The sequence below is a fragment of the Acinetobacter halotolerans genome (genome assembly GCF_004208515.1).
GTDB classification, from domain to species: Bacteria; Pseudomonadota; Gammaproteobacteria; order Pseudomonadales; family Moraxellaceae; genus Acinetobacter; species Acinetobacter halotolerans.
Map to the genome: position 1 here is coordinate 230,685 of NZ_SGIM01000003.1, position 166,195 is coordinate 396,879.

The window sequence follows — 166,195 nt, forward strand, 5'->3', positions numbered from 1 at the left end:
ATCAAAACTGGCAGACCTAAAAGCATAAAAAAAGAAGGTAGAAGAATAATCGCAACATACCCAGTTAAACCAACATCAAAAGAATTGAAAAATGATCTAATACAATACTTAAAATGATACTGCCCTACTCGATTTCCATAGCTAACAATTAGCTGCAGGTACGCGGTCGTCCTACGTCCTCCCGCCTGCCCGCAGCTTCGATTGCGCATAATGAGCATTGATGTTAAATGCATGCACGTGCGCTAGAAAGCTTAGCATCATTGACAAAAAAGCCGATTCTCAAATGAAAATCAGCTTTTTTATCAATGACTAATGCAAGTAACATAATGCAGATATTATACGTAATGTTAATAGATGAAATCTTGGGTAATGCTTTGCTGTAACTTCAAACTTATTTTATTGCTGCGCTACAAACCGAATCTCTACATCTTATGTATTTGTCAGAAGTTCTTCTAAAACCATCAAAACTTTAGGTATAGAGTTCCAGTACACTTTTATACACTGGCATGCTGTAAAGCGATACAACCAATAAAAACCAGCTATTTAATATAACTGGTCTTATTGACGTTCCTATGTAAATTTACTGCATTATTTCCACACCGATATTATCTAAATAACCATCATTGTCGTTACCACCGGTTCTTACGGCTTTAGCATGAACGCGAATTGATCGTGTACCCATTGGAACGGTCATGGTCGAGCTTTTAACAGTCCATGTAGCCGTTGCACTACTTAGTGTGCTACTGGTTGCTAACTTAACCCCATTGGCATTATAAAATTCAATATACATAGATGGCGTATCAGATTGGCCTGCCCAACCACGCATCGCCGCTGAGTATCTCACCACTGCCGAACCTTGGTCTATAATGGTTGCATAACTGCTCATATTGATATTTTGATACATAGCATCCGTACCAGAACTTGCGGTTCCGCCAAAACCACCGCCAGCAAAATAATAACTACCATCATAAGCTATTGTACCGCCATTTTGAGCGGCGGTAATCGCCTGCATATAACCTGTAGCTCGCGTCCACGATGACATTGAACCTTCAGCACCGCCATTACTTACCAAATTATTGCTCCATGTAGCATTACTCGCAGCCACGGTAAAGCTATTCGATAAACTCCAGTCGCTCCAACGCAGTGAGGTATCACGTGCACGAGCGCGGAAATACCAAACATCACCATTATTGAGGGTCATTTGTTCTGGCACTGCTGGGGTTGGAAAATTAGACATTTGATACCAATTCGGCTTTTGGACACGATAATAATCATCACCGCCTACAGATATTGGCGCTTTGTTTAATATTTCACTCAATTTCAAGCGCAAAATACTTTTCCCAGCTTGGGTGTCTATCATTGCTTTTTGCGCATCTATATAAATATTTGAGTCGCGAGTGTCATTACCCCACACATCAAACACCGTACCTGAGAAATTAGATTGCTTAGAAAATTGCCAGTGCATTTCTTCTGGGGTTATTCCGTTGGAAACGCCCACAAGCTCAACAGCTGTCGATGGCATAACTGAGGTAAGTGGCGCAACACCAACCGCTGCGGCATTGCTACCCACCGCCATTGTTTGTGTGTCGACTAAAGATAAAACACCGTTATTAATCGCAGTTAGAGTGGCGTTATGTGGCACACCCTGCAGGCTGTAACGGTTTAAAGTGATGCCTTGTGATGGTACTGCGGACACATCCATCAATACTATTCCAAACTCATTTCGGCTCACAGCAAAATTATGGTAATCCTTTAAGTCACTGGCATTAACCATATCTTCGGTATTTCCGCCAATGGTTGCTGAGTTCAGCCACAAATGTGGAACATTCATGGAATGACCACGTGAATAAGCATGAGTATGTCCAAAAATATGTCCTGACAACTTATTAGTCTGGCTGCTAAAATTTTCTAAACGACCTACAATTTCACAAGCCCCAATGGTTTCTCCTTGTCGCCATAGCTCAGACAAACAAGGATGATGAAATACCGCAAAAACTGACTGGGTTTGTGAATCTGTTTTAGCCTGTGCAATTTGTTGATCAAGCCAAGACAATTGTGTATCCAGTGCTTGTCTATTAAAAATACCCTGTCTTTGATCTGATGGATTGGTATTCAACCCCAAAATACGCATAGTGCCATATTGTAAATCAAACCATTGCTCTGGATAATTACTTGAACCATTACTTGGGTTTGAAAAATACTCCAAGTAATTTTTTAATTCACCATCTCCCAATACATCGTGATTACCAGGAACTGCGATTAATGGCACATTCGCCATTAAAGGCGTTAAAGGTGCAAAAAACTGACTTCTCCAATGTGTTCTATTGCCACCATTTTCCGTCAAATCTCCTGCAATCAAAATACCGTTAAATTGATCAGTACAATTGACAGCAACCCCACCACACTGCTGTGCTATCACCTGACTTACAATGCGATTAAAAACTGCCACAGAATTTGAGAAACTCGCTTGAGGATCACTAATAACGATAAACTTACCCGCAGTATTCATACCTTTAGTCGGCCATGTTTTAAATCTGCTTAGAGCAGTTGGATCACCCGCTACCTTAATTCGATACTCATAATTGGTACTTGTCTGTAAACCTGTTAAACGGGTTTCATAAACCGTGCTTGAATTTGGCGCTAAAGTCATATTTTGACTTTGAAATGCGCCCGTTGTACCCAACAATCGATACTCGACAACAGGTTGTGCACTTCCAGATGGGACCTCTAAGCCAATCGTCATTGTCGTATTTGTAGGACTTTGTAAATACGGTGCCACTGTTAAAGTAGGAGCTGCTGATGCCCCTTGCTCCCAAGCAAGCCCCAAGATCATGCTCAATAAAATACTGCTTCTTTTTAACTCTATCATTTATCAAAACTCCATTGAATGTAAAAATTTCGCTTTACATTTAGCCATCTTATTTTTAAGTAAATTGATTTAAACTAGATATATCGCAACATTGATATAGCAAAAAATATATCAACATCATTCAATCCAAGATTTTAAAATTCCCTATCACTGGCTTGAATTACATGTATCATGTCATTATTACTAACTCAAGGTCAGCATTAAGACAAATAAAGGTGACAGAATCATTAAGATAAAAAAGAATAAAAAATTATTTATTAATATAATACAGAAATGATATTAAGTTAATTATGTGAACAATCAATAAAAATATACCGTGACCATAATCACAATATTTATTAAGAATAAGAAAAAGTTTATTATTAATACTAGTATCACAAATTTATTTTATCTTTTTAATATGAATTACCCTTAGCAACTTCTCGATAAAACTTAGGCGTGACGTTTGTCCATTTTTTAAAAGCACGGGAAAAATGAGAAATATCTGCATATCCTAGACGCTCAGAAACCTGCTCAATTGATAACTTACGTTGTCTCAATAAATGCTCAGCATGCTTTCTACGAACTTCTGCGGCTAGAAGCTGAAATGCTGTCTGTTCATTCGTCAATTGTCGTTGTAGTGTTCTTTCTGAAATATGAAGTTTCTCTGCGACCTGTTTTAAAGATAAAAAGCCCTCAAATTCATCATAAAGTAGCTCCTTTACTACTGAGGTCACATTATCTTTGCTTCTTCTTTTTAAAGTTAAGTTCTGAACGTCTTGTCTGCATTGCTGTTTAGTTAGCCGAGCCACCAATGCATCTGCAGTTTTAAGCGCTAAACCAAGCACATCCTTTTTTAGGATTAGACAGTCATTTTTATGACCAAAACTGACATTTAACCCATTAAACCTTCTAAGCTCTTTGTAAAAAACAGGTTTATCTTGCTGAAATCTAAAAGTGATTTCCAATTTGTGTTGAACTAAATTTTCCAATATTTGTGCAAATCCAAAAACCAAGAACGTAATACCATGCGTATTCAATCTAAACTTTTGTAAAGGCTGATTAAAATATAGATATGCCATTTCTTCATCGACTTTAAGCCTAGGCTTAAACACCGAACAATGTAAGCCAATAAATTGCTCTAAGACCTCTATTGCATCCCCTAAAGTTTCTGATGCTGTTGCTGCAATTCCAACATGCCCATAACAAGAGACCTTCATCTCTTTTGCAAGATATAAACTTATTGCTGGCTCTTTTGTAAGTAGCGCTGCCTTTTCCAATAAGTAGTTAAAGACATTGAAATCTACATACCAAAATGGAGCATCTAATTTTTGCGAAGAAATACCTGTCCCAGCCAAAAGCTGTTCCGAAGAAATATCCCACTTTTTAACGACATCTACCAATAGATTGACATATGTGCCAGGTAATTCAGGGTTCATCACTCATCCTTTTAGATGCTACATTTGGCGTGAAATGGTAAATATTGGCGGTTTTAGAACTATGCCATTTTTCAGCTTTTAGGCATAGTAGATCTATCTAAAAATTTACATATTAAGGTTATTGATCAATGAATGTTTTGATTGTTCATGCACATCCCGAGAAACTTTCTTTTACTGCGGCGCTAAAGAATACGGCTCAACAAACTTTTGAGCAATTAGGTTATACCGTTGAGGTTTCAGATTTATATGAAATGAATTTCAATCCAATTGCATCAAAAGATGATTTTGAGCAGCTTAATCAACCAGAATATTTCAATTATGCACTTGAGCAACGTCATGCTCTGAAGCAACAACAATTTTCTAAAGATATTGAAATCGAAATTGAAAAAGTAAAACGTGCGGATCTGATTTTATTTAGCTTTCCGTTGTACTGGACATCGGTTCCCGCCATTTTAAAAGGTTGGATAGATCGTGTTTTTGTTTCGGGTCTTTTTTATGGTGGCAAGCGCTTTTACAATCATGGTGGCATGACTGGTAAAAAAGCGATGCTTTGTTTGACGCTGGGCGGACGCAGCAATATGTTTGGTGAAAACACAGTGCATGGCCCTATTGAACATTATTTATCATCTATCCAACGCGGCACACTCGCCTATGTTGGTTTTGAAGTTTTACCGCCATTTATGGCTTATCATGTTCCGTATATCAGCAATGAAGATAGACAAAATATTTTAATGAATTTTGAAGACTATATTAAAAACTTAGATGATTTAGAAGCGCTTGAATTTCCACATTTAGAAAATTTTGATGAAAAAATGAACCCGCTTAAATAAGAAATAAGAATAGAGACTGCGACTAAGTCCCCAAGCAAAGCCGCAGTCTCTATATTTGTGAAATTCTTAGTTGCTCGCCCGTTGCAGCTTATAACATTCGTCTAGCGCAAGTTCATAATACGCTAAACCTTCCTGAGCTGCTAAGAACGCTTTTCGTTGCATGTCAGGATCTTTATCACAAAGTCTCTTAATCAGCTCCATCGCTTCATAAGGATGTAGATCATCATAGTGAGCATGTGCTCTTAACCAAGCTAGCGATCGTTTATTGATATTGACCTCTGGGTTTTGGGTGTAACTTTGCACCCCTTTATAAACTTGTATGCTCCAATCCCCTGTCGCCCATTCTATTGCAAGATTCGTAGCCGCAATACTTTCAGCTAAGCTGCCTCGAAAGTTGACATCCCATAAGAAATGATTGACGGCATTCATCGCTGCGGGTGGTCTGACCGTATTTAACATTTCAACAGTCAGCCCAAAACCACCTGCCCAATCCTGATACCAACTCAGATGACGCTCTTCAACTTTAATATTTTGAATCAGCCAATCACGAGTCTCTGTGACCCCGTTCTGTGAGAACGATGTGGCTTTGGCTAGGGTTCCAGCCATATATGAAGGAAAATGAGCAACTAAAGGATAAAAGTTCAATAATGCCGAACGAAAACATTCAAGACTTAATGAACCACTAGCCATATCTAAAAATAATGGGTGTTTGCTAACTCGTTCTTTTGCAGGTAAAAGTTCATCCCAGAACTTTTGTGACCAGCCAGAATGAGCTGTGATTTCCAATTTTGTTCCATATTGACTCATAGCAGTCATTGCGATGCATCCTATTTCGTATGACTTGACTCAACCACATTCCATGATTGCTGCTTTTTTATAAATTGTATCCTAATATCCTAAATATACAATCACCATTCTTCGATTTGTTGTTGTTTTGTTTACCGGCCATCTTTTTTATTGAAATCATTCTATTACATTGCTCGATAGGCTCTAAAAACGCTGAAGTAGTGTAAGTTTTAAGCATAAAAAAACCATTGTGACAAAAAATTGACTTTTTTTGATTATCTAATACACATTTTAATTAATTCAGTGTAACGTAGTAAAAAAGAATTCCTATATCTGACTTACATAAAAAATCTTTGGGAGTGGTGAGAGATAAAATGAAGTTGAAGGCTTCCAATATCTTGGGACAAGAACAAATCGACTTGTTAATATCTCGCGGGCTAAATTTAGTTTGGTTTCCTAAAGAATTAGAAGCGATCTATCGAGATCAGTATAGAAATGAGGCCGCACACGAGTTTCGTTATCGTGGTCCCATCATTCTAGGTCTGTATCTGTTTCTTAGTTTCGGTATTTATCAAGTATTACCACCAGACATGCGACTTGAGTGGATTTCGTACTATGGGTGGGTGGGTATTATTATCCTAATCGCATGGTTGCTTTCTTTTCTCCCGATTATGAATCGATGGTTCGATCATTATGTCTGCATAGGTTCAGCGGGTGCTGTTGCAATTACTTTTACTTTAATCAACGTATTAGAACAAGGCCAAAACAACGTGTTATTTCACGCTGCAATGATGTATGCAGTGGTTATTATCTATGGTTTTGTTGGTATGCGTTTCTACACAGCGATCATTGCTGGTTGGTGTGGTGGTCTTGTGGGTGTCGCAGCCAGTACATGGCTAAATGGTTCAATAGATTGGACTTTTTTAAATAGAACTTATACGTTTAGTAGTTTCTTGGGTATGGCCCTCGCCTATGCCACAGACCGACAACATCGAGAAAATTATTTACAAAACTGTATGATCGAATTAAATCGATTAGAGCTCATGCGCCAAGCACAACAACTCTCTATTCTATCGCAGCAGGATGCTTTAACAGGTCTAGCAAATCGCCGCTATTTAGATGAAGTGCTTGAGAATGAGTGGAAACGCGCAATGCGTCATGAAATGCCAATCACCATCATGATGATTGATATTGATTTCTTTAAGGCATACAACGATACCTTAGGGCACATACAGGGTGATCAATGTTTAAGACGTATTGCAATATCACTTGGCTCACTCACCTCAAGAAGTGGTGATCTTGCTGCACGGTATGGCGGAGAAGAGTTTTTACTTCTGTTTTCAATGACTGACCAAGAACAGGCATTAATACAAGTCCAAAGACTCATGGATGTCGTTCGTAATATAAATATTAACCATCCCAAAAGTCCCGTTTCTAAGTATGTGACCATCAGTGTCGGTGTAACTACCATGACGCCCCATATAAATGATAGCCTTTCAGGATTTATCGCTCAGGCAGACCACGCATTGTATGTTGCGAAGAGTAATGGCCGGAATCAATATCATATTTCAACTTCTGAAAATATAATTTCTGAGGCGTTATAACTGATTGTTTGTGTATTTTCTAAAAATAAAAACCCCGTACATAACAAGTTATGTACGGGGTTTAAAATATATTAAGCTTCAATTGGTTTAAATGGCGGTACGACATCCGCATTTTGTGCGCGATGACGTAAGAAATGATCCATGAGTACAATTGCCAACATTGCTTCTGCGATTGGTGTTGCTCGCACGCCAACACAAGGATCATGACGACCTTTGGTTAACACATCAGTGTTTTCACGATCAATGTTAATCGTTTTACCCGGTGTGGTAATACTTGCTGTCGGTTTAAGTGCAATGGCGACACGGATGGTTTGACCACTCGAGATCCCACCTAAAATTCCACCTGCATGATTAGCAAGAAAACCGTCAGTGGTCAATTCATCACGCGTTTCATGACCAAACTGTCCTGCAACAGCAAAACCATCACCAATTTCCACACCCTTTACCGCGTTGATGCTCATCATCGCATGGGCAATATCAGCATCCAAACGATCGAATACAGGCTCACCCCAACCCACAGGTACTTTTTCAGCCAAGATCTCTAACTTCGCACCGCAGCTTGTGCCTTGCTCACGTAAAGAAGTGACCAATTGCTCAAAGCGTGGAACTGCATCGATATCTCCACAGAAAAACGGATTATTTGGAACTTCAGCCCAATCTAGTTTTTCTGCAACTTCATTACCGATTTGAGTCACGTGTCCGCGAATATTAATACCAAACTTTTCAGCCAAATATTTCTTCGCAATCGCACCTGCTGCAACACGCATTGCCGTTTCACGGGCACTTGAACGACCGCCACCACGATAGTCACGGAAGCCATATTTTTGTGTATAGGTATAATCAGCATGACCAGGGCGGAAAGTTTGCGCGATGTTGCCGTAATCTTTAGATTTTTGATCGGTATTACGAATCAATAATCCAATCGGTGTGCCCGTGGTTTTACCTTCGAAGACACCTGAAATAATTTCAACTTGATCAGGTTCTTTACGTTGCGTGGCAAATTTAGATGTCCCCGGTTTACGGCGATCTAAATCTTTCTGCAAATCATCTTCGCAAAGTTCAAGACCTGGCGGCACACCATCGACAATTGCCATTAAGCCAACACCATGTGATTCTCCACATGTTGTCACTCGAAAGAGTTGCCCAATACTATTCCCTGCCATGCTTTTGCCCCTTAGTTTTGAACGGATTGCTGAAATACGTCTTTATAACGACGGCATTGTTCAGCTGTTAATGCAAAAATACCTGAACCGCCTTTTTTGAAAGTTAACCAATGGAAATCAACGGTATTGAAGTTCTGGCGCATTGCCCACTCTGAATTTCCAACTTCAATAACGATCAAACCATCTTCGGTTAAATAATCAGCCGCTTGCGCTAACATTTTACGGACTAAATCCAAGCCATCTTGACCCGCAGCTAATGCGAGCTCTGGCTCATGTAAAAACTCTTCTGGTAAATCTGCCATATCTTCTGCATCCACATACGGTGGATTGCTGATGATCAGGTCATATTGGTTTTCAGCAGGAATTTTTGCGAATAGATCAGACTCAAGCAAAGCGACTTGATATTGTTTATCGTGATGTTCAGCGTTAATTGATGCGACTTCCAATGCTTCTTTTGAAATATCAGTTGCATCAACTTCAGACTCTGGGAACGCATAAGCTAGTGCAATTGCGATACAACCAGAACCTGTACACATATCTAAAATACGTTGTGGTGTTTTAGGATTCTTATTTTCAGGCAAACTATTGATTGCCTCAAGCATCTGTCCACTTTCATCTAAGCAATAAGGTGCAAAACGTTGTTCAATCAATTCCGCAATTGGCGAACGAGGAATAAGTACACGCTCATCTACATAAAATGGTTTGTTAAAGAAATAAGCAAGGTTCAATAAATAAGATGTTGGAATACGATCATTAACACGGCGTTCCAATAGGCTCAAGAATTCAGCTTTTTCACTTGGCAATAATTTAGCATCTAAAATTTCTGGGTCAGCTTTCCACTCAAGTGAGATTGTTTGCAAAACCAGTGCAGCGCTTTCTGCAAAATAATCTTCTGTGCCTTGTCCTAAGTGTGCGTCGTATTGACGAAGTGCAGTTACACCAAAACGAATAAAATCTCGAATGGTTACTAGATTTTCAGCCGCTTCTTGTAAATGTTCAGGGCTGATTGTAGGTCGCTCCACTTAGGCGTCTCCAAAAGTGCTAATTGCAAAACGGCTTATTCTAACGTGTTTTGGTCTTTTTTTTAATGGTTAAATCATTTTTACTGTGATTGTTTAAACGAATTGGGGTGATAGAAATCAAAATATGAGATATTTGCTATTCAAAATGATCTCAGTCGAAATGACATTATCCTATAAAAAGAAAATAGGAGAAAAACGAAATTCGTATTGGCCGAAGATGGATATAAAACAAGAGAAGATCTTAAGTAAAGTTTAACAAAATCAGGATATCTTACTGCTTGAGCCACTAATAACGGTTCTAGACTATATTTATAATTTACACAACAGTATGATTTGATTATGAGATGTAACTTTCTAGTCATCGAGACACGCCCGTTACAATGATGATTGAACTCTGGTATTAAATGATAAATATTGAAGGATGAGATGATGAAAAAGCCCATTTTAGGCTCTGTATTTCTTAGTTTAGCTTTGATCACTGGTCATAGTTTTGCGCATACGACTTTGCTTAGCTCAACCCCAGCGAACAATAGTATGATCAAACAAGCGCCAGAGAAAGTCACTTTAAACTTTGGCGCAGAAGTCATGCTGATGAATATCAAGCTACTTGATGCGAAAGGCAAAGATATTCCTTTAAATTATCAAGTCAACCATGATCATAAAAAGAGCTTTGATATTGCAGTTCCGCAACTCAAAGCAGGCCAATACACAATCGTATGGATGATTATGGGAGCAGATGGTCATCATATGAAAGGAGACTATCGCTTTACGATCCAAGCGAAATAAAATCCTGTTTTTTATGCTTTGTTGCTGCCTCTTTTTACAAAAAGATATCAAGAGGCTTTTTAAAAATAAAAATATTTGAAGGAAAAATATGTTCTTTGATCACTGGGAATATATTACATGGATCGCTAAACTCGGCTTGTATTGTGGTACAGCCTTTGTGATTGGTGGGCTTTTTTGTTATATCAGTCTTAAGCTTGTGTCTGAAATAAAAATAAAACTCATAAAATACATGGCATTGGGTACTATGTTAGGCGCGCTATCCAGCATTTTGAGCTTTCTATTTTTAGTCGGAAGTTTCTCAAATACTGGTCTATTGGGGATATTTGATTCTTTCTACTTCAATTTTCTGATTCACACATCAATAGGTCAAGTACACCTGCTACGAATCTTCTGTTTTGTAATCTTGTGTGGGCTACTTTTATTTAAATTGAGCCAAAAACACAAATATCTTGCCGTTATCTGGCAACTTATATTTTCAATCTTATTTATCCCCATCTTAATCAGTTTCGCCAAACTAGGACACGTTGCCAACTTCGGAACTTTGTCGCAACTTCTCATTTCCCTCCATGTACTAGCAGTGTCAATATGGATGGGCTCACTATATCCACTTTGGTTAGTCAGTCAAAATCTAACAGGCAAACCACTACAAGAAAGCATGATTCGTTTTGGTCATTTTGCGATTTTTATAGTCGCAGTCTTACTGATCTGCGGAATAAGTATTGCACTCTCATTCTTTCACGACTGGAAAGCACTAATTAACACTGCATACGGACAAGGTTTTATCGTCAAGATTCTACTTGCTTGTAGTATTTTACTTTTAGCGGCTTGCAACAAATTGTATTTCACACCTCGTTTGCAACAAGCCAAATATGCCAAGCAACTTCGTTATTGCATTCTTTTAGAAATAGGTTTAGGTCTTTTAATTCTAATGATAACGGGCTATATCACGACAGTAATCGGAATGGAATAGAACTCCTCTCCAGAGGAGTTCTATTCTTATCGGGACAAATATCTCGTCAGATCTTCGATACCTTTCAAAGTCATTGGATACATATGATCTTCAAAAGTTTCTTTAATCCATTGAATCGTTTGGGTGTAATGCCAATAGCCTTCCAATTCAGGATTGAGCCAAGCTGTTTTGTCGAAGTGTTGGCGTAATCGTCTTAACCATACTTCGCCTGCTTCTTCATTCATGTATTCGACAGAGCCACCAGCAGACTTTAACTCATATGGTGCCATACTTGCATCACCCACAACGATGACACGATAGTCACGTCCATAGGTATGGAATAGATCCCACGTATTCATCCGTGTTGAACTTCGGCGATGATTATCTTTCCAAACATAATCATATAGACAGTTATGGAAATAAAAATATTCTAAGGTTTTGAATTCGGACTTCGCAGCACTAAACAGTTTTTCACATTCAGCAATGTGAGCATCCATTGAACCACCGACATCAAATAACATCAGTACTTTGATGCGATTACGACGTTCAGGAACAAGCTGTACATCTAAAATGCCCTGTTTTGCTGTTTCTCGAATCGTACCATCAACATCCAGCTCTTCAGCAGCACCTTGACGCGCAAACTTGCGTAAACGGCGCAAGGCGATTTGCATTTGGCGTGTGCCCAAGACTTGATCATCATCTAGATTTTGGTACTTACGTTGTTCCCAAACCTTGACTGCTGAGCGTTTGCGCCCTGGTCCACCGATACGCACACCTTCAGGATGATCACCAAAAGCACCAAAAGGTGAAGTTCCACCTGTGCCCACCATGCGATTACCGCCTTGATGCTTCTTATGTTGTTCACGTAAACGCTCTTCCAACATCTTCATCAGTTCTTCTAGGGAACCTGCTTTTTGTAGTTCGGCACGTTGCTCAGGAGTTAAGTGCTTCTCTAATAGCTCCAGATCAAACCAATCTTTGGGCAGCTTATGAACTTGTTTAAGCAATTCATCTAGATCGAAAGTTTCAATGCCATCGAAATAGTCTTTCATGGCACGATCAAACTTATCAAAGAAGCGTTCATCTTTAACTAAAACTGTTTTAGCCAGTTGATAGAACTGTTCTTGATCAGCAAACACAAGCCCTGATGCAACCGCCTGATTGAGATCAATCAGTTCACGTGTTGTGACTGGCACCCCATATTTGCGTAAGGTGTAAAACAATCGAACAAACATTGAAAAACACTCTTAACGGCGTGACATAAAGGCTAAACGTTCAAGGAGTTGTACATCTTGTTCATTTTTAATCAAAGCGCCATATAGTGGTGGAATGGCTTTAGATTTATCATGATTACGTAATACATCTTCAGGCATATCATCTGCCATCAATAGACTTAACCAATCAATCAGTTCTGAAGTTGACGGCGGTTTCTTTAAATTTGGAACTTGACGTAGTTTAAAGAAGACTTGCAAAGCCTCACTGACCAAGGTATTTGAGATACTTGGAAAATGAACCGCGATAATGTCACGCATCGTTGCTTCATCAGGGAATTCAATATAATGGAAGAAACAACGGCGCAAGAATGCGTCAGGCAATTCTTTTTCATTATTCGAAGTAATAATCACGATCGGACGCTGTATCGCGGTAACAGTCTCACCTGTTTCGTAAACATAAAACGACATTTTATCGAGTTCATGTAATAAATCATTTGGGAACTCGATATCTGCTTTGTCGATTTCATCAATCAACAACACACAACGCTCTTCACTGGTAAACGCTTCCCATAGTTTACCCGGTTTAATATAGTTTTTAATGTCATAGACACGATCATCACCTAACTGGCTATCACGCAATCGTGATACAGCATCATATTCATACAAACCTTGCTGTGCTTTAGTCGTTGATTTGATATGCCAAGTAATGAGCTTTAAGCCGAGACTTTCTGCAACCTGTTCAGCAAGTAATGTTTTACCTGTACCCGGCTCACCTTTCACCAATAAAGGTTTTTGTAGCGCACGTGCAGCTTTGACTGCCAGTTTCAGGCTATCAGTTGCAATATATTGATCTGTACCAGCGAAGTGTTGTGTATCAGCAGACATTTTTAAAACCTTATTTTTCTATCTTTAACAATGTGTGGATGTATACCTAAACTGAACGTGCAGTTTTATTTGCCGTGTATTTTGACCAGCAAAAGCCAATCAATAGGCCAGTACCAATGACAAATAAAATCAATGATAAGTTCGACCAGATTAAAACATGTTCTTGGGTGAGCACACCAAAAATCAAACCAAAAATAGCAGGTGCTAATGCTGAATTGGGGCCTTCTGAAATCGTAGGTGTTGCAAGAATCGCAAAAGCAACAATCCACAATATTCCACCAATTGGGTTTGGTAAGCGTGTCATCAAACGATACCAGCACCACAATGCAATGAGTGTTCCCGTAACATATACAATGATTGCAACATTCTCTTCAGGAAATTGATCAAGTACTGAAAGAATGTTCGCCCATATTGCAGTTAAAGTTTCAAGCACCGCGCAAACCCTCTGGTTCTACCGCATTTGGATTGATTAACCCTTCTGGCGGCATCTGCATAAAAAAGCCTTTGGTCTGTAATGAATCTAAAACATGAAGCACATTCACACGTGCAAGTTTACGTTCAGCATGGAGTTCTAAATGCATCACAAAAGTTGCTTTGCCAAATGCTTGTAGAACTGTTTCAGGAACACCTTCAAATGGATTTTCGAGTTCCTTGCCATCAGAATGGTTTGGACGAGCAATATACATATACATTTCGTCTTTTTTGCTCGATCTATAAATATCGCAGTGCATGTTTACTCACAACTCTTAACAATCTTAGGGGCTGTTGGTCTAGATATCATCTCAACAGACCTTAAACAGCATACATGAAAAAAAATACAGGTACATTAATGAATGTTAACGCAACAGTCGATTTTTGACTGCCATGTTTATCTAGAAATTTTCATTTGCGTCGCTAAATATTCAGCGTCCTGTTGCAACAATGCAATCAATGGTTCTGTGAGAACATCATAACGCCACCCAAGTAAATAGCTTGGTAACTCTTGCTCAGGCAAATGAAAAACCACATGTTCATAAATGGCATTCAGCCATTTTTTACGCAGCAAGACTTCTTTTGGTATTCCTGTTTGCATAACAATATCATCAATCAGCGCATCTACTTTAGGCGCGACTTCTTTAGAGTTACTTTTTACTGGTCGAGCCATTTTTAATGGCCAATCATCTTCTGGCGGTAAAAACTTCAACAAATCTAAAATCGTTCGACCATGCTCACGCACCACATTCGGCCGTATTTCTTTAATCTGAGCCAGTTGAAAATTATTATGTGGGTTCTTTTCCACCAAATCCAGCATGGTGGTGTTTTTCAGAATGAAACTGCGTGGCTGGTTCATTGCTTTGGTAATTTGATCTCGCCAAATACTCAATTGTTGTAACTGCATCAACTCACGGCGTGTATGACGATAATTGCCAATATTGGTATAAAGCTCTGGAAGTGGTGTTTCCATTGCAATTTCTTTGGTTAAATTCTGGCAATCTTCTAGGACGTAGTTGTACTGACCTCGACGCTGTAAATCATTTTTTAATGCATCTGCCAGTTGAACCAAATACAGCACATCATTTGCCGCATAACACATCTGCTTTTCAGTGAGCGGTCTAGCCAACCAGTCTGAGCGTGTTTGATCTTTTTCTATATCAATATTTAAGCAGGTCTTGAGCGCATTTTGATAACTGACTTGCAGTCCATGTCCAAGAAATGCCATGGCCACTTGAGTATCAAAAATATTCTTTAATGGTTTCTGATCAGCATAGTGATAGATCAGATCAATATCTTCACTACACGCATGAAAAATATTTTGTTGGGCATTAAATACTTTTTGCCAAAAATGCGATAAATCGAGTGTGGCCCCATCTAATAAGGAAACATGACCATTTAAATTAATTTGGCATACCCCAAGTTTTGGATAAAGGGTATCGACCTTAATAAATTCAGTATCAAGTGCGTAAGTGGAACATTGTTCCATTTGGGAGAGGAGAACAGCTAAATCGTTTTGCTGCTGGATAAATTGAAACATATTTGCTCAAATACAATAATAAAAGAACCATTGGCGACTAAACTGTCAAAATACAGTCATCGTACATGCGAGATTAAATGCAAAAAATTAATCAGTATTCCATATACTCAACATGAAATTACTCCTATTCCTTTTAATCAAAAAACGAAAATCCTTTTCGCCAGCCAATAGTGCCATAAATTCCAGCAAATAGATCTAGAATAATGTTAGACAAAATGTAAAATTTAATTATTTGTTTAAATTAACAACATGAATTTAAAATAAATATAAAAAAATAGGATGAATCTGCTATTTCATCCGCATACGATTATGTACAGCCTGACTCAAAGTATGACTATCTACATACTCTAACTCACCGCCTTGGGGTACGCCTTGCGCGATTCGTGTCATATGAATTGGCAAATGTTTGGTGGCCTCTACCAAATAATGCGCCGTAGCCTGACCTTCAACCGTTGCGTTGGTGGCCAAAATCACCTCTTGGATTTTGCCCTCGCTTAAACGTTGGATCAGATATGGAATACCAATTTCTTCTGGACCAATACCATCTAAAGGCGACAAATGCCCGCCCAATACATGATACTTCCCCCTAAAACTACCACTTTGCTCGATTGCCATCACATCTGCTGGGGATTCAACCACACATAACAGTTGCTCATCACGTTCAACTGAAGCACAAATATCACAGATTTCATTTTCAGTTAAAGAGTGGCAAATATGACATTCATGAATATGACTAGATGCTTCATGCAAGGCATAAGATAAAGCAAATGCGCCTTCACGATTTTTCATTAATAAATGTAAGGCCATACGCTGGGCTGATTTCGGACCAACACTTGGCAAAATACGTAATGCATGAACCAACTGTTCAAATCGTTCACTAAACACAAATAAGTTCTCAAAATCTATTCGTCTTAAACCCTCCCTTACTCGATCTTTGAAAAAGAGTAACTCAATGAAATCTCGTTAGTTTCATAAGAAATCCCCCTGAAAAGCAGTTAAAACATTGCAATCAAGAGGATTTAGAGAGGTTTAAGAGTCTTTAAAATGGAAGGATTTAAAATAAACCTGACAAGCCTGGTGGTAATCCCATGCCTGTGTTAGCACTTTGAAGTTTTTCTTCAGAAATTACTTCTACTTGACGTGCCGCATCGTTTATCGCTGCTGCAATTAAGTCTTCAATCATGTCAGCTTCGTCTTGCAATAGTTCTGGGCTGATTTCGATACGCTTAACGACATTGCGGCAAGTCATAGTCACTTTAACCAAACCACCGCCAGCTTCAGCATGAACCTCGGTATTTGCAAGCTCTTCTTTCGCTTTTTTAAGATTCACTTCCATGTCTTTTTGCATGCGTTGAGCTTGCTGCATGAGCATATTAATGTTCATAAGTCTCTCTCGTTAAATTAAATCTAAACCACGTGATATATCGCGAATAATATCATCAATATCTTCTAAGCCTACAGAAACACGAATTAAACCTTCTTCAATTCCTGCAGCTTGTTTGGCCTCAGCCGACATTCTACCATGCGAGGTCGTTGCTGGATGCGTGATTGTCGACTTTACATCACCCAAATTACTGGTAATAGATAAAAACCGAGTATTATCAATCACAGTCCAAGCACCTTGGCGTTCACCTCTCACAACAAATGATACGACTCCACCAAAACCTTTTTGCTGTCTTTTCGCAAGTTCATGACCCGGATGATCAGGTAAACCAGCATAGTATACTTTTTCAACTTTATCGTGTTGGTGTAACCATTCAGCAAGCTTTTGGGCGCTTTCACAATGTGCTTTCATTCGAATACTGAGCGTTTCTAAACCTTTAAGGAAAATCCACGCATTAAACGGGCTCATTGAATTGCCTAAAGTACGAATAACACCATTTACTTCTTCAAGTAAATCATGTTTTCCCACCACTGCACCGCCTAAAGCTCGACCTTGGCCATCAATATATTTAGTTGCTGAATATACAATCAAATCAGCACCAAACTTAATCGGTTGTTGTAAAACTGGTGTGCAGAAACAGTTATCAACCGCAAACAATGCACCATGCGCATGGGCAATATCAGCGATGGCTTGCATATCACCCACTTGAGCCAATGGATTAGACGGCGTTTCAATAAACAGTAAACGTGTATTTGGTTGAATCGCCTGTTTCCAGCCGTCAAGATCGCCTAGATCTACAAAAGTCACTTCAACCGCAAATTTAGCGACATATTTTTCAAACAAGGCAATAATTGAACCAAAAACAGCACGTGAACAAATCACATGATCGCCTGCTTTCAGATACGCCATACAGATTGCATGTACAGCCGCCATGCCTGAACTAGTTGCAACCGCACGCTCCGCACCATCAAGTACAGCTAAACGCTTTTCAAAAGCTTGTACAGTTGGGTTGGTATAGCGTGAATAGGTATTTCCTGCAATTTGCCCAGAAAATTTAGCAGCAGCATCAGCCGCGCTTTCACAAACAAACGATGACGTTAAAAAAATAGGCTCACTATGTTCACCTTCAAAAGTACGATTATGTCCCGTACGAATGGCGAGTGTTTCAAGTTGATATTCTAAATCATCGCTTGGATTCATGGTTTTATATGCCTTATGATCAATGGTCCTAATCCCCCTTTATAAAAATGCTTTTCATAAAGGGATTATCAAATCCTATCTATATATGCCAACATTTTGATCGCCTAAGGTATTTAAGGTCAAGGTATAAGATGAAATTATCGCTTAGACTTCGCGCAATCTTGACTCATGATGAGACTTTAAAAGATGAAATCACTTGTGGAAATACAAAAAGTAAATTTTAAACACCTCGCAATGCGCATATTCGAAGCAGACAAACTGGTGTTGTCTCAATCAACCCCCTATCAAGTGATTGCTCAGTTTAAACAAACCCGTGTCCGCTTTTACGCTTCAGAGAACAAACGTTTTAAAGAACCTCTTGTATTTGTTGCACCTCTAGCGATCAATATGGATATTTACGATTTATATCCCTATCGCTCTTTGGTGAAGCATTTTCAAGAAGCTGGATTTGATGTTTATTTAATTGACTGGGGCAAGCTCACTTATAAAAACTATCGCGTTGATTTTCTATCTTTCATTGAGAGATTCATTCCCAAGTGTATTGAAGCAATTCAACAACATGCCAACTCAGATAAAATTTCTTTGCATGGATGGAGTATGGCGGGAGTATTCGTCACGCTTTATACCGCGCACCATCAACCAAGTGTGGTGAAAAACTTAATTGTCCTCGGCAGTCCAATAGACAGTTATGCCTCAGGCTATATCGGCAAACTGTATAAAACCTTGGCATCAATCACCACACGCAATGCCACAATCAAAGACTATGTCTACAATCGACTCCCTAAATTGATGATTCATTCACCGGGTTTCTTAAATTCACTCGGATTTAAGTTACTTGACCCTAAAGGTTGGATTGATGGCAATATTCAATTATTAAAAAATTTAGATAATCTTAAATTGGTTCAAGAAGATGCAACGCTGAGTCATTTCTTAAACAATATGATTGATTATCCGGGCGGCGTGAATCAAGACATGCTCTTTAATGTCTGGTTGCAAAATCCCTTAAAAAATGGCGCGATCACACTCCAAGATAAAACCATTGAACTTAAAAACATTGATTGTTCTTTACTCGTGGGTGCTGGAAAATCAGATCAACTTGTTAGTTCCGAATCCGCATTTCCGCTTACCCAGTTGACAAATAGTCAAGATGTCACGTTTACTCTTATACCTGGCGGGCACTTAGGTTTAATGTCTAGTCAAAACAGTTCAATTGAGTTTTGGCCAACATTAACCACATGGTTGGCTGAACGATCAACTTCAATGAAGGAATAAGCGATGATTCAATCTGTTGCATTTATCGGTTTAGGCGCGATGGGCTATCGCATGGCAGCACATTTACCAAAACATTTCGATCAAGTCTTAGTCTGGAATCGTAATTTTAGTAAGGCTGAACAACATGCAACAGAATATGGAACCATCGCTGCTGATCTGTCACAGGCAGTACAAGCAGACATTATTTTTTCTTGTTTACCAACCAGTAGTGACGTTGAAAGCTTAATAGACAGTATTGAAATCAAATCTGGGGCGATTTGGATTGATTGTACCAGTGGTGTTCCTGAGGCAGCGCAGCGTCTTACAGAAAAACTAAAATCAAAAAATGTTGATTTCTTAGATGCACCTGTCAGTGGTCAAACTGTTGGCGCTGAAAATGCGACTTTAACGGTTATGGTGGGTGGAAATGCTGACGCTTTTGAACGTGCTTACCCTGCGATGGCTGCGGTTGGGAAATTGATTCAACACGTAGGTGATTCAGGTGCTGGTTTTGCGGTAAAAGCGATTAATAATATGTTGCTCGCCGTGAATTTATGGTCAGTTGCGGAAGGTTTTTCTACACTAAAAGCGCATGGTGTCAATTTAGATGCCGCACTTAATTGTATTAATGCTTCTAGCGGTAAAAGTTTAGTGACCGAAAATATCTTTCCTCAGCGTGTTCTGAGCCGTGAGTTCCCTGTGACCTTTGCTCTACCTTTACTGGCTAAAGATACAGGGATTGCTTTAGATCTAGTACATGAAGCAAAACTTCCTGCGCCTATACTTGCTTTAACGCAAAGTTTGATTCAGGCTGCAAGTTTGACTGCTGAACCCAATAGTGATTTCTCTGCTGCTGTGAAAATGTATGAGTCTTGGAGTAAAATCACGCTGGAATAAAATTAAGCTAGAAAGAGTTGTTTTTAGAAATTATCAGCCTAAATGAAAAACCATTCAGCCGAATGGTTTTTTTCGTACTAGCTTAGCTTATAGAGCGCTTAAAATTATCATCATTCCGACAGTGCTCAAAGCTGTCTCTTAAAATTTCAACCATACGATAAAGTTCTTGTTCTTCCTTAGTTGTAATAATTTTCTGATTAACTGGGTTAACAATAAAATCAGGTTCTCCAACTTTAACGTTTACCAATGCTTCTAAGGTTAAATAATGGCAATATGTAAAAGTAAGAATAATTTTTCTTTCAAATCTTAATTATTTACTATTCACATCAATTTTAAATATCTTTCCATTACAGACCCAAACCGTATAGATCTGCATATCAATCTCATAGACATATTCTGTTGCGCTGCATGAATAACGACCATCTCTATGTTTGAAATATCTTGGATAAGATTTTCCCATTTTTCTAAGTAAATCGCTTTCACTATCCCCTACACTTACAAGCTCATATGAGGAACGCATTGAGTTAGTTTCTCTTGCAAAAACACTGACTGATATTAAAATTGAAATTATTCCAAATATTATGTATTTCATTTTATGAACCAATTTTTATTTAATTCGCTTAATTTATCAAACAGTTAAAATAAAGTCATCCGTAAATCACCTGATGTTAACCTAACTCAATAAAGATAATTTGATAAATCATAGAAAAGTACAATGTAAATCACACAAAATCGCAATAAAACACTATATTTTTTTCTTTAATACCATGCATCAAAAACTGTTGATATCTAAAGTTTTTCTCTATTATTATGGATGGAATATGAAGTAAAATTACATTCAAATAATAGAGTTTCATTGAAATTTCATCAATACACCTTATATTAGTACATGCGCTGCGCTCAACGCAGTGCTTGCTCATAACGAGAGGAACACCTCATGAATAAGTTTACAGTTGCTGCTTTTGCTGGATTAATGGCCCTTACAGGTTTCAGCATGCAAGCCTCAGCATCGGAACAAGAATGTAAAAAGTTACAAGATAACTATAATCTGATCTATGCTTCTAAAGGCTTCTGTTTTAAAGATGCAGATGCTAAAGCCAAATATGGTAATGAGAACTGTCATACCACTAAGCCAAAGTTTTCTGAAAAAGAGCAGCAACGCTTAGACGAAATCAAAGCTCGTCAAAAAGAACTGAATTGTAAGTAATATTTCATTGCCCCTCTTTAAAAATAGAGGGACATTCCTACATCTATGATTTAAATTAAAGGACTAAGCATGGCATACGATGACCAAAATATTTTTGCAAGAATTCTTCGTGGCGAGTTACCTGCGATTAAAGTTTATGAAGACGAGCAAGTTCTTGCATTTATGGATATCATGCCTCAAGCCGATGGTCACACCTTAGTTATTCCTAAGACACCAGCAGTTACCCTACTCGATCTTCCTGCCGATGCAGCTGCTTATACTATTCAGATCGTTCAAAAAGTTGCTAAAGCAATGGAAAAGGCCCTCGATGCAAAAGGCATTGTCTTGATGCAACTCAATGGCGCTGCTGCGGGTCAAACTGTTCCGCATATACATTTTCATCTCGTTCCAGGTTCACTCCATGAGCTAGGTCGTCATGCTGTGCAAATGGGTGATCAAGAAAAGATTCAGGCACTTGCTGAAAAGATCAAAGCAGCACTTTAATCTTTTAACACTGTACAAAACGGGGTGATCACTCCGTTTTTTTGTTTTTGTAATTATATAAAAATCAATAAGAAACATAATTATTACGTAATATCAATCGTCATAAAACTGTCACTTTTCTTTCACTTCTCTGTCACAAAGTTTGCCGATACTGCATACAAGTTAGTGAGCTATGTAACTTTTTGTACATGAGCAAACTTATAACAGTAACTAAGGCAACAGCCATTTACAAAAAAGTGTTTTGGAGAAATCTCAATGAAAAAATTGCTTCTTGCTGCTACTGTAGCAACATTAGCCATGAATGCAGCGCAAGCAGCACCAACATTGTATGGTAAGCTCAATGTGACGCTCGATCAAATTGATAAGAATGGCTTTAAAGACGAAAGCGTAACAAAAGTAAATTCAAACGCTTCTCGTATTGGTATCAAGGGTGAAGAAAAATTAACAGACAATCTTTCTGCAGTTTATTTAATTGAATGGCAAATCAATGCAGATGGTGATGGTGACCAGTCTTTTACAAACCGCAACCGCTTTATTGGTCTTAAATCAGATGGCGTGGGTACATTAAAAGTCGGTCAATATGACTCATACTTCAAAACAGCAGCAGGTAGCAACCAAGATATCTATAATGATCACAACGAACTAGATATGACCGCTATTTTGGCTGGTGAAGATCGTTTAAAAAATGTGATCGGTTTTGAAACTGATAAAAAATTGTTGGGTGGTTTAGCATTTAACATCATGTTCCAACAAGGTGAAGAGTCTTCTGCCACTGAAAATGCGGCTAAAGGTTACAAAGGTAGTCGTGATGGTTTTGGTGACGGCGTTTCTACCTCGATCACTTATGACAATAAAGACTATGGCTTTGCTGCTGCGGTAGCAGGTAACTACGGTATCGCATCTAAATATAGTGCTTATAGCTTATCTGGTATTTATACTGATGCTATCCGTGTAACTGGTTCTTATGATTTCACGAAAATAGGCTTTGATGGGTTTGTATTGGGTGCTTTATGGCAAACAGCTCAACCGACAGATGACACTGTTACAACTACAAGCGGTTCTGATGTAACGTCATATAAAGGTTTACAAGAAGATGCGTATGGCGTAACTGCAGCGTACAAGATCCCTTCTACACCAATCAAGTTAAAAGCACAGTACATCTCTGCAACAACAGAATCAAATGGTCGTGATGATCGTAAACAAGATCTTTATGGTCTTGGTGCAGATTATCAAATCAACAAACAAGCACGTTTCTATGGTGTAGTTGGTCAACAAAAACGTGATTGGTTAGTAAAAGATGATAAGAAAACAACTATTGGCTTAGGTATGGAATATAACTTCTAATTTGAAACTTATTTCCTAATCAGTAAAAAAGGGCTCTATGCCCTTTTTTCATTTAGAGAATAGAAAAATCGTTGCTACTAAATTCATGAAAACAATTGAAATAAACGAATACCATAAAAATTTAAAAAAATGATCTTTTCTTAAAACATAATAAATTAACAGTATGACCAGCAATATCGTGGAGAAAAACAGCCAAATTAATCCATGTAATTGAGCATTTCCCCAAATATTATTTTCTACTGCAAAATGAACATTTCTGTATAAGGATGGTATAAATAAGATCGACAAGATAGATGAAAAGATAAATAACTTTTGTCGAAGCGCTTTAATAAAAAAACTGACAAGAATCAATAATGGTAAAGTAACAACGAAATAGATAAAAAATATTAAAATGAAGCCAACTCCGGACCCTGCCACACTCATAACATTCCTAAACCATTTGAATTTGTTTAAATACTACTATAGATCAAAAACAATTAGGCATTATAGAAAATCTAAAGCTCATCTCCAAATGAGCTTTAGATTCACAGAGAATAAACAACTATTTTTTCAAAAAACCACTCACAATATTCAAAACATTTTGAATATCATTATTCGCTTCTTGTGGACTTGTACTTGAACCTTGAGGGGTTAAAGAATCAATCACTTGTGGTAAAACTGATGCGATCGCGCCATAAATCGCTTGTTTTGGGGCCTGTGTTTGCTGTGCAACTTGCTCAACATCTTGGTCATCAAACAAACTCTGCATATTTTGAGTCGGTATATCGGTATTATTTGGCTGATTAGGATCAACCCAACTCTGTACTTGATTGGCTAAACCCGCATTTTTAAGTTTATCCAGTGCACCTTGTAAGCCGCCTTGTTTTTGAATCCAAGCTAAAATTAATGGTAAAACAGCTATCAACAAAGTTTGTGTTGTATTGCCACCTGAACCACTTTTAGCTTGAGAGTTATTCCCTAATTGACCAAGTACCGAACCTAAAACACCGCCTAGACCACCTTGTTGGCTCTGAGTGCTTTGTTGACCACCCATCTGTCCCAATACAGAACCAAGAATTCCTCCAAGCCCACCGCCTTGCCCCGATTGTTGCTGACTACCTAAAGCTTGCTTTGCTAACATTTCAACAATATTGCTTAAATCTGTCATGATCTATGTATTCCTTTGGAATTATTTATCCAAAAAGCATACGCTGCTTTGAAAGAACAGAACAAAATTGAATTGTTAAATTTTGCAAGGGCTTGCGGTTAACCCACTTCTATATTTCTCTGGCTGAAGAAGCACTCGCGTTCCACAAAAAGGAAAAAAATTAGATTTACCAACGGAATTTATTCCAGTTCTCAGGGTTAGCCCAAAACTTTGAATTAAACCAATCTGGCACATGCTTGTAGGTCAAAATATTGAATTGCCACAATGCGAAATCACTGTCATGGCTAGTCTTATCGATCAACTGAGTAAAACCAAGCGAACGGAGCAATTTTTCATCATCCAGCTTGCTCACGACAATAATACGTTTTGCCATCAAATCACGTAATTTCACCAGTAACTGTGCTTTTTGCGCTTCATTGACGTTTTGCATCTCTGCTGTATCAAATAATACAAAACCTAAATCATAACGCTGTGTAAATGGCAGACTTAAAAAGTCAATTACGTTAAAATAATGCCATTGAATGGAAGCATTTTGGTCAATCTGCTGACCTATACAAAGTGCAGTATGTATGGGCTGTTCTTTAGATAAATCGTCTAGCATAGAAGTGATGACATTTTGTTCAGCCATGCTGCAACCCTTGAATGAGAAAGATGAGAGTTTATTGATGGAACTACAAGGCATTTGTCATAAAATGCATGCAGCGCTCAAAACGCATAGTGTAACTGATCAACCAATACACAAGGCAAATGTTGAATATAAATTTATATTGGATCGTTCAGAAACTGATCTGCCATTTGTATTGGGTCAAGAACTAGAGATCGAATGGACAGGCAATATTTTCTGTACATCATGTGGTGCTAAAACACCTAAATCCTATTCCCAAGGTCATTGTTTTAAATGTTTCAAGACCAAGGCAGAATGTGATTTGTGTATTATGAAACCTGAAACTTGCCACTATCATCTTGGAACTTGTCGTGAAAATGATTTTGCGCACAATGTGTGTTTCCAACCACATATTGTTTATTTGGCAAATTCAAGCGCGCTTAAAATTGGTATTACACGTATCGTCAATATGCCAACACGCTGGCTTGATCAAGGTGCAACCCAAGCCCTCCCTATTCTAAAAGTTGGCTCTCGTCGTTTATCTGGTCATTTAGAAACCTTGATAGCAAGTCAAGTTGCGGATAAAACGGATTGGCGAAAATTGCTTAAAGGTGAAGCCGAGCCTTTAAATTTGGTTGAGCAAAGAGATCAAATCATTGAAGAGTTTGCACCAAAAATTCAAAGTATTCGCGAAGAGTTTAACCAAAATCTTGAGTTTGATGAAGGCTTAGAATTTTTAGAAAACGAAGCTCAACGTGAGTTTATTTACCCTGTTGATCATTATCCTGAAAAGATAAAATCATTGAACCTCGATAAAACCCCTAAAATTCGTGGCGTTTTACAAGGCATTAAAGGTCAGTATTTATTACTCGATATTGGTGTGATCAATATTCGAAAATATACGGGTTATGAATTGATTTTACGTGCATAACTAAAAGGTGGCATCGATGCCACCTTTTTTATTTTTGTTTACTCGGCTTTTAAACACTTCAAAATTGCTTGCACTGGATCTTCAGTATTACCAGAGATCAACTGCTTATGCATACTCACGTGCTGCATCATTTGAATATGTGCAGTTTCATGGTCCATCAATCTTTCGATTTCTGTTGCAAGTTTTTTCGGGGTTGCATCGGACTGGATCAGTTCTTCGATGACCTTCTTACCTGCAATGATATTAGGTAATGCGTAATAAGGAATTTTGACTAGAAATTTGGCGATCATATAGGTGAGCCAATGCAGTTTATAAAACGTCACCATTGGACGATGTAATAACATGGCTTCAAGTGTGGCTGTACCCGATGCAAGTGCCACAATATCACTGGCATTCATGACCATACGACCTATTTTTGATTCATTGTCGCTATTTTCTAAAACATGAATCTTGGCTTTGAGGCTGATATCCAAATTTTGGATACCATGCTCGATCTGCTGCTTTCTTGCATCGTTTATCGCCGGGATCAAAAATTCAAGCTCAGGATATTTGCGATGCAAAATTTCTGCTGCACCTGTCAATAAAGGCAACAAGCGTTCTATTTCACCGCGACGGCTACCTGGCAATAATGCAATATGCATTTTATTTGCAGATAAACCAAAGTGATGCTTTGCTTCTATAATTGGATTTTTTAATGGTAATTGCTTTGCCAATGGATGACCAACGAAGGCAGCTGCAACATCGTAATTTTCATAGAACGTTTTCTCAAATGGAAATAAACACAGCACCAAATCAATACTTCGCTTGATCCCATGCACTCGTCCTTGACGCCATGCCCACACCGATGGGCTGACATATTGAACGGTTTTAATCGGCAAACTCTTTTCTTTTATGCTTTTAGATAAGCGTAAATTAAAATCTGGCGCATCTATCCCAATAAAAATATCCACTGGCTGTTCCGCCCAACGCTCAACTAAGCCATCGCGTACAGCAAATAATTTTTTTAGGTCTTTTAAAACTTCAACAATCCCCATAACCGACAAAATTTCCATCGGATAAAAACTATGGAAACCTTCTGCAATCATCTGTGGACCACCAATCCCCTCAAATTCGGCATCAATTCCTTGTTCACGGAAACTTCGCATGAGTTTTACACCCAGCGTATCCCCAGAAACTTCCCCCACCACGATGCCAATTTTTAGTTTTTGCTTTAACAAGACCAACGCCCCATTCAAAAGTTTAAAAGATTCTAACAGAATGATTTTACATCGAATCGCTGTGAATAATGTAATTTGTTCATGATTGGTGAAAATCATTTTAATCTAAGAAATCATTGAGCTCGAACTTTGCTATCTGTATTTGCGATAAATCAACAATTGCTTGAATTAAACTTAGCCATTAATATAAACAAGAATCATTTGCATGTGTGATTTGCTCTCCTTTTGTTACTTCAAGAACATTTATGGCTAAATCCACTTCTCCTACTTTTGTCTATCGACTGAGTGTGTTCTATCGCTTTACATTTATATTCGTGCTTGGCTACTTAGCAATGATGTATTTGAGTTTAAGCCTAACGACACTCTTCAGCTATTTTTTAGATAAAGCAGAAGCGATTTTTCTCGCGGCATTTATCTCGATTTTGTTTTATTTAGCATTTGTTATTTTTGGATTTTGTTTCAACTCATTGTTGAAATTGACATTGCTCAGTTTGGTTCTGGTGGGACTCTTGTTTGGCTTATCTGTGGGTTTAAATTAAAATGCAAAATAAAGGCGTCCGCCAATCAATGGCATGGTTACATGCTTGGACTGGCTTGGTTTTTGGATGGCTTTTGTTTGCCATTTTTTTGATGGGGACGAGTTCGTATTATCGTCATCACTTAAATTTGTGGATGCAGCCGCAACTTGCACAATATCAAGTGAATCAAGATGTAGCGATAGGTACTGCGACTGATTATTTAGAAAAAAATGCGGCAGATGCTAAGTCATGGTATATCGGCATTGCCAATCCTGAGCAGCCTGTAAATAAAATTTATTGGGAAAAAGCAGACGGCGGCTATGAAAGTCGTAACTTGGATATTAACACTGGGCAAGAATTAAAATTATCAGCAACACAAGGTGGCGAATTTTTCTATCGTTTCCATTACCAACTTTATGGGATGCCGATCCTCATCGGACGGCTAATCGCGTGTTTGGCCGCATTTATCATGCTGATTGCTTTGGTTTCAGGCATTATTACCCACAAAAAAATTATTACTGATTTTTTTACCTTTAGAACCTTTAAATCACAACGCTCTTGGCTGGATTTTCATAATGTGTCTTCTGTTGTGGCATTACCTTTTTTTCTCACCATTACTTTTACAGGTTTAGCGATATTCTTTTATCTCTATCTACCCTTAGGAATGAAGAAACTATATCCAGAAAATCCATATCAATATTTTACTGAAATCAGAACAGTAAGCCAAAGCAATAACAATAATGCAGCACCTAAACCTAGGGAAACAGTTTCAATTGCAACCCTCCTCACCCAAGTACGACAACAATGGGGAGATCAAGCACTTGCGACGATCGAAGCAAAAAATCTGAATACTGATCAAGCAATCATTACTTTTAAACAATTGGAAGATCGATCCATCACCTTAGATCAAGCTCAAATTAGCTTTGATGGCACAGGGAGAATTTTAGCAAACACTCGCAATAATAGTTCGGTTGCGACTCTGAACTTTGGTATTTATAGCCTGCATATGGCAACTTTTGCACAGCCTGCGCTGCGATTCGCTTTTTTCTTGTCAGGGCTTCTTGGTTGTTTAATGATTGCTTCTGGTTTGTTGTTGTGGAGCTTAAAACGTCAGATTCAAAATAAATCAAATCAGTTCCATTTTGGCTACTACTTGGTTGATCGCTTGAATGTTTCTGCATTTGTTGGCTTACCGATTGCGATGCTAAGCTACCTTTTTGCCAATCGACTGGTACATCTAACAGAAACCACACCGAATTATGAGATTTATACATTCTTCTCTGTTTGGGGATTGAGCTTTGTAATTGCCCTCATCACGAAACAACAATATTTATGGAAATCCCAAATTTTCATTTTTGGATTGCTCGCAATTGCTTTGCCTTTATATAACTTAGTTTATCTCACGAATCATCAACTTCTATCGGATAGCCAAAGTTATTGGCTATTCTTACGCGTCGATTTATTCTTTGTTGTTTGCGCGCTCTTAGCTATTTTTATTTATCGTAATATTCAGCCTATCCAAGTCAAGGCACGAAATAAATTAAAAGCAAAACTTGATCGACAAGAGACAAAAAAATGATGTTATTTGCGCTCATTCTAATCGGTTTAGGTATGTTGCTATTATATCAATGCAGCGATAAAGCGATTCGTAAAATCAAACCACAGTATCAAAAATTGATACTGCGCTTTCGATTAGCGCTGAGAATTATTGCATTTCTGTGTTTTTTCTTGGCGGGTGCATTGCTCTGCTTAATCTACGGGTCTTCAATCGGTTTTATAGGATGGTGGATCTTTGCAACACCTGTGACTTTATTCTTAATCTTATGGGTCAACGAGCTTAACCCCACTAAAAAATAGGCTCTAGAGAGAGTAGATATCCCTCATAAGTAGTGGATATCTACTATTAAAAATTAATGTTTGTGATGTTCTTCGTGTTCAGAGGAACCCTTTTTATCTTTTTCTTCACAACACTTCATCTTTTTACAACATTCTTTTTTGTTAGCCATCTCTTTACAACAATCGGATGCGGCAAAAGCTGGAGTAACAGCGGTAAATAAAACTGCGGTCAACAATAATTTTTTTAAGCTAAACATAATCATATCCTCTAAGTCGCTAACCATACTATCCTTGTTTCAATATCAACATAACTTAGATATCTGAACAAATGCAACTCAATTATGACCATTGCTGGTGACAAAAACCTGAATAAGCACACGTCTTTATCTTTTTTTTGCATAAGTAAATCATTATTCATCACAACGAGTTAGATAAAAAAGAAATAAGATATGCTGTTTTTTGCATAATTTAGGCATATTGTCGATGTTCGGTCCAATGGAATTTATTTTAGCGGGTGTACTGGTTGGTTTCTGTGTAGGGATCACTGGCGTCGGCGGTGGTTCATTGATGACACCAATTTTGATCAGTTTGTTTAAGATCGAACCGCATATTGCCATAGGTACAGATTTACTCTACGCCTCAATTTCAAAATTCTGCGGTTCACTGGTTCATGCTAAAAAACTCAATATTGTTTGGCCTATAGTCCTTTGGCTCTCTTTAGGCAGTATACCGGCTTCCTTTGCTACCTCTTGGGTGCTAGAACACTACCTCAGTCAATCAACACATTACAAACCTATTCTGACTATGGTTTTAGGGGTGATGTTGACTTTGACGGGTATCTCAATCGTTTTCCGTGCTCAAATTGAGAAGTTCTTCGATCGCTTTAGAAATCGGGAACAAGCAAATATGGAAAGTGAACAACATGCCCTACAACATAAACGCCGATATATTTTATTTATGGGCATTATTTTAGGCGTGTTGGTGACATTATCCTCAGTCGGTGCTGGTGCTTTCGGCATCATGGCGTTAGTGATCATGTTCCCTAACTTACCGATGATTCGTATCATTGGTTCTGATGTGGTGCATGCCGTATTGCTGACTGCTGTCGCGGGTTTAAGTCATATGTCTTCTGGTAATGTCGACTTTAGCTTATTGATGTGGCTATTGGTCGGTTCTATTCCTGCAATTATTGTTGGGACATTGATCAGTTCGCATTTACCTGAAAGATTTATCCGTAAAATCTTAGGAATCACGCTATTTGCATTGGGTATAAATTTCATTATTAACCCTGTAAAAGAGAAACCGAAACCTGTTGAAACAACCCAAGTGGTTCTGATTCAGCAAACAACTCATTCTACAACAATAGTTTAAGTGCTAAATAGCCGATTGTTTATACATAAATGATGCGAATCGCTAGTTAATCAATCGGCTTTTCGTGCTATATTCGTAGACAAATTAACCTCTTCTTTCGATTGAATTTGTGACAGCAATGAATACTCTACAGTCAAATCCAGTTTCTCAGCCAGATATCGACGACGTTAACATTAAAAGCATTCAGACTTTGATTACTCCAGCAGAACTTAAAAGTGACCTCCCTTTATCAGAAGTTGCCTACCGAACTGTACTCAATGGGCGTAACACGGTTCGTAATATTTTAGATGGTAATGATAAGCGCTTGTTTGTCGTGATCGGGCCTTGTTCAATTCACGATACCAAAGCCGCACATGAATATGCAGATCGCCTAAAAGTACTCAGTGAAAAAGTAAAAGATACTTTATACATCGTCATGCGTGTTTATTTTGAAAAACCACGTACGACTGTGGGCTGGAAAGGTTTAATTAACGATCCTGATATGAATGACTCTTTCAATATTGAAAAAGGTTTGCATATCGGTCGTGGTCTTTTGCTTGAATTAAATGAAAAAGGCTTACCATGTGCGACTGAAGCACTTGACCCAAACTCTCCTCAATACTATCAAGACTTAATTTCTTGGTCTGCAATTGGTGCACGTACTACTGAAAGCCAAACACATCGTGAAATGTCTTCGGGCTTATCTTCACCTGTAGGTTTCAAAAATGGTACTGATGGTGGTTTAACGGTTGCAACCAATGCGATGCAATCAGTAAAACATGGTCACAGCTTCTTAGGCTTAAATGAAAGTGGTCAAGTTGCAATCATCAATACCAAAGGCAACCCATACGCGCATGTAGTTTTACGTGGCGGTAATGGCAAGCCGAACTATGATGCAACTTCAGTTGCTGAAGCTGAAGCAGCTTTAGCCAAGGCTAAAGTCAGCACCAAAATCATGATTGACACTAGTCATGCTAACTCAAACAAAGACCCGTATTTACAACCATTGGTTTTGAAAAACATCACAGAGCAGATTCTTGATGGCAACAAATCAATCGTGGGTATCATGGTTGAGAGTCACTTAAAAGGTGGACGTCAAGACATCCCTGAAAATCTGTGTGACCTCGTATATGGTCAATCTGTAACAGATGGCTGTATTGATTGGGAAACCACTGAAAAAGCATTATTAGAAATGCATGAAGCGTTAAAAGACGTTTTACCAAATCGTTAATCTTTGAATAGATCAAAAACAGGCTCTCATGAGCCTGTTTTTATTTGGTCTATTAAATATTTTTGAACTGTAACATTTTTTTAATTATACTGCTGCCACATTTCCCCCGCGACGTATCATTGATATGAAGCCCAGTCTCCGTCAACATATGCACAAGTGGCGTACCTTATTGGGTGCGATAACTTTGCTTTGTTTACTCTGGCATATCTTGTTACCAACCATGGTACATACAGGCGTCGTACCTGCACTTTATGCAATGCCATCACATTGCCAAGTCACAGAAATTCAAAAAGTCACACTGTTATCGACACAAGTACACAGTCACAATCATAGTGAACATCATCACCATACGATGCAGCAGCATAATCATCACCTTGATCATGCCCAACATGGCTCACAACTCAGTGAATATGCACAACAAGTCTATGCACTTGCTAGCCAAATCATGAAGCATTGCCCACTGTGTACCTATGGTTTAGATGCAGCCGTAATTATTCCATTGCTTGGCTTGATTATCATTTTCTTATTGGCTTGGTTTAGTCGTGTACGCTGTTTGTGCCATGCGTGGACACAGGATCTGTATATTCCACGTATTTTCTATATTTTCCCCCTTAAACAGGCTCCGCCAGTCGCTCTATAAATCGCAAACTTTTACATACGTATCCAGTTCATCACTGAGATACAGCTCGTTTAATGCTTTTATAGAGTTTTTAAAATGACGACTTATTTTCGTTTGTCAGTCTTAACGGCTGCGTGCCTGTCTGTTACTTACAGTTCATTGGCGATTGCTGAAGAAAATCCTGCACAAGACACCAAAACCTTAGCGACTATTGTGGTTACAGCAAGTCGTGAAGGCGAATCACTCAGCAATACCCCTACTGCGATTAGCCAAGTGAACAAGCAAGCCTTAGAAGATAATAATGCGACTTTTATTGGGCAAGTCATCAATCAAACACCAGGTGTATTGATGAATGATTTAGGCAATGAGCAACATATGATGTCAATTCGACAGCCGATGACTACCGCGGCAGTCTATCAATATTTAGAAGATGGTATTTCGGTTCGTCCTGTTGGTGTGTTTAATCACAATGCACTTTATGAACTTAATCTTGCCGGAATTGATCGTATTGAAATCCTACGTGGTCCAGCCAGTAGCTTATATGGAAGTAATGCCATTGGTGGCACGATTAACTTTCTAACCAAAGCACCAAGCGCAACACCAACTGCCGAAATTGGTGTCCGTGCAAGCAGTGAAGGATATCGCCGTATAGATCTTGGTGCTTCAAATACATTTGATACTGAATCTGGTGAACATGGTCTACGTTTATCTGGCTATGCAAGTGATCGTGGCGACAGCTGGCAAGATCACGCCGAAAGTAATAAACAAAGTCTCACCCTTCGGCATGATTGGCACATTTCTGATGCCACACAAATCAAAAATATTGCCAGCTATAACCATCTAAAAGCCGACATGACAGGAAGCCTGAACAGCAAAGATTTTAGTGAGCGTCCGGGTTATAGTTACCAGACATTTACCTATCGTGAAGTCGATTCCACCCGTTTATCTTCACAGATTAGCCATGCTTGGAATGAGATCAATCAAACTCAAGCAACCATATATTATAGAGACAACACCACTGAACAAAACCCAAGTTATAGCATTCGGACTGATATGCGAAATGGTGTGCCTACAGGGACTTATACGGGCCAAACCACTTATAATCAGTTCAAATCTTATGGTCTAAATTTGCAACACGCCACAAGCTTTGATCAGGTGAAGTGGATTGTCGGTACGATGGCAGAACATACGCCAAACAAAGCCAAAACTAATGATATTGAAGTATTTCGTGATCCGGAAACACGTATTTATACAGGTTTTAAACCACGAAAATTATTACGTGACTTCAATGTTGATGTCGATAACCAAGCCATTTACACCCAAGTCAATTGGCAAAGATTCGATAACTTAAATCTAGTCGCTGGCGCTCGCTACGACTGGATTAAATATGACTATCAGAATAATTTAACTCCATCAAATGTTACGGGTGCACCGAACGAAACACGTCGCTTCCATAAAGCCAGCCCACAACTTGGCTTTATTTGGAATGCACATCCGCTATTGGATATCTATAGCAACTGGTCACAAGGTTTTGTACCACCAGAAGTAAGCAGTTTATACGGTGCAAACTTAGTAACACCAAATTTATCAGAGGCAACCTTTAATAATATTGATCTTGGCATACGCTTTAAACTATTCGATGAACGTTTAGATGGTGAAATTACGCTTTATCGCTTAGATGGAGAGGATGAAGTCATTAATTATACTAAACCTGACAATACCCGCGAACCGCGTAATGCAGGTAAAACACGACATCAAGGCATTGAAATTGGTGGTACTTGGAATATTTCTGATCAATACGATCAGCGTCTGAAACTATCTGGAAGTTGGGCGAAACATGAATTTAAACAATTTCAGCCATCAGAAAGCTTAAATTATAATGGGAATCGTATGCCGAACTCTCCAAAAGCCTTTGGTACTGTTGAATATCAGATTAAGCCCATTCCTGAGTTGTTGTTATCGGCAGAAGGAGTTTATGTCGGCTCATACTGGATCAATGATGCCAATACCGAAAAATACGATGGGCATACGGTATTAAATCTACGCGCAACCTACCGCCGTAATGCATATGAAATCTATGGTCATATCATCAATGCTGCAGATGCGCATTATGCTGAAAGCACCTCATTTAGTAACAATCAAGCAAGCTATACACCTGCTGCACCACGAACTTATCTAGTAGGTTTACGTTATCATTTTGGGAAATAAATGGAATCAAGTACAGCTTTATTAAAAAGCTGTACTTTTTAAATATAAAACAACGCTATCACAAAACTGACGAGTAAAGCCGCCTCAACCAACTCAATTGCAGCTCCAACAGTATCACCAGTAATTCCACCAATTCGATGTATAAACTTCGCACGTAGATAAAAAAGCAAAAGCAATAAAGTAAGTAGACTTATGATTCCCTGCCATTTAAACACACAAAGCAATGATAATGTAATTACAAAAACCATCCATGTTGCAATTTTTGGAATACCATCGGTGATTGAACGCCCAAGTCCGATATTACGTACATATCGAGTTGTTAAGAAAAGAAATAAAGGAACACTTCGACCAATCGCAGGAACTAGGATCAGAAAAGTATGTAACTGTTGTTCCAGTAGTACATAAATTGCAGCAAACTTAAGTAAACAAAGCATCACTAAACTTAAAACACCGATAGGCCCGCATGCTGGATCTTTCATAATTTTAAGTGTACGCTCAGGATCACCAAAACCACCGACCCATGCATCAGCCGTATCTGCTAATCCATCGAGATGTAATCCGCCAGTCAGCCAAATCCACAATACTAAAATGATGCAGGCAACTAAAAGTGTGGGCAGTTTGAACAACAGTATAGAAAAAACAAATAAGATGACTCCAATCAATGCACCAATCAGTGGATAAAACAGCAAGGATTGAGCATTTTGTTTTGCACTAGGTATTCTTTTCAACTCAATAGGCAAAACAGTTAAAAATTGCAGCGCAATCCAAAATGGTGTCATGCTAAAAATCTCAGCCAAATAATATCTATAATTCATCAATTATGAGGAAATAAAAATGGGAATAGCAAGCCTATTCCCATTATAAGAAAACAATAAATTAGATTATTGAATTTGATAGCATTGCTTAAGTTTTAAATAATCATAATAAAAACTGTTTGCACGATATCGAGCATAGTTACATGAAGGTTTGAACAAGGTTTCTTTTTCATTGTAGAGCATTTTGATTAAGGTAGTTCCTTGAGCATTTTGATAAATATCCCACTGTAAATTTGCTGCCATAGGTGATACCAACTCACCTCTCCATGCACTATTTGTATAGTTATAGGTTTGGCGCAAAGGTAAAGGTTGCATCATATTGTGCAGCTCTAAAGTGGTTGCAAGTGGAATAATAATTTCTGCATGTGCAAAGCGTAGAACAGCTCGATGCGTTTGTTGTTGATCTACAACTGTATCCACCTGTTTGAACAAGTCCTGCTTTAAACCTTGTGCAATCGCACTGGTCACCTGATTTGACTCAGTAAAACTTGGCCCTTTCTCATAAAAATCATTCGCATCATTAAATTCAGCATAGAATTTTGCTGCTTCTAAAGGCATATATTTATCAAAATCAACACCTTCTAATTCAGTTTTCATGCCTCCAGAAATTGAATAAAGCTCATAAAGATATGCAGCAGCATCAACTGCACTGGTAATGGTGTTTTTGCCTTTTCCTTTTTCAGTAATGGTTTCTCCATTCGGCGCAATTACGCTGTACGAACCACTATTGCTAAATGTATAAGCTTCGCTACTACCTAACTTTTGAATAAATTCGGGCTTGAAAATCGGTGTAAGTACCTGCATTGCAACTTGTTCAGCACGCATATTACTTGCTAATTCATTGAATTTTTGTGCCAAATCAGCATTTTCTTCCGCAAACTTTTGATAAGCATGACTGGCATCATATATCGTTTTTTGTTGTTCGGACGAAGATTGAGTCATATCCTGATCAGCTGTTAACTTATGAAAGTAGAGCTTAAACCGATCTACACCTCCATCTTCGATGGAAGGTACACTTTCACTAGAGAGGCTGGTATAAGAACTCGGAATAATTTTGTTTTTGAGCAGTGGTTGCTGCCGAATAAGTTCATCAGTAAAAAACTTAGCGCTATCCACTGCACGGTCAACACCTGAGCTCTGTACTAAAATAGACGTTTGTTTGTTTGCGGTTGTTTTAAATAACTCAGGCAATCGTTGCAATAAACGGTCAGCCATACCGCGATGTTCTTGGATACCAGTCAAACTCTCGTTTCCATATCCAAACTGACGGATTCCTTCTACCCCATATCCCAAAAGAATATTGGCTTTCATGGTGTTTTCTAGATCCGCACCGAGTTTTTCACCAAGAGGTGTTAGTGCATTTTCAGCTTTTGCTTGTTTCCATAAGTTATAAAGTGCTAAATCGTATTTGATGCTAGATAGACCTCTTGAGCCATGACGTGCAACCAATTCAGTAAAAACCGCTTGGAAACCTTGTGGAATTGGCTCATATTTTTTAAGATCTTGTAAGGGCTGATAAGGTGTTTTAGTTTGATAATATTTTGATGGCGTATTATTTTCAGGCGTTGTTTGTGATTGTTGATGATCATCATTGTTGCATGCGACCAACAACATACTTGCGCATAACATACTGCTTTTAAATAATATATTCATGAATTTTTTGCTTATAGATAAAGAAGTGCCATGTATCATAGACAAGAGCAATGACAGTTCTATTACACCGTTCAGTAAAAAAATTTAAATACAATCGTATTTCGAAGCTAAGGAATAAGTGAATTTTCCATAAAACCAATCTCACTTTCACCTTCAAGCAACTCTAATTGATACAGTTTTCCCAGCTCAGCAGGCATTTTTAACAATTCATTTAAATCATATTGTCTTGCTAAACAGGTTAGTAACTTTATTACTCCGCCGTGCGTAACAATCAAAGCAGTTTTCCAATTATTGTCCTGCATTTGCTGATGAATTTGTTTGAAACCAACCAAAAGTCGCTGTTGGAATCGCGCTAAAGGCTCACCATTCGGTGCTTGGAATTGGGTTGGAAATTGCCAAAAATTTGCCAATAATTCAGGCGATGTCTCATAAATCGTTTGTGTTGGAATACCTTCCCAATCGCCAAAATACATTTCTTTGATGTGCGGGTTAATAATGAAAGCTAAGTCTAATTGTTTCGCCAAGTTTTCAGCGAATAGACTACATCGTTGCAAAGGTGAACTAAAAATAACATCCCAATACTTGTGCTGATCTAGATGTTGTTGAATGGTTGTTTGCATCTGCAACCAACCTTGTTCAGTTAACTCATCATCAAGGTGTCCACGCAACGTATGGCTTAATGTCGTTTCACCATGACGCAGAAGATCAATCCGCAACTTTATCCCCTGAAACTGCCGCTTCTGCAAAGGTTGCCATCTGATTATGTAGCACACAAGCGAGTTGAATCATTGACAATGCTGCACCCGCACCACTTCCTTCACCTAAACGTAAATTCATGTTTAGAATCGGTTGAGCATTCAATTGTTTTAATACACGTTGATGACCATATTCAGCAGACTGATGTCCGAATAGCATCCATTCTCTTACTTTCGGTTGAATACCAACCGCACATAAAGCAGCCACTGAACTAATAAATCCATCCACGATAATCGGTAAACCAAGCTGTGCACAACGGACATAAGCACCTGTCATCGCAGCAATTTCAAGTCCACCCACTGCCGCTAAGATTTTTATTGCATCATCAGCGACATAAGACTTGTGTAATTTTACAGCTTGATCAATGACGTCGATCTTATGTAGCAATTGTTGATTGGTGATACCTGTGCCTACACCAGTCAATTGTTCAGCACTTTCATTCAATAAAAGACAAGCAAGCGCTGAGGCTGAACAGGTATTGCCTATACCCATTTCCCCAGCAATAAAAACATCTGCGGCTTTTGATTGTGCACGCTCGACACTCTCTTTACCTAGCCGTAAAGCAGTGGCGCACTCGTGTTCCGTCATCGCAGCTTGTTTAGCAAAATTTGCTGTGCCAGCACGAATACAATGACGCTCAACATCTACATAATCATAGGCCTCACCCACTGTGCCACAATCAATCACCTGTAAATGAGCGTGATGATACTTGGCAATCACACTAATGGCAGCACCACCTGATGCAAAGTTCTGTAGCATTTGACGCGTAACGGCTTGAGGATAGGCGGAAATATTTTCTTCAACCACACCATGATCACCTGCAAAAACGCTAATCCAAGGCTTTTCAATATGTGGGTGTACGGTCGCTTGCAATCCAGCTAAGGTAATCGCAATATGTTCAAGATCGCCGAGCGCACCAGTGGGCTTGGTTAACTGCAATTGACGTTGTTCAGCTTGCAATTTTGCATTCATATCGGGCTGTTTAACAGGCTCCAACCACCATTGAACAGATTCTGTCATGCTATTTCTCATCTTTTAAAATCATTGGAAAGCCCGCCACACAGAACACAACTTTATGTGCTAACTGCCCTAAAACTTGATGTAAACGCCCTGCTTCATCGACAAAACGACGACTAATTTCGCCCATCGGCACAACACCAAGACCAGTTTCATTACTCACTAATATAATTTTTGATTTCAGTTTGGGCAGTACACTGAATAATTTTTCGACTTGTTGTTGCTGGAGTTGCACATCTTCAGTTAACAGTAAATTGGTCAGCCATAAGGTTAGACAATCAACTAAAATGACCTGATTCTCTTGATCTACGTGTAAAAGTCTATCCGCAAGAAAAATGGGCTCTTCACAAAGCGCCCAGTCATGAGGTCGTTGTAGTTGATGATGTTGAATCCGATGCTGCATTTCTTCATCTAAGGCTTGCGCTGTTGCTACATAGACAACAGCTAGACCAGTTGCTTTCGCTGTTTGTTCAGCTAAGCGACTCTTTCCTGAACGTGCCCCACCTAAAATCAGTTGCAACATATTTAACCTAAACTCAGCCGATGGTAAGGATAAAGTAATCCTTGTAAAATCTGTGCTTTATAATAACCGAAAGTTAAATGTCGTACCTGAATTTTAAACTTTTGGGGTTGCAATTTTTGAATACGTTCAAGTATCAGTTCACTCTTCCATGCTTTGCGGTAAAGGCCTAAAGTAATATGGGGACAATATTCTGGCGCCGCAATTTCCGTTGAGCTTAAAGACAATTGCTGACGGATTTTAGATAAAATATTTTGTTTATCATGAATTTGTAAAAATAAAGCACTGCTAAAGCTATCAATAGCAGTCACTTCAAGTTCCAAACAATCAAATTGTAGCGCTTCTAGGTTTTTGATTTGTTGATTAAGTTTGCGTATTTCAAAATCATCATCAAATTTAGGGGTATGTGCAGTTAAAAAACCTGCAACAAACAATGTGATGTGATATTGACGCTGATTCAAGGGAATCAGTAGATCTGAGAATGCTTGTTTTAAGTATTCTAGGTATTCAATTAGTTCAGGTTGATCAATTTCGATATACCACAAACCGTATTGGACTCGCCCATGATGCCATTCAGGATAGCCATGTTCGCTAGTCGCCATCAGTTTTGTGGATGCTTGTAATAACACAACTTGCTAGATCGTTTTTAAAGTTGTGCTATTCAAACATACATCGGTTCATTTTTTAAAGCGTTTTTGACGCTTTCATTTAAACCGCTTCTAGCGGGGTTGCTAAGAGATTTTGAACATCAAGCTGGATACCTGCATCTTTCAGTTGCGACTGTATTCCGTTATAAAGTGCATCAAGCAACACCTTACGCTGACTTTCAGTAACATCCAACTGTGCAATATTTTTTTGTAAATGTTGTACGATCACCATTTCATCTAGATCTAGAATTTTTAAAGCATATACATAGCCATAAATCGCCCCTTTCAATAAATTTTGATAAGGAATTTGTTGGTGTATATGTTGTTCAATACTACCCAAAACGCGCTCATTAAAACTTAGTTTTCGTAAAGGATCTCTAGCCACACGCTCACAAGGATCTTTATAAGCTGATCGACATGAGTTCAAGAAACTCTCTGCCATACGATCCAGTTCTTTGGCTTGATTTGGAACGATATTGCCTAAACCTAATTTAATTTCATCCACCAGCTGTTCAACAAAACGCTGCATCTTTTGATCAGACATTGCGATACCAATGGTTTCCATCTCATTTAAACTGGCATACCAAGCCAACATAGCATGACTGCCATTCCACAAACGATTCTTAATCATTTGAATATCTGCAATCTGATCAACTAAAACCATTTGTCGCATTTTACTTAAGAGTGGACTCCGATTTTCAACATAAATCGGCATGTCTGCTTCACTATTGAATAATATCAGATCCATATTTTGCATGCTCTGACCTGCTTGAAACTGATCACGTAGGTCTTCTAAGCACCGAGTCATCTGTTGCTCGTGTTTCTCACTCAAAGTGGTTTCATCTGAGAGTTCAACAGCATCTTCATTCAAATTAGCTTGACTCTGTATATATAAACGATGCTTGATATTAAGCTGACGATATAATGCTTGATCGGTCAGTTTTGAAACCATTCGGTTCACGACCGTATCGCAAAAATAATGCTCACTTAAAATATGTTCGGCAATATCTTCATCAGTGATCTCAAGTAAAGCATCACGGATATATTTGAGTACCAAATACTTTGCACAAACTTTGTTAAGAACAATTAAAAAAGTAATGGGTTCATTATTATTCTGTATATCCTGAGACATAAAACGAGCAAGCAGACCCTTTGCAATAACTCTAGCTTCCGATTCAATTGCATTTTCTGGGATACATAATGCAATCAGGCTGGACTGCATATACATCTCAAGCATTTGTTGTTCATTATTAGCATCAATGACTGTTAGATTGTCAATTCGTTCATCATAAGAAGATTGACCATATCGAATGCTATAACCAGCAAAAGTATTCACAGACTCTAGGTATAAACGATTTCTAGTCGACGCCAACATTCGTTTAGGTCGGGTAAAACCATCCCAATGTGACAAGATTTGGGCTATATATCCGCCACCAATTGCACCAAAACCATGAATACCCACGGTTAACTGATTTAAACTTTGTGGAAAAGCTTCTTGGAGAATTGGCATCCCCATTTCTGGAATATGTTGATCCAAAGCATTTAGACATTCATACATGTCTTGATAATAGAAATTTGCCTTAGACAACATATCATCGTTTGGTTCTTTTATATCTTTAAATAAAATCGTGATGCCAGCTGCATCATAAGCCGAACGAATACCATTTTCAGAATCTTCAAACATCAAACAAGTTGATGTCTCCAAATTTAACTGTTCAGCAGCTTTTAAGAAAATTTCTGGATGTGGTTTCCCTTTTTCAACTTCATCACCACAAACCAACACATCAAAAAACTTATAGACATTGGCATTAATCAAATATTCTTCAGCGATTGCCCTTCGGCTTGAAGTGGCAACGGCCATCCTTAAACCTGACTTTCTTAAACGCTCTAAGACTTGAACTAAGCCCTTTTTAATGGGTACACCTAAGTGACGAACTGTCTCTAACTCTAATTCATCAGCACGTTTTCGAATTGCTTGGTATGGAACATCCTCACCATAATGTTTTTGAGCAAGCTGCTCAGCTGTTTTTGCACTTAAACCTAAACAGTTCATGAGATAATCATCAGAAAATTCCTGTCCAATGAGTTCTTGAGATGCCTGTTTCAATGTTTGAAACCGTAACCGCTCAGTATCAAACATTGTGCCATCCATATCAAAAATTGCCCCATGAACAGGATAATCATGAAAAATAAGCATTATTACTCCTTAGCTTTTTTATACGTTATCTAGAATAACCAATAAAGATGCCAATAATGCAGGCTGTAAATAAATGAAATGAAATTGATTAAAAATCATACAACAATCTCAGGTTCTTATTGTCTTTTGTTATAATTGGATAAAAAACTTGCACCTTCGTGTAATCTATGAACGTTTAATGATCGAATTTGAGTGACATACGCAGCAAAGCGTATGTCTAAAATCTGCGAATTACTGATGAAACCGCCTAAGATACGCTGAGAATCTAGGCCGGTTGTTCATTCATTTGTTGTTGCGATGCTTGATAATGCTCCCCAAACTTGTCATAAAAAGTTTCTCTAAAGCAGTAATACAACATCGCCGTTTTTTCCGCCATCGGAATCAAACCTTGGCTCTCATAACAAAGATCTTCTACCACCGCTGCATATGGTTTTACCGTATGGTCTGGTTCACCAACAATCTTTTTAGCTTTAGAATGTTCAAAAATATAGAAACTCAATAAACGAATTGTTGGACGTAAAAAACCTTTTCCAAATACCGATTTATCACCAAATAACAAATGCCATCCTAAATCATTGTCATCACCTTGGTAATAACGACCCAAACGATCTCGCTTACCCTCATAGATTTCGGTATAACCGACATCTTTGCCATTTACACCAACGATCAATAAACGTTGATGGTCGTCTGCCAACATTTTGTCAAAATAAACGTGTAGTTCAAGTTCAGATTTATTGAGTTGCCATTGTGGAATCACATGAGGTTCATGCATCCACTGATGCAATAAAGGTATATCTTGCGGATATTGAACTTGACGTAAGTAGTATTGTGTTCCGTCTTCATGGTATTCAAAGTAATCGGGTAATTGTTGAGAGATTGTGATCATCTTCTAATCCTGGCTTAGCATTATCTTAAATAGTAATGATAATCATTTTTATTAATACAGCAACCCTATTTCCCATTTTTCTTTGTTATTTAAACCAGACCACTATTTATAATAAAAATCATGGATCGACTCTACGGCGAGATAAATTTCTAACTAGACTTGCTGATCAGTTCAAATATGCTAAAAATGACAGCAGCTAAAAGGCTCAGCTTCCATAGCAGCGAAAATTTCTTTTTCAATCTATAAAAAAGTAAAATTTGAATAAAAAATGCAGTTGGAACGATGACAAACAACCAGGTTAACAATCCTACAGATAACCCCTCAAAGCGGTAATTCATCCACATTGAAATAGCCAATAATACTAAGCAGCTAATCACCATGATTTGTTTGATCTGTTGGGAATCCCACCAAGCAAGTTGCAAATGTTTTTGTCCAAACTTGCTTAGCATACAGCTTTGCATCAATGCAGCAATCGCCCAAAATAATGAGGCAAAACTCATGCTTTATCCCTCGTCTTTTTGATATAGAGGCGCAGAAAAGCGAATAACACAAACCCGATAGTGAGACAGGCAATATCCACACCAGCAATTGACCAACGTTGTTGTAATACGCTATTCCATAAAGATGCCTCAGGTATCGTCATAAAACTTAGTAACGGAATCAACAAAAATATAGATGCAGTTAAGCTCGTTAAAGCAATCACCCCTCTACGTATCGGAAGTATGAGACTAAAGATTAAGCTGAATACCCATGCACAATAAAATAAGGTGACCTGATGATTGATCAAAACATTCGATGTTAGTGGCAATATTCTATTCAAAAGAAGATAAATACCTGAAGCGAAAGGTAAACCTAAAAAAGTAAAAAAATTAATATGTTGCACTAATTTATATGTAAATGTGTTTTGTTCTTTAATTCTTTTTCTCTGCCATAACAAAGCGCCAGCCGCCAACATGACACAACCAATAATTCCAAGAAGCGCCAAGATAAAACGCATCCACATCGAGGCAAAATATCCAAGATGAATACCATAAGTTGACGAAGCAAATTGAGCAATTGCGCTCATATTTCTCGGCTGCTCGAGCTGCTGCGCTGTATTTGCATTAAAAATATATTGTGGTGTATTGAGCGTAATAATATTTTTATAGTTATAGTCAAAGGAGATCATTGCTTCTGATGTATTAGGTTTTTGAACTTCAAATTTATCCAGAATCGCACCCTCATCGGTACGCTCAGGCATTTGTGTTATAAAGCTTTGAAATGGTTGCATACTTTCTGATGACGGCTGAGGTTTTGCCATTTCAACAAACTGCATTTCACTATAAAACTTAGGAATTCCATCTTTTCCATAATGTTCGGTTAACCCCCAAGGGAAAACCAAATAAAATAAAATAATCAGACCTGTAAAGGCCATCACCAGATAAAATGGGAAGGTAATAACCCCCGTAATATGATGTAAATCGAGTAAGGTACGTTGCCCTTTAAAAGAACGAAAAACGAAGAACTCTTTAATAATTTTCTTATGGGTAATGATCCCTGTAATGAGACTAATCAGTAAAATGAGTGCCGCAATCGCCACAATCAGACTACCAACCGAGCTTGGTATTGGATACAAGGTATAATGCAGCTTAAAAAAGAAATCACCGCCTAAGGTATTACGTAACGGATTAAGCAACTCGCCTGTTTGTGGGTTTTGTAGTTGCTGATGCCGACCTTGTTGGTCTTGCCATTGCAGTAAGTTGACAGGCATTCGCTCGTTGGCCACCGTGACACGCCAGCGTTTAGCATCTGCGGCATGTTGATTTAGATAGTCAAATGCCATTTCAGCAGCGTGTTGCGTCGTCGGCATTTTTTGTACTTGAGTTACAATTTCTGGCTGCGACCAAACATTGATTTCTGTACGAAAATACGCGATTGAGCCTGTGAGAAAAATAAAAAAGATCAACCAAAGAAAGAGGATACCAAACCAACTATGCAGTATTGCTTGTATTTGACGGAAGTTCATTTCAAACAACTCCCCACTGGGCTAACAACCAATAACTGACAAGCAAAAAGATACCCAAACTATTAATTGCCCAAAACCACAACTTAGATATGACGGAACTGGTAAAAATGATATAAAAAATAAAAAAGATAAAACTGATGAAAACTGCAAAATACACATTTTCAGCTTTAGCAAAAGGTAGCCATTTGGCTAAAACCAGACTTAACCAAGAGCTATAACAATACGCAGCCAAACAAACAATAAACACTCTACGGTAGCTGAGATAAAACTTTTCTTGTTTTTCAGAGTGATTCATCTGTACGACCTTAAAAAAGAAAAAAATACTGTATGCAAAAAGGAAATATCTGCAATAAATACAGATATTTCCTTAATTAGACCGAATTAATAGTTAAAGGTATAACTTAAACCATAAGTACGACCTTCAGCAGGAAGACTTTCAACAAGCCCATATATCTTTTCAGCTTGCTGACTGTAGACAGTACGATAGTCTCTATTCCAAACATTATAGACACCAAAATCTACGCGGCCTTTCCATGCTGGGAAATGCGTTAATACATCCATGGTGGTGTAACCTTTTATTTTAACTGCAGCCGGTGAACCATCTTTCAAAGCTTCATCCGTACCTTTTACTGCTAGCATCTGTACCCGAGTACCAAAACCTTCATCGTTATTCCATTCAGCAAACACCGTCCCTTTGGTCGGCGATACTTGGGTAGCATTTAACTCTTTCCATTTGTTGTCTGCTTTATCTTTAAATTGACCACGGGTATAACCCAAGCTACCGCCAACTTTAAAATCCTGCATAAATGGATAACTTGCAGTGACTTCCGCACCATAAATGCGCTGATCAGTATCAACAATACTTGCCACTCTATTTTCAAACTTGGTTACTTTATCCGAAGTGTTATAAAAACCTGTGATCCCTAGGTTTAGCCCTTGCTCATCATTCAAACGCCAACCCAATTCATAACTATTTACACGAATAGGTTGTAAATCTGCGGTTGTGGTCAAGTTAAATGCGTCACGCATCATGCGTTGTACATCAGGGAAACTAAAACCTTGTGAAAAGTTTGCAAAAGCTTGTTGATCATCCGTTAGCTTATATACTGTTCCTAAGTTAAACAGAACCGTATCATCACTTACAGAACCGCTTGGCTGTTCAACACCTCGGGCAGTATAAGCTTCTGTTTTTGCTTTAATATATTGATAGCGCGTACCTGCTTGTACATTTAAACGATCTGTAAGTGCGTAATCTACTTGCAAGAATGTGCCAACATTTTGAATCGTTGTATCAGGCCCAGCATCAGAAGTCTTCCCCGTTGGTTTAAAGTGAAGTCCTGTATTTGATACAGCTAAGTGATCATAATATTGATCATCCTTTTCATGATCATAATCAACACCATACGTCAGCTTAAGATCACGGCTTGCAATGTTAAGATCACTTTGCATGGTGGAACGGAAACCCGCAACATCAATGTTAGACTGGCTCTGTGTTGCTTCGGTCATAGCAGCACCAGTATAGACTGGATAGAAACGCGCATCTTCTTTACGGTAGTACGCTTCTAGATTAAGTACTTGCCCCAAAACATTTTGATTTTGGTACTGTGTATTGAATGCATAACGTTCAGTAAATGGCTGCGTCGGTAATTGTAAGCCTTTTTTACCGATATAAGAGTTTGGTAAACCACCATAAACATAATTAGGGCCGTAATCAGGACCATATTCACTATCTTGCTTGTCTTTATAATACTGTGCTCCAAAACTCAAAGATTGAGTATCTGTGAGGTCAATACTAATACGTCCATTTACATCAATAGTGTCGGTATCTTGTCGACTGGTTTGCATTGGCCCAATCGCAATACGGTCACCATGACTATCAAACTGCGACCCACGACTGGTAAAATTCGCGCCTAAAAAGCCATTGAGATTATCTTTACTAAAAGCAACCGACTGCCCCACTTCATAAGCTAAACCATCGCCACGGAAAGTATCAGAAGATGTAATCCCCAATTTCGTTTCAAAGCTTAGTGGTTGCGATGCATCTGCACGTTTGGTAATGATATTGATAATGCCACCTGTTGCACCAGAACCATAAATGCTGGTTGCCCCTGAAAGCACTTCAATACGTTCAATCATACTTGGACTAATGCTATTGAGTTGTCGAGCAACATCACGTGAACCGTTTTGTGACACACCATCAATCAAAATCATCACATCACGACCACGCATGGTCTGCCCATAATTTGTGGTCGTACCTGTGCTTGGTGCCAGTGACGGTACTAATTGCGCTAACACATCGGCCAGTTTACGACCTGCACCACTCTGCTGTTCAATTTGATTTTTTTCGATGGTTTGAACCGTACCCGCAATATCTGCAATGTTTTTTGGTGTACGTGTTGCTGTGATCACAATTTTTTCTAACTGAGTCGTAGGCTTTTGATCAACGTTTGCTGTTACAGATGCATTCGAAGATACTGTTTCTGCATATGCCTGTTGGGCAAACATGGCTAAAACAGCAAGACAACACGGTGTCATCTTTAATAAAAACTGTTTTGTATTTATCTGATTCTGAAGTTCAGCCCCAATTTCATTGTTCACTTTCATTTTTTACTTCTCCAGAGAATTCGTTCAAGCCACTAAAAATGTTCAAAAGGCGAGCTATTATACTTAATACAAACACTAATGAGAATAATTAACATTAAAATAATAATCATTAATATTTTCCTGCGAAAAGAATTTCTCCTTCTTATGTCGCTCCTCATCTTCTAATTGCTGAAAAACATCTAGATATTCATATGCAATATCAGTTTTTAAGACAAAAACGCCATCTGCATCGGCAATCAATAAATCACCTGACTGCACTGAGAATTGATTGATATAAATCTCTGCATTGATTTCAACCAAACTTTCCCCTTGATTTCGAGTCGTGAGGCAGCTTACAGAATGGGCAAAGATCGGCAATCTGAAATTGAGCAAAGCGGTACGATCAGTAATTGCACCCAAAACAACCACACCTGCTAAACCACAATGTATGGCTGCAACACTTCTCTGCTCCCCCCAACATGCACGTTGAAGATCATATCGAGCATCAATCATTAATACTTCATTTGCTTTACAACTCATGAGCACATGTCTTAATTCACTTGCGTTATTTGATTCAAGTCGCGCCGTTCGTACAATACCGACTAACTTCTGCTCAGGTGAGATTGGAAAAACATGTGGAATATGCCCTATATCAAGCACATGACCAATCGTTGAGGTCGCGATATTTTGATAAGCAGCAACCAGTGATTCAAAATGGTCTGTTTGACTCATGACTTACTCTCTTTCATTTCTTTTAACTGTAAAGGACAATTGCGGCATAAAGTCTGCCCAGCTTCTTCAAGCTGAAAATAGAAGCAGCACTTTTTTCTCATATAAATTTCGTTATTTGGACACCAATTATTCCAAAGGGAAATGAAAGGATTTTCAGCTAAGTTAAAACTTTCGCCTGATTTTGCTTTCAGTAATGCAATTTGCTGTTGTAAACGTGATCGCTTCGCTTTGCTTAAATCTTGTCGTGCTTGGGACTGATAAAACTGGACTACTCGAACAGCTGCATTTTCCCAAAGCAAGGGATAAGGAACATGTCCAACTTTGGCAAGTTGTTGAAACAATGGATTGAATTGTCCCAACATATTTTCAATATTATGTAAGGACATGATTTGAAGTGATGATAATGTCGGTTCAACCAATTGCAATGTTCTATCCCAATGCCATGACACAGGTAAATCCACTGCCAATACCGCACTACTCCAGCCAATAAATGGCAACGATGCCGCATGACAATATAAAAAAGGAAGTATCCAGATCGTTGCCCAATATTTGATAAATAATGAGCTTGCGCAGGTCATATTTTTGGCATGAATATGCGCCGCAAAATTTTGTAAAACTTGTCTACAACTCGACTCATCCATGAGGTCGGCTAAACGGATTGCATCACCAGCTAAACAACGGATATCCAGTTGCAGATCTTGCTGCAATATAGCCGTGGTCTCAGACCACGTTTGCGGAAAATACAGGCAGGTATTCATAGCGAACACTATGAATGGTTCAAAGCATGCCACAAAGGATTCTGGGTTTCCCCGATTCCTGATGGCATACTTCCAATGCGTGTATCTTGTTCCAACAATGGTCGTAATAACTGTTTATAGGGCCATTGTGGTGTTTCAAACAATAGCTGTTGTAGTTGGATTCTGATTTCAGGCTGGAAGTCGAGTTTTTTTAGCTCTTGCTGTAATTGCTGTGCCAACACACGCCAAAGTTCTACCGCTGAAATTTGGTAATGGCTTGCCAACGTATCAACGATGCAACCTAAGTTAACCTGAATACCGAGTGTTTGAATGTAGAATAATAACGCCTCAACCGAATCGTGATAAAGCGTATTTCTAAAATCATGAGGGCTTAAATAATCAGGATCTTCTAAACCATTTTCTTCTAACCATGGCAAATAAATGCGTAAGGAATCATGATCACGGAACATCAAACCATCAAATTGCCCATTTTTGAGTACCAAGCATAAATTCTGCCCATGTATCTCGCCCATTAAACCTAAACGGAATAAACGTAAATTTACTTCGAAGAAGCACCTACATAATGCGGCGAACTGCTCAATCACTTGTTTAGTGCCATTGTCCTTCTGTTGTAATTGCAAAATATAGTCAAAAATAGCGGGTTGATCTGAAATGCGATGCCCAAGACTCGCCATCGGGATCAATTGGTAAGGTTGTTGCAATAATTCAGATGGAATATGGCGTCGCTGTGCGGCTAGATGCGTTGGTTTTTCAACAAATAACCATTCATTATTTGCGCTTCGATCTTGCTGTTTTTCTGGTAAATATGACCACCATTGACTTTCCTCACATAGCCATAACTTTTGTTGTAATACTGGATCTTTCTGTTTCGCTTGGACTAAGAGCTTCTGATTCTTTTCTCCATTGATCATTTTTACAATCGGTAAGAAGCGCAATGAACCCAGCGCTTTAATGCCGATTGGTAATTTAAGGCTTTCTTGTGGAATATCATCTGATAAAAGACTCCGCATAGATGCGCTGGCGTACATACCCTGAGATTTAAAACTCAAAGGTTGGCAAATTCCTGCTTCGACATCTTCAGCATAAAATTTATGAAATAAATGCTGAAATTGCCACGGATGAATTGGCATCGCGATATGAGTTTCACTTAAGCCACGTTGAAACATTTCTTGTTTTAGTTGATAACGCTCTGCTCGATTGATAAAAATCTGGCTCGGCTGCTGAGTAAAAGGATCTTCCACGCCAACACCAAACATCATTTTATCTTTATGCACTGCCACCCAGGAAATACATAACTCTTGAGCAAATTCAGGACAATACTGCATATATTCTTGCGGGTTTAAGCCTTCTTTTAACTTTGCTAAAGGATGGTACGGACGGTCCCGATAACCTGCATATTGTTCTAAAATTCGAAACACTTGCGCTGAACACTGATTCAGTAAATCATGTGCATTGACTTGATGCTGCTGCAACAAACTAGATTGCTTTATACACGTGTGAATTTGCTCAGCAAAAGTCTTCACTTTATCTTCGTGGCAATGTTGAAGCAGTCCAACTGCTTGCAAAAACTCGAAGAATTCAATCAATTCAATTGCATTCATTTGAGACTGCGTATCTGTATTTTCCAGCAATAGAATTTTTGAGTCCGCAGTAAAACACCATGTCTGTGTTACCCCCTTTTGTATGGGAAATAGCACGATACTTTGTTGAACTTGATCACGCAACAGCACGAAATGCTGTTTAAACCCTGTGCTAAACAATGATTCAAAATCAATATTATATTGTTCTAACTCAGATTGAACTGTAGCAAGATCAACAACACATTGCTCAGGAACTAATGCTTCCACCAAGAGCGCGTTAACAAAATCTTGTAGCATGGTTGGGTTTGACAACTGATAGATCGGTTGAAGTGCATTCATAAATAATCCTCACTTCACCTGCGCTTTAAAAGGCGCTAAAGGATTATCAACAAATTTAATTTGTAGACTACGATCACCGAATAGACGACGTTTGGTGAGTGACTCAATCCGTAATTTATCGGCAAAAATATCAAAAATTTGATAACGTTCTGCATGTTCAGGATGCTGCTGTTGATAATCCTGAATAACTTCAGCCGCCCATAGCCAGAAGTCTTGTTCCCATGCCGCATAGCTCTGGTTTAGAAAAATTGCAATATCTGTTAATGCGACGAAGAACAGACAAGCACAGCTAAAATCACGGATCCCGTCCAAATCATCCGTTAAAATAAACGACATACTATTGGTTTCAGCATGTTCTTTGGGCAATTGATCAAGTTCTGGCGCCCACTCAGGATGTGCTAAATGTGCAGGGCTATAACGTACGCCGTCATGGAAGTCTTTTAACAGTACGCGAGTCGGCCAGCCTTGCTGGTGAACTAAAATGATATTTTGACCATGGGATTCGGTCGCAATCCCCTCAGCGAACAGTAGATGAATCAATGGTGAGATAACCACTTTTAAAAGCTGACGTGTCCATTCTTCAACGCCATATTGCTGTAACCAAGGTGCAATCAATGCTTTTCCATCTTTTTGAATATGACTCACACCATTCAAAGGAATCGCATCTTCACCTTCACGTAAATATTGATGCACACTTTCACGCCATAAACATCCAATGGTGCCATAGGCCTGCTGTGCATGAGATTCGGGCAAACGCGTAAAATCAACGCTCAATCCATACACTTCGCGTAAAATTGCAAAATCGAGTTGTTTGGCAGTGTCACTATGATCAATTAAACGCTGCAACCAATCGGTAATGATTGGTCCATTCATGACCGTATGTTTCGCCAAAACACGCGAACTAGAGGTGTTAGTCAGGCTCATTGCCAATTTAATATAAGGCTTTTCTGGATGCTGTAAATTGGTCAGGGTACGCAATGACTGCTGTGCCAAATAACGATCATGGCTATGACCCAAATAAATCATTTTTTGATCCGCAATTTCTTCCGCAAAGATCGTAATCAAATGATTTTCCCATTGCCAAGGATGCACAGGAATCCAGACATAGCTATTAGCATTGACACCACGCTCATTTAGAACTTGCTGAAACAGTTGTTGATCTTGGTGATTGATTTGCGCTTGAAAAAAAGCATCAACATCAATGCTCGCTGAATGATTCTTTGCCACAAGGTCTTGGTGAATCGCAAGCCAAACCAACGCCATTGGCTGCGCAAACTCGACCCCATAGCGCACATTATCTTGCAAGCTAAAACCAACACGTGATTTATAACAAGGATGATATGGATGTCCCTCCATCAAATACGATTCTAAAATATCGTAAGGATATTGGATTGCAGGTAGAGCATAATTTTCGAAACAAACTTGAGACTGCAAATCATGAATATAAGTTCGCTTCAATTCAAAAATAAAATCTTCAACTTTTGCTGCATCGGCAATAGAACGCAACACCTCATCAATCACCTGATTTAAACGTGCAGGTTGTAGATCACCATTTACATCTTGACGTAATACATCTTGATCACGACTAAATCGAACCAATTTATAACTATATTGGCGCTGACCTGCAGCAATAAAACGAATCGTTTGTTGCTGACGATCTTGAACTTCAATACTGAAATTTTCCCCATCATATTCAGCAGCAATAATCTCTTCAAAAATTAAAGCCTGTAATAATTGTTTGATGACACGCTGTTCGACTTGTTTAACTTGTTCGAGTTGAGGTTTTTGCCATGCTTGATAAGCCTCTTGAACAATATGTGTATTTGATAAAACTGGATGTGACTGTCCCATTTTTGATAATCCTATTTATTTAATTCATGAATTTTGTGTTGATCTGGAAAGCGCCATGCATAAGGCAGAGCACATAAGATAAGTAAGCTGCAACAGATAAAAATTTCTTGGATACCCTTAAAGGAATCTACGTCGGGATAAGTACTGATTTGGAAAAGGTCTTGTCTTAATTGCAGATATAACGCCGCGAGCACAACTGCCACAGCCGCAAAAATTCGACGAAACAAATTGTTCAACGCCGCAGCCTGTGTGACCAAATGTTGCTGTTGTTGAGCCAAACTATTCAAACCTGCTGTGGTCGAGAGCATATAAGACAGCCCCATTCCCAAACCGTGCAGCACCATACAGAAGATGATGAACCAAACATTCTGAAAAGGTGCCCAAGCCAGCAAAGCAAATGAGATCGCCGTAATTAATAATCCGAGCGTCATTAATTTTGCAGCACCGTATCGATCAAGAAATTTTCCTGCTGGCTGACTACATAAACCAGTCACCAAAGCACTGCTCATCAATGCAAAACCTGTCCACAGCGGACTGAGCTTCAAACTCTGCTGTATCCATAACGGAATTAATAACATTCCGACAAATAAACCCACAGTTTGTACAATGCAGATCATTAAACTGAATCGAAACCCTTTTGATGCAAAGAGTGCGGGTTCAATCAACGGTTTGATCTTGCGCTTTTGTAAGCTGATAAACTGCCAAAATGTCAAAGCACTCACGCCTAACAACAACCAATAAATAGGTCGATATAAATCTTCGACTTGGTGAAGCTGACTTAAGGTTCCCAGTAGCAAGACCATACTTGTGCTGAGATAAATAAATCCCATCCAGTCGAATTGTTGTTTCAGATCAGCCTTTTCTTTAGGAAGATAGATATATCCCAAAATCAATGCGACACACGCAATCGGCAAATTGATAAAGAACAGTGCCTGCCAATCAAGCCAAACTAAAACTAACGCACCGAGCATGGGTCCAATCGCTAGGGTCAACATGATCATTGCACCCCACAAACCTGTGGTACTCCCCCGCTGCTCACTTGGTGTGACCGAGAAAATCAGCCCAAGTGACAAGGGAATCATCAACCCACTACAAAAACCTTGTAAGGCTCTGGCAACCAATACAGATTCAAATTGGTTAAGTAAACCACCCAATGCAGAGGCCAGCGCAAAACAGAGTAAAGCCACTAAATAAGTCTGTCGTTTGCCAAAGCGCTGACTGAAAAATCCAGCCAATGGCAAACTGATACTCATTGAGAGTAAAAAGGCAACCAGCACCCAACTTGCCCATATTTCCCCAATCTGAAAATATTGCATCAACTGAGGTATCGCTGGGTTGAAACTACTGTTGTTTAAACTGACTGTGCCGGTACCCAACATGACGGTGAGCAACACATAGCGTTGTATTTCTAACCGTATTGGTTGATCTGTAGGTATAGAAGACGGTTGCATACGTATTTCCTCTTTGCAACTCAGTCAATGTGCTCTGACAGTTTTATATGTGAATAAAATGCTTGTGTGCTATGACGAAGTTGACTAGATTTATGTGAGATACGTGATAGCCCTGAATCTGATAACTGCGCATGATCTGTAAATGAATGATCCAATTTAGATGAATCGATGACACCAAACTGCTGATAAGATTGAGCATGATCAAGCTTGAATAACGTTTCCCCAACCAACTGATTGGCAATGATTGCCGCTCGATGTGCCCCCAAACCCAAATCGGGTGTTCCTACACCATGATGGAAAACTTCCATATTTTGGATAAAAATACGTCCATCCCCTTGATAATTAACCTCAAAATCAGCATTGACCTGCCAGCGATCAGCACGATCAAGCAACATCAATGGCTGTAAATTCTCTAAAAATACAGGTTTTGGATATTGATAGCCTGTTGCAGCAATCACACTATCTGCATCTAACAGGTATTTTTCACCTTGTTGTTTATGCTCAAATCTCAGCCGAAGTTTCTCATTTTCGAGTACCTCAGCATGCTGTAATTGATGATGTCCCGCCAGTGTGACATCCGTTGCATTTCCCCCAATACTACGGTGATATAAACGCTCATAAATATCGCGAATCGTTTTACTACTTATCCCTTTATATAAATTTGCTTGTTGAGCGGGTAATTCAGCTTTAAGCGATGGCGGCAAATGATGAAAATAATTCATATAGTCAGGGCTAAAATGCTCTAAACCTAATGGTGTATTTTCCATTGGGAAAAAACCTGCAGATCGTGTTAACCAATGCAGATGAAAGTCTGGTCGAGTTTTTCCTTGGGCATATTGACGATCGAATAAATCAAGAAAAATTTCGGCAGCAGATTGACCTGAACCGATGAGTACCACATTTCCCTTTAATTTTTCAGGGCAATGTTTTAAATACTCTGCCGAATGTAAGCAATGTGATGTTTTAGGATAGACCTGCTGCAAACTTTCAGGCAGATGCGGTACAGTTCCTATTCCCAATACCAACTGTCGGGTGCGATACAACTGTTTCTCGCCATTACTCAACACTTCTACGGCAAAACCGCCTTTTATAGGCTGTACATTCAACACACGACTACTAAATTGGATGTTGGCTAATTGCTGCACAACCCACTGACAATAGTGGTTATATTCTTGGCGTGGAATATATAAATTTTCACGGAAATAAAACTTATATAGCCGTTGATGATGTTTTAGATAATTGAGAAAACTATATGGGCTTGTTGGCTCAACCAAACTGACCAAATCCGCCATAAAAGGCACTTGTAGCAATGCATTAGGTAATTGCATACCTGCATGCCAGTCAAACTGAGCTTTCTGTTCAAAAAAACAATATTTAAGATCACTTTTATCTTGCAATAAACTCGCAAGACTCAAATTAAATGGACCGAGTCCAATACCGATAAAATCATGCATAACTGACATCCTTCTGTGAAATAAACAGCGGATTGGGCAGTTGTACATAAACGGATTGGTGTTCAACAGGAGCAATCAGTTCATCCAGCTCATGTAAACGAGTCAGCAAATTGCCCTTATATGGCAAAGTGTCATTGAACAATAGACCTTGCAACAAGGTGCTATCTGGATATTGTTGTAACTGATCTTGTAAAAATACTTTTAAATGTTCAAGGAGGATCTCTTCAGCAATATAGCCCGTCGCTCCAATTGCATTAATAATGCCGAATAAAGTATTTCCAAAGAAATAATAACTAAAACGCTCATCCACAAAATCTTTAGGGCCCACGGCAAAGGCCTTTTCTTTCAACTCTGGCAATGCCGCTAAAATTTCAGTAGCAAATTCTTCTATGTAATAAAAGCCTTGGTTGTCACGCAACCATAAGTTTTTAGGGAAATGATTTTCTAGCTCTAACAGCACATTTTGTTGATGCGATTCAAATGCCATGCCATGACGATGATAGACATACATCAAGGGCTGCAAACTAACTTCAAGAAAGCGACTAAACCAATCAAAAGCAATCACCGAATAATCTGTTTCATGATTTGCTTTGGCTATTTTTGCAAAAAGCGCATTAAAACGATTCAGCGGTTTAGTTGGATGATCTTGGCACAATGATGCAATACATGTGACTTGTTGTTGCGGATGGAATGGCTGATCTCTGAAAATACAAATACTTTCATTCACCACTTCATCATCGATTTTCAACGCCATCCAAGCTGGATCATTGACCGCTTTTAAACTTGGACATTGCTTTAAAATATTCTGACCAAACTCACTATGCCAAAGTCGATGTGTTAACTCACCTCGATGACACTCTTTGGCTAAATTTACACGAATTGAATTGGTAATCATCACTGAAAGCGAAGGTTTAAGCATCCACGGCGCATTAAAACTGGCTAAAGTTCGAATGGACGTCGTTGGTGCAAACTGCCATCCACGCAAACCAAGATCAATCAATTGCCCCGTTTGCTTTAAACGCTCAAACCACGGTTTGCTTTGTAGATAACGTGCTTGCCAGGGATGTAGAGGGAGTAATTTGTATTGCGTATGCGTTCTAAGTAGATTTAAGTCTGATTCGGACAAATACCACTGTAATGCTGTTTTTAATTCCTTAGAAATACACTCATGGGTTGCACTCCCTTCAGCAATATACTCTTGGTGAACCAGCCAATAATGCATTTGGGTTAAGCCTTTATTTTCAGGAGAAAACTTTAACCAATCTTCATGAACAAAGCCTGTTCTACTTTTGGGTGCAGGATGCATGCTATGCCCCAAAATCAAAGCTTGCTCTGTTTCAATAAAGCTTTGCCCTGCTTTTACTAAATCATCGAATTCATGTTCACGGTTTTGTAAAAACTGTTGTAGAGCATCACGACTTTGAATCCATTTCTCTACTAAAGATGAAGCATCCAAAGGAACAGCAGATTCAGAAACCAGCTCTTCAAGCAAAAGCCCCACAATCGAGACAGGGCTTAATGTTTTAATTTGTCCGTGAATAATAATTTGAGGAAGATCAGCTAAACGGTGTCGTCCAACGCGACTGACATAAGATAAAGGGAAATAACATTGAGCTTGAATGGCATGTATCGGTATAGATAACAGGGTCAAACCTTGACTAAACGCCTGTTGTTGTGGATTTTGTTGATTTTGATTGAGAAAGTGACCTTTGTCAGTTTCTTGCATATATGCATTGACGAAATGTTGCATCGCCAATCGGTTGGCAAGTTGTTGCATCTGACGATATCCTCTTATGAAGAGAGAGTTAATTTTTTTAAGCGAAGTTTTCAGTTCTAAACAAACCCAACCATACTCAGGCCGAGCTAAAGACTAACACTAATGATAATAATTATCATTTATTAATTCAATTCAATAAAAGAACTTGCTAAATAGGTGTTTAAACAATTGAATATGAAGGTATTTATTAATATAGAAATGAAATTCAGATACAAAAAATAATAATTATGTTGATTAAATAAAGTGATAGATTTCTATTTAACAATAGCTTTTACAGATACCAACGTTAAAAAATGAGATATTCAAACACTAATTTATTGTTTGTGTGCATTAATCATCCAAGAGGTCAGAAAAAGTTGCTCCAAGCAATTTCGCAAGCTCTTGAGGATTAAGTCCGATGTCCAATCCCCTTTTACCACCACTCACATAAATCTTATCGAAGGCATTCGCCGTAGCATCAATCACCGTTTTTAAACGTTTTTTCTGTCCTAATGGACTAATTCCCCCCACTAAATATCCTGTTAAACGTTCTGCATCCTTAGGATTTGCCATCTGTAATTTCTTACAGCCTACTGCTGCTGCAACTTTTTTTAAGTTCAATTGATGATTTACAGGTAAAACTGCGACAAAATAATTCTTTTCGTCTGTCACCATAAGCGTTTTAAACACTTTTTCAACGCTCAAATTTAACTTCTCTGCTGCTTCTAAACCAAAACTTTTGGCATTAGCATCATGCTCGTATTCATGAATTGAGAATGCTATTTTGTTTTTTTCTAATAACTTACATGCAGGTGTCATGGTCGCTTGGTATTCTTCATTTGGGTTTTTAAAGTGGTATTAGTGTAGCATTTTCAGAAATATTTTTAAATTTGCTTAGGCTATTTTAAATATAAATCTATTCTTGATAAATTCCATGTCATCCTCATATATTTCTTTAATGTAAACGATTTGGTACAGCAACTCATGAGCTATAAACATAATAATTTAATGGCAATGCGCCAGAATTATTGGGAAGATGAATCTTCAACTGCTGTACAAGCTGAGAAGCAATTCCTTAAGAACACTTTGATTGAAGAAGGTATTTTTCAAAATGCGACACTAGAGGATACAAAATATTTCTTTTTCACTCTGCCTAGTATCATTATCGTTAAGGCACACGCTCTAGGTTTCCATCATAACTTTGTAAAGCAAATGTTGATAAAGCATATTGATTCGAACCGTGATGCGTTAATGCGGAAATCAGCCCTCAAAATTCAGTTTAAAATATAGGACGTTTGTATATCAACGTGAATTAAAAGGTTAACGTTTTACTTAGGCTATTTTGTGCTGTTGATCTGTTTCACAAATTTAGACTGATAATTCAAACGATTGAACTATTTTAATACGTTTAAAAGCTGTAATATCCACTACAATTTAGCTCTCGGCTTCACTCCCTTCGATTTCAGCATAGGATTTTTCTTTCATGTCCGATCAGAACGATAAGCTTAAGAACCTGAAAACCTCGTCTGTGGATCGTCGCTTATCGATCGCAAAAGCTTCTTTACTTGCTGGCACACGTTGGGCAACAGCTAACGCGACTTCTATGTTTTCTAATGAACAAGAAAAAGAAAAAAAACGTAAAAAAGCCATGAGTGATCAAGCCAATTATCTCGTCGCGGAAATTGGTAAACTTAAAGGTTCAATCGTCAAGATTGGACAAATGATGGCTTTATATGGCGAACATTTTTTACCTGAAGAAATCACGCAAGCACTGAATACGCTAAACAATCAAACTGTAGCGTTAGCTTGGCCTGCGATCAAAGCGCATTTACAAGAACAATTAGGCTCAAAACTTGACGATCTAACCATTGACCATGAACCAATCGGAACAGCTTCACTGGCACAAGTACATCGCGCCACACGTAAATCTGATGGTTTAGAGCTGGTTTTAAAAATTCAATATCCAGGTGTTGCTGAAGCAATTGACTCAGATATGAATTTGTTCAAAAACATGTTGAAACTCACTCGTATGGTGCCGCAAACACGTGAATTTGATCAATGGTTTGATGAAGTTCGTGAAATGATGCATCGCGAAGTTGATTATGGCATCGAAGCCGCGACAACTCGCCGTTTTGCAGCGCGTTTAAAAGAAGATCCTCGTTACATCGTTCCTCAAATCGTAAACGATTTTTGTGCTGAAAAAGTGCTCTGTATGACTTTTGAGCGTGGTGTACCGATTAACAGCCCTGTTATGCTCTCTCTCCCTCAAGAACGTAGAAACCAACTAGGTGAAGCGTCTCTAGAAATTGCTGTACGAGAACTATTTGAATGGGGTGAAATGCAGACCGATCCAAACTTTGGTAACTATTTAGTTCGTCTAGGCAATGGCGATGATGTAAGAGATAAAATTGTTTTACTTGATTTTGGTGCAATTCGCCAATTTGATGACAATTTACTCTCAGTGGCACGTAACCTAATCCAAGCTGGCTATGAGCACGACAAAGATGCAATGGTCAAAGCCATGACTGGTTATGAGTTTTTCGATGCGATGCCTGAAAGTATTAAACCAGGCATGGCAGATGTCTTTCTCATTGCGACTGAAGCATTTAGCTGCCCAAGCAACAATCCAAATATGCCAGTAGGTATTATGGATGAACACGATCGCTATGATTGGAAAAAAAGTCAGCTTCATAGCCGTGTCATGCAACAAGCCGCTCAATCAATGGCATCTCGTTACTTCTCTGTTCCGCCCAAAGAGTTTATGTTTATTAGTCGCAAGTTTATTGGTGCTTATACATTTATGACCGTCATTGAAGCAAAGACGAATGTAAGGAAAATGATTCGTCAGTTTGCGTAACTCGTCCTCATAAAAGTCACTTTGACCAATCTGATTTGTCAGTTTGGTCAATTTTTTTTAGATTAATTTTTTAGTATTTTTATTTACTTATTTAAAAACAAATAGATAACATCAAACCATCATGCAAATCACCCTTTATCTATATCCAATCAGCAGGTCAAAGAAGACATAGTCTTTCGCTCTAGAACATGTCAGCATAAAATCACAACCATCCTCTAGGATAAAAACATGTCGAATATGATGAATAAAGCTCAAGGCATTGGGCTATCTTTGATCACAAAACTCGCAGGAAGCGATATGCTCGATCAATTCAAATTGCGAAAATTTGTAGAAAAATCATTATATCAAGGTTCGAAAACAGGTTTTAAAGTACTTACAAAAACGCAGAAAGCCTTTAAATCACAACCTATTGATAAGCAACGTTTACCCAATCAAATCAATAAAAATTTATTTGATCTTAGTTTGACTGAAGAACAGCAGATGACTGCTGATGCAATGTCACAATTTGCGCAAGAAGTATTGTACACTCTGGCCCATGATGCTGATCACCATGCGCAGTTTCCAGAAGAACTATGGCAACATCTCGTGGACTTAGGCTTAAATTACTACGCCCTACCTGAAGCTTTAGGCGGTGTTGCGGCAGAACAAAATATCGTCAGCAATATTCTAATTGCAGAAAGCTTAGCAAAAGGCGATTTTAGTTTAACCGCGGGTTTACTGAGTACATTCAGTGTCATTAATGCCATTACCCGTTGGGGTTCAACTCAAGTCCAGTCGATGTATCTCCCATGCTTTGCTGAAGATACCGATGTGACAGCAAGTTTTGCGGTACAAGAAGCAACGCCTGCATTCAATCCTTTCCAATTAAAAACCACAGCGACAGAATCAAATGGTCAATTCTTCATTAACGGTGAAAAGACATTGGTCGTACTGGGTGATACCGCTGATGTGTTCTTAGTAAGTGCTGAATTTAATGGTCAGCCAGATGTCTTTGTCGTGCAGTGTAATGAAAGCATTTCGATTAAAGCCAATCCAGCTATGGGATTAAAAGCAACAGAAACTGCCACATTACAATTTAATCACACCCCTGCTTTGCGTTTAGGTGATGCAGATTTTGACTACACTGCATTTGTCGATCTCGGCAATCTCATGTGGTGTGCGATGGCTGTAGGTACTTGTGAAGCGATCAAGGAATACTGTATCAAATATGCCAATGAACGTACTGCATTTGGTGAGCCAATCTCTCATCGCCAAAGTGTGGCGTTTATGATTGCAGATATGGCGATTGAAATTGATGCTATGCGTATGCTGGTTCTTAACGCGGCAAGCTTGGCAGAAGCAGGCCAACCATTCCACCGTGAAGCATATTTAGCACGTTTACTTTGTGCTGAAAAAACCATGAAGATAGGTACAGATGGTGTACAAATCGTAGGTGGGCATGGTTTCACTAAAGAACATCCAGTTGAGCGTTGGTACAGAGACATACGTGCCACTGCAATTTTACATTCTGGCTTACATGCTTAATTGATGACCTGAGGATAATACAATGAATTTACAAAATCCTAAAAAATTCAAAATGATGGTTGATCAAGCACATGAAGTTGCTTTAAATGTGTTACGCCCGATTTCTCGTAAATATGACAAAGCAGAACATGCCTATCCAAAAGAATTGGATATGTTAGCCTCTTTGGTTGATGGCATGAATGAAGGTGGTGAAGGCATTAATGCAGGCGCAGCTGTTGGAAAAAAACGCGGTGAAGTTGAAACAGGTAATAAAAACGGCAACAACATGTCGACTGCACTTGGTGTCATCGAAATGTGTTATGGCGATACGGGTTTATTACTCAGTATGCCACGTCAAGGCTTAGGTAATTCTGCTATCGCTGCGGTCGCCAATGATGAACAACTTGAACGTTTTAAAAATACTTGGGCGGCTATGGCAATTACTGAACCAGGTTGTGGCTCAGACTCTGCAGCTATTCGTACCACAGCGACCAAAGATGGCGATGACTATATTCTAAATGGTGAGAAAATCTTCGTTACTTCAGGCGAACGTGCTGACTCGGTTGTCGTTTGGGCAACATTGGATAAAAAACTAGGTCGTGCGGCGATTAAATCCTTTGTAGTACCAAAAGGCACCGCAGGAATGAAGGTAGAACGTCTAGAGCATAAGTTAGGTATCAAAGCATCAGATACCGCAGTGATTAGTTTCATTGACTGTCGTGTCCCTGCTGCAAATCTATTAGGCAATCCTGAAATTGATGTAGCTAAAGGTTTTGCTGGGGTAATGGAAACCTTTGACAATACTCGACCGCTAGTCGCTGCAATGGCAATTGGTTGCGCTAAAGCTTCATTAGAGCGAATCAAAGAGATATTTAAAGACCAACTTGATCCTGACTATAAAACGCCCTATCTCCAAACTTCGAATTTAGCTGCCCAAATTTATCGTATGGAAGCCGAATGGGAAGCAGCTCGTTTGTTAACGCTAAAAGCAACTTGGATGGCTGACAATAAAAAACCAAACTCTAAAGAAGCTTCGATTGCTAAAGCAAAAGCTGGACGTGTGGGTAATGAAATTACCCTGAAATGTGTTGAACTGGCTGCAAGCCTTGGTTATGGTGAGGATGAGTTGTTAGAAAAATGGGCCCGTGATTCAAAAATTTTAGATATTTTTGAGGGTACTCAACAAATTCAACAATTGATCATCGCTCGTCGTGAGTTAGGTAAATCATCAAGCGAATTGAAGTAATCGAAATCTGTAAAAATATTCCATTAGAAAAGGCTTTCGAGTCTTTTCTTTTTTATTTATTATCTAAGTAATAAGCATAAGTTAATAGATGAATAAAATTCGCCTCCACCCTTTAATTTCATTTCCAACAGTCCATTGCACATTAGACAGGGATATAAATTAGATTCTATATTATAAAAATAAAAATTAGATGAAAGATATTAAAAACATAGGCTAAAAAAATGAAAGTAGATTATACACAAGATGAAATAGATTCTCGCACCCTTAAACTGATTGTGGGGTTAATTGCATTATTTCTGGCAAGTTTAACAAGTTTTTTAACGCATGGAGAAATCCAATCTATTAGTGAATCTTATCATCATGATGGATTAGTGCGTAATATATTCGTAGGTTGTCTATTCGCAATAGCTTCTTTCCTATTCGCTTACAACGGTCAAGAACCTCAAAAAGAAGCTCTCATTAGTAAAATTGCAGCAGTTTCAGCACTTGGAGTTGCATTATTCCCTTGCAAATGTGAGGTGATGGGTAATGTTTGCAAAAATATTAATGAATATAATCAAATAGTTTTTGGAATTATGCATATTATATCTGCGATTGTTATGTTTCTCATTTTAGCTAGATTCTGTCAAATTTTTTATCAAAGGGCAAAAACCAAATTTCTACGAGATGGAAATATCATGGCAAAACGAAGATCTTATATATATCTTATCTCAGGAATTACAATTGTCTTATCAATGTTGATACTGATACTAGATATGTTAATTCAATATTTACCTAATCCCATCATTCTAAATCCTAGGCTAGTGTACTGGTGTGAATTTTTTGGACTTGTCGCGTTTGGTATCTCTTGGCTAACATCAAGTAAAATTTTACCATTTATGGCAATGGAACACGAAGAGTTGCACATCTTAAAAAAATAATTATTCTTTCTTGTAGTTCCTAAGAAATATTTCCACACGGGAATTCAGTTTAATTTACGATGATACGGTAAATTAAACTGAGTCTTACCTATCGCATCGTCACAAACTCTTCAGCAGAGGTCGGGTGAATTGCAACGGTATTGTCAAAATCTTGTTTAGTCGCACCCATTTTCAATGCCACAGCAAAACCTTGCAAAATTTCATCCATTGCCAAACCAATCCCATGAATCCCAACAATCTTCTCGTCTTCACCAACACAAACCAATTTCATTTTAGTCGGCTGCCTGTGTTGCGTGATTGCACTAAACATTGATGTAAAAGATGAACTATAAGTTTTGACGGATTGTTTTCCATATTTTTCAATTGCTTCAGCTTCTGTGATTCCAACCGTGCCAATCGGTGGATGACTAAACACAACGGTTGGAATATTGTCATAATCCAAATATTCATTAGGTTTATTATTAAACAGTCTTTCGGATAAACGACGACCAGCCGCTACAGCAACAGGTGTTAATTCCATTTTACCCGTGATGTCTCCAACCGCATAAATACCCTCTTGCGAGGTATTTTGGTACTTATCAACCTCGATATAACCTCTCTCATTTAACTTAATATTGGCTTGATCAAGATTCATACTCGATGTATTCGGCTCTCGTCCTGTTGCCCATATTAAGCAATCAACAGTATGTTGCTCACCATTTTCCAAATGTAACACGACCGAACCATCTTCATTTTTTGTGACCCGCTTAGGCACTGCCTGCGCATGTGCGATGATGCCATCTGTTTGCATCACCTCAAGCAGAGTTTCACTAATGAACTGATCAAAGCGGCGTACAGGTAAATCCTTACGAATAAACAATTCGACCTTTGATCCTAAGGCATTCAGTACTCCAGCAAGCTCAACTGCAATATAGCCAGAACCTACAACAGCTGTCCTTTTAGGCAAAGCTGTTAACTCAAAAAAACCATTTGAATCGATACCATATTCAACGCCATCCAGTTTAGGCAAAGCTGGTTGAGTCCCTGTGGCAATTAAAATATGCTCTGCAGTATAGCGTTCAGCATTGACCTCAATGGTATTTTTATCAATAAAAGTTGCAGCACCATAAATCATATCAACTTTATTTTTACTTAGGCTATTTTGATAAGACCGATGAATTCGCTCAATATAGTCTTGTCTATTCTTGATTAAGATCTGCCAATCAAAAGACTCAATTTTGCTATTGAAGCCATAATCAGCTCCGTATTTTTGGATGGTTTCAGCGACTTGTGCTGCATACCACATCACTTTTTTAGGTACACAGCCAACATTGACACAAGTTCCACCAATTTCACCCTTCTCAATCAAGGCGCATTTTTTACCATGCATAGCGGCTCGATTAACCGATGCAATACCGCCACTACCACCACCAATCACAATATAATCATAATGTTTTGTCATTTTAGCCTCTTGAAATCTATTACAAGATTTTTTTAGTTCTACGTCATAGATAGATATACAGCAAGAGTGATTCAAATCAGTTTTTTTTTATTTTTTTAATACAAGAAAACAAAAAAGCACCAATCATTGCTGATCAGTGCCTCGAGTTTTGGAAATTTAAAATTTAGTCTGTAACAGCAACTTCAGTTGATGTTTGTTCTAAAGATGGATCTACCATACCAAATTTCTTGAAGAGTTTTGCACGACGTTTTGGATAAATATTGGCTTTATTGAGATCACCTTTATAATGATCCACTACACGTTTATCCATCATTTTAAACCATAATGGTGGAATTAATGCAGGTAGAAGCATACTTGCATAACCACTTGGTAACTCTGGTGCTTCATCAAAATGACGTAATGCTTGGAATGGACGAGTCGGGTAAGCGTGATGGTCTGAATGACGTTGTAACTGATACAAGAACAAATTAGTCACAATGTTATTATTGTTCCAACTATGCTCAGGCATTGTACGCTGATATTTACCATCTGCATTTTTCTGACGCTTCAAGCCATAGTGTTCGATATAATTAATAATTTCGAACAAAGTAATACCATAGAATGCCTGAGTCGCTAAGTAAGGAATGACACCTTTACCAAACAAACCAATCATTGAGCCATGGAATGCTGCACTCATTCCCCAACCTTGAAGTAATTCATTATCTTTAGACCAGAATTCTAAGCCTTTACGTTTTAAACGATTGGTTTCAATCTCGATTGCTGACTTAAAAGAACCGAAAACTGTACGTGGCCAAAACTCATAAAATGTTTCACCCATTTGTGAAGATGCTGGATCTTCAGGTGTCGCAGCACGTTTATGGTGGCCATAAGGGTGTTCAATACGGAAATGATTGTACCCTGTTGGAACGAGTGCCAAATGTGACAGAATATGGTCAATACGATCATGCTTATGGCTGAGTTCATGTGCGGTATTAATCGCAATACCATTAATTGCACCCATTGAAATACCAAGGAAAATTTTATCAATGAATGATGTTTCTTTTCGACTTGTTAAGTAACATGCATAAAAATTCGCTGCGTACTGTAGCGGAATGAAGCTTTTGACTAAACGCGAATAGTATGGGTCTTTTTCTAAAAGCTTAATATCTTCTTCAGATGGGTTATTTGCATCTTTACCAATGATTGTATCAATTGTTGGAATAACAATATGTAAAACAATCGGTCCGCCCAATGCAAAAACTTTTTTCAATGGACGAGGTGCAAACTGATAACCTGCTAAAATACCGATTCCGATTGCAGGTAAAGCTGGACTAATCGCCCATAAGTAACGTTTACGATCCAACGCTATTTTTGATTTAGGAATGCTTACTGGTGTAAGTTCGTGCTCTACATTTACTGGCGCATTCATCATCTTTTCCATATCTTTTCTATATACTTATATTTTCTAGGAAAATGTAACAGATTACAGTTGCGAGCGTCCAAAAAACCTATGTCAGAGTCTTTGGCATATTTCTGCCTGTTTTTGTCCCTTAAGCACATAAACACATGTTGAGTTATCTCTCTAGAGCTCTATAATTTATAGAATAACTACATCATGTAAAAATCATATGGATGCTCTAAGTAAAATTTTTGCTGATATTCATTTAAATCATACTGAATATATCTACTTGAAAACTCAAGGAGAATGGAGTTTTTTTTGCCAAGATCAAACGGCATTGATTGTACATATTGTGTTGGTCGGTTCGGTTTATATTCAAATTGATGCTCATAACAACGTAACTGCTCATGCAGGTGAAATTGTGCTTATTCCGTCAGGAAAAGCACATATTGGTGCAGATAATGCAATTACCAAGCTCGTTGATGCGATTGATATTTCAAAATTCTTCGATGGTCACAAAGAAGATGCCTTAGAATTTGGTACGGATTCTTCAAATAAAAATCTAATTTTAACGATACGTTGCCAAATCGACACCATCATGGCACGTCCATTTGTTCAAGCACTTCCATTGTTAATTCACCTACAACAAGGTGATGCGACCGCACCAGAATGGTTACAAATAGGACTACATTTTCTCGCATTAGAAACCCAAAATATTCAGGCAGGTCGAGATATTATTATTGATCATTTAGTTAATATTTTATTAATTAAATGTATACGCGATCACATTCAACAAATATCCACACAACACGGATGGCTCAGCGCACTCAACCATCCAGAATTGAGTAATAGCTTGGCAGCAATCCATAATCATCCAGAGGATGCTTGGACAGTCGAATTATTGGCTGAACAATGCTGTATGTCACGTTCAAAATTTGCGAGTTTATTCCATGACGTTATTGGTGAATCACCACTTGCCTATTTACAACAACATCGAATGCGATTAGCCAGCCAATATTTACGTAAAAGTAATTACTCGGTTCAACAAATTGCAAATAAAGTAGGTTATTCCTCTGAAACTGCTTTTAGTCAAGCATTTAAAAGAACATTTGAATTATCGCCCAAACAATATAGGCAACAATTTGTTGAAGAAGAAGATTGAACACAAAAAAGACACCGATTTAGGTGTCTTTTTTCTTTTTTATCAACTAAGTTTGCTTAGTTAACGCACAATACCACGTGTTGATTTCTCTAAAGAATCAATAAACAGTTGTGCTTCTGGTGTATTCACCAATATCTCATTTCGGATTTGTTCGATGGCCTGCTCAGAAGTAAGGCCAGACTTATAAATCAGTTTATATGCAGCTCTTAATCCTTGAATCGTATCTCTTGACCAACCTTTACGTCGCATACCTTCTATATTCATGCCAAATGCATGCGCTGGATTTCCTGACGCCATGACATAAGCAGGAACATCTTTGAGAATCAAAGCAGCACCACCAATCATACTATACGAATCAATACGGCAAAATTGATGAATCCCAGCATTGCCGCCAACAATGATATGATCGCCAACATGAACATGTCCCGCAACACCTACATTATTGGCAAAGATATTATGGTTGCCAATCACGCAATCATGGGCAATATGGGTATTTACCATAAATAAGTTATGGCTACCAATTTTGGTAATGCCTTGATCCTGAACTGTACCTCTATGCAACGTACAATGTTCACGGATGGCATTGTGATCACCGATCTCTAACCAAGTTTCTTCACCTTGATATTTCAAATCTTGGCAAATTTCCCCAACACTAGAGAATTGGAAAATATCATTATTTTTACCAATCCGTGTAAAACCACCAATCACCACATGTGAATGTAATTTTGTCCCCGTGTCAATACTTACATTTGGACCTACAATACAATACGGTCCAATCTGCACATCTGATGCGATTTCTGCAGATGGATCGATAATTGCTGTAGGATGTATTAAATTTTGACTACTCATGCCTGCTCAATTTTTTGGTGTGAAATAATAATCTCTGCCGTTGCGGCAATAATACCGTCAACGCTTGCAGTACAATTGTACTTGTAAATGCCGCGTTTTTGCATAACAAGTTCAGATTTTAAGATAAGCTGGTCACCAGCAACAACCTGTTTCTTAAATCTTATTTTTTCTGCACCAGCAAATAAGAACAATGAACCCGCTTTTGGCTTTTGATTCGTTAATACAAAACCGAGTATACCAGAGACCTGAGCTAAAGCTTCAATGATCAATACACCTGGCATAATCGGATAAGTAGGGAAATGCCCTTGAAGGAACTCTTCATTAATAGACACATTTTTATAACCGACAATGCTGTTTTCAGTCACTTCAGTTACACGATCAACTAATAAAAAAGGATAGCGATGAGGTAAATATTCGCGAATGGTAAGAATATCCATTGGCAATTCAGGCATTGTAAATGTTGGTAATGTAGATTCGGTCATAATAAATTATTTACGTAACTTAAGGGTTGATTCAAGGGACTCTAATTGAGCTTGCATATAATCAAGTCTTTTAGTGATTTGGGTCAATGGCACATCTGCTAATTGTCTCAAGCGTACAATTGTCTTTTTCCAATGACTATTTTCAAAAAGCCCCATCCCAGAAGAATAAGTTCCAGCCTCAGAAATATTTTTTGTGACCATTGACATTGCTGTAAGTGTCACATTATCTGTGATTTCAAGGTGCCCAACCACACCACTTGCCCCTCCTAGAATACAGTTTTTGCCAATTCTAGCGCTACCTGCTATTCCACATTTCGCGGCGATCGCTGTATTTTCACCAATATGTACATTGTGTGCGATTTGCACAAGGTTATCAATAATGACGCCATCTTCCAAAATTGTGTCATCCAATGCACCGCGATCAATACTACAATTCGAACCAATACGCACATCATTGCCGATCTGAACTGAACCTAATTGAGCAATCCGGTGCCATTTACCTTGATATGGTGCAAAGCCAAAACCCTCTGTACCAATTGCAGTGTTTGCATGTATACGGATTCGATCTTTTAATTTTGCTTGTCCAGTAATTGTGACATGCGCATCAACAAAACAATCTTTACCAACTTCAACCCCGTCATCAATAAACGAATGCGATTGAATTATCGTATTCGCCCCGATCACACAGTTTTCACCAATCACCACATAATGCCCGATATAAGCATCATCAGCGATAATTGCGGATGGGTGGATTTTAGCTGTACTTTCAATACCACGTTGAAGGATCTTTGCTTCGAATATATGCGTGAGAACTGCAAATGCTAAATAAGGATTATCAACAACTATAAAATTTTTCTTCTGGGTAAGTTGCTGTTTTAATGTTTCTGTGACGATATAAACACCCGCATCACTTGCCTCTGCTTGGGCTAAATATTTTTCACCATTCACAAAACAAATATGCTGGTTCTGAGCCAGTTCTAAACTTGCCAAATTAGAAATTTGAAAGTCTTTTTCACCGAAATACTCACCTTGTACAAGGTGAGCAAGTTCTTCTAAACGATAACTACGTCTATTCATTGATTATTTCATTGCATTAACCTTTTGAATCATTTTATCAGTTAAATCATACTTAGCGTCAGAGGCAATAGTAGAATTTTTATTGATAATCAAGTCTAAATTGTTTTCTTTGCGCAATTGTTCTGCCGCTTGCTTAACACGATTTTCAAAAGTCGTATTCATTGTTTGTAAACTAGACTGAACTTTAGACTGTAAGCCTTGCTGAGTCGTATTAAACTCATTCACTTTCGCCTGATATTGTGCAGAAAGTTTTTGTAAATCGGCTTGATTTGCAGACTGCGCTTTTTGTTGCAAAGTCTCGATTTCTTTACCCAATTGTTCCAATTTGGTCGATGTAGGTTTTACCGATTGACCTAGACTGCTATTTTGTTGTTTTAGATAAGTACTACTCTCAACAACTTTCGCTAAATCAACAACAGCAATGCTTGCTGCATTGCTCATCGCAGACATGGTTAAACCTAAACCGAACATAACAGCGGTTAATGTTTTCATGATTCCATCCTTTATATATTTTGTAACCTTAAACAAGGTCGTACTTAGAAAGTACGACCGATTTCAAATTGGATTGATTTGGTGTCATCACCCTTCTTATCATTAAGCGGGAAAGCATAACTGAGTGATAACGGTCCAATCATGGTGATCCATGTAAAACCTGCACCAACACTGTAACGCATATTTCCAGCATCAAAGTTGTAGTTATCTTTACAGTATTGTTTAAGATTAATTTGAGACTGTCCTTTAATAATCGGTTCCTGAGATGAACTTGGCACATCACATTGAGTATCAAAGACTTGTGCACCTTCAGCAAACAATACAGGTCTAACTTGACGTGCCCAATCACCTTTAAATGGTACAGGCAATGCGAGTTCAGTACCAAACTGAATCAGTGCATTACCACCAACTTCTTCTGGATCAGGGTCATTTCTGCCTGTTTCACGGAAAATAACACTTGGATATTTTGGACCCAAAGAACTATTGTCATAACCACGCACAGAGCCATAACCACCTGCATAAAAATTCTTATAGAATGGCAGATCATTACCAAAACCTAACTTACCATAACCTCGGAGAACAAAGCCTTTTGGCAAAGATTTAAATGCCTGAGCATCATAAGTGAGTTTTTGATAGTCAACATCACTGCCTGGAAGACCGACTTCTAAACCAACGCGATGCGACATACCTGACGTTGGAAAAACTGGTCGGTTAAGTGTATTATACGACCAACCCAAATTAAGTGTATAAGTTAAAAAATCACCTTCAAACTGATCGCCAAATGTGTATTTTTGATCTTCAGGACAAGGTTCATAACCAGTAATTTCTCCCGTCTCTGGATTTATAATTGGTTTAAGATCTTCTTTACAGTACTCTCCTGATCTACCTGTCTCCTTACCACCATTCGCTAACAAATAATCACGAATATAGGTAGATACGTTAGGCCCCGTTCTAACTTTAGTCTTATCGATACCCACCGAAGCACTTAAACTTTGATTTTCATCAATCGGATAACCAAAGCTCAAGCTTCCGCCTATACTGTCTGTCACGTAGTTATTGACGTTATAGTCTTCGTTAAGCTTAGTTTTACGGTAGTAAACGTTATAACCACGACTCACACCATCAATGGTAAAATATGGGTCAGTCACACTTAGGTTGTAATAGTCTTGTGTCTCAGAACGAGATAAATCAATCGCGACACGGTTACCTGTGCCCATAAAGTTAGTCTGGCTCAAACCTGCTTGGAAAGTTACACCACCATTTTGAGAGTAACCAACCGCCAAAGTTGTCGTTCCTGAATGTTGCTCTTCAACAGCAACATTTAAATCAACTTGGTCAGGTGTGTTTGGAACACGAACAGGTTTTACATCAACAGTCTTAAAGAAGCCTGTTCGCTCTAAACGAATTTTGGATAAATCAATTTTTTCATTACTTGCTAATGCACCTTCCATTTGGCGCATTTCTCGACGTAGCACCTCATCAGCGGTCTTATTATTACCTGTGAAGTTAATACGACGTACTGTAACTTGTTGCCCAGGATTAATATAGTAATTAAGATTCACCAACCCAGTCTGGTTGTTAATCTCAGGGACGACATTAACCTCAGCATAGTAATAACCCGCATTACCATATTTTCTAAGCAATAATTGCTTAACTGCATTCACTCTTTCTTGTGAATACGTTTCACCATCTTTATACAGTTTTAGCGCTTTTAGCTCTTCAGGCTTATAAAGTGCATCACCTAAGAATTTGGTCTCGCCAAACTTAAATTGGCTACCTTCATCGACAGAAACTTCAATAAAGATATTCTTTTTGTCTTCACTGATATTCAGTTGCGAATTAATAATATTAAAATTGATATAACCCTTGTTGAGATACAGTGCACGTAAAGCCTCTAAGCTTGCTGCCATTTTTTCACGTGCGTAACGATCATTACGGGTAACAATAGAAGCCCAACCACTTTCCTTTACTGCAAAAGCTTGTTTAATGTCACTATCGCTAAATACAGTGTTACCAATGATATTAATATCGAATACCTTGGCAGCCGTACCTTCGTTGAAGTTCAATAACAACTCAACACGGTTGTTTGGTCGAGCAACTGTTTCTACTGTTACATCAGCATCATAACGCCCTTGCTGGGTATATTGTTGCTCAAGTTCGGTTTCAATGATCTGTAGTGCAGACTTCTTGAACACTTCTCCTTCAGCGATTCCCATTTTCTTTAAGCCTTGTTCCAAAGCTTCTTTAGGAATCAGTTTATTTCCTTTAAATTCCAACTTGGAAATTACTGGACGCTCTACGACTTTAAAGACCAATACATCACTTTCTTTATAAGCTTTGATGTCATCAAATAAACCTGATGCGTATAAACTACGAATAGCCTCAGCAATCATTGGATCGCTGACACGATCACCCGCATTTATTGGCAACATCGAATAGATACTTGCAGGTGTTAAACGCACTAGCCCATCAATTCGTATATCTCGTGCAAGAAACTCGTCTGCTGCGTATGCTTGTTGTACCACTGCCATCGCACTGACCAGTGCCAAAGGCATTAATAAATGTGTGTGACGCATGCCCATATATTTTCCAGTAAGTTAAATTCCATTTGCGTTTTTTATAAACGCATGAAGTCGTTAAATAAAGCCAAAAGCATCATGCTACCGAGCAGTACCATACCAACTTTTAGACCCAATATCTGTATTTGTTCGGAAACAGGTTTACCACGGATGAGTTCAATAAAGTAATAAACCAAATGTCCACCATCAAGCATCGGAATCGGTAATAAATTTAGAATTCCTAAACTCACACTCATCAGTGCCATGAATGAAATAAATGTTTGCCACCCCATTTCAGCACTTTGACCTGCAACTTTTGCAATGGTGATTGGACCTGACAAATTATCTAGCCCAATTAATCCGCGGACCATTTTGACAATCGAGTTAAAAATCATACTTGAAAGCTGTACAGTTTTATCAACTGCAACACCAAAAGCTTCCAAAGGTGAATACTGAATAGTTTGCTTATAGTCATTCGGAATCGTGACTTGACCTGCATCACTTTTCACACCTAGAACACCAGTGACATTGCCCATATTGTCACGTTGACCACGGGGTATCATCTGCAAATGTACCAGCTCACCTTGTCGCATCACATCAATATTTAATAACTTTTCAGGTGATTTTTGAACCACACTCACTACATCAAACCAATCTTTCATGGCAACATCATTAATCGCCACAATTTGATCACCTTCTTTCATCCCTTGGCGAATCGCAGTGCCATCAGCAGTCAATTCTTTCACGACTGCTGGGATCATCGGACGATAAGGTAAAAAACCCAATGCATCTAAAGGAGATTGGCTTTGGTCTTTAAGAAAGTCCTGAATCGATAAATTAAATTGTTTCTCAGAACCATCACGGTCAACAAGTACCGACACTTGACCAGACTCACCTACTCGATTAATTAAAGCGAAGTTTAATTTTTCCCATGTCGGTGTCGTTTGACCATCCACAGCCAAGACTTTATCACCGACTTGTAGATCGACCTGAGCAGCAGGTGTATTTGGCATGATTTTACCAATACGCGTATTCAACTGTTCTTGTGCAGGTAGGAACAAAATCCAAAATAAAAAAACTGCAAAAATGAGATTGATTAAAGGACCCGCTGCAACAATTGCAATACGTTTCCAAGGAGGCTGTCGATTGAATGTATAAGGAAGGTCTTTTTCTGCGACATTTCCTTCACGCTCATCTAACATCTTGACATAGCCACCTAACGGCAACGCAGAAAGCTGATATTGAATACCAGATTTTTTAGATTGCCATTTTAGTAAAGTCGGACCAAAACCAATAGAATAAACTAAAACTTTTACACCAAGCTTACGTGCAACCCAATAGTGACCGAACTCATGAATTGCGATCAGAGGCCCTAACAATAAAATCGCTGCAACAATCATAAATAGTGCATTCATACGATTTAGCCTCCTATATCCACAATATACTTCTCTGCGATCTGTCTAGCGATCATATCAGTATGCAAAATGATGTCTATGTTTTCTGCTTTAGCATTTTGTACAGCGTCTAGGGTCTGTTCGACAACTTGAGCAATTTGTGTAAATCGAATGCGCTGTTGTAAAAATGCGGCCACTGCGATTTCATTTGCTGCATTCAAGATGGTTGGTGCTAAACCACCTGCTCTCATCGCCTGACGCGCTAGATTCAAAGCAGGAAACTTAACCTCATCAGGTGCTTGAAAGTCCAATTGAGCTGTGGCAAACAGGTCCAAAGCTGGAACATGTGTTTTTAGGCGTTTAGGCCAAGCCAATGCATGTGCAATCGGCGTACACATATCGGGGTTACCCATTTGCGCCAAAGTTGAACCATCCACATACTGAACCATTGAATGAATAATACTTTGTGGATGAACGACAACTGTAACAAAATGTTCTGATATTGAAAACAAATGACACGCTTCGATCAGTTCTAGACCTTTATTCATCAAAGTCGCTGAGTCAACCGAGATTTTTTGTCCCATCGACCAGTTTGGATGCTTACACGCCTGCTGTGGCGTGACACCACTTAATTGTTCTAAAGAGTGATTCAGGAAAGGTCCGCCAGAAGCAGTCAATAAAATACGAGAAACGCCTAGCTGTGGCTGTCCTGTACGTTCAGTCGTTAAGTAATCATGAGGTAATGATTGAAAAATTGCATTATGCTCAGAATCTACAGGTAATAGTAATGCATTATGTTCACGTGCAGCCTGCATCATAATGTCACCCGACATCACTAATGCTTCTTTATTCGCAAGTAAAACACGTTTACCCGCTTTAACTGCGGCAAGCGTGGGCAATAAACCAGCAGCACCCACGATCGCGGCCATGACAATATCAACGTCAGGGTGTTTAGCGATCTCAATTAAGCCAGTTTCATCCGATAGAATTTCAATTTGATTTAACTTTTCTTGGTTTAAACGCTGTTGCAGTTCACTGACTTTTTCATTCGGTACAACAACAATTTTAGGATGAAATTTTCTACAAATCTCTAAAAGTTCATCCAAACGACTATAAGCAGAAACCGCAAATACAGTGTATTGCTCTGAGTGCTGCTCTAATACTTTTAAAGTACTCTGTCCAATTGAACCTGTCGCACCCAATATACAAACAGCTTGTGTCATTTATAGATCTACACCAATAAGTTTTAAGATATACAACCCTGTCGCAAAAATAGGTGCAGCGGCCAATAAAGAGTCAATTCGATCGAGTACACCACCATGTCCAGGGAGTACACGGCCAGAATCCTTAATCCCTGCTCGGCGTTTAATCATCGATTCAAACAAATCACCCAATACTGAAGCAAACACAGTAATAATGGATAATATTAAGAATAAGACCAGCTGTACAGTAGTTAAATCTAAGTAAAAATATTGCACAACCAGCATAATAATCACAGTCGTTGCAATACCGCCATACAATCCTTCAAGAGATTTGTTTGGACTTACAAAAGGTGCAAGTTTCTTTTGACCAAATTTACGCCCAACAAAGTAAGCACCGCTATCCGCTCCCCAAACCAGCAAGAACAAATACATCAACCACCACGGCGAGCTAAACCAAACAGCATACAAGGCGGTAACAGCGGCTGAAATTAAAATAAAGCCTATGATATATAATGAAGAATTATACCAATTGTCTGATTCAGGAAAGTTTTTAACCCAATAAATACTTCCCAACCAAGTGAGAATAGACGCAGCCCAAAGTAGGAGTGCTACATCATCGTAGAACAATGCCAGTGTAGATACGAGTGCTACACAACCACCATACAACCACGCCTTTGGCTTTGGCACAGTGGTTGCAGTACGCGGCATAAGCTTAAACCACTCATAGCCAGCCACCCCCGCAGCTAAAATCATAAGCATAAACATTGGATAATGTGATTGCGTTGCAAACATGCAACTTAAAACAACAGCAACTAACACCAATGCGGTAATAATCCGCTCTAACATTATTAATTCTCTATTTTCGCTTGTTGAATCTGTTCAGATGTCTTACCAAAACGTCTTTCGCGCCCTGAAAAAACACGAAATGCATAATCTAACTCTTTTATTGTAAATTCTGGCCATAAAGTTTCAGTAAAATACAACTCAGCGTATGCGGCTTGCCAAAGTAAAAAGTTAGACAAGCGATAGTCGCCACCAGTACGAATCAACAAATCGACAGCAGGTAGATCATTTAGACTGACATATTTATCAAATAAATCAACATTTATCTGATCTGTTTGAAGTTTTCCAGCAAGTGCATCTTCAGCAATACTTTTTGCGGCATGTGCCATATCCCACATACCGCCATAACTCACGGCAATTGAAAGTGTCATGGAGTCAAAAGCAGCTGTTTTCTGTTCCGCTTCTTGCATTAAATCACGAAGCTCATTTGACAACCGAGAACGGTCGCCAATGAAACGTAGTGCGATGTTGAATTTTTCCATACGCGGAAGCTGCTCATGAATGGTTTCTTCAAGCAATTGCATGAGCAAATCAACTTCGTATTGGGGACGATTCCAATTCTCGCTAGAGAATGCAAAAACGGTCAAAGCTCGAACACCCATTTTTTTACAATGTTCGACGATTGGATCTAAGACATTTTTGCCTTCACGATGCCCATCACCTTTTTGCATTTGCTTTTTTTTGGCAAAACGATTGTTGCCATCCATAATAATGGCAACATGTTGAGGAAGAAGTGGATCTTCTTGCGAGGTCATAGAATTAGACCTTCATCAATTCTGCTTCTTTTGCTGCTAGACGTTTATCAACCTCAGCAACATACTTATCAGTAATTTTTTGGATATCATCACCAGCACGACGATCATCATCTTCAGAAATTTCTTTTTCTTTCAATAATGATTTGATATCACCCAAAACGTCACGACGAATATTACGAATAGCGATTTTTGCATTCTCAGCTTCAGTACGCGCAACTTTTTGCATATCGCGGCGAGTTTCCTCAGTTAAAGCTGGTAGCGGTACACGAATTGAATCCGCAGTAATTGGGTTCAATCCAAGGTCACTTTCACGAATCGCTTTATCAATTGCAGAAACCATTGTACGTTCAAATGGTTGAACCACAAGCGTACGCGAATCTTCTACACCCACGTTTGCAACTTGGTTAAGTGGCACATCAGAACCATAGTAAGGAACCATTACACCATTTAAAATAGATGGATGAGCACGTCCAGTACGAACCTTTGCAAACCCTTGCTCTAAAGATTCGAGGGTTTTCTGCATGCGCTGTTCGCTATCTTTTTTGAGATCGTTAATCATATGATCTTCCTTACTTATTCAATAGGTATTACAAAAAAATTATGCGTAGTATAAAGAGCTTTATGCTTCACGTATATTAGTTGGTGACGTGAGTACCTTCTTTTTCACCCATTACGACCGAAAGTAATGCACCAGATTTATTCATATCGAATACTTGGAGTGGAACATTGTGGTCACGACACAAACAGATCGCTGTCAAATCCATAACACCCAATTTCTCATCAAGTACTTGATCGAAAGTTAAGTGATCATATTTAACCGCATCATCATATTTACTTGGATCTTTATTATAAACCCCGTCCACCTTTGTTGCTTTCAGGATTAAGTTCGATTCGATCTCAATACCACGCAAACAAGCTGCCGTATCCGTTGTAAAAAATGGGTTGCCTGTACCTGCAACAAACACACACACCTCGCCTTGGCTTAGATAACGAATTGCATCACGACTAGAGTATGACTCAACCACTGTACCAATCTGTAATGCAGACATTAAGCGAGTTTTAATATTACGGCGCACTAATGCATCACGCATTGCCAAACCGTTCATTACTGTTGCCAACATTCCCATTTGGTCACCCGTTACGCGACCGACCAAACCATCTTTTTGTAATTGGCTACCGCGATATAAGTTACCACCACCAACCACGATACCCACCTGCACACCTAAACCAACTAAGTGCGCAATCGACAATGACATTTGATCAAGTACTTGGGCATCAATACCCATATCTTTATTTCCAGCTAAAGCTTCACCAGAAAGCTTAAGCAAGATACGTGCATAACGCGGATTTTTAGAAGTTGACATACTTTTACTCCAAACCGAACAATCTCAAAATTCTTAAATTTAATTCAACATCAAGCAGATTTAATCTGAATCAACTTTGCAAATAAATCATATTCATCTGCATCGGTAATTTCGACTTCAAGCAAAGCCCCTGCTTTAATCATGCTTTTATCAATATCTTCAACGAAAACATTGCCATCGATTTCTGGTGCATCTGCATATGAACGTGCAACAGCGACTGGAAACTCGTCTTCTAAATGATCAACAAGCACGGTCATCGTTTGGCCAATACGTTTTTGTAATTTTGCAGCGGAAATTTCTTGCTGAACTTCCATAAAACGTTCATAACGTTGTTGCTTAATTTCTTCAGGAACATGATCTGGAAGATCATTGGCTGTTGCACCCTCTACAGGTGAATATGTGAAGCAACCTACACGATCAAGTTGAGCTTCTTTCAACCAATCTAACAAAGTTTGGAAGTCTTCTTCGGTTTCACCTGGAAAACCAACCACAAAAGTTGAACGAATCACCAAATCAGGGCATTTTTCACGCCACAACTTTAGGCGCTCTAAAGTGTTTTCACTATGCGCTGGTCGCTTCATCAATTTTAGGATGCGTGGGCTGGCATGCTGAAAAGGAATATCTAAATATGGCAAAATTTTGCCTTGAGCCATAAGGTCAATAACAGCATCAACATGTGGATATGGATATACATAATGTAAGCGAACCCAAACACCGAGCTGACCGAGTGCTTCACACATATCATAGAATTTGGTTTTTACAGGCTGACCATTCCAAAAGTCCAGCTTATATTTAGTATCTAATCCATAAGCAGACGTATCTTGAGAAATCACCAAGACTTCTTTTACCCCTGCACGTTTCAATGCAGCCGCTTCTTCCAAGACCGAACCAACAGGACGAGAAACGAGATCTCCACGCATACTTGGGATGATACAGAATGTACAACGATGGTTGCAGCCTTCCGATATTTTTAAATAGGCATAATGCTTTGGTGTTAAACGAACACCTTGCTCTGGAACCAAATCGATAAATGGATTGTGCTTTGGTGGTGCTGGTACATATTCATGTACTGCCTCCATAACATCTTGGTATGCTGCCGCACCTGTTACTTTGAGAACATTTGGGTGCATTTGGCGAATTTTATCTTCGTCTTTGCCTAAACAACCTGTTACGATAACTCGACCGTTTTCGCTCATGGCTTCGCCAATCGCGTCTAAAGACTCTTGTACTGCAGATTCAATAAAACCACAGGTATTAACAACAACCAAATCTGCACCGTCATAATCTGATGCAACTTGATAACCTTCAGTCTTTAACTGAGTTAAAATTCGTTCAGAATCTACCAATGCCTTAGGACAACCTAAAGATACAAAACCGACTTTGGGGGTCTTCATGAATCTGCGCTCCACTTGAATCGGCGTATTGTATGACTTTTCTTGGCTTACGCATAGCTGCAAAAACATCTCTTTGTGTAATGCACCAAAATACAACCAATCTTTTAAATAAAATCTAACATTGCACCATTTTGGAACATGATAAGATATTGATTTAAACCCATGTATGTGAAAAATACCGTATAAATAGATCACTTCATGAATAAACTATTGAAATTTAGCAAATACAAAGTTGGCGTGCATTTTGCATTAAATACATTTAAGAAGTTAATGGCTATTCATTCAAATTGATATTTATTGCGCCATTTTAAAACAGGACGATTCACAAATGGATCAAAACACCACTATCGACTATCGACTCTTAGTAGATAATCTGACAACTGCCATTTTATTGGTCGATAGTAACCTTAATATTTTTTATTTGAATTCTGCTTGTGAAGCATTATTTGATATCAGTCTGTTTCGCGCCTCAAGACAACCTGTGTTGAACTTGCTACACGCTCATGATGACTCATTTAATACACATCAAGCCTTATTAAAGACATTAAAAAGCGGACAGCATTACACACGTCGTGAAGCTGTCATCAATGTGAGTTTTAAATCAATTCACGTTGATTACACAGTTTCACAGCTTAATATGGGTAAAAACAATTCTCCATTATTACTCATCGAACTCAACCCTATTGATCGCATGTTGAAGATTTCCAAAGAGGAAAATTTAGTTCAACAACATCAAGTCGCGCGTCAATTGGTTCGTGGTGTTGCACATGAAATCAAAAATCCTTTAGCGGGGATCCGGGGAGCCACCCAACTACTCGCACGCAGCTTAAATGATGATCGCTATGGCGAATTTACAGATATTATTATTAGTGAAGTCGATCGACTTACCAATTTAGCGGACACCATGCTAGGTTCACGCCAATTGCCTAGCTATGAACATGTCAATGTGCATGAGCCATTAGAGCGTGTTAGATCATTAATCACGAATCAAACCAAAAAGAAGATTAAAATCACACGTGACTATGACCTTTCACTCCCCGATGTCATGGCGGATCGCGATCAACTTATTCAAGTCATGCTCAATATAAGTGTAAATGCCGTACAAGCCATGACCGAAAATAAAGATTTTTTTGTTGAGTCAGAACCTGAACTTATTTTACGAACCCGTATACAACGCTTAGTCACCATTAATGGTTCTCTTCATCGCTCAACCGTTCGTATTGATATTGAAGACAACGGACCTGGTGTACCTGAAAGTATTTTAGAATCTGTATTTTACCCTCTCGTCACTGGACGAGCTAAAGGTACAGGACTAGGCCTTAGCATTGCACAAAACATCATGCATCAACATAACGGAATGATCGAGTGTCAATCCGTTTCTGGAAAAACCGTATTTAGCTTATATTTACCTTGGGAGTCAGACCGTGTCACGAAATAAAATTTGGGTAATAGATGACGATCGTGCCATGCGTTGGGTACTCGAAAAAACTTTTAAAGAAGAAGGTTTTGACGTTACCAATTTTGAAGAGGCACAAACAGCGCTGGAACGCCTACATGATGATGCACCAGATGTCATTCTGACGGATATTCGCATGCCAGGTATTGATGGTTTAACTTTTCTATCTAAAGTTAAAAACACTCATCCCGACCTACCTGTGATCATCATGACCGCTCACTCTGATCTAGAATCAGCGGTATCTAGCTATCAAACTGGTGCTTTTGAATATTTACCAAAACCTTTTGATATAGATGAAGCATTAGCACTGGTCAATCGTGCTATTTTGCATATCAATAAATTACAACAGCAAGAAGCAACTAAAACCGCAGCAGCGGCGCCTATTCAGTCAACTGAAATCATTGGCGAATCACCTGCCATGCAGGAAGTATTCCGTGCGATTGGGCGTCTATCACAATCACACATTACCGTTTTAATTAATGGTGAATCAGGAACAGGTAAGGAACTTGTTGCTCACGCTTTGCATAAACACTCACCACGTCGTGCTAAACCATTTATTGCCCTTAACATGGCTGCAATCCCAAAAGACTTGATTGAAACTGAGTTATTTGGACATGAAAAGGGTGCATTTACAGGCGCCAACACTCAACATCAAGGACGTTTTGAACAAGCCAATGGCGGAACACTATTTCTTGATGAAATTGGTGACATGCCATTTGAAACACAAACTCGTTTACTTCGTGTCTTAGCAGATGGAGAGTTTTATCGCGTTGGCGGACATATACCGGTCAAAGTTGATGTCCGGATTGTTGCTGCAACCCATCAAGATTTGGAAAAGCTGGTCAATGAAGGCCGCTTCCGTGAAGATTTATATCACCGACTTAATGTCATTCGCATTCACATTCCAAAACTTGCACATCGTAGCGAAGATATTCCTATGCTGGCGCAACACTTCTTAGCACGCGCAGGCAAAGAATTAGGCGTAAGCCCAAAAATCTTACGCACCGAAACAACTGACTATATGCAACAGTTACCTTGGCCAGGAAATGTACGTCAGTTAGAAAATACTTGTCGCTGGCTTACCGTCATGATCACAGGTCGTGAAGTTTATCCAGAAGACCTTCCTGCGGAACTCAAACAAGTCTCTGTACAAAAAATATCAAGTGATACAACACCTACAACGTCATCCATTGCTAATCCAATGTTAGTGGATCGAATGACTGTTCATCATTGGGATGAATTATTGGCTCAATGGGCGATTCAAAAACTCAAAAATGGTGAAATGAAGATTCTTGATATTGCCACACCGATGTTTGAACGCACCCTGATCACTGCTGCTTTACAACAAACACGTGGTCGTAAACGCCATGCTGCTGAGCTTTTAGGTTGGGGACGCAATACACTCACCCGTAAACTCAAAGAACTAGGAATGGATTCAACAGAGGAAGACGAAGAAGACGAAACCCGCCCAGCTTAGCCGTTAAAACTTTCTAGCAAAAAAGCGAGTCACCTATGTACTCGCTTTTTTGCGCTACAAGCGGTGTTAAGTCATACCCAAAACAGATGACCATACAATGCATATGGTTTTTGCTATAATGAGTATTACCCTGCATATAAGTATGGAAAACAATGACTGATATTTGTTACCCAAGCTGTGAACAACCTCAAACCCGTCGTGGTCAAGAACGTCGTTTAGCCTTATTACTCTGTGCTACCGATTTGTTTCTTGAAAAAGGGTATGATGCTGTTTCTTTGGATGATATTGTCAATCATGCGGGTGGTTCCAAGACATCTATTTATAAGTATTTTGGAAACAAAGAAGGGCTTTTTACCGCTATTTGTGATTACAGACGTGAAGTTTTTTTTAATGGGGTTTGCTTACCGTATACCTCGGAACAGATTAGTTTAAGAAATTATCTAAACAAAACACTCCAGCGTTTTTACAAACATATTATTCTTCCCGAAAATATTGCTTTTATGCGCATGTTCACCGAACAAACCCAAAAAGATGCGCAGTTAGCGAATTATTTTTATGATAAATGTGCCTCCAACATTCAAAATACCATCGCTTTTGCACTCGAACATGCACATTCAAACAATGAGATTTTTTGTTCACACCCCCATTTTTCTGCCACGATGTATTTCGGAATCTTACGCGATGTCGAGTGGCGTATTTTAATGGGATTAAACATCCCAGAAGATGATAATGAAATATTTGATTATATTGATTATTCTGTAGAGCTCTTCTTAAAGGCTCATCAAAAGGTCTAATTCTTTTGCATTTTTTTAGACCTATAGTATAGTAGTCAATTCTTTTTTATTCACCACCCAATAAAGAGCAATTAGTTATTGTTTTTATTCAATAATTATTGTGGGAGTAACTATGGCGCTTCGGCATTTTCTAACTTTACGTGACCTATCTTCTTTGGAACTGCAACGCATTTTAGATCGCGCGCATGAACTTAAGCGTATGCAACATAGCAATACGGTATATCAACCTTTTGTTGGTAAAGTTTTGGGAATGATTTTTGAGAAATCGAGTACACGTACACGTATTTCTTTTGAAGCTGGTATCGACCAGTTTGGTGGTAGTGCTATCTTTTTATCTCCACGCGACACCCAATTGGGTCGTGGTGAACCGATTGAAGATTCCGCTCGTGTGATATCAAGCATGCTTGATATCGTCATGATCCGTACTTTTGGTCATGACATTGTCGAACGTTTTGCTTCTTACTCAAAAGTTCCTGTCATCAATGGTCTCACTGATGACCATCACCCTTGCCAATTGCTTGCTGACCTACAAACCTATCAAGAACACCGCGGTAGTATCGAAGGTAAAACAGTTGCTTGGATTGGTGATGGCAACAATATGTGTAACTCATATATTGAAGCAGCACATATGATGGGCTTTAAACTAAAAATTGCCGCACCTGAAGGCTATGAACCACAAGCGAAATTTTTAGCCGAATTTGCAGATTGTGTTGAGGTTTTCAATAAAGCTGAAGATGCAGCCGTCAATGCCGACTTGATCGTGACCGATGTTTGGGCAAGCATGGGCCAAGAAGAAGAGCAAAAACTTCGTGAGCAAGCGTTTGCTGATTTTCAAGTCAATGAAAAACTCATGGACTTGGCTCACCCTGATTGCTTATTTATGCATTGTTTGCCAGCACATCGTGGTGAAGAAATTTCTGAAAATATGCTTGATCATAAAAATGCCGTTGTCTGGGATGAAGCAGAAAACCGTTTACATGCTCAAAAAGCATTGATGGAATTCTTACTAAACGAGAATCTCAAAAAAGACTAAATGGTAAAATAAAAACAGCATCATTTGATGCTGTTTTTTTGCGTCTTATATTTTTATTTGAGCCTTATAAATTGAACACTTAAATAAAAACACTTATAGTAATCCATGCCCTTTAGATTAAGTTTCTCTTTATAAGAAAACTTCAATGACGACACAGCGGATCTTATGACAACACTTGAGCAAGCTTTATCTGAAATACCAAGTTTCTCCGTGGTGCATGAGCATTTATTTAGCTCAGCTCAACCAACTGCAGAACAATTACAGCAGATCAAAGAGTATGGTTGTAGTACAGTCATTAATCTCGCAACTAGCAAATCAGAGAACCACCTCCCTAAGCAAGATCAAATTTGCTTGGACCTTGGTTTAAATTACATTCATATTCCTATTGATTGGGATATGCCTTGTTCAGAACAATGCCTTTTTGTTTTAGATCTCATTGATCATCTGGTACAGAATGAAGTGGTTTGGTTGCACTGTGCTAAAAATATGCGTGTGAGCAGCCTGATGTATTTATATCGCCAATTCTATATGAATATTGACCTCCCCGCTGCCCAAGAGCTGTTACACCAGATTTGGGAACCGAACGAGACTTGGACCGGTTTAATCCATAGTATTGCTTTACAACTTCAAGGCCGTAAAGCAACCCAAGAACTACAGCAAGCATTAATTAATACAGATCATTTTGCTTGATGTGAAATCAATACAGTCGCAGTCGCCAAGATTCCTTCTTGACGACCAGTAAAACCAAGTTTTTCTGTAGTTGTCGCTTTAATACTGACTTGAGTGATCTCTACATCGAGCACATCAGCAATACTTTGACGCATTTCTAGATTATATTTAGCCAGTTTTGGTCGCTCACAAGCGACTGTGATATCAGCATTATTTAAATGATAACCACGATCTAAAATCAGCTGATAAACATGCTTAAGCAGTACACGGCTATCGGCACCTTTATATTCAGGATCAGTGTCAGGGAAATGCTGTCCAATATCGCCTAAAGCCAAAGCCCCCAATAAGGCATCGCTTAGAGCATGTAAGACCACATCACCATCTGAATGTGCTTTTAAACCGTGTGTATGAGGAATTTGAACACCTGCCAAGGTCACAAAATCACCTTCTTCAAAAGCATGTACATCAATCCCTTGTCCAATACGAATTTGAGCAACCATATGATTTTCCTTTTTACAATATACTGAACAAATCTTGTATTCAGGCTTTCTATTTCGCTATAGTACGTTGAGCAAATTAGACTGAAAGTATAAGTGATTATGCTGTTGAACATTGTAAGAAATCAATTAAAGAAAGCAGGTTATATCATCACATTGGGTTGTTTCTGCTCAACATATACATTCGCCGAATCGATCAATTGCTCTATCAGCAACGCTGATCTCAAAATCGTATGTTCACAGCAATATCAAGAGCAACGACAAAAACTCAATGATAAATTTTTAACTGCTTATCTGGTCACTGATGCCCCTCTACAACTTTTACACGATACTCAAAAGTTATGGTTAGGCCAAATACGAAAATGTAAATCGAAAGCATGTTTTCAACAGCAGTTCGATGCGCGTTTTGATGATTTGAATTTTTATACTTCAATGAATCAAACGCTTACACAGCACTATTTAAAATACGAACATGGCAAACTTGCAGCGCAACCTGTTCATTTACAGATTCACCAGCTCGACAAAGATAGACTTAAAATTGAAGGGATCGCTTATCGAAGTCCTAACAACCGTTTGGAAACACAAACAGTATCATTGCTTGCTTATAGTACGCCAAATGAGAAAAATCAGATTACCGACAACGAAAAGATGTGCCAATATCAATTTGATTTTCAGAAAGCTTTATTGGTGATAAAAACTGAACAAAAAGGTTGCGAACGCTTTGCAGGCATTTATCGTTTGTATGATTGATACATCAACTTATTAAATGGAAAGCCGATGTCTCCATCGGCTTTCTAGTTACTTAGTTTGGAAACTTTTGAGCAATTTCTTGGCTAATTAAGACCGCTGTAGCGGCAGATAATGTCCAGCCTAAATGACCATGCCCCGTATTGTAAAACACGCGTGATTGTTTCCCCTGTCTCACTGCTGGCAACATATTTGGCATCATCGGACGTAAACCTGCCCAAGGCACCACATGCTCAGTTGAAATATCAAAATTTTGATTGACCCAATTAATTAACGGTTGGATACGATCAGCACGGATATCACGGTTATAACCATTGAACTCTGCTGTTCCAGCAACACGAAAACGATCAGCACCCAATCGCGAAGTCACAATTTTTGCACTTTCATCCAATAAGCTGACCCAAGGTGCATTGTTTACACTACGTTCGTCTTGCAGCTGCACTGTAATTGAATAACCTTTTACAGGATAAACATTAATCGTATCTCCAAGCATATCGGCCAATTGATAGCTACCGACACCACCACACACCACAATCAAATCTGCTTCGATTTCAGTGATCTGTTCTGAGTCAGGTTGCGTATTTTCCGAACTGTTTTTACACTTAACGATCACTTTATCTTGCAAACATTGAACATCAACCACATCCAGACCAAAACGATATTTCGCACCATACTCTTGTGTTTTTCTTGCTAAACCCACAGAATATTTATGAATATCTCCTGTTGCATCTCCAGAAGTGTAATATCCACCAAAATATGTACCTGTTAAATTGGGTTCAATCGCCTTCATTTCTTCAGGTGTGATCGCATTACGTTCCAGTTTCCCTTCGACTAGCACATCATTCACTTTTTTTGCGATTTCAAAGTCTTCTTTGGTATGGTACATATGCAAAATACCACGTTTTTCCAAATCAAAAGAAATGTTCTCTTTCTCTGCAATTTCAAATAAACGCTGTCTCGCCAACAACGCTAAACGCACAGTCTCAATCGTATTCGCTTTATAATTTTTGATGTGGGTTAAAAACTCAATTAACCAACGATATTTGTGCGCACTAAAAGATGGGTTGAGCAATAATGGTGCATCTTTTTTCCCCATCCATTTCATACCTTTGAGCACGGTTGCTTTTTGATTCCATACTTCAGCATTACAGGCGGACAATTGTCCACCATTGGCAAACGATGTTTCCATTGCTGGAAATAAGTGACGATCTATCACCGTCACCTCATAACCTAACTTAATTAACTCATAAGCAGACGTTACACCCGTAATCCCCGCACCAATTACAACAACATGTGGCATAGCAAACTCCTAGAAATGCATAACATTTCTTAATGCGTAGCCCCATCTGTCATGGTACCTGAGAGTTTTGGCAGATGATTACCAATTAATCATTGAGCCTTCCCCTTCGGTGAGTGTTTCTCGTAGAAGAAATAAATTTAAGTATATGTTTCTACAAATTGAGCACTGCTCTCCAGATTGTATGTCTATTATTACAGTCCTTCTGCCTGAGAGTTTCCGGGGTCGTTGCTCCTTCGGCGAGTTCATTGAAGAACTTCTCTCCCGCAATAATATTTATATCCCTACAAGCAATATATATGCCGCTTAAAAATTCAGACACTAAAATCTTGTAATTGTTTGTAGATGAAAATTTTATGTCAGTGAGTGTTATATATCAATAAAAAAGCAGACCCTAAGTCTGCTTTCTGTCATTAAAATTTACCTTGCAAGATTTGCTCTGAAAATTGACCTTTCCATTGCTCGCGCAATGTAGGTAAATAGAACTTTTCCCCAATCGTTACCAGCTCTGCATCGATCAACGAATGAATTTCATGCATCAACACATAGTCCAACGCAAGCAATGACAGTTGAGTTTGTTTTTGTGCAATCCGTTTACGTTGAGTTTGGGCCTTTTTTACCAGATCATTTGCAAAATCTTTATCTTTATATGTTGTAATTGCACTTAAGCGCAATTCAATGACACCCCAACCTTCCAATAACTTTTTAAAAATTTCAAAATCTTTTGAATTGGCTTCCCATGTTAAATTTTCTAAGTCGTTATCATCAGGCAATACTGGCAATAATAAATCAACAGTGCTTGGAAATATTTTCTTTAAATTCAACAGAAATTTAACAGGGTTTTCATGAGACAGACCAGAATATTGAATATGAGTTTGAGTATCTGTTAAATAAATATTAAGCATAGTAAAACAATGGTCTAGTCAATCAAACCAATATTGTACGCAGTTCACTTTGTAAAAACCACTCATAAAAAAGTCCTCCCATAAATGAGAGGACGTACAATTAAGATAAAATCACGACTTACTGTTCGGCGATACCATATTTTCAGGCTTCACAACCTCATCAAATTGCTCAGCGGTGACCAAACCTAATTCAACTGCTACCTGTTTTAAGGTTTTATCTTCTTTATAGGCTGTTTTGGCAACTTTGGCTGAGTTTTCATAACCAATCACTGGATTCAATGCAGTGACTAGCATTAAAGAATTATGTAAGAAGTGGTCAATTTTCTCACGATTTGGTTCAATACCCACCGCACAGTGATCGTTAAAACTATTACATGCATCTCCAAGCAACTGAATCGACTGCAATAAGTTATAGGCAATCACGGGCATAAATACATTCAATTCAAAGTTCCCAGATGCACCTGCCACATTGATAGTCGTATCGTTACCCAAGACTTGAGCAACCACCATGGTCATTGCTTCACTCTGTGTTGGGTTGACTTTACCCGGCATAATGCTTGAGCCAGGTTCATTCTCTGGAATACGAATCTCACCAAAGCCACAACGAGGACCACTCGCCAACCAACGAATATCATTGGCAATTTTATTTAAACTCACAGCCAATGTTTTTAATGCACCCGAAGCAAATACTGCTGCATCACGTCCAGCTAAAGCTTCAAATTTATTCGGCGCAGTGATAAATGGAAGTCCAGTAAGCACAGACAACTGTTCTGCTGCTTTGACTGCATAATCAGGGTGGGCATTTAAACCTGTACCGACAGCCGTCCCCCCCAAAGGTAATTCATATAAACCTGCGAGTGCTTGATTTAGACGCTTCACGCCATGCTCTAATTGTGAAACATAACCACTAAACTCTTGTCCTAAAGTCAGTGGTGTCGCATCTTGTAAATGTGTACGACCTATTTTAACGATATCACCAAACTCGTCTGATTTACGTTGTAAAGTGATTTTGAGTTTTTCGACAGCTGGAATAAGTAATTCATTGATTTGAAGACATGCTGCAACATGAATCGCAGTGGGAAAAGAATCATTGGTGGATTGAGCACGATTAACGTGATCATTTGGATGTACCGGTTTTTGCGCTCCGAGTGCTTGTCCCAATTTCTGATTGGCTATATTGGCAATGACTTCATTACAATTCATATTGCTTTGAGTACCTGAGCCTGTTTGCCAAACCACCAAAGGAAACTGTGCATCCCATTTTCCAGCAATCACTTCTTCAGCAGCGCCGACAATATATTCGCTTAGATCTTGAGGAAGTTGTTTCAGCTCAGCATTAGTAATTGCGGCTGCCTTTTTGACCAAGCCCATTGCACGTATCATCGCACGAGGCAAGCGCTCTTGGCCAATTTTAAAGTTCTGTAAACTTCTTTGCGTTTGCGCACCCCATAAGGCTTCATTAGGAACTTCAATTTCGCCCATGGTGTCGTGTTCAATTCGCATTTGCATATCATCAACCTCTGATCTATTTGATTAAAATTCTCACGGGCTGAAGCAAATTGATGCTTTGGCTAGCTAAGTCGTAGATTATCTATATAAACGACAACCCGCCTCATTATCATCAAACAGTCCGTTGATGTAAATAAGAATCATTAAGCTAACCACCCTTCAAGGTATTCAGATAAAATCGCCACTCATCTTCAAGCATTTGAGTTAAAGAACGTTTCGGCTCCCAATTCAATATGTTTTTCACCTTATCAATATTTGCGCCTAATTGAGCCAGCTCTTGATTTTGATAAACTGCGGGTTGTACACGAATCTCAGCCTGAGTCACTTTAGCGATTTCATCTAATAAGCTTTGAATAGAAGTCAACTGCGAATGGGCAATGTTGAAAGACTCTAAACAATTGTTTTGCGTGTCCAACCAATTCATCGTTATTAATACCACTTCACATACATCCAACACATGTAAGAAACTACGTTCTACCGTTCTGTCTTCTGTTTCTGCTTGATTTTGCAACTCAATACAATCTCTTTGCATCGCTGCAACTTGCAAAGCGAGTGGAACAATATTTTTAGGCAGTTGGGTGACATACTCTCCCAACACACCATGCTCGAAAGCCCCTACGATGTTGGATAGACGAAAATTCACAATTTTCCATTCGTGATCAACTTTATAAGTATCAGCAATGATATCTTCAACGATTTGTTGGGTTCGAATATAAGGATTTGCAGAACGATAATTAAATTCTGTTTCTTCAGATAGCTTAGGATCAGACTTTCCATAAACAGCTAAACTAGATAAATTCAACAACTGCCTAACACCCATCCGCTGCATAGCACGCAATAAACTCATGATACAACTGACGTTATCGTTATAGTACTCAAGCGGTTTCAAAGCAGATTCTTCGAGAGATTTAAAACTTGCAGTGTGAATAACCGTATCGATTGAATACTGCTCAAATACTTTATTTAGCGCTGGGGTATTACGTACATCCAACTTTACAAATGGAACATACATTCCTGATATATATTCCAAACGCTCTAAGGTCTGTAAGGTAGAATTAGCTAAATTATCAACAATAACTATTTCTTTCCCCTGAGCCAATAAACTCAAAGCAATGTGTGAACCGATAAAGCCTAAACCACCTGTGACCAAAATCATTGTATAATTACCTTCTTTTTAATTATGCCCACCTTCATTTCGCCTATATGACCATAGTGAATATTCAATGAGTACACTACTGCTAATTACTTCTGCACCTACTTCAGTTATGGCTTGGCATGCGTATGGTTTAGCCGAAGCATTACAAAATAAGCATGAAGAATTGCGTGTCTTTTTCTACCAAGACGGAGTTCAAGTTGCGAACGACTTACAGTGGGTTCCTGATGATCAACGCAATCTAAAACTAGAATGGCAAAAACTCGGCATTCGACTCCCTGTCTGTGTCAGTGCTGCCCTTGCTCGGGGTATCACTGATGCGAGCAATGCACAACGCCATTCACTTCAACATCACAATCTAGCACAGGGTTTCGAGCTAGTTGGACTAGGTGAACTTGCGGATGCAGTGCAAAATTGTTCACGTCTAATTCAATTTTAATTTAAGTTCTTTATTAGAGTGTTGCTTTTAAAAGGTATATTGTGTGAAATCTGTACTCGTCATCCTAACGCAGCCCAATTTAACTAGTTTGCAGGTCAACGAAAGCTTGTCTGCAACTATGGTTTTAGCAACCTTTGGTATTTCTGTCAAAGTTTTATTAAAGGATGCAGCTCTAAGCTTATTGAACAATCAGTTAGCATTTGACCAACTCAAGCATGCCTTTAAAGTTGCATCAAATATGGTTGAAAGTTTTGAGTTTTATGATTTAACGCCTATTTTAATCGAAACAAAAAATCAACAACTCAGTCTGATTCAAAATACTGAACAAGACATCGAATTTATTGAATTCAATCCAGAGTTTATTCAATCATTCGATCATGTGTTGTATTGGTAAGAGAGTCTATTATGAAAACCAACACTTTATTTTTGATCCAGTCACCCTATTCACAACTTGATAAGATGTGGGCTGATGTATGTCAAATGGCTCAAGCTGATGACTCGATTGTGATTATGGGTGATGCGGCGTTGTATATCCCCCAAACTATTTTAGATCGTTTTTCTCATCTTTATTGTTTAAGCAGCGAGCAAAGTTTATTAAATGTTGAAATTAAAGAGCATGTAAAAATCATAGAATATACGCAATTCGCTGATTTAGTTTTACAATTTGATCGCTGCGTCACTTTGAAATAACCCATTTCCAATTTTACTTAGGCTATTTTATGCAATTAGAGTTAGATCAAGATGGTCATTTGGTTGATTATACGATTTGGAATCAAGAGGTTGCTCAAGAGTTAGCTAAATCTTTGGATTTAGAGTTAACTGGTTGGCATTTTGAAGTGCTTCACGCGGTACGTCAGTTCTATCAACAATTCGGGCACTCACCAGCAACACGTCCATTGATTAAATTTTTAATGAAAACGGTCAACCCTGAAATCAATAACGCAGAACTACAACAGCGTTTCAATACAGGTTTAGTCGCTCGACATCTGAGTCGTTTAGCGGGCGTACCTAAACCTGCGAATTGTTTGTAATCCTTTTGGATCAAGCAAATTTCTTGGCACAAGTCACACAAGCGATTACAGCTATGGTCACTACTAACATGGTCATACTAACGTGTTCATGTAGGATGACTGCTGCAATAGCCAACCCAAATATTGGTTGTAATAACTGTAACTGCCCGACCGCCGCGATACCACCGAGTGCCAGCCCTTTATACCAAAAGAAGAAACCGATAAGCATACTGAAAATAGATACATAAGCTAAGCCCAATGCTGCAGACCATGAAATTTGTTCAAAGCTGACAGGCATATAAAAATAAGAAATAACAAGCATGACTGGCAACATCAAAATAAGTGCCCAGCAAATCACTTGCCAACCACCTAAATGCTTAGATAGCTTTCCACCTTCAGCATACCCAAATCCGCAAAGTATGATGGCCAGCAGCATAAAAATGTCACCATAATTGAATAGCCAACTTTGTGTTTGAATCAACATATAAGCGAATACAAGTGCAGCTCCTAAGATCGCAAATAACCAAAATGCGAAATTAGGTCGCTCTCCTCCTCGCAACACGCCAAAAACAGCTGTAGCTAAAGGCAATAACCCTACAAAAACGATGCTGTGGGCAGCACTAACATATTGCAACGCTAAAGCAGTAAACAGTGGAAAGCCAATCACAACACCAATGGCCACATAAAATAAAGGCATCCAGTCTTTTCTATTGGGTAGTTTTTGACGAGATAAGAGAATTAAAATTAAACCTAAAACACCTGCAATTGCAGCCCTTGCAGCAGTTAAAAATGTTGGACTAAAATCCATGACAGCAACACGCGTTGCAGGTAAAGAGCCTGCAAAAATCACCACACCTATAAGCCCATTCACCCAACCATTGCTTAAAAATCTCATTTCTTATCTCCACATCTATATGGAGAATTTAAACTGTGTTATGGTTTCTGCACCACATACAATACAGTACAGTTTTAAATAACTGTACTGCATGACAAACCAGTACAGTGAAAGAGTGAATGGATGAAAACAACAAAAATTGATTCGGTTATACAGCATGTCCGTGAGCAAATAAAAAATCGCTCATTGATGCCTGGCTCCAGACTACCGTCAGTACGATCATTAGCAGCTCGACTTAATTTATCGATCTCCACAATTGTCGAAGCTTATGAACGTCTTTCTGCGCAAGGTTTGATTGAAGCTAAAACAGGTTCAGGGTATTTTGTTGCAGGTCCTCTCGCGCCATTATCTATTTCGGAAATTCACCCTAAGATAGATCGAAACATTGACCCATTATGGATTTCAAGACAAGCACTAGAAGCAACACAAAATGTTTTGAAACCTGGATGCGGCTGGTTACCCGATGATTGGATGCCGCATGAAAATATTCGTAAAGCGGTCCGAAAAATTTCAAAAGCCAATGCAAAAATCCTGACCGATTATTCTACCCCGCTTGGTCTAACCGCATTACGTGAGCTACTGTCACGTAAAATTTTAAGTAAAGGAATCGAAGCAACTCCAAATCAAATTTTACTCACTGACTCTGGCACGCAAGCAATTGATTTAATTTGTCGTTATTTTTTAAAACCGAATGATGTGGTTCTGGTCGATGATCCCTGTTATTTTAATTTTCATGCTTTACTAAAAGTTCATCAAATCCAAATTGTTGGCGTACCTTATACACAAACGGGCCCTGATCTAGCCGCGTTCGCTCAAGCAATCAAAAACCATAACCCTCGTTTATACATTACCAATTCGGCGATTCACAATCCTACGGGTGCAGTTTTAACCGCTTCAACGGCTTATCAAATTTTAAAGCTTGTTGAGCAATCCAATTTGATTGTAGTCGAGGATGATATTTTTTCGGATCTGGAACTTCACACAGCGCCACGACTTGCCGCACTGGATGGATTATCACGTGTGATTCATATTGGGAGTTTTTCTAAAACATTGTCGGGCTCTGTTCGAACAGGATATCTCGCCACTAAATCTGAATGGATTGAAGATTTAACCGATATAAAAATCGCAACTTGTTTTGGTGGCAATCAGTTATCAGCTGAAATCTTATATGCTGCATTAACGGATGGAAATTATCGAAAGTATTTAGAGGAACTAAAAATCCGTTTATCAAAAGCAATGGATTCGACCATTAATCAATTAGCAAAAATAGGCATCACACCGTGGGTTAAACCACAGGCAGGAATATTTCTATGGTGCAAATTAGCAGATCATTTAGATAGTACTCGTATTGCAAAAACCTGCCTTGAACATGGTGTGATTTTGGCGCCTGGAAATGCATTCAGCCAAAGCCAAAATTATCAAAATTTCATTCGTTTTAATGTGGCACAATCTTTAAATCCAAAAGTTTTTGAAGTTCTATCCCAAGCTATTCAACTTGAAATAGAACAACAAAAATCATGAATCATGCACTTTTTTGCTTTTGATCCATAAATGCAAAATAACCTGGCCCAGCTGTCGCCCGTACATCTTTGACTTGAATAGGTTCGTCACATTCTGAGCAGACGATTTTAGGTATCATCTTCTTTCCACAGCGCTTGTGAGTAAACTCAATCGGCTTTCCAAGCCCCATATCCATCCATTTATCTGCCCACTGTATCATCGACAACATAATCGGATAGAGGTCTAAGCCTTTTTCAGTAAGTTGATATTCAAAACGTTCTTGACGTTCAACATACGGGACTTTGGCTAAGATACCATGTTCAACTAAGCGCTTTAATCGCTCAGAAAGTACGTGTCTGGTTAAACCTAAGCTGCGTTGAAAATCATCAAACCGACGTACTCCCATAAACGCATTTCGCAAGATCAGCATCGTCCAACGATCACCAAGTACAGAAAGTGTTCTCGCCACTGAACATGGCTGATCTCCTATCTCGTCCCATTTCATTATTATCACCAAATCATTATTTTAAAGTTTTTAAAAGACATTAAACCTTGTCTTGAACCGTAAGCTTAGAAACTAAGCAATATAAAATATACAGTAACTATCTCAGAGATCAGATGCAATATTGGTACTGAGCTAAAAGTGAAAAAAAACAATTAGTTTACACAATACAATCAAATCTTAATTGTGAATAAATAGCCCAGAAACCAGTTGTCCTGCTTCTATTTTAATATTGGCAGGAATACGGACCAAACAGTTTGCCTGCATGAGATTACTCAGCATATGAGATTGCTGTTTAGCCAAACTTTGTAGTTTAAGTTGCCCGTATTCGAAGTAAGCATGCATTCTCAAAAAACGTTCACGCGCATCTGATTTGAGTTCATGCGTCAGGATGGCGCTAAACCACTCTAATGGCTGATCTTGACTTTGTAGAGCATCTAATAAAGTTTTGCCATAAATCTGCATTGCCACATATACGGCGGCTGGATTTCCCGGTAATCCGAGTAAATAACAAGGATGACCCTCACTATTTAGTGGCTTATATTCTGCAAAAAAAAGCGGTTTACCCGGTTTTTGTTTTACTTTCCAAAAAACTTGCTCAAAACCCGTTTCAAATGCACAAGGACGTACAAAGTCATAATCTCCAACTGAAACACCGCCAGTGGTAATAATCACATCATACTGTTGTTTCAACTGTTCAAAGCAGTGTCTGACTTGTTCTGCTTCATCAGCAATATGCAAAATCTCCACATCTAGCCCATAATCATTGAACCATGCTTTCAACAATGGACCATTAGCATCGAAAACTTTACCTGCTTGTAAATCCGCAGGCGTTTCCGCAACTTCATCACCTGTAACCACAACGGCAACTTTGGGCACACTAAACACATCGATGGTTTGTACGCCAGCCATACTCAGCGCAGCAAGTGCACCACTATTAATTTTCTGCCCAACATCAGCCAATTGTTGGCCAACTTGGATTTCTTCACCAGTAAATCGAATATCTGCCTCTGGTTTGATATGTTCAGCTAAGCGGATGTTAGCATCAGACTCAACAATGACGATTTCCTGTCGTGCGACATGTGTTGTACCTTCAGGAATTTTCCCACCGGTAAAGATCCGAATCGCTTGCCCTTGTTCCAAAGGACAATCCGATACACTTCCTGCTTTGATTTCGCCTTTCAGGTCAAAGCGAGCATCTTGCAGATGCTCAAGCATGGTATTCAATGCATAGCCATCGACTGCACTTTGAGAAAAGTTTGGTAAATTTACATTTGAATAAACCGCTTCAGCCAAATAACGATTAAGACACTGCCCTAAAGGCAATGTCTCTGTCGCAAGTACTTGAGGTCGTGTTTGAATCAGTTGTAATGCTTCATCAATACTGATTAAACCTTTTTCAGCACCACATCCTGACATTATTCATATCCTCCTGGATGAGGTAAGTCACGGCATACATCAAAAATATGAACTAAGGCTGGTAAAATCGCGGCCATCGACTCACTTGCACCACCGCGACTACCCGGTAAAGTCACCACCAAAGAACGATCAATAAAACCAGCAACACCACGAGACATCGCAGCATAAGGGGTACGTCTTTGACCAAATGCGCGAGAAGCTTCCATTAAACCATCTAATTTACGTTCCATGAGAGGTTCAAGCGTATCGACGGTAATATCACGCTTACTAATACCTGTCCCACCTACCGTCATAATGCATGCATATGACTTAGTCAGTTCTAAAACCAAATCTTTCAACTGATCTGGTTCATCAGCTAAGATTTGATAATGAATCGGATCAAATCCAGCTTCAGTCAAAGTATCAACCACGGATTTACCCGCAGTATCAGGTTTACGCCCTGCTGCAACCGTGTCAGAAAGAACAATCACAGCAGCAGAAACTGGCTGACGCAAGGTACGTTTAAAATGAGACTTACCACCTTTTTTCTTCAGCAATTTACACTGATCTAAACAAAGTTCGTCAGGCTCACAATGTGGTTTTAACATATCGTAAATGGTCAACCCAGCTAAACTCGCAGCGGTTAAGGCCTCCATTTCCACACCAGTTGGTCCAATGGTTTCAACTGTGGTCAGAATCACCACGTGATCCTCTTTTAAATCATAATCAACATCAGCACGATAGATCGGTAAAGGATGACACAGTGGAATCAGCTCATCTGTGCGTTTCGCCGCCAAAATACCTGCAATGCGAGCTGTTTTTAAAGCATCACCTTTTTCGGTATTTCCATCTCGCAGTAACTGAATACAATGTGGTGGTGCGTATAAAATTGCTTGTGCTTCTGCAACACGATAACTTTCGGGCTTCATCCCAACATTTTTCATTCATTTTACCTGTTAAATTCTATACCAGACGGATTCTTGCCGACTTCTAATCCTTAATCATGCGAACAATGTTCATGGGTATGAACATGAGGGTGAGTCTCAACTTCAACCGCATCTTTGCGAATACAGCAGCCCTCAACATATTGGCTGGTGCCATCCATAAAGAATTCCTCTTTCCAAATCGGCACTTCATGCTTGACCCGTTCCACTGCTTCTTCGCAAGCCTGAAAAGCTTCACGGCGATGAGCAGCATAAGCAATCGCAATAATCGCGGTTTCGCTGACATCCAAATAGCCAATACGATGCATGACACGAACATAAGACACTTGATATTTGTCTTGTATTTCTTGTTCGATTTGACGAATCATTTTTTCAGCAACTGGGGTATAAGCTGTGTATTTTAAGGCTTTGACCGCTTTTCCTTCGTGATGGTTACGCACTGTACCAATAAAAATATCAATGCCCCCACATTCAGGAAAGCTTTGAATTGGATCAAAACAATCTAAACCTAAAGCTTGATCCTGAACCCTAGCAAATTCACGCATTTTTATCCTCCGGCTACTGGCGATAACAACACCAATGTACACGATGAAGCCAGTGCTGTTTGTCGAGTTATGATGTCCTCCCCAATTGCACAAGCACACTTTTCCATCGCAGTTGCAGACTCAGGATACTGCGTCACTAGATGGGACAGCACATCTTGAACCAACTGGCCAGCAGCAAACTCAAATGCAAGTGATTTTGGCAACAATCGTTCTATAGCACCAAAGGCTTCTATTTTAATTTCAATGGTTTGCATTTCTTCTCCAGACCATTTTTTCCTAAACTACCCACCCAACATGTGCATACTTATTTTACGCGCTTGTTGGTGTTGAATTGCGTGATAGCCTTGCGCTTTGCGCCAAATATAAGGTTTTACCTGCATATCAAGCTCATTAAAATCAGATATTTGTTTTATTTTCTGTTCTCTAAGTATATTCAACAAATACGGTTTAATATTTAGCCCTTGCTGAGCGAACAGGCAATTGTAGAGCTCACCTTGTGCAGTCAGTCGAATTCGATCACATTCACCGCAAAATGAATGGGTAATCGTTGAAATTATGCCGATACGATACTGTCCATCGAGTTGATACTGACGAGCAGGTTCATGCTGTTGTTGGATGAGCTGAATATCATAATGCGGTTTGAGTTGTTCTAAAATTTCCGCCTCACTAACAACCGCCTGATCGGTCCAATGCTGATCACCATCTAAAGGCATAAATTCAATAAATCGTAATTGAATATTGTGATGTTTAGCCCATTTCACCATCGGTAAGATTTGGTCATCATTCTGACCTTTCATCAATACACAATTGATTTTAAATGGCAGCCCTGATTTTTTTGCCGCATCGATACCGTTTAAAACAGGAGCCAGCTCTTTCTTCGTGAGGCTTTTAAATTGTTCGGCATCTAAACTATCAAGGCTAATATTTAGGTCATCCAAACCTGCCTGCTTAAGCTGCTCAGCATATTTAACTAAGTAGTGAGCATTGGTCGTCATTGAAATTCGCTTCAAACCCAGTGCTCTTAAAGCTTGCAAATCACGGATAAAGTGAACCACACCTTGACGCATTAAAGGTTCACCACCTGTAATACGAATATTTTCAATGCCTTGTTTAACCATATATTGGCAGAATATCAATAAGGCTTCAAAACTCAGCAAATCTTGTTTTTTCATCCATTCAGGATGTTCAGGCATACAATAAATACATTTGAAGTTGCAACGATCCGTCACGGAAATCCGCAACTTTCGTTTCATACGACCATATTGATCCTTTAAGATCGGTACAGTCATGTTGGCTATCTCATGCTTCATTATATGCACTCATATTGTGAATCTTCTCACTACTTTTAGCACAAACTCTGTGCATCCTTATTGGACTAACCCTAATGAGTCGATTTTATTACAGCAATAATTATTCCAATCTATAACCATTATTGCTTATTGTGTTGCTTATTTATGCAAACAAGTGACTTTTACTTACTATAAACAACCATTAATCATGTTGTGGTTCATTATCATCAAAATAACTCCGCACCATTTTCTATCACTTGTCTATAAAAATGATTGAATTTAGTGCGGCAGTCTGATTACTTTATAAAGCCAGTACTCGTTCCAACCGCACAGGTACATACTTATGATATGGTGTCTTGGACAAAGGATCACAATGCTGCGTTGAAGTCAGCAGATTCAATTGTGGCCCAATCGGTTTACCTCCACGATAACGTAAACCATAACCATGTGGTAATGACACTACACCTTTACGCATCCCCTCATCAAGCTCGACGGTGACTTGAATCTGCCCATGTTCAGAAATACATTGAAGGTGATGGCCATTTTCCACTTCTAACCTTGATGCATCTTCAGGATTCATTCTCAAACGTCCTTCCGCATCAACTTTACGCCATGCTGGATCACGATAGATTTGATTGGCGTTATAGCTGCGACGTTCACCAGCCAATAGAATAAATGGATAATCTCCTGTGAATGCCAATGACTGCTGATTTAATTGTGCCAACTCAACAAACATTTCAGGAATGGCTAAGCGAATTTTCTTATCTTTATAAGCAATCAAATTCCATACATCCCTGTACTCATGTTGTGATAAGACTACACCTGAACGTTGTTCTAATATGGTTTGGAATAATTTAACCCCTAGGTTAAGACGATTACCTTCATAACCAGCTCGCTTCACAGCTTTATAATGTTGAGCCGCATACTGCATGCTTAAGGGCAACAACAACGCAGTTGAAGCAGCATCATTTGGCAAAGTCTTGCCCAAAGTGCGATACACAATAGAGGCAGCAAATGGAATCAACTTTCTATTTCTCGCAAAGCTCGCGCCAAGTGCAGCAAAATAGGCCAAATAAGCTGTATTTGCAGAAGCTTTTTCCGCGATTTTACTCAAAATAGGAAATGTCTTAGGCATCACCTGCATTGCTTCGAGCAAGCGAGTGTAAATTTCTGCTTCGGGTAATGTATTCCCTTTTGCTTGGAAAAGTGGATGACGTAAATGGAACCCATTTTTAGGAAATTCCAAATTAAAACCAGTAAATTCCCATTTCTCAAACTGAGTATGTGCAGGCAAAATATAATGTGCCAAACGTGCAGTTTCAGTCATCGCCACATCTACAACAACTAAGAGATCAAGCGATTGAAAAGCCTGTTCATAGGCTGAAGTATCAGCATATGTAAGTAAAGGATTACAACTATCGACAAATACAGCACGAACGCGTTTTTCACCGCCTTTTAAGATTTCGTCAGGTAAAATATTAGGTGGAAAAAAACCCGAAATCGGAAACATTTTATGATGAACTGTACGTCGATATTTAGGGTTTCGCTCATCAGTATTTGTCAGAATTGGAATAAACATGGTATGCAAATTATTGGTACCTTGTTGACCAAAATGTCCTGCTAATAAGTATAAAAGTTTCTCTAAATAGCCATTTAGCGTTGTATTTAACGTATGTTGGATACCTAAATCAATTCGTACACAAGCACTTTTTGCTTTGGCGAAATCGCGAACAATTTGATAAATCAGCTCAATTGGAACATCTGCTTTTTGAATGTATTCTTCCACAGGGATGTTAAGGAAGGCCTGCTTAACTTGTTCAAATCCATGGGTATGTTGTTGAATAAACTGTTGGTCATACAAGTTTTCACGCAGCATGATTGCGATCATCGCTGACATCAGGTATGCATCTGTTCCTGGTTTTAATTGAACATGAATATCTGCTTGTTTGGCGGTTTCTGTAACACGTGGATCAAAAACCACCATAGTCCGATTAGGATCTTTTTTTATGTGTTTTAAGGTATCTCTGGCATTGGGGATACCATGCGCTTGAAATGGATTAGTTCCAATAAACAAAACATAATCAGCATGTTCAACATCTTCTGTGGTATGACAAGCTTGGCTTCCAAACAAACGTCCATTAACCCAAAAATCTCCCGTCTTTTCCTGTGCCAAAGAGTTATAGGCATAAAAACTTTTCATGGCGTACAACAGCTGGCGACCATAGGCTGCGCCTAAGTGATTACCCTGTCCACCACCACCAACGGAAGCAAATGCAGTTCCGCCATAGGTATTACGGATCTGTACCAGTTGATCAGCGATCTCCTGAATCGCCTGCTCCCAACTCACTTCCTTAAATGAACCATCCGCCTGACGTTTTAATGGAGAGGTTAAACGATCTGCATGTTTTTGATAATGCTGTAATCGTGCTGCCTTTTGACAAATATAACCTTGAGAAAATGGATGTTGATCGTCACCTTTGATTTTCTTAAATTGGTTATTTTCGATTTCAACACTGAGCCCACAATTTCGTGAACATAGAATGCATGCCGTGACGTCTTGTCTAGAAGCTGTAGAGCTTATTGTCATTTGTATTTCACCTTATACTTATTATCGGAATTGACCCATTAAACAAATTTGACCCGCCGAGCCCACAACTCGAATAAACTTTTGATCTTGATCAGAACAGATCTCAACTTGATTATGCTGTGAAGGTAATTTAACAGGCTTTAAAAATCGAACATCAATCTGTTGTATAGGTTCAGGTAACAACTCAAAACTACGCGCGAAAACACCAAATCCATGCAACACCTTTTGTTTAAACTTTGAGAGTTTTGCCAAGAAACCGACCCAATGAATAGGATTGAAATCTCCTGTTAACAACGCAAATTTCAAACCATCATCCGTAGTTGTAGACCATTTACCCAGTATGTTCCAATTTTTATGATCGATCTTCTCCATCCGTTTAGTTTTTTGAAAATCAGGCAAAATAAATGCCATATGTAAAACAGTTTCAACCAGCTCAGGCTGATTGATCGTTCCAGTCATAATGTGAACTGAGACGCGAGCTAAGCCATTGCGCTCATCTATTTGCGAAATCTTGGCTTGAACCAATAGCTGTTCATGCCGAGGAATCTTGCCATGGATTTTAAGACTCACGCCTTGATTAATCACTTGCGTCAACGAATAACTCGTTTGTAATAAAAGTCGTGTTGCAAACGATAGTCCCCATTGAGACACCATATGCGGCGGTAAATAATCTTGATATTTTTCAGTTTGAACACCACACCATTTTATATAATGATCGACCAATTCCTGGCTTGGTGGTTCAATAACTTCAGAAATAACAGCTAAAGCCTGCCAATCTTGAACAGTTTTAGTCGTTTTAAAGTGCTGAAACCCTATTTTCCCTAGACCAACCAACGTAGCCTGATGCTCAAATAAAAATTGTAATGGGATTTGCTTATAACCAATCGCAAACATTTGAATCTCCTATTCCATTTATTTTTCTAACATTCTTCTGCCCTCTAAATGTTAGTTTAAACTTTCATCAATAATATTCATCTTATTTAAAACCCGTATAAGTTCCAAAATAGAACTTATTAAGTTAAAGGTCAAGGATACTCAGCGGATAAACACAAAAATCTATACAGTATTTAAGGGATATTCTTATTTTTCAGACATAAAAAAGAGCACCTTAAAGTGCTCTTTTTTGCCTAAGAAAACTTAGTTAAAAGTTTTAAAACGAACGGCATCATCCATATACGTTTTTTCGCCTGCCGGAGCTTCAATTGAACCAAAGACTAATTGAGCGCGTAATTTCCAATTTGCTGGAATATCAAAAGTTTCAGCAACTTCAGCATCAATAATTGGATTGTAGTGTTGTAAAGAAGCACCTACACCGATTTCAGCCAATGCCGTCCAAGTCGCGAATTGAGCAATCGCACTTGAATGTTCAGACCATACTGGGAAGTTATCTGCGTACAATGCGAACTGCTCTTGCAAACCTTTTACAACGTCTTGATCTTCGTAAAACAGTGCTGTACCAAAACCAGCCGCAAAGCTATCAATTTTTGCACTTGTATTTGCAAATGCATCTGCAGGAACCATTTTGCGCAAAGTTTCACGAACGATTTCCCAAAATTTGCTATGAGACTCGCCATATAGAGTAACAACACGTGAGGTTTGTGAGTTAAATGAAGAAGGACTTTGTTTTACCGCTTCACGAATTGTTTCTTCAATGGTTGCTTGATCAACTGAAACGTTTTTACCAATTGCATAGATTGTACGACGTGTTTTGATGCTATTTAAAAAGTTACTCATGTTGTTATTCCTACCTATACCTGAAGGGAGTTATCTTGGATTGAGGTCAGTGTATAACGCTGCTTTTTTTAAGCATAGCCCTAAAAATACGACATATCGTTCTATTTTTGAGACATGTTTTTTATTGGTTAAAAAAAACTCCACTTCAATATGACGAAATGGAGTTTTCTTAATCATTGATAATTTATTTTTCTGTTTCAAATAATGCAGCTACAAATGACTTTGCTGAGAAAGGACGTAAATCATCGATTTTTTCACCCACACCAATATAACGAATTGGCACATGAGTCCGGCTAGCGATATTGAATAACACACCACCTTTCGCTGTACCATCCAACTTGGTAATCGTAATACCCGTCAAACCTACTGCTTCATCAAATAATTGCACTTGATTAATCGCATTTTGACCTGTGCCCGCATCTACAATTAACATGATTTCATGTGGCGCAGTCGCATCAATCTTTTGCATCACACGCTTCACTTTCTTAAGTTCTTCCATTAGGTGTGATTTGTTTTGCAAACGACCAGCGGTATCGGCAATTAAAACATCCATTCCTTTGGCACGTGCACTTTCAAAAGCATCAAAAATCACGGAGGCGCTGTCTGCACCATTGCCTTGAGCAACCACAGGGATGTCATTACGCTCACCCCAGATTTGCAATTGCTCAGTAGCCGCAGCTCGGAAGGTATCGCCTGCCGCAAGCATGACTTTTTTGCCTTCACCTTGTAAACGTTTCGCAAGCTTACCGATCGTTGTGGTTTTACCCACCCCATTTACACCGACCATTAAAATTACATAAGGTGATTTGTTTGGATCGATATGCAATGGTTTTACACGTGGAGCAAGTAAAGCGACCAATTCTTCTTGCAATGCTTTATATAATGCATTTGAGTAGATCAAATCACCACGTGCAGTTCTTTCAGTCAGGTTTGCAATAATCGTTTTAGTCGCATCAACACCAATATCAGCAACAAGTAATTGCTCTTCAACTTCTTCTAATAACTCATCATCAATTTCTTTGCCACCAATAAGAATATTGACCATCCCATCTGTAAAACTACGACGGGTTTTGGTCAAACCATCTTTCATACGACCAAAGAAACCACCAGCCTTTTGTTGATCATCATGCTCAGGTTCAGATGCTGATTCTGATGTTTCAATAACAGGTGTTGTTTCAACTTGAGTCTGCAGTGGACTCGATTCAATAATTGGAACATCGACAGCAGGTAAACTCGGCAATGTGACATCATCATCGCCGATATCAGCATTTATCAAGAATTTATTTTGCATATTCGATTGCTGTTGCATGTCGATTCCTTGAGAAAAAAGCAGCTTTTTAGAAGATGGCCAGTCTAGCATAAAATCCTATTTTTTTCTGACCAAGCCCAAGCATTCAGTTATTAATGAAAATCAATCAGCCAAAACTTATTCATCTTCTTTGGCCATTGCTGGGTACTGTCTAATTCGATTTGATTCAAATTGATAGGCATTTAAAAGTTTCAGATACTCTACACGGCGAACTTGATGTTGTTGCAATACATTCTCAGCCATATTTTGAGTTCTTGGATGGCTTGCTTGTTCTGAAAGTCGAATGATTTGCTGATACTGAAATGTATTAATCGGACGCTGTAACGCACTATACGCAAGCAGAAAAATAGACAATAAAATAAGACTAACCAAAATATTGTAAAATTGGTCTAATTTAAATCCAAGTCTGGATTGCAAGACTTTATGTTTAGAAATGATAGACAACATAACCTACCTCTGAGTTATGAAGTAGTGTATGTGTCTGATTCGCTCAGAACAAGTATCAAGTTTAATGATCTTTCACAGACGATTGCGTTATAGGCTGTTTTTCCACCAATAACGCAATTCTAAAAAGAGATCAAGAAACTTATGCCATGAGTGTTCGAACAAAAGCAAAGTATAGAATCAGTGCAATAATCGCCAAGCTAATAAAGATTGCAAACATCCCTACACCATTTTCAGCATCCGCTGGATGTAATTCATCATCGTCAGCGATACGCATCAGCTCTCCATTATAAATTTCATAAAAGCGATCTTTTTGCTCAGGCGTCAAACGAATTGCAAAATCATAAACGCGTTTACGCTGTGCAAGACAATAGTCACCCAAATGAATTTCTTGATGAAATACTGCTTCATCAAGCAACTTACGATGGTAATGAGCCAGAGCAATAATTTGGTTTTCTGATGGTGGAATATCAAAGCTTAAACCATCTATGATAGCTGACATGTTATTCTCCTTTTCTTTTATTTTCACTTTGATTTTACTTAAAATTACTTGTTCACAGTGTTTAATCGTGTAAGCTTTTATTTAAACAAAGCGAATGAACGTAAAAGCGAGTTAAATATTTGACAATTCCATTAATTTTGTCATAATAACTTCACAATACAATGTTAAATTAGCTTAAATTCAGAGCAATGTAGCTTTGAATAGAATATGCGGTAATCATAATTAAAATAAGGAGTTATATATGATTCAACATTTTACACAACATGAACTAGAACATGTTTATGCAAACGCGGTAAATACAATCCAGTCGCAAAAAAACTTTCTAGACGCCGTGAAAGAGCTTGAACAAGTTGCACAAGCAGGTCACGGGAAAGCGGCATTATTTTTAGCAGAGTTGTACTATCAAGGTTTCCGAGTCGAACGTGACTCCCTGAAAGCCCAGTATTGGCAGAAGATGGCAACCTTACAAGCATGATAAAACGTCACTCAGGTGGCGTTTTTTAATACCTATACTAAATAAAAATATTATTCCCAGAATACTAAGCGCTTCGCTTATCTTGCGCTGCTCCAAAGCTTTAGTCGCTTTGTTTTACTCAGGTGACGTTTTTCATTCCTTTAATACAAGCCACTACTCTCCAATTGTTGTATGTCCTAATTCACCACTTATGTTGGCATTTGTTAAGGTTTGAGAATATTTGCTTACGATTTTGATGAACAGTTTAAACATAACTGCCGCTTAAGTTTCTTATAATAAAACATAATTAAATAATACCAGTTTAATAATATGTATAGGTTCAATCATTTCCAGCCAGTATCACGAGAATTGATGATCAAAATCTCTATTCTCAAAACCATGATGTATTGTGGCGTTCTTTGGGGACTTTATCATGAAGGTTGGGCGATTAAGTCTGATCAAGATAGTCATCTCTTTCCATTCTGGCTCAATGGTGTTCAAGCACATCGCTACGCTAAGTCAAATTGGAAGCATTATAAGCCTCGTAAAATTACGTCGAAGGATTTTCATGAATCCTTACTTCCCTTGCTCACACGCTTACAAGTTGAACCAGCTTTATTTAATTCATCTCATTGCAAATTTAAGCTATCAACTCAACAGATGCAGCATTTCTTCTTTAGGCCGCATCACTCTATGATTACCGTTTAAAGCCTGTAAAAACGACACAATGATGACTTTTTCTCATAAATGCCTAAAAAGTCATCATTGATATTAAATTAGGGCTTTGCAATTAAAAAAAATACCGTTAAGTTAAATGAAAATGACAATACAACACAGGTGGATAAACAATGACAATCGTTGCTCAAGTCATAAAAAATAAAGCTGTACAATCAATTTTTACAATCTCACCAAATGCGACTGTACTTGAAGCGATTAAAATTATGGCGGACAAAGGTGTCGGTGCTTTAGTCGTTGCTGAAGATGAAAAAGTCATCGGTATTTTTTCAGAACGTGACTATACCCGTAAGATTGCATTGATGGAGCGCTCATCAAACAGTACGCTTGTTGCAGATATTATGACTTCAAAGGTTATTTCCGTCAGTCTAAACAATACCGTAGAAGAATGCTTACAATTGATGACTGATCGCCATTTACGCCATTTACCTGTGCTGGATAATGAAAAACTTGTAGGTTTTATTTCCATTGGAGACTTGGTTAAAGCTGCGATGGATGACCAACGTATTCTCATCGAACAACTTCAACAATATATTTCTGGCTAATTCCAATTTTCTAAAAAAAATGGGCAATTTGAAATTGCCCATTTTTATTTTTGTTTGTTCGCGTTATGCGGTTAAAAAATCTTGAATCGCAGGAACAAGACGCTTGAGCAACTCATCTGCTTGTTCTTTGGTCATATTTAACGGAGGCAACAAACGCACCACTGAACCTGCTGTGACATTGATAATTAATTGATATTGATCACGCGCAATCGCAACCAATTCAGCACAGTCTTTTGGTAATTGAATTCCAATCATCATCCCAAAACCACGCACTTGAACATGATGCTCAGCCAGTTGCTCACGCAACTTTTCAACAATGTAGGCACCTACTTTTGCAGCATTTTCAACCGCATTTTCTTGTTGAAGGGTATCTATTACGGTATAGACCACACGAGAACCTAGCACAGTACCACCATAAGTGGAACCATGGCTACCCGCTCCCAAGATACCAACTGCTTTACCCTGCGTCATCACAGCACCAACAGGAAAACCATTACCCAAACCTTTTGCTGTTGTCATTACATCAGGAATAATATTGGTGTGTTGATAGGCAAAGTATTTACCCGTACGTCCATTGCCTGTTTGAATTTCATCGAGCATCATTAACCAGTTATGCTGATTACAGAGAGCGCGAACTTCTTCCAAATAGCTAAAACCTTGAGGCGCAGTATTCACACCACCCTCACCTTGAATCGGTTCAATTAAGATCGCAACAATATCAGGATGATGAATAGCTGCTTCTTGGATTGCCTCGATATCACCAAAAGGAACACGGACAAAACCCTCAACAAGCGGTGCAAAGCCTTCCTGAACTTTTTTGTTTCCTGTCGCAGATAGCGTCGCTAAGGTACGGCCATGAAACGATTGCTCAGCAACAATAATTTTTGGATTGGCTATGCCTTGTTGTGCACCAAATTTACGTGCAATTTTAATTGCACCTTCATTTGATTCTGCACCGCTATTTGAGAAAAAGATTTCCTCCATCCCAGAAACCTCTGCAAGTTTCTGTGCTGCGGCTGTTTGCCAAGGAATTTCAAATAGATTACTGGTATGCACCAATGTTGCTGCTTGCTCAGCAATCGCCTCTGCGATTACAGGATGTGCATGACCTAAACCACATACAGCAATACCCGTTAAAGCATCTAAATACTCTGTGCCATCTGCTGTATATAAATATGCCCCTCGTCCTCGCACAAAACTGATCGCTTGGCGACCATAGGTTGCCATAATATGTGATGGTTGATCAGGTTGCACAGGCGCAAGAGTAATATTAGTCATAACAAACTCAATCTATCATTAGTTGTGGTGAAAAAAGTTATATAAGCAAAAACTTGCGTAGATTGAAAGCGCAAACTCACATTTATATAAGAAAAATCTTGAGTAATCCCCCGCATAGCCTTTTTTTTGGGTATATAATGTCGAAAGTTTAGTTGAGGATCTATCTAATGACGGAACAAGCGCGTGATACAGTAGCGTTAATTCGTGATCAAATTGCGAAACACCCTGTTTTACTTTACATGAAAGGCACTCCACAATTCCCGCAATGTGGTTTTTCTGCTCGTGCAGTAGAAGCACTTAGCCAAATTGGTCGTCCATTTGCCTATGTAAATATCTTAGAAAATCAAGATATTCGTGCAACTTTACCTCAAATTGCGAACTGGCCTACTTTTCCACAATTATGGATAAACGGCGAGCTTATTGGTGGTAGCGATATCATGCTTGAAATGTTCCAAAATGGTGAGTTAAAACCATTAGTTGAACAACACAGCGCGGCACCTGAGGCCTAAGCTGTACAAAAGAAAGCCAATCAAATGATTGGCTTTTTTATTGAATCAAATTTAATTCTGATTAAAACCAATGTATCTAAACATTCCTTCCACACCCAAATCAGCTTTATAGATTAGCATTACAGCATAATTGGCTTGCGTCACACTGAGAAAAATATTCATGTTTGGATCTTCATGAATTTCCTCAACAGGCTGTGGCAATGCCTCTTCAAAACGATCAGCTATATACTCAAAACCTAAATCCATAGCGATAAACAAAGTATGTTCACAAGGCTGAATATACTGTTCTTGCTCCCAATCTAAAACTGCATGATCACAATAAGGACAGCAAACATTTGCTGTAGCAGTAGACACTTCAACCAGTTGATAAGGCATATTGATCAATCAAAAAAATTTTAACGATTATAAAAGAATTTATGCTTCACAAAAAACATCTACTCATCACTTATTTTTGCAACGATATATCTATAAAATAATGAATGTTGCAGAAATGGAATTAAATAATGTTAACTGATTTAGATGATTTTTATTGTTTTGCTCTTGTTGTCGAACATGGTGGCTTTAGTGCTGCAGAACGTGCCACAGAAATCCCAAAGTCTAAACTCAGCCGTAGAGTCTATAACCTAGAAGAACAATTAGGTGTGCGTCTAATCCAACGCAGTTCACGTCATTTTGCTGTTACCGACATTGGTATGGATGTTTATCGACATGCTCAAGTGATGATGAATGCCGCTCAAGCAGCGCATGATGCGGTTAATCATTTAAGTAGTGAGCCTCGAGGTGTCATAAAAATCGGCGTTCCCGTTGATATTGCTCAAAATCAAATGGCAAAAATCCTTCCAGCTTTTTTGAAGAAATATCCTGAAGTTCGTGTACAAATGATAGTTAGTAATCGCCGTATTGATGTGATCAATGAGGGCGTAGATATTGCCTTACGTGTGCGTTCTAAATTAGATGATGATCCGAACTTGGTTTTACGACAGTTTGAAACGATTGAACAGCGCCTGTTTGCCAGCCAAGCTTATTTAAATGAGTTTGGACATTTGACTACACCAGAACAGCTGACTGATCATCGTATTATTAGTATGAATGAAGATCATCTCGATCAGCATTTTTTACTATCTGGACCAGACAAGCAACAAAAGAAAATCAAAGTAAATCCTGTCATTATGGGCTTAAACCTACTTATGTTGGCAGAGTTAGCCAGTCAAAATTGTGGAGTTGCATTGTTACCTGATAGCATTGCACAGGACTTTGTTCAGTCTGGTCATTTGGTAACTGTATTACCAGAATGGACCGCTCCGCATGGTATTTTCCATGCCGTTTATCCTTCTCGTAGAGGTTTGTTGCCAGCGGTACGTGTATTCATAGACTATTTAGTAGAACAACTAGCTCAATGCTCAACGAAAAAGGTTCGATATTAAAATATCGAACCTTGCTTTACTTCGTAGTGTTTATGACTAAATAGCAGGATAAGAACCTGTTCCATTCGGCCATGGTGTTAAAAGTTCAAAACCATCATCTGTGACAGCAACCATATGTTCCCATTGCGCCGATAATGATTTATCTTGAGTGACAACCGTCCAACCATCACTCAACTCTTTAATCTGTGGTTTTCCAGCATTCACCATTGGCTCAATCGTAAACACCATGCCCTTTTTCAATACCATGCCTTGGCCTTTCTGGCCATAATGCAAGATATTCGGTTGTTCATGGTAAACACGTCCGATCCCATGACCACAATATTCACGCACGATACTATAGCCTTCACGTTGCGCTACGGATTGAATGGCATGACCAATATCACCCAATGTCGCACCTGGTTTCACCGTATGAATACCCGCTAACATCGCCTCGTAAGTTGTTTCGACTAATTTTTTTGCTTCTGCTGTTGGTTCACCCACAAAATACATACGACTGGTATCACCAAAATACCCATCTTTAATGACTGCTACATCGATATTTAAAATATCACCATCTTGCAAAATTCGTTTTGCAGAGGGAATTGCGTGGCAGACTTCTTCATTAACAGAAATACAAGTTGTTTTTGTGAAACCGTGATAGCCAACATTGGCAGGGATTACTTGCAAGGTATTTATGATATAATCGTTACAGATATCATCTAAATATTCAGTTGAAACACCAGACTTAATATAAGGACCAATCATTTCCAATACTTGTGCCGCCAAACGCCCTGAGATACGTAGTCTCTCGATATCTTGTTCGGTTTTAATGGTCACAGTAGAAGCTCTCATCCGAGATATTCCTTATTCAAAAACAAATTAATTTGAAAATGCAGATCAAGTATTGCATTACGTATTTCAGATAGTTGTACGCCTCAACGATCAAATCTTCAATCATTTTATGACTAAAAGATCATTTTTATTTTACATTTAATTTCAATTATGCCCACAGGGAAAAACGATCGAGTACATGATGCTTGTAAGCGCTTTTTAACGAAATTAATTAAGCAATACCACCATGCAGTTCTAATGTAGTCTTTTTAGCCAAAAATAAACCAACTTTCACATAAATTAGTTTCAAATGACCGCACTTATGCTCTAAAATCCGCACTTTTATTTTAAACTCCCCTCTTTATGAACCAACTCCGTACGGGAGATATTATTGCTTTAGGTTTTATGACCTTTGCCCTGTTTATTGGTGCTGGCAATATTATCTTCCCCCCCATTGTTGCCCAGCAAGCTGGTGAACATGTGTGGCTTGCTGCATTTGGCTTCTTAATCACCGCAGTCGGCCTGCCTGTGATCACCATCATGGCCTTGTCACGCACGCAAGGTTCAATCGAAACCATCAGCTCGCCACTAGGACGATTTGCCAGTTTATTGCTTACAATCGTCTGCTATTTAACTGTAGGGCCCTTATTTGCAACCCCACGTACTGCTACTGTTTCCTATGAGATTGGTTTCGCACCTTACTTCGGAACATCAAGTACTAGCCTTTTCACCTATAGCATCATTTATTTTGCTTTTGTTACCGCGATTTCACTTTATCCAAACAAGTTACTAGACACGGTTGGACATGTGCTTGCGCCATTAAAAATTATTGCATTGGCAATACTTGGAATTGCTGCATTTGCCATACCGACAGGTTTGATTTCACCACCCATTCACAACTATGTTGCTAGTCCAGTTTCGGAAGGGTTCGTCAGTGGTTACTTAACCATGGATACTTTAGGTGCTTTGGTCTTTGGTATTGTGATCATTCAAGCAATTCAATCACGTGGTGTGACTGATACTAAACTCATTACCAAATATGCCATCATCGCAAGTTTAATCGCTGGTGTAGGGCTTACTCTAGTTTATGTCAGCTTATTTAAGCTTGGTTTAGGCAGTCATGAAGTCGCAGCAAATGCTGATAATGGCGCAATTATTTTGCATGCCTATGTACAACATGCATTTGGTGATTACGGATCATATTTCTTAACGGGTCTCATCTTTCTCGCATGCATGGTGACTGCAATCGGTTTGACCTGCGCATGTGCCGAATATTTCACCGAGTTGACTGGTTTACCTTACAAATTATTGGTATTCATTCTTACAGGTTTTTCGCTATTAATTTCCAATCTAGGTTTAACCAAGTTAATTGCTTTCTCAATTCCTGTATTGAGTGCGATCTATCCACCCGCAATTGTTGTGATTATGCTGAGCTTTTTCTGGAGATATTGGAATAAACCTCCTATTGTCGTCGGTTCAGTGACTGGCATTGCTTTTCTGTTCGGTATTATAGAAGCCATTAAAGCTGCTGGCTTTGGAACTCACCTACCTGCGTTTATTGAGCAATTGCCATTAAATGAACAAAACCTCGCTTGGTTACTTCCGTCAGTCATTGTTCTTGTGATTGCAATGATAGTAGATCGAGTGTTGGCAACAACAAAATAAGATGATTTGTCGTTAAAATAGTGTTTTATCCAAACATGATTTTTGCTATACAAAAAATATTCCTTTATCCAGCGGATGTTTTTTGTTTACGACAAATTATTCTCACCTAGATACCATTATTCTGTATAAATCATGAGGTTTCCCCCCCAAAACACAAAGTTACTCATTTAAATTTTATGCTTAAGTTTTTCAAATTGTAAAAAAATGAACTTGATATTTAACAAAAAATACCAGCAATACACATTTAAAATACTAAAACACCTTAGAAATCAAACCCCTTATAACTTTATTCAAAAAAAATATATATTTACCTATTGAATTAAGGTCAAAATCGCAGTACAACTTTAATAACAATTCCGACGAAATTACATGGTTTTGTCATCACAACAAGGAGGGATGGAGATGTTATCAACACATTTCAACAAGCAAGTCTTCATTAACACTCTGAAGACCAATGATTCAATTATTTATGCCATTACCACACTTGCATTAATGGCTACACTGTTATTTCAGGGTGCCATTAAAGGCAACTTGAAACCTGAATATTTTGTTTACGCACTGATTGTCTCATTGGCATTTTGTGTATGGGCAGTCGTTGATCAAAAATTCCGACAGCTCAGTCTCGCACGCAAGATAAAATCTTTAAGGAAAGTGGATGAGTGATCATCCATTTTTTTAATTCAGAAATTTAGCAATTGTTCCAAATACCAATACTGCTGTCGCACCTAGCTCAACAACAATTAAACTCAGCATAATGAGACTCATTGACCAAGCAGGAAGTGTCCATCGCCCTAATTGATGCGGTTGTTTGAATTGATTGGTGGTATCCTTTAAAAAGCCATGAATGATATAAGTCAAAATTGACATTGCAAAAAAGAATAAATTTGCAATGACGCAAAACAAAGCAATAGTTTCTGATAAAACGGTAAAATAACTTAAAACAGCAAGAATCAAACTCGCAGCAGCATAAAGTAGGCTACTACGATGGGCAATATCTACATAATAATGTGCTCTCGCTTGTTCTGTTTTTCTAATCTGATAATACTTCCACACGCCTGTCAGCATACCAATCCATAAAAAGACCCCACTAAACACAATCGCAATTTGTGTTGAGCTATTCAAATCATACATCGTACTTCCCCAATATAAATATGATTCATTATGCGCATCTATATTACCTAAAAATTGACTTTATAGTCATTTTTTAATCGAGTTTCTTTTTAGAACTCATGTAAAGTGAAATAATGCAATTACAAGAGTATTTTCAAATGAATACCTATGAATCATGCTGGATCAATTGTAAAGATGGTTACCAACTGGCTGCGCAATTTTATCCAGCCCAAGGCAGTAGCAAGAATTATCCTATTTTGATTTGTCCTGCAACTGGAATCACCAAAACCTTCTACCATTCTTTCGCTGAATGGTTAAGTCAACAAGGTTATAGTGTGCTCAGCTTTGATTTTAGAGGAATTGGGAAATCATTACATGGAGCATTAAAAGACTCAACCGCGAGTATTAACGATTGGGGATTATTAGACATTCCTGCAGCCGTTGAAACACTGTTGCATCATACACAAGCTGAGAAAGTGATCATCATTGGACACAGTGCTGGTGGACAGCTAATTGGCATTAACCCCAATTATGAGAAAGTCGCTAAAGTAGTCGCAATTGCAGGTTCTACTGGACATGTAAAAGGATTAAAAGGTAAGACCAAGCTTTTAGCACCTGTTATGTTTCATATCGTTTTTCCCCTCTCGAGCCTTATTAAAGGTTACGGTGCGGCTCGATTTATTGGTATGGGTGAAAATTTACCTAAAAATGTGGCGAAACAATGGGCTGAATTTTGCAGCAAACCAGGTTATGTCATGAATGCGATTGGTAAAAGCATATTTGAAGATTATCACCAAGAGATTCAATGTCCTATCACCTCATTTTGGGCGACAGATGATGAGATTGCGACCCAAGCAAACGTCAAAGAGCTACTCGGTTTATATCCAAATGCCAAGACCAAGTTAATTGAGCTCAAACCTCAACAACATGGCTATAAACAGATTGGACATATGTTGATGTTTAAAAAATCACATCATAAATTATGGCCCATTATCGAAAGTGAATTAATTATCTAATCAAAAACGCTCTATACCTTAAGATTCATGCTTTTCGCATCTAAACTCGTAATCCAGTTTAGATGCGTTTTTTATCGTGAATGGATGAAACCCATTTGCTAGCTATAATTTTTGCTTTCCCATCAATTAATTTTGCTTGCTCAACAACAACATTCATTAGAATTTCTTAACAAAGAACACTTTTAGAGTAAATATTCTAAATTTTATTACTATAAGTGTGATAAAGCATGTATTTATTCAACTTTCATCCACACCACTTATCCGTAATATTTTAACCAAATGATTAAAACAAACGTCTGTATTTTTTATGTTTTTAATGATTATTTATTTTGTAAATATACTGATTTCGTATTTTTATGACATTTTAGACAGAATTTTTTATAAAAAAGTCACGTCAAAACGTATCGTTTTTTCCTACAATACACTTATTCTACAAATGAGCAGAAATGTAAAATTGTAGGAATATCACTGAAGTAAAATGATTTAGGTTATACATCATTCATTACAAATTTATGTGAATTTTGTGATAATTCCCTTAATCATTTATAAAGATAATTCCATAATTATCTTTGGGTAGATTTGCTATAAATGAAATGATGAAAAAATCAGAAAAGGTTTTTTTAGCAGATAAATTGTAGACATTTCATGGAATCTAAGAGCGACGCTATATTGCTCTATATACAAGCATGGGAAAGAAGTAAATGACAAAGAAATATGCGCGTTTTTTACCTACAGCCGATTCATTTAAGCTAGAAGATTTTCCATACTATTGGATCTCTCAAGTAAATTCTCAGTACGTTCAAAACATTGACAACGTGCTTAAGAAATATGGTTTAGACAACTCTCGCCGTCGTATTTTAATTGCATTGGACGTTAAACCTCATGCCAGTGTGTCTGAACTTTCAGATATGGTCATTTCAAAAATGTCTACAACAACTAAAATCGTTTATCGCTTGAAAGATGAAGGGTATATTGAAACTTATTCTTGCAAAGATGATGGACGCATTACTCGTGTTTATCTAACTGACAAGGGCAAGGAAATGGTCATAAAAATCAATGATCTTACCTCTGTGATTTTAGAACAATCTTTTGATGGCTTAACTCCCCTTCAGATCGAAAAAACAATGGAAATTCTGAAACATATGTTTAAAAATCTTGCGCGTTGATTTTTTTGCTGAAATAAAAAAGGCTTCTAAAAGAAGCCTTTTTTATTTAGATCATTTAAGAAATCTAAAATGAGTCGAACATATTTAGCTGAGGCGTAATTTTTTCTATCTTTGGTTTAGGCACATGTGAACATTCAAACTCATCTACAGGAAAACCCTGCATAAAATCGAAGAGTTGATTGGGTTGTTTTAAATTCAGCCATTCATCTAAACGATCATGAGGAATAACCACAACTGATCGTTTTACATCACCTGGCTCATGAAAATCTTTCATCAGTGGATGGTCAATTGCATTCATCGTTAACATGGTTGCAGAACGAATAATCTGATCATTTAATTTTCGAATCTCATAAAGTGCCGCAATAAAAAAACCTTTGCCATCTTTACGGCGAACTCCCCATCTTTGCGGCTTATGATCAATATATTTACTTTCATAAAACTCTGAGACAGGGATAACACCAAACTTACACTTAGAAGCTGCTTCTTGAAAGCTTGGCTTCTGAAAAATTGTTTCGTGTCGCGCGTTATAAGTATGCTTAGTGATAAGAGTATCTTCTGACCATTTAGGCACCAAGCCAAACAATACCTCACGCCATTCTAGACCTTGTTCTGATTTAAACAATAAAGGGGTTTTATAACTTGGATAGACCTCATCCGCATATTCAAAAGGAATAAGCGGCAGTTCAAGTTGCTGGACCTGCTGAAAAGTCAAAGGTTTATAATTGGCACACATAAGATCACTTAATCATACAACACTCAAAAATAAGATAATAAAAAGGAGGCTTGTTCACCTCCTCACATAGCTAAAAAGGTTATTTAAATAACTTTTTCAATTTAGCGCTTAAACCGTGTACAAAACGATGTTTTGCATTAGCTTTGTCGCTGGTTAAAAAGTTGATCTGAATGGATTGTCGTTGCCCTTCATAAGGCACATAGCCATGCCAACCATTATCAGTCACTTTAAAAGCAACCAATGTGCCTGGACCCGCATTAATTTCTTCAACATAATCGTCCATGTTCTTTTCATCATTCAAAATACGAAGACGGCCCGTAGCTGCATCCCACGATTCATTTAAATAAATCAAAATAGTCAATAATTTGGTCTTTGAATCAGAATGAATACGCCCATCTTTTTGACGAGAATAACCACGTAAAGTGATCATCATTGGATGCTCCATCACATCCACATCAAATTTTTCAGTCAGGATTTGACGGAACTCTTTACTATCTAAAGATTTCAAAAAACGATCAAAATTGGGTTTAATTTCTACATCTTCTATGTTGTAACTACCACCTTGTTCAATCTTTGGAAAATCTTGAATAACAGCTTTCACTTCAGCGTCTACTATCGAATTTTCCACAACAAAGTATGGATAAGGTGAAGTAGAAACTTGCGCTTGTTTTAAAGCATCTAATTTTAAAATGTGTGACATCGTTACGATTCGACTGAATGATCAAATTAAAATAAATTATAGCAAATATTTTATTTGTATGATGTTTCGTATTTTTAACAATTGCTTAACATACAATATTTCACCAACCACTTTTATTTTGTACTTTTTATTAACCTGATATTTATCGATACAAATTAATATGCATAAAAAAGAGCCTCCGTAGAGGCTCTTTGGATTAGATGAGATTAATCACCTGTATAACCTTTTAATTTTAAACGCGCAGCGTGTAACAATGGCTCTGTGTAACCTGAAGGTTGCTCTGCACCTTTAAAGATCAAGTCTGAAGCTGCTTGGAAAGCAACACCATCAAAATTTGGTGCCATTGGTGTATAAAGCGCATCGTTCGCATTTTGTTGGTCAACAATAACTGCCATACGTTTTAGTACGTCTTCAACTTGCGCACGCGTTACGATACCGTGGCGCAACCAGTTTGCAACGTGCTGAGAAGAAATACGTAATGTTGCACGGTCTTCCATTAAACCAACGTTGTTGATATCTGGAACTTTAGAACAACCGACACCAAGATCAACCCAACGAACAACATAACCTAAAATACCCTGACAGTTATTTTCAAGCTCATTGTTCAGTTCTTCAGCCGTCCAATTTGTTTCTGGAGCGAAAGGAGGTGTTAACAAGTCATCTAAAGACAACATGTTTTCAGCTGCCAACTCATCTTGGCGTGCTTTCACATTGATTTGATGGTAATGCATTGCATGCAAAACAGCACCTGTTGGAGAAGGAACCCATGCGCAAGTCGCACCAGCATTTGGATGTGCAGTCTTGGTTGCTAACATATCTTTCATGCTGTCTGGTTTTGGCCACATGCCTTTACCAATTTGTGCTTTTCCTTGTAAACCACACGCCAAACCAATCGCTACGTTACGGTTTTCGTAAGATGCAATCCATTTTTGTGTTTTAACAGCTTCTTTACGTACCATTGGCGCGGCTTCCATAGAGGTGTGAATTTCATCACCTGTACGGTCCATAAAGCCAGTATTAATGAAAATTGTACGGTCTTTAGCAGCAGCAATACAGTTTTTCAAGTTTACCGAGGTACGACGCTCTTCGTCCATGATTCCGATTTTGAGTGTTTTTGCTGGCAAGCCAAGAGCTTGTTCTGCACGCTCAAATAACTCAACTGCAAATGCAACTTCTTCTGGACCATGCATTTTTGGTTTAACGATATACATCGAACCTTTACGAGAGTTTTTATTCTCATTTTGGCCACGAATATCTGCAATTGAAAGTAATGGCGTCACCAAAGCATCCATAATACCTTCAAAAACTTCTTCACCTTCAACCAAAATCGCAGGGTTTGTCATCAAGTGACCAACGTTACGAAGTAGCATCAGTGAACGACCATGTAATGTTGTGGTGCCACCAATTAAGTTTTGAACGGTACGATCTTTGTTCAGCGTACGAGTAACGGTTTTGCCATTTTTCTCGATTGATTCTTGCAGATCACCTTTCATCAAACCTAACCAGTTACGGTAGCCTTCAACTTTCTCTTCTGCATCAACGGCTGCAACAGAATCTTCTAAATCTTGGATTGTAGTAATTGCTGCTTCAAGTGTTAAATCTTTCACACCCGCTGCATCAGTTTTACCCACTGGGCTATTCGCATCGATATCAATGATAACGTGTAAGCCATTATTTAATAAAACGATTTCTGTTGGATTGGCAGCATCACCATTAAAACCAACAAATTGAGACTCATGCTCTAAAGATGTTGTAGAACCATCTTTCAGAGTTACGACTAAACGATTGTGATCAATCGCATATTTGGTCGCATCCGCATGTGAACCTTGTGCCAACGGGAAAGTTTGATTTAAGAAGTCCTTAGCAAATGCAATTACCTTGTCGCCACGAACTGGGTTATAACCCTTACCTTTTTCCGCACCGCCTTCCTCAGAAATTACATCTGTACCATAAAGCGCATCGTATAAAGACCCCCAACGTGCGTTCGCAGCGTTTAAGCAATAACGTGCGTTACGTACAGGTACTACCAATTGTGGACCTGCTAATAGAGCAATTTCTTCATCTACATTTTCAGTTGTAACATTGAAGTCTGCAACTTCTGGCACTAAGTAACCGATTTCAGTTAAAAATGCTTTATATGCGTTTAGTTCAAATTTATTGTTGCGATGCCACTCATCAATCTTTGCTTGGAGTTCTTCACGCTTAGCCAATAATGCTTTGTTCTTAGGGCTAAGATCAACAACGACTTGCTCGAAGTTCTTCCAATAAGTTTCACTGTCTAAACCAGAACCTGGTAAAGCTTCATTTTCGATGAAATCGTAAAGTTCTTTAGCAATCGCTAGCTTGCCTTTTTGAATACGTGCAGTCATTGTCTTTCCTGATGGTGCTAACTTTTTATAACAAGAAACCTAGTATACCGATTTATACTAGCCTGAATAGTAATATCACATTCCTAAATAGTAAGCATTTTCCAAGTAGAAGGTATTGACAAATATCAATTTATGCCTTATTTGAGAAATGAAATGCATGACATTCTTACAGTTTCGGTTTGCAATAGACTCAATTCTAAAACCTATCTAGTTATAGCAAAATTTAACCAAGAATAAAGCTATCTCTATCTAAATTTATAAAAAAAGGCATTCCGAAGAATGCCTTGTAGTTTTATGATGTTTTTGCAATTTGAATTTGCCGATGCTCAGAATTTAGATACTCATCTGATTGCATTTCCAACAATCTTGAACGTGTACGCTCGATTTCAAACGCCAGCCTATCACCTTCATAAAGTTCAATAATTGAATCTTCTGAGGTTAGTAACAACTTCACCCCACGATCATAAAACTCATCGACTAAATAAATGAAACGACGCGTTCCCTCTGACAAGAAATCAGTTAGATGCGGGACACCACTCACCAATACTGTATTATAAATATTGGCGATCTCAATAAAATCAGCAGGACTACGCGGCTTGAAACATAGTTCAGAAAACTCACACCACAATACATCTTCTGTGTGACCCAGTGTCTCTACCACCCGATTATTAATCATGATCGGTGAGTTTGACTGGACCTGAGTTTGTGTCAAAGCATGGAAACGCTCTGCCATCCAAGATTGTACATCATGACCAAGCGGGTGTTTAAACAGCTGTGCTTGTTTTAATACCCGTAAACGATAGTCAATCCCTGCATCTACATTTAAAACTGTACAGTTTTTCTGTACCAACTCAATTGTAGGCAAGAAGCGATCGCGGTGAATACCATTTTTATATAAACCCTCTGGCGCAATGTTTGAGGTTGCAACCAGAGTAACGCCCCGCTCGAACAATTTTTGGAATAAATCACTCAGAATCATTGCGTCAGTTACGTTTGATACAAAAAACTCATCAAAGCATATCACCACAGCATTTTTATAAATCTGATCAGCGACTGAATCTAGAGGATTGCGTTGTCCTGAAAGCTTATTTAACTCTTTATGTACATGTTGCATAAAGTGATGGAAATGCATCCGTATTTTACGACGGAATGGAACTGATTCATAGAATTGATCCATGAGCCACGTTTTTCCACGACCTACACCACCCCACATATATACACCTTTAGGATAGGTTTGACGACGGAAACGTCGAAACGCTTTCTTAGAAGCCTTATAGCGAGTGAGTAACTCTTTCCATACTCGATCTAACTCTTGCACTGCCTGAGCCTGAGCTTCATCAGGCATGAATTGTCCTGACTCAATTGCTTGAGCATAGCGCTCAGCAGGTGAAGTTGGAGTATATGCAGTGCTATGTGAGTCTGGTTTAGAATTTGACATAAGGTGTTATTGCAATTTTAATTGAGGAAAATTATATCGAACATTGAGTTCAAAGACATTAGATTTTAGGCTTATTTATCATAGCGTTTAAACATCATAATGTACCATTTTTAATCATTTAATGATTCCGATTATACTGCCTAGGACTGTGCCCGAACCATCTTTTAAACGCATGATTGAAAGCCGCGGGTTCAGAATAGCCTAACATTTCCGCTATTTGCTCAATGGAATATGAGCTACCTTCTATGAATTTTATTGCCTTCTGTTTAATCAGTCTTTCACGAATTTCTTTATAGCTGGTCTGCATTTGCTGCAATTGATGCCTTAAAGTCCGCTCAGGAATTTTCAATGCACATGCCGTTTCAGTCATGGTGGGTATGACCCCATTTTGCAATTCTAGATAGTCCTCAACGTATTCTACGATCGTCACTTTTGAGTGAGAAGCCTTCTCTAATTGTTCTATATCACGTAGGCATTTTTCTTCATACATTCTATAAGTCAATGTATCAGCCGAAGGAATTGCGACATCTAAAATTTGAGTATTATCTAGAATAAATACTGCTTGCTTACACGAAAATTTAACATCTTGACCATAATACTGCTGATATGCTTCGACCAACTGCAAATCCGTTGGTCTGTTAAAGGGTAGTTCAATCTGGATATTCGGTGCTTCTAGTCCCATCATCTTAAAAATATCTTGCAGGAACTTATAGGTTCCTGAGATTTCACACTGTGCCCTAAACTGCCCTAAATTGGTATCCAAATCAACAGGTTGGTAATATAAATGAATAGCGTTATTTTTAATTTCGAGCTGTAAAGAACCAAACAAATGCGTGAGCTGTTGAAAACGCACGCCATTCAACAAGGCATGATGTAATGTATCACTGGTAACAATCAACATGAGAAATGGGCCATATCCAGTCAAAGCATAGTGCTGACCGATGAACAACCCTTGTTCAGGTGAAATGTCTTGACTAATATGTTGCAGAATATCCCATTCAATGGCATCGGGTATAATTGAACTTGGATCTAAAGCGTCAGCCTGTATTCCCATATTGGCTAAACGTGCATCCACATCGATACCGACATGACGCATGCCTTGAATCAAATACATCAATCCGAGGATAGATCTCTTCATAATTCTGGATACAGTTCTCAAAACTTTAATGTTTTACTATAAAAACTTTTATAAATGAATTGCCGAAATGATCAAGTTTTACGTCTATACAATCATATTTAATCTCGCCAAAACCTTTAAACTGACACAAAATTTAGCTGTGTAGGGCGTGGACTATGCGTGATGTAAACCAAAAAGCAATTCAAAAAACTAAAGTTGCTATTATTGGTGCAGGATTTGGTGGTTTAGCGATGGCTATTCGACTATTACAAAGCCAAATCAAAGATTTTGTAATTTTAGAAAAAACCAATGATGTTGGTGGCACATGGCGTGAAAATCAATATCCTGGCGCAGCTTGTGATGTGCAATCACACATGTATTCCCTTTCATTTGCACCGAAAACTGATTGGTCAAAGCGCTATGCGGAAGCAGATGAAATCTTTGATTATATTCAAGATATTACTCAACAATATAATCTGAAAGATTATTGCAAATTCAACCATGAAGTCACTCATGCCGAGTTTGATGAAGAACGTAATATTTGGACGATAGAATTTAAAGATCAACCGACGCTTGAAGCTCAGTTTGTAATATTCGCTTCTGGCCCATTACATGTCCCTCAAATCCCGCATCTAAAAGGGATTGAAAAGTTTAAAGGCAAAGTTTTCCATTCTTCTCAATGGGATCATGATTATGATCTTAACGGTAAATCTGTTGCGTCTATTGGCACGGGTGGCAGTGCAATTCAATATATTCCAGAAATTGCACCAGAAGTTAAGCAACTTTATGTTCTTCAACGTACTGCAGCTTGGGTCATCCCTCGCGACGAACGTAAATACTCGCAGTTAAGTAAAACACTGTTTAAAGCATCTAATCTCTATCGTAAAATTCATCGTAGTCGTTTGTACTGGACCAACGAATCTCGCGTCGTACCAATTGTACAACCTCAGATTATGAAATATGGTCAAAAACTTGCTGAAGCCTTTATTCGCTTCCAAGTCAAAGACAAAGAACTTGCAAAGAAACTTACCCCTGACTTTGTGATGGGTTGTAAGCGTATTCTGATTTCAAATAAATATTTTCCTACCTTCAACCGTAAAAATGTTGAGTTAATCACGGATGGTGTTCAAGAAATTACTGAAAATGGCATCATCACAAAAGATGGCAAAGAACGTCAAATTGATTGCTTAATTTACGGTACAGGCTTTATTACTGATCCACGTATCTACTTAAAGCATTTCGATTGTGTCGGACGCAATTGTATTGAACTCAAACAAGCTTGGAAAGATGGTGCAGAAAGTTACTATGGGATGAGCACCAAGAACTTCCCTAACTTGTTCCAGTTATTGGGACCTAATACGATTCTTGGTCATAACTCTGTGATCTTCATGATCGAGTCACAAGTAAATTACATTTTACAGCTTATCCAAACCGTAGATAAAACAGGTACTCAAGCAGTAGAAATTAAGCATGAAGTACAAGATCAGTTCAATGAGCGTGTACAAGAGCAGCTTAAAGGTACCGTATGGCAAGCAGGTGGCTGTAGTAGTTGGTACCAATCAGCTGACGGTAAAAACTTCTCTTTATGGCCAACTTATACTTGGAGATTCTGGTTAGAAACACGTAAAGTGAATGTTGCTGATTATAACTTTCTCAGCACAACAGAAAACGTAAAAAACAATGCAGCCTAATCAATAATTCCTCATAATAAGCAGGTTATTCGTGACCTGCTTTTTTTTATGCAATCTGCTGTTCTTATTTTCCAAATCTTTATTGCAATAAGTCTAGGCTATTTTTTAGCACCCTATTTATCACAAAAAAATAAACGTTTTGTCTTTAAAGTACTTCCTTATTTTTCCTATATTTTATTAATCAGTGTTGCATTCGAACTCGCCCAAGCGTTGAATCATATTCAAAATCCCGTTGCAATTTTACCTCCTGCACTATTAATCGCATTTAGCACATCGATGGGTTCATTCTTCATTTGCTTGATGACTTATAAAGTCATTGATCGTCAAAGCGTACAAGGAAGAATATCATCACATCTATTTATCAATGCATTGAAAAATATTGCTAAAGCATTTTTAGCATTGGGTGTCGGAATTTTGTTGGGTGCGTTTGTAAATATGTCTAATCTACAGATCACATTTAACAGTTGGTATTTATTACTGGTCTTTATCTGCTTGATCGGTGTTGAACTCGCATTTACACAGTTTGACCGTAGTTGGTTAAGTTGGAAAATTTTACTTGTTCCTATTGCTGCCATCATTGGCTCGTGTATAGCCTCTATTTTCAACTATTTTATTCTATCCAATCACTTTAGCTTGAATGAGGTGATGGCTTTGGCTCAAGGCTATGGTTGGTATTCAATGTCTGGGATTTTATTCACAGAACTACACTCAGCCAAACTTGGTGGGATTGCGTTATTAACTGATCTGTTTAGAGAAATTTTCGCGATTCTATTGATGTATTGTCTCGGTTGGCGTTTTCCACGATCGGCAATTTCAAGTGCTGGCGCAACCTCGATGGATGTCACACTCGCCATGGTCAAACAATCATGTGGTACGCATTACATACCACATGCGATGATGAGCGGATTAATTCTTTCTTTACTTGCACCACTGTTAATCAGCTTGTTTTTAAATCTGAAATTATAATGGCTATTCAGTTTGCTAATTCGTCGATCACACCATAGGCGAACATAGTTCACCTATCCATGAGTAGATTTAAATCGAAGCTAAAATCGACTTTAACATTTCGGTTGGATTGTCTGCTTTGGTAATGGGGCGACCAATCACTAAGTGTGTAGAACCATCTTGCATCGCTTGTTTTGGTGTCACGATACGTTTTTGGTCATCAGCATTTGAACCTTCAGGACGTATACCCGGCGTTACAAGTGCAAAATCTTGACCGAGCATTTCACGTAAAATTTTGGCTTCTTGGGCAGAACATACCACACCATCCAAACCACTCTCTTGTGTGAGTTTTGCTAAGCGCTGTACCTGCTCAACGGGTTCTATATCTAAACCAATATCACGTAAATCTTCACGCCCCATAGAGGTTAAAACAGTCACTGCAATCAATTGCGTTTGATAGTTGCCCGCCTGCAATCGCTCAACACAAGTTTCCATCATCTTGCGACCGCCGGATGCATGAACATTAACCATCCACACGCCTAAATCAGCAGCCGCACAAACGGCTTGCGCTGTTGTATTTGGAATATCATGAAATTTTAGATCAAGGAAAACGTCAAAACCTTTATCTTGTAGGTTTTTAACAATAGATGGACCTTCACGAGTAAAAAGCTCCTTGCCCACTTTTACACGACAAAGTGACGGATCAAGCTGATCTACAATAGTTAGGGCGTCAAATTGGCTTTTTGCGTCTAAGGCAACAATAATACTCACAAATCTAATTCCATCACATAAAAATCGGTTCATTATAAGATGATTAATAAAATGAACAAAGCAAGAAAGCATCCAGAATGAAAAAAGCTTTCTCACCACGACTCTATTAAGCTATCTTTGCTCAGAAATTAATATTGCTCTGGTGTCTTGTTCTAGCGCTTCAAAAATATGTTCTTGGTCAGCAGGATAACAAATATAATCTCCCTCATTTAACAATACAGCATCGGAAGTTAATCCGACCTTTGCTCTTCCTTTCATGATAATAATATGTTCAATACTACCTATCGGATGCGGTTGACTACAACGTGGTTCGCCCGGTTGCGTTGTCAAAATATACACATCTCTTCGAGCTCCTGTTGGACATATTGCCAATAAAATCGCTTGATAATGTGCAATCTCTGATGAAACAGACGGCCCTTCACCAAAACGAATGACTTGTGTCTGAGCAATATTTGTTTCCATCAACTTAGCGAAAGGAATATCCAAGGCAACACATAAAGCCCATAAAGTTTCTAAACTAGGATTTCCTTGAGCCGCTTCTAATTGAGACAATGTCGATTTAGCAATACCTGCGCGACGAGCAAGTTCCGCCAAAGATACTCCAGCTTTTTGTCTTTCTCTCTGCAAACCTTTTGCAACAATTTCTATTGGCAACGCCATAAAACACCATAAAGAACGAACGTTCGCTTTGACGAACAGGTAAATATTATTCTATTATATCGTACGCTCGTTCTACATAGAAACCAATAATGCAAGATAAAGATCGATATAACCTGATTAAAGCAATAATACTCATATCAATTGCAACGGGTATTGTTGGCATTTCACTCGGTTCAGTGGCAGCCAGCTTTAACCTTCCAATTTGGATACCATTATTATTATCAGTTACCGTACTTGCAGGTGCAGCAGAATTCACTTTTATTGGAATGGTTGCTACTGGCACAAACCCAATTTTTGCTGCGCTGACAGGTATATTAATCAATATGCGTCACTTTCCATTTGGGCTATCAGTCGCAACATTTATCGAGACCAATGCTTACAGATTTATTGCTTGTCATATCATGAACGATGAAAGTGTGATGTTTGGCTTAAGTCAACAATCACCACAATTTAAAAAGTGGGCCTACTGGATGTGTGGCTTAGGAATTAGTGTTCTTTGGCCAATCGGTGTTTTGATCGGTTATCTATTGAGTAAGACCATTCCAGATATTTATGTATTTGGCATTGATGCTGCATTTCCAGCAATTCTTTTCGCACTAATTTTGCCACTATTAAGAAACAAAACAACTCGAAACAGAGTTTTTATCGGCACTACCCTATCTTTAGCTTCAATCCCTTTACTCCCAACGGGCTTACCCGTTTTAGTGTCAATGTTGGGTTTACTTTTGGGGAGTAAGTCAAAATGAGCCATGGTCAAAGCTATATCTTTGTTGGAATCGTTATTTTAGCTTTAGGGACTTACCTGATTCGCTATTCTGGCTTTTATTTAGCCAACCGTATGACGATAAATGAACAGCATAGACAACTCTTATCCGATTCAGCTTGCGTACTGCTATTTACACTAGCCGTATTTAATACACTTTTCACAGAGAACCATTTTAGTGGCATAAGTAAAATTATCGGCGTTTCAGTTGCTATTATTTTTGCTTGGAAAAAATACTCTCTTATTATTGTTATTTTAATGGCAATGATGGTGACCGCAACCTTAAGATATTTTGGCTTTCCTTAAAGAAAAAAATAGCTCTTTAATCAAATAAAGAGCTATTTTTTGAACTATAAAATCCTACGGATATTATAGCGCTTGAAATATCTTAATTAGAGCGGATTACGAGGTTGGCTTTCCGAATTAATATCCATCACCGTTTTCTCATGTCTCACACTAGCTGCAACTTCTGCGGCAGCTTGCTGAGCAAGTTGAATTTGCTCTTTCCGAAGATGATCGATATCTTTACGTAATCGCTTGATTTCCCAACTTGTTTGGAAAACGCGAAAAACTTGTACACCAAGCAACAATCCGACTACAACACCCAATGCTAAAGTCAATAAAAGCAATAGACCTAAACGCATTGCAGGAACTTGAGTAAACAATAGATCTACTGGTAGTTCTGTAGGGTTTTGCAGCACTAAAGCAAGTGAATAACCAAAAATAACAACGAGTAATGCAATTAATACATAACGCATATACACCTCAACTCTTAATTAGCGGTTTCGTTTACTGCATCACGAAGTGCTTTACCTGGTTTAAAATGAGGAACAGCTTTTGCGGCAACATCGACAGATTTACCCGTTTTAGGATTACGTCCTAAACGTGGCTCTCGGTGGTGTAAAGCAAAGCTACCAAAACCACGAATTTCAATACGATCACCTGTTGAAAGTGCTTCAATCATTTGATCGATCATAATTTTAACAGCATCTTCCACTAAAGGTTCAGCCAAGTGTGGGTTTTTAAGTGCAATCCGTTCAATTAAATCAGATTTATTAAGTGCTTCAGTAGTCATTGATGACCTCTTTAATTATTGCTACTTCTCAGTATTTTAATAATAACCTGTTTAAATACAAAACGGTAGCGCAGTACATCAATACTACGCTACCGTTTACAGTATTTTTGTATAAAAAGGTGCGTATCTGTTACAAGAAACGTACCTTTTAACAAATTACTTCATTTGTGCTTTAATTAAGTCACCAATGGTTTTAGGACCATTGCTTTCTGCAGTTTGAGTTGCAGCAGCTTGACGAACATTGTTCACAGCTTCTTTCTCTTCAGCTTCGTCTTTCGCTTTGATAGACAAGTTGATAGAGCGAGATTTACGATCAACGTTGATGATCTTCGCTTCAACTTCTTGACCAACTTCTAAGAATTTAGTCGCATCTTCAACGCGGTCGCGGTTGATTTCAGATGCTTTAAGCGTTGCTTCGATGTCATCAGCAAGTTTAACAGTTGCACCTTTAGCATCAACTGCAGTCACAGTACCTTTAACTAAAGCACCGCGTTCATTCGCAGCCAAGAAGTCATTGAATGGATCACTGTTTAATTGCTTGATACCAAGGCTGATACGGTTACCTTCAGCATCTACAGATAAGATAACTGCTTCAACTGTGTCACCTTTCTTGTAACGACGAATAGCTTCTTCGCCTTGTTCGTTCCAAGAAATATCAGACAAGTGTACTAAACCATCAATTCCACCAGATAAACCGATGAAGATACCGAAATCAGTAATTGACTTGATCGTACCAGAAACTTTTTCGCCTTTTTCATTCGCTTTAGCAAACTCTTCCCATGGGTTAGCACGAGTTTGTTTGATACCCAATGAAATACGACGACGTTCTTCATCAACTTCAAGAACCATAACATCAACTTCATCACCGATCTGAACAACTTTAGATGGGTGGATGTTTTTGTTAGTGTGGTCCATTTCTGAAACGTGTACTAAGCCTTCAACGCCTTCAGCGATTTCAGCAAAACAACCGTAATCAGTTAAGTTAGTCACACGAGCTTTAACGATAGAACCTTTAGGATAACGGTTCATGATCGCTAACCATGGATCTTCGCCTAATTGCTTAAGACCTAAAGATACGCGGTTACGCTCACGGTCAAACTTAAGTACTTTAACTGTAACTTCTTGACCAACTTCAACAACTTCTGAAGGGTGTTTGATACGTTTCCAAGCCATATCTGTGATATGAAGAAGACCATCAATACCACCAAGATCAACGAATGCACCGTAATCAGTAAGGTTCTTAATAGTACCTGTAACTGTTTGGCCTTCTTCAAGTTGAGCAAGTAATGCTTCACGGTCAGCTGAAGATTCAGCTTCCATAACTGCACGACGAGATACAACAACGTTGTTACGTTTAGCATCAAGTTTGATTACTTTAAACTCTAACTCTTTACCTTCAAGGTGAGTTGTATCACGGATAGGACGCGTGTCAACTAAAGAACCTGGTAAGAATGCACGAACAGGACCGATGTCAACAGTGAAACCGCCTTTAACCTTACCAGAGATAACACCAGTAACGATTTCGCCGTCTTCAAAGATTTTCTCAAGCTTAGTCCAAGTTTCAGCACGTTTTGCTTTTTCACGTGATAAAACTGTTTGACCCATACCGTTGTCAAGTGCTTCAACCACTACGTCAACAGTATCACCAACTTGAACTTCAAGTTCACGTTGTTCATTTAAAAATTCAGCACGATCAACAACGCCTTCAGATTTAAGGCCAGTGTCAACAGTAACCCAGTCAGAATCGATACTAACAACAGTACCTTGGATGACTGCACCCTTTTCAACGTTGAGGTTTAATTCACTTTCTTCAAAGAGGGCTGCAAAAGATTCGGTCATGATATACCTGATAAAGTCCGCGGTCTTGGATCAGACAAGGCCGGTTTAGTTAAGTTGTTACATTGTCCAAAAAATCTGATCAAGCAATGCTTCAACTGATAAAAAATTGTGTATCTATTTTATACGGCTATTGATATAGTCAACCATCAACTGAAACACTTCATTGATACCTATTGTAGAACTATCAATGACATACGCATCTTCAGCAGGTCTGAGAGGAGCAACTGTACGCTCCATATCTCTTTTATCCCTAGCCTGTATGTTAGATAAAATGTCGCTTATTTTAGCATCAAGACCCATGCCCTGCAACTGTTTTACACGGCGCTCAGCACGAGACTCAGCCGATGCCGTTAAATAAATTTTAGCTTGCGCTTCTGGAAAGATCGATGTCGCCATATCACGGCCATCAGCAACCAAGCCAGGCGTTTGGATAAATGCACGTTGGCGCTCAAATAATGCTTTACGTAATTCAGGGACAGCCGCAACTTTTGATGCGTACTCTCCAACCTGCTCAGTCCTGATCGTATTGGTGACATCGACACCATCCAACAAGATCAATGTAGTTGTATCCGTTGTTTTGAATTCAATATCCAAATTGAGTGCACAATCAATACATTGTTCTAATTTTACATCTAATTGGTCGAGCAAACCTTGTTGAAACAATGACAGCCCAAGTAGACGATAAAGTGCGCCTGAATCTAATAAATTATAATGGTAATGAGCAGCAATTTTAGCAGCCAAAGTCCCCTTACCAGACCCACTTGGACCATCAATCGTAATAATATGAACTGTCATTCCCATCTCTTATGCAGCAACTGATTTCGCTAATTTTGAAAATCCTAGTGTAATCGCTGCTTTGAGTTGTGCAAGGACTAATTTGCTTACAAAAGGTGCTTTTGCTGTAAATTCAATCTTATAAGTTACTAAAGTAATATAAGGCGTAATTTCTTTAAAGACAATTTGTCCCAAATGGTGCTTAACCAATGGATTGTTAATTAACTTATATTCAATACGTTGATTTTCTTCTAACAGCGTGATCTCTTCTTGAAGTGGCTTAATTGGACCAAAGCCCATACGGCGAATTGAACCAATACCATCTGGACGTTCAGGATCAGCAGAATCTTTTACACGCACTACTTGTAACGGTGCAAAAGCTTTATTATATGTTGCGTGTTTAGACAATAACTCAAAAACCTCAGAGATCGGTGCATTGAATTCTTTTTGTATGGTGATTGCATTACGCATAGTTTCGCCTTTTTAATTAAACCAAAATCATCGGAGGCTTAGTTTGCCACATTCGTGGAGACATTTTGAATCATTTAAGGACGTTTTTTGATAAACGGTTTTTCTTCTTTTCGCGTCTTCTTTGTTTAAAAAAATCACTGAGTTGAGTTGAACATTGCGCTTGTAAACAACCCTGTTTAAAGGTGAATTTATGGTTGTAATAACCATTTTCAAGCAGTTGACGGGCGCTGACCAGTGAACCTGCCTTAGGCTCAGTTGTAGCAAATACTACACGTTGAACACGCGCATGAATTAAAGCCCCCACACACATTGTGCAAGGCTCAAGCGTGACATAAAGCGTGGCATCATCCGGAAGTCGGTAATTATTGATAGATTGACAGGCCATACGCAGCGCTTGAATCTCTGCATGCGCCGTAGGATCCGAAAGTTTGATCGGGGCATTATAGCCCACCCCAATGATTTCACCTTGGCTGACAATAACAGCCCCTACAGGAATCTCCCCCTGAGCTGCGGCTAATGCAGCCTGCTCGTAAGCAAACTGCATCCAATGTTCATCATTACTATTATTTTCAATCATACGCCTTAAACAATAATACCGTATTGTCTTAACAAGGCATTCCAGCTATCAATATTTGTCACTGGCGGACAATCAGATAAAATATCTTTTAAAGTAATTTTCTCTGTCGCTTTCCATTCTGGAGAGAGATCTTTGTCCACTAAGCGAGCACGCACGCCTTCTACGAAGTCAGGATGACGGATTTTCCAATCGGAAATCTGAGCTTCTAGCGCAAAAACCTCATCCCAAGCATGACCCTGTTTACCCCATTGCCAAAGTAACCACGTGATCGCTGCTGTACTCGGTGACCCCTTTTGCAAGTTCTCACTTGCTTGGCGTAACCAATCACTACTCGCCTCACTCAATCCAATAATTGCCTGATAATCAAATTCAAAGTTTTGACCACGACAAACACTGTGAATAACATCAATCGAATTTTGCAAAGGGCCTGCTGCAACTGGACGATGCAGACTATTTAATGTGTCATCAATGGCACGGAAAGCACCTGCTGGATAATGATTCCAATCTACATTTAAGACTTTTTGCAAGACATTATCACGTTGTGCTTCACAGATATGTGTCGCCCAACCGATGCTAAATGCACCAGCAGCCGTCATAATCGATCCAGTTAGGCCAGTGAACAAACCAATTTGTCCCCGATCGGCCAGAAATCGACTTCCCCCTACATCTGGATATAAGCCGATATTGATTTCAGGCATAGCCAAACGTGAATAAGGTGTCACTAAACGGAACGGAGCCGCCATGAATAAACCAAGCCCACCACCCATCACATAGCCTTCACCCCAAACCACAATCGGCTTAGCATAATTATGAAGCAATAGGTCTAAGGCATATTCTTGCTCAAAGAATTTATTCGCAGTGTCAACTTCTTTATTTACAACCAATTGACGAAGCTTACGTACGTCTCCACCTGCACAAAATGCTTTTGGTGTGGTTGAATCTAACCAAATTGCTTTGACACTTTCATCATCATGAAAATGCTCAAACACTCGAAAAAGTGCAGTTACAATAGACTCGTCTAATGCATGTAAAGATTTTGGTCGGTTAAGACGAATAACTCGCCAACCATTTTTTTCTTGCTCAATAACCAAATCAGGATGATAGCTATTTAAATCAGGAGAAGTCATTATGCGTCCAATTGCCAGTCTATAGGCTCAATGCCATGTTGTTTCAAATAATGATTGCTTTTAGAAAATACTTTACAGCCAAAAAAACCACCACGGTTTGCCGCCAATGGCGACGGATGAGCTGCACTTAATACGAGATGTTTATTACGATCAATACGTTGTCCTTTACGCTGTGCATAAGCACCCCATAAAATAAAGACCACGTGTTCACGCTGCTCATTTAGTACATCAATCACAGCGTCTGTAAAATCTTCCCAGCCTTGCTTTTGATGAGAAGTTGGTTGGCCTGCCTCTACGGTCAGTACACTATTCAACAACAGTACACCCTGCGCAGCCCACTTACTCAAATCACCATGCCGAGAAATAGGCACAGCCAAATCACTATGCAATTCATGGAAAATATTACGTAAAGAAGGTGGTAATGCAACCCCTCTTTGCACAGAAAAACTTAAACCATTGGCTTGATTTGGGCCGTGATATGGATCTTGACCTAAAATTACAACTTTAACAGCACTCAAAGGCGTTGTATTTAGTGCATTAAAAATATGTTTACTTGGCGGGTAAATCGTCTTCTCTGCAAGTCTTTGCTGTTGCAAGAACTCACGTAAATGATCCATCTTCTGACCGAGCAGAAATTCGGATAATGAGATTTTCCATGACTCATCCAGCTGAACTTTACTTAACTTGTCCTGTTGCTGTTCAGTAAATTGCATCAATGTTCCTTGAAATGAATTCACTCCCTTGAGTGAGTAGGTACTTAAATATTAACTTGTAATTCTACATTCGGGTTTTGAAATCGCATTCCATTTTTCAAACGCTCATACATTTGTGGATCACTCCACTCGCTTTGAACTTGCTCTGAAAAAACGATTTGATCTAGGCTCAATATGCCCATTTGTTCATTATCAATATCTTCTTGAAAACTTTGTGCATAACCCGTATCAGTTTCGTGAACAATCACCGAATATACCTCAACATCCCCTTCGCCATTCTGGGTAACTGTTGAATTTAATACCTGTTGCGCAAGAAAAAAGAAAATACGAGAAAATTGTTCTGCTGATGGTGAAACTGGCAAAGCCACCCAACGTGCGCTAAAGGTTTTGCATGCATCAATATACGCAGCATCATCTTTTTGCCAATAACAAATCGCATGATCAAAACTATCAAATAATTCTTTAATTACGCCTTTAAGCAGCCCAAAATCATAAACCATTTGCCCATGATCTAACTTTGACGCTTTTAGTAATAATTCAACTTTATAGCTGTGCCCATGAATCGAACGCTTACAGCGATCCGATGTACAATTCCGTACAATATGCGCGTTTTCAAACTTAAATAATTTACGAATTAACATGCACCAAGCTGATCTTTTTTTGCAAACAAACTTTATTATAAAGCAAAAAAACAAGCATTGGGATTGAATTTAAATCTTGTGACTATTCAATAATCCAATCTACTCACTTAAATGGGGCAAGACTTCTTGAATAGACAATGACTTGTTTATCTTGTCGGTGCATCGAGCTGCTAAATTGGCGCTTCCGCTCACTTAAAACAACTTCTATTTGTGCAGTAAAAAAAGAAGATTTACTGTCTAACCACGTCGCCGCATCTGCCTTATTTTGCTGCTCTATTCCAGAAAAAGCATTGAGCTTCCACAAATCTTCAACATTATTGAAATAAGATAAATCAGCTTGTTTTGTTTTTAATTCTTGCTCTACAGCATTAACATCGACACTTGGATCAATACTTGCCAACAATAATGCTGGCGCAGTGTTCATATTAATCTTTGTTGGTTCTGGCAATGCCGTAATATATTGCTTAATCAAATCGTAGTTTTTCCCTTCGAAGCCCCTAACCAACTTTAATTCTTCAACACTATGAAATTTGGTATTTGGAGCTAAATAAGAAGGATCTAATCCTTGATAATAATTACTCTCAGCCCCCATCGCACCTGTTGTTTCATCATCAGTATCTTGCCAATCGATCACAGCTTGGCTTAGCTCTGCGGGTAAACCAACACGCTGTAAAAGTTTTTCAAACCAGCGACGAGCCAAATCATCAACTTCATTGCCATTTGCTTTTACCAAATTATTTAAGTTGAATTTTCCAGATTCATCCACTAAACGACCTTGAACAGAACCACCATCAACTGGAAATGATGGCATTGGTTTGGCCCAATTCTCCTGTAAATGATCAACACTATTACCGTTATCGCTATCTTGAATCAACAACTCCGAGAAAAATGCTTCGGCACTTTTGGCATAAAGTAAAGATTGATTCTGACGCATCAAATAGCCTGTATTTTCAGCACTATTACTTTGTCGTTTTGCGATGGTTGCTGCAAGAATCGTCGCAAGTGCAACCATAACCAAGATCGTAAGCAATGCAATACCACGTTGAGACGCATATGTCTTCATAGCAATTACTGACCACCCTGATTGTTGCTGACCAAGCTATATATCCACTCATAGTCTGTACCTGCGACCGTGAGTTGTATTTTAAAACCTAATGGTAATTTTTTTAATTCATTCACATTATTTGAATCACCCGTGTTTTCTGGCCACTCAGACAATTCCTGAGGATTTAATACCAGTACTTTAAACTGATCAACATTTTCCAACAAAGTACTTGAGATCGGCTGCACACGATTGGGGATGTTTAAATTTGCATATTTCAAACGATAGACTTTTTTTTGTGCTTCATCAAAACGATATTCAATACGCTCGTACGGTGATAAACCTTGTTTCAATGGATCAGATACACCAGCTTTACTGAACATAAAACTTCGATCATCCAACACCACGGCAGCCTGAAGCTGTCGTCCATCATTGGCCGTTAAAGGAATAATTTGTAAGCTGTCTCTTAAAACCTGTTGATAAGCATCCTGCAAAGCGAACAAATGTACCTCATGTTCGGCATTACGGTCTTTCACTTTTAATAAATAGTCAAATACTTTCCACCCCAACATCGAAAGCACAGCAAAAATCGCAATCGCAACCAGCAATTCCACCAAAGTAAAAGCTTGCTGTTTATATTTCATCATGTCTTCGCTTGTTCAGGATAGTTAAAAAATACAATATTGCTAATACCTGCTTCTACTTTATCCTGATCAACGTTAAACAAACTTATCTGTAACTCAATACGTTGTATTTTGGGGCTAATTGTAGGTTCAGCTTTTTTATCAATTTGCCACGTTTCACCTTGTGAAGAAACTTGCTTTGATTGAGTTCCATCTAACCATTCTTTATTCATCTCCATCATCGCAACTTCATTCATTGCAACAAATTGAGCTTTGGTCCGCAAAATCGCATTTGAGGTTGCTTGAGTGTATTGCATTGCAATTTTAGTCAATGCAATCGCAGCCACTGCAAAAATCGCAAGTGCGACCATGACTTCAAGTAATGTAAATGCCTTATTCTTCTTCATTTACTTTACCCAAATGATCCAGCGACAGCTCATGTCCAATCGGTCGTTGCTCATAATAAAATTGAATTCGAACAGGCTTCACCTCACCATTGCCAAACCAAATCAGTTGTGGCGCCCTGCCACCTAATAGATCGTCATTCTGTGCTCTTTTATAATTTTCAGCATCTAAACTTTGAATGCTAAAAGATACATTTTTCGGTAACTGACGAGGTTTAAACTCTTTATAAACCTGCCAAATACGATCCGCTTGTTGAATACGCTCATGACTTTGATCATGAGCGTATTCAAACAGGTTATAACTAAAAGATGAAACGTCTGTTGCATTCTGAGTATTTAACGCAAAAACTTTTGCTTGATCTGTGGCTTCTTTATTGATTTTCTTAAGATCAAGAATAAACATTTCTCTGGCTTGCATTGCTCTACGCTGGTCAACACCACCGATATTCAAGACCACCAAAGATGTCATGATGGTCATAATCACAATCACCACCATGATCTCAATCAGGGTAAATGCTTGTTGCGATCTCAGTGAAGACTTCATTTTATTGGTCACGAAGATGAAACTTGTTCAAGCTGCTTAGGCATGGCTAAAGCTTGCTCAATATAAGCGACTCGTAATGTATCTCTAGAACCTAAATAGCGCTGATAAAAGCTTGAATTTAGGATAACTGCTGCACCATAGGTCAAAGACCATATAGATGCTAAATAATCACGGGTTGTCATACTACTGTTAATATCAAGCAAATAACTTTCCGTCATTCGAATGATAATACGTAATCGTTGACGGCGAATCTTATATAATTCACTAAATAATTGCTGAATACCTTGTGCTGTTGTCGATAAACGCTCTTCAATTTGATGAAATAGTGCGGTACGTTCAGGATGGTGTAAATGATGCAACATAAAAAAAGCTAAATGCTCGGGAAAGCTTTTTTCTATATCTTGAATCATTGCTAACAACATTCGCTCATTACGAATAATCAGCAGCATATATAATTCATCTTTACTCTGAAAATGTTTATATAAGGTGCCTTTTGCAAGATCCAATTCGGCCGCCAAAGCATCAAGGGTCATGCCGGCTTCACCATTTTCTAACAGGAGTTGCTCAGCGATTTGAAAAATTAATACTTCTCGTGCCCGAAACTGAGCTTGACGATCCATTTTCACGTGATAACTCTCTTTCCTAATACAACAAAAACCGTTTATTTAAAATTTAAAAGATTTTCAAAATTCTGTGTTGTAATCACACCAATTTCTTCAACTGTTTTATCATATACATCAGCCAAGGCTTTTGCTACATACGGAACATATTTAGGTTCATTGGTTTTTCCTCGATAAGGCATAGGCGCCAAATAAGGACTATCCGTTTCAATCAATACACGATCTAATGGAACTTGTTTCGCAACATCACGCAGATCTTGGGCATTTTTAAAAGAAATAATACCTGAAAAAGAAATATAGTAACCGCAATCTAAAACTGCTTTTGCCGTTTCCCAGTCTTCAGTAAAACAATGCAATATACCGTGTGTCGATTGTTCTGCCCGAATAATATCAATCGTATCGTGCTTAGCGGAGCGCGTATGTACAACCACAGGTTTCTTTACAATTTTTGATGCTTGAATGTGACGAGCAAAACACTGTTTTTGCTCAGTAACATAATCGGTACTATGATAATAATCTAACCCTGTTTCCCCCAAAGCCCAGACCTTATCTGATTGGGCTAGTTCTATCAAACAGTCTGTTGTCGCACGTGCCATCACATGCCCATCTTCACAAGGATGTACCCCAACTGTGTAGCCCACATCATCGTGACGGGAAGCAATTTCAGCCAATTTAATATGATCATCAAGATCAACCGAGATTCCCATAAATTTTGAGACACCTGCAAGTCGAGCTTGTGCGAGTGCTTGATCTAGATCCCCATCATAAGGACTTAGATCTAACAAGGTTAAATGGCAATGCGTATCAACAAACACTATCTCTTCCTATTCATGACGCTTACATCGTATAACTTGGACGATCCATACCTTTAGAACCGGCCAATAATTTCTCAGCCTCGTTTTTATAATACACACCTTTTTCGCCAGCCAACTGGATCGCAAAACCCTGTGGCTTAAAATGAGTCTGTTTGTGAGAAATCCAAATGACTTTACCTGTGAGCGGAATCTTTTGAGATTGCTCTGGAAGTGTCGCCAAAATAAATACTTCCTGTCCCATTTTTACTGCTTGTTTAGTGGGAACAAATAATCCACCGCCTTGTACAAAAGGCATATAGCTCGATTGTAAAGTGGCTTTATCAGGAATATTGACCTGTATAATTCCACCCATCATTTGATGTTGCATAACCTTCCCCTGTTAAATACATAAAATTATCAATATCATTCAACATTGATAAACTTATAAAAAACCATCAATTCGCTTTGATCTGTTTTATAAACGTCCTTTGAATTACCGCTTACTTAGTATCTATACATGATTTATCATTTGATTATAGAAAACAATCCTTGAAACAACAAATGCTGTTTCAGCAAAATGTTGTGAAAACACTCAAAACGGCTGGTATTTCGTTAGATTAGGGATCTAACATAGACATTACAGCAGACCAAGCTTTCAAATCATGCGTATGACAAAAACTAAAAAACCGCTCATAATCAGATTACATTATGAACGGTTCAATTCGTTTCAAAAGGACTTACTTTTCAGTACACTTATAATCGAAATTTAGTTTGCGGATAGCTTGATCGGTATGTCGTGTCACAACAGCGATCTGCCGTGCCCCAGCTTCAATATAAAGTTTACCGCTGAACTGATTCGATTTTGCATTTTGTTGGCTATGATTAAATGAGTAGCTATACACGCACTCATAGGCTTGTGAGCCATGATTAGATGCGTCGATCAGAATAGAAGAGCCATTGATGTTTGACTCAAACTTGGGCTCAGCCATCGTAATGGCTGGTAAAATTACAAGTGATAATGCAACAGCTATAGATCTTATTTTCATCACTATATTCCTTATTTTTTGCTATTATTGTGAAGTACCTCACATTTTATATATTTTTAGTTCGGAAGTTATAATAAAAAACAATTTAAATACAAACTTTACAACCCATCTTAAACTACAGTCTAACCCTATATCCTCATTCAATTATCTACAAAAAATCAGCTACCCCATTCGTCTTACGAAAATCACAACTCAACATTCATCAATTGAATAAACAATTCATCCATAACCAATTGTGTCTGTACATTCTGTGCCACCATCAACTTCTTTTGTTGCACATCAGTATAAATCGCGAATAAATGTTCTAAATCATACTGTTCGGCTAAATCTTGGAAATCAAGATCATCATTTCTCAATGATTGATTCAACTTAAGACTAACTAAATCACCCAACAAATACTCAAACAAGGTCATGAATTCTGTAAAACTTAACTCTTTAGACCATTTGTTGGCATAGTGCAACGGCATACTTTTTTCAGCAACTAATTTTAGCCAATCACTTAAGAACGACGTGCGTTTTTGCAACCAACCGCTTTGCTCTATTTCAATCGCAGTCAATGGCATCCCGTTTGCTAGATTTAGCAATAATGAAATATGCTCACTGCTGATCTCGGGAATCTGCTGTTGTACAAATGACCGTGCATCTTCTACAGTTAGTCGATCTAAGGCGAAATGCTGCAAACGGCTGCGAATCGTTGCAGGTAATTTTAAGTAATGATCGGCAAGTAAAATCAAAATGACTTTTTCACCCGGTTCTTCAAGTGTTTTCAGTAAAGCATTTGCAGAGGCCATATTTAAAGCTTCTGCAGGTTCAATCACGATAACTCGCCAACCCTCACCAGTTTGCTGAACAAAAGGAAGTAAATCTCGTATTTTTTCTATTTTAATTTTCGCATTTTGTTTTTTATTGTCTTCATCTGTCGTGATATGCACATAATTAGGATGCGTATCAGATTTTAACCATTGGCAACTTGCACATTCACCGCAAGCAGCTTGAGGTTGTTTATTCGCACATAATATCCAAGCAACAAATCGCTCAGCAAACGCTTTTTTGGCACAGCCTTGTTTACCATAAAATAGTAAACCATGCCCGATTTCGGGAAACCGCGTTGTCAGCAATTCCCAAGTTTGGTCATGCCAAGAGTATGTCATTGTTGGTTGGATATTAACGATCATATTATTCAAATGCACTCACAGGCATTGCATTAAGTCGATCTAAATCGATTTGAGTATCAACACCTGGTGGTAAGTTGGCTTCTGCAACTGCGATCGCAATACGATGACCATTTTCTAGAACTCGAAGCTGCTCTAAACTTTCTAGTTTTTCCAGTTTACCTTGTTCCCACGTGACATATTCTTGCAATAATTTTACACGATAGGCATATAAACCCAAATGGCGAAAAGCTTGCTCATGCAATTTAACCTCAGCTTGTTTCGCACCATCACGATCATAGGGAATCGTTGCTCGACTAAAATAAAGCGCTTCGTTACGATTAGACATGACAACTTTAACAATGCTATCGCGCTGAAACTCATCTAAATGATTAATCTGCTCGCATAATGTAGACATTGAACATTGCGGATTATCAACGAGAAGTTGCGTTACCTGTTTAACGAGTTGCGCTGGTAGTAATGGCTCATCACCTTGAACATTGACAATAATATCGTTTGATGCCCAGCCTTTAATGCGAGCAACCTCACTCAAACGATCCGTCCCAGATGGATGATCCGCACTGGTCATAACCACATCTACCCCTTCAGCACGACAAGCATCAGCAATTCGAGGGTCATCAGTCGCTACACATAAATCATCGAAACCTTCAACCTTCCGCGCTTGATCGACCACACGTAAAATCATCGGACGACCATGAATCAATAAAAGGGGTTTTGCTGGCAAACGAGAACTCGCAAAACGAGCAGGTATAACGATATGTTTCATGGTGATTCTCTAAGAAAATTGAATACCAACTTGTTGCAACTGCTGTTTCAACAAGTCATAACAATCAGATGATAAAACGGCCTCAACAGGTACAACCCAAATTGGTGTATTAAATTCAGGATGCTGTTGCAACAGGCTCTTAAATTTTACAGCATCTTTTTCAGTCGTAATAATTGCATCTTGCGAATCAAAAATTAAATCTGCGATTTCATAATCATAGTGATCTGGAAATTCATGTGCTTGATATTGACTCACACCCAGCTTACTTAGTGTCTGATAAAAGCGCTGCGGAAAGCCGATACCAACGACAGCATTAAAATATTGGTTCGCATCAAACCAACTTAACTCTAGATGATTGTTGAGTAGATAAGGTTGCCCAACATCTAAGTACATATTATTTTTTGGCTGAGCCACTTTAGTATGCTCGATGACTGTACTACTTTTTAATCTTGATTTTGGTTCTCGCAAATACCCTTCAGGTAATAGCTTTTCATTACCTAAACCACGGTTTTGATCCAATACAATCCATTCAATCTGACGACCTAAAGCCCAATGCTGAAGACCATCATCGCTAATAATCAAATCAAGATCACCAACAGTTTGCAACAATAACTCTATAGATGCTTGACGATTAGGCCCAACTGCCATCGGGACATCGGTCGACTGAACAATCAAACAAGGTTCGTCACCAACAATGGAAGGTTCAGATAACTGTTCCACTTTTGCAGGAAAAGGACCCTGTCCGCCATAACCACGACTGATCACCCCAACACGTACACCTTGCTGTTGTAAATATTTGACCAACTCAATCAGCAATGGGGTTTTGCCGCTTCCACCCACAGTGATATTACCAATCACCATGACAGGTATAGGAGCGTGGTAAACCTTCTTAACACCAACTTCATACAAGCTTTGATTTAGACAGAAACCAAACCGATACAACCATGCCAATGGGCGCAAAACAATTAACCATGAAGCTTGTTCGTTCCAAGCATCCTGTATGCGTTGCGCCATCGACATGATTAATCTTCCTCAAAATTACGCTGATGTAACTGGTAGTACATACCATGTTTAGCAAGTAACTCTGTGTGCGTACCCTGCTCTATAATCGCACCTTTGTCCATGACGACAATAAGATCTGCATTTTCAACTGTTGATAAACGGTGTGCAATCACGATCGTGGTACGACCTTGCATCGCTTCATCAAATGCTTGTTGAATGAAGTATTCAGACTCGTTATCAAGTGCACTGGTTGCTTCATCTAAAATCAAGATTGGTGAATTTTTCAAAATTGCTCTGGCAATCGCAATACGTTGACGTTGACCACCTGATAGATTTAAACCTTGTGCACCGAGAACCGTGTCATATCCATGTGGCAATTCCATAATAAAGTCATGTGCATAAGCTGCTTTTGCAGCAGCAATAATCTGCTCATTACTAGAATCTTGTAATTGACCATAGGCAATATTGTCACGGACCGTACGATTAAATAACACCACTTGTTGATTGACCATTGCAATTTGCGAACGCAAACTGAGCAATTCAATTTCATGTACTGGAATATCATCAAAATAAATTTGCCCGCGACTTAGTTCTTGGAACCGTGGCAGCATATTGACTAAAGAGGTTTTACCAGCACCTGAACGCCCAACCAATGCAATCGTTTGCCCCGCTTTTATATCTAAAGAGAAATCTTTAATCGCATGGGTACCATCGCTATATTGCAAATTTGCTTGATCAAATCGAATATTGCCTTTCAATGCAGGTTTAAGTTGCCCTTTATTCTCTTCTTCTGGCAAATCCAATAATTCAAAGACTGAATGAGCTGCAGCCAAACCACGTTGTAGTTTTTCATTAATATCTGTTAAGTTTTTCACGGGTTTAGAAATCAAACCTGCGGCAGTGATATATGCAACAAATTCACCCGCCGAAGTATCACCAAATACTTGCGGTCTTAACGCCAACCAAAGAATAAGTGCCATTGCACATGACAAGATTAGCTGAACTACAGGGCTGTTAATATTTTGAACCACCACCATTTTTAAACCACGGCGAAGGTTTTCTACCGATGACTTATAAAAGCGTTGTTGCTCAAAAGCTTCACCTGTAAAGCTTTTAACCACCGAATTGCCATTAATGGTTTCTTGAACCACGTGATTCACATCACCCATGGTATTTTGTACTTGTAGTGAAAGTTTGCGCATTCGCTTCGCAGCGACACGAACCAAAATGCCAATCACAGGCATAAATACAATAATACAAAGTGTTAAGCGCCAGTTGGTATAAAATAAATAACTAAGCAGCCCAATCACAATTAGACCATCTTTTACAACGGTTTGTAGTGAATCTGACGAGGCAGCTGTCAACTGTTGTACGTTGTACATCAACTTAGAGCTAATGTGACCTGATGTATTATCAAGATAATATTGTGCAGGTAATCTTAAGAGTTTCGCATAAACCTCTTGACGTATACTAAAAACCAATCTTCTAGAGATCACGGCTGTAAAATATCCACCAAGAAATAAGCCGACACCACGGAAAAACATGAGTAAAACGATTAAGACGGGAAACCAGTTCAAGTTTTCTCGACTACCGTCCTGAATCGCATCAATAATATATTTAAGTAATTTCGCTACCGAAACTTCTGTGGCGGCATTGATACTAAAACCAATCAATACCAATAAGGCGACGCCCCAATAAGATTTTAAATAAGCTAAAAGACGCAAATAGACTTTAAAATCTTGATTCACTCAGTAAAACCTCTAGTTGGAACTTTAGTGCTGATGTTGACATTTACGAAGCCAAGCTGTCCAGCCACATCCATCACACGAATCACATCTTGATGTGCGGCACTTGCATCAGCAGCAATGATAAACATAAAATTTCGACGATCCTGTGCAACTTGTTTAATTGCAGTGCTCAGATCAGCAATCTCTTTACTTGATAATGCTTGACCGTTCACAGAATAATACCCTTTTGAGTCTACCATGATTTCAATTTTGTCATCGAATTGTTTCGGAGGGACACCTTTGGCATCAGGCAGCGTAAGATTTATACGACTTTGCTGACTAAAAGTGGTTGAAAGCAGTAAAAACACCAAAATAAATAACATACAGTCAATCATTGGTGTCAAATTGATGTGAATATCTTCAACCTGAGAACGTTTAAATTTCATCATGACACCTATGCTTAACTTGCACGACGGTGTTCATGCACATGTGCTGCTTTCTTGTAAAAAAGCGCCGCATGAAACAATGTTGATTGTTGCTCTAACTCAGCAACATATTCATGCACCACACGCTGAAAATAGCGATAAGCAATTATGGCAGGTATTGCAATTAACATCCCGACAGCGGTAGTAATTAACGCCGTTGAAATCCCCGGCATCATCATGCTGGCATTACCCGAAGAACCAATATCAACTACTAAAAAAGCCTGAATGATGCCGATAACCGTGCCCAACAAACCAAGTAATGGTGCGATTGCACCTAATGTACCTAAAAAGTTGATATTTTTTTCTAGGTAACTGATTTCTTGTGAAGCTGTGGCTTCCATTTGTGCACGAGCAAATTGCTCACCTTGGTTTTGATGTACATAACCCGATTTTAGAATACGACCTAGAGGGCTTTTTTGGGCTTCATCATGTTCCAAATGTGAAACAACTGATTCCACATCTGCACCATTCACCAGTAATGCTTGAGGTAAAACTTGTGAACGTTTCAAACGAATGAAACGTTCAATAATAATCGCAACCGTAAAAATTGATGAGAGAATAAGGGGCAGCATTAACCAACCACCCGCTTTCACAAGTTCCCACATATTATTCCCCAATAATATTTAAAATATAAAAAGGAGGTCTTCTAAGTATTAGTTTGGCAAACAAATATTTAGGATTCCATCCAACTCATCCAATGAGTGATATTGAATCACTAATTTCCCTTTGCCTTTTTGATTATGGTCTATTTTCACATTTGCCCCAAAACGCTCTGAAAGCTTTTGGGTCAGTTGTTCAATATCTGGAGAAATTAGCGCCTTTTCCTTTTCAGGCTTCGGTTCATTCCACTCACGAACCAACTGTTCAGTTTGACGGACCGACAAACCTTTATCAATGACGATCTGTACAACTTCAATCTGGTCTTTCGCTTTCAAAGTCAAGATGGCACGTGCATGCCCCATATCAATTTGACCCTGCTGCATGAAATCTTTAATTGGGTCAGCCAAGCTCAATAAACGCAATAAATTGCTCACTGTGGTCCGTGCTTTACCTACAGTTTCAGCTATCTCTTGATGACTTAAACCAAATTCTTCATGGAAACGTTGCAATGCCAAGGCCTGATCAATTGGGTTTAAATCTTGACGTTGAATATTTTCAATCAGCGCTAAGGCAATCGCAACTTGGTCATTGAGTTCACGTACAATTGCAGGAATTTCAGTCAAACCCGCCATCTGTGCTGCACGCCAACGACGTTCACCCGCAATAATTTCGTATGGATACTGCTCATCGTCCACAGGACGAATCACAATCGGTTGCATCACACCATGTTTTTCAATCGAAGAAGCAAGCTCTTTTAACTCTTGCTCCTGAATAAAACGACGAGGCTGATATTCCCCACGTTTCAATAAATTGACATCAATCTGCTTGAGTTGACCATGATCTAAAGCTTGTGCCTCAAGTTGCAATTTCTCTTTTTGAATTGAACCCAATAGCGCATCTAAACCACGACCTTTAGCCAACCCGCGTTTTTTGATGCTCATACAGCACTTCCTTTTTTCACTTTACTTTTCTTCAATATTTCTGCGGCCAAATTCAAATAGGCAACTGCCCCTTTTGAACTCTTTTCAAAATAGATCACAGGCAAACCGTGTGCAGGTGCTTCAGCCAAGCGAATATTCCTCGGCACAACCGTATCATACAGTTTCTTACCGAAATATTGTTCCAACTCAGCTGAGACATCACGTGTCAATGCATTACGGGCATCGTACATGGTACGTAATACCCCAACAATTTCCAAGTTTGGATTAAGGGCTTTTTGTATACGATCAATTGTTTGTGTTAAGTCAGCCAAACCTTCCAATGCATAGTATTCGCACTGCATTGGAATAATCACGCCATTGACAGCCGCCAACGCATTGACCGTAATCAAACTTAAACTTGGCGCACAATCGACAATAATATAGTCATACGATGCAGCAACTTCTTGCAACGCATTTTTAAGAATAAACTCTCTGCCTTCTTGCTCAGCAATTGCAAGTTCCACCCCAGCAAGCTCACGATTTGCACCTAGAACTTTATAACCAACCTCTGCTTTTTGAATCGCAGTCTCAATCGGAACTTCACCCAAAAGAACGTCGGTTATTGAATAAAGTAAATCATTTTTTTGAACACCAGACCCCATCGTGGCATTGCCCTGAGAGTCCATATCAACTAACAAGACACGTTTCTTTAGGATCGCCAAAGACGCAGCAAGATTCACCGCTGTCGTGGTTTTCCCTACACCACCTTTTTGGTTTGCAATCGCAATAATTTGAGCCATGATTACCCTTAATATTTTTTATTGAATACGTTGAAGTAAAAGTAAATGACGTTGTTCATCTAGTCTTGGTACACGAAGTTCTATCACTTTACACGAATATTCATTTTTCAGCTGCTCAACCTCATCCATCGGGACTAAGCCTTTCATTGCAGCTATAATGCTTTGCTCATGCATATATGGTTGTGCCGCATCAACAAAGTCAGACAATGATGCAAAAGCACGACTTGTAATGACATCGAAATGACCAAGCTCATCAATGCTCTCTTCATTTTCAACACGTGTTTGCACTGCAATTACATTTTTTAGTTTCAAATCAGCAATAAATTGTTTTAGAAAACGAATCTTCTTCCCATTTGAATCTAATAACACGCAATGACGTTCTGGTTGGCACAATGCAATGATCATGCCTGGCATACCACCACCTGTTCCTACATCCAACAAACGCCCCTGTGGTAAATCATTTAAGATACTTAAACTATCCAATAAATGTTTAACCAACATTTCTTTAGGGTCGCGAATAGCTGTCAGGTTATATGCCTTATTCCATAGCACTAAAGCATCTTGATATTTCAACAACAGTGTTAGGGCTTCTTCGCTCAGGCTTAATCCTAAGGCTTGACTTCCTTGCTTTAATTCTTGAAAAAAAGGATGCATAACGGTGCAACATCTCGATAAATTTGCTGTGCAGTATACCGATTTCTGATACAAGACACAGTAGGACTTGTTGAACGATTATGCAGTTAAACATCTTACAGCATGATAAACTGCACAATCCTCTGTATTTTGCCATTCTTCATACAAATCAAAGATAGACAACGTATTTATAAAAGCTCGCCGTGCTGAATTTGTTGATCAAGTTGCTCTAATCGCTCAGGCGTTCCAACATCTACCCAGACTGCTTGCATTTTCTCAGCTGAAACTTGCTGTTGATGCATCGCTTGCTTTAGTAATGGTGCTAAAGGTCGTTTCCCACCCTCTAAACCAGCAAACATTTGTGGAGACAATACTGCTACACCACTATAAGTGAGCGCCTCACCCAATTGAGCTTGCTCAAAAGTATATGCTAAATCATTCGAAAGAATGAAATCACCATTTAAATGTTGTGGGGGGTTTTCGACCAAGACCAAATGCGCTTGTTTATGATCAAGATTAACATTCAATAATGAAGAAAAATCCATGGTTGTCCATACATCACCATTGACCAAGATAAATGGTTCATCACCTAACAATGGTAATGCATTGATGATTCCACCTGCTGTCTCTAAACCTTCGCCCTCATGTGACCAAAGAATAGTTACACCAAATTGAGCGCCATCACCTAAAGCAGCAACAAGTTTATCAGCCAACCAAGCCGTATTAATTACGATTTCAGTCACACCGATTTGTTGTAGCTTTTCAATATGCCAAACAATCAGTGGCTTCCCACCCACTTCTAACAATGGTTTTGGTGTGTGTAAGGTTAAAGGTCGCATGCGATTGCCTAGACCCGCAGCCAGAATCATTGCCTTCATTATGCTGCTACCTCGTAATGACCATATTTAGCAATAAATTTCGGCATGACGACATCACGAATAAACTGCATAAAATCATTTAACTCATCATAACCTTGACTTTCTTCGAGCAAATACCACATCACTCGTGGCAAATCATTTAAATAACCAGATTTACCATCACGCTCAAATAAACGCACAAAAATTCCTAGAATTTTGAGATGTCGTTGAATCGCCATAAGATCAGCATCACGTTTGAATTGTTCAAAACTACGATTTTCTTTCGCAGAATCTGGCAATAAGTCATAAAACACTTCAAACCATTGATACACACGTTCAGCATTCCATTGCACATAGGCATCGCGTGTAATCGAAATCAGATCATAAGTATCCGCACCAATCACCGCATCTTGAAAGTCGATCACCCCCAGAGCCTGCTCATCCTCAATTTTCATGAGGTTTCGACTATGAAAGTCACGGTGCACAATCACTTGTGGTTGATTGGTCGCCTCGACAGCCAGAAAGTCAAATGCTTGTTCAATGGTTTCAAGCTGCTGCTCTGTAGGCTGAATATTCAACGAAGGCAATAACCACTCCGTTAATAAACGCATTTCGGTCATTAACTTTTCATAAGAATACGCAGGCAAATGGTTTCGACCATCAATTTTTTGCAATTCAATCAACTGCTGAAAACTTTGCGCATAATATTGATCAACCGTGTCATCATTTAATAATGTCGACAAGACAACATCACCAAAATCCTCTAACAGCAACAAACCTTGCGTTAAGTCTTTCGCAACGATATGGGGTACTCGGACACCATGCTGATCAAAGAACTCATCAATACTCACAAATGGAATACAATCTTCTTTTTCAGGAGGCGCATCCATTAGCATATATGTTTTGTTTTGTAACTTGATTCGCGCATAGCGACGGAAGCTGGCATCACCTGCTAGAAAGCTGATCTCGAACTGATCAGATTGCAGTGTGGTATGCAGCCAAGTTTGTATCAATTGTTCACGTTGTGTATTCATTTGCAATAAAATCTAAATCTAGCTGAGATTTTGAAAGCTTAAGTGTAGCCACTTATCAACTTTTTCTCTATGATGCGACAATAATTAATTGTGAATTAGCGTATTGGTTAATGAGACAATGAAACATCAGTTTAAATATAATCCTTTAGCAACTGCTATTTTGACACTCTTATGTGGCGGCTCGATTCAATCAAGTCTCGCAGCGGATAAACTTGTGCCGTTTACGTCTCATGCTTCTACGCTTGATAATACGCAGCTCAAAGCCATCGCTCAGCAAGATCCAGAAAAATATCCTGGAGAAAAATTTTTCCAGCAATATTACGTTGACAAATCTGCGCCAGAAGCACAATTACGTAACAATCAATATTTAAGTTCAGCCTTCTGTCAAGGTACATGGATTACACCTATCAATCCAGTAACCAAAACTGCTGATCAAAATGCAACAACCTCTGTTATTACAGCAGATTATGGACACTATGACCCAAATGGTGACTCTGTTTTACAAGGGAATGTGGTGATTGATCAAGAAGGCCGAATGATACGGGCAGATAAAGTCACCCTTGATTCCACTCAAACCCATGCGAATGCACAAGGGAGCGTTCAACTTGCTCAAGCAGGTTTACTCACCCAAAGTGACCAGATTAACTATAATTTAAAAACCCAAACAGGTGATTTAAACAATAGTTTCTATATCACCGAACAACAGCATGCACATGGTCATGCCAACCAAATTCGACGCCAAAATGAAAATTTAGTCGTTTTAACGGATGCAAGCTACACAGCTTGCCCTCCTGGCCAAAAACCAGCATGGAAAATCCAAGCTAAGCAAATTGAGCTCAATCAAGAGACTGGACGTGGTGTCACTCGCGGCACAAAACTCTATGTAAAAGATGTACCTGTACTTGCTGTGCCCTATTTTAACTTTCCTATAGATGATCGACGCACTACTGGTATTTTAAGCCCCAACTTCGGCTACAGTAATGATGGCGGTGTTCAGCTTGCAGTTCCAGTTTATCTGAATTTAGCGCCCAACTATGACTTAACACTTACACCAAGTTTCATGAGTGAGCGTGGTACCAAACTCGACGCTGATTTCGGTTACATGACAGAAAATTTTGGTGCTGGTCGGATTTGGGGTGGGTATTTATCGAGTGACAAGCAGTATGACAAGGAAAATCGCTCTGATTTGCATTTTCTCCATCATTGGAAAATCAATGAACAATGGTCGACCAATCTAGAATACAACTATGCTTCTGATAAGGATTATTTTTCCGATTTCGATACCAGTCCAAACTCTAAAACAGATTTAAACTTACGTCGTGCATGGGAACTAAACTATAGAAATGGTATTCCCGGACTAAAAGCACAACTAAAAGTCGAAGACTTCCAAACTTTAGATAAAACAATCGAGGATGCGGATAAGCCTTATGCTCGTCTCCCACAATTTTTATTAAATTATATGACTGGAGACCCACAAGGCTTACAGTATGAGTTTAATAATGATACCGCTTATTTCAAGAAATCCATTAGTGATGGTTCTGCCTTGGAATCTAGTGGTACGCGTATTTATAACCAGTTTGCAGTGCGTTATAACCACATCACACCATCATGGTTTTATGTCATTCCAGAAGTATCTGTACGCAGCATCAACACTTTCTACGACCAAGACTCTAAAGAAGGCCGTGGACTTGCATCTTCGGATGATTTAGAAAAATCTGTAGTTGTCCCCCAATTCACTTTGGCAACTGGGCTGACGTTTGAGAAAGATGGTAAATATTTGCAAAGCATTTCTCCACGTGCTTTTTACGCATATTCACCATACAAAAAGCAAGATGACTATCCAAACTTTGATTCGACCTCAGCCTCGATCAGCTACGATCAGCTATTTAACCCTTACCGTTTTTATGGGCATGACCGCTTAGAAGATAATAACTTCTTATCCCTAGGAGTCACCTATAGTCTATTGGATACAGAAGGTTTGGAGCGTATTCGTGCAAGTGTCGGTCAAAGCTATTATTTCAATGATCGCCGCGTCAGCCTAAATGAAGAGCTAGATCAATTTGATACGCAAAGCCGAACTGGACCTATTGTGAGCGTGTCTAGTCAACTGAATCAAAACTTTACCATTAACGCAAATTCAGCATGGATGTCGAATGGAGATAATGCTCAACGTGACGTCCAAGCCTATTACACTGGTGACAAAGGCAATCTATACAATCTAGGTTATTTCTACAGGAAAGACATTAAAGATCGACAAGATGCATATGATCAAGTTGTTGCATCCTTTATACAACCTGTAAAAGATAATTGGCGTATTATGGGACATGCTCAATATGACTTAGACAATAATCTGATGCGAGAATATTTACTTGGCGTAAATTACGAATCATGTTGTTGGGCTGTCTCTGTTTATGGTCGTTCTTACTATAACGATTTGGATGATCCAAACCTTCCAGACGTACATAGAAAGCGCGCTGTAATGGCAGAGTTTACACTTAAAGGTCTAGGCGCTTTAAACAATAAACTTTCTTCTCTTCTTGAGAATAGAGTTTTAGGTTTTAACAAAATCAATCAATCTTGGACACAACGTTAATGAAGATAAAACATTTTCAACATATCTTTAGAGCCACTGTTCTCGCCGCCCTAATTTCTTCATCAATGCAAAGCTTTGCTCAACCTACGGATGAGGTTGTTGCAATTGTGGATAGTAGTGTCATTCTCAGAAGTGATTTGGTGCAAGGAATTGCTGAAACTGAACATCAATTAAAAGCGCAAAACAAACCCGTTCCGCCTCAACAATATTTACAAATGCAGGTTTTGGATCAACTTATTGTTCGTCAAGCACAGCTAGAGCAAGTAAAACGCTATGGCATTAAACCTGATGAAAATAGCTTAAATGCCGCAGTATTGAGAGTTGCAAACCAATCTGGAGCGACCACACTCTCTGCCTTCCAACAAAAGTTAGATGCTATGGCACCAGGAACATATGAGGGACTACGTAACCGTATTGCCGAAGACCTCGCAATTGGTCGTCTACGTCAACAACAGGTCATGTCTCGCATCAAAATCAGTGATAATGATGTTGAAAATTTCTTAAACTCTCCTGAAGGTCAAGCTGCGCTGGGCACACAAGTTCACGTGATCCACATGCGTATTGCTGGTGAAAATACCACTGAAGTGCGAAAAGTAGCTCAAGAAGTAAGAAAATCACTCGCTACAAGTGATGATCCTAAAGCGATTAGTACCCAGCTCTCAACTTCAACCGTTAAAGTGGATGGAGCAGATATGGGCTTCCGCTCTTTATCAGACATTCCAACTGAGCTCTCTGCCCGTATCACTCCATTAAAAGCCGGACAGACTACCGAACTGGTTAACGTACGAGATGGGATCCATGTATTAAAATTACTTGATCGCAAACAAAATGATCAAAAAGCCCTAGTACCCCAATATCAAACACGCCATATTCTGATTCAAACATCAGAGGTTGTCAGTCTTGATCGTGCCAAACAAATGATTGATAGCCTCTATAATCGAATCAAGGCTGGTGATGATTTTGCCACACTTGCAGCAACTTATTCGAATGATCCTGGTTCAGCTCGTGATGGCGGAAGTCTTGGCTGGGTAAGTCCAGGTGTGATGGTGCCAGAGTTTGACAAGGTTATGAAAGACATACCTGTTGGAGAGGTCAGCGAACCATTCCAAAGTCAATTTGGTTGGCATATTTTAGAAGTTATGGACACTCGCCAACAAGATATGACCAAAGAAGCCCAAGAACGTATGGCTCGTCAGATCTTAGGTGAGCGTCAATTTGAAATGGAAGTAGACAGTTGGACTCGCGAGCTTCGTGCCAATGCCTACGTTGAAATCAAAGATGTGAGTTTAGATGCAAAAGCACAATAAGCATCAGTAATCACATTCAAAAAATGCCAGCGTATCCGCTGGCATTTCTTCGCTTAAATCACACAAAAAAACAGCGACAATTGCCGCTGTTTTTAATTCATCACAAATCGGTTTTATTTGTAACGATCGACCATTTTCTCTAAAGAAATTGGGCGAATCTTGTCTGCATTACCCGCTGTACCAAATGCTTCATAACGAGCGACACAAATATCTTTCATTGCTTCAACAGTTTCGCCAAAGAATTTACGTGGATCAAACTCACTTGGTTTCTCAGCCATCATACGACGCATTGCACCTGTAGACGCCAAACGCAAATCGGTATCAATATTAATCTTACGCACACCATGCTTGATCGCTTCTACAAGCTGATCTACAGGCACACCATAAGTTTCTTTAATATCGCCGCCATATTGATTAATTACCGCTAACCACTCTTGTGGTACAGAGCTTGAACCATGCATTACAAGATGTGTGTTTGGTAAAGCAGTATGGATTTCTTTAATGCGGTCAATTGCCAAGATATCGCCTGTAGGTGGACGAGTAAACTTGTACGCACCGTGTGAAGTACCTACAGCGATCGCCAAAGCATCCACATTAGTATCCGTAACAAATTGAGTTGCTTCTTCAACAGAGGTTAAAAGCTGAGAATGATCAAGTACACCTTCTGCACCTACACCATCTTCTTCACCAGCCATACCAGTTTCAAGGCTACCCAAGCAACCGATCTCACCTTCAACTGAAACACCACATGCATGTGCCAGTGCAACGACACGACGTGTTACATCAACATTATAATCATATGAAGTTGGCGTTTTACCATCCTCGCCCAATGAACCATCCATCATCACTGAGCTAAAGCCCAACTGAATCGAACGTTGGCAAATATCAGGACTTGTACCATGATCTTGGTGCATTACCACAGGAATATGTGGCCACTCTTCAATCGCCGCCAAAATAAGATGACGCAAGAAAGGTGCACCTGCATATTTACGTGCACCAGCCGAAGCTTGCACAATCACAGGTGAATTTGTCGCATCTGCAGCAAGCATAATTGCGCGCATTTGTTCTAAGTTGTTTACGTTAAACGCTGGTACGCCGTAGTTATGTTCTGCAGCGTGGTCCAAGAGCTGGCGCATCGAGATTAGAGCCATAATATCCTCCCAGGTAATGCGCCATATTCTACATGTTGATCTATTTCAATTCAGCAACTAATCACAGGATTTCAAAAAAAAACCTGAATCTTTTGTGTAATTTGCGTATCAAAACACACTTGCAAATAAAAAAGACCAAATCAAAAAATGATTTAGTCTTTCATATGTCAAATGTTTGGCTCTACAACCACTAAAACCTGTTATTAACTCGGATCTAGCAATAACCTTCCATTCGAGTTAGTGGTAATTTTTTACCAATCGCTTTTTCAATCTCTGGCAAATAAAATGCATCATCTTCAGATAAGAAACTAATACTTACACCCTGTGCACCTGCACGCCCAGTACGACCAATACGATGCACGTAATCATCAGATTGTTCAGGCAGAGTGAAGTTAATCACATGTGAAACACCATCCACATGAATACCACGACCAGCAACATCCGTTGCAATCATAATATTGTTCTTGCCATTTTTAAATTGATCCAACATCTTCACACGCTTATCTTGTGCAATTTCACCCGATAGCATTCCAACCTTATACCCATCACGCTTCAAATGATCATATAAGCGGCGCACTTGATCACGACGGTTTGCAAAGATCATCACCTTATCAATCGGCTCATCACGAAGAATTTCTTGTAAGAGTTTATACTTATCTTGCTTCGCAACCATATAAACACGTTGTTCTACATCACTATTGGTCTTTTGCTCTGGTTCGATTTCAACCGTTACAGGCTCAAACAACCACTGTCGTGCAAGATTTAATACGTCATAACTAAAAGTTGCGGAAAATAATAATGTTTGACGTTGCTCTTTAGGCGAAGAAAAACGAACAATTCTTTTTACGGATGGAATAAAACCCATATCCAGTAAGCGGTCTGCCTCATCAATTACTAAAAATTCGATGCGATCCAACCAGACTTCTTTTTGTTCAACGAAATCAATTAAACGCCCCGGAGTCGCGACAATAATATCAACAAAGTTACGATCCAACATTTTCTTTTGTTTATCAAAATCTACACCACCCAATAGGGTAACAAGATGCAAATTTGAAAATTTAGTAAGGGCTTGAGCATCACTTTCGATTTGCAAAGCTAACTCACGTGTAGGTGCCAAAATTAACGCACGTGGCTCACCACGGAAACGTTGATCTTGAATAGGATTATTTAATAGATCATTGATCACACTCACCAAAAAGGCAGCTGTTTTACCTGTACCTGTTTGTGCTCGACCAATGGCATCATGCCCTGCTAGCGTATATTTCAAAACCTTTTGTTGAATTGGGGTCATCTGAGTAAAACCCAAAGCATCAATCGCTTTTTTCAACTGCGGATGTAAATTTAAGGTTTCAAAACCTGGCGTCATATATGCTCTCGAACCATCAATGACCAAAACAAAGTCGTTATTATAAACAAAAACGCCCCAATATAACATTGGAGCGTTTCATATTGCATTAAAGCAATAGAACAAATTAGTCTAAAGGCTGAACGTTTTCAGCTTGGAAACCTTTTTGTCCTTGAACTACGCTGAATTCAACGCGTTGGCCGTCACGTAAAGAACGGTGACCGTCGCCCATAATTGCGCGGAAATGAACAAATACGTCATCACCACCATTACGCTGAATAAAACCAAAGCCTTTAGTGTCGTTAAACCACTTTACTACGCCTTGTTCACGAGCTGTCATAAGTCAATCCTCAGATATTGAAAGATAAGGACCTTCCGGTGTTGCAAACAGCAGAGCCAACAAGGTTTTAAAATTTTTTATAATTTTAAAGCTTGTAATCATTCTGTAAAACTATCAACAATTTCCGGTTACATCCATTTGTTATAGGCTTTATTACAATAAAATTATAATAAACACTCCCTAAAACGCACCGAGCTTAACATGGGTTTATCACAATTAATAGATTTATTTTAAGTTATTTCCCCTGTTTCCATTGATTTCGTACGATTATTTTGCTGAGTTTTTAGTAAAAAAATTTTTCAAAAACTTTGTCAAAATTTGCTAAGATGATTTTGTGTTAAGTTATCTAAATGATTATGACCTTTACCCTTTCTAGCTCCACAGAAATTATTGATGCTTTAGGACAACCTTGTCCGATGCCATTACTTTTACTTAAACGCGCTCTAAAAAAAGCAAATGATAAAAAACAATATTTATTAAAGTCATCTGATCCACATAGTGAAATTGATGTAACACGATATTGCCAAATCCAACAACTCCAATGCCAAGTTCTAAAAATTTCTGAAAATGAATTCCACTATTTAATTGAATCTCTTTAGGGTTTTTCCTGTTTACTTTTTTTGTTAAACTCTTGGTAAAGATAGATTTACATTTCTATACTCAAATTTCCTTAATGATGAAGCACATTCGCATTAAGATGAAATTGCTGACCTAATACCATCCTATAAGGAGACTCCATGACTACTGACAGCAGCAATCAATTGATGCCCCTGTCATTGTCTGCGCCTGGCGTAAACCTTGGTGCATATATCAGTACTGTCAATCAAATTCCAATCTTAACGGCCGAGCAAGAAAAAGAACTTGCTGATCGTTATTATTACGACCAAGACCTTGATGCTGCCAAACTATTGGTCATGTCACATTTACGCTTTGTGGTACACATTGCGCGTAGCTACGCAGGTTACGGGTTACCACAAGGTGATTTAATTCAAGAAGGCAATCTTGGATTAATGAAAGCAGTAAAACGTTTCGATCCAAATATGGGCGTTCGTTTGGTCTCGTTTGCCGTGCATTGGATCAAAGCTGAAATTCATGAATACGTGATTCGTAACTGGCGTATCGTCAAAATAGCGACCACCAAAGCTCAACGTAAATTATTTTTTAATTTACGCAGTCTAAAAAAATCAAGCAAAAAGCTGACGCTAGAAGAAGCAAAAGCCATAGCTCGTGATTTAAATGTTACAGCTGAACAAGTAATTGAAATGGAAGGTCGTCTAACTGCTTATGATGCTGCATTTGAAGCACAAGGCGATGATGATGATGACACGCCCCATACAGCACCTGCGCTTTATTTAGAAGATAGCCGTTATGACCCTGCTCGCTTAGTCGAGGAAGAAGATTACGAGCAACAAAGTACCGCTGCTTTGCATGAAGCAATGGATCAACTAGATGACCGCTCTCGTAATATTTTACAGCGTCGTTGGCTAGATGATGATAAGTCTACCTTGCATGAACTTGCTGCTGAATATAACGTTTCTGCCGAACGTATTCGCCAGCTTGAAAAAAATGCAATGGAAAAGATCAAAACCGCGATGTCAGCGAGTTAAACGTTAAATAAAATGAAAAGGGCTTAATGCCCTTTTGTTGTATTTGGCTATGCTTAATTTCTCGAATATGATAACTTTACCACTCAAATTTCTAGTTACATTGTAATTATGTGGATAGCGATCTCTGCGCTGAATCTCGCGCTTGCGGTGATGCTCGGTGCCTTTGGTGCACATGGCTTAAAATCTTTTGCTACGCCTGAACAACTTACTTGGTGGGCTACAGCAACACAATACTTCTTCTATCATGCCATTGGTTTGCTTATCTTGGCTGTATTAAATAAAACCACGCCAACCTTTCCAATAAAAATTCCTTTTATTTTGATTCAAATTGGTATCCTCTTTTTCTGCGGTTCGTTGTACATTATGGCGCTTGGCTTACCTAGAATATTAGGTGCAATCACCCCGATTGGTGGTGCATTTATGATTGTGGGTTGGGTGCTACTCGCATGGCAAGCAATCAAGCATGCGAAATAAGGATTTATCATGCAAATCTATCTAAATGGCGAGTTAACTGACACGTCTTGCGAAAACCTACAGCAACTGATTCAAGACTTAGCCCTAGAAGGCAAACGCTTCGCTGTAGAAAAGAATCAACAGATCATTCCGAAAAGTAGACTTGAGCAAACGACAATTGCTCCTGAAGATCGTATTGAAATTATTCAAGCTGTTGGTGGCGGCTAATTGGCTAAAAATGGAGTAAGCCCATGCAAGATTCCCCTTTAATTATTGGTTCACGTACTTTTCAATCACGTTTATTGGTCGGAACTGGTAAATACAAAGATTTAAATGAAACTGATTTAGCCATTCAAGCCAGTGGTGCTGAGATTGTGACGGTTGCGATTCGTCGTGTAAATATTGGACAGCATCCAGATCAACCCAATTTACTTTCAGTTATTCCACCTGAGAAATACACGATTCTGCCAAATACTGCAGGCTGTTTCGATGCAGATAGCGCAATTCGTACTTGTATGTTGGCTCGTGAATTACTTGATGGTCATAACTTAGTTAAGCTCGAAGTGCTTGGTGATGAAAAAACCTTATATCCAAATGTGACAGCGACGCTTAAAGCGGCTCAAACATTGATTGATGATGGTTTTGAAATCATGGTCTACACTTCAGATGATCCAATTGTCGCTCAAGAACTTGAAAGCATGGGTTGTGTAGCGATCATGCCTTTGGGCAGCTTGATTGGTTCTGGTTTAGGGATTCTGAATCCACATACCATTTCAATCATTAAAGAAAATGCCAAAGTTCCTGTGTTAGTCGATGCAGGTGTAGGTACAGCAAGCGATGCTGCGATTGCGATGGAACTAGGCTGCGATGGTGTATTGATGAACACGGCGATTGCCGCTGCTCAAAACCCGATTTTGATGGCTTCAGCGATGAAGAAAGCTGTTGAAGCTGGTCGTGAAGCATTTTTAGCTGGTCGTATGCCACGTAAACGTATGGCCAATGCGAGCTCACCAGAGACTGGGTATTTCTTTAAATAATATGTTCTATGAAGGGATAAACCCTATCCCTTCAATACTCATCTTATAAACCACACTATTAAGGCACTCTTATGTGCTTCTTTATCATATGCCCATTATACTGTAATGGCATAATAGCTAAAAAAATACCAATTAGTACTTATTAAATCCTTTCTTATTTTAGAATATAGATATTTCAAGAGGAACAAATGAAGTTCAATATAAAAAAAGTTCTAACCTTTTTGGCTTTAGCTACCTCCTTAGCATATTTTTCAAATTATATGATAACTAGGGATTATAAAAAAAATGAGAAATACATTGTAAAAATATTCCAGCAAGATACAGGGCTACATGAAAAATATGGAGATATAGAAAACTTTAAATTAAGAAAATCAGGTTGGTATTCTGGGGATAGTCAAGAACCTACTCCATATTATTACTATCATTTCTATATCGCAGGAAGTCTTAAAGATGGAGTAATTGAGTTGATAATTTACCAGAACCAAGAAAAATATGTAGTAAAATATATAAAATAAAGCATGACTTAATATAAAAAATCAACCACTTACAGAGACAATCCCAAATAACCCCTCAAATTCCCTTTCGCTCTCTGCTCAAAATTCTGTTGAAAATATGCCGTTTGATAAAGCGATTCTGTCTGATAAAAATGTGCTAGAACTTCTTTTCTTTTAATTAAATAAACATCTGGATCAACCCAAGCATACTCCTGTTGAATCTGTTGTTCGTATTCCTCGAAACGCTCAGGTGAAGTCGCTAAAATAGCTAAATCAATATCCAGCAAAAATTGTAAATCCACTTCTTCAGTCGATTCATGCTTTTGCGTGGCTGCAATCCAACGCTTTATTTTCTGAATACGATCAATTTGTAAGTCTTGAGCTAAATACCGCTCAAATAGCTCAACACTTTTCAGCTCATTATCTTTAGCTTGTGGATCATAAACCGCATCATGAAACCACAAGGCCAATGCGACTGCATTCGAATCATTTAATTCAGATCGAATCGTTTCAACTAAAACAAGACATTCATATAAATGCTGAATCGTATGATAAGCCCTTTGCTTTTCGCTATAAGCAGCAATCAGTTTATTAAAAGTTCTCTGAGGTTCAGAAAACTGATAATGCCGATGCAACTCATACCATGATTTTTCTAATGTAGATAAATATTGCTGCATAATCAGTCATCTCTACATTGCTTGATTCAGCCATTTTGCCAATGATTCGGCATCTTTACGATCAAGAAAAAGCTGATATAAGGTACAGGAGCCAAATTCATGTCTCAGTTCCTGTTGACGTACTGGGTGATTGCCAAAACGAAAACGTCTTGTTCCATCAGTATCTAAGGGCAAAGCATAAACCCCATAACTACGCGGTTCTGTCAAATGCCCTTTAATACAGACTTGATCAGATGAAATCGCATGTTTTAATAAATGTTCTTTGCTTAACATCACACCCCACCCACGACAAACTCAGGATGACTACTGTTCATCCCGTTTAAATACAAGTTCTTTATTTGATGAACTTCCTGCATCAAAGTAATATCCTTCACTATTAAATGCTTTTAATTGTTCTGCTTCACTCAATTGATTTTCAATTAAGTATCTTGCCATTAGACCACGCGCTTTTTTCGCATAGAAACTAATCACTTTATATTTTCCATTTTTTTGATCTAAGAACACAGGTTTGATAATTTCCGCCTGAATTTTCTTTTCATTCACAGATTTATAATATTCGTCAGAAGCTAAATTTACCAATACTTTTGCATCAATTTCAGCTAAATCTTGATTAATTTGATCGGTGATAATGCTACCCCAAAACTCATATAAGTTATGTCCACGTGTATTCTTTAACTTTGTTCCCATTTCCAAACGGTATGGCATCATGAGATCTAAAGGACGTAACAAACCATAAAGCCCCGACAACATCCTTAAATGCTGCTGCGCAAAATCAATATCTTGCTCATCTAAACGATAGGCATCCAAACCTGTATAAACATCACCTTTGAATGCAAATATCGCTTGGCGAGCATTTGAGAAATCAAAATCTGCATTCCAGTCACGGAAACGCTCTACATTTAGATTGGCGATTTTCTCACTCACGGTCATTAATGAAGCGATTTCACTCGCTGAAAGTTTGCGACACACATCTATCAACTGCTGTGATTGTTCCAATAAGCGTGGTTGGGTATGTGTATCGGTAGGTAAAGCCGTTTCGTAATCAAGTGTTTTCGCAGGAGAAATTAGAGCAAGCATATTCAATCAATATCAATTTATCTTGGTTAAACTATAACAGTTGAGAATTTTTAATGCCAATTCGTGTTCTCGTTAAGTTTTATCGGTAAAATAGTGGATTCTTCCATAATTCATTACATATTTTATGTCTGAACAACTATTCATCCAAGGTCCTGTTGGTCAAATCGAAATGTTTGTTGATCAACCCCAAGGTGAAATCACGGGTTTTGCTATTGTCTGTCATCCTCACCCACTACAAGGGGGTACACCCCATCACAAAGTGCCTGTTTTACTCTCGCAAATTTTTAATGAAATGGGTTGTGTTGTTTACCGTCCAAGTTTTCGTGGGCTAGGTGGTAGTGAAGGTACGCATGACCAAGGTCATGGTGAAACTGATGATATGTTGGCTGTGATTGAATATGCACGTGCAAAACATGTGGGCTTAACGTTCTATGCAGGAGGTTTTAGTTTTGGCTCACATGTCTTAGCAAAATGCCAAGCGCAACTCAGTGAAGAGCTACGCCCGAAACAATTAGTTTTGTGTGGCTTACCAACAGGTTCAGTTGTTGATCTCCGTCACTACAAAACGCCTGAAATTAATGGTGATATTTTGTTTGTACATGGCGAACAGGATGACATTACCCTGCTCTCAGATATGATCGCTTGGGCAAAGCCCCAAAAACACCCGATTACCATCATGCCTGGTGCAAATCATTTCTTTACAGGTTATTTGAAACAATTACGCCAAGTGATTGCTCGCTTTTTAAAATTGTAGGCTTAACAACAAATTATTAAGAAAAATATACTTCTTTTGAATCCGATGTCTGTTATATCAGTACAGATGAATAGGCATTAGGGTTCTTTAATGAAGTTAAATAAAAAACAGGGACTATTTTTAAAACACACCATTGAGTATTGGCAACAACAAGGAACGATTACACCTGACGTCGCCAATGATCTTAAAAGCAGCTTTTCCATTCGATCTTTTGATTGGGAACGACTAGCAAAATATTCATTTTGGATCTCGATGATTTGCACAGTGATTGCAGTTGCTGCAATCACCCTAGACGAATGGTTAATGACAATACTTGAACAATTATTTTTAAATTCAAAAGTCATCCCATGTCTCATATTTGCTGCTGCGGCCGCTGCTTTTTATATATTTGCCTATCGTCGCCGTAAAACCAAGCCCTTACACCACTTTAGCAATGAAGCGATTATTTTTGCTGGTGTGCTTTCTACAGCCGTTTCCGTGGCATATTTTGGACAAGCGATTGATAATGGTAGCGGACATTTCTCGTTGCTATTTTTACTTTCCACAATCATTTACGCCGCACTCGCCTTCTGGTTTCCCTCAAAACTGATTTGGATCTTTTCTCTGCTTTCGCTCGGCTCTTGGTTCGGAGCTGAAACAGGCTATATGTCTGGTTGGGGTGCATACTATTTAGGTATGAACTTCCCTTTGCGCTTTGTGTTATTTGGCGGAGTGCTGATCGGAGTCAGTCTATTGTTTAAACGTCACACGCGTTTTTCTGACTTTGCTCATTCAACGTATGTCATGGGCTTACTCTACCTATTTATTGCTTTATGGATTCTTTCAATTTTTGGCAACTATGGTGATTTAAGTAGCTGGTACAACGTTAAACAATACGAGCTACTTCATTGGGGCATCTTATTTGCATTTGTTGCTATCATTGCGATTATATATGGCTTAAAACACGATGATGCAACTTCACGCGGTTTTGGTATTACCTTTTTATTTCTAAACTTATATACCAAATATTTTGAGTTCTTTTGGGTTGGTATGCATAAAGCAATCTTCTTTATCATACTCGCTGCTTCATTTTGGTGGATTGGTCGACATGCAGAAAAACTTTGGAATTTAGAGTTTTTATCTAGCCAATCGCAGCGTAAGAAACAACTACCTGATCAAGCTGAATAACGATTAGAAATCACTCCAACTCAAGCCAAACCGAGCCAAATATTTTTTGACTCGGTCACTGTCATTGGTGGTATTGTGTTGCTGGCGTGAAGCAGCAAAAAGCCTTTCGCATTAAATTTTCTTACACTAGAATAGATTTTTAATGTTCGTTTAATGAGGCATACATGAATACAAAATTAAATGAGTTTTTTTTTAAAGATCCATTTAAAACCTTGTGGATTTTCACTTTATCTTTTGGCTTTATCATTCTTATATTCTTCTTTACAAACATTGAATTTTTACCAAAATTCGACCTACAATCTACATTTAGTGTATTTATCACAATTACTTTATTTAGTATTTCTACCATTATAATTCTAACATTTATGAATATCCTTCCATCTTTATCGTGGTATGAAATATTTATGAATAATAGACATACGTTAAATTTCTTAAAAGAAGACAAAGAAGACAAAGAAGACAAAGAAGACAAAGAAGACAAAGAAGACAAAG

At 38.7% G+C, this 166,195-nt stretch carries 173 protein-coding genes, 1 pseudogene and 2 riboswitches (1 of these 176 running past the window's edge); of the genes and pseudogenes, 59 read left to right on the forward strand and 115 right to left on the reverse strand.

Annotated features, from left to right (window positions below; translation table 11 throughout):
- Positions 1–117, forward strand: the final stretch of a protein-coding gene (locus EXE30_RS05250) for a hypothetical protein (protein ID WP_228256108.1). Its footprint begins 189 nt before the window's first position; 117 of the gene's 306 nt are visible here — the last part of the coding sequence; the start codon falls outside the window, past its left edge; its stop codon occupies positions 115–117.
- A gap of 463 nt (positions 118–580) precedes the next feature.
- Here the strand turns inward: EXE30_RS05250 and EXE30_RS05255 are convergent, their stop codons facing one another.
- Complete coding sequence (locus EXE30_RS05255; RefSeq protein ID WP_130161502.1) at positions 581–2,869, reverse strand: metallophosphoesterase; 2,289 nt, start codon at positions 2,867–2,869, stop codon at positions 581–583.
- A 395-nt stretch (positions 2,870–3,264) separates the two neighbouring features.
- Positions 3,265–4,287, reverse strand: coding sequence for an AraC family transcriptional regulator (locus EXE30_RS05260; RefSeq protein WP_130161503.1), 1,023 nt, complete (start codon positions 4,285–4,287; stop codon positions 3,265–3,267).
- A 128-nt stretch (positions 4,288–4,415) separates the two neighbouring features.
- Here EXE30_RS05260 and EXE30_RS05265 point away from each other — a divergent pair, with 128 nt between their 5' ends.
- A complete protein-coding gene (locus tag EXE30_RS05265) occupies positions 4,416–5,117 on the forward strand; it encodes an NAD(P)H-dependent oxidoreductase (protein ID WP_130161504.1) in 702 nt (233 codons plus the stop codon).
- Positions 5,118–5,183: 66 nt separating this feature from the next.
- Here the strand turns inward: EXE30_RS05265 and EXE30_RS05270 are convergent, their stop codons facing one another.
- Positions 5,184–5,933: a TenA family transcriptional regulator gene (locus EXE30_RS05270; protein ID WP_004671075.1), complete on the reverse strand. Its 750-nt coding sequence runs from the start codon at positions 5,931–5,933 to the stop codon at positions 5,184–5,186.
- A gap of 344 nt (positions 5,934–6,277) precedes the next feature.
- On the opposite strand from EXE30_RS05270, the gene EXE30_RS05275 reads away from it, so the two are divergent.
- Entirely contained in the window at positions 6,278–7,507 is a 1,230-nt protein-coding gene (locus tag EXE30_RS05275; protein WP_130161505.1) for a GGDEF domain-containing protein, read from the forward strand.
- Positions 7,508–7,578: 71 nt separating this feature from the next.
- On the opposite strand, the gene aroC is transcribed toward EXE30_RS05275, so the two are convergent.
- Positions 7,579–8,670, reverse strand: a complete 1,092-nt coding sequence (gene aroC / locus EXE30_RS05280) for a chorismate synthase (RefSeq protein ID WP_130161506.1) — start codon at positions 8,668–8,670, stop codon at positions 7,579–7,581.
- Between the two features lie 11 nt (positions 8,671–8,681).
- Complete coding sequence (prmB, locus tag EXE30_RS05285; protein ID WP_004671071.1) at positions 8,682–9,692, reverse strand: 50S ribosomal protein L3 N(5)-glutamine methyltransferase; 1,011 nt, start codon at positions 9,690–9,692, stop codon at positions 8,682–8,684.
- 429 nt (positions 9,693–10,121) lie between these two features.
- Between prmB and EXE30_RS05290 the strand changes: the two genes are divergently transcribed.
- Positions 10,122–10,478: a copper resistance CopC family protein gene (locus tag EXE30_RS05290; protein ID WP_228256109.1), complete on the forward strand. Its 357-nt coding sequence runs from the start codon at positions 10,122–10,124 to the stop codon at positions 10,476–10,478.
- A gap of 88 nt (positions 10,479–10,566) precedes the next feature.
- Positions 10,567–11,448 (forward strand): copper resistance D family protein, encoded by an 882-nt coding sequence (locus tag EXE30_RS05295; RefSeq protein ID WP_130161508.1) that lies wholly within the window; start codon positions 10,567–10,569, stop codon positions 11,446–11,448.
- Between the two features lie 26 nt (positions 11,449–11,474).
- On the opposite strand, the gene EXE30_RS05300 is transcribed toward EXE30_RS05295, so the two are convergent.
- From EXE30_RS05300 to EXE30_RS05335, 8 genes are all read right to left on the reverse strand, one after another.
- Positions 11,475–12,662, reverse strand: a complete 1,188-nt coding sequence (locus EXE30_RS05300) for a vWA domain-containing protein (protein WP_004671069.1) — start codon at positions 12,660–12,662, stop codon at positions 11,475–11,477.
- 12 nt (positions 12,663–12,674) lie between these two features.
- On the reverse strand, positions 12,675–13,526 hold the full coding sequence (locus EXE30_RS05305; RefSeq protein WP_005196988.1) for an AAA family ATPase: 852 nt from the start codon (positions 13,524–13,526) through the stop codon (positions 12,675–12,677).
- A 46-nt stretch (positions 13,527–13,572) separates the two neighbouring features.
- The gene (locus tag EXE30_RS05310; RefSeq protein WP_130161509.1) at positions 13,573–13,959 is read right to left on the reverse strand and encodes a hypothetical protein; all 387 of its coding nucleotides are present in this window, start codon (positions 13,957–13,959) and stop codon (positions 13,573–13,575) included.
- Positions 13,952–14,257, reverse strand: coding sequence for a YcgL domain-containing protein (locus EXE30_RS05315; protein ID WP_130161510.1), 306 nt, complete (start codon positions 14,255–14,257; stop codon positions 13,952–13,954). The genes EXE30_RS05310 and EXE30_RS05315 overlap by 8 nt, the downstream gene beginning before the upstream one ends.
- 137 nt (positions 14,258–14,394) lie before the next feature.
- Positions 14,395–15,537, reverse strand: a complete 1,143-nt coding sequence (locus tag EXE30_RS05320; protein WP_130161511.1) for a ribonuclease D — start codon at positions 15,535–15,537, stop codon at positions 14,395–14,397.
- A 288-nt stretch (positions 15,538–15,825) separates the two neighbouring features.
- A complete protein-coding gene (recR, locus tag EXE30_RS05325; RefSeq protein ID WP_130161512.1) occupies positions 15,826–16,422 on the reverse strand; it encodes a recombination mediator RecR in 597 nt (198 codons plus the stop codon).
- A 169-nt stretch (positions 16,423–16,591) separates the two neighbouring features.
- Positions 16,592–16,921: a YbaB/EbfC family nucleoid-associated protein gene (locus EXE30_RS05330; protein WP_130161513.1), complete on the reverse strand. Its 330-nt coding sequence runs from the start codon at positions 16,919–16,921 to the stop codon at positions 16,592–16,594.
- 12 nt (positions 16,922–16,933) lie between these two features.
- Entirely contained in the window at positions 16,934–18,121 is a 1,188-nt protein-coding gene (locus EXE30_RS05335; RefSeq protein ID WP_004671054.1) for an O-succinylhomoserine sulfhydrylase, read from the reverse strand.
- Between the two features lie 186 nt (positions 18,122–18,307).
- Between EXE30_RS05335 and EXE30_RS05340 the strand changes: the two genes are divergently transcribed.
- The gene (locus tag EXE30_RS05340) at positions 18,308–19,393 is read left to right on the forward strand and encodes an alpha/beta fold hydrolase (RefSeq protein ID WP_130161514.1); all 1,086 of its coding nucleotides are present in this window, start codon (positions 18,308–18,310) and stop codon (positions 19,391–19,393) included.
- Positions 19,394–19,396: 3 nt separating this feature from the next.
- Positions 19,397–20,269, forward strand: a complete 873-nt coding sequence (locus EXE30_RS05345) for an NAD(P)-dependent oxidoreductase (protein WP_130161515.1) — start codon at positions 19,397–19,399, stop codon at positions 20,267–20,269.
- 310 nt (positions 20,270–20,579) lie between these two features.
- On the opposite strand, the gene EXE30_RS05350 is transcribed toward EXE30_RS05345, so the two are convergent.
- A complete protein-coding gene (locus EXE30_RS05350) occupies positions 20,580–20,861 on the reverse strand; it encodes a hypothetical protein (protein ID WP_171457326.1) in 282 nt (93 codons plus the stop codon).
- A gap of 345 nt (positions 20,862–21,206) precedes the next feature.
- On the opposite strand from EXE30_RS05350, the gene EXE30_RS05355 reads away from it, so the two are divergent.
- From EXE30_RS05355 to EXE30_RS05365, 3 genes are all read left to right on the forward strand, one after another.
- Complete coding sequence (locus EXE30_RS05355) at positions 21,207–21,476, forward strand: YARHG domain-containing protein (protein ID WP_130161516.1); 270 nt, start codon at positions 21,207–21,209, stop codon at positions 21,474–21,476.
- Between the two features lie 69 nt (positions 21,477–21,545).
- Positions 21,546–21,959: an HIT family protein gene (locus tag EXE30_RS05360; protein WP_130161517.1), complete on the forward strand. Its 414-nt coding sequence runs from the start codon at positions 21,546–21,548 to the stop codon at positions 21,957–21,959.
- Between the two features lie 255 nt (positions 21,960–22,214).
- Positions 22,215–23,303, forward strand: coding sequence for a porin (locus tag EXE30_RS05365; protein ID WP_130161518.1), 1,089 nt, complete (start codon positions 22,215–22,217; stop codon positions 23,301–23,303).
- A 541-nt stretch (positions 23,304–23,844) separates the two neighbouring features.
- Here the strand turns inward: EXE30_RS05365 and EXE30_RS05375 are convergent.
- Entirely contained in the window at positions 23,845–24,450 is a 606-nt protein-coding gene (locus EXE30_RS05375) for a YidB family protein (protein ID WP_130161520.1), read from the reverse strand.
- A gap of 166 nt (positions 24,451–24,616) precedes the next feature.
- The gene (locus tag EXE30_RS05380) at positions 24,617–25,078 is read right to left on the reverse strand and encodes a DUF6231 family protein (protein ID WP_130161521.1); all 462 of its coding nucleotides are present in this window, start codon (positions 25,076–25,078) and stop codon (positions 24,617–24,619) included.
- 37 nt (positions 25,079–25,115) lie between these two features.
- Between EXE30_RS05380 and EXE30_RS05385 the strand changes: the two genes are divergently transcribed.
- Positions 25,116–25,985 carry a DUF2797 domain-containing protein gene (locus tag EXE30_RS05385; protein WP_130161643.1) on the forward strand — a complete coding sequence of 290 codons (870 nt, stop codon included), beginning with the start codon at positions 25,116–25,118 and terminating at the stop codon, positions 25,983–25,985.
- Positions 25,986–26,023: 38 nt separating this feature from the next.
- Here EXE30_RS05385 and lpxB read toward each other — a convergent pair whose 3' ends face one another.
- A complete protein-coding gene (gene lpxB, locus EXE30_RS05390; protein ID WP_165382368.1) occupies positions 26,024–27,202 on the reverse strand; it encodes a lipid-A-disaccharide synthase in 1,179 nt (392 codons plus the stop codon).
- A gap of 245 nt (positions 27,203–27,447) precedes the next feature.
- On the opposite strand from lpxB, the gene EXE30_RS05395 reads away from it, so the two are divergent.
- Genes EXE30_RS05395 through EXE30_RS05405 form a run of 3 tightly spaced genes read left to right on the forward strand, consistent with a single transcriptional unit; the run spans position 27,448 to position 29,577 of the window.
- Entirely contained in the window at positions 27,448–27,741 is a 294-nt protein-coding gene (locus EXE30_RS05395) for a hypothetical protein (protein WP_130161523.1), read from the forward strand.
- Position 27,742: 1 nt separating this feature from the next.
- Positions 27,743–29,299 carry a PepSY-associated TM helix domain-containing protein gene (locus tag EXE30_RS05400; protein WP_130161524.1) on the forward strand — a complete coding sequence of 519 codons (1,557 nt, stop codon included), beginning with the start codon at positions 27,743–27,745 and terminating at the stop codon, positions 29,297–29,299.
- Positions 29,296–29,577, forward strand: coding sequence for a DUF1634 domain-containing protein (locus tag EXE30_RS05405; protein WP_130161525.1), 282 nt, complete (start codon positions 29,296–29,298; stop codon positions 29,575–29,577). The genes EXE30_RS05400 and EXE30_RS05405 overlap by 4 nt, the downstream gene beginning before the upstream one ends.
- 53 nt (positions 29,578–29,630) lie before the next feature.
- Here the strand turns inward: EXE30_RS05405 and EXE30_RS05410 are convergent, their stop codons facing one another.
- Positions 29,631–29,813: a hypothetical protein gene (locus tag EXE30_RS05410; protein ID WP_130161526.1), complete on the reverse strand. Its 183-nt coding sequence runs from the start codon at positions 29,811–29,813 to the stop codon at positions 29,631–29,633.
- Positions 29,814–30,039: 226 nt separating this feature from the next.
- On the opposite strand from EXE30_RS05410, the gene EXE30_RS05415 reads away from it, so the two are divergent.
- The 4 genes from EXE30_RS05415 to EXE30_RS05430 all read left to right on the forward strand — a co-directional run bounded on the left by EXE30_RS05415 (position 30,040) and on the right by EXE30_RS05430 (position 34,964).
- Positions 30,040–30,927, forward strand: coding sequence for a sulfite exporter TauE/SafE family protein (locus tag EXE30_RS05415; protein WP_130161527.1), 888 nt, complete (start codon positions 30,040–30,042; stop codon positions 30,925–30,927).
- A gap of 118 nt (positions 30,928–31,045) precedes the next feature.
- The gene (locus tag EXE30_RS05420) at positions 31,046–32,137 is read left to right on the forward strand and encodes a 3-deoxy-7-phosphoheptulonate synthase (RefSeq protein ID WP_004671025.1); all 1,092 of its coding nucleotides are present in this window, start codon (positions 31,046–31,048) and stop codon (positions 32,135–32,137) included.
- Positions 32,138–32,261: 124 nt separating this feature from the next.
- The gene (locus EXE30_RS05425; protein ID WP_130161528.1) at positions 32,262–32,777 is read left to right on the forward strand and encodes a hypothetical protein; all 516 of its coding nucleotides are present in this window, start codon (positions 32,262–32,264) and stop codon (positions 32,775–32,777) included.
- A 75-nt stretch (positions 32,778–32,852) separates the two neighbouring features.
- Complete coding sequence (locus EXE30_RS05430) at positions 32,853–34,964, forward strand: TonB-dependent receptor (protein ID WP_130161529.1); 2,112 nt, start codon at positions 32,853–32,855, stop codon at positions 34,962–34,964.
- Positions 34,965–35,002: 38 nt separating this feature from the next.
- Here the strand turns inward: EXE30_RS05430 and EXE30_RS05435 are convergent, their stop codons facing one another.
- The 20 genes from EXE30_RS05435 to ybaK form a co-directional block, all read right to left on the reverse strand.
- A complete protein-coding gene (locus EXE30_RS05435) occupies positions 35,003–35,743 on the reverse strand; it encodes an adenosylcobinamide-GDP ribazoletransferase (RefSeq protein ID WP_130161530.1) in 741 nt (246 codons plus the stop codon).
- 102 nt (positions 35,744–35,845) lie between these two features.
- Positions 35,846–37,432, reverse strand: coding sequence for a histidine-type phosphatase (locus EXE30_RS05440; RefSeq protein ID WP_130161531.1), 1,587 nt, complete (start codon positions 37,430–37,432; stop codon positions 35,846–35,848).
- Between the two features lie 107 nt (positions 37,433–37,539).
- Complete coding sequence (locus EXE30_RS05445) at positions 37,540–38,148, reverse strand: histidine phosphatase family protein (protein WP_130161532.1); 609 nt, start codon at positions 38,146–38,148, stop codon at positions 37,540–37,542.
- Positions 38,138–39,208: a nicotinate-nucleotide--dimethylbenzimidazole phosphoribosyltransferase gene (gene cobT / locus EXE30_RS05450; protein ID WP_130161533.1), complete on the reverse strand. Its 1,071-nt coding sequence runs from the start codon at positions 39,206–39,208 to the stop codon at positions 38,138–38,140. The genes EXE30_RS05445 and cobT overlap by 11 nt, the downstream gene beginning before the upstream one ends.
- A 1-nt stretch (position 39,209) precedes the next feature.
- Positions 39,210–39,728 (reverse strand): bifunctional adenosylcobinamide kinase/adenosylcobinamide-phosphate guanylyltransferase, encoded by a 519-nt coding sequence (gene cobU / locus EXE30_RS05455; RefSeq protein WP_130161534.1) that lies wholly within the window; start codon positions 39,726–39,728, stop codon positions 39,210–39,212.
- Between the two features lie 2 nt (positions 39,729–39,730).
- Entirely contained in the window at positions 39,731–40,354 is a 624-nt protein-coding gene (locus EXE30_RS05460) for a 2'-5' RNA ligase family protein (protein WP_171457327.1), read from the reverse strand.
- Positions 40,355–40,433: 79 nt separating this feature from the next.
- A complete protein-coding gene (gene mtlD / locus EXE30_RS05465) occupies positions 40,434–42,569 on the reverse strand; it encodes a bifunctional mannitol-1-phosphate dehydrogenase/phosphatase (protein ID WP_130161535.1) in 2,136 nt (711 codons plus the stop codon).
- Positions 42,570–42,834: 265 nt separating this feature from the next.
- Complete coding sequence (locus tag EXE30_RS05470) at positions 42,835–43,455, reverse strand: GNAT family N-acetyltransferase (RefSeq protein ID WP_121929315.1); 621 nt, start codon at positions 43,453–43,455, stop codon at positions 42,835–42,837.
- Between the two features lie 149 nt (positions 43,456–43,604).
- Positions 43,605–43,955 (reverse strand): hypothetical protein, encoded by a 351-nt coding sequence (locus tag EXE30_RS05475; protein ID WP_121929314.1) that lies wholly within the window; start codon positions 43,953–43,955, stop codon positions 43,605–43,607.
- On the reverse strand, positions 43,952–45,460 hold the full coding sequence (locus tag EXE30_RS05480; protein ID WP_130161536.1) for a PepSY-associated TM helix domain-containing protein: 1,509 nt from the start codon (positions 45,458–45,460) through the stop codon (positions 43,952–43,954). Before EXE30_RS05480 ends, EXE30_RS05475 begins: the two co-directional genes overlap by 4 nt.
- A gap of 1 nt (position 45,461) precedes the next feature.
- Entirely contained in the window at positions 45,462–45,755 is a 294-nt protein-coding gene (locus EXE30_RS05485) for a hypothetical protein (RefSeq protein ID WP_130161537.1), read from the reverse strand.
- 86 nt (positions 45,756–45,841) lie between these two features.
- On the reverse strand, positions 45,842–47,995 hold the full coding sequence (locus EXE30_RS05490; protein WP_171457329.1) for a TonB-dependent receptor: 2,154 nt from the start codon (positions 47,993–47,995) through the stop codon (positions 45,842–45,844).
- A 144-nt stretch (positions 47,996–48,139) separates the two neighbouring features.
- Positions 48,140–48,775, reverse strand: coding sequence for an RraA family protein (locus EXE30_RS05495; RefSeq protein WP_130161538.1), 636 nt, complete (start codon positions 48,773–48,775; stop codon positions 48,140–48,142).
- Positions 48,772–49,533 carry a (2Fe-2S)-binding protein gene (locus tag EXE30_RS05500; RefSeq protein WP_130161539.1) on the reverse strand — a complete coding sequence of 254 codons (762 nt, stop codon included), beginning with the start codon at positions 49,531–49,533 and terminating at the stop codon, positions 48,772–48,774. Before EXE30_RS05500 ends, EXE30_RS05495 begins: the two co-directional genes overlap by 4 nt.
- Positions 49,534–49,541: 8 nt before the next feature.
- Positions 49,542–51,452 carry an IucA/IucC family protein gene (locus EXE30_RS05505; RefSeq protein ID WP_130161540.1) on the reverse strand — a complete coding sequence of 637 codons (1,911 nt, stop codon included), beginning with the start codon at positions 51,450–51,452 and terminating at the stop codon, positions 49,542–49,544.
- A 9-nt stretch (positions 51,453–51,461) separates the two neighbouring features.
- Positions 51,462–53,303: an IucA/IucC family protein gene (locus EXE30_RS05510; RefSeq protein WP_130161541.1), complete on the reverse strand. Its 1,842-nt coding sequence runs from the start codon at positions 53,301–53,303 to the stop codon at positions 51,462–51,464.
- A gap of 11 nt (positions 53,304–53,314) precedes the next feature.
- Positions 53,315–54,754 (reverse strand): DHA2 family efflux MFS transporter permease subunit, encoded by a 1,440-nt coding sequence (locus EXE30_RS05515; RefSeq protein ID WP_130161542.1) that lies wholly within the window; start codon positions 54,752–54,754, stop codon positions 53,315–53,317.
- A gap of 20 nt (positions 54,755–54,774) precedes the next feature.
- On the reverse strand, positions 54,775–56,208 hold the full coding sequence (locus tag EXE30_RS05520) for a lysine N(6)-hydroxylase/L-ornithine N(5)-oxygenase family protein (protein WP_130161543.1): 1,434 nt from the start codon (positions 56,206–56,208) through the stop codon (positions 54,775–54,777).
- Positions 56,201–57,985 (reverse strand): IucA/IucC family protein, encoded by a 1,785-nt coding sequence (locus EXE30_RS05525; protein ID WP_130161544.1) that lies wholly within the window; start codon positions 57,983–57,985, stop codon positions 56,201–56,203. Before EXE30_RS05525 ends, EXE30_RS05520 begins: the two co-directional genes overlap by 8 nt.
- Before the next feature lie 330 nt (positions 57,986–58,315).
- Positions 58,316–58,783 carry a Cys-tRNA(Pro) deacylase gene (ybaK, locus tag EXE30_RS05530; RefSeq protein WP_121929304.1) on the reverse strand — a complete coding sequence of 156 codons (468 nt, stop codon included), beginning with the start codon at positions 58,781–58,783 and terminating at the stop codon, positions 58,316–58,318.
- 165 nt (positions 58,784–58,948) lie between these two features.
- On the opposite strand from ybaK, the gene EXE30_RS05535 reads away from it, so the two are divergent.
- The 5 genes from EXE30_RS05535 to EXE30_RS05555 all read left to right on the forward strand — a co-directional run bounded on the left by EXE30_RS05535 (position 58,949) and on the right by EXE30_RS05555 (position 64,490).
- Positions 58,949–59,254: a hypothetical protein gene (locus EXE30_RS05535; protein WP_130161545.1), complete on the forward strand. Its 306-nt coding sequence runs from the start codon at positions 58,949–58,951 to the stop codon at positions 59,252–59,254.
- A gap of 193 nt (positions 59,255–59,447) precedes the next feature.
- Positions 59,448–60,821 carry an ABC1 kinase family protein gene (locus tag EXE30_RS05540; RefSeq protein WP_130161546.1) on the forward strand — a complete coding sequence of 458 codons (1,374 nt, stop codon included), beginning with the start codon at positions 59,448–59,450 and terminating at the stop codon, positions 60,819–60,821.
- 237 nt (positions 60,822–61,058) lie between these two features.
- On the forward strand, positions 61,059–62,345 hold the full coding sequence (locus EXE30_RS05545; protein WP_171457330.1) for an acyl-CoA dehydrogenase family protein: 1,287 nt from the start codon (positions 61,059–61,061) through the stop codon (positions 62,343–62,345).
- 22 nt (positions 62,346–62,367) lie between these two features.
- The gene (locus EXE30_RS05550; protein ID WP_130161548.1) at positions 62,368–63,570 is read left to right on the forward strand and encodes an acyl-CoA dehydrogenase family protein; all 1,203 of its coding nucleotides are present in this window, start codon (positions 62,368–62,370) and stop codon (positions 63,568–63,570) included.
- Positions 63,571–63,791: 221 nt separating this feature from the next.
- Entirely contained in the window at positions 63,792–64,490 is a 699-nt protein-coding gene (locus EXE30_RS05555; RefSeq protein ID WP_004670983.1) for a hypothetical protein, read from the forward strand.
- An 88-nt stretch (positions 64,491–64,578) separates the two neighbouring features.
- Here the strand turns inward: EXE30_RS05555 and gorA are convergent, their stop codons facing one another.
- Together gorA and EXE30_RS05565 are read right to left on the reverse strand one after the other, a co-directional pair.
- Complete coding sequence (gene gorA / locus EXE30_RS05560; protein WP_130161549.1) at positions 64,579–65,931, reverse strand: glutathione-disulfide reductase; 1,353 nt, start codon at positions 65,929–65,931, stop codon at positions 64,579–64,581.
- Positions 65,932–66,094: 163 nt separating this feature from the next.
- The gene (locus EXE30_RS05565) at positions 66,095–67,339 is read right to left on the reverse strand and encodes an alkane 1-monooxygenase (RefSeq protein ID WP_130161646.1); all 1,245 of its coding nucleotides are present in this window, start codon (positions 67,337–67,339) and stop codon (positions 66,095–66,097) included.
- A gap of 199 nt (positions 67,340–67,538) precedes the next feature.
- On the opposite strand from EXE30_RS05565, the gene EXE30_RS05570 reads away from it, so the two are divergent.
- Entirely contained in the window at positions 67,539–68,471 is a 933-nt protein-coding gene (locus EXE30_RS05570; protein WP_130161550.1) for an AraC family transcriptional regulator, read from the forward strand.
- A gap of 60 nt (positions 68,472–68,531) precedes the next feature.
- On the opposite strand, the gene lpxA is transcribed toward EXE30_RS05570, so the two are convergent.
- From lpxA to rimO, 12 genes are all read right to left on the reverse strand, one after another.
- Entirely contained in the window at positions 68,532–69,320 is a 789-nt protein-coding gene (gene lpxA, locus EXE30_RS05575; protein WP_130161551.1) for an acyl-ACP--UDP-N-acetylglucosamine O-acyltransferase, read from the reverse strand.
- Positions 69,317–69,802 (reverse strand): 3-hydroxyacyl-ACP dehydratase FabZ, encoded by a 486-nt coding sequence (gene fabZ / locus EXE30_RS05580; RefSeq protein ID WP_004670975.1) that lies wholly within the window; start codon positions 69,800–69,802, stop codon positions 69,317–69,319. The genes lpxA and fabZ overlap by 4 nt, the downstream gene beginning before the upstream one ends.
- Positions 69,803–69,808: 6 nt before the next feature.
- Positions 69,809–70,879, reverse strand: coding sequence for a UDP-3-O-(3-hydroxymyristoyl)glucosamine N-acyltransferase (gene lpxD, locus EXE30_RS05585; RefSeq protein WP_130161552.1), 1,071 nt, complete (start codon positions 70,877–70,879; stop codon positions 69,809–69,811).
- A 3-nt stretch (positions 70,880–70,882) separates the two neighbouring features.
- Positions 70,883–71,371 (reverse strand): OmpH family outer membrane protein, encoded by a 489-nt coding sequence (locus EXE30_RS05590; protein ID WP_130161553.1) that lies wholly within the window; start codon positions 71,369–71,371, stop codon positions 70,883–70,885.
- A 44-nt stretch (positions 71,372–71,415) separates the two neighbouring features.
- Positions 71,416–73,953 (reverse strand): outer membrane protein assembly factor BamA, encoded by a 2,538-nt coding sequence (gene bamA / locus EXE30_RS05595; protein WP_130161554.1) that lies wholly within the window; start codon positions 73,951–73,953, stop codon positions 71,416–71,418.
- A 35-nt stretch (positions 73,954–73,988) separates the two neighbouring features.
- The gene (gene rseP, locus EXE30_RS05600) at positions 73,989–75,344 is read right to left on the reverse strand and encodes an RIP metalloprotease RseP (protein ID WP_130161555.1); all 1,356 of its coding nucleotides are present in this window, start codon (positions 75,342–75,344) and stop codon (positions 73,989–73,991) included.
- Positions 75,345–75,349: 5 nt separating this feature from the next.
- On the reverse strand, positions 75,350–76,546 hold the full coding sequence (ispC, locus tag EXE30_RS05605) for a 1-deoxy-D-xylulose-5-phosphate reductoisomerase (RefSeq protein WP_130161556.1): 1,197 nt from the start codon (positions 76,544–76,546) through the stop codon (positions 75,350–75,352).
- Positions 76,547–77,371, reverse strand: coding sequence for a phosphatidate cytidylyltransferase (locus EXE30_RS05610; RefSeq protein ID WP_130161557.1), 825 nt, complete (start codon positions 77,369–77,371; stop codon positions 76,547–76,549).
- Between the two features lie 2 nt (positions 77,372–77,373).
- Positions 77,374–78,123, reverse strand: coding sequence for a polyprenyl diphosphate synthase (gene uppS, locus EXE30_RS05615; protein ID WP_130161558.1), 750 nt, complete (start codon positions 78,121–78,123; stop codon positions 77,374–77,376).
- Positions 78,124–78,127: 4 nt separating this feature from the next.
- Positions 78,128–78,682: a ribosome recycling factor gene (frr, locus tag EXE30_RS05620; protein ID WP_130161559.1), complete on the reverse strand. Its 555-nt coding sequence runs from the start codon at positions 78,680–78,682 to the stop codon at positions 78,128–78,130.
- Positions 78,683–78,758: 76 nt separating this feature from the next.
- Positions 78,759–79,487 (reverse strand): UMP kinase, encoded by a 729-nt coding sequence (gene pyrH / locus EXE30_RS05625; protein ID WP_004670966.1) that lies wholly within the window; start codon positions 79,485–79,487, stop codon positions 78,759–78,761.
- A 50-nt stretch (positions 79,488–79,537) separates the two neighbouring features.
- Positions 79,538–80,881 carry a 30S ribosomal protein S12 methylthiotransferase RimO gene (gene rimO / locus EXE30_RS05630; RefSeq protein WP_130161560.1) on the reverse strand — a complete coding sequence of 448 codons (1,344 nt, stop codon included), beginning with the start codon at positions 80,879–80,881 and terminating at the stop codon, positions 79,538–79,540.
- A gap of 328 nt (positions 80,882–81,209) precedes the next feature.
- Between rimO and glnL the strand changes: the two genes are divergently transcribed.
- The 5 genes from glnL (at position 81,210) to EXE30_RS05655 (ending at position 86,331) form a co-directional block, all read left to right on the forward strand.
- On the forward strand, positions 81,210–82,319 hold the full coding sequence (glnL, locus tag EXE30_RS05635) for a nitrogen regulation protein NR(II) (protein ID WP_130161561.1): 1,110 nt from the start codon (positions 81,210–81,212) through the stop codon (positions 82,317–82,319).
- The gene (glnG, locus tag EXE30_RS05640) at positions 82,306–83,814 is read left to right on the forward strand and encodes a nitrogen regulation protein NR(I) (protein ID WP_130161562.1); all 1,509 of its coding nucleotides are present in this window, start codon (positions 82,306–82,308) and stop codon (positions 83,812–83,814) included. The genes glnL and glnG overlap by 14 nt, the downstream gene beginning before the upstream one ends.
- Positions 83,815–83,966: 152 nt before the next feature.
- Positions 83,967–84,608 carry a TetR/AcrR family transcriptional regulator gene (locus tag EXE30_RS05645; RefSeq protein WP_130161563.1) on the forward strand — a complete coding sequence of 214 codons (642 nt, stop codon included), beginning with the start codon at positions 83,967–83,969 and terminating at the stop codon, positions 84,606–84,608.
- Between the two features lie 112 nt (positions 84,609–84,720).
- Complete coding sequence (gene argF / locus EXE30_RS05650; protein ID WP_130161564.1) at positions 84,721–85,641, forward strand: ornithine carbamoyltransferase; 921 nt, start codon at positions 84,721–84,723, stop codon at positions 85,639–85,641.
- Between the two features lie 165 nt (positions 85,642–85,806).
- Positions 85,807–86,331 carry a protein tyrosine phosphatase family protein gene (locus EXE30_RS05655; protein WP_130161565.1) on the forward strand — a complete coding sequence of 175 codons (525 nt, stop codon included), beginning with the start codon at positions 85,807–85,809 and terminating at the stop codon, positions 86,329–86,331.
- Here the strand turns inward: EXE30_RS05655 and ispF are convergent.
- Positions 86,319–86,810 (reverse strand): 2-C-methyl-D-erythritol 2,4-cyclodiphosphate synthase, encoded by a 492-nt coding sequence (ispF, locus tag EXE30_RS05660; RefSeq protein WP_130161566.1) that lies wholly within the window; start codon positions 86,808–86,810, stop codon positions 86,319–86,321. The two genes, EXE30_RS05655 and ispF, sit on opposite strands and share 13 nt — an antisense overlap.
- A 99-nt stretch (positions 86,811–86,909) precedes the next feature.
- Between ispF and EXE30_RS05665 the strand changes: the two genes are divergently transcribed.
- Entirely contained in the window at positions 86,910–87,557 is a 648-nt protein-coding gene (locus EXE30_RS05665; RefSeq protein ID WP_130161567.1) for an A1S_1983 family putative colistin resistance protein, read from the forward strand.
- A 52-nt stretch (positions 87,558–87,609) separates the two neighbouring features.
- Here the strand turns inward: EXE30_RS05665 and EXE30_RS05670 are convergent, their stop codons facing one another.
- The 4 genes from EXE30_RS05670 to EXE30_RS05685 form a co-directional block, all read right to left on the reverse strand.
- A complete protein-coding gene (locus tag EXE30_RS05670; RefSeq protein WP_130161568.1) occupies positions 87,610–88,854 on the reverse strand; it encodes a D-amino acid dehydrogenase in 1,245 nt (414 codons plus the stop codon).
- A 36-nt stretch (positions 88,855–88,890) separates the two neighbouring features.
- Positions 88,891–89,037: riboswitch (glycine riboswitch) on the reverse strand.
- A 1-nt stretch (position 89,038) separates the two neighbouring features.
- Positions 89,039–89,128, reverse strand: a riboswitch (glycine riboswitch).
- A 136-nt stretch (positions 89,129–89,264) separates the two neighbouring features.
- A complete protein-coding gene (locus tag EXE30_RS05675; protein ID WP_130161569.1) occupies positions 89,265–89,756 on the reverse strand; it encodes a hypothetical protein in 492 nt (163 codons plus the stop codon).
- Between the two features lie 111 nt (positions 89,757–89,867).
- A complete protein-coding gene (fumC, locus tag EXE30_RS05680; protein WP_130161570.1) occupies positions 89,868–91,265 on the reverse strand; it encodes a class II fumarate hydratase in 1,398 nt (465 codons plus the stop codon).
- A gap of 148 nt (positions 91,266–91,413) precedes the next feature.
- The gene (locus EXE30_RS05685) at positions 91,414–92,421 is read right to left on the reverse strand and encodes an SDR family NAD(P)-dependent oxidoreductase (RefSeq protein ID WP_130161571.1); all 1,008 of its coding nucleotides are present in this window, start codon (positions 92,419–92,421) and stop codon (positions 91,414–91,416) included.
- A 67-nt stretch (positions 92,422–92,488) separates the two neighbouring features.
- On the opposite strand from EXE30_RS05685, the gene tusD reads away from it, so the two are divergent.
- Genes tusD through EXE30_RS05705 form a run of 4 tightly spaced genes read left to right on the forward strand, consistent with a single transcriptional unit; the run spans position 92,489 to position 93,888 of the window.
- A complete protein-coding gene (tusD, locus tag EXE30_RS05690; RefSeq protein WP_130161572.1) occupies positions 92,489–92,857 on the forward strand; it encodes a sulfurtransferase complex subunit TusD in 369 nt (122 codons plus the stop codon).
- Between the two features lie 43 nt (positions 92,858–92,900).
- On the forward strand, positions 92,901–93,251 hold the full coding sequence (locus EXE30_RS05695) for a hypothetical protein (protein ID WP_130161573.1): 351 nt from the start codon (positions 92,901–92,903) through the stop codon (positions 93,249–93,251).
- Positions 93,252–93,262: 11 nt separating this feature from the next.
- Positions 93,263–93,547 carry a hypothetical protein gene (locus tag EXE30_RS05700; protein WP_130161574.1) on the forward strand — a complete coding sequence of 95 codons (285 nt, stop codon included), beginning with the start codon at positions 93,263–93,265 and terminating at the stop codon, positions 93,545–93,547.
- Positions 93,548–93,576: 29 nt separating this feature from the next.
- Positions 93,577–93,888, forward strand: a complete 312-nt coding sequence (locus EXE30_RS05705; RefSeq protein ID WP_130161575.1) for a TusE/DsrC/DsvC family sulfur relay protein — start codon at positions 93,577–93,579, stop codon at positions 93,886–93,888.
- Positions 93,889–93,898: 10 nt separating this feature from the next.
- Here the strand turns inward: EXE30_RS05705 and EXE30_RS05710 are convergent, their stop codons facing one another.
- Positions 93,899–94,762 carry a DMT family transporter gene (locus EXE30_RS05710; protein WP_130161576.1) on the reverse strand — a complete coding sequence of 288 codons (864 nt, stop codon included), beginning with the start codon at positions 94,760–94,762 and terminating at the stop codon, positions 93,899–93,901.
- A gap of 123 nt (positions 94,763–94,885) precedes the next feature.
- On the opposite strand from EXE30_RS05710, the gene EXE30_RS05715 reads away from it, so the two are divergent.
- Positions 94,886–96,283: an aminotransferase-like domain-containing protein gene (locus EXE30_RS05715; protein ID WP_130161577.1), complete on the forward strand. Its 1,398-nt coding sequence runs from the start codon at positions 94,886–94,888 to the stop codon at positions 96,281–96,283.
- A gap of 1 nt (position 96,284) precedes the next feature.
- Here EXE30_RS05715 and EXE30_RS05720 read toward each other — a convergent pair whose 3' ends face one another.
- From EXE30_RS05720 to EXE30_RS05775, 12 genes are all read right to left on the reverse strand, one after another.
- Positions 96,285–96,767: a winged helix-turn-helix transcriptional regulator gene (locus EXE30_RS05720; RefSeq protein ID WP_130161578.1), complete on the reverse strand. Its 483-nt coding sequence runs from the start codon at positions 96,765–96,767 to the stop codon at positions 96,285–96,287.
- A gap of 177 nt (positions 96,768–96,944) precedes the next feature.
- Positions 96,945–98,183, reverse strand: coding sequence for a molybdopterin molybdotransferase MoeA (locus EXE30_RS05725; protein ID WP_130161579.1), 1,239 nt, complete (start codon positions 98,181–98,183; stop codon positions 96,945–96,947).
- On the reverse strand, positions 98,183–99,106 hold the full coding sequence (gene moaCB, locus EXE30_RS05730) for a bifunctional molybdenum cofactor biosynthesis protein MoaC/MoaB (protein WP_121929272.1): 924 nt from the start codon (positions 99,104–99,106) through the stop codon (positions 98,183–98,185). The genes EXE30_RS05725 and moaCB overlap by 1 nt, the downstream gene beginning before the upstream one ends.
- A 53-nt stretch (positions 99,107–99,159) precedes the next feature.
- A complete protein-coding gene (locus tag EXE30_RS05735) occupies positions 99,160–99,651 on the reverse strand; it encodes a molybdenum cofactor biosynthesis protein MoaE (RefSeq protein WP_121929271.1) in 492 nt (163 codons plus the stop codon).
- 2 nt (positions 99,652–99,653) lie between these two features.
- Complete coding sequence (locus EXE30_RS05740; RefSeq protein ID WP_130161580.1) at positions 99,654–99,905, reverse strand: MoaD/ThiS family protein; 252 nt, start codon at positions 99,903–99,905, stop codon at positions 99,654–99,656.
- Positions 99,906–99,932: 27 nt separating this feature from the next.
- A complete protein-coding gene (gene moaA / locus EXE30_RS05745; protein WP_130161581.1) occupies positions 99,933–100,961 on the reverse strand; it encodes a GTP 3',8-cyclase MoaA in 1,029 nt (342 codons plus the stop codon).
- A 280-nt stretch (positions 100,962–101,241) separates the two neighbouring features.
- On the reverse strand, positions 101,242–103,527 hold the full coding sequence (locus EXE30_RS05750; RefSeq protein ID WP_130161582.1) for a molybdopterin-dependent oxidoreductase: 2,286 nt from the start codon (positions 103,525–103,527) through the stop codon (positions 101,242–101,244).
- A gap of 21 nt (positions 103,528–103,548) precedes the next feature.
- A complete protein-coding gene (locus EXE30_RS05755) occupies positions 103,549–104,421 on the reverse strand; it encodes a MaoC/PaaZ C-terminal domain-containing protein (protein WP_130161583.1) in 873 nt (290 codons plus the stop codon).
- 243 nt (positions 104,422–104,664) lie between these two features.
- Positions 104,665–105,261, reverse strand: a complete 597-nt coding sequence (locus tag EXE30_RS05760) for a nitroreductase family protein (RefSeq protein ID WP_130161584.1) — start codon at positions 105,259–105,261, stop codon at positions 104,665–104,667.
- A 184-nt stretch (positions 105,262–105,445) separates the two neighbouring features.
- Entirely contained in the window at positions 105,446–106,570 is a 1,125-nt protein-coding gene (gene ftsY, locus EXE30_RS05765; protein ID WP_121930237.1) for a signal recognition particle-docking protein FtsY, read from the reverse strand.
- Positions 106,571–106,687: 117 nt separating this feature from the next.
- Positions 106,688–107,017: a hypothetical protein gene (locus EXE30_RS05770; RefSeq protein WP_130161585.1), complete on the reverse strand. Its 330-nt coding sequence runs from the start codon at positions 107,015–107,017 to the stop codon at positions 106,688–106,690.
- Positions 107,018–107,156: 139 nt separating this feature from the next.
- Positions 107,157–107,516: a hypothetical protein gene (locus tag EXE30_RS05775; RefSeq protein ID WP_005197129.1), complete on the reverse strand. Its 360-nt coding sequence runs from the start codon at positions 107,514–107,516 to the stop codon at positions 107,157–107,159.
- Positions 107,517–107,757: 241 nt separating this feature from the next.
- On the opposite strand from EXE30_RS05775, the gene EXE30_RS05780 reads away from it, so the two are divergent.
- From EXE30_RS05780 to EXE30_RS05790, 3 genes are all read left to right on the forward strand, one after another.
- Positions 107,758–107,991: an SEL1-like repeat protein gene (locus EXE30_RS05780; protein WP_004671340.1), complete on the forward strand. Its 234-nt coding sequence runs from the start codon at positions 107,758–107,760 to the stop codon at positions 107,989–107,991.
- A gap of 309 nt (positions 107,992–108,300) precedes the next feature.
- The gene (locus EXE30_RS05785) at positions 108,301–108,678 is read left to right on the forward strand and encodes a DUF2750 domain-containing protein (RefSeq protein WP_130161586.1); all 378 of its coding nucleotides are present in this window, start codon (positions 108,301–108,303) and stop codon (positions 108,676–108,678) included.
- A 140-nt stretch (positions 108,679–108,818) separates the two neighbouring features.
- Positions 108,819–109,250, forward strand: coding sequence for a CBS domain-containing protein (locus EXE30_RS05790; RefSeq protein ID WP_121930240.1), 432 nt, complete (start codon positions 108,819–108,821; stop codon positions 109,248–109,250).
- 63 nt (positions 109,251–109,313) lie between these two features.
- Here the strand turns inward: EXE30_RS05790 and EXE30_RS05795 are convergent, their stop codons facing one another.
- The gene (locus EXE30_RS05795; RefSeq protein ID WP_130161587.1) at positions 109,314–110,528 is read right to left on the reverse strand and encodes an aspartate aminotransferase family protein; all 1,215 of its coding nucleotides are present in this window, start codon (positions 110,526–110,528) and stop codon (positions 109,314–109,316) included.
- Between the two features lie 167 nt (positions 110,529–110,695).
- Here EXE30_RS05795 and grxD point away from each other — a divergent pair, with 167 nt between their 5' ends.
- The gene (gene grxD / locus EXE30_RS05800; protein ID WP_004671348.1) at positions 110,696–111,037 is read left to right on the forward strand and encodes a Grx4 family monothiol glutaredoxin; all 342 of its coding nucleotides are present in this window, start codon (positions 110,696–110,698) and stop codon (positions 111,035–111,037) included.
- 51 nt (positions 111,038–111,088) lie between these two features.
- On the opposite strand, the gene EXE30_RS05805 is transcribed toward grxD, so the two are convergent.
- A complete protein-coding gene (locus tag EXE30_RS05805) occupies positions 111,089–111,412 on the reverse strand; it encodes a hypothetical protein (protein WP_130161588.1) in 324 nt (107 codons plus the stop codon).
- A 128-nt stretch (positions 111,413–111,540) separates the two neighbouring features.
- On the opposite strand from EXE30_RS05805, the gene EXE30_RS05810 reads away from it, so the two are divergent.
- A complete protein-coding gene (locus tag EXE30_RS05810) occupies positions 111,541–112,461 on the forward strand; it encodes a LysR substrate-binding domain-containing protein (protein WP_130161589.1) in 921 nt (306 codons plus the stop codon).
- A 36-nt stretch (positions 112,462–112,497) separates the two neighbouring features.
- On the opposite strand, the gene map is transcribed toward EXE30_RS05810, so the two are convergent.
- Entirely contained in the window at positions 112,498–113,292 is a 795-nt protein-coding gene (gene map, locus EXE30_RS05815; RefSeq protein WP_130161590.1) for a type I methionyl aminopeptidase, read from the reverse strand.
- A gap of 342 nt (positions 113,293–113,634) precedes the next feature.
- Between map and brnQ the strand changes: the two genes are divergently transcribed.
- Together brnQ and EXE30_RS05825 are read left to right on the forward strand one after the other, a co-directional pair.
- Entirely contained in the window at positions 113,635–114,936 is a 1,302-nt protein-coding gene (brnQ, locus tag EXE30_RS05820; protein ID WP_130161591.1) for a branched-chain amino acid transport system II carrier protein, read from the forward strand.
- Between the two features lie 402 nt (positions 114,937–115,338).
- A complete protein-coding gene (locus tag EXE30_RS05825) occupies positions 115,339–115,599 on the forward strand; it encodes a hypothetical protein (protein WP_130161592.1) in 261 nt (86 codons plus the stop codon).
- Positions 115,600–115,611: 12 nt separating this feature from the next.
- On the opposite strand, the gene EXE30_RS05830 is transcribed toward EXE30_RS05825, so the two are convergent.
- Entirely contained in the window at positions 115,612–116,067 is a 456-nt protein-coding gene (locus EXE30_RS05830; RefSeq protein WP_130161593.1) for a hypothetical protein, read from the reverse strand.
- A 137-nt stretch (positions 116,068–116,204) separates the two neighbouring features.
- Between EXE30_RS05830 and EXE30_RS05835 the strand changes: the two genes are divergently transcribed.
- Both EXE30_RS05835 and EXE30_RS05840 read left to right on the forward strand, forming a co-directional pair.
- Positions 116,205–117,062: an alpha/beta hydrolase family protein gene (locus EXE30_RS05835; RefSeq protein ID WP_130161647.1), complete on the forward strand. Its 858-nt coding sequence runs from the start codon at positions 116,205–116,207 to the stop codon at positions 117,060–117,062.
- Positions 117,063–117,763: 701 nt separating this feature from the next.
- Positions 117,764–118,228, forward strand: coding sequence for a MarR family winged helix-turn-helix transcriptional regulator (locus tag EXE30_RS05840; RefSeq protein WP_130161594.1), 465 nt, complete (start codon positions 117,764–117,766; stop codon positions 118,226–118,228).
- Between the two features lie 64 nt (positions 118,229–118,292).
- On the opposite strand, the gene EXE30_RS05845 is transcribed toward EXE30_RS05840, so the two are convergent.
- From EXE30_RS05845 to EXE30_RS05865, 5 genes are all read right to left on the reverse strand, one after another.
- Positions 118,293–118,961 (reverse strand): SOS response-associated peptidase family protein, encoded by a 669-nt coding sequence (locus EXE30_RS05845; RefSeq protein ID WP_130161595.1) that lies wholly within the window; start codon positions 118,959–118,961, stop codon positions 118,293–118,295.
- Positions 118,962–119,040: 79 nt separating this feature from the next.
- Positions 119,041–119,661, reverse strand: coding sequence for a 2OG-Fe(II) oxygenase (locus tag EXE30_RS05850; protein WP_130161596.1), 621 nt, complete (start codon positions 119,659–119,661; stop codon positions 119,041–119,043).
- A 206-nt stretch (positions 119,662–119,867) separates the two neighbouring features.
- Entirely contained in the window at positions 119,868–122,030 is a 2,163-nt protein-coding gene (locus EXE30_RS05855) for a malate synthase G (protein ID WP_130161597.1), read from the reverse strand.
- A gap of 292 nt (positions 122,031–122,322) precedes the next feature.
- Entirely contained in the window at positions 122,323–123,468 is a 1,146-nt protein-coding gene (zapE, locus tag EXE30_RS05860) for a cell division protein ZapE (protein ID WP_130161598.1), read from the reverse strand.
- 118 nt (positions 123,469–123,586) lie between these two features.
- The gene (locus EXE30_RS05865) at positions 123,587–124,606 is read right to left on the reverse strand and encodes an AraC family transcriptional regulator (RefSeq protein ID WP_130161599.1); all 1,020 of its coding nucleotides are present in this window, start codon (positions 124,604–124,606) and stop codon (positions 123,587–123,589) included.
- A 155-nt stretch (positions 124,607–124,761) separates the two neighbouring features.
- Here EXE30_RS05865 and EXE30_RS05870 point away from each other — a divergent pair, with 155 nt between their 5' ends.
- Together EXE30_RS05870 and EXE30_RS05875 are read left to right on the forward strand one after the other, a co-directional pair.
- A complete protein-coding gene (locus EXE30_RS05870; RefSeq protein ID WP_130161600.1) occupies positions 124,762–126,276 on the forward strand; it encodes a flavin-containing monooxygenase in 1,515 nt (504 codons plus the stop codon).
- Positions 126,277–126,324: 48 nt separating this feature from the next.
- Positions 126,325–127,242 carry a lysine exporter LysO family protein gene (locus EXE30_RS05875; RefSeq protein WP_130161601.1) on the forward strand — a complete coding sequence of 306 codons (918 nt, stop codon included), beginning with the start codon at positions 126,325–126,327 and terminating at the stop codon, positions 127,240–127,242.
- A 69-nt stretch (positions 127,243–127,311) separates the two neighbouring features.
- Here the strand turns inward: EXE30_RS05875 and pyrF are convergent, their stop codons facing one another.
- Both pyrF and EXE30_RS05885 read right to left on the reverse strand, forming a co-directional pair.
- Entirely contained in the window at positions 127,312–128,025 is a 714-nt protein-coding gene (pyrF, locus tag EXE30_RS05880) for an orotidine-5'-phosphate decarboxylase (protein WP_165382370.1), read from the reverse strand.
- Positions 128,026–128,103: 78 nt separating this feature from the next.
- On the reverse strand, positions 128,104–128,652 hold the full coding sequence (locus EXE30_RS05885; RefSeq protein ID WP_130161602.1) for a helix-turn-helix domain-containing protein: 549 nt from the start codon (positions 128,650–128,652) through the stop codon (positions 128,104–128,106).
- 89 nt (positions 128,653–128,741) lie between these two features.
- On the opposite strand from EXE30_RS05885, the gene EXE30_RS05890 reads away from it, so the two are divergent.
- The gene (locus EXE30_RS05890; RefSeq protein WP_130161603.1) at positions 128,742–129,398 is read left to right on the forward strand and encodes an AzlC family ABC transporter permease; all 657 of its coding nucleotides are present in this window, start codon (positions 128,742–128,744) and stop codon (positions 129,396–129,398) included.
- On the forward strand, positions 129,395–129,721 hold the full coding sequence (locus EXE30_RS05895; RefSeq protein WP_130161604.1) for an AzlD domain-containing protein: 327 nt from the start codon (positions 129,395–129,397) through the stop codon (positions 129,719–129,721). Before EXE30_RS05890 ends, EXE30_RS05895 begins: the two co-directional genes overlap by 4 nt.
- Positions 129,722–129,807: 86 nt before the next feature.
- Here the strand turns inward: EXE30_RS05895 and EXE30_RS05900 are convergent, their stop codons facing one another.
- The 28 genes and pseudogenes from EXE30_RS05900 to EXE30_RS06035 all read right to left on the reverse strand — a co-directional run bounded on the left by EXE30_RS05900 (position 129,808) and on the right by EXE30_RS06035 (position 151,701).
- Positions 129,808–130,173 carry a lipopolysaccharide assembly protein LapA domain-containing protein gene (locus EXE30_RS05900; protein ID WP_121930259.1) on the reverse strand — a complete coding sequence of 122 codons (366 nt, stop codon included), beginning with the start codon at positions 130,171–130,173 and terminating at the stop codon, positions 129,808–129,810.
- A 14-nt stretch (positions 130,174–130,187) separates the two neighbouring features.
- A complete protein-coding gene (locus EXE30_RS05905) occupies positions 130,188–130,490 on the reverse strand; it encodes an integration host factor subunit beta (protein ID WP_130161605.1) in 303 nt (100 codons plus the stop codon).
- 156 nt (positions 130,491–130,646) lie between these two features.
- Positions 130,647–132,329 carry a 30S ribosomal protein S1 gene (gene rpsA / locus EXE30_RS05910; RefSeq protein WP_130161606.1) on the reverse strand — a complete coding sequence of 561 codons (1,683 nt, stop codon included), beginning with the start codon at positions 132,327–132,329 and terminating at the stop codon, positions 130,647–130,649.
- 114 nt (positions 132,330–132,443) lie between these two features.
- On the reverse strand, positions 132,444–133,124 hold the full coding sequence (gene cmk / locus EXE30_RS05915; protein WP_130161607.1) for a (d)CMP kinase: 681 nt from the start codon (positions 133,122–133,124) through the stop codon (positions 132,444–132,446).
- Between the two features lie 9 nt (positions 133,125–133,133).
- A complete protein-coding gene (locus EXE30_RS05920) occupies positions 133,134–133,574 on the reverse strand; it encodes an SRPBCC family protein (RefSeq protein ID WP_130161608.1) in 441 nt (146 codons plus the stop codon).
- 27 nt (positions 133,575–133,601) lie between these two features.
- Positions 133,602–134,151 (reverse strand): annotated as a pseudogene (tadA, locus tag EXE30_RS05925) (tRNA adenosine(34) deaminase TadA).
- 5 nt (positions 134,152–134,156) lie between these two features.
- A complete protein-coding gene (locus tag EXE30_RS05930) occupies positions 134,157–135,281 on the reverse strand; it encodes an enoyl-CoA hydratase/isomerase family protein (protein WP_171407459.1) in 1,125 nt (374 codons plus the stop codon).
- The gene (gene ung / locus EXE30_RS05935) at positions 135,278–135,991 is read right to left on the reverse strand and encodes a uracil-DNA glycosylase (RefSeq protein ID WP_130161610.1); all 714 of its coding nucleotides are present in this window, start codon (positions 135,989–135,991) and stop codon (positions 135,278–135,280) included. Before ung ends, EXE30_RS05930 begins: the two co-directional genes overlap by 4 nt.
- A 44-nt stretch (positions 135,992–136,035) precedes the next feature.
- Positions 136,036–136,632: a 6-pyruvoyl trahydropterin synthase family protein gene (locus tag EXE30_RS05940; protein ID WP_121930326.1), complete on the reverse strand. Its 597-nt coding sequence runs from the start codon at positions 136,630–136,632 to the stop codon at positions 136,036–136,038.
- Positions 136,633–136,735: 103 nt separating this feature from the next.
- Complete coding sequence (gene gspK / locus EXE30_RS05945; protein ID WP_130161611.1) at positions 136,736–137,695, reverse strand: type II secretion system minor pseudopilin GspK; 960 nt, start codon at positions 137,693–137,695, stop codon at positions 136,736–136,738.
- Positions 137,696–137,700: 5 nt separating this feature from the next.
- The gene (locus tag EXE30_RS05950; RefSeq protein WP_171457331.1) at positions 137,701–138,318 is read right to left on the reverse strand and encodes a type II secretion system protein GspJ; all 618 of its coding nucleotides are present in this window, start codon (positions 138,316–138,318) and stop codon (positions 137,701–137,703) included.
- Positions 138,318–138,704, reverse strand: a complete 387-nt coding sequence (gene gspI, locus EXE30_RS05955; protein ID WP_004671386.1) for a type II secretion system minor pseudopilin GspI — start codon at positions 138,702–138,704, stop codon at positions 138,318–138,320. Before gspI ends, EXE30_RS05950 begins: the two co-directional genes overlap by 1 nt.
- The gene (locus tag EXE30_RS05960; RefSeq protein ID WP_130161613.1) at positions 138,691–139,245 is read right to left on the reverse strand and encodes a pilus assembly FimT family protein; all 555 of its coding nucleotides are present in this window, start codon (positions 139,243–139,245) and stop codon (positions 138,691–138,693) included. Before EXE30_RS05960 ends, gspI begins: the two co-directional genes overlap by 14 nt.
- An 8-nt stretch (positions 139,246–139,253) precedes the next feature.
- Positions 139,254–139,865 carry a TetR/AcrR family transcriptional regulator gene (locus EXE30_RS05965; RefSeq protein WP_165382378.1) on the reverse strand — a complete coding sequence of 204 codons (612 nt, stop codon included), beginning with the start codon at positions 139,863–139,865 and terminating at the stop codon, positions 139,254–139,256.
- A gap of 41 nt (positions 139,866–139,906) precedes the next feature.
- Entirely contained in the window at positions 139,907–140,680 is a 774-nt protein-coding gene (locus EXE30_RS05970) for a TatD family hydrolase (protein WP_130161614.1), read from the reverse strand.
- A gap of 22 nt (positions 140,681–140,702) precedes the next feature.
- On the reverse strand, positions 140,703–141,047 hold the full coding sequence (locus EXE30_RS05975) for a PilZ domain-containing protein (RefSeq protein WP_121930269.1): 345 nt from the start codon (positions 141,045–141,047) through the stop codon (positions 140,703–140,705).
- 349 nt (positions 141,048–141,396) lie between these two features.
- Positions 141,397–141,705, reverse strand: coding sequence for a hypothetical protein (locus EXE30_RS05980; protein ID WP_130161615.1), 309 nt, complete (start codon positions 141,703–141,705; stop codon positions 141,397–141,399).
- 185 nt (positions 141,706–141,890) lie between these two features.
- Positions 141,891–142,880, reverse strand: coding sequence for a DNA polymerase III subunit delta' (locus EXE30_RS05985; RefSeq protein ID WP_130161616.1), 990 nt, complete (start codon positions 142,878–142,880; stop codon positions 141,891–141,893).
- 1 nt (position 142,881) lies between these two features.
- Positions 142,882–143,643: a 3-deoxy-manno-octulosonate cytidylyltransferase gene (gene kdsB, locus EXE30_RS05990; RefSeq protein ID WP_130161617.1), complete on the reverse strand. Its 762-nt coding sequence runs from the start codon at positions 143,641–143,643 to the stop codon at positions 142,882–142,884.
- A 9-nt stretch (positions 143,644–143,652) separates the two neighbouring features.
- Entirely contained in the window at positions 143,653–144,663 is a 1,011-nt protein-coding gene (gene lpxK / locus EXE30_RS05995) for a tetraacyldisaccharide 4'-kinase (protein WP_130161618.1), read from the reverse strand.
- Positions 144,664–144,665: 2 nt separating this feature from the next.
- Positions 144,666–146,393 carry a lipid A export permease/ATP-binding protein MsbA gene (msbA, locus tag EXE30_RS06000; RefSeq protein WP_130161619.1) on the reverse strand — a complete coding sequence of 576 codons (1,728 nt, stop codon included), beginning with the start codon at positions 146,391–146,393 and terminating at the stop codon, positions 144,666–144,668.
- The gene (locus tag EXE30_RS06005; protein WP_130161620.1) at positions 146,390–146,818 is read right to left on the reverse strand and encodes an ExbD/TolR family protein; all 429 of its coding nucleotides are present in this window, start codon (positions 146,816–146,818) and stop codon (positions 146,390–146,392) included. The genes msbA and EXE30_RS06005 overlap by 4 nt, the downstream gene beginning before the upstream one ends.
- Positions 146,819–146,832: 14 nt before the next feature.
- Complete coding sequence (locus EXE30_RS06010) at positions 146,833–147,462, reverse strand: MotA/TolQ/ExbB proton channel family protein (RefSeq protein WP_130161621.1); 630 nt, start codon at positions 147,460–147,462, stop codon at positions 146,833–146,835.
- Positions 147,463–147,510: 48 nt separating this feature from the next.
- On the reverse strand, positions 147,511–148,398 hold the full coding sequence (locus tag EXE30_RS06015; RefSeq protein ID WP_130161622.1) for a ParB/RepB/Spo0J family partition protein: 888 nt from the start codon (positions 148,396–148,398) through the stop codon (positions 147,511–147,513).
- Positions 148,395–149,177 (reverse strand): ParA family protein, encoded by a 783-nt coding sequence (locus EXE30_RS06020; RefSeq protein WP_130161623.1) that lies wholly within the window; start codon positions 149,175–149,177, stop codon positions 148,395–148,397. Before EXE30_RS06020 ends, EXE30_RS06015 begins: the two co-directional genes overlap by 4 nt.
- Before the next feature lie 18 nt (positions 149,178–149,195).
- On the reverse strand, positions 149,196–149,831 hold the full coding sequence (gene rsmG / locus EXE30_RS06025) for a 16S rRNA (guanine(527)-N(7))-methyltransferase RsmG (RefSeq protein WP_130161624.1): 636 nt from the start codon (positions 149,829–149,831) through the stop codon (positions 149,196–149,198).
- Positions 149,832–149,998: 167 nt separating this feature from the next.
- Complete coding sequence (gene murU, locus EXE30_RS06030; protein ID WP_130161625.1) at positions 149,999–150,688, reverse strand: N-acetylmuramate alpha-1-phosphate uridylyltransferase MurU; 690 nt, start codon at positions 150,686–150,688, stop codon at positions 149,999–150,001.
- Positions 150,688–151,701: an aminoglycoside phosphotransferase family protein gene (locus EXE30_RS06035; protein WP_130161626.1), complete on the reverse strand. Its 1,014-nt coding sequence runs from the start codon at positions 151,699–151,701 to the stop codon at positions 150,688–150,690. Before EXE30_RS06035 ends, murU begins: the two co-directional genes overlap by 1 nt.
- Positions 151,702–151,819: 118 nt before the next feature.
- Here EXE30_RS06035 and EXE30_RS06040 point away from each other — a divergent pair, with 118 nt between their 5' ends.
- Both EXE30_RS06040 and EXE30_RS06045 read left to right on the forward strand, forming a co-directional pair.
- Positions 151,820–154,294: an LPS-assembly protein LptD gene (locus EXE30_RS06040; RefSeq protein WP_130161627.1), complete on the forward strand. Its 2,475-nt coding sequence runs from the start codon at positions 151,820–151,822 to the stop codon at positions 154,292–154,294.
- Positions 154,294–155,601 (forward strand): peptidylprolyl isomerase, encoded by a 1,308-nt coding sequence (locus EXE30_RS06045; RefSeq protein WP_130161628.1) that lies wholly within the window; start codon positions 154,294–154,296, stop codon positions 155,599–155,601. Before EXE30_RS06040 ends, EXE30_RS06045 begins: the two co-directional genes overlap by 1 nt.
- Positions 155,602–155,714: 113 nt before the next feature.
- On the opposite strand, the gene fba is transcribed toward EXE30_RS06045, so the two are convergent.
- The 3 genes from fba to EXE30_RS06060 all read right to left on the reverse strand — a co-directional run bounded on the left by fba (position 155,715) and on the right by EXE30_RS06060 (position 158,437).
- On the reverse strand, positions 155,715–156,752 hold the full coding sequence (gene fba, locus EXE30_RS06050; RefSeq protein WP_130161629.1) for a class II fructose-bisphosphate aldolase: 1,038 nt from the start codon (positions 156,750–156,752) through the stop codon (positions 155,715–155,717).
- Positions 156,753–156,966: 214 nt separating this feature from the next.
- Positions 156,967–158,118, reverse strand: coding sequence for an ATP-dependent RNA helicase RhlB (gene rhlB / locus EXE30_RS06055; RefSeq protein ID WP_130161630.1), 1,152 nt, complete (start codon positions 158,116–158,118; stop codon positions 156,967–156,969).
- A 106-nt stretch (positions 158,119–158,224) separates the two neighbouring features.
- Positions 158,225–158,437 carry a cold-shock protein gene (locus tag EXE30_RS06060; RefSeq protein ID WP_004653893.1) on the reverse strand — a complete coding sequence of 71 codons (213 nt, stop codon included), beginning with the start codon at positions 158,435–158,437 and terminating at the stop codon, positions 158,225–158,227.
- Positions 158,438–158,787: 350 nt separating this feature from the next.
- Between EXE30_RS06060 and EXE30_RS06065 the strand changes: the two genes are divergently transcribed.
- The 6 genes from EXE30_RS06065 to EXE30_RS06090 all read left to right on the forward strand — a co-directional run bounded on the left by EXE30_RS06065 (position 158,788) and on the right by EXE30_RS06090 (position 162,049).
- Positions 158,788–159,036, forward strand: a complete 249-nt coding sequence (locus tag EXE30_RS06065) for a sulfurtransferase TusA family protein (RefSeq protein WP_407641634.1) — start codon at positions 158,788–158,790, stop codon at positions 159,034–159,036.
- A 138-nt stretch (positions 159,037–159,174) separates the two neighbouring features.
- Positions 159,175–160,044, forward strand: a complete 870-nt coding sequence (gene rpoH / locus EXE30_RS06070; protein WP_130161631.1) for an RNA polymerase sigma factor RpoH — start codon at positions 159,175–159,177, stop codon at positions 160,042–160,044.
- A gap of 108 nt (positions 160,045–160,152) precedes the next feature.
- The gene (locus tag EXE30_RS06075) at positions 160,153–160,518 is read left to right on the forward strand and encodes a DUF423 domain-containing protein (RefSeq protein ID WP_004671423.1); all 366 of its coding nucleotides are present in this window, start codon (positions 160,153–160,155) and stop codon (positions 160,516–160,518) included.
- A gap of 9 nt (positions 160,519–160,527) precedes the next feature.
- The gene (gene thiS / locus EXE30_RS06080) at positions 160,528–160,725 is read left to right on the forward strand and encodes a sulfur carrier protein ThiS (protein WP_130161632.1); all 198 of its coding nucleotides are present in this window, start codon (positions 160,528–160,530) and stop codon (positions 160,723–160,725) included.
- A gap of 23 nt (positions 160,726–160,748) precedes the next feature.
- Positions 160,749–161,534, forward strand: coding sequence for a thiazole synthase (locus tag EXE30_RS06085; protein ID WP_018679821.1), 786 nt, complete (start codon positions 160,749–160,751; stop codon positions 161,532–161,534).
- Positions 161,535–161,722: 188 nt separating this feature from the next.
- Complete coding sequence (locus EXE30_RS06090; RefSeq protein ID WP_130161633.1) at positions 161,723–162,049, forward strand: hypothetical protein; 327 nt, start codon at positions 161,723–161,725, stop codon at positions 162,047–162,049.
- A gap of 29 nt (positions 162,050–162,078) precedes the next feature.
- Here EXE30_RS06090 and EXE30_RS06095 read toward each other — a convergent pair whose 3' ends face one another.
- The 3 genes from EXE30_RS06095 to yaaA are packed head-to-tail and all read right to left on the reverse strand — an operon-like array spanning position 162,079 to position 163,782.
- Positions 162,079–162,705, reverse strand: coding sequence for an HD domain-containing protein (locus EXE30_RS06095; protein ID WP_130161634.1), 627 nt, complete (start codon positions 162,703–162,705; stop codon positions 162,079–162,081).
- A gap of 12 nt (positions 162,706–162,717) precedes the next feature.
- Complete coding sequence (locus EXE30_RS06100) at positions 162,718–162,978, reverse strand: hypothetical protein (protein ID WP_005197227.1); 261 nt, start codon at positions 162,976–162,978, stop codon at positions 162,718–162,720.
- A 30-nt stretch (positions 162,979–163,008) separates the two neighbouring features.
- Entirely contained in the window at positions 163,009–163,782 is a 774-nt protein-coding gene (yaaA, locus tag EXE30_RS06105; RefSeq protein ID WP_130161635.1) for a peroxide stress protein YaaA, read from the reverse strand.
- Between the two features lie 124 nt (positions 163,783–163,906).
- Here yaaA and EXE30_RS06110 point away from each other — a divergent pair, with 124 nt between their 5' ends.
- From EXE30_RS06110 to EXE30_RS15965, 3 genes are all read left to right on the forward strand, one after another.
- Positions 163,907–164,536: an alpha/beta hydrolase gene (locus EXE30_RS06110; protein ID WP_130161636.1), complete on the forward strand. Its 630-nt coding sequence runs from the start codon at positions 163,907–163,909 to the stop codon at positions 164,534–164,536.
- Positions 164,537–164,626: 90 nt separating this feature from the next.
- Entirely contained in the window at positions 164,627–165,703 is a 1,077-nt protein-coding gene (locus EXE30_RS06115) for a DUF2157 domain-containing protein (protein WP_130161637.1), read from the forward strand.
- 164 nt (positions 165,704–165,867) lie between these two features.
- Positions 165,868–166,195, forward strand: a 328-nt coding sequence (locus EXE30_RS15965) for a hypothetical protein (protein WP_213072742.1), incomplete at its 3' end; no start/stop codon positions are given.

What these genes read in the sequence shown, in the direction of transcription:
- EXE30_RS05255 (WP_130161502.1), bottom strand. Translation starts at nt 2,869, where the DNA reads ATGATAGAGTTAAAAAGAAGCAGTATTTTATTGAGCATGATCTTGGGG.
- EXE30_RS05260 (WP_130161503.1), bottom strand. Translation starts at nt 4,287, where the DNA reads ATGAACCCTGAATTACCTGGCACATATGTCAATCTATTGGTAGATGTC.
- EXE30_RS05265 (WP_130161504.1), top strand. Translation starts at nt 4,416, where the DNA reads ATGAATGTTTTGATTGTTCATGCACATCCCGAGAAACTTTCTTTTACT.
- EXE30_RS05270 (WP_004671075.1), bottom strand. Translation starts at nt 5,933, where the DNA reads ATGACTGCTATGAGTCAATATGGAACAAAATTGGAAATCACAGCTCAT.
- EXE30_RS05275 (WP_130161505.1), top strand. Translation starts at nt 6,278, where the DNA reads ATGAAGTTGAAGGCTTCCAATATCTTGGGACAAGAACAAATCGACTTG.
- aroC (WP_130161506.1), bottom strand. Translation starts at nt 8,670, where the DNA reads ATGGCAGGGAATAGTATTGGGCAACTCTTTCGAGTGACAACATGTGGA.
- EXE30_RS05290 (WP_228256109.1), top strand. Translation starts at nt 10,122, where the DNA reads ATGAAAAAGCCCATTTTAGGCTCTGTATTTCTTAGTTTAGCTTTGATC.
- EXE30_RS05295 (WP_130161508.1), top strand. Translation starts at nt 10,567, where the DNA reads ATGTTCTTTGATCACTGGGAATATATTACATGGATCGCTAAACTCGGC.
- EXE30_RS05300 (WP_004671069.1), bottom strand. Translation starts at nt 12,662, where the DNA reads ATGTTTGTTCGATTGTTTTACACCTTACGCAAATATGGGGTGCCAGTC.
- EXE30_RS05305 (WP_005196988.1), bottom strand. Translation starts at nt 13,526, where the DNA reads ATGTCTGCTGATACACAACACTTCGCTGGTACAGATCAATATATTGCA.
- EXE30_RS05315 (WP_130161510.1), bottom strand. Translation starts at nt 14,257, where the DNA reads ATGCACTGCGATATTTATAGATCGAGCAAAAAAGACGAAATGTATATG.
- EXE30_RS05320 (WP_130161511.1), bottom strand. Translation starts at nt 15,537, where the DNA reads ATGTTTCAATTTATCCAGCAGCAAAACGATTTAGCTGTTCTCCTCTCC.
- EXE30_RS05330 (WP_130161513.1), bottom strand. Translation starts at nt 16,921, where the DNA reads ATGAACATTAATATGCTCATGCAGCAAGCTCAACGCATGCAAAAAGAC.
- EXE30_RS05335 (WP_004671054.1), bottom strand. Translation starts at nt 18,121, where the DNA reads ATGAATCCAAGCGATGATTTAGAATATCAACTTGAAACACTCGCCATT.
- EXE30_RS05340 (WP_130161514.1), top strand. Translation starts at nt 18,308, where the DNA reads ATGAAATCACTTGTGGAAATACAAAAAGTAAATTTTAAACACCTCGCA.
- EXE30_RS05345 (WP_130161515.1), top strand. Translation starts at nt 19,397, where the DNA reads ATGATTCAATCTGTTGCATTTATCGGTTTAGGCGCGATGGGCTATCGC.
- EXE30_RS05350 (WP_171457326.1), bottom strand. Translation starts at nt 20,861, where the DNA reads ATGAAATACATAATATTTGGAATAATTTCAATTTTAATATCAGTCAGT.
- EXE30_RS05355 (WP_130161516.1), top strand. Translation starts at nt 21,207, where the DNA reads ATGAATAAGTTTACAGTTGCTGCTTTTGCTGGATTAATGGCCCTTACA.
- EXE30_RS05360 (WP_130161517.1), top strand. Translation starts at nt 21,546, where the DNA reads ATGGCATACGATGACCAAAATATTTTTGCAAGAATTCTTCGTGGCGAG.
- EXE30_RS05365 (WP_130161518.1), top strand. Translation starts at nt 22,215, where the DNA reads ATGAAAAAATTGCTTCTTGCTGCTACTGTAGCAACATTAGCCATGAAT.
- EXE30_RS05375 (WP_130161520.1), bottom strand. Translation starts at nt 24,450, where the DNA reads ATGACAGATTTAAGCAATATTGTTGAAATGTTAGCAAAGCAAGCTTTA.
- EXE30_RS05380 (WP_130161521.1), bottom strand. Translation starts at nt 25,078, where the DNA reads ATGGCTGAACAAAATGTCATCACTTCTATGCTAGACGATTTATCTAAA.
- EXE30_RS05385 (WP_130161643.1), top strand. Translation starts at nt 25,116, where the DNA reads ATGGAACTACAAGGCATTTGTCATAAAATGCATGCAGCGCTCAAAACG.
- EXE30_RS05395 (WP_130161523.1), top strand. Translation starts at nt 27,448, where the DNA reads ATGGCTAAATCCACTTCTCCTACTTTTGTCTATCGACTGAGTGTGTTC.
- EXE30_RS05400 (WP_130161524.1), top strand. Translation starts at nt 27,743, where the DNA reads ATGCAAAATAAAGGCGTCCGCCAATCAATGGCATGGTTACATGCTTGG.
- EXE30_RS05405 (WP_130161525.1), top strand. Translation starts at nt 29,296, where the DNA reads ATGATGTTATTTGCGCTCATTCTAATCGGTTTAGGTATGTTGCTATTA.
- EXE30_RS05410 (WP_130161526.1), bottom strand. Translation starts at nt 29,813, where the DNA reads ATGTTTAGCTTAAAAAAATTATTGTTGACCGCAGTTTTATTTACCGCT.
- EXE30_RS05415 (WP_130161527.1), top strand. Translation starts at nt 30,040, where the DNA reads ATGTTCGGTCCAATGGAATTTATTTTAGCGGGTGTACTGGTTGGTTTC.
- EXE30_RS05420 (WP_004671025.1), top strand. Translation starts at nt 31,046, where the DNA reads ATGAATACTCTACAGTCAAATCCAGTTTCTCAGCCAGATATCGACGAC.
- EXE30_RS05425 (WP_130161528.1), top strand. Translation starts at nt 32,262, where the DNA reads ATGAAGCCCAGTCTCCGTCAACATATGCACAAGTGGCGTACCTTATTG.
- EXE30_RS05430 (WP_130161529.1), top strand. Translation starts at nt 32,853, where the DNA reads ATGACGACTTATTTTCGTTTGTCAGTCTTAACGGCTGCGTGCCTGTCT.
- EXE30_RS05435 (WP_130161530.1), bottom strand. Translation starts at nt 35,743, where the DNA reads ATGACACCATTTTGGATTGCGCTGCAATTTTTAACTGTTTTGCCTATT.
- EXE30_RS05440 (WP_130161531.1), bottom strand. Translation starts at nt 37,432, where the DNA reads ATGAATATATTATTTAAAAGCAGTATGTTATGCGCAAGTATGTTGTTG.
- cobT (WP_130161533.1), bottom strand. Translation starts at nt 39,208, where the DNA reads ATGACAGAATCTGTTCAATGGTGGTTGGAGCCTGTTAAACAGCCCGAT.
- cobU (WP_130161534.1), bottom strand. Translation starts at nt 39,728, where the DNA reads ATGTTGCAACTGATTTTAGGTGGGGCACGTTCAGGAAAGAGTCGCTTA.
- mtlD (WP_130161535.1), bottom strand. Translation starts at nt 42,569, where the DNA reads ATGCTTATTTTTCATGATTATCCTGTTCATGGGGCAATTTTTGATATG.
- EXE30_RS05470 (WP_121929315.1), bottom strand. Translation starts at nt 43,455, where the DNA reads ATGATCACAATCTCTCAACAATTACCCGATTACTTTGAATACCATGAA.
- EXE30_RS05475 (WP_121929314.1), bottom strand. Translation starts at nt 43,955, where the DNA reads ATGAGTTTTGCCTCATTATTTTGGGCGATTGCTGCATTGATGCAAAGC.
- EXE30_RS05480 (WP_130161536.1), bottom strand. Translation starts at nt 45,460, where the DNA reads ATGAACTTCCGTCAAATACAAGCAATACTGCATAGTTGGTTTGGTATC.
- EXE30_RS05485 (WP_130161537.1), bottom strand. Translation starts at nt 45,755, where the DNA reads ATGAATCACTCTGAAAAACAAGAAAAGTTTTATCTCAGCTACCGTAGA.
- EXE30_RS05490 (WP_171457329.1), bottom strand. Translation starts at nt 47,995, where the DNA reads ATGACACCGTGTTGTCTTGCTGTTTTAGCCATGTTTGCCCAACAGGCA.
- EXE30_RS05495 (WP_130161538.1), bottom strand. Translation starts at nt 48,775, where the DNA reads ATGAGTCAAACAGACCATTTTGAATCACTGGTTGCTGCTTATCAAAAT.
- EXE30_RS05500 (WP_130161539.1), bottom strand. Translation starts at nt 49,533, where the DNA reads ATGAATACCTGCCTGTATTTTCCGCAAACGTGGTCTGAGACCACGGCT.
- EXE30_RS05505 (WP_130161540.1), bottom strand. Translation starts at nt 51,452, where the DNA reads ATGAATGCACTTCAACCGATCTATCAGTTGTCAAACCCAACCATGCTA.
- EXE30_RS05510 (WP_130161541.1), bottom strand. Translation starts at nt 53,303, where the DNA reads ATGGGACAGTCACATCCAGTTTTATCAAATACACATATTGTTCAAGAG.
- EXE30_RS05515 (WP_130161542.1), bottom strand. Translation starts at nt 54,754, where the DNA reads ATGCAACCGTCTTCTATACCTACAGATCAACCAATACGGTTAGAAATA.
- EXE30_RS05520 (WP_130161543.1), bottom strand. Translation starts at nt 56,208, where the DNA reads ATGCATGATTTTATCGGTATTGGACTCGGTCCATTTAATTTGAGTCTT.
- EXE30_RS05525 (WP_130161544.1), bottom strand. Translation starts at nt 57,985, where the DNA reads ATGCAACAACTTGCCAACCGATTGGCGATGCAACATTTCGTCAATGCA.
- ybaK (WP_121929304.1), bottom strand. Translation starts at nt 58,783, where the DNA reads ATGACACCTGCATGTAAGTTATTAGAAAAAAACAAAATAGCATTCTCA.
- EXE30_RS05535 (WP_130161545.1), top strand. Translation starts at nt 58,949, where the DNA reads ATGAGCTATAAACATAATAATTTAATGGCAATGCGCCAGAATTATTGG.
- EXE30_RS05540 (WP_130161546.1), top strand. Translation starts at nt 59,448, where the DNA reads ATGTCCGATCAGAACGATAAGCTTAAGAACCTGAAAACCTCGTCTGTG.
- EXE30_RS05545 (WP_171457330.1), top strand. Translation starts at nt 61,059, where the DNA reads ATGATGAATAAAGCTCAAGGCATTGGGCTATCTTTGATCACAAAACTC.
- EXE30_RS05550 (WP_130161548.1), top strand. Translation starts at nt 62,368, where the DNA reads ATGAATTTACAAAATCCTAAAAAATTCAAAATGATGGTTGATCAAGCA.
- EXE30_RS05555 (WP_004670983.1), top strand. Translation starts at nt 63,792, where the DNA reads ATGAAAGTAGATTATACACAAGATGAAATAGATTCTCGCACCCTTAAA.
- gorA (WP_130161549.1), bottom strand. Translation starts at nt 65,931, where the DNA reads ATGACAAAACATTATGATTATATTGTGATTGGTGGTGGTAGTGGCGGT.
- EXE30_RS05565 (WP_130161646.1), bottom strand. Translation starts at nt 67,339, where the DNA reads ATGAATGCGCCAGTAAATGTAGAGCACGAACTTACACCAGTAAGCATT.
- EXE30_RS05570 (WP_130161550.1), top strand. Translation starts at nt 67,539, where the DNA reads ATGGATGCTCTAAGTAAAATTTTTGCTGATATTCATTTAAATCATACT.
- lpxA (WP_130161551.1), bottom strand. Translation starts at nt 69,320, where the DNA reads ATGAGTAGTCAAAATTTAATACATCCTACAGCAATTATCGATCCATCT.
- fabZ (WP_004670975.1), bottom strand. Translation starts at nt 69,802, where the DNA reads ATGACCGAATCTACATTACCAACATTTACAATGCCTGAATTGCCAATG.
- lpxD (WP_130161552.1), bottom strand. Translation starts at nt 70,879, where the DNA reads ATGAATAGACGTAGTTATCGTTTAGAAGAACTTGCTCACCTTGTACAA.
- EXE30_RS05590 (WP_130161553.1), bottom strand. Translation starts at nt 71,371, where the DNA reads ATGAAAACATTAACCGCTGTTATGTTCGGTTTAGGTTTAACCATGTCT.
- bamA (WP_130161554.1), bottom strand. Translation starts at nt 73,953, where the DNA reads ATGGGCATGCGTCACACACATTTATTAATGCCTTTGGCACTGGTCAGT.
- rseP (WP_130161555.1), bottom strand. Translation starts at nt 75,344, where the DNA reads ATGAATGCACTATTTATGATTGTTGCAGCGATTTTATTGTTAGGGCCT.
- ispC (WP_130161556.1), bottom strand. Translation starts at nt 76,546, where the DNA reads ATGACACAAGCTGTTTGTATATTGGGTGCGACAGGTTCAATTGGACAG.
- EXE30_RS05610 (WP_130161557.1), bottom strand. Translation starts at nt 77,371, where the DNA reads ATGTTAGAGCGGATTATTACCGCATTGGTGTTAGTTGCTGTTGTTTTA.
- uppS (WP_130161558.1), bottom strand. Translation starts at nt 78,123, where the DNA reads ATGACCTCGCAAGAAGATCCACTTCTTCCTCAACATGTTGCCATTATT.
- frr (WP_130161559.1), bottom strand. Translation starts at nt 78,682, where the DNA reads ATGATTAACGATCTCAAAAAAGATAGCGAACAGCGCATGCAGAAAACC.
- pyrH (WP_004670966.1), bottom strand. Translation starts at nt 79,487, where the DNA reads ATGTCAACTTCTAAAAATCCGCGTTATGCACGTATCTTGCTTAAGCTT.
- rimO (WP_130161560.1), bottom strand. Translation starts at nt 80,881, where the DNA reads ATGAAGACCCCCAAAGTCGGTTTTGTATCTTTAGGTTGTCCTAAGGCA.
- glnL (WP_130161561.1), top strand. Translation starts at nt 81,210, where the DNA reads ATGGATCAAAACACCACTATCGACTATCGACTCTTAGTAGATAATCTG.
- EXE30_RS05645 (WP_130161563.1), top strand. Translation starts at nt 83,967, where the DNA reads ATGACTGATATTTGTTACCCAAGCTGTGAACAACCTCAAACCCGTCGT.
- argF (WP_130161564.1), top strand. Translation starts at nt 84,721, where the DNA reads ATGGCGCTTCGGCATTTTCTAACTTTACGTGACCTATCTTCTTTGGAA.
- EXE30_RS05655 (WP_130161565.1), top strand. Translation starts at nt 85,807, where the DNA reads ATGACAACACTTGAGCAAGCTTTATCTGAAATACCAAGTTTCTCCGTG.
- ispF (WP_130161566.1), bottom strand. Translation starts at nt 86,810, where the DNA reads ATGGTTGCTCAAATTCGTATTGGACAAGGGATTGATGTACATGCTTTT.
- EXE30_RS05665 (WP_130161567.1), top strand. Translation starts at nt 86,910, where the DNA reads ATGCTGTTGAACATTGTAAGAAATCAATTAAAGAAAGCAGGTTATATC.
- EXE30_RS05670 (WP_130161568.1), bottom strand. Translation starts at nt 88,854, where the DNA reads ATGCCACATGTTGTTGTAATTGGTGCGGGGATTACGGGTGTAACGTCT.
- EXE30_RS05675 (WP_130161569.1), bottom strand. Translation starts at nt 89,756, where the DNA reads ATGCTTAATATTTATTTAACAGATACTCAAACTCATATTCAATATTCT.
- fumC (WP_130161570.1), bottom strand. Translation starts at nt 91,265, where the DNA reads ATGCAAATGCGAATTGAACACGACACCATGGGCGAAATTGAAGTTCCT.
- EXE30_RS05685 (WP_130161571.1), bottom strand. Translation starts at nt 92,421, where the DNA reads ATGATTTTGGTCACAGGTGGTTTAGGCTTTATCGGTTCACACATTGCT.
- tusD (WP_130161572.1), top strand. Translation starts at nt 92,489, where the DNA reads ATGAGTACACTACTGCTAATTACTTCTGCACCTACTTCAGTTATGGCT.
- EXE30_RS05700 (WP_130161574.1), top strand. Translation starts at nt 93,263, where the DNA reads ATGAAAACCAACACTTTATTTTTGATCCAGTCACCCTATTCACAACTT.
- EXE30_RS05705 (WP_130161575.1), top strand. Translation starts at nt 93,577, where the DNA reads ATGCAATTAGAGTTAGATCAAGATGGTCATTTGGTTGATTATACGATT.
- EXE30_RS05710 (WP_130161576.1), bottom strand. Translation starts at nt 94,762, where the DNA reads ATGAGATTTTTAAGCAATGGTTGGGTGAATGGGCTTATAGGTGTGGTG.
- EXE30_RS05715 (WP_130161577.1), top strand. Translation starts at nt 94,886, where the DNA reads ATGAAAACAACAAAAATTGATTCGGTTATACAGCATGTCCGTGAGCAA.
- EXE30_RS05720 (WP_130161578.1), bottom strand. Translation starts at nt 96,767, where the DNA reads ATGAAATGGGACGAGATAGGAGATCAGCCATGTTCAGTGGCGAGAACA.
- EXE30_RS05725 (WP_130161579.1), bottom strand. Translation starts at nt 98,183, where the DNA reads ATGTCAGGATGTGGTGCTGAAAAAGGTTTAATCAGTATTGATGAAGCA.
- moaCB (WP_121929272.1), bottom strand. Translation starts at nt 99,106, where the DNA reads ATGAAAAATGTTGGGATGAAGCCCGAAAGTTATCGTGTTGCAGAAGCA.
- EXE30_RS05735 (WP_121929271.1), bottom strand. Translation starts at nt 99,651, where the DNA reads ATGCGTGAATTTGCTAGGGTTCAGGATCAAGCTTTAGGTTTAGATTGT.
- EXE30_RS05740 (WP_130161580.1), bottom strand. Translation starts at nt 99,905, where the DNA reads ATGCAAACCATTGAAATTAAAATAGAAGCCTTTGGTGCTATAGAACGA.
- moaA (WP_130161581.1), bottom strand. Translation starts at nt 100,961, where the DNA reads ATGAAGCATGAGATAGCCAACATGACTGTACCGATCTTAAAGGATCAA.
- EXE30_RS05750 (WP_130161582.1), bottom strand. Translation starts at nt 103,527, where the DNA reads ATGACAATAAGCTCTACAGCTTCTAGACAAGACGTCACGGCATGCATT.
- EXE30_RS05755 (WP_130161583.1), bottom strand. Translation starts at nt 104,421, where the DNA reads ATGTTTGCGATTGGTTATAAGCAAATCCCATTACAATTTTTATTTGAG.
- EXE30_RS05760 (WP_130161584.1), bottom strand. Translation starts at nt 105,261, where the DNA reads ATGAGTAACTTTTTAAATAGCATCAAAACACGTCGTACAATCTATGCA.
- ftsY (WP_121930237.1), bottom strand. Translation starts at nt 106,570, where the DNA reads ATGCAACAGCAATCGAATATGCAAAATAAATTCTTGATAAATGCTGAT.
- EXE30_RS05770 (WP_130161585.1), bottom strand. Translation starts at nt 107,017, where the DNA reads ATGTTGTCTATCATTTCTAAACATAAAGTCTTGCAATCCAGACTTGGA.
- EXE30_RS05775 (WP_005197129.1), bottom strand. Translation starts at nt 107,516, where the DNA reads ATGTCAGCTATCATAGATGGTTTAAGCTTTGATATTCCACCATCAGAA.
- EXE30_RS05780 (WP_004671340.1), top strand. Translation starts at nt 107,758, where the DNA reads ATGATTCAACATTTTACACAACATGAACTAGAACATGTTTATGCAAAC.
- EXE30_RS05785 (WP_130161586.1), top strand. Translation starts at nt 108,301, where the DNA reads ATGTATAGGTTCAATCATTTCCAGCCAGTATCACGAGAATTGATGATC.
- EXE30_RS05790 (WP_121930240.1), top strand. Translation starts at nt 108,819, where the DNA reads ATGACAATCGTTGCTCAAGTCATAAAAAATAAAGCTGTACAATCAATT.
- EXE30_RS05795 (WP_130161587.1), bottom strand. Translation starts at nt 110,528, where the DNA reads ATGACTAATATTACTCTTGCGCCTGTGCAACCTGATCAACCATCACAT.
- grxD (WP_004671348.1), top strand. Translation starts at nt 110,696, where the DNA reads ATGACGGAACAAGCGCGTGATACAGTAGCGTTAATTCGTGATCAAATT.
- EXE30_RS05805 (WP_130161588.1), bottom strand. Translation starts at nt 111,412, where the DNA reads ATGCCTTATCAACTGGTTGAAGTGTCTACTGCTACAGCAAATGTTTGC.
- EXE30_RS05810 (WP_130161589.1), top strand. Translation starts at nt 111,541, where the DNA reads ATGTTAACTGATTTAGATGATTTTTATTGTTTTGCTCTTGTTGTCGAA.
- map (WP_130161590.1), bottom strand. Translation starts at nt 113,292, where the DNA reads ATGAGAGCTTCTACTGTGACCATTAAAACCGAACAAGATATCGAGAGA.
- brnQ (WP_130161591.1), top strand. Translation starts at nt 113,635, where the DNA reads ATGAACCAACTCCGTACGGGAGATATTATTGCTTTAGGTTTTATGACC.
- EXE30_RS05825 (WP_130161592.1), top strand. Translation starts at nt 115,339, where the DNA reads ATGTTATCAACACATTTCAACAAGCAAGTCTTCATTAACACTCTGAAG.
- EXE30_RS05830 (WP_130161593.1), bottom strand. Translation starts at nt 116,067, where the DNA reads ATGTATGATTTGAATAGCTCAACACAAATTGCGATTGTGTTTAGTGGG.
- EXE30_RS05835 (WP_130161647.1), top strand. Translation starts at nt 116,205, where the DNA reads ATGAATACCTATGAATCATGCTGGATCAATTGTAAAGATGGTTACCAA.
- EXE30_RS05840 (WP_130161594.1), top strand. Translation starts at nt 117,764, where the DNA reads ATGACAAAGAAATATGCGCGTTTTTTACCTACAGCCGATTCATTTAAG.
- EXE30_RS05845 (WP_130161595.1), bottom strand. Translation starts at nt 118,961, where the DNA reads ATGTGTGCCAATTATAAACCTTTGACTTTTCAGCAGGTCCAGCAACTT.
- EXE30_RS05850 (WP_130161596.1), bottom strand. Translation starts at nt 119,661, where the DNA reads ATGTCACACATTTTAAAATTAGATGCTTTAAAACAAGCGCAAGTTTCT.
- EXE30_RS05855 (WP_130161597.1), bottom strand. Translation starts at nt 122,030, where the DNA reads ATGACTGCACGTATTCAAAAAGGCAAGCTAGCGATTGCTAAAGAACTT.
- zapE (WP_130161598.1), bottom strand. Translation starts at nt 123,468, where the DNA reads ATGTCAAATTCTAAACCAGACTCACATAGCACTGCATATACTCCAACT.
- EXE30_RS05865 (WP_130161599.1), bottom strand. Translation starts at nt 124,606, where the DNA reads ATGAAGAGATCTATCCTCGGATTGATGTATTTGATTCAAGGCATGCGT.
- EXE30_RS05870 (WP_130161600.1), top strand. Translation starts at nt 124,762, where the DNA reads ATGCGTGATGTAAACCAAAAAGCAATTCAAAAAACTAAAGTTGCTATT.
- EXE30_RS05875 (WP_130161601.1), top strand. Translation starts at nt 126,325, where the DNA reads ATGCAATCTGCTGTTCTTATTTTCCAAATCTTTATTGCAATAAGTCTA.
- pyrF (WP_165382370.1), bottom strand. Translation starts at nt 128,025, where the DNA reads ATGAACCGATTTTTATGTGATGGAATTAGATTTGTGAGTATTATTGTT.
- EXE30_RS05885 (WP_130161602.1), bottom strand. Translation starts at nt 128,652, where the DNA reads ATGGCGTTGCCAATAGAAATTGTTGCAAAAGGTTTGCAGAGAGAAAGA.
- EXE30_RS05890 (WP_130161603.1), top strand. Translation starts at nt 128,742, where the DNA reads ATGCAAGATAAAGATCGATATAACCTGATTAAAGCAATAATACTCATA.
- EXE30_RS05895 (WP_130161604.1), top strand. Translation starts at nt 129,395, where the DNA reads ATGAGCCATGGTCAAAGCTATATCTTTGTTGGAATCGTTATTTTAGCT.
- EXE30_RS05900 (WP_121930259.1), bottom strand. Translation starts at nt 130,173, where the DNA reads ATGCGTTATGTATTAATTGCATTACTCGTTGTTATTTTTGGTTATTCA.
- EXE30_RS05905 (WP_130161605.1), bottom strand. Translation starts at nt 130,490, where the DNA reads ATGACTACTGAAGCACTTAATAAATCTGATTTAATTGAACGGATTGCA.
- rpsA (WP_130161606.1), bottom strand. Translation starts at nt 132,329, where the DNA reads ATGACCGAATCTTTTGCAGCCCTCTTTGAAGAAAGTGAATTAAACCTC.
- cmk (WP_130161607.1), bottom strand. Translation starts at nt 133,124, where the DNA reads ATGACAGTTCATATTATTACGATTGATGGTCCAAGTGGGTCTGGTAAG.
- EXE30_RS05920 (WP_130161608.1), bottom strand. Translation starts at nt 133,574, where the DNA reads ATGCGTAATGCAATCACCATACAAAAAGAATTCAATGCACCGATCTCT.
- ung (WP_130161610.1), bottom strand. Translation starts at nt 135,991, where the DNA reads ATGCAATTTACTGAACAGCAACAGGACAAGTTAAGTAAAGTTCAGCTG.
- EXE30_RS05940 (WP_121930326.1), bottom strand. Translation starts at nt 136,632, where the DNA reads ATGTTAATTCGTAAATTATTTAAGTTTGAAAACGCGCATATTGTACGG.
- gspK (WP_130161611.1), bottom strand. Translation starts at nt 137,695, where the DNA reads ATGAAGACATATGCGTCTCAACGTGGTATTGCATTGCTTACGATCTTG.
- EXE30_RS05950 (WP_171457331.1), bottom strand. Translation starts at nt 138,318, where the DNA reads ATGAAATATAAACAGCAAGCTTTTACTTTGGTGGAATTGCTGGTTGCG.
- gspI (WP_004671386.1), bottom strand. Translation starts at nt 138,704, where the DNA reads ATGAAGAAGAATAAGGCATTTACATTACTTGAAGTCATGGTCGCACTT.
- EXE30_RS05960 (WP_130161613.1), bottom strand. Translation starts at nt 139,245, where the DNA reads ATGAAGTCTTCACTGAGATCGCAACAAGCATTTACCCTGATTGAGATC.
- EXE30_RS05965 (WP_165382378.1), bottom strand. Translation starts at nt 139,865, where the DNA reads ATGGATCGTCAAGCTCAGTTTCGGGCACGAGAAGTATTAATTTTTCAA.
- EXE30_RS05975 (WP_121930269.1), bottom strand. Translation starts at nt 141,047, where the DNA reads ATGCAACATCAAATGATGGGTGGAATTATACAGGTCAATATTCCTGAT.
- EXE30_RS05980 (WP_130161615.1), bottom strand. Translation starts at nt 141,705, where the DNA reads ATGAAAATAAGATCTATAGCTGTTGCATTATCACTTGTAATTTTACCA.
- EXE30_RS05985 (WP_130161616.1), bottom strand. Translation starts at nt 142,880, where the DNA reads ATGATCGTTAATATCCAACCAACAATGACATACTCTTGGCATGACCAA.
- kdsB (WP_130161617.1), bottom strand. Translation starts at nt 143,643, where the DNA reads ATGAAACATATCGTTATACCTGCTCGTTTTGCGAGTTCTCGTTTGCCA.
- lpxK (WP_130161618.1), bottom strand. Translation starts at nt 144,663, where the DNA reads ATGTCGATGGCGCAACGCATACAGGATGCTTGGAACGAACAAGCTTCA.
- EXE30_RS06005 (WP_130161620.1), bottom strand. Translation starts at nt 146,818, where the DNA reads ATGAAATTTAAACGTTCTCAGGTTGAAGATATTCACATCAATTTGACA.
- EXE30_RS06010 (WP_130161621.1), bottom strand. Translation starts at nt 147,462, where the DNA reads ATGTGGGAACTTGTGAAAGCGGGTGGTTGGTTAATGCTGCCCCTTATT.
- EXE30_RS06015 (WP_130161622.1), bottom strand. Translation starts at nt 148,398, where the DNA reads ATGAGCATCAAAAAACGCGGGTTGGCTAAAGGTCGTGGTTTAGATGCG.
- EXE30_RS06020 (WP_130161623.1), bottom strand. Translation starts at nt 149,177, where the DNA reads ATGGCTCAAATTATTGCGATTGCAAACCAAAAAGGTGGTGTAGGGAAA.
- rsmG (WP_130161624.1), bottom strand. Translation starts at nt 149,831, where the DNA reads ATGCATCCTTTTTTTCAAGAATTAAAGCAAGGAAGTCAAGCCTTAGGA.
- murU (WP_130161625.1), bottom strand. Translation starts at nt 150,688, where the DNA reads ATGAAGGCAATGATTCTGGCTGCGGGTCTAGGCAATCGCATGCGACCT.
- EXE30_RS06035 (WP_130161626.1), bottom strand. Translation starts at nt 151,701, where the DNA reads ATGAATACACAACGTGAACAATTGATACAAACTTGGCTGCATACCACA.
- EXE30_RS06040 (WP_130161627.1), top strand. Translation starts at nt 151,820, where the DNA reads ATGAAACATCAGTTTAAATATAATCCTTTAGCAACTGCTATTTTGACA.
- EXE30_RS06045 (WP_130161628.1), top strand. Translation starts at nt 154,294, where the DNA reads ATGAAGATAAAACATTTTCAACATATCTTTAGAGCCACTGTTCTCGCC.
- fba (WP_130161629.1), bottom strand. Translation starts at nt 156,752, where the DNA reads ATGGCTCTAATCTCGATGCGCCAGCTCTTGGACCACGCTGCAGAACAT.
- rhlB (WP_130161630.1), bottom strand. Translation starts at nt 158,118, where the DNA reads ATGACGCCAGGTTTTGAAACCTTAAATTTACATCCGCAGTTGAAAAAA.
- EXE30_RS06060 (WP_004653893.1), bottom strand. Translation starts at nt 158,437, where the DNA reads ATGACAGCTCGTGAACAAGGCGTAGTAAAGTGGTTTAACGACACTAAA.
- EXE30_RS06065 (WP_407641634.1), top strand. Translation starts at nt 158,788, where the DNA reads ATGATTATGACCTTTACCCTTTCTAGCTCCACAGAAATTATTGATGCT.
- rpoH (WP_130161631.1), top strand. Translation starts at nt 159,175, where the DNA reads ATGACTACTGACAGCAGCAATCAATTGATGCCCCTGTCATTGTCTGCG.
- EXE30_RS06075 (WP_004671423.1), top strand. Translation starts at nt 160,153, where the DNA reads ATGTGGATAGCGATCTCTGCGCTGAATCTCGCGCTTGCGGTGATGCTC.
- thiS (WP_130161632.1), top strand. Translation starts at nt 160,528, where the DNA reads ATGCAAATCTATCTAAATGGCGAGTTAACTGACACGTCTTGCGAAAAC.
- EXE30_RS06085 (WP_018679821.1), top strand. Translation starts at nt 160,749, where the DNA reads ATGCAAGATTCCCCTTTAATTATTGGTTCACGTACTTTTCAATCACGT.
- EXE30_RS06090 (WP_130161633.1), top strand. Translation starts at nt 161,723, where the DNA reads ATGAAGTTCAATATAAAAAAAGTTCTAACCTTTTTGGCTTTAGCTACC.
- EXE30_RS06095 (WP_130161634.1), bottom strand. Translation starts at nt 162,705, where the DNA reads ATGCAGCAATATTTATCTACATTAGAAAAATCATGGTATGAGTTGCAT.
- EXE30_RS06100 (WP_005197227.1), bottom strand. Translation starts at nt 162,978, where the DNA reads ATGTTAAGCAAAGAACATTTATTAAAACATGCGATTTCATCTGATCAA.
- yaaA (WP_130161635.1), bottom strand. Translation starts at nt 163,782, where the DNA reads ATGCTTGCTCTAATTTCTCCTGCGAAAACACTTGATTACGAAACGGCT.
- EXE30_RS06110 (WP_130161636.1), top strand. Translation starts at nt 163,907, where the DNA reads ATGTCTGAACAACTATTCATCCAAGGTCCTGTTGGTCAAATCGAAATG.
- EXE30_RS06115 (WP_130161637.1), top strand. Translation starts at nt 164,627, where the DNA reads ATGAAGTTAAATAAAAAACAGGGACTATTTTTAAAACACACCATTGAG.